Annotated in this window: 208 protein-coding genes, 7 tRNA genes, 1 other RNA gene and 1 riboswitch (1 of these 217 running past the window's edge); of the genes, 73 read left to right on the top strand and 143 right to left on the bottom strand. The window is 66.7% G+C overall.

From position 1 onward, the window contains the following. Positions 1-411, top strand: the 3' portion of a protein-coding gene (def, locus tag ACNQPB_RS11425; protein WP_498751727.1) for a peptide deformylase. It extends 162 nt beyond the left edge of the window; only the last 411 of its 573 coding nucleotides appear in the window; its start codon lies off the left edge, out of view; it ends in the stop codon at positions 409-411. Positions 412-467: 56 nt separating this feature from the next. Further along, positions 468-1298 (top strand): acyltransferase domain-containing protein, encoded by an 831-nt coding sequence (locus ACNQPB_RS11420; protein WP_498751725.1) that lies wholly within the window; start codon positions 468-470, stop codon positions 1296-1298. 52 nt (positions 1299-1350) lie between these two features. Here ACNQPB_RS11420 and ACNQPB_RS11415 read toward each other — a convergent pair whose 3' ends face one another. The 3 genes from ACNQPB_RS11415 to ACNQPB_RS11405 form a co-directional block, all read right to left on the bottom strand. Next, complete coding sequence (locus ACNQPB_RS11415) at positions 1351-2145, bottom strand: HNH endonuclease family protein (RefSeq protein ID WP_498751724.1); 795 nt, start codon at positions 2143-2145, stop codon at positions 1351-1353. A 129-nt stretch (positions 2146-2274) separates the two neighbouring features. After that, positions 2275-2484 (bottom strand): hypothetical protein, encoded by a 210-nt coding sequence (locus ACNQPB_RS11410; RefSeq protein WP_498751722.1) that lies wholly within the window; start codon positions 2482-2484, stop codon positions 2275-2277. A gap of 74 nt (positions 2485-2558) precedes the next feature. Further along, positions 2559-4049 (bottom strand): glyceraldehyde-3-phosphate dehydrogenase, encoded by a 1491-nt coding sequence (locus ACNQPB_RS11405; protein WP_498751720.1) that lies wholly within the window; start codon positions 4047-4049, stop codon positions 2559-2561. Positions 4050-4395: 346 nt separating this feature from the next. Here ACNQPB_RS11405 and ACNQPB_RS11400 point away from each other — a divergent pair, with 346 nt between their 5' ends. Further along, complete coding sequence (locus tag ACNQPB_RS11400) at positions 4396-5262, top strand: DUF4231 domain-containing protein (RefSeq protein WP_498751718.1); 867 nt, start codon at positions 4396-4398, stop codon at positions 5260-5262. A 75-nt stretch (positions 5263-5337) separates the two neighbouring features. Then, positions 5338-6615: a TIR domain-containing protein gene (locus ACNQPB_RS11395; protein WP_498751716.1), complete on the top strand. Its 1278-nt coding sequence runs from the start codon at positions 5338-5340 to the stop codon at positions 6613-6615. Positions 6616-6685: 70 nt separating this feature from the next. On the opposite strand, the gene ACNQPB_RS11390 is transcribed toward ACNQPB_RS11395, so the two are convergent. Then, on the bottom strand, positions 6686-7633 hold the full coding sequence (locus ACNQPB_RS11390; RefSeq protein ID WP_498751714.1) for a D-glucuronyl C5-epimerase family protein: 948 nt from the start codon (positions 7631-7633) through the stop codon (positions 6686-6688). A 407-nt stretch (positions 7634-8040) separates the two neighbouring features. Continuing rightward, positions 8041-8425, bottom strand: an RNA gene (gene rnpB / locus ACNQPB_RS11385) — RNase P RNA component class A. A 57-nt stretch (positions 8426-8482) separates the two neighbouring features. Between rnpB and ACNQPB_RS11380 the strand changes: the two genes are divergently transcribed. Beyond that, the gene (locus ACNQPB_RS11380; RefSeq protein WP_498751712.1) at positions 8483-9247 is read left to right on the top strand and encodes a YaaA family protein; all 765 of its coding nucleotides are present in this window, start codon (positions 8483-8485) and stop codon (positions 9245-9247) included. Between the two features lie 67 nt (positions 9248-9314). Here ACNQPB_RS11380 and ACNQPB_RS11375 read toward each other — a convergent pair whose 3' ends face one another. Together ACNQPB_RS11375 and ACNQPB_RS11370 are read right to left on the bottom strand one after the other, a co-directional pair. Next, positions 9315-10052, bottom strand: a complete 738-nt coding sequence (locus ACNQPB_RS11375) for a zinc ribbon domain-containing protein (RefSeq protein ID WP_498751711.1) — start codon at positions 10050-10052, stop codon at positions 9315-9317. A 125-nt stretch (positions 10053-10177) separates the two neighbouring features. Further along, positions 10178-11080 (bottom strand): Nif3-like dinuclear metal center hexameric protein, encoded by a 903-nt coding sequence (locus ACNQPB_RS11370; protein ID WP_498751709.1) that lies wholly within the window; start codon positions 11078-11080, stop codon positions 10178-10180. 87 nt (positions 11081-11167) lie between these two features. Between ACNQPB_RS11370 and msrA the strand changes: the two genes are divergently transcribed. The 3 genes from msrA (at position 11168) to epsC (ending at position 13308) form a co-directional block, all read left to right on the top strand. Beyond that, entirely contained in the window at positions 11168-11692 is a 525-nt protein-coding gene (msrA, locus tag ACNQPB_RS11365; RefSeq protein WP_498751707.1) for a peptide-methionine (S)-S-oxide reductase MsrA, read from the top strand. Positions 11693-11758: 66 nt separating this feature from the next. Beyond that, a complete protein-coding gene (gene cysK, locus ACNQPB_RS11360; RefSeq protein WP_498751706.1) occupies positions 11759-12694 on the top strand; it encodes a cysteine synthase A in 936 nt (311 codons plus the stop codon). Between the two features lie 29 nt (positions 12695-12723). Next, entirely contained in the window at positions 12724-13308 is a 585-nt protein-coding gene (gene epsC / locus ACNQPB_RS11355) for a serine O-acetyltransferase EpsC (protein ID WP_498751704.1), read from the top strand. Here the strand turns inward: epsC and ACNQPB_RS11350 are convergent. Continuing rightward, positions 13305-14138, bottom strand: a complete 834-nt coding sequence (locus ACNQPB_RS11350; protein WP_498751702.1) for an oxidoreductase — start codon at positions 14136-14138, stop codon at positions 13305-13307. The two genes, epsC and ACNQPB_RS11350, sit on opposite strands and share 4 nt — an antisense overlap. Positions 14139-14248: 110 nt before the next feature. Then, entirely contained in the window at positions 14249-15685 is a 1437-nt protein-coding gene (gene gnd, locus ACNQPB_RS11345) for an NADP-dependent phosphogluconate dehydrogenase (RefSeq protein WP_498751700.1), read from the bottom strand. Positions 15686-15910: 225 nt separating this feature from the next. Between gnd and ACNQPB_RS11340 the strand changes: the two genes are divergently transcribed. Next, entirely contained in the window at positions 15911-16639 is a 729-nt protein-coding gene (locus ACNQPB_RS11340; protein ID WP_498751699.1) for a FadR/GntR family transcriptional regulator, read from the top strand. A gap of 35 nt (positions 16640-16674) precedes the next feature. On the opposite strand, the gene ACNQPB_RS11335 is transcribed toward ACNQPB_RS11340, so the two are convergent. From ACNQPB_RS11335 to ACNQPB_RS11325, 3 genes are read right to left on the bottom strand one after another with little or no spacing between them, the layout of a single operon-like run. Continuing rightward, positions 16675-17733 (bottom strand): L-idonate 5-dehydrogenase, encoded by a 1059-nt coding sequence (locus tag ACNQPB_RS11335; RefSeq protein WP_498751697.1) that lies wholly within the window; start codon positions 17731-17733, stop codon positions 16675-16677. Further along, a complete protein-coding gene (locus ACNQPB_RS11330; protein ID WP_498751696.1) occupies positions 17733-18503 on the bottom strand; it encodes an SDR family oxidoreductase in 771 nt (256 codons plus the stop codon). The genes ACNQPB_RS11335 and ACNQPB_RS11330 overlap by 1 nt, the downstream gene beginning before the upstream one ends. Next, positions 18500-19426, bottom strand: a complete 927-nt coding sequence (locus ACNQPB_RS11325) for an NAD(P)-dependent oxidoreductase (RefSeq protein WP_498751694.1) — start codon at positions 19424-19426, stop codon at positions 18500-18502. The genes ACNQPB_RS11330 and ACNQPB_RS11325 overlap by 4 nt, the downstream gene beginning before the upstream one ends. A gap of 81 nt (positions 19427-19507) precedes the next feature. On the opposite strand from ACNQPB_RS11325, the gene ACNQPB_RS11320 reads away from it, so the two are divergent. After that, positions 19508-20575 carry a D-2-hydroxyacid dehydrogenase gene (locus ACNQPB_RS11320; RefSeq protein ID WP_498751692.1) on the top strand — a complete coding sequence of 356 codons (1068 nt, stop codon included), beginning with the start codon at positions 19508-19510 and terminating at the stop codon, positions 20573-20575. Positions 20576-20745: 170 nt separating this feature from the next. Here the strand turns inward: ACNQPB_RS11320 and ACNQPB_RS11315 are convergent, their stop codons facing one another. The 6 genes from ACNQPB_RS11315 to ACNQPB_RS11290 all read right to left on the bottom strand — a co-directional run bounded on the left by ACNQPB_RS11315 (position 20746) and on the right by ACNQPB_RS11290 (position 25378). Further along, positions 20746-22095, bottom strand: a complete 1350-nt coding sequence (locus tag ACNQPB_RS11315) for an MFS transporter (RefSeq protein WP_498751690.1) — start codon at positions 22093-22095, stop codon at positions 20746-20748. 135 nt (positions 22096-22230) lie between these two features. Next, entirely contained in the window at positions 22231-23028 is a 798-nt protein-coding gene (locus ACNQPB_RS11310) for an IclR family transcriptional regulator (protein WP_498751689.1), read from the bottom strand. A 295-nt stretch (positions 23029-23323) separates the two neighbouring features. Continuing rightward, a tRNA-Val gene (locus tag ACNQPB_RS11305) sits at positions 23324-23399 on the bottom strand. A 116-nt stretch (positions 23400-23515) separates the two neighbouring features. Continuing rightward, a complete protein-coding gene (locus ACNQPB_RS11300) occupies positions 23516-24439 on the bottom strand; it encodes an NAD-dependent protein deacetylase (RefSeq protein ID WP_498751688.1) in 924 nt (307 codons plus the stop codon). A 19-nt stretch (positions 24440-24458) separates the two neighbouring features. Then, positions 24459-24962, bottom strand: a complete 504-nt coding sequence (locus ACNQPB_RS11295) for a peroxiredoxin (protein WP_498751686.1) — start codon at positions 24960-24962, stop codon at positions 24459-24461. Next, positions 24959-25378: a DUF3052 domain-containing protein gene (locus ACNQPB_RS11290; protein WP_498751685.1), complete on the bottom strand. Its 420-nt coding sequence runs from the start codon at positions 25376-25378 to the stop codon at positions 24959-24961. Before ACNQPB_RS11290 ends, ACNQPB_RS11295 begins: the two co-directional genes overlap by 4 nt. A 374-nt stretch (positions 25379-25752) precedes the next feature. Between ACNQPB_RS11290 and aceE the strand changes: the two genes are divergently transcribed. The 6 genes from aceE (at position 25753) to ACNQPB_RS11260 (ending at position 33704) form a co-directional block, all read left to right on the top strand. After that, positions 25753-28503 (top strand): pyruvate dehydrogenase (acetyl-transferring), homodimeric type, encoded by a 2751-nt coding sequence (aceE, locus tag ACNQPB_RS11285; protein ID WP_498751683.1) that lies wholly within the window; start codon positions 25753-25755, stop codon positions 28501-28503. Between the two features lie 164 nt (positions 28504-28667). Further along, positions 28668-29912, top strand: coding sequence for a PucR family transcriptional regulator (locus tag ACNQPB_RS11280; RefSeq protein WP_498751681.1), 1245 nt, complete (start codon positions 28668-28670; stop codon positions 29910-29912). A gap of 88 nt (positions 29913-30000) precedes the next feature. Further along, complete coding sequence (locus tag ACNQPB_RS11275; RefSeq protein WP_498751679.1) at positions 30001-30930, top strand: ACP S-malonyltransferase; 930 nt, start codon at positions 30001-30003, stop codon at positions 30928-30930. After that, a complete protein-coding gene (locus tag ACNQPB_RS11270; RefSeq protein ID WP_498751677.1) occupies positions 30927-31988 on the top strand; it encodes a beta-ketoacyl-ACP synthase III in 1062 nt (353 codons plus the stop codon). The genes ACNQPB_RS11275 and ACNQPB_RS11270 overlap by 4 nt, the downstream gene beginning before the upstream one ends. A gap of 105 nt (positions 31989-32093) precedes the next feature. After that, a complete protein-coding gene (locus tag ACNQPB_RS11265; protein ID WP_074590152.1) occupies positions 32094-32339 on the top strand; it encodes an acyl carrier protein in 246 nt (81 codons plus the stop codon). Positions 32340-32468: 129 nt separating this feature from the next. After that, complete coding sequence (locus ACNQPB_RS11260) at positions 32469-33704, top strand: beta-ketoacyl-[acyl-carrier-protein] synthase family protein (protein WP_498751675.1); 1236 nt, start codon at positions 32469-32471, stop codon at positions 33702-33704. A gap of 112 nt (positions 33705-33816) precedes the next feature. Here the strand turns inward: ACNQPB_RS11260 and ACNQPB_RS11255 are convergent, their stop codons facing one another. The 17 genes from ACNQPB_RS11255 to ACNQPB_RS11175 all read right to left on the bottom strand — a co-directional run bounded on the left by ACNQPB_RS11255 (position 33817) and on the right by ACNQPB_RS11175 (position 47405). Then, on the bottom strand, positions 33817-34320 hold the full coding sequence (locus ACNQPB_RS11255; protein ID WP_498751673.1) for a DUF3145 domain-containing protein: 504 nt from the start codon (positions 34318-34320) through the stop codon (positions 33817-33819). A 265-nt stretch (positions 34321-34585) separates the two neighbouring features. After that, positions 34586-35473 (bottom strand): tyrosine recombinase XerC, encoded by an 888-nt coding sequence (locus ACNQPB_RS11250; protein ID WP_498751801.1) that lies wholly within the window; start codon positions 35471-35473, stop codon positions 34586-34588. A 264-nt stretch (positions 35474-35737) separates the two neighbouring features. Further along, a complete protein-coding gene (gene dprA, locus ACNQPB_RS11245) occupies positions 35738-36967 on the bottom strand; it encodes a DNA-processing protein DprA (RefSeq protein ID WP_498751671.1) in 1230 nt (409 codons plus the stop codon). 11 nt (positions 36968-36978) lie between these two features. Further along, positions 36979-38517, bottom strand: coding sequence for a YifB family Mg chelatase-like AAA ATPase (locus ACNQPB_RS11240; RefSeq protein WP_498751669.1), 1539 nt, complete (start codon positions 38515-38517; stop codon positions 36979-36981). Between the two features lies 1 nt (position 38518). Then, positions 38519-38875 (bottom strand): YraN family protein, encoded by a 357-nt coding sequence (locus tag ACNQPB_RS11235; protein ID WP_498751667.1) that lies wholly within the window; start codon positions 38873-38875, stop codon positions 38519-38521. Positions 38876-39012: 137 nt separating this feature from the next. Then, positions 39013-39345 (bottom strand): DUF2469 domain-containing protein, encoded by a 333-nt coding sequence (locus ACNQPB_RS11230; RefSeq protein ID WP_498751665.1) that lies wholly within the window; start codon positions 39343-39345, stop codon positions 39013-39015. Between the two features lie 69 nt (positions 39346-39414). Next, the gene (rnhB, locus tag ACNQPB_RS11225) at positions 39415-40086 is read right to left on the bottom strand and encodes a ribonuclease HII (protein WP_498751799.1); all 672 of its coding nucleotides are present in this window, start codon (positions 40084-40086) and stop codon (positions 39415-39417) included. A 209-nt stretch (positions 40087-40295) separates the two neighbouring features. Then, positions 40296-41057: a signal peptidase I gene (gene lepB, locus ACNQPB_RS11220; protein WP_498751663.1), complete on the bottom strand. Its 762-nt coding sequence runs from the start codon at positions 41055-41057 to the stop codon at positions 40296-40298. Next, complete coding sequence (gene lepB, locus ACNQPB_RS11215; RefSeq protein ID WP_498751661.1) at positions 41058-41735, bottom strand: signal peptidase I; 678 nt, start codon at positions 41733-41735, stop codon at positions 41058-41060. It lies immediately after the preceding gene. A gap of 80 nt (positions 41736-41815) precedes the next feature. Further along, the gene (gene rplS, locus ACNQPB_RS11210) at positions 41816-42169 is read right to left on the bottom strand and encodes a 50S ribosomal protein L19 (protein ID WP_115788748.1); all 354 of its coding nucleotides are present in this window, start codon (positions 42167-42169) and stop codon (positions 41816-41818) included. Positions 42170-42420: 251 nt separating this feature from the next. Beyond that, positions 42421-43236 carry a tRNA (guanosine(37)-N1)-methyltransferase TrmD gene (gene trmD / locus ACNQPB_RS11205; RefSeq protein ID WP_498751659.1) on the bottom strand — a complete coding sequence of 272 codons (816 nt, stop codon included), beginning with the start codon at positions 43234-43236 and terminating at the stop codon, positions 42421-42423. Then, entirely contained in the window at positions 43233-43790 is a 558-nt protein-coding gene (gene rimM / locus ACNQPB_RS11200) for a ribosome maturation factor RimM (RefSeq protein ID WP_498751657.1), read from the bottom strand. Before rimM ends, trmD begins: the two co-directional genes overlap by 4 nt. A 142-nt stretch (positions 43791-43932) precedes the next feature. Then, complete coding sequence (locus ACNQPB_RS11195) at positions 43933-44175, bottom strand: RNA-binding protein (protein ID WP_070347547.1); 243 nt, start codon at positions 44173-44175, stop codon at positions 43933-43935. Position 44176: 1 nt separating this feature from the next. Next, positions 44177-44599 carry a 30S ribosomal protein S16 gene (gene rpsP, locus ACNQPB_RS11190; protein ID WP_115788751.1) on the bottom strand — a complete coding sequence of 141 codons (423 nt, stop codon included), beginning with the start codon at positions 44597-44599 and terminating at the stop codon, positions 44177-44179. Positions 44600-44830: 231 nt separating this feature from the next. Next, positions 44831-45268: a hypothetical protein gene (locus ACNQPB_RS11185; protein WP_498751655.1), complete on the bottom strand. Its 438-nt coding sequence runs from the start codon at positions 45266-45268 to the stop codon at positions 44831-44833. Positions 45269-45366: 98 nt separating this feature from the next. Next, a complete protein-coding gene (locus ACNQPB_RS11180; RefSeq protein WP_498751653.1) occupies positions 45367-46239 on the bottom strand; it encodes a VOC family protein in 873 nt (290 codons plus the stop codon). Between the two features lie 83 nt (positions 46240-46322). Then, positions 46323-47405 carry an amidohydrolase family protein gene (locus tag ACNQPB_RS11175; RefSeq protein ID WP_498751651.1) on the bottom strand — a complete coding sequence of 361 codons (1083 nt, stop codon included), beginning with the start codon at positions 47403-47405 and terminating at the stop codon, positions 46323-46325. Positions 47406-47464: 59 nt separating this feature from the next. Continuing rightward, positions 47465-47572, top strand: a riboswitch (TPP riboswitch). On the opposite strand from ACNQPB_RS11175, the gene thiC reads away from it, so the two are divergent. After that, a complete protein-coding gene (gene thiC, locus ACNQPB_RS11170) occupies positions 47568-49373 on the top strand; it encodes a phosphomethylpyrimidine synthase ThiC (protein ID WP_498751649.1) in 1806 nt (601 codons plus the stop codon). (Overlaps the previous riboswitch by 5 nt.) Here the strand turns inward: thiC and ACNQPB_RS11165 are convergent. Both ACNQPB_RS11165 and ffh read right to left on the bottom strand, forming a co-directional pair. Further along, complete coding sequence (locus tag ACNQPB_RS11165) at positions 49370-50095, bottom strand: alpha/beta fold hydrolase (protein ID WP_498751647.1); 726 nt, start codon at positions 50093-50095, stop codon at positions 49370-49372. The genes thiC and ACNQPB_RS11165 overlap by 4 nt on opposite strands. A 156-nt stretch (positions 50096-50251) precedes the next feature. Beyond that, positions 50252-51823, bottom strand: coding sequence for a signal recognition particle protein (ffh, locus tag ACNQPB_RS11160; protein ID WP_498751645.1), 1572 nt, complete (start codon positions 51821-51823; stop codon positions 50252-50254). 157 nt (positions 51824-51980) lie between these two features. Between ffh and ACNQPB_RS11155 the strand changes: the two genes are divergently transcribed. Next, positions 51981-53381 carry a glucose-6-phosphate dehydrogenase gene (locus ACNQPB_RS11155; protein WP_498751644.1) on the top strand — a complete coding sequence of 467 codons (1401 nt, stop codon included), beginning with the start codon at positions 51981-51983 and terminating at the stop codon, positions 53379-53381. A 124-nt stretch (positions 53382-53505) separates the two neighbouring features. On the opposite strand, the gene ACNQPB_RS11150 is transcribed toward ACNQPB_RS11155, so the two are convergent. Together ACNQPB_RS11150 and ACNQPB_RS11145 are read right to left on the bottom strand one after the other, a co-directional pair. Continuing rightward, a complete protein-coding gene (locus ACNQPB_RS11150) occupies positions 53506-53844 on the bottom strand; it encodes a P-II family nitrogen regulator (protein WP_498751642.1) in 339 nt (112 codons plus the stop codon). Then, positions 53841-55190, bottom strand: a complete 1350-nt coding sequence (locus tag ACNQPB_RS11145; protein ID WP_498751641.1) for an ammonium transporter — start codon at positions 55188-55190, stop codon at positions 53841-53843. The genes ACNQPB_RS11150 and ACNQPB_RS11145 overlap by 4 nt, the downstream gene beginning before the upstream one ends. Before the next feature lie 271 nt (positions 55191-55461). Here ACNQPB_RS11145 and ACNQPB_RS11140 point away from each other — a divergent pair, with 271 nt between their 5' ends. Beyond that, positions 55462-56694: an MFS transporter gene (locus ACNQPB_RS11140; protein WP_498751639.1), complete on the top strand. Its 1233-nt coding sequence runs from the start codon at positions 55462-55464 to the stop codon at positions 56692-56694. 100 nt (positions 56695-56794) lie between these two features. Here ACNQPB_RS11140 and ftsY read toward each other — a convergent pair whose 3' ends face one another. From ftsY to coaD, 8 genes are all read right to left on the bottom strand, one after another. Beyond that, entirely contained in the window at positions 56795-58003 is a 1209-nt protein-coding gene (gene ftsY / locus ACNQPB_RS11135) for a signal recognition particle-docking protein FtsY (protein ID WP_498751637.1), read from the bottom strand. 45 nt (positions 58004-58048) lie between these two features. Next, a complete protein-coding gene (gene smc / locus ACNQPB_RS11130) occupies positions 58049-61636 on the bottom strand; it encodes a chromosome segregation protein SMC (RefSeq protein ID WP_498751635.1) in 3588 nt (1195 codons plus the stop codon). Between the two features lie 103 nt (positions 61637-61739). Then, entirely contained in the window at positions 61740-62195 is a 456-nt protein-coding gene (locus ACNQPB_RS11125) for a hypothetical protein (protein WP_498751634.1), read from the bottom strand. Between the two features lie 44 nt (positions 62196-62239). After that, positions 62240-63193, bottom strand: coding sequence for a bifunctional DNA-formamidopyrimidine glycosylase/DNA-(apurinic or apyrimidinic site) lyase (gene mutM / locus ACNQPB_RS11120; protein WP_498751632.1), 954 nt, complete (start codon positions 63191-63193; stop codon positions 62240-62242). Between the two features lie 5 nt (positions 63194-63198). Further along, positions 63199-63906: a ribonuclease III gene (gene rnc / locus ACNQPB_RS11115; RefSeq protein WP_498751631.1), complete on the bottom strand. Its 708-nt coding sequence runs from the start codon at positions 63904-63906 to the stop codon at positions 63199-63201. A 24-nt stretch (positions 63907-63930) separates the two neighbouring features. Continuing rightward, positions 63931-64134: a 50S ribosomal protein L32 gene (gene rpmF / locus ACNQPB_RS11110; RefSeq protein WP_074590103.1), complete on the bottom strand. Its 204-nt coding sequence runs from the start codon at positions 64132-64134 to the stop codon at positions 63931-63933. Positions 64135-64167: 33 nt separating this feature from the next. Continuing rightward, positions 64168-64695 (bottom strand): YceD family protein, encoded by a 528-nt coding sequence (locus ACNQPB_RS11105; protein ID WP_498751629.1) that lies wholly within the window; start codon positions 64693-64695, stop codon positions 64168-64170. A gap of 131 nt (positions 64696-64826) precedes the next feature. Next, the gene (gene coaD / locus ACNQPB_RS11100; RefSeq protein WP_498751627.1) at positions 64827-65327 is read right to left on the bottom strand and encodes a pantetheine-phosphate adenylyltransferase; all 501 of its coding nucleotides are present in this window, start codon (positions 65325-65327) and stop codon (positions 64827-64829) included. A gap of 91 nt (positions 65328-65418) precedes the next feature. Here coaD and ACNQPB_RS11095 point away from each other — a divergent pair, with 91 nt between their 5' ends. Together ACNQPB_RS11095 and ACNQPB_RS11090 are read left to right on the top strand one after the other, a co-directional pair. Further along, positions 65419-66684, top strand: coding sequence for an aminotransferase class I/II-fold pyridoxal phosphate-dependent enzyme (locus ACNQPB_RS11095; protein ID WP_498751625.1), 1266 nt, complete (start codon positions 65419-65421; stop codon positions 66682-66684). Next, positions 66681-67484 (top strand): spermidine synthase, encoded by an 804-nt coding sequence (locus ACNQPB_RS11090; RefSeq protein WP_498751623.1) that lies wholly within the window; start codon positions 66681-66683, stop codon positions 67482-67484. The genes ACNQPB_RS11095 and ACNQPB_RS11090 overlap by 4 nt, the downstream gene beginning before the upstream one ends. Before the next feature lie 87 nt (positions 67485-67571). Here the strand turns inward: ACNQPB_RS11090 and rsmD are convergent, their stop codons facing one another. The 5 genes from rsmD to ACNQPB_RS11065 form a co-directional block, all read right to left on the bottom strand. Next, a complete protein-coding gene (rsmD, locus tag ACNQPB_RS11085) occupies positions 67572-68138 on the bottom strand; it encodes a 16S rRNA (guanine(966)-N(2))-methyltransferase RsmD (RefSeq protein WP_498751621.1) in 567 nt (188 codons plus the stop codon). A gap of 51 nt (positions 68139-68189) precedes the next feature. Next, positions 68190-70490: an ATP-dependent DNA helicase RecG gene (locus tag ACNQPB_RS11080; protein WP_498751619.1), complete on the bottom strand. Its 2301-nt coding sequence runs from the start codon at positions 70488-70490 to the stop codon at positions 68190-68192. A 4-nt stretch (positions 70491-70494) separates the two neighbouring features. Beyond that, entirely contained in the window at positions 70495-71565 is a 1071-nt protein-coding gene (locus tag ACNQPB_RS11075; RefSeq protein ID WP_498751798.1) for a DAK2 domain-containing protein, read from the bottom strand. A gap of 22 nt (positions 71566-71587) precedes the next feature. Then, entirely contained in the window at positions 71588-72601 is a 1014-nt protein-coding gene (locus ACNQPB_RS11070; RefSeq protein WP_498751617.1) for a thiamine-phosphate kinase, read from the bottom strand. Positions 72602-72701: 100 nt separating this feature from the next. After that, a complete protein-coding gene (locus ACNQPB_RS11065) occupies positions 72702-73751 on the bottom strand; it encodes an LCP family protein (protein ID WP_498751615.1) in 1050 nt (349 codons plus the stop codon). A 158-nt stretch (positions 73752-73909) separates the two neighbouring features. On the opposite strand from ACNQPB_RS11065, the gene ACNQPB_RS11060 reads away from it, so the two are divergent. Next, positions 73910-74377 carry a DUF3515 domain-containing protein gene (locus ACNQPB_RS11060; RefSeq protein WP_498751796.1) on the top strand — a complete coding sequence of 156 codons (468 nt, stop codon included), beginning with the start codon at positions 73910-73912 and terminating at the stop codon, positions 74375-74377. Between the two features lie 80 nt (positions 74378-74457). Here ACNQPB_RS11060 and ACNQPB_RS11055 read toward each other — a convergent pair whose 3' ends face one another. The 6 genes from ACNQPB_RS11055 to leuC form a co-directional block, all read right to left on the bottom strand. After that, the gene (locus ACNQPB_RS11055; protein ID WP_498751613.1) at positions 74458-75606 is read right to left on the bottom strand and encodes a D-alanine--D-alanine ligase family protein; all 1149 of its coding nucleotides are present in this window, start codon (positions 75604-75606) and stop codon (positions 74458-74460) included. 2 nt (positions 75607-75608) lie between these two features. Then, on the bottom strand, positions 75609-76658 hold the full coding sequence (locus ACNQPB_RS11050) for an NAD(P)H-dependent glycerol-3-phosphate dehydrogenase (protein ID WP_498751611.1): 1050 nt from the start codon (positions 76656-76658) through the stop codon (positions 75609-75611). Continuing rightward, a complete protein-coding gene (locus ACNQPB_RS11045; protein WP_498751609.1) occupies positions 76655-77437 on the bottom strand; it encodes a lysophospholipid acyltransferase family protein in 783 nt (260 codons plus the stop codon). The genes ACNQPB_RS11050 and ACNQPB_RS11045 overlap by 4 nt, the downstream gene beginning before the upstream one ends. Before the next feature lie 12 nt (positions 77438-77449). Then, entirely contained in the window at positions 77450-78775 is a 1326-nt protein-coding gene (gene murA / locus ACNQPB_RS11040) for a UDP-N-acetylglucosamine 1-carboxyvinyltransferase (RefSeq protein WP_498751608.1), read from the bottom strand. Between the two features lie 229 nt (positions 78776-79004). Then, complete coding sequence (leuD, locus tag ACNQPB_RS11035; RefSeq protein WP_498751606.1) at positions 79005-79604, bottom strand: 3-isopropylmalate dehydratase small subunit; 600 nt, start codon at positions 79602-79604, stop codon at positions 79005-79007. Positions 79605-79613: 9 nt separating this feature from the next. Then, on the bottom strand, positions 79614-81059 hold the full coding sequence (gene leuC / locus ACNQPB_RS11030; protein ID WP_498751605.1) for a 3-isopropylmalate dehydratase large subunit: 1446 nt from the start codon (positions 81057-81059) through the stop codon (positions 79614-79616). Between the two features lie 112 nt (positions 81060-81171). Here leuC and ACNQPB_RS11025 point away from each other — a divergent pair, with 112 nt between their 5' ends. Continuing rightward, complete coding sequence (locus ACNQPB_RS11025; protein ID WP_498751603.1) at positions 81172-81891, top strand: IclR family transcriptional regulator; 720 nt, start codon at positions 81172-81174, stop codon at positions 81889-81891. Between the two features lie 37 nt (positions 81892-81928). Beyond that, a complete protein-coding gene (locus tag ACNQPB_RS11020; protein ID WP_498751601.1) occupies positions 81929-82480 on the top strand; it encodes a DUF1697 domain-containing protein in 552 nt (183 codons plus the stop codon). A gap of 105 nt (positions 82481-82585) precedes the next feature. Here the strand turns inward: ACNQPB_RS11020 and ACNQPB_RS11015 are convergent. Together ACNQPB_RS11015 and ACNQPB_RS11010 are read right to left on the bottom strand one after the other, a co-directional pair. Further along, positions 82586-82658: transfer RNA gene (locus ACNQPB_RS11015), tRNA-Glu, on the bottom strand. Positions 82659-82787: 129 nt separating this feature from the next. Beyond that, a tRNA-Gln gene (locus ACNQPB_RS11010) sits at positions 82788-82859 on the bottom strand. Positions 82860-83164: 305 nt separating this feature from the next. On the opposite strand from ACNQPB_RS11010, the gene ACNQPB_RS11005 reads away from it, so the two are divergent. After that, positions 83165-84625, top strand: a complete 1461-nt coding sequence (locus ACNQPB_RS11005; RefSeq protein WP_498751599.1) for a hypothetical protein — start codon at positions 83165-83167, stop codon at positions 84623-84625. A 54-nt stretch (positions 84626-84679) separates the two neighbouring features. Here ACNQPB_RS11005 and ACNQPB_RS11000 read toward each other — a convergent pair whose 3' ends face one another. The 6 genes from ACNQPB_RS11000 to ACNQPB_RS10975 form a co-directional block, all read right to left on the bottom strand. Next, the gene (locus ACNQPB_RS11000) at positions 84680-85444 is read right to left on the bottom strand and encodes an HAD family hydrolase (RefSeq protein WP_498751597.1); all 765 of its coding nucleotides are present in this window, start codon (positions 85442-85444) and stop codon (positions 84680-84682) included. Positions 85445-85451: 7 nt separating this feature from the next. Then, positions 85452-86966, bottom strand: a complete 1515-nt coding sequence (gene gltX, locus ACNQPB_RS10995) for a glutamate--tRNA ligase (protein WP_498751596.1) — start codon at positions 86964-86966, stop codon at positions 85452-85454. Between the two features lie 68 nt (positions 86967-87034). Then, positions 87035-87811, bottom strand: coding sequence for a fumarylacetoacetate hydrolase family protein (locus ACNQPB_RS10990; protein WP_498751594.1), 777 nt, complete (start codon positions 87809-87811; stop codon positions 87035-87037). 10 nt (positions 87812-87821) lie between these two features. Continuing rightward, entirely contained in the window at positions 87822-88604 is a 783-nt protein-coding gene (locus ACNQPB_RS10985) for an MBL fold metallo-hydrolase (protein ID WP_498751592.1), read from the bottom strand. Between the two features lie 108 nt (positions 88605-88712). After that, entirely contained in the window at positions 88713-89825 is a 1113-nt protein-coding gene (locus tag ACNQPB_RS10980; protein ID WP_498751591.1) for a branched-chain amino acid aminotransferase, read from the bottom strand. 158 nt (positions 89826-89983) lie between these two features. Then, positions 89984-91036 (bottom strand): 3-isopropylmalate dehydrogenase, encoded by a 1053-nt coding sequence (locus ACNQPB_RS10975; protein ID WP_498751589.1) that lies wholly within the window; start codon positions 91034-91036, stop codon positions 89984-89986. Positions 91037-91171: 135 nt separating this feature from the next. On the opposite strand from ACNQPB_RS10975, the gene ACNQPB_RS10970 reads away from it, so the two are divergent. The 4 genes from ACNQPB_RS10970 (at position 91172) to ACNQPB_RS10955 (ending at position 96498) form a co-directional block, all read left to right on the top strand. Next, positions 91172-92374 carry a sensor histidine kinase gene (locus ACNQPB_RS10970; RefSeq protein WP_498751588.1) on the top strand — a complete coding sequence of 401 codons (1203 nt, stop codon included), beginning with the start codon at positions 91172-91174 and terminating at the stop codon, positions 92372-92374. Between the two features lie 3 nt (positions 92375-92377). Beyond that, positions 92378-93064: a response regulator gene (locus ACNQPB_RS10965; RefSeq protein ID WP_498751586.1), complete on the top strand. Its 687-nt coding sequence runs from the start codon at positions 92378-92380 to the stop codon at positions 93062-93064. 114 nt (positions 93065-93178) lie between these two features. Further along, positions 93179-93955 (top strand): ABC transporter ATP-binding protein, encoded by a 777-nt coding sequence (locus tag ACNQPB_RS10960; RefSeq protein WP_498751584.1) that lies wholly within the window; start codon positions 93179-93181, stop codon positions 93953-93955. A gap of 2 nt (positions 93956-93957) precedes the next feature. Then, entirely contained in the window at positions 93958-96498 is a 2541-nt protein-coding gene (locus tag ACNQPB_RS10955) for an ABC transporter permease (RefSeq protein WP_498751583.1), read from the top strand. Between the two features lie 71 nt (positions 96499-96569). Here the strand turns inward: ACNQPB_RS10955 and metG are convergent, their stop codons facing one another. From metG to ilvD, 8 genes are all read right to left on the bottom strand, one after another. Further along, entirely contained in the window at positions 96570-98129 is a 1560-nt protein-coding gene (gene metG / locus ACNQPB_RS10950) for a methionine--tRNA ligase (protein ID WP_498751581.1), read from the bottom strand. A gap of 79 nt (positions 98130-98208) precedes the next feature. Beyond that, positions 98209-98976: an ABC transporter ATP-binding protein gene (locus ACNQPB_RS10945; RefSeq protein WP_498751579.1), complete on the bottom strand. Its 768-nt coding sequence runs from the start codon at positions 98974-98976 to the stop codon at positions 98209-98211. Next, positions 98973-101768, bottom strand: a complete 2796-nt coding sequence (locus ACNQPB_RS10940) for an FtsX-like permease family protein (RefSeq protein WP_498751577.1) — start codon at positions 101766-101768, stop codon at positions 98973-98975. Before ACNQPB_RS10940 ends, ACNQPB_RS10945 begins: the two co-directional genes overlap by 4 nt. A gap of 240 nt (positions 101769-102008) precedes the next feature. After that, positions 102009-103604 (bottom strand): phosphoglycerate dehydrogenase, encoded by a 1596-nt coding sequence (gene serA, locus ACNQPB_RS10935; RefSeq protein ID WP_498751576.1) that lies wholly within the window; start codon positions 103602-103604, stop codon positions 102009-102011. 259 nt (positions 103605-103863) lie between these two features. Then, on the bottom strand, positions 103864-104889 hold the full coding sequence (gene ilvC, locus ACNQPB_RS10930) for a ketol-acid reductoisomerase (protein ID WP_498751574.1): 1026 nt from the start codon (positions 104887-104889) through the stop codon (positions 103864-103866). 95 nt (positions 104890-104984) lie between these two features. Beyond that, on the bottom strand, positions 104985-105497 hold the full coding sequence (gene ilvN / locus ACNQPB_RS10925; RefSeq protein ID WP_426298309.1) for an acetolactate synthase small subunit: 513 nt from the start codon (positions 105495-105497) through the stop codon (positions 104985-104987). 1 nt (position 105498) lies between these two features. After that, positions 105499-107400 carry an acetolactate synthase large subunit gene (locus ACNQPB_RS10920; protein ID WP_498751573.1) on the bottom strand — a complete coding sequence of 634 codons (1902 nt, stop codon included), beginning with the start codon at positions 107398-107400 and terminating at the stop codon, positions 105499-105501. Between the two features lie 390 nt (positions 107401-107790). After that, positions 107791-109512 (bottom strand): dihydroxy-acid dehydratase, encoded by a 1722-nt coding sequence (gene ilvD / locus ACNQPB_RS10915; RefSeq protein WP_498751571.1) that lies wholly within the window; start codon positions 109510-109512, stop codon positions 107791-107793. Between the two features lie 153 nt (positions 109513-109665). Between ilvD and ACNQPB_RS10910 the strand changes: the two genes are divergently transcribed. The 4 genes from ACNQPB_RS10910 to ACNQPB_RS10895 all read left to right on the top strand — a co-directional run bounded on the left by ACNQPB_RS10910 (position 109666) and on the right by ACNQPB_RS10895 (position 112163). Beyond that, entirely contained in the window at positions 109666-110616 is a 951-nt protein-coding gene (locus ACNQPB_RS10910; RefSeq protein ID WP_498751569.1) for a sunset domain-containing protein, read from the top strand. A gap of 24 nt (positions 110617-110640) precedes the next feature. Next, a complete protein-coding gene (locus ACNQPB_RS10905; RefSeq protein WP_498751567.1) occupies positions 110641-111825 on the top strand; it encodes a PQQ-dependent sugar dehydrogenase in 1185 nt (394 codons plus the stop codon). Between the two features lie 118 nt (positions 111826-111943). Beyond that, positions 111944-112019: transfer RNA gene (locus ACNQPB_RS10900), tRNA-Lys, on the top strand. A 68-nt stretch (positions 112020-112087) separates the two neighbouring features. Then, positions 112088-112163 (top strand) — tRNA-Lys (locus ACNQPB_RS10895). 94 nt (positions 112164-112257) lie between these two features. Here ACNQPB_RS10895 and ACNQPB_RS10890 read toward each other — a convergent pair. After that, positions 112258-112758: a MarR family winged helix-turn-helix transcriptional regulator gene (locus tag ACNQPB_RS10890; RefSeq protein WP_498751565.1), complete on the bottom strand. Its 501-nt coding sequence runs from the start codon at positions 112756-112758 to the stop codon at positions 112258-112260. Positions 112759-112850: 92 nt separating this feature from the next. Between ACNQPB_RS10890 and bcp the strand changes: the two genes are divergently transcribed. The 7 genes from bcp (at position 112851) to ACNQPB_RS10855 (ending at position 121909) form a co-directional block, all read left to right on the top strand. Beyond that, complete coding sequence (gene bcp, locus ACNQPB_RS10885; protein WP_498751563.1) at positions 112851-113327, top strand: thioredoxin-dependent thiol peroxidase; 477 nt, start codon at positions 112851-112853, stop codon at positions 113325-113327. Between the two features lie 97 nt (positions 113328-113424). Further along, positions 113425-113506 (top strand) — tRNA-Leu (locus ACNQPB_RS10880). A 94-nt stretch (positions 113507-113600) separates the two neighbouring features. Continuing rightward, the gene (locus ACNQPB_RS10875; RefSeq protein ID WP_498751561.1) at positions 113601-115247 is read left to right on the top strand and encodes an ABC transporter substrate-binding protein; all 1647 of its coding nucleotides are present in this window, start codon (positions 113601-113603) and stop codon (positions 115245-115247) included. 79 nt (positions 115248-115326) lie between these two features. Then, positions 115327-116832 (top strand): malate:quinone oxidoreductase, encoded by a 1506-nt coding sequence (locus tag ACNQPB_RS10870; protein WP_498751559.1) that lies wholly within the window; start codon positions 115327-115329, stop codon positions 116830-116832. A 71-nt stretch (positions 116833-116903) separates the two neighbouring features. Further along, positions 116904-120107 (top strand): efflux RND transporter permease subunit, encoded by a 3204-nt coding sequence (locus ACNQPB_RS10865; protein ID WP_498751557.1) that lies wholly within the window; start codon positions 116904-116906, stop codon positions 120105-120107. A gap of 198 nt (positions 120108-120305) precedes the next feature. Continuing rightward, positions 120306-121436, top strand: coding sequence for an LLM class flavin-dependent oxidoreductase (locus tag ACNQPB_RS10860; RefSeq protein ID WP_498751555.1), 1131 nt, complete (start codon positions 120306-120308; stop codon positions 121434-121436). Continuing rightward, positions 121433-121909, top strand: coding sequence for a MarR family winged helix-turn-helix transcriptional regulator (locus tag ACNQPB_RS10855; RefSeq protein ID WP_498751553.1), 477 nt, complete (start codon positions 121433-121435; stop codon positions 121907-121909). Before ACNQPB_RS10860 ends, ACNQPB_RS10855 begins: the two co-directional genes overlap by 4 nt. A 50-nt stretch (positions 121910-121959) precedes the next feature. Here ACNQPB_RS10855 and ACNQPB_RS10850 read toward each other — a convergent pair whose 3' ends face one another. After that, the gene (locus ACNQPB_RS10850) at positions 121960-122766 is read right to left on the bottom strand and encodes a transglutaminase-like domain-containing protein (RefSeq protein WP_498751551.1); all 807 of its coding nucleotides are present in this window, start codon (positions 122764-122766) and stop codon (positions 121960-121962) included. Positions 122767-122838: 72 nt separating this feature from the next. Next, entirely contained in the window at positions 122839-123636 is a 798-nt protein-coding gene (locus ACNQPB_RS10845) for a hypothetical protein (protein WP_498751549.1), read from the bottom strand. Positions 123637-123660: 24 nt separating this feature from the next. Here ACNQPB_RS10845 and ACNQPB_RS10840 point away from each other — a divergent pair, with 24 nt between their 5' ends. Beyond that, positions 123661-124347: a DUF1684 domain-containing protein gene (locus tag ACNQPB_RS10840; protein WP_498751547.1), complete on the top strand. Its 687-nt coding sequence runs from the start codon at positions 123661-123663 to the stop codon at positions 124345-124347. Positions 124348-124404: 57 nt separating this feature from the next. Then, a complete protein-coding gene (locus ACNQPB_RS10835) occupies positions 124405-124995 on the top strand; it encodes a DM13 domain-containing protein (protein WP_498751545.1) in 591 nt (196 codons plus the stop codon). An 81-nt stretch (positions 124996-125076) separates the two neighbouring features. Here ACNQPB_RS10835 and ACNQPB_RS10830 read toward each other — a convergent pair whose 3' ends face one another. Continuing rightward, positions 125077-125424, bottom strand: coding sequence for a cupin domain-containing protein (locus ACNQPB_RS10830; RefSeq protein ID WP_498751543.1), 348 nt, complete (start codon positions 125422-125424; stop codon positions 125077-125079). 350 nt (positions 125425-125774) lie between these two features. Between ACNQPB_RS10830 and ACNQPB_RS10825 the strand changes: the two genes are divergently transcribed. After that, positions 125775-126263: a GtrA family protein gene (locus tag ACNQPB_RS10825; RefSeq protein WP_498751541.1), complete on the top strand. Its 489-nt coding sequence runs from the start codon at positions 125775-125777 to the stop codon at positions 126261-126263. A gap of 74 nt (positions 126264-126337) precedes the next feature. On the opposite strand, the gene ACNQPB_RS10820 is transcribed toward ACNQPB_RS10825, so the two are convergent. From ACNQPB_RS10820 to ACNQPB_RS10800, 5 genes are read right to left on the bottom strand one after another with little or no spacing between them, the layout of a single operon-like run. After that, a complete protein-coding gene (locus ACNQPB_RS10820) occupies positions 126338-127495 on the bottom strand; it encodes a cysteine desulfurase family protein (RefSeq protein WP_498751539.1) in 1158 nt (385 codons plus the stop codon). A 6-nt stretch (positions 127496-127501) separates the two neighbouring features. Continuing rightward, positions 127502-128386: a carboxylating nicotinate-nucleotide diphosphorylase gene (nadC, locus tag ACNQPB_RS10815; protein ID WP_498751537.1), complete on the bottom strand. Its 885-nt coding sequence runs from the start codon at positions 128384-128386 to the stop codon at positions 127502-127504. Continuing rightward, positions 128379-130130 (bottom strand): L-aspartate oxidase, encoded by a 1752-nt coding sequence (gene nadB, locus ACNQPB_RS10810; RefSeq protein ID WP_498751535.1) that lies wholly within the window; start codon positions 130128-130130, stop codon positions 128379-128381. The genes nadC and nadB overlap by 8 nt, the downstream gene beginning before the upstream one ends. Positions 130131-130155: 25 nt before the next feature. Further along, a complete protein-coding gene (gene nadA, locus ACNQPB_RS10805) occupies positions 130156-131460 on the bottom strand; it encodes a quinolinate synthase NadA (protein ID WP_498751533.1) in 1305 nt (434 codons plus the stop codon). Next, positions 131457-132167: an NUDIX hydrolase gene (locus ACNQPB_RS10800; protein ID WP_498751531.1), complete on the bottom strand. Its 711-nt coding sequence runs from the start codon at positions 132165-132167 to the stop codon at positions 131457-131459. Before ACNQPB_RS10800 ends, nadA begins: the two co-directional genes overlap by 4 nt. Positions 132168-132352: 185 nt before the next feature. Here ACNQPB_RS10800 and ACNQPB_RS10795 point away from each other — a divergent pair, with 185 nt between their 5' ends. The 3 genes from ACNQPB_RS10795 (at position 132353) to ACNQPB_RS10785 (ending at position 135347) form a co-directional block, all read left to right on the top strand. Next, a complete protein-coding gene (locus ACNQPB_RS10795) occupies positions 132353-133747 on the top strand; it encodes an amino acid permease (RefSeq protein ID WP_498751529.1) in 1395 nt (464 codons plus the stop codon). Between the two features lie 103 nt (positions 133748-133850). Continuing rightward, on the top strand, positions 133851-134681 hold the full coding sequence (locus tag ACNQPB_RS10790; protein WP_498751795.1) for an alpha/beta fold hydrolase: 831 nt from the start codon (positions 133851-133853) through the stop codon (positions 134679-134681). Between the two features lie 12 nt (positions 134682-134693). Further along, entirely contained in the window at positions 134694-135347 is a 654-nt protein-coding gene (locus ACNQPB_RS10785) for a phosphoribosyltransferase (RefSeq protein ID WP_498751528.1), read from the top strand. A 74-nt stretch (positions 135348-135421) separates the two neighbouring features. Here ACNQPB_RS10785 and ACNQPB_RS10780 read toward each other — a convergent pair whose 3' ends face one another. Then, positions 135422-136753: an MFS transporter gene (locus ACNQPB_RS10780; protein ID WP_498751526.1), complete on the bottom strand. Its 1332-nt coding sequence runs from the start codon at positions 136751-136753 to the stop codon at positions 135422-135424. Positions 136754-136982: 229 nt separating this feature from the next. Here ACNQPB_RS10780 and ACNQPB_RS10775 point away from each other — a divergent pair, with 229 nt between their 5' ends. Next, entirely contained in the window at positions 136983-137717 is a 735-nt protein-coding gene (locus tag ACNQPB_RS10775; protein ID WP_498751794.1) for an IclR family transcriptional regulator, read from the top strand. Positions 137718-137804: 87 nt separating this feature from the next. Further along, on the top strand, positions 137805-138764 hold the full coding sequence (locus ACNQPB_RS10770) for an AraC-like ligand-binding domain-containing protein (protein WP_498751524.1): 960 nt from the start codon (positions 137805-137807) through the stop codon (positions 138762-138764). Here the strand turns inward: ACNQPB_RS10770 and ACNQPB_RS10765 are convergent. From ACNQPB_RS10765 to ACNQPB_RS10740, 6 genes are all read right to left on the bottom strand, one after another. Continuing rightward, complete coding sequence (locus ACNQPB_RS10765) at positions 138761-140227, bottom strand: MFS transporter (protein WP_498751522.1); 1467 nt, start codon at positions 140225-140227, stop codon at positions 138761-138763. The two genes, ACNQPB_RS10770 and ACNQPB_RS10765, sit on opposite strands and share 4 nt — an antisense overlap. Before the next feature lie 72 nt (positions 140228-140299). Beyond that, positions 140300-143305 carry an AAA family ATPase gene (locus ACNQPB_RS10760; RefSeq protein ID WP_498751520.1) on the bottom strand — a complete coding sequence of 1002 codons (3006 nt, stop codon included), beginning with the start codon at positions 143303-143305 and terminating at the stop codon, positions 140300-140302. Further along, on the bottom strand, positions 143302-144513 hold the full coding sequence (locus ACNQPB_RS10755; protein ID WP_498751519.1) for an exonuclease SbcCD subunit D: 1212 nt from the start codon (positions 144511-144513) through the stop codon (positions 143302-143304). The genes ACNQPB_RS10760 and ACNQPB_RS10755 overlap by 4 nt, the downstream gene beginning before the upstream one ends. Positions 144514-144629: 116 nt before the next feature. Further along, on the bottom strand, positions 144630-145562 hold the full coding sequence (locus ACNQPB_RS10750) for an MIP/aquaporin family protein (protein ID WP_498751517.1): 933 nt from the start codon (positions 145560-145562) through the stop codon (positions 144630-144632). Positions 145563-145779: 217 nt separating this feature from the next. After that, a complete protein-coding gene (locus tag ACNQPB_RS10745; protein ID WP_498751515.1) occupies positions 145780-146160 on the bottom strand; it encodes a DUF202 domain-containing protein in 381 nt (126 codons plus the stop codon). Continuing rightward, positions 146157-146513 (bottom strand): YidH family protein, encoded by a 357-nt coding sequence (locus ACNQPB_RS10740; protein WP_498751513.1) that lies wholly within the window; start codon positions 146511-146513, stop codon positions 146157-146159. The genes ACNQPB_RS10745 and ACNQPB_RS10740 overlap by 4 nt, the downstream gene beginning before the upstream one ends. A gap of 72 nt (positions 146514-146585) precedes the next feature. Here ACNQPB_RS10740 and ACNQPB_RS10735 point away from each other — a divergent pair, with 72 nt between their 5' ends. Further along, positions 146586-147671 carry an ADP-ribosylglycohydrolase family protein gene (locus ACNQPB_RS10735; RefSeq protein ID WP_498751511.1) on the top strand — a complete coding sequence of 362 codons (1086 nt, stop codon included), beginning with the start codon at positions 146586-146588 and terminating at the stop codon, positions 147669-147671. 30 nt (positions 147672-147701) lie between these two features. Here the strand turns inward: ACNQPB_RS10735 and ACNQPB_RS10730 are convergent, their stop codons facing one another. Together ACNQPB_RS10730 and ACNQPB_RS10725 are read right to left on the bottom strand one after the other, a co-directional pair. Then, the gene (locus tag ACNQPB_RS10730; RefSeq protein ID WP_498751509.1) at positions 147702-148223 is read right to left on the bottom strand and encodes a DUF4395 domain-containing protein; all 522 of its coding nucleotides are present in this window, start codon (positions 148221-148223) and stop codon (positions 147702-147704) included. A 79-nt stretch (positions 148224-148302) separates the two neighbouring features. Continuing rightward, positions 148303-149343: a 3'-5' exonuclease gene (locus ACNQPB_RS10725; protein ID WP_498751507.1), complete on the bottom strand. Its 1041-nt coding sequence runs from the start codon at positions 149341-149343 to the stop codon at positions 148303-148305. 95 nt (positions 149344-149438) lie between these two features. On the opposite strand from ACNQPB_RS10725, the gene ACNQPB_RS10720 reads away from it, so the two are divergent. Next, on the top strand, positions 149439-150203 hold the full coding sequence (locus ACNQPB_RS10720; RefSeq protein WP_498751792.1) for a DedA family protein: 765 nt from the start codon (positions 149439-149441) through the stop codon (positions 150201-150203). A gap of 108 nt (positions 150204-150311) precedes the next feature. Here ACNQPB_RS10720 and rdgB read toward each other — a convergent pair whose 3' ends face one another. The 6 genes from rdgB to clpS form a co-directional block, all read right to left on the bottom strand. Further along, the gene (gene rdgB, locus ACNQPB_RS10715) at positions 150312-150977 is read right to left on the bottom strand and encodes an RdgB/HAM1 family non-canonical purine NTP pyrophosphatase (RefSeq protein WP_498751505.1); all 666 of its coding nucleotides are present in this window, start codon (positions 150975-150977) and stop codon (positions 150312-150314) included. After that, on the bottom strand, positions 150974-151732 hold the full coding sequence (gene rph / locus ACNQPB_RS10710; protein WP_115789341.1) for a ribonuclease PH: 759 nt from the start codon (positions 151730-151732) through the stop codon (positions 150974-150976). Before rph ends, rdgB begins: the two co-directional genes overlap by 4 nt. Before the next feature lie 50 nt (positions 151733-151782). Next, entirely contained in the window at positions 151783-152580 is a 798-nt protein-coding gene (locus ACNQPB_RS10705) for an MBL fold metallo-hydrolase (RefSeq protein ID WP_498751503.1), read from the bottom strand. Next, positions 152577-153608 (bottom strand): glutamate racemase, encoded by a 1032-nt coding sequence (gene murI, locus ACNQPB_RS10700; RefSeq protein WP_498751502.1) that lies wholly within the window; start codon positions 153606-153608, stop codon positions 152577-152579. Before murI ends, ACNQPB_RS10705 begins: the two co-directional genes overlap by 4 nt. A gap of 109 nt (positions 153609-153717) precedes the next feature. After that, a complete protein-coding gene (locus ACNQPB_RS10695) occupies positions 153718-154284 on the bottom strand; it encodes a DUF2017 domain-containing protein (RefSeq protein WP_498751501.1) in 567 nt (188 codons plus the stop codon). Continuing rightward, a complete protein-coding gene (clpS, locus tag ACNQPB_RS10690; RefSeq protein ID WP_498751499.1) occupies positions 154277-154636 on the bottom strand; it encodes an ATP-dependent Clp protease adapter ClpS in 360 nt (119 codons plus the stop codon). The genes ACNQPB_RS10695 and clpS overlap by 8 nt, the downstream gene beginning before the upstream one ends. Before the next feature lie 192 nt (positions 154637-154828). On the opposite strand from clpS, the gene ACNQPB_RS10685 reads away from it, so the two are divergent. Together ACNQPB_RS10685 and ACNQPB_RS10680 are read left to right on the top strand one after the other, a co-directional pair. After that, on the top strand, positions 154829-156157 hold the full coding sequence (locus tag ACNQPB_RS10685) for a nicotinate phosphoribosyltransferase (RefSeq protein WP_498751497.1): 1329 nt from the start codon (positions 154829-154831) through the stop codon (positions 156155-156157). 1 nt (position 156158) lies between these two features. Beyond that, on the top strand, positions 156159-156797 hold the full coding sequence (locus ACNQPB_RS10680; protein ID WP_498751495.1) for an isochorismatase family protein: 639 nt from the start codon (positions 156159-156161) through the stop codon (positions 156795-156797). A gap of 53 nt (positions 156798-156850) precedes the next feature. Here ACNQPB_RS10680 and ACNQPB_RS10675 read toward each other — a convergent pair whose 3' ends face one another. The 7 genes from ACNQPB_RS10675 to ACNQPB_RS10645 all read right to left on the bottom strand — a co-directional run bounded on the left by ACNQPB_RS10675 (position 156851) and on the right by ACNQPB_RS10645 (position 165400). Further along, positions 156851-158629: a DEAD/DEAH box helicase gene (locus ACNQPB_RS10675; protein ID WP_498751493.1), complete on the bottom strand. Its 1779-nt coding sequence runs from the start codon at positions 158627-158629 to the stop codon at positions 156851-156853. Positions 158630-158905: 276 nt separating this feature from the next. Next, entirely contained in the window at positions 158906-159223 is a 318-nt protein-coding gene (locus ACNQPB_RS10670) for a DUF3039 domain-containing protein (RefSeq protein WP_498751492.1), read from the bottom strand. Positions 159224-159231: 8 nt separating this feature from the next. After that, the gene (nagB, locus tag ACNQPB_RS10665; RefSeq protein ID WP_498751490.1) at positions 159232-160014 is read right to left on the bottom strand and encodes a glucosamine-6-phosphate deaminase; all 783 of its coding nucleotides are present in this window, start codon (positions 160012-160014) and stop codon (positions 159232-159234) included. A gap of 74 nt (positions 160015-160088) precedes the next feature. Then, positions 160089-161660: a transporter gene (locus ACNQPB_RS10660; protein WP_498751488.1), complete on the bottom strand. Its 1572-nt coding sequence runs from the start codon at positions 161658-161660 to the stop codon at positions 160089-160091. After that, positions 161642-162448, bottom strand: coding sequence for an ABC transporter ATP-binding protein (locus ACNQPB_RS10655; protein WP_498751486.1), 807 nt, complete (start codon positions 162446-162448; stop codon positions 161642-161644). The genes ACNQPB_RS10660 and ACNQPB_RS10655 overlap by 19 nt, the downstream gene beginning before the upstream one ends. Before the next feature lie 156 nt (positions 162449-162604). Next, complete coding sequence (locus tag ACNQPB_RS10650) at positions 162605-163621, bottom strand: co-chaperone YbbN (RefSeq protein ID WP_498751484.1); 1017 nt, start codon at positions 163619-163621, stop codon at positions 162605-162607. Positions 163622-163657: 36 nt separating this feature from the next. Next, on the bottom strand, positions 163658-165400 hold the full coding sequence (locus ACNQPB_RS10645; RefSeq protein WP_498751483.1) for a DUF8094 domain-containing protein: 1743 nt from the start codon (positions 165398-165400) through the stop codon (positions 163658-163660). Positions 165401-165685: 285 nt separating this feature from the next. On the opposite strand from ACNQPB_RS10645, the gene ACNQPB_RS10640 reads away from it, so the two are divergent. After that, positions 165686-166870 (top strand): AI-2E family transporter, encoded by a 1185-nt coding sequence (locus ACNQPB_RS10640; RefSeq protein WP_498751791.1) that lies wholly within the window; start codon positions 165686-165688, stop codon positions 166868-166870. A gap of 30 nt (positions 166871-166900) precedes the next feature. Here the strand turns inward: ACNQPB_RS10640 and ACNQPB_RS10635 are convergent, their stop codons facing one another. Both ACNQPB_RS10635 and ACNQPB_RS10630 read right to left on the bottom strand, forming a co-directional pair. Next, entirely contained in the window at positions 166901-167698 is a 798-nt protein-coding gene (locus ACNQPB_RS10635; RefSeq protein ID WP_498751481.1) for an alpha/beta hydrolase, read from the bottom strand. Positions 167699-167743: 45 nt separating this feature from the next. Continuing rightward, positions 167744-168076: an Rv1322 family protein gene (locus ACNQPB_RS10630; RefSeq protein ID WP_498751479.1), complete on the bottom strand. Its 333-nt coding sequence runs from the start codon at positions 168074-168076 to the stop codon at positions 167744-167746. 65 nt (positions 168077-168141) lie between these two features. On the opposite strand from ACNQPB_RS10630, the gene nucS reads away from it, so the two are divergent. The 3 genes from nucS (at position 168142) to ACNQPB_RS10615 (ending at position 170667) form a co-directional block, all read left to right on the top strand. Continuing rightward, positions 168142-168837, top strand: a complete 696-nt coding sequence (nucS, locus tag ACNQPB_RS10625) for an endonuclease NucS (protein WP_498751478.1) — start codon at positions 168142-168144, stop codon at positions 168835-168837. Between the two features lie 78 nt (positions 168838-168915). Next, positions 168916-170160: an N-acetylglucosamine-6-phosphate deacetylase gene (gene nagA / locus ACNQPB_RS10620; RefSeq protein WP_498751477.1), complete on the top strand. Its 1245-nt coding sequence runs from the start codon at positions 168916-168918 to the stop codon at positions 170158-170160. 303 nt (positions 170161-170463) lie between these two features. Next, on the top strand, positions 170464-170667 hold the full coding sequence (locus ACNQPB_RS10615) for a cold-shock protein (RefSeq protein WP_074589900.1): 204 nt from the start codon (positions 170464-170466) through the stop codon (positions 170665-170667). 66 nt (positions 170668-170733) lie between these two features. On the opposite strand, the gene ACNQPB_RS10610 is transcribed toward ACNQPB_RS10615, so the two are convergent. From ACNQPB_RS10610 to ACNQPB_RS10555, 12 genes are all read right to left on the bottom strand, one after another. After that, positions 170734-171165, bottom strand: coding sequence for a DUF2550 domain-containing protein (locus tag ACNQPB_RS10610; RefSeq protein ID WP_498751476.1), 432 nt, complete (start codon positions 171163-171165; stop codon positions 170734-170736). A gap of 10 nt (positions 171166-171175) precedes the next feature. Then, complete coding sequence (locus tag ACNQPB_RS10605; protein WP_115789323.1) at positions 171176-171460, bottom strand: F0F1 ATP synthase subunit epsilon; 285 nt, start codon at positions 171458-171460, stop codon at positions 171176-171178. A gap of 1 nt (position 171461) precedes the next feature. Further along, positions 171462-172916 (bottom strand): F0F1 ATP synthase subunit beta, encoded by a 1455-nt coding sequence (gene atpD, locus ACNQPB_RS10600; protein WP_498751475.1) that lies wholly within the window; start codon positions 172914-172916, stop codon positions 171462-171464. An 86-nt stretch (positions 172917-173002) separates the two neighbouring features. Further along, on the bottom strand, positions 173003-173890 hold the full coding sequence (locus ACNQPB_RS10595) for a F0F1 ATP synthase subunit gamma (protein WP_498751473.1): 888 nt from the start codon (positions 173888-173890) through the stop codon (positions 173003-173005). A 95-nt stretch (positions 173891-173985) separates the two neighbouring features. Beyond that, positions 173986-175623: a F0F1 ATP synthase subunit alpha gene (gene atpA, locus ACNQPB_RS10590; protein ID WP_498751789.1), complete on the bottom strand. Its 1638-nt coding sequence runs from the start codon at positions 175621-175623 to the stop codon at positions 173986-173988. Between the two features lie 81 nt (positions 175624-175704). Continuing rightward, the gene (locus ACNQPB_RS10585) at positions 175705-176532 is read right to left on the bottom strand and encodes a F0F1 ATP synthase subunit delta (RefSeq protein ID WP_498751471.1); all 828 of its coding nucleotides are present in this window, start codon (positions 176530-176532) and stop codon (positions 175705-175707) included. Beyond that, positions 176532-177089, bottom strand: coding sequence for a F0F1 ATP synthase subunit B (locus ACNQPB_RS10580; protein ID WP_498751469.1), 558 nt, complete (start codon positions 177087-177089; stop codon positions 176532-176534). Before ACNQPB_RS10580 ends, ACNQPB_RS10585 begins: the two co-directional genes overlap by 1 nt. A gap of 53 nt (positions 177090-177142) precedes the next feature. Further along, a complete protein-coding gene (gene atpE, locus ACNQPB_RS10575) occupies positions 177143-177361 on the bottom strand; it encodes an ATP synthase F0 subunit C (RefSeq protein ID WP_003804776.1) in 219 nt (72 codons plus the stop codon). Between the two features lie 78 nt (positions 177362-177439). Next, on the bottom strand, positions 177440-178240 hold the full coding sequence (gene atpB, locus ACNQPB_RS10570) for a F0F1 ATP synthase subunit A (RefSeq protein WP_498751467.1): 801 nt from the start codon (positions 178238-178240) through the stop codon (positions 177440-177442). A gap of 91 nt (positions 178241-178331) precedes the next feature. Then, positions 178332-178661, bottom strand: coding sequence for a hypothetical protein (locus ACNQPB_RS10565; protein WP_498751465.1), 330 nt, complete (start codon positions 178659-178661; stop codon positions 178332-178334). Further along, positions 178648-179130: a Cg1360 family ATP-synthase-associated protein gene (locus tag ACNQPB_RS10560; RefSeq protein WP_498751463.1), complete on the bottom strand. Its 483-nt coding sequence runs from the start codon at positions 179128-179130 to the stop codon at positions 178648-178650. Before ACNQPB_RS10560 ends, ACNQPB_RS10565 begins: the two co-directional genes overlap by 14 nt. A gap of 117 nt (positions 179131-179247) precedes the next feature. Next, positions 179248-180360 (bottom strand): MraY family glycosyltransferase, encoded by a 1113-nt coding sequence (locus ACNQPB_RS10555; RefSeq protein ID WP_498751462.1) that lies wholly within the window; start codon positions 180358-180360, stop codon positions 179248-179250. A 203-nt stretch (positions 180361-180563) separates the two neighbouring features. On the opposite strand from ACNQPB_RS10555, the gene ACNQPB_RS10550 reads away from it, so the two are divergent. Then, entirely contained in the window at positions 180564-181460 is an 897-nt protein-coding gene (locus ACNQPB_RS10550) for a glycosyltransferase (protein WP_498751460.1), read from the top strand. 7 nt (positions 181461-181467) lie between these two features. Here the strand turns inward: ACNQPB_RS10550 and ACNQPB_RS10545 are convergent, their stop codons facing one another. From ACNQPB_RS10545 to argS, 10 genes are all read right to left on the bottom strand, one after another. Further along, positions 181468-182238, bottom strand: coding sequence for a WecB/TagA/CpsF family glycosyltransferase (locus tag ACNQPB_RS10545; protein ID WP_498751787.1), 771 nt, complete (start codon positions 182236-182238; stop codon positions 181468-181470). Between the two features lie 41 nt (positions 182239-182279). Then, positions 182280-183071, bottom strand: a complete 792-nt coding sequence (locus ACNQPB_RS10540) for an L-threonylcarbamoyladenylate synthase (protein WP_498751458.1) — start codon at positions 183069-183071, stop codon at positions 182280-182282. A gap of 12 nt (positions 183072-183083) precedes the next feature. After that, positions 183084-183956, bottom strand: coding sequence for a peptide chain release factor N(5)-glutamine methyltransferase (prmC, locus tag ACNQPB_RS10535; protein ID WP_498751457.1), 873 nt, complete (start codon positions 183954-183956; stop codon positions 183084-183086). Positions 183957-183971: 15 nt separating this feature from the next. Next, positions 183972-185045: a peptide chain release factor 1 gene (gene prfA, locus ACNQPB_RS10530; RefSeq protein ID WP_498751455.1), complete on the bottom strand. Its 1074-nt coding sequence runs from the start codon at positions 185043-185045 to the stop codon at positions 183972-183974. Positions 185046-185243: 198 nt separating this feature from the next. Further along, complete coding sequence (gene rho, locus ACNQPB_RS10525; protein ID WP_498751453.1) at positions 185244-187349, bottom strand: transcription termination factor Rho; 2106 nt, start codon at positions 187347-187349, stop codon at positions 185244-185246. A gap of 299 nt (positions 187350-187648) precedes the next feature. Next, positions 187649-188623, bottom strand: coding sequence for a homoserine kinase (gene thrB / locus ACNQPB_RS10520; RefSeq protein WP_498751451.1), 975 nt, complete (start codon positions 188621-188623; stop codon positions 187649-187651). Between the two features lie 36 nt (positions 188624-188659). Beyond that, positions 188660-189766 (bottom strand): threonine synthase, encoded by a 1107-nt coding sequence (gene thrC, locus ACNQPB_RS10515; protein ID WP_498751450.1) that lies wholly within the window; start codon positions 189764-189766, stop codon positions 188660-188662. Next, complete coding sequence (locus ACNQPB_RS10510; RefSeq protein ID WP_498751448.1) at positions 189767-191083, bottom strand: homoserine dehydrogenase; 1317 nt, start codon at positions 191081-191083, stop codon at positions 189767-189769. Beyond that, positions 191076-192545 (bottom strand): diaminopimelate decarboxylase, encoded by a 1470-nt coding sequence (lysA, locus tag ACNQPB_RS10505; RefSeq protein WP_498751446.1) that lies wholly within the window; start codon positions 192543-192545, stop codon positions 191076-191078. The genes ACNQPB_RS10510 and lysA overlap by 8 nt, the downstream gene beginning before the upstream one ends. A gap of 5 nt (positions 192546-192550) precedes the next feature. Beyond that, the gene (gene argS, locus ACNQPB_RS10500) at positions 192551-194215 is read right to left on the bottom strand and encodes an arginine--tRNA ligase (protein ID WP_498751445.1); all 1665 of its coding nucleotides are present in this window, start codon (positions 194213-194215) and stop codon (positions 192551-192553) included. 178 nt (positions 194216-194393) lie between these two features. Here argS and ACNQPB_RS10495 point away from each other — a divergent pair, with 178 nt between their 5' ends. The 6 genes from ACNQPB_RS10495 (at position 194394) to ACNQPB_RS10470 (ending at position 199027) form a co-directional block, all read left to right on the top strand. Further along, complete coding sequence (locus ACNQPB_RS10495; RefSeq protein WP_498751443.1) at positions 194394-194873, top strand: FMN-binding protein; 480 nt, start codon at positions 194394-194396, stop codon at positions 194871-194873. Between the two features lie 5 nt (positions 194874-194878). Beyond that, complete coding sequence (locus ACNQPB_RS10490; protein WP_498751441.1) at positions 194879-195751, top strand: FAD:protein FMN transferase; 873 nt, start codon at positions 194879-194881, stop codon at positions 195749-195751. Beyond that, positions 195748-197280 carry an FAD-dependent oxidoreductase gene (locus tag ACNQPB_RS10485; RefSeq protein WP_498751439.1) on the top strand — a complete coding sequence of 511 codons (1533 nt, stop codon included), beginning with the start codon at positions 195748-195750 and terminating at the stop codon, positions 197278-197280. The genes ACNQPB_RS10490 and ACNQPB_RS10485 overlap by 4 nt, the downstream gene beginning before the upstream one ends. Before the next feature lie 113 nt (positions 197281-197393). Further along, positions 197394-197469, top strand: a tRNA-Arg gene (locus tag ACNQPB_RS10480). A gap of 165 nt (positions 197470-197634) precedes the next feature. Beyond that, positions 197635-198678, top strand: coding sequence for a M4 family metallopeptidase (locus ACNQPB_RS10475; RefSeq protein ID WP_498751437.1), 1044 nt, complete (start codon positions 197635-197637; stop codon positions 198676-198678). Between the two features lie 58 nt (positions 198679-198736). Further along, on the top strand, positions 198737-199027 hold the full coding sequence (locus tag ACNQPB_RS10470) for a protealysin inhibitor emfourin (RefSeq protein WP_498751435.1): 291 nt from the start codon (positions 198737-198739) through the stop codon (positions 199025-199027). Between the two features lies 1 nt (position 199028). Here ACNQPB_RS10470 and ACNQPB_RS10465 read toward each other — a convergent pair whose 3' ends face one another. Continuing rightward, a complete protein-coding gene (locus ACNQPB_RS10465) occupies positions 199029-200000 on the bottom strand; it encodes a GlxA family transcriptional regulator (protein WP_498751433.1) in 972 nt (323 codons plus the stop codon). A gap of 81 nt (positions 200001-200081) precedes the next feature. Between ACNQPB_RS10465 and ACNQPB_RS10460 the strand changes: the two genes are divergently transcribed. The 4 genes from ACNQPB_RS10460 to ACNQPB_RS10445 all read left to right on the top strand — a co-directional run bounded on the left by ACNQPB_RS10460 (position 200082) and on the right by ACNQPB_RS10445 (position 206362). After that, a complete protein-coding gene (locus ACNQPB_RS10460) occupies positions 200082-200252 on the top strand; it encodes a hypothetical protein (protein ID WP_162943697.1) in 171 nt (56 codons plus the stop codon). A 31-nt stretch (positions 200253-200283) separates the two neighbouring features. Further along, entirely contained in the window at positions 200284-201252 is a 969-nt protein-coding gene (locus tag ACNQPB_RS10455) for a helix-turn-helix transcriptional regulator (RefSeq protein WP_498751431.1), read from the top strand. Between the two features lie 14 nt (positions 201253-201266). Continuing rightward, the gene (gene hrpA, locus ACNQPB_RS10450; protein ID WP_498751429.1) at positions 201267-205274 is read left to right on the top strand and encodes an ATP-dependent RNA helicase HrpA; all 4008 of its coding nucleotides are present in this window, start codon (positions 201267-201269) and stop codon (positions 205272-205274) included. 89 nt (positions 205275-205363) lie between these two features. Next, entirely contained in the window at positions 205364-206362 is a 999-nt protein-coding gene (locus tag ACNQPB_RS10445; RefSeq protein WP_498751427.1) for a beta-ketoacyl-ACP synthase III, read from the top strand. Here ACNQPB_RS10445 and ACNQPB_RS10440 read toward each other — a convergent pair. The 7 genes from ACNQPB_RS10440 to ACNQPB_RS10410 all read right to left on the bottom strand — a co-directional run bounded on the left by ACNQPB_RS10440 (position 206359) and on the right by ACNQPB_RS10410 (position 212595). Beyond that, on the bottom strand, positions 206359-206841 hold the full coding sequence (locus ACNQPB_RS10440; protein WP_498751426.1) for a methyltransferase family protein: 483 nt from the start codon (positions 206839-206841) through the stop codon (positions 206359-206361). The genes ACNQPB_RS10445 and ACNQPB_RS10440 overlap by 4 nt on opposite strands. 8 nt (positions 206842-206849) lie before the next feature. Further along, positions 206850-207980 carry a flavin-containing monooxygenase gene (locus ACNQPB_RS10435; protein ID WP_498751424.1) on the bottom strand — a complete coding sequence of 377 codons (1131 nt, stop codon included), beginning with the start codon at positions 207978-207980 and terminating at the stop codon, positions 206850-206852. 12 nt (positions 207981-207992) lie between these two features. After that, positions 207993-208322, bottom strand: a complete 330-nt coding sequence (locus tag ACNQPB_RS10430; protein ID WP_498751422.1) for a hypothetical protein — start codon at positions 208320-208322, stop codon at positions 207993-207995. Between the two features lie 91 nt (positions 208323-208413). Beyond that, a complete protein-coding gene (locus tag ACNQPB_RS10425; RefSeq protein ID WP_498751420.1) occupies positions 208414-210048 on the bottom strand; it encodes a LuxR C-terminal-related transcriptional regulator in 1635 nt (544 codons plus the stop codon). Between the two features lie 122 nt (positions 210049-210170). Next, complete coding sequence (locus ACNQPB_RS10420; RefSeq protein ID WP_498751418.1) at positions 210171-210599, bottom strand: HIT family protein; 429 nt, start codon at positions 210597-210599, stop codon at positions 210171-210173. Beyond that, the gene (locus ACNQPB_RS10415; protein WP_498751416.1) at positions 210596-211744 is read right to left on the bottom strand and encodes an NAD(P)-dependent alcohol dehydrogenase; all 1149 of its coding nucleotides are present in this window, start codon (positions 211742-211744) and stop codon (positions 210596-210598) included. The genes ACNQPB_RS10420 and ACNQPB_RS10415 overlap by 4 nt, the downstream gene beginning before the upstream one ends. Beyond that, a complete protein-coding gene (locus tag ACNQPB_RS10410) occupies positions 211741-212595 on the bottom strand; it encodes a sulfurtransferase (protein WP_498751414.1) in 855 nt (284 codons plus the stop codon). Before ACNQPB_RS10410 ends, ACNQPB_RS10415 begins: the two co-directional genes overlap by 4 nt. A 79-nt stretch (positions 212596-212674) precedes the next feature. On the opposite strand from ACNQPB_RS10410, the gene cds1 reads away from it, so the two are divergent. Further along, on the top strand, positions 212675-213760 hold the full coding sequence (gene cds1, locus ACNQPB_RS10405) for an L-cysteine desulfhydrase Cds1 (RefSeq protein WP_498751412.1): 1086 nt from the start codon (positions 212675-212677) through the stop codon (positions 213758-213760). A gap of 63 nt (positions 213761-213823) precedes the next feature. Here the strand turns inward: cds1 and ACNQPB_RS10400 are convergent, their stop codons facing one another. Further along, positions 213824-214480 carry an MBL fold metallo-hydrolase gene (locus ACNQPB_RS10400; protein ID WP_498751410.1) on the bottom strand — a complete coding sequence of 219 codons (657 nt, stop codon included), beginning with the start codon at positions 214478-214480 and terminating at the stop codon, positions 213824-213826. A 138-nt stretch (positions 214481-214618) separates the two neighbouring features. On the opposite strand from ACNQPB_RS10400, the gene ACNQPB_RS10395 reads away from it, so the two are divergent. Next, positions 214619-215092 (top strand): Fur family transcriptional regulator, encoded by a 474-nt coding sequence (locus ACNQPB_RS10395; protein ID WP_498751408.1) that lies wholly within the window; start codon positions 214619-214621, stop codon positions 215090-215092. Positions 215093-215112: 20 nt separating this feature from the next. Here the strand turns inward: ACNQPB_RS10395 and ACNQPB_RS10390 are convergent, their stop codons facing one another. The 5 genes from ACNQPB_RS10390 to ACNQPB_RS10370 all read right to left on the bottom strand — a co-directional run bounded on the left by ACNQPB_RS10390 (position 215113) and on the right by ACNQPB_RS10370 (position 220444). Next, complete coding sequence (locus tag ACNQPB_RS10390) at positions 215113-216024, bottom strand: metal ABC transporter permease (RefSeq protein WP_498751406.1); 912 nt, start codon at positions 216022-216024, stop codon at positions 215113-215115. After that, positions 216024-216827, bottom strand: a complete 804-nt coding sequence (locus ACNQPB_RS10385; RefSeq protein WP_498751405.1) for a metal ABC transporter ATP-binding protein — start codon at positions 216825-216827, stop codon at positions 216024-216026. The genes ACNQPB_RS10390 and ACNQPB_RS10385 overlap by 1 nt, the downstream gene beginning before the upstream one ends. A 112-nt stretch (positions 216828-216939) precedes the next feature. Continuing rightward, entirely contained in the window at positions 216940-217902 is a 963-nt protein-coding gene (locus ACNQPB_RS10380) for a metal ABC transporter solute-binding protein, Zn/Mn family (RefSeq protein WP_498751404.1), read from the bottom strand. 116 nt (positions 217903-218018) lie between these two features. Further along, positions 218019-219089, bottom strand: coding sequence for a hemolysin family protein (locus ACNQPB_RS10375; RefSeq protein ID WP_498751402.1), 1071 nt, complete (start codon positions 219087-219089; stop codon positions 218019-218021). Then, positions 219086-220444 (bottom strand): hemolysin family protein, encoded by a 1359-nt coding sequence (locus ACNQPB_RS10370; protein WP_498751400.1) that lies wholly within the window; start codon positions 220442-220444, stop codon positions 219086-219088. Before ACNQPB_RS10370 ends, ACNQPB_RS10375 begins: the two co-directional genes overlap by 4 nt. A 477-nt stretch (positions 220445-220921) precedes the next feature. Between ACNQPB_RS10370 and ACNQPB_RS10365 the strand changes: the two genes are divergently transcribed. The 4 genes from ACNQPB_RS10365 to ACNQPB_RS10350 all read left to right on the top strand — a co-directional run bounded on the left by ACNQPB_RS10365 (position 220922) and on the right by ACNQPB_RS10350 (position 227043). Continuing rightward, a complete protein-coding gene (locus ACNQPB_RS10365; protein ID WP_498751398.1) occupies positions 220922-224743 on the top strand; it encodes a multifunctional oxoglutarate decarboxylase/oxoglutarate dehydrogenase thiamine pyrophosphate-binding subunit/dihydrolipoyllysine-residue succinyltransferase subunit in 3822 nt (1273 codons plus the stop codon). Positions 224744-224872: 129 nt separating this feature from the next. Further along, positions 224873-225472 (top strand): GDSL-type esterase/lipase family protein, encoded by a 600-nt coding sequence (locus ACNQPB_RS10360; protein WP_498751396.1) that lies wholly within the window; start codon positions 224873-224875, stop codon positions 225470-225472. 96 nt (positions 225473-225568) lie between these two features. Next, positions 225569-226429, top strand: a complete 861-nt coding sequence (locus ACNQPB_RS10355; protein WP_498751395.1) for a DUF4097 family beta strand repeat-containing protein — start codon at positions 225569-225571, stop codon at positions 226427-226429. Beyond that, complete coding sequence (locus ACNQPB_RS10350; protein WP_498751393.1) at positions 226429-227043, top strand: PadR family transcriptional regulator; 615 nt, start codon at positions 226429-226431, stop codon at positions 227041-227043. The genes ACNQPB_RS10355 and ACNQPB_RS10350 overlap by 1 nt, the downstream gene beginning before the upstream one ends. Positions 227044-227065: the final 22 nt, after the last annotated feature.

Genomic DNA, 227065 nt, shown 5'->3' with positions numbered 1-227065 from the left:
GGCAAGCGGCTCTTCATTTTCAAGTACGCGAATGACGACGACGCGCCGGACGAGGGCGTCGTGGTCAACCCGGTCCTGACCCTGTCCAAAGTGTCGGGCGCCCTGCCGGATCCGGACGAGGACATTGAAGGCTGCCTCTCCTTCCCCGGCGAACACTACCCCTTGCAGCGCGCCGAATGGGCCCGCGTTCAGGGATTCGACGGCGACGGAAACCCGGTTGATTTCGTGGCCACCGGCTGGTTCGCCCGGGTCATGCAGCACGAATTCGACCACCTGGACGGAAAGCTCTACGTGAACCGGCTCGTGGACCGCTATTCGAAGAAGGCGATGAAGCAGGCCAAGCGGCACGGCTGGGGCGTCCCGGGCCTGACCTGGATGCCCGGCGTCGACCCGGATCCCTTCGGGCACTGAGCCGGCCGCACCGCCCCCAATGAGCTGCCCCGACTTCGAGCGATCGGACCTTGGCCGTGGACACCACAGCAATGTTTGAACTCCTGGACATCCGGGACGACGACGCACACGAATGCGCGGCCCTCCTGTCGACCCCTCCGGGCAAACAAGTCTTGGCCGCCCTGTCGGCGCTGGAGGCGCGGCTTGGCACCTTCCCTTCCGGCCCGGCTGCGGCGGACGGCTGCACCGAGCGCGACTGGATCGAAGCCCTCCTCCGCTTCGCCCCCGCCGCCGCCTCGTACCACCGCTCGCTCGGTATCCCGGCAGGGTTTTCGGCCGCCATCCTTGCCGACGTCGGCCTGAACCTGGCCATCAACCGCCGCGTCCACGGCCGTTTCGGCCTGGATACCTGGGCCTGGCTCACCCTGCACATGGCCGGCAACATGTTCCGGCTTGGCCGCTTGCAATATCATCTGGTGCGCAGCAGCGGCGGCACGTCACCGGCACCTGAAGGCGAATGGATCGTCGGGCTGCACATTCCCGAGGACGGCGGCCTCTCCCCCGCTGTGGTGGACGAGAGCCTGGTCCTGGCGCGCCGGTTCTTTGACCGCCACTTCCCGGACAAGCCGGTCCGGCTGGCCACGTGCGATTCCTGGATGTTGGACCCTTACCTTGCTCAACGTCTCCCGGAGAGCAATATCGTCTCCTTTGCCCGCCGCTTCACGGTGGACCGTTGCTCGGACGCTGCCAGCGACGCCGTCTACTTCACCTTCCGGACCCGCGACATGGAGAACCTCGGGCGACTGCCCCGCGATACCTCGCTGCAGCGGGTGGTGCTTGAGCGGATCGACGACGGCGGCAGCTGGCAGCTGGGGCACGGTCACCTCGAGCTGCCGCCGGCACCCTAGCCTGGACTTTCGCCGTCGGCCGGGCGGTCTGCTGCCGGGCGGGCTGATGCGTTCAGGGGTGGATGGTCTGCTGACCGGGGCATCCGGCCAGCACACGCTTCATGGCGTCCTTTTCGGCGGCGGTGACCCAAAGCCGGTAGGCGGCCTTCACCGAGATCTGCCGGGCAACGTAGTGGCAGCGGAAGTTCTTATTGGCAGGGAGCCACGTCGCGGCATCGCCGGCTCCCTTCTTCACATTGGCCGGGCCGTCGACAGCAATCAGGTTCAAAGGATCGTTGGCGAAGGTGCTGCGCTGATTCGGCGTGAGGTCTTTGGCGCCCTTCTGCCACGCATCCCCCAATGCCACCACGTGGTCGATCTGGACTGCTTTGCTGCTTTCGGGTCCACGCCGGAATTCGACCGCTTTGCCGACGTAGGGCTCAAGAAGGCCGCCACCGGCCACCTTGCATTTGGAGCCGTCGCTGAATTGCACGTCGCTAAGGTCCCGGCGGAGGATGTCGTTGCGGGTATCGCAGCCATTGTGATCCACATCCAGCCAGGCCTGGCCGAACTCCGCGCGGTCGTAGTCGTCCTTGCCTGCTCGTCCTTTGACCGGAAGGGTTTCGAGGACCTCAGCCGCTGTTCCGCTGGGAACAGCTTTGACCGACCGGACCGGCTTCATCCAGCGGTAATCCACCACAGGGGCCGACGCGGGACCGCCACCGGGGTTTTCCGCCACGGCAAACTGGCCGCTGCTGAAGAACCACGCGGCGCCGCCCACAGCGGCTGCCAGGACTAAGGCCAGCGCGACCCATGCTTGGCGGGATCGGCGTCGGGCACGCCGGAAGGCGGTCCAGGTGGTACTCAAGGGAAGGTCCTTTCACTGCGGTTTCAATCCCTTGAGCCTAGGCCAGGCGGCAGACATTATTGGTGCGGTCCACAGTGTGGAGGAGGACACACCGGCCGCCCGGTCGCCCGGCCCGGTAGATAGGGGAAGCTATTGCTCCCGGGCCACCCGTTTGAGGTCTTCGTCGGCAATCGCCAACAGTGATTCAAGCTGCGCTACACGCTCCGCAGTGACGTCCCCGGCCTTGTGGGCCGCACGGGCGCCGTCAAGCAGCCTTTTGGCTTCCTTCTGGTTTGCCCGGGCAACGTCGAGCGCGTGCTCCAGTGTGGTGTCGTGGTCCAGGGTCTCTTCGCGTTCCATGGGACCATTTTGCTCAGCTTTCCCGGCCGATTCCAGAGAACAGGCCGGGAAAGCCGAAGCTTCCTGAAAACAGGTCAGACAGTGACGGCTTCCAAGGCGGGCTCAGCAGCAACAGGTGCTTCCTGGGCCGGGAAGAACGGCGGGTTCACGCCGGCCATTTCCTCCATCACGCGGACCACCTGGCAGCTGTAGCCGAATTCGTTGTCGTACCAGACGTAAACGACGAGGTTCTTGTCGTTGGCGATGGTGGCGAGGCCGTCGACGATGCCCGCGCGGCGGGAGCCGACGAAGTCAGTGGAGACAACCTCAGGCGAATCGATGTAGTCGATCTGCTTGCGCAGCGAAGAGTGCAGGGACATTTCGCGCAGGTAGTTGTTGACCTCGTCCTTGGTGGTGCCCTTCTCAAGGTTGAGGTTCAGGATGGCCATGGAGACATCCGGGGTGGGAACGCGGATCGCGTTGCCCGTCAGCTTGCCCTGGAGCTCGGGAAGAGCCTTTGCGACAGCCTTCGCCGCCCCGGTTTCAGTGATGACCATGTTCAGGGCCGCCGAACGTCCACGGCGGTCGCCCTTGTGGAAGTTGTCGATCAGGTTCTGGTCGTTGGTGAAGGAGTGCACCGTTTCCACGTGGCCGTGGATGACGCCGAACTTGTCGTTGAGCGCCTTCAGCACCGGGGTGATGGCGTTGGTTGTGCAGGAAGCGGCGGTGACGATCGTGTCACTGTCCTGGATGGACGTGTGGTTGATGCCGTGGACGATGTTCTTCAGCTCGCCCTTGCCCGGCGCCGTGAGGAGGACGCGTGCGACGCCCTTGCTCTGAAGGTGCTGGGACAGGCCCTCGGCGTCGCGCCAGCGGCCGGTGTTGTCCACCACCAGGGCATCCTTGATCCCGTAGGCGGTGTAGTCAACGGTGGAGGGGTTGTCCGAGTAGATCACCTGGATCTGCACACCGTTGGCGGTGATGGTGTTGGCTTCCTCGTCCACGCGGATGGTGCCTTCGAAGGAACCGTGCACCGAGTCGCGGCGCAGCAGGCTGGCACGCTTGGCGAGATCGTTCTCGGCACCCTTGCGGACCACGATGGCGCGCAGGCGGAGGCCGTGTCCGCCTCCCGCCTTTTCGATCAGGAGGCGGGCCAGCAGGCGGCCGATGCGGCCGAAGCCGTACAGGACGACGTCGGTGCTGGTGCGGTCGTCAGCGCCGCGGCGGCCCACAATGGCAGCCAGTTCTTGACGAAGGAATGCCTCCAGGGAGGTTCCGGGGGCCTCGGCCTTGAACTTCTCGTTGAGGAGCGCAATGTCGATGGCTGCCGCACCGAGATCGAGCCCGACAAGGGCGTCGAGCAGCGGAGCGGTTTCTTCCAGAGGGAGCTCTGCGTTGCTCATCCGGCGGGCGAAACGGTGCGCCTTCAGGATGTTCATGGAGGACTTGTTGATGAGGCTGCGCCCGTGAATGCTGGTCACCACATTGTTTTCACGGTACAAACGGCCAATGACCGGGATCATGGCTTCGGCGAGCGCCTCGCGGCCCATCCACGAATCAAGACAAGAATCAGACGACTGGGTCACAGAACTACCTTCCTAGGGTCAACCGCGCACGTCCTCGTGCGCAGATGGCGGCCGCCCGGAGTAATCCTGCGGCACTGGCACACCGGGACTTCGGTCCGCCCCGGACGCCACGAACGATCGCAAAGAAAAACCGCCGGCTGCGAACGCAGTACCAGCGGGGAACTTCAACGTTCACCATCCATTCTAGGGTCTGGGGAGCATCCCCCGGACGCCCTTGCGCAGTGAAATCACTCACACGCCCCGGAAAGGAACGTGGCTTAGGCTCTGGCCGCCGTCCATGGCGGGACCTACAATCCAACCACCGGCTGCCGGTGCGCCGGTCCCGTGGGGCGAACGGAGTGCTGTCGTGAGTGAAGTCCTCGAGCTGCCGGGCTACTTCAAGGATGCCGACTCCGCATCCTTGAAGGGCCAGCGGAAGTACCTGTTCCTGAACCGTTTGCGTTTGGGCAGCACCATTGCCGGCGCGGTGGGGGGCGCCATCCCCCTGGCCGTCGGAAATCTCGGCCTGTCTTCGCTAGTGGTGCTTGCAGCCTTCCTCGTGGCACTCATCTGCGAACTGATCCTTGCCTACGTCCAGCCGGAACGTGACTGGTACGCGGGGCGGGCGCTGGCTGAGTCCATGAAAACCATGGCCTGGCGCTACTCCGTCCACGGTGACCCGTTCGGAGGGGAACTCAGTGACGCAGGCGCACGCAAGATCCTCCGGGAGAGAGCCGAGCAACTGGCTCAGAAGGGCGGCGACCGGGTGGCCATCGCCACGGACAGCCCGCTGGTCACCGACTCCATGACCGCCCTGCGGCACAGCACCTTCGAAGAGAGGAAGTCCGCCTACCTCAGGCAACGGACCCTCGCCCAGCGCAAGTGGTATGCAGCCAAGGCTGCCGCGAACAAGCGGCGGGCCGAGGTGTGGCGCACGGTGTTGGTCTCTGCTGAGATCCTTGCTGTGGCATTGGCTACGTTGAAGTTCGCCGGTGTCTCGGAGATAGACCTCGGAGGCGTCCTGGGCTCTGTCATCGGCGCCAGTGCCGCTTGGCTCGCCCTCAAGCAGCACGCTCAGCTCGCCGCCGCATACAGCCTGACCAGCAGGGAACTCGCCTTGCAGGAGTCCCTTTTGCAGGATGCTGACGAGGCCTCATGGGGAACGGCAGTTTCCGACGCCGAGGACGCGATCAGCCGCGAGCACACCATGTGGCTTGCTTCACGCGGGGGCTAGCAACGGCCACTTCGGACGCGTATCCTTATTTTCACCAATCATTGTATTTATTCGTTCAGGCGAGACCAGGATCCCATGAGCGGAACAGCAGCTCCTCAATCATCCGGCCGCTCCGGCAGGCGGGTTTTCATCTCCTACGCCCGGGAAGACCAGGACGCGCTCAACGACATCAGGGCAGGCATTTCGGCCCTGCACCATGAGGCCTGGGTGGACAGCAACCTGGACGGCGGCCAGGCATGGTGGGACGTCATCATCGAACAGATCCGCTCGTGCGACGCCATGATCCTTGTGGTGTCCCCCAGCCTGATCGACTCCGAGGCAGCAACCCGGGAACGGGACTACGCACGCAGCCTTCGCAAGCCGTTGATACCGCTCGTGGTCAAACCAGTCCGCTCGGACTTGCTCCCGCCGGACATCGCGACGCTGCAATTCATCGACTACACGAACCGGACGCCCCTCACCGGCGCACAGCTGGCGAACGCGCTTTTCTCCGTTCCGTCGGACGCGGCGCTGCCCGACCCGCTTCCGGACCCGCCGGCCGTCCCCGTGTCCTATCTGGGCGACCTCGCCGCGGTCCTGCGGCGGGAACTGCTCAACGCAGACGAACAGTTCTCAATCCTTGCAAAACTCAGGGCCTCACTGGAACGCCCCCGCGAACATGACGCCGCCGCGGAGCTCCTTGACGTGTTGGAGACCCGCCGCGATCTCCTTCACCAAGTGGCCAAGGATATCGAGCGGGTGCGGCAGGACGATGCCCTTCGGTCCCGGAGCAGCACTGCTGAGGCCGCCGTCGCACAATCCGAACCGGCGTCCGCGCCCCAAAAGGCGGCGGAACCGGTACGTGCAGCCGGGGGCCGCCCTGCTAGCGCGCAGGCGGCCCAGATGCCGGGGCCGCAGTTCGTCGCTGCACAAAGTGCCGCGCCGGGCCCGGCAACCGGGCTGGACCCCGCCCGCGCCAGCCGGCCCGCCGGACCGCAGTCGGGGATTCCACAGGCAGGGACTCCACAAGCAGGGACTCCGCAAGCAGGGACCAACCGCGTGTACACGGGTGCGCCAATCGCACCGCAGCATCAGGGCTTCCAGCAGCGGCCGCCGGACTTCCGGTATGTCCAGCAACCTGCGCCGCCACAACGATTGGCGGTGTCCATCATTGCCCTCGTGCTGTGCATCCCCCTCGGAGCGGTGGCACTCTACTTTTCGACACAGGTCCCGGGGCGCTGGAACGCCGGAAACCCGAACGGCGCCATTGACGCGTCCAAGAAAGCTCAGGTGTGGGCCTGGATCGGCATCGGCGTCGGAGGCCTTTTCTGGTTCGTATCCTTCGCGAACGCGCTGCAGACAAGCTACTACTAAAAGGCGAATCAAACACAACCAGCCCCCACCTTCATGAACATCAGCATGACGGTGGGGGCTGTTTTCCCGTTTAGTGGGAGTCCCGGAACAGCGTGGTTGCTTCGTCCGTGAACCGCCGATCCTTCGTCAGATCCGCCATCATACGGAGCTGGCTGGTCACCCCCTTGTGGTACCCGGCAGGATTCCCCCATATGCGCCATCCGTAAGGCGTTGCCGCGTACCATGACGGCCTGCCGGGGTTCCGGTACCAAAGAAAGGTGTCGCGGAGGCTGCTGGCCGCCGTGTCGAAGAACCATAGCGCTTCGCTGCTGCCGGTCAACCGGTAGTAGTCGTATAGCCCGTACATTGCATAAATGTTCCCGTTGACCACGTGGCTGATCTGCGATTCCACGGCGGGGTATTCCTCGAAGGACAGGAATTTCTTGCCGTTGACCAGTCGAACGTCTTGGAACCATCGGCCCTTGGCTGACTTCGGTGCCTTGTAGGTTTTGTAGGTCCGATCCGCCCAGGTTCTCCAGTACGGATTCTTGGTGACGTCGTAGAGATTCACGAACGTTGACAGCATCATCCCTTGCGCCATACCCGACACCCATGGCGCCTTCAGTCGGAACCCACCATGCTCATAGTCGAACCGGTACGGGAACCAGGTTCCGTTCTGGTCGGTCACGGAATACCGGATGAGATATTGGGCCGTCTTGATAACGCGGTCCAGATACCTTTTGTCTCCGGTGACCTTGTAGGAGCTGATCATTTGGTTCATCCACCACGCAGAGCTGCCGGGGTGGTAAACCTGCCTGCCGTTGAGAGTGACCTGGAGGACGCCGTCCGGGCCGACTTTTCCCCAAGTGGTGTTGTCCAGCGGAACGACGTGCGGGCCGATGTACGGCGATGTTCCGGCCCGGTTCAGGCGGTATCCGCTGTGAATGTATGCCGGTGGTGCCGCGGCCTCGCTTGGTGTCAGCGCGCAACCGACGAGAATGATGCTTGCGACAATAAAGCCTGCGATTAATTTTCGCATGGCTCCCCCCAATCTATTGAATTAGCAATCTTTCAAGAATAGGGCGTGCTGACCTGAAGTATGTTCCTGCGATGTTGTTGGAGTGCCGGGTTTCTCAAGGGTGCACAATTTCAGCCATGCCGTTGAGAAGTATCAGAGTCAGGCCCGAACATTCTGCTGGCAGGAATAGGCCACAATTCCGTCGGGGCACTCGGATCTCTTCGGGCTGTCCCTTACGAGCCCCTTTTACTTGGCACCGGGCCCCGACAATCTGGAAGCGCAGGCTCAGGGAGTTTTCAGGGAGTTTTTGCGAGTAACCTGATAAATGCGCACAAATACGCGGAAACCGTGAGGAGCAGTTAAACCCGGAGTCCGGGGCCAAAACGGGCGAATCCTCCGTGAAATCACGCGGGAAACCGGCGGTGCGTGGGACGGGGCAGCCGATACGCCGGGTTCTGTCATTCCGGGCCGTTGCCGGCCGGGAAGAGGCGACCATCCATCTACGAACGCCGTTGCCGGCGCCCTCCAGCGGCCTACCCGGACACTCGGGCGGGCAGCCCTCGAACGTGTCCTGTCTGGCCTTGCTCCGGGTGGGGTTTACCTAGCCTTCCCGGTCACCCGGGAAGCTGGTGGTCTCTTACACCACCGTTTCACCCTTACCTGCGTTCCGCGCAAGAGCACGGAAGCGGCGGTCTGTTTTCTGTGGCACTGGCCTGCGGGTTACCCCGAGTGGGCGTTACCCACCACCCTGCCCTGTGGAGCCCGGACGTTCCTCGAGCCACTTGCGTGGCGCGCGGCCGCCTGGCTGCCCCGTCCGCAGTACAGTCTACCGGCGCCGGAGCCAGCGCCGGACCCCGGTAATATCGACGGGTGCTGATTCTCCTCCCGCCCTCCGAAGGCAAGACCCCCGCGGCCAAAGGCCCCGCCGTTGACTGGGAGTCTCTGAGCTTCCCCGAGCTCAACAGCTACCGCGCAAAGGTGCTCGACGCCCTGGGCCTGGTCAGCGCACACGTGGACGCCCTCGCTTTGCTGGGCGTCGGCGCGTCGCTGAAGGACGACGTCGAGCGGAACACCCGGCTGCACGCCGAACCGGCGGCCCCGGCGTACGAACTGTATTCGGGCGTCCTGTACGACGCGCTCGGCTACAAGTCGCTCACTCCAACGCAGCGCCGCAAGGCCAGCGAATCGGTCCTGGTGATCTCCGCACTGTGGGGCGCGCTCGGCTTCGGCGACCGAGTGCCCGCCTACCGGCTGTCGATGGGAACCGCACTGCCCGACGTCGGGCGGCTGGCTTCCTTCTGGAAGCCCCAGCTCACGGAGGCACTCGCCGGGAGGGCGGAAGGCGAGCTGTTGGTGGACTGCCGCTCAAGCACTTATGCCGCCGCCTGGGCTCCTCCGCCAGCGCAGACCGTCACGGTCAACGTGTTCACCGAAGCGAACGGCAAGCGCACCGTTGTGAGCCACTTCGCCAAGCACACGCGCGGGGAACTCGCGCGCCATCTGCTCAGCCGGCGGGGCAAGGCACCGGCAACCCCCGAACAGTTGCTCAGGGCGACACAGGAAAGCTGGAGCGCCGAACTCGTCGAGGGCACCGGGCGGAAGGCGCACGCCCTGAACATCATCCTGGCCAACTAGTACGCAGTTATGGCCGTTTTGGACTCTCAAACGGCCACAACTGCCAGTCAGTCGGGTGGAACGGCCCTTAGTTCCATTCGGCGGAGCGGACCAGGATGCAGCCGGAGTCGGGGCAGAAGACAATGTCGTCTTCCGCGGCAGCCTTGACCTCGGCGAGGTCGCCGGGGCTCAGGGTCATTCCCGAGCCTTCAGACTTGCCGTGAAACAGCCTGGCCGCACCGACTCCGCGTTTGGCCAGCGTTTTTTCGTAGATGTCCAGGGCACCGGCGTCCACACCGGCGGCGAAAGCGTTCCGTTCGGCACGGACGCCGTCCTCTTCTCCGGCCACCTCGGCGATCGCTGCATCCAGTTCGGCACGGATGCCGGCAAAGGAACCCTGGATGTCGTCCACGATCTGCTGCTGGGCGGCCTGCTTTTCGCGGAGCCCGTCCAGGCGTTCGAGGATTTCCAGTTCGACGTCTTCCAGGTCGGAACGACGCCGGTTCAGGGACGCGATATCGCTTTGCAGGGCCACCAGGTCCTTGGAGAGGCCGGTGCCGCTATTGAGCCTGGCTTCGTCCCGTTCGATCCGGCCGGCAACCTGCTCCACATCCGCTTCGGCACGGCGCAGCTCGGCTTCGGCGTCGTGCACGGCGAGCTTCGCAGTGCCGAGTTCGCCGTTCGCCACGCCCAGCGCGTCCCGGAGGTCGCTGATGCGGGGATCGTTTTCGAGGATGCTGCGACGCTTGGCCAGGCCTTTGAGCCTGGCGTCCAGAGCCTGCAGGTCGAGCAACTTCATTTGTTCCGCCGGGGCTGCCTTGGCCACGTCCACCTCCGCTTGATCGTGCCGCATCCCTTCGGGATCCGGCCGGGCCCGCGGCCCGTCCTTCACCCGACTCTAGCGCCTATCCTGCCCGCCGGGCTTGCCTTGCCCACATCAGTCCGTCAGGCTCAGCCGGGCGTAAGAATGAAGTCCCAGGGGTCGCTGTTGGTGCTGGCCACGCGGATTTCGACGTCGTACCCCTGGTCGGCGAGCACGTTGCCGAGCGCTTCGGCAGCGGCCGGCAGCCACAGCCATTCGCTGGCAAAGTGCGAGACATCGATGAGGTAGGGACGCCCGTTGATGGCGGATTCACGCGCTTCCGACGCCGGGTGGTGCCGGAGGTCGGCCGTCACGTAGACGTCCGCCTGGCTGGCGCGGACGGCGTCGAACAGGCTGTCGCCCGCGCCGCCGCAGACGGCGACCCTGCGGATCAGGGCATCACGTTCCCCGGAAACACGGACGCCGCCGGCTACCGCGGGAAGTACCTCGAACACCCTGGCAGCGAAAGCGCCCAGCGTCATCAGCTCGGGAAGTTCACCGACGCGGCCTATGCCTTCCTCGGGCAGACCCTGCGCCGCGGGAGTCAACGGAACGACGTTGTCCAGGCCGAAGGCGTCGGCCAGCACGTCCGAGACGCCTCCGACTGCGGAGTCGCCGTTGGTGTGAACCGTCAGCAGCGCGGTGCCGGACTCGATCAGCCGGTGGACGGCCAGCCCTTTGGCGGTGGTGGCGGCCACCGAATTGACCCCCTTGAGCAGCAAGGGATGGTGGGTGACCAGCAATTGCGCGCCCCAGGCGATGGCTTCCTCGATGGTCTCCAGGGTGGGGTCCACGGCAAGCATCACCTTGCTGACCGGGGTCTCGGGGCGCCCGGCCACCAAGCCGACTTCATCCCAGTTCTCGGCCAGGGATTCCGGCCAGAGTTCTTCGACCGCGAGCAGCAGTTCGGCAAGGGCAGGGGTTCCCGGGCCGCCGTCGGATTCCTTGTCCTCGACAACGTTCTCTGCAACAGCGGTGTTCACAGCTTCCATGGGCAATATTCTTGCGCATCCCGGGCCGTCACACTTCCGTAAGGCTCCTGCGGGAATCTTCCGCGGCTCCCGGCCATTGAACAGGGCATGAAAACTTTCGTACTTGGCGGCGGCTGCTTCTGGTGCCTGGATGCCGTCTACCAGAAGACCCAGGGCGTCTCATCCGTGGTTTCCGGCTACGCGGGAGGACACGTCCGGAACCCGGGCTACTACGAGGTCTGTTCCGGGATCACAGGCCATGCAGAAGTCGTGGCGGTGACCTTCGATGAGAACGTCATTCCCGAGGAAATCATCCTGGACATGTTCTTCGCGCTGCACGACCCGACCACCCTGAACCGGCAGGGATACGACGTCGGAACCCAGTACCGCTCCGTCATGTTCTATGAGACGCAAGAGGAGAAGGACCTGTTCGAGAAGGCGATCGCCAGGAACCAGCCGCTATGGTCCAAGCAAATCGTCACGGAGGTCAGCAGGCTTCCGGATTTCCACGAGGCCGAGGCGATCCACCAGAACTTCTACGCCAAATTCCCCGAAGAGGGCTACTGCCAGGTGATCATCAATCCGAAGCTCGCGAAGGCCAGGAAATATTACTCTTCATGGCTCCGCGCGTAGCAGGGCTTCGTAACGCTGGTTAGGCTGGCCACAGCATTTCCCTCTTCAGAGAACAGGCATGAATACATGGCACGGATCTATGACGACGTCACCCAGCTGATCGGCGGAACCCCCCTGGTCCGCCTCAACCGGCTCAGCAAGGACCTTGAGGCCACCGTGGCGGTGAAGCTGGAGTTCTACAACCCCGCAAACAGCGTCAAGGACCGCATTGGTGTGGCCATCATCGACGCCGCCGAGAAGTCCGGTGCACTGAAGCCCGGTGGAACCATCGTGGAGGGCACCTCCGGCAACACCGGTATCGCCCTGGCACTCGTCGGCGCCGCCCGCGGTTACAAAGTCATCCTGACGATGCCGGAGACCATGTCCACCGAACGCCGCGTCATGCTGCGTGCCTACGGCGCCGAAATCGTGCTGACGCCGGGTTCCGAGGGCATGCGAGGCGCAGTGGAGAAGGCCCAGGAAATCGTGGCCAACACCGAGAACTCCATCTGGGCCCAGCAGTTCGCCAACGAAGCCAACCCCGAGATCCACCGCAACACCACTGCCGAGGAGATCTGGGCGGACACCGACGGCAAGATCGACATCTTCGTCGGCGGCGTCGGCACCGGCGGCACCATCACCGGCGTCGGCCAGGTCCTGAAGGAACGCAAGCCGGAAGTCCAGATCGTGGCCGTTGAGCCCAAGGACTCCCCGATCCTGAACGGCGGCGCCCCCGGCCCGCACAAGATCCAGGGCCTGGGCGCCAACTTCATCCCGGAGGTGCTGGACACCAACGTGTACGACGAGGTCCTTGACGCCTCCCTCGAGGACGCCGTCGCCACTGCACGCTCCCTGGGCACCCAGGAAGGCATCCTCGGCGGCATCTCCGCCGGCGCCGCTGTCTGGGGAGCGCTGGAACTGGCAAAGCGCCCGGAGAACAAGGGCAAGCTGATCGTCGCGATCGTCCCCGACTTCGGCGAGCGTTACATCTCCACCGTGCTCTTTGACGACATCCGCGGCTGATCCACTGGCCTTCCTGTAGAAAGGTCTTTGTGAGCTTCTTCGCAAGACTGATGGAAGACCTCGAGGCCGCCCGGTCACACGACCCGGCGGCCCGAGGCTCTTTCGAGAACTTTTTTGCATACTCCGGGCTGCATGCCATCTGGGCGCACCGGCTGACCCATAAGTTGTGGCAGCGGCCGGGGCTGCGTTTTCCTGCCCGGCTGATTTCGCAGCTGACCCGATTCCTGACCGGCATCGAGATCCATCCGGGGGCGACCATCGGTCGCAGGTTCTTCATCGACCACGGCATGGGTGTGGTGATCGGCGAGACCGCGGAGATCGGCGAGGACGTCATGATCTACCACGGCGTCACGCTCGGCGGCCGCTCCCTGGCGAAGGTCAAGCGACACCCGACCATCGGCGACCGGGTGACGATCGGCGCCGGCGCGAAGGTCCTCGGCCCGATCATCATCGGTGCCGACAGCGCAGTGGGCGCGAACGCCGTCGTCGTGAAAGACGCGCCGCCCGAGTCCATCATCACGGGCGTCCCGGCCACCTGGCGGCACCGCGATGCCAAGTCCGAAACCAAGCCTGCGGTGGATCCGGCCGAGTACTACATCGAGTACCGGATCTAGACCGGAAACCTGCCGTAAATGCCCCTCAGCAGGGCATCGAAGGCGCGATCCGGCAGGATCCGTCTGAGCGCCAGAATGGAACCCGCTCCCCGGCCCGCCGGGTAGCGGGTTTTCGGTTTTCCGGAACGGGCAGCCCGGAGGATTGCCCGGGCCGCCGCCCGCGGCGGAGAGGCCAGGATCGTCCCCTCGGTGCTCGCCAACGCGGCAGCCATCATGCGGGCCTGTCCGGCATAGGGCCCCTGCCCGGAAGAAACCAGGAGGTGCTCCCCCGCAATCCTGCCCCATTCCGAGGTGGTGCCCGAGGGCTGGATGATCGACACCGAAATGCCGTGCGGCGCAAGTTCGAGGCGCAGCGAATCGCTCAGCCCTTCGACGGCAAACTTCGCGGCGTGGTACCAGGAACCGAGGGGCTCGTAGATCCGGCCGCCGATGGACGAGACATTGATGATCCTGCCCTCCCCGGCCTGCCGCATGCGGGGTATGACCAGCTGCGTCATCCGCGCCATCCCGAACAGATTGACTTCGAACTGGCGGCGGCCCTCATCCAGCGGGACTTCCTCAAGTGAGCCATAGGAGCCGTAGCCGGCGTTGTTGACCAGGACGTCCACCCGGCCGTGAGCGGCTTCGACCTCCGCGACGGCGGCCGTCATCGATGCGTCATCCGTGACGTCGAGGGAGAGCACACGGATTCCATGGGCCTTGAGGGGCTCCATCATGTCGGTCCGGCGGGCGCCGGCGTAGACGGTGAATCCGGACCGGGCCAGGAGGATGGCGGCTTGATAGCCGATTCCGGTGGATGCTCCGGTGACGAATACGGTCCCTGGGGCCATGGAAACTCCTCGGCTCGGGCCGCGGGCAGGCCGGCGGCGGCAGCGGGCACGGCAAAGGCCGGCCCTCCCCAGTATCGGGGAACGGCCGGCCTTTGTCAGGAGCGGATGCCCTAGTGGGTGTCTACGGCTTCAACCTCGGACTTGTCTTCGCCCCACAGGGTGTGGAACGTGCCCTCGGCGTCGACGCGGCCGTAGGTGTGGGCGCCGAAGAGGTCACGCTGGCCCTGGATCAGGGCGGCTGCGACGCGCTTGCGGCGCAGGCCGTCGTAGTAGGCCAGGGAGGAGGAGAAGACCGGAACCGGGATGCCCAGCTGCACGGCGGTGGCGACCACGCGGCGCCAGGCCGGCAGGGCCTCGGCGATGGCCTTGGTGAAGGCCGGCGCGAACAGCAGGTTGGCCGGCTTCTCCTCGGCTGCGTAAGCCTTGGTGATGTCCTTGAGCAGTTCCGCACGGATGATGCAGCCGGCACGCCACAGGGAAGCGATCTCGTCGAGCTTGAGCTCCCAGCCGTATTCCTTGGCCGCGGAGGTCAGCATGTCCAGGCCCTGGGCGTAGGACACGAGCTTGGAGGCGTACAGCGCCTGGCGGACGTCCTCAACGAAGGTCTCCGGGATTTCGACCGAAGCTTCCTCGCCGGCCAGCAGTTCCTGGCCCAGCTTGCGCTGCTCGCTCTGGGACGAGAGGGCGCGGGCGAACACGGATTCGGCGATGCCGGAAACCGGGGAGCCCAGCTCGAGGGCGGAAATGACCGTCCAGCGGCCGGTGCCCTTCTGGCCTGCGGCATCAACCACGACGTCGACAAACGGCTTGCCGGTCTTGGCGTCGACGTGGCCGAGGACCTCTGCGGAGATTTCGATCAGGAAGGAGGACAGCTCGCCGTTGTTCCATTCGGCGAAGATCTTGGACTGTTCGGCGGGCTCGATGCCTGCGCCTGAACGCAGGAGGTCGAAGGCTTCGCCGATGACCTGCATGTCGGCGTATTCGATGCCGTTGTGGACCATCTTGACGAAGTGGCCCGCGCCGTCGGTGCCGATCCAGGCGCAGCAGGGCTCGCCGTCAACCTTGGCGGAGATCTTTTCCAGCAGCGGGCCGAGGGCCTTGTAGGACTCCTTGGAACCGCCGGGCATGATGGACGGGCCGTTGAGGGCGCCTTCCTCACCGCCGGACACGCCGACGCCCACGAAGTGGAGGCCCTTTTCGGACAAAGCGGCTTCGCGGCGGCGGGTGTCCTCGTAGTGCGAGTTGCCGGCGTCGATAACGATGTCGCCTTCTTCAAGCAGCGGCACAAGCTGGTCGATGACGGCGTCCACCGGCTTGCCGGCCTTCACCATGATGAGGACGCGGCGCGGCTTCTCGAGGGAGTCAACGAGTTCCTGCAGGGTCTCGGTGCGGACGAAGTCGCCTTCGGAGCCGTGCTTTGCAAGAAGGGCGTCGGTCTTCTCGACGGAGCGGTTGTGGAGGGCAACGGTGAAACCGTTGCGGGCCAGGTTGCGGGCCAGATTGGCGCCCATCACCGCAAGGCCGGTGACACCGATGTGTGCTGACATCAAAACTCCAATTCTTCTTGTGCAATGAGTCCTGCCCGGGGTCGCAGGAAACGTTTTCTAGCGCAATCGCTGCAATAAACCATACGTATTCGACGGCCTTCGCGAAAGTTTCCATGGAGCATCCGGAAACGTGCGCGTCACAAAAGAGTCTATGATGCGCCTGCCCGGGCCGCCTCCCGGCGGGAGTAACAAAGGGAGCATGGCAGCGCCACTATGCTTACGGCTATGTCAACCAGTCTCCACCACCGCGCCGTCGAGCATCTGGGCGCCCGGATTGTCGGCGGGGTCCTTCCCACCGGCCACGTCATGCTGGCCGAGCAACTCGAGGAAGAACTCAGCGTCTCACGTTCAGTGGTCCGGGAAGCCGTCCGCGTACTCCAGTCGCTGGGTCTGGTGGAAACGATCAAACGGGTAGGCATCCGGGTCCTTCCGGCCCATCGCTGGAATCCGTTCGATCCGCTCGTCATCCGGTGGCGGCTTGCCGGCGAAGGGCGCGGCGCACAGCTGCGCTCCCTCGCCGAACTGCGTTCCGCCGTCGAACCTGCCGCAGCCGAGCTCGCTGCCCTGAACGCCCCGGAGAAGCTCCGCAGCGAACTGGTCGACATCTCCCTGGCCATGCGCGACGCCGGACACGCCGGGGACATGGCCGCCTTCCTTGAGCTGGACATCCGCTTCCACGCGCTGGTCCTTTCCGGTTCCGGCAACGAGATGTTCGCGAACCTGATCGGACAAGTCACCGAGACCCTGACCGGCCGCACGGTCCACGGGCTGATGCCTACCCACCCGGAGGAAGCAGCCCTGCAGTGGCACATGGACGTCGCGCGGGCCATCGCGGACGGAGACGGCGAAAAGGCCCGCGAGGCGGCCTCGAGCATCATGCGCGAGACCATCGCGGACCTTTCGCCAAGCTGGGAAGACCAGCCGCGGGTGTTCGTCCCCGTCGAACGGCACTGACTCCCCCGGGACCGTTCCCCTAGGAGGCCGCTCCCCTAGGAGACCGGCGCGAAGTCCAGCAGGACCTTTCCGGATTGCGCCGAGTTCTTCGCCACCTCGAAGGCTTCCAGGCCGCGGTCCAGGGTGTATTCGTGCGTCACCACGGGATCCACCTGCAAGGAGCCGTCCGCCAGGGCCGCAATGACCTCGTCGATTTCGTCGTTGAAGCGGAAGGAACCCAGGAGCTCCAGTTCGCGGGTGATGGCCAGTGAAATGAACACCGGCTGCGGTCCGGTGGGCAGCAGGCCCACCATGACCACCTTGCCGCCGCGTACGGTGCCCTTGATCGCCGAAGCCAGCCCGAAGTGGCTACCGGAGGATTCGATGACGACGTCGGCCTCCACCGCGGCGATCGCCTCGGCATCATCGCCCTTGAGGACCTCGTGGGCGCCCACCGCGCGGGCGATTTCCAACGGCTTATCGTGCATGTCCACGGCCACGATCCTGGCGGCCCCGGCCCGCTTGAGCACGGCGACCGTCAGGGCGCCGATCGGGCCGCTGCCTATCACCATGACCGTTTTGCCCGCGACGTCGCCGGCACGGGCAACGGCATGCCACGCCACGCTGGCCGGTTCCACCAGGGCGGCCGTGCGCAAAGACAGGCCTTCCGGAAGTGTGCGCAGCATGCGCGAAGGAAGGGTGGCATAGCGGCTGAACGCGCCGTCGGTGTGCGGGAAACGGGCCGCGCTGCCGAGGTAGGTGCAGCCCGGCGAAAGGTTGGGCCTGTCCTCGGGGTACTTCATTTCGCCCGGGGCAGGGGTCGCGGGGTGCACGGCGACCGGAGTGCCGGCGGCGGGGCCGCTGCCGTCCGCGGCCTGCCGCACTACGGTGCCGACGATTTCGTGGCCCAGCACCATGGGGGCCTTGAGGATGGATTCGCCGGCAGCGCCGTGCAGCCAGTAGTGCAGGTCGGAACCGCAGATGCCGCCGTAGGCGATTTCGACGACGGTTTCATCCGCCGCCGGGGCCTTCAGGGGCACCTCTTCGATGCGGAGGTCGCCGGCAGCGTGGGCAACGACGGCCAGGCCGGCCTGGGGGAGTTCGAAGCCGGGCATCAGACCACCACCGTCATTCCGCCGTCGACGAAGATCGTCTGGCCGTTGACGAAGTTGGAAGCGTCGGACGCGAGCCACACGGCCGGCCCGGCGAGGTCTGCCACGGTCCCCCAGCGGTGCGCGGGGGTGCGGCCCAGGATCCAGGAGTTGAAGTCGGGGTCGTCCACCAGGTTCTGGGTCATTTCCGTGTGGATGTAGCCAGGGGCGATGCCGTTGATCTGCAGGCCGGAGGCTGCCCATTCGGCGGTCATGGCGCGGGTCAGGTTCCGCAGGCCGCCCTTGGCAGCGACATAGGGGGCGATCGTGGGACGGGCCAGGTCCGTCTGCACCGAGCAGATGTTGATGATCTTGCCGCGCCCGCGGGGAACCATGTGGCGTGCTGCCTCGCGGCCCACCAGGAAGGCGCTGGTGAGATCTGTGGTGAGGACACGTTCCCAGTCCTTGACGTCGAGATCGAGCATCGGAACCCGGTGCTGGATGCCGGCGTTGTTGACCAGGATGTCCAGCGGACCGACGTTTTCCTCCACCCAAGCCACTCCGCGTGCCGCTTCAACATCGCTGGTGACGTCGAATGCGCAGCTGTGGATGCGTCCGGGGGCGAAGTCCGCGGCCAGGGCAGCTTCGGCAGCCTTGAGGCGGCCGGCGTTGATGCCGTTGAGCACCACTGTCGCGCCGGCGTCTGCCAGGCCGCGGGCGAGGGCGTTGCCGATTCCGCGGCTGGAGCCCGTCACCAGGGCTACCCGCCCGGTGAGGTCGAAGAGTCCACTCATTGCTGTCCTTCTTTTGTGGTGGTGGCTGCGTGGGAGTCGCTGAGGTTTGAGATGGCCTGGCGGACGACGGCGAGGTCCTGGTCGCCGAGGCCCTGGTCGATCAGTTCGCGGTAGAGGCCGACGCCGGCCGCGGCCATGGGTACGGCGGCGCCGCTGGCGGCGGCGCTTTCGAGGACGAAGTTCAGGTCCTTGTGCATGAACTTGGCGGGGCCGGTAGGCGCGTAGTCCTTCGCGGCGAGCCGCGGTCCGACAATCTCCAGGACCCGGCTTCCGGCGAGGCCGCCGGAGAGCACCTCGAAGAGCGCGGCGGCGTCCATGCCGGACCGCTCGGCGAGCTCGGCCGCTTCGGCGAGGGCCGCCGTCGTGGTTCCGACGATCAGCTGGTTGCACGCCTTGGCCAGCGAACCGGCACCGAGTCCGCCCATGCGTCGGACCGTGCTGCCCATGGCGCTGAACAGGGGCAGCAGGCGTTCGAAGTCCGCTTCGCCGGCGCCGGCCATGATGGCGAGGGTGCCGGCCTCGGCCCCCGTGGTGCCGCCGCTGACCGGAGCATCGACCACCACGGCATTGCCCGCGCTCGCTTCGTGCACCACCGAGCCGAATCCGCGCACCGCCGTCGGCGAGACGCTGCTCATGACGACGACGGCGGTCCCGGGGGCGGGCGGCGCCGCACGCCAGGAATCAAGCAAGGGAGCCGCGGCATCCTGGATGTAGGACAGATCCGGAAGCATGAAGACGATGACAGGGTGGTCACGGAGCTCCTCGACGCTTTCCGCCCGCCCGCCGCCCAGGGCGGCCAGCCTTCTGACGGCGGCGTCCGAGCGGTTCCAGCCCGTGACTTCCCAACCGGCAGCAAGGAGATTGGCGGCCATGGGAAAGCCCATCAGGCCCAGGCCGACGAAGCCTGCTTTTCCGGCAGTCATCCTGTCCGTACCTCACTTCTTTGTGTCGTTCCAGCTGCAATTCTCCGTAAAAACTGTTCAATATCCTAGCCGCAATTCAGTATGATGAACAGCATGACGACTGATGAACTCACCATCGCGATCGCCGTCCCGCTCGAAGCTGAGTATGTGGAGCGTATCCGCGCTATCGATCCAGCCATCACGGTTCTCTACGAACCGGAGCTGCTGCCGCCGGAACGCTTTTCGGCCGACCACACCGGCGACCCGGCCTTCAAGCGCACCCCTGAACAGGAAGAGCGCTACTGGGCGATGCTCAACAAGGCACAGGTTCTCTACGGCTTCCCCAATGAAAGCCCGGTCGGGCTGGCCCGCATCGCCCGGAGCAACCCGCGGCTGCAGTGGATCCACGCCATGGCCGCAGGCGCCGGTGGAGCCGTGAAGGCCTCCGGGCTGGACACGGCCACCCTGGACAAGTTCAAGGTCACCACCTCGGCCGGTGTCCACGCCTTGCCGCTGGCCGAGTTCGCGGCGCTCGGCATCCTCAACGGGTTCAAGCGCAGCGCCGAGCTGGCGCAGGACCAGGCAGCCAAGGTCTGGCCGGAGCTCAGGATCCCCACCAAGCTGGTGAACGGGTCAAAGCTGGTCATCACCGGCCTTGGCGAGATCGGCATGGAGACGGCGCGCGTCGCCCGGGCCCTCGGCATGCGCGTCAGCGGTACCAAGCGGACTGTCGAAGCGATTGACGGCATCGAGGAAGTCGCCACGAACGAAGGCCTCGCGGGCCTGCTTGCCACCGCCGACGCCGTCGTCAACACCCTCCCGGGCACGCCGTACACCGAAAAGCTTTTCAACCGCGAGGTTTTCGCGGCCATGAAGCCCGGCACGGTGTTCGTGAACGTGGGCCGCGGCACCGTCGTGGACGAAGAGGCCCTGTTTGAGGCACTCGAGAACGGACAGCTCTCCTACGCCTGCCTGGATGTCTTCGCCGTGGAGCCCCTCCCCCAGGACAGCCCGCTTTGGAACCATCCGAAGGTGATGGTTTCGCCGCACACCTCGGCCCTGAGCGCCGCCGAGAACCGGCTGATCGCGGAGCGTTTCTGCAGCAACCTGCGGATCTTCCTTGAGGGTGGCGAAATGCCGCACCTCGTGGACACTGTGCATTTCTACTGAGCCGGCTTCCATTTGGCAGGCTTCCACAGCGACGGCCCCGGCGGATATCCGCCGGGGCCGTTCTGTTAGTTCTTCAAACAGCTTGGACACAGCGAAGCGGTCCGGGCACAGCGAAGCGGCGGCCCCCGGAAGGGGCCGCCGCTTTCGACGCTTCTGCCGCCAAGGTGCGCCTAGCTGGCATCCTCCAGGGCGAGCAGGTCGCGGCCTGCTGTCTCGGGGGTGAAGAACGTGGCGATGAAGGAAATCAGCGCCAGGACCAGCGAGTAGATGGCCAGGACCAGCCAGGAGAAGCCGGTCGCTGCGAGGAGCGCGGCACCCACCAGGGGCACCAGGCCACCGGCGAACACCGCCGAGATCTCACGGCTCAGGGCAACGCCCGTGAAGCGGTAACGTGCCCCGAAGAGCTCAGGCAGCAACGGGCACTGCGGGCCCAGCATGGACTGCACGCCGAGGGCGATGCCGACAACCATGACCACCCAGACGAGCGCCGGGTTGCCAAGGGTGACCAGGTAGAACGCGGGCAGGGCGATGACCGCCTGGAACAGGGCGCCGTAGCGGTAGACCGGCACACGGCCGTAGCGGTCCGAAAGGGCGCCGAAGGTGACAACCATGACCGCGGCGAAGCCAGCGGCGATCAGCAGGCCTACGGGGCCGACGAACTTGTCCCCGGGGAAGATGCCTTCCTTGGCGGACAGGAACGCGACGAGCAGGGCCGAGTAGATCGAGGAGTTTCCGTTTTCGCCCATGCGCAGGCCGATGCCGACCAGCACGTTCTTCTTGGAGTGCTTCCACAGCACGCCCACCGGGTTCTTAACCACATCCTTGTGCTTCTCCAGCTCCTGGAAGACCGGGGTCTCCTTGAGCTTGAGGCGGATGAAGACTGCAACCACGATCAGGATCACACTGGCCAGGAACGGCACGCGCCACAGCCAGCCTTCCAGGACGGATTTGTCCGCAAGGGCGATCAGGGCGAAAGTTCCCGCGCCGAGCAGCGTGCCCAGCTGGATGCCGACGAACGGCAGGGAAGCGAAGAACCCACGACGGCGGCGCGGGGCCACTTCCGAGATCAGCGTGGTTGCGCCGGCCTGCTCCGCGCCGGCGCCAAGGCCCTGGATGATGCGCAGGGCGACCAGCAGGACCGCACCGAGCATGCCCGCCTGCTCGAAGGTGGGCAGGAGGCCGATGGCGAAGCTGGCCAGGCCCATCATGCCGATGGTCAGCAAGAGCACCATCTTCCGGCCGAAGCGGTCGCCGATGTAGCCGAAGATGATGCCGCCGAACGGACGGGCCGCGAAGCCGACACCATAGGTGGCGAAGGAGGCAATCAGTGCGCCCGTGTCGCCCAGCGGCTTGAAGAACAGCGGCCCGAAGATCAAGGCCGTTGCCAGGCCGTAGATGTAGAAGTCGTAGTACTCCAGGGCGGAGCCGACGGAACTGGCCAGCGTGGCTTTTCGAAGCTGGCCCGGATCAACGACCGCGTCGTCCGGACCCGCAAGTACTGCCTTAGTACGAGTTGTCACAAGCACTCCCTCAAGAACACTCCAGGCCCCCGTTGGCCTGGTGCATAGTGTCAGCAGCCATGGCGTGAATCACTATATTGAACAGAGTACAGCAAGCTGAACGATGTTCAAGGGGTGTAATCAGATTTATTGGGGCTAGCCCATCGGGTTACCCAAGGAGTGCGCAAGCTCCTTGAGTTCCTTGACCATCAGATCGCCTTGCTCCTCCGAATACGTCGCCTTGAGGGAGGTCACGGAGAGACCCAGGCTGGGCCCGTGCGCACCATGGGTCGGCACGGGAACCGCGAGGCAGACCACGCCAAGGGTGGATTCCTCGTCCTCGAAAGCGAAGCCGCGGCGGCGGATCTCGGCCACCTGGGCCTTGAGTTCGGCCGCGGAGCGCAGGGACTTCGGCGTCATGACGGGGAGTTCAAGGTCGTCCGGGAACATCGCCTCGATGTCGTGATCGTGCAGCTGGGCCAGCAGGGCCTTGCCGACGGCGCACAGGGACAACGGCATCTTGTCGCCGATGTTCGAGGTAAGCCGGACCGCCGGGTGGCCCTCGTAGCGGGCAAGGTAAATGACGTGGTCGCCGTCGCGCATGGCAACGCGGACCGTCTCCCCGGAGAGCGTGGGCGCCTGCTCGCAGTATTTGTAGAACTCCTGCACTTCATCAAGCCGGCTCAGGTAGGCGGCGCCCAGTTCAACGAGCTTGCGGCCGAGCGAGAAGTCGGCACCTTCCCGCGTGATGAGGCGCGCTTCCTCCAGGGCCAGCAGGAGGTTTGAAGTGGACGACTTCGGGATGCCCAGCTCGCGCGACAGGTCACTCAGCGTGAGGCGGCCCGACGGCGCCCCGGCGAGGGCGTCCAGCACGGCCGCCGCCCGGGTCACGGCGGGAGCCGGGGACGAACCCCCCGGGCTCTCTGCGGAACGGGAAGCGCGGGAATCGGCCATGACTCTCCTTGGCGATGACTGGGTCCGGACTGAAAGCCCGAAAGGCCCTGTTCAGTCCAGTGAACAAGTCCCATCATAATGTCTTCACCGCGGATGCGCTCCGGCCCGACTGGAAAACGGGACGCTTCCCAATACAAGGAATTCACTGTATATTCATTTTCGAGCTCTCCACCGCGGCATCCCCCAATAGTCGCGGTGGAGAGCTCTTCCATTTCCGGGGCTGTCCCGGCCGCGGGTACCAGGCATGAAAGAAGCCCGCCGTTCCTGCCTGCAAGGCGTGAACGACGGGCTTCGGTGGTGGGTCCTACCGGGATCGAACCGATGACATCCACGGTGTAAACGTGGCGCTCTACCAGCTGAGCTAAAGACCCGAATATTGTTTCCACCGGGGCTTCCCGGCCGAACCAACGAACATAGACTCTACCCGATCCGGCCGCCGGAAAGCGAATCGCCGCGCCGCCCTGAGAGCGGACAATCGCGCACCAGCTCAGGGCAGGTCCGGCAGTTCTTCGGCCAGCCATGACAGGGCAGCGCTGACTCCGGCGTCGATTTTCAAATCGGCAATGCCGTCACCACGGGTGGCTCCCCTGTTAATGATCACAACCGGCTTCCCGGCCTTGGCCGCATGCCGCACGAAGCGCAGCCCGCTCATGACCGTCAGCGACGAACCCGCCACCAGCAGGGCGCCGGCGTCATCGACCATGGCATACGCGCGTTCCACCCTGTCTTTGGGCACGTTCTCACCGAAATAGACGAAATCGGGCTTCAGCACGCCGCCGCACACCGGGCACCTGGCGACCACGAAGCTACGGATAAGCTCCGGGTCTTCCACGACGGCATCGGCGTCCGGCGCCATCTCGATCGCGCCCGTCGCCTCGGCGGCTTCCAGGAACCCGGGGTTGATCTCTTCAAGGATTCCGCTGAGCAGCTTTCTGCTGAAGCCGTGGCCGCCATCGAGGCACACCACCCGGTCATAGCGACCGTGGAGGTCCACCACGTTCCGGCTTCCGGCGTCCTCGTGTAGCCGGTCCACGTTCTGGGTGATCAGCCCGCTCATGAGGCCGCGCTCTTCCAGGCGGGCGACGGCGAAATGCCCCGCATTCGGGTCGGCATGCCTGAGTTTGGACCAACCGATGTGGTTTCGCGCCCAGTAGCGGCGGCGGTTGTCCGCACTGCCGGTGAATTCCTGGTAGGTCATGGGCTTACGCGGCGCGGCACCCGGGCCGCGGTAGTCCGGAATACCCGAATCAGTACTGAGGCCCGCACCGGTGAGCACGGCCAGGCGGTTTCCGCCGAGGAGCGCCGCGGCCTGCCGCAGCGCCGGAAGGTCTTCCATGGCCAACGCAGCCGTTCCCGCGGGGGCCAGGCTGGCCAGTCCTGTTGTCCCGATTCCGGGCCGGCGTCCGTCCATTGCTTTCAGGCCAAGCGGCTCAGGCCGCGCCGAGTCCGGCCAGTGCGTCCCGGTATTCGGCCAGGTCCCGCGCCTGCCCCCGGGGATTCACCACGACATAGCGGACGATTCCTGCCGCATCGATGATGAAGGTGCCGCGCAGGGCCATGCCGGTACCGGCGTCGAACACTCCGTACTGCCGCGCAACTTCGCCGTGCGGCCAGAAATCGGCGAGCAGTTCGAAACTGTAGCCTTCCTTCTCCGCGTAGGCGCGCTGCGCGAACTTGCTGTCCACGGATACGCCAAGCACGGTCGCGCTGGCGTCTTCGAACACGGCCAGGTTGTCCCGGATCTCGCACAGTTCACCGGTGCAGATTCCGGAGAAAGCGAACGGAAAGAAAACGACGACGACGTTGCGGCCCCGGAGCGACGAGAGCCGGACGGGCTCTCCGTACTGATTAACCAGCTCGAAATCGGGAGCTTCCTCACCGACTGCCGGAACGCCCTGCAACAGATCCGCCCGGCCTGCCCGCGAGACGGTCACTTGTTCTTCCGGGCGACGAGGCGGGTGGCGCTCCAGTCCTTGGACACTCCCGCGGACGTTGTGGAGTGCAGGCCGGCCGTGGGGGCGGCATCTTGGATCTCGGAGGGGGAAACGTGGTTCGGGCGGCCGGACTTGGGGGTGAGGACCCACACCACGCCACCTTCGCTCAGGGTCGTCTGGGAGTCGACCAAGGCATCCACAAGGTCACCGTCGCCGTCGCGCCACCAGAAGATCACAGCATCCACGACTTCGTGGTCGTCCTCATCGAGAAGTTCGGAGCCGGTCAGCTCCTCAATATCGTCACGCAAGTCGAAGTCGACATCGTCGTCGTAACCGAACTCTTGAATCAGATCCCCGTCCTTGAAACCCAATCTTTCCGCCACATTTACCGATGTGGCGGCGTCGGCCTCGCTCACGTTTTCCTCCTTTGAAGTGATTTCGATTACTACCAGCCAACACCCTTTGAGTGCCTGCTTCAAGCCATTATCGCCTGATGAACCCGATTCCGTCTCACCGCCACTGCGGCAAAAGCTCGGTGAATCCTCGGTCACATCACGCATAAAGGGCCCACGCGGCTACGCATCCCAGCATTGACAAAGCTACAGTGGCCAGTGAGCACATCGGCTGCAGGGCAACCGCCCCGTGTATGCGCAGCCGTTGCTCAAGAGAACCTGCCCGGCATACCTGACCGGGCTGTTGTAACCGAGATGTCGCACACAACGCGTTCATGACGGGCAGTTACCCTGCCAGACTTGAGGCGCCGCTGTTTGCGCCAAAAGAGAGGTTGGACGTGGCTGCAGGAGAAGAGACCTCACACATCCTCAGCGGGTTGACTGCCCAGCTGCCTGATCGTGATCCGGAAGAGACCGCGGAATGGATTGAGTCCCTGGACACCTTGATCAAGGAGCAGGGAACCGAACGCGCGCAGTACATCATGCGCAGCCTGCTGCAGCGTGCCGGCGCGCAGTCTGTGGGCGTACCCATGGTCACGACGACGGACTATGTAAACACCATCCCGGCGGACCAGGAAGCGAAGTTCCCGGGCAACGAAGAATTCGAACGCCGCTACCGGGCGTATATGCGCTGGAACGCGGCCGTGATGGTGCACCGCGCCCAGCGCTCCGACATCGGCGTGGGCGGACACATTTCCACCTACGCCGGCGCCGCCACTTTGTACGAAGTCGGCTTCAACCACTTCTTCCGCGGCAAGGACCACCCGTCCGGCGGCGACCAGGTGTTCTTCCAGGGACACGCCTCGCCCGGCATGTACGCCCGCGCCTTCATGGAAGGCCGCCTGAGCGAGGAAGACCTCGACGGTTTCCGCCAGGAGAAATCCAGGCAGGGCCATGCATTGTCTTCCTACCCGCACCCGCGCCTGATGCCGGCCTTCTGGGAATTCCCCACGGTCTCCATGGGCATCGGCCCGATGAACGCCATCTACCAGGCACAGGCCAACCGCTACCTGCAGGGCCGGGGCATCAAGGACACCTCCGAGCAGCAGGTCTGGGCCTTCCTCGGCGACGGTGAAATGGACGAGCCCGAATCGCGCGGCCTGCTCCAGCTTGCCGCCAACGAGAACCTGGACAACCTGAACTTCGTCATCAACTGCAACCTGCAGCGCCTGGACGGACCCGTCCGCGGCAACGGCAAGATCATGCAGGAACTCGAAGCGTTCTTCCGCGGTGCAGGCTGGAACGTCATCAAGGTCGTCTGGGGCCGTGAGTGGGACGACCTGCTCGCCAAGGACTCCGACGGTTCCCTCGTGAACATCATGAACGAGACCCTCGACGGCGACTACCAGACCTACAAGGCCGAGTCCGGCGGATTCGTGCGCGAGCACTTCTTCGGCAAGACCCCGGCCACGAAGGACATGGTTGCCGATTTCTCGGACGAGCAGATCTGGCAGCTGAAGCGCGGCGGCCACGACTACCGCAAGGTCTACGCCGCCTACAAGGCCGCCACCGAATTCAAGGGCAAGCCCACCGTCATCCTCGCCAAGACCGTCAAGGGCTACGGCCTGGGTCCGCACTTCGAGGGCCGCAATGCGACCCACCAGATGAAGAAGCTGACGCTCGATGACCTGAAGGCCTTCCGCGACTACCTGCGCATCCCGATCACGGACGAACAGCTCGAAGCCGACCCGTACCGTCCTCCGTACTACCACCCGGGCATGGATGCTCCGGAGATCAAGTACCTGATGGAGCGCCGTGCGGAGCTGGGCGGATTCCTCCCGGAGCGCCGCTCTAAGCACAGTGAAGTCACCCTGCCGGACGCCAAGTCCTACGAGGTTGCCAAGCGCGGTTCGGGCAAGCAGCACGCGGCCACCACCATGGCCTTCGTGCGCCTGCTCAAAGACCTCATGCGCGACAAGAACTTCGGCGCGCGCTTCGTCCCGGTTGTCCCGGACGAATCCCGCACCTTCGGCATGGACGCCTTCTTCCCGACGGCGAAGATCTACAACCCGAAGGGCCAGAACTACCTGTCCGTGGACCGTGACCTTGTGCTCGCGTACAAGGAGTCCCCGGCGGGCCAGCTGATCCACCCGGGCATCAACGAGGCCGGCGCCGTCGCGGCATTCACCGCGGCAGGCACCTCCTACGCCACCCACGGCGAACCCCTGGTTCCGATCTACGTGTTCTACTCGATGTTCGGTTTCCAGCGCACGGGCGACTCCTTCTGGGCCGCAGCAGACCAGATGACGCGTGGCTTCATCATCGGCGCCACCGCAGGACGCACCACCCTCACCGGTGAAGGCCTGCAGCACGCCGACGGCCACTCCCCCATCTTGGCCTCCACCAACCCGGCCGTGGTCACCTACGACCCCGCTTACGGGTACGAAATCGGCCACATCATGCGTGACGGCCTGGAACGCATGTACGGCCCGGAGTCGGATGACCGCAACCTCATGTACTACCTGACCGTGTACAACGAGCCGATCGTCCAGCCGGCCGAACCGGAAGACCTCGACGTCAACGGCCTGCTGAAGGGCATCTACCGCCTGGCGCCGGCCGCCAACGGCAATGGCGACCGCCCGAAGGCCCAAATCCTCGCCTCCGGTGTTTCGGTGCCGTGGGCCCTGGAAGCCCAGCGCATCCTGGACGAGGAATGGAACGTGGCAGCCGACGTCTGGTCCGTCACTTCCTGGAACGAACTGCGCCGCGACGGCCTCGCTGCCGAGGAGCACGCCTTCCTGAACCCGGGCGAAAGCGCCAGGGTGCCGTTCGTCGCCCAGCAGCTTGAGGGCGCAGAAGGCCCCGTGGTTGCCGTTTCGGATTACATGAAGGCTGTCCCGGACCAGATCCGCCAGTTCGTCCCGAACGACTTCGCGGCACTGGGCGCAGACGGCTTCGGTTTCTCGGACACGCGTGCCGCGGCCCGTCGCTTCTTCAAGAACGACACCCACTCGATCGTCGCCAAGACCCTCCAGCTGCTCGCGCAGCAGGGCAAGGTCGACTCCTCGGCCCCCGGCCTGGCAATCGAGAAGTACCGTTTGCTCGACGTCAACGCAGGAACCACCGGCGGCGCCGGCGGCGACAGCTAAGCATCAAGCAACACCCAGGCGGCGGCTCCACCGGAAGGCGGGGCCGCCGTCGGGCGTTTAAGGACTTTTCCCTGCGGGAAGCGACGAGCCCGGATGCCAGCGGGCACTGGCTTGTAGCCTTCGCACAAATGGAGCTTGGGGGGCGCGGGCCTTATGCTCAAGGAATGGCAGAGCCCACCCCTACCTCCGCGAAACGCAAGGCGCCATCGCGTGCGGTCTCCCCCGAGAAGGCCGAAACCCTCAAACGGCTCCGCGCGAATGTCGGCCAGCTGTCCACCACCACCATGCGCCAGCTGGAGAAGTCCCTTCCGTGGTACACCCGTTTGAGCGCCGATGAACGGTCGGCGCTGGGACTGGTGGCGCAGAACGGCATCGCCGCGTTCGTCACCTGGTACGAACGGCCAAGCTCGCCCTCGTGGATCCTCACCGACGTCTTCGGCAACGCTCCAACCGAACTCACCCGCTCGATCAGCCTGCAGAAGGCCCTGCAACTGATCCGGATCGTGGTGGAAGTGGTGGAGAACCAGGTCCCGGTAATCGCGCCCGAGCCCGACCAGCCGTCCCTGCGCGAAGCGGTGCTGCGCTACTCGCGCGAAGTGGCATTCGCGGCCGCCGACGTCTACGCCCGCGCCGCGGAATCCCGCGGTTCCTGGGACACCCGGCTCGAGGCCCTGATTGTCGACGCGATCCTGCGCGGCGAAAACACCGACGCGCTGCGCTCCCGGATCGCAGCGCTGGGCTGGAAGGCCCAGGAACGGTTCACCGTGATGGTCGGCAATTCACCCTCCGAGCCCAGCGCGAGCTACGTCAGCGAACTGCGGCGCACCGCCGGCCGCTTCGCCGAAGACGCGCTCGTGGGCATCCAGGGCGACCGGCTGATCTTGATCCTCGGCGGCGTCCAGGACCGTGACACTGCGTACCTGAAACTCAGTGAACTGTTCGCCCCGGGTCCGGTGGTTTATGGCCCAGAGGCCGGCTCATTGCTGGAAGCCAGCAGTTCGGCACAGGCCGCTTTTGCCGGTCTCACCGCGGCCCGCGCCTGGCCGTCGGCCCCGCGCCCGGTCGCCGCCGACGATCTCCTGCCCGAACGCGTGGTGTCCGGCGACGACGCCGCCCGCCGCTCGCTGATCAAGAACATCTACCGGCCGCTCATCGCCGCCTCCAACGGGCTGGTCGAGACGCTTGGAACCTACCTTGAGCTGGGCCATTCCCTGGAAGCAACAGCCCGCGAACTGTTCGTCCACGCCAACACCGTGCGGTACCGGCTCAAGCGCGTCTGCGACGTGACAGGGTGGGATCCGCTGCTTCCCCGGGAGGCTTTCGTGCTGCAGACAGCCTTGGTGGTGGGGCGGCTTTCCACCCCGCCGAAGGCGCCTCCGGAGCGTCACGGTTCCCGGAACGGCAACTGAGTCGTTGTAGACTTCCTACAAACCGTCCCAGTGAGCTTGGTGTTCGAAAACACCGTTGGATCACGCAGCAATTTGGAAAGCTGGTTACGTGCTTGCAATCGTCTGCCCTGGACAGGGCTCGCAAACCCCTGGATTCCTGGCCCCATGGCTGGAGCTGCCTTCCGTGGAAGGCCATCTGGCTGCCCTGAGCGAGATTGCGGGGATCGATCTCAAGGCCCACGGCACCACCTCGGATGAGGAAACCATCAAGGACACCGCCGTCGCGCAGCCCTTGATCGTCGCCGCCGGGCTGGTCGCCGCGAAATCCCTGTTCGACGTCGAACTGAGCACCCTTCCGGTGATCCTCGCCGGGCACTCGGTCGGTGAGATCACCGCATCTGCCCTCGCCGGGGTACTCAGCGAAAGCGACGCCATGACCTTCGTGCGCGAACGCGCCAACAACATGGCAGCCGCCGCGGCCGTCACCCCCACCGGCATGAGCGCCGTCGTCGGAGGGGATCCGGCCGAGGTCCTGGCAGCCATCGAGGCGTCCGGCGCAACCCCGGCCAACGTGAACGGCGCCGGCCAGACCGTCGCCGCGGGCACGTTCGAACAGCTCCAGGCGCTGGCGGACAACCCGCCGGCCAAGGCCCGGGTCATCCCGCTCAAGGTGGCCGGCGCTTTCCACACCGCCCACATGGCACCGGCCGTCAGCGCTCTCGAAGCGCTGCGCCCCTCCCTGACGCCGCAGGCCCCCTCCGTTCCGCTGCTGTCGAACTTCGACGGCGGCCAGGTCACCGACGGCGATGCCGCCGTCGCCAGCCTGATCGCCCAGGTGTCCCGTCCGGTCCGCTGGGACCTCTGCATGGAAAACCTGGTTCAGCGCGGCGTCACCGGCCTGATCGAACTTGCCCCGGCAGGCACCCTTGCCGGGCTGGCCAAGCGCGGCATGCCCGGCGTGAAGACCGTTGCGGTGAAGACCCCGGACGACCTTTCCGCTGCGCTGGCCCTCTTCGCTGAACTGGAGGCCAACGCATGAGCGCCCCGGCACTCAAGCAGGCGCCGGCCAACGAGTTCTCCCGGATCCTTGGCATCGGCGCCTACCGGCCCGACGTGATCGTCACCAACGACGACGTCTGCCAGTGGATCGATTCCTCCGACGAGTGGATCCGCCAGCGCACGGGCATCGTCACCCGGCACCGCGCACCTGAGGGTGTCAGCGTGATCGACATGGCCGAAGGTGCGGCCCGCGAAGCCCTGGCACAGGCAGGGATCGAGCCCTCCCAGCTGGGCGCCGTCATCGTCTCCACCGTGACGCATCCCTACGCCACCCCTTCGGCCGCCGCCGCACTGACCGACCGGCTCGGCGCGACGCCGGCCGCCGCCTTTGACATTTCCGCCGCCTGCGCCGGCTACTGCTACGGCGTGGCCCAGGGCGACGCCCTGGTCCGCTCCGGCGCGGCGGATTACGTCCTGGTGATCGGTGCCGAGAAGCTCTCGGATGTCATCGACAACCACGAGCGCACCATTTCGTTCCTGCTCGGCGACGGCGCCGGTGCAGTCGTCGTAGGGCCTTCCGACACGCCGGGCATCGGCCAGTCGGTCTGGGGTTCGGACGGCAGCAAATGGAACGCCATCGGCATGACCCACTCTCTTGACGAAGTCCGCAAGCTCGGCGAATCCGCCCGGCACTCGGACGAAACGGATGACCTCGCCATCATCTCGGCGACCCAGGACATCTGGCCCACGCTCCGCCAGGACGGGCAGACCGTGTTCCGCTGGGCCGTCTGGGAAATGGCGAAGGTGGCTCAGCAGGCCCTCGACGCCGCAGGCATCGAAGCCTCGGACCTCGCGGCGTTCGTCCCGCACCAGGCGAACATGCGGATCATCGACGAGATGGTCAAGAAGCTCAAACTTCCCGAGTCGGTCGTTGTCGCCCGCGACATCGCCGAATCGGGCAACACCTCCGCGGCCTCGATTCCGCTGGCAACGCACCGGCTCCTGCAGGAGAACCCGCAGCTCAGCGGCGGGCTCTCCCTGCAGATCGGTTTCGGCGCCGGCCTTGTCTTCGGGGCCCAGGTGGTGGTCCTGCCGTAACCTGACTGCGGCAGGCATGGAACGAACATGACCTTGACAACCAAGCCGTATCCGCGGTTTGCCCCGTTTCCGGCATAGCCGGCACAACAAGAAAAGGAGCCAACAATGGCTAGCAACGAAGAAATCCTGGCCGGCCTGGCTGAAATCGTGAACGAAGAGACCGGCCTGGCCGCAGACGCCGTCGAGCTGGACAAGTCCTTCACCGAGGATCTGGACATCGACTCGATCTCCATGATGACCATCGTCGTCAACGCTGAAGAGAAGTTCGGCGTCCGCATCCCGGACGAAGAGGTCAAGAACCTGAAGACCGTCGGCGACGCCGTCAACTTCATCGCAAGCGCCCAGGCCTAGTCAAGGCTTCAGCTGTGCCGGGCCCGGGTGCACCGTCACCCCGCGCCCGGCACAGCCGTATTACCCAAGTTTTCCTGCCGTGCGAGGAACCGCAATCGAGCAGACTGATATCCGACAGAGAGTGATCGCATGACACGCAAAGTAGTCATTACCGGTCTGGGGGCCACCACTCCCATCGGTGGCGACGTTCCCACGATGTGGAAGAACGCGCTTAAAGGGGTCTCCGGGGCCCACACGCTCGAGGACGAGTGGGTGGCCAAGTACGACCTTCCCGTCCACTTTGCTGCACGGTGCTCGACGCCGGCCCTGGATGTGCTGTCCCGTGTTGAGGCCAAGCGCATGGACCCGTCCACCCAGTTCGGCGTGATCGCCGCCCGTGAAGCCTGGGCCGACGCCGGCATCACGGAAATCGACCACGACCGCCTGGCAGTCGCCTTTGCCACCGGCATCGGCGGCGTCTGGACCCTGCTTGACGCCTGGGACACCCTGAAGGAAAAGGGCCCCCGCCGCGTCCTGCCGATGACCGTTCCGATGCTCATGCCCAACGGCGTGGCAGCTGCTGTCAGCCTCGACCTCGGCGCCCGTGCCGGTGCGCACACTCCGGTATCCGCCTGCGCTTCCGGAACCGAAGCCCTGCACCTGGGCCTCGACCTGATCCGCTCCGGCAAGGCCGACGTCGTGATGTGTGGCGGTGCCGAAGCTGCCATCCACCCGATGCCGCTTGCTGCGTTCTCCTCCATGCAGGCGCTCTCCCGCCGCAACGACGATCCCGAGCACGCATCCCGCCCCTACGACCGCGACCGCGACGGCTTCGTGATGGGTGAAGGCGCCGGTGCCTTGGTACTCGAGGCGGAAGAACACGCCCTCGCCCGCGGCGCCCGCATCTACGGTGAGCTGGCAGGTACCTCGGTCACGGCGGACGCTTACCACATCACCGCTCCGGACCCCGAAGGCCTCGGCGCCACCCGCGCCCTGAAGGCCGCCATGTTCGACGGTCGGATCCATGCCGAAGACGTGGTGCACGTCAACGCGCATGCCACCTCCACCCCGGTTGGCGACAAGCCCGAGTACACCGCGCTCCGCGCCGCTCTGGGCGCCCACGTCGACAACGTGGCCGTCTCCGCCACGAAGTCCCAGATGGGCCACCTCTTGGGCGCCTCGGGCGCGGTTGAGGCCGTGCTGACGGTCCTGGCCGTGTACGAACGCCAGGCTCCGTTGACCATCAACCTGGAGAACCAGGACCCGGAGATCCCGCTCGACGTCGTCACCTCCGCCCGCAGCCTGCCTGCCGGCGACATCGTGGCACTGAGCAACTCCTTCGGCTTTGGCGGCCACAATGCCGTCATCGCCGTCCGGAGCGTCTGACCACCGTTTTTCGGGCATTCCGACAGACACGAAGAGGGCCCCACCGCTGGTGGGGCCCTCTTTCGTTTTTGCTATGGAGATGCGTGCCGCGGTGCGGACACGTCCTTCGGACTCAGCCGACCTGGTGCAGCCACCGCACGGGTGCACCCTCGGCGGCGTGGCGGAACGGCTCGAGTTCCTCGTCCCAGGCTTCGCCGAGTGCCAGGGAGAGTTCGTGGTACACAGCGGCGGGGTCCCCCGCACCGGATTCATAGGCATAGCGGATGCGGTCTTCGCTGACCATGATGTTGCCGTGCACATCCGTGACGGCGTGGAATATGCCCAGCTCCGGCGTGTGCGACCAGCGGGCGCCGTCCACGCCCTGACTGGGCTCCTCGGTCACTTCATAGCGCAGGTGGGCCCAACCGCGAAGCGTCGAAGCCAACTGGGCGCCGGTGCCGGGGGCGCCGAGCCACGACAATTCGGCCCGGAACATTCCGGGCGCGGCAGGCTGAGGGGTCCAGTCCAGATCGGTACGCTTGTCCACGACCGATCCGATGGCCCACTCCACATGCGGGCACAGTGCAGTCGGGGCCGAGTGCACAAACAACACACCACGGGTCATTGCAACAGACATTCCATCCTCCATAGCTGTAGGTACGTCTTCCCCAACGACCTCTGCCTGGATAGGTGCCGTGCCAGTGACCGGGTATTCGGTGATCCCTGCCGGACTGCATTTCCCAGATTATGAAACTGTATTCGCCAGATTATGAAATCTGTCGCCCGGTCATTTCAAAAGATTCAAGCAATACTTGAAACTTACGGGACATTGCTTTCATTTTGCCGTACACGCCGCTTTTGCGCCAGCGCGGTTTTCGAAAACCTGGAGAACCGGGCGGGACTCATGCCCTCGGGTGGGCCTGCCGGTAGCTGGTGCGGAGCCGCTCCACGGAAACGTGGGTATAGATCTGCGTGGTGGCCAGGCTGCTGTGGCCCAGGATTTCCTGGACTGCCCGCAGGTCCGCGCCTCCGTCGAGCAGGTGCGTGGCCGCCGAGTGACGGAGTGCGTGCGGACCGGTGGCGGAGGTATCTCCGAGCCCTTCGAGGAGTTCCTTGACCACGCTGCGGGCCTGCCGCTGGTCGATGCGTTTGCCGCGCACCCCGAGGAAGAGCGCCGGACCGCTGTTCGGAGTGGCAAGCGTCGGCCGGCCGCGACGAAGCCAGTCGTCGACGGCGAGGGCGGCCGGCAGCCCGTAGGGAACCGTCCGTTCCTTGTTGCCTTTGCCCAGGACCCGGAGGGTGCGGCGGTCGGCGTCGAGGTCATCGATATCCAGGCCCGCAAGTTCACCGACGCGGATCCCCGTGGCATACAGGAGCTCCACCAAGGCCCGGTCCCGCAATGGAACTGGCGCGCCCTCGGAGGCGGCCTCGGCGAGCCGGTCAAAGATGCGGTCAAACTGCCCGCGTTGGAGGACCCCGGGAAGGGACTGCTCCCGTTTGGGCGCCTGCAATCGGACGGCCGGATCAACCGCGATCAGTTCCTCGCGCAGGGCCCAGGAAGTGAAAGTCCGGACGGTCGCGGCATGGCGGGCCAAGGTAGCCCGGGAACGTCCCGCCTCGCTCTGCCCGCCGAGCCATCGGCGCAGCGTACCAAGTTCCAGCCCGGACGGCGTTTCGACCCCTTCACTGGCGGCGAAGGCGAAGAGGCTTTCGAGGTCGGTCAGGTAGGCGCGAACGGTATGCGCTGAGCGTGCCCGTTCGCCGGCGAGATAGCGGCGGAAACCGGCCATCGCCTCGGCGAAGGCCGGGGGCAACGGCGGAGTCTGCCGGACCGGCTCGCCCGAGGCGACGGCGCCCGCAGGCGAGGCGGCCGGATCCGTCGCGGGACCTTCGTTTGGGGCGGCCTGCTTTTCCGCTGCAGGGTCCTCGCCTGCCGCAATGTCCTGGCCCGCTGCCTGCTTCTCGTCTGCCGCACTGTCCACCCCTCAACTGTGCCAGCAGCCGCGCGCCTCGAGCGGCACCGCCACGTCCCTTTCGCCATGCGTGCTTCAGGATCATGCATTCTTCCTTGCCCGCTTCCAGCCGCCGCGTTCGGAGACAGCCAGGCCCAGCAATCCGAGCCGGCCAAGCCCGGCCCGGACAGCGTCCGGCCCCAGACCGGCGACGACTCCTAACTTCTCCACTGACGTCGTGGTGCGCAGCGGCAAAGCGTCCAGCAGCACCAAGTCCGCCAGCGTGAGACCGTCATGCTCGGCTCCGGTCGCGTGCTTGTCCCCGGGCAGCTCCTCGCCGCTCCCGCCGGCAAGTTCCGCGATCTCGCCGACGTCAGTGACGCACACGGCGCCACCCTCGCGCAGGAGCCGGTGGCAGCCCGCCGAGTTGGCACTGTGGATCGAGCCCGGCACCGCGCCTACCACCCGGCCGATGGATTCGGCGTGATGGGCAGTATTGAGGGCACCGGAACGCCACCGGGCTTCGACCACCACCGTGACGGCGGCGAGTGCTGCGATGAGCCTGTTGCGTTGCAGGAAGCGATACCGGGTGGGGGCGGAGCCGGGCGGAACCTCCGCGATGACCGCCCCCTGGTTGGCGACGGCGCGAAGGAGCTCTTCGTTTCCGGACGGATAGTAGCGGTCCACTCCCCCGGCCATCACGGCGATGGTGGGAACATCGCTGCTGCCGCCCGCCAACGCGCCCCGGTGTGCGTGGGCGTCTATGCCATAGGCACCGCCTGACACCACGGTGTAGCCGCGTTGGCCGAGCCCGTAGGCGAATTCACCGGCGATCGCTCCGCCGTATCCGGTGCTGTCCCGGGAACCTACCAGGGCAACCGTGCGGCTGGCGGGCGGGAATTCCAGCTCGTGCCCGCGCCACCACAGGCACAGAGGTTCCTGGAGTCCGAGGTCGGCCAGCTGTTCCGGCCACAATGGGTCTCCCGGGATGATGAGCCGCCCGCCGAGCCGCTGCATGGTGGCCAGGTCGCGTTCCGGCGCAAGGTCCCGGACCCGGGGCATCCACCGTTTCAGGGAAGCGGAAAGGCCCGGCCATGACCCGCCGCCGCCGTCAAGCAGCAGGGCCGTCATTTCCTGCTCAAGGGTGGGACCGGCGGTGAGTTGCCCGGTGGCAATACGGAGGGCGTCCACGGCCCCTGCGAGCCGTACCAGGGCCAGTCCGGCGGCATCCTGCGGTTCCATGAGCCGGGAAAGGGCTGCCCGGGCGGTGCGTTCATCCTTCGGCGCCAGGTAGACGGAGCCTGTCTGGCTGGGCGGGGGGCTCGTCGTCATGGATGGTCCTTTCATGCGGCTGCCACCGCCTGCCGCAGGCCGAGGGCCTGCCCGATGTCGTCAAGGCCGGGCTGGTCCCGGTGTCCGAGGTCGGCCAGCGTCCACGCGAGGCGCAGGACGCGGTCGTAGCCCCGCGCTGTAAGCACTCCGCGTTCGAGGGAGCTGTCGAGGATCCGCGTGGTTGCCGGAGGAAGCTTGAGCACGCCCCTCAGCAGCCGGCCGGGGACCTGGGAATTGGTCTCCAGCCCGAAGCTCCCTAGCCGTTCCTGCTGGCGGGTCCTGGCAGCCGCGACGCGCCGGGCCACGGTGAGCGAGTCCTCTTCGCCTCCCGCCTGGCCAAAATCGGCCAGGGAGACCCGCTCCACCTGGAGCTGGATGTCCACACGATCCAGTAGCGGGCCGGACATCCTTCCGAAATAGCGCCGGCGCATGACCGCAGTACATGTGCAATCCACTCCCTTGCCACTGGCCTTGCCGCACGGACACGGATTGGCTGCAAGGACCAGCTGGAACCGTGCCGGATAGGCCGCCGTACCGGCGGAACGGTGGATCACGAGTTCGCCGCTTTCCAAGGGCTGGCGCAGGGCGTCCAGGACGCGGCGTTCGTATTCAGGCGCCTCGTCCAGGAAAAGCACGCCACGGTGCGCCCGGGATGCTGCGCCGGGGCGCGGAAGGCCTGACCCGCCCCCGATGATCGCCGCGGCGGTTGCACTGTGGTGCGGGTTCTCGAACGGCGGTCTGCGCAGCAGCGACACCTTTTCGATGTGCACGGCGGAAAGCGAATGGATGGCCGTGACTTCCATGGATTCCTTGTCGCCAAGGTCCGGGAGCAGCCCGGGCAGCCGTTCGGCGAGCATTGTCTTCCCCGCGCCGGGAGGACCGCAAAGGAGCACGTGGTGGGCGCCTGCCGCAGCGACCTCAAGTGCCCGGCGCGCGTCCCCCTGGCCCGAGACGTCGCACAGGTCTGGCACCGTTGGCGGGAGTGCGCCGTCGTCGGGGTCTTCTCCGTCCGCCGGGTCAAAATCAAGGGCGAGGTCCTGCGGATCCGCGCCGAAGTCGAAAGCGAGCCGGGCAAGGGTCTTGTACCCGCGGACCCGCGCGCCGGGCACCAGCATGGCCTCCGCGGCGTTTGCGTTGGCCACCACGATGTCGGGGTGACCTGCCTGCACCGCCGCCATCACGGCCGGGAGGATGCCGCGGACCGGGCGCAGCCGGCCGTCGAGGCCGAGTTCGGCGATGAACACCGTGCCTTCCGTGGAGCGGATATCCCCGGCGGCACCCAGCACGGCCATGCAGATCGCGAGGTCGAAACCGGAGCCGCGTTTGGGCAGCGACGCCGGAATGAGGTTGGCCGTGATCTTGCGGCGGCTCAACGGGATTCCTGAATTCTGCGCAGCCGAGCGTATCCGCTCACGGGCTTCGTTCAAGGCGGCGTCCGGCAGGCCCAGGATGAGGAAGTTCGGCAGGGTTTGTCCGATGTCTGCCTCGACCTCGACGATGTAGCCGTTGAGCCCGAGCAACGCGACGCAGTAGCTCCGTGCGACGCCCATGTCAGCCCACGCCCTTGAGGTGTTCCAGGCTCGGCGAGCCGACGCCGTCGTGGATCACGGAGACGACGTCCACACGGCGGCTGGAAGCCCGCAGCTCATGGGCGCTGCACCACGACGACGCCAGTCGATGGAGGCGGGCGAGTTTCGCCGCTCCGACGGCCTCGAAGGGGTGCCCGTAGTCCAAGCTGCGGCGTGTCTTGACCTCCGCGATGACCAAGGTGTCGCCGTCGAGGGCGACAATGTCGATCTCCCCCGAGGAGCATCGCCAATTGCGGTCGATGATCCGCATCCCGAGTGTCTCCAGGAACCCGGCTGCGAGCGTCTCGCCCTGCCTGCCGAGGATGTCCTTCTCTTTCATGTCCCACCTCCGCTACCAGCGTGCGGGCGCACGCGGGGCAACAACAGCGGAGAGAAGTGCTATGTGGGTAACCGGGAAAATATCAGGCTGTGGAGGAGAAGCCGGAACGCAGGAAGCACACGGCTTTAAGCACGGCGCTAGTTGCCGAGGCCGCCCAGTTCGCCGTCCTTCGGCAAGGAAAGCTCGTTCCGGGGAAGCTCCTCGACGTTGACGTCCTTGAACGTGATGACGCGGACGTTCTTCACGAAACGCGCGGAACGGTAGACATCCCAGACCCAGGCGTCCTGGAGGGTCAGGTCGAAGTAGACCTCGCCGTCGGCACTTCGCGCCTGCAGATCGACATGGTTGGCAAGGTAGAAACGCCGTTCGGTCTCGACAACGTAGCTGAACAAACCGACGACATCGCGGTACTCGCGGTAGAGCTGGAGTTCCATGTCGGTTTCGTAGTTCTCAAGATCTTCGGCACTCATAGATCCATCTTGCACCATCGCAACGGTGTCGACAGCCAGCAGCGGCCTTGCGCGGCCGCCCGGCATGTCCTAGAAGAGGTTCCAGCTGCTCCGGTGGTGGCTGCTCGGCCCGGCGGCACGGAGGGCCTCACGGTGGGCGGCGGTGCCGTAACCCTTGTTTTCGTTCCAACCGAACGCCGGGAAATCCAGGTGCAGGTCCAGCATCATGCGGTCCCTCGCGACCTTGGCGAGGACGCTGGCGGCGGCGACGCTGAGGCAGGACATGTCTGCCTTGACCCGGGTGTGGACCGGGGCATCGCACGCCGTGACGCCCGGACCGGCCTCGGTATCGGTATCGAAGAGTGAGACCTGGGCCGGGAGCGAAAGCCAGTCGTGGCTGCCGTCCAGGAGCACCACATCAGGCCGCGTCCCGAGTGCGAGGAGTTCGCCCCACGCCCTGTTGCCGGCAAGCCTCAGGGCGGCAATGATGCCCACTGCGTCGATTTCGGCCGCGCTTGCGTGTCCTACAGCGGCAGCGACCGCCCAGCTCCGCACCAGAGGTTCGAGCCGCTCGCGGTCCTCGGCTTTGAGCAGCTTGGAGTCGCGTACGCCGTCGAGCAGGCTTTGGTCCTGGAGGTCGACGACGGCGATCCCCACCGAAACTGGTCCGGCGAAGGCACCGCGGCCCACTTCGTCGACGCCCGCGAGCAGCCGCACGCCCGGAGCGAGGAAGCTGCGCTCAAAATCCAGGGTGGGAGCAATGGACCCCGGCGCTGCTCGTCCAGCAGCGCCCCGCGTTGTTGCCTTACCCTTGGCGGCCTTTGAGGCAGAGGACTTGGAGGCGGCGGTCTTTGGGGCAACGACTTTGGGGGCGGTCTTCCTGGGCGCGGCGTTCTTGGGCGCGGTCTTCTTGGGCGCGGGGCCGCTGCCAGCGGTCGTGCGTGCCGGCTCGGCACCCGTTGCCCCGGGACTCATTTGCCCGTGGGCGCAGTGTTGGAACTGCTGTCTTCGGGGGACGGCGCCGGTACGTTCCGGAAGACTTCTGCATGGTTGTCCAGGACCTGCCAGCGGCCGACGGGCCAGGCGATCACAGTTGCCTTGCCTTCGACATCGGGAAGGTTGATGAAGCCGCCGTTCACCTCGCGGTGTTCACGCGAGTCCGCCGAGTTGTTGCGGTTGTCGCCCATAACCCAGATTTTCCCAGCAGGGACGACAACGTCAAAGGGCTGCGCGAGTGGGGTTTGGGCCGGGTTGAGGTAATCCTCGTGCAGCACCGTGCCGTTGACGCTGACCCGGGCCTGGGCATCGCAGCAGACCACATGGTCACCCGGCAGGCCGATGACGCGCTTGACGAGGTGCTGTTCGGTCGCATCCGGAAGCAGGCCCACGAACGCCAGGCCGTCCTGCAGCCATTTGAAGGGCCCGGGGTCTCCCTTCTGAGTGGCCGGAAGCCAACCCTGGTTGTCCTTGAACACCACGATGTCCCCGTGCTGGAGGGCGAAGGGCTCGGGCACCAGCAGGTTCACGAAAATCCGGTCGTCCTTTTCCAGGGTGGCCACCATGGATTCGGACGGAATGAAGAACGCCTTGAACAGGAAAGTCTTGATGAGGAAGGACAGCACGATGGCGATCCCGACAACCATGCCGATCTCTTTGAGCCAAAGCAGGAACTGATTGCCCTTGGTGCCGTCCTCATCCGGCGTCGCGGCTTCCTGTTCGGGATTCTCCGGCATCTACTGTCCGTTCTTCGAAGTTGTTGCTGCCACTGCGGGCCGTGGCAGTTCTGCCAATCTATCAAGTGGCCAGATAATCCGGACGGGCCTGCCGATCACCCGGTCCACAGGAACCAGTCCGCCGCCGGGAGCACCCAGCAGGCTGCGGGAATCCGCGGAGCGCGAGCGGTGGTCGCCCATGAGCCAAAGACGGCCGTCCGGCACCACGACGTCGAACTTCTGCACACTGGGGGCGTCGCCTGGATAGAGGTAGGATTCCTCAACTGCCTGACCGTTGACTGTGAGCCTGCCGTCGGCTCCGCAGCAGCGCACATGGTCTCCCGGAACACCGATGACCCGCTTGACGTAGGTGGTGTCGCTCCCGACCAGGCCCAGCCAGTGTCCGACAGCGGCCGCGGCGTCTGCCAGCGGGCCCTTGCCGCTGTTCAGTGGAGCAAAAGTCCCCCGGCCGTCGAAGACCACGATGTCGCCGCGGCGGATGGGTTCGGCGCTGAAGTCCGTGCGGGAGACGAGGATGCGGTCCCCGGTGCCGAGGAGCGGTTCCATCGATTCCGAGGGGATGAAGTAGATGTCGATCCAGAGGGATCGGACCAGGCCGCTGATGGCGATGGCCAGGACCACTCCGAGCAAAACAAAACGCCAGCCCTGTTTCCGGGGCTGGCGTTCTGCGTGGTCCATGGTTCGTATCCCTGTTGCGTTGCGGATTTCTCCGGCGCACGCCGGGACGGATCGCAGGACCCTCTGCGTAAGTCGGAGACTTACTTGTTGAAGTCGCGCTTTTCCTTGATCTTCGCAGCCTTACCGCGCAGTTCGCGCATGTAGTAGAGCTTGGCGCGGCGGACGTCACCCTTGGTGACGACCTCGATCTTCTCGATGATCGGGGAGTGCACCGGGAAGGTACGCTCAACACCGACACCGAAGGAGACCTTGCGGACCGTGAAGGTTTCGCGGACGCCGTCACCCTGGCGGCCCAGGACGAAGCCCTGGAAGACCTGGACGCGGGAGTTCTTGCCTTCGATGATGTTCACGTGCACCTTGAGGGTGTCACCGGCGCGGAACTCGGGAACATCGTTGCGCAGCGAAGCTGCATCTACGCTATCGAGGATATGCATTGATCCACTCCTGGTGGACGCCACAGGTCATCCACTTTGGGTCACGGCGGCCAAGCCCGGAAACGTCCGGAAATTGCCGCCGAAGTTCAAAAGTCCGGCTCCGCCACTGATCGGCGGTGCCGCGTATCCCGCTGTTGGTTGCGCTCCCCCTGTGGCAGGTGCGGACCCAGCAGACACAAAGAACAATTTTGCCACATCACCGGGCAGCCGGCCAATTTCCGGCAGCCCGGTTCCGGCCCGGCGAGTGCGGATCAGGCTCCGGCGTCCCCGGCTTGGTCCTTTCCAGCGCGGCGCCGCAGGCGGCCGTCGACGACGTCGTACCCGAGCTCGGCGAAAGCGGTGCGGTCCGCACGGTCCAGGCTGCCGGCGTCGAACGCGTCCAGAAGGTCCGGACGGCGCTCGGCGGTACGACGGAACTGTTCGTGGCGGCGCCAGCGGGCGATCTTGCCGTGGTTGCCGCTGAGCAGGATGTCCGGAACGTCCCGGTCACGCCAGCTGGACGGCTTGGTGTAGACGGGGTATTCGAGGAGCCCGTCCGAATGCGATTCCTCGACGAGGGATTCGGGATTTCCGACGACGCCGGGCAGCAGCCGCCCGATGGCCTCCACCATGGCCAGCACGGCTACCTCGCCGCCGTTGAGCACATAGTCGCCCAGGCTTACCGGGCGGACCGTGAAATGGTCCGCGGCCCATTCGATGACCCGCTCGTCGATGCCTTCGTAGCGGCCGCAGGCAAAGACCAACTGCTCTTCTTCGGCGAGCTCGTAGGCAGTGGCCTGAGTGAAGCGCTCCCCCGCCGGCGAAGGAACCACCAGCACCGGACGGCGCTCCCCCGAAGCAGCAGCGGCCACTGATTCAAGTGCCTGGGCCCAGGGTTCGGGCTTCATGACCATGCCGGCGCCGCCGCCGTACGGCGTGTCGTCGACAGTCCGATGCCTGTCGGTGGTGAAGCTCCGGAGGTCATGGACGTTGAGTTCCAGGATGCCGTCCTGGCGCGCCTTGCCGATGAGCGAAAGCTCCAGCGGGGCCAGGTATTCCGGGAAGATGCTGACGACGTCGATCCTCACGCGCGGTCTCCGGCGTCGCCTTCGGTCTCGTCGTTCTTTGCCTCATCGCTGTTCAGCTCGAACAGGCCGGGCGGCGGGAGCAGCAGCACGTAGCCGCCGTCGGGGTTGACCTCGGGAACGATCTCCTCGACGAAAGGCACCAGGATTTCCTTGCCGTCCGCGCCCTCGATGACCAGGAGGTCCTGCGCGGGCAGGGTGTTCAGTGCGGTAACCTTGCCGACCACCTGGCTGCCCACCCGGGCTTCCAGGCCCACCAGCTCGTGCTCGTACCAGCCCTCGTCGCCGTCGTCGTCCAGCTCGTCGGTTTCGACGAACAGCTTGGCGCCGCGGATTTCCTCGGCGCCGTTGCGGTCGGCGACCTGTTCGAAACCGAGCAGCAGGATGTCCTTGTTCCAGCGGGCGCTCCGGATGGTCAGCGGGCCGAGCTTGGCCGGTTCCACCCGGAATTCGGTGCCCGGAACGAAGCGGTCCCCGGGAGCGTCGGTGAGCACCTGGACTGTCACCTCGCCGCGGATTCCGTGGGGCTTGCCGATTCTGGCCACCTGAAGCTGCATGGTTTCCTCTGATTTCCTACGCTGTGCCGCGCCTCTGCGGCAAGCGGCCCGAAAGTCTGATGGGGCGAAAAAAGGAATCCGGCCCCTCCACCATTATCTGGTGGCGGGACCGGATCCAAAGTCCAGCTATTGCTGAGCGCGCCTACCGGCGACGGTCGGTGTCGACGACGTCGACCCTGACCTGCTCGCCACCGGCCAAAGCCGCGATCACAGTGCGCAGTGCACGTGCGGTGCGTCCCTGGCGGCCGATGACCCGTCCGAGGTCGTCCTGGTGGACGCGGACCTCGAGCGATTCACCACGGCGGTTGTTCCTGGCACTGACCTTGACATCCTCAGGGCTGTCGACAATGCCGCGGACCAGGTGTTCGAGCGCTTCTGCCAGCAATTTACTCGGCCTCGGTGGCTTCTGCCTCGGGAGCCTCGGCTTCCTCAGCGGCCTCTTCCTTCTTGGCCTTCTTGGTGATGGCTTCGGGGATGATCACGGAACCCTTTTCCGGAGCGACGAAGGCTTCCTTCGGAGCCTTGGTCTTCAGGGTGCCTTCCTGGCCCGGCAGGCCCTTGAACTTCTGCCAGTCACCGGTGATCTTCAGGATGGCGGCAACCTGCTCGGTCGGCTGGGCGCCGACGGACAGCCAGTACTGGGCACGCTCGGAAGCGACCTCGATGTACGAGGGCTCCTCGGTGGGGTGGTACTTGCCGATTTCTTCGATGGCACGGCCATCGCGCTTGGCGCGGGCGTCCATGACAACGATGCGGTAGTACGGTGCGCGCATCTTACCGAAGCGCTTGAGGCGAATCTTAACGGCCACTTTTGTGGTCACTCCTGTTTCTGAAACGAGGGTGAACCCGTCGTTCTGCACCCGTGGGGCGGGCCGTACTTGAGGGTTCTAAGGACAGGATGCGCGCACGGAGAGAGGGGCCGCGCGGATCGAGTACCTGTCCATTGTGCCAGATGGCGGACGGGAATTCGAACCGGGGCTACCGGGGTGTCGCGCGCGCCGGGGCCGGACCCGGGAAACCCTGAAGCCCCGGCATCGAGCTCAGACGGACCAGACGTAGAGCCCGGCCCGTTCGGACTTTTCGACGTCTGCGGCCAGCGCCGCCAACTGCTGGACATAGCCGCGGGATTCCGCCGCACCGAAGGGCATGTCGTCCTGCGCGGCCCAGCTTTCGGCGACGTCGTCCAGGACGTTGCCTTCGCCTTCGCTTTCGTAGCTGAGCAGTTCGGAGAGGGCGCGCACCATGGCCGCAGGAACACCAAGCAATGCGTCACTGGTGACATCGACCATGGCCAGTTCGTAGTCCGCGCCCGCAGCGTGGACGGCTGTCCCGGCCAGGTCCCCCAGTTGCTCCACTTCGAAGTCGCTGATGCCGGGGATACGCACAGCCGTCCCGGCCACGTCGCCGCCGCTTTCCAGGGCAGCCGCCCGCTTGAGCGCTTCATCGTGGGTGGCAACAAAAACTTCGGCAAAACCCATGGAAACCACTCTCATTCATCCGTTCCAACGCAGGGGCGGCGGTCGACCGGCACTACCGGGGAATCGCGCCGCCACGATCAGCGTAACGGACAGGGCAGCTAACGGACCGCCACCCGGAGGCGGTTGCGCCACGGATCTTCGAAACGCAGCTCCTGTCCGGTGTGGTGCGATCCGATTCCGGCGACCTTGAGGCGATCGGCAAGCGCTCCGACGTCGTCACCGGACGGCACCTCGATCACCACTTCACCCAGCCCCAGGGTGTCGCGGCGCGGGCCGGCCCCGCGGCTGTTCCAGACGTTCATCGCCATGTGGTGGTGGTAGCCGCCGGCAGAGACGAACAGGGCCTGGCCGTGCCATCCTGCGGTCCGCTCGAAGCCGAGGGTGTCGACGTAGAAGTCCTGGGCAGTCTGCACATCACCCACCTGCAGGTGGACATGTCCGACGCCGGCACCGGCCTCGCGCTGGCCGGCCAGTGCTTGTTCGCTCAGGTGCTCCTGCAGGTAGCGCTGCGGCGGCAGCGGAAGGCTGTCCATGACCACAGAGCTGCCGTTCCATTCCCAGCCGTCGCGGGGCTTGTCGTAGTAGAGCTCGATGCCGTTGCCCTCGGGATCGGTGAAATAGAAGGCTTCGCTGACCAAGTGGTCCGCGCTTCCGACGAAGGCGCGCGGTTCATACTGCGCCGCGGAGGCGACGGTCGCCGCGAGGGCGGCCCGGTCCCCGAACAGCAGGGCGGTGTGGAAGAGGCCCGCTTCCCCGCGCCCGGGAATCTGCAGGCCGCCGCCCGGAGCAAGGTGCACCAGGGGTTTCCCGAGGCGCCCGTAGTAGAGGCCGCCGTCCTGCTCCGCCACGACGTCCAGGCCCAGGGCGTTCTGGTAGTAGTCGCTCATGAGCTTCATGTCGCCGACCTTGAGCATGACGGTGCCCATGGTCAGTTCGGCAGGAAGCAGGTCCTGGCTGGCTGCGGTGGTCATTGAAACTCCCGAAAAGTGTTGGCGCCGCCGATCGGCGCTTCTACTCTTATTAAATTACTTGAAGCTTCAATTTATTCCAAGAATCACCTGATCATTTTTCCGCCGAGCACCACGTGCCGCAGCCGGGTGATAGTGCCAAGCCTCCGCCGCGGATCCTCCGCGCAGAGCACGACATCGGCCGGGGCGCCTTCGCTGATCCCGCCGGCCCCCAGCCACTCGCGCGCGGACCAGCAGGCGGCGTCGAGGGCCGCGGCCCGGGGAAGCCCGGCACGATGGAGTTCAAGGATCTCGTCGGCGATGCGGCCGTGCTTGATGACGCTTCCGGCGTCGGTTCCCGCATAGATCCGCACCCCGGCTTCGTACGCCTCGCCGATCCGTTCGTGGCGGCCTTCCCACAGCTCCCGCATGTGCGCGGCGTAGCGGGGGAACTTGGCTTCGGCGTGTATGGCGATGTCCGGGAAGGTCGCGATGTTCACCAGGGTGGGAACGATCGGAACGGCCTGCTCGACCAACCGCGGGATGTGCCGGGGCTGCAGGCCCGTGGCGTGCTCGATGCAGTCGATGCCGGCGTCGAGCATGTCGTCGATGGTGTCCTCCGCAAAACAATGGGCGGTCACGCGGGCGCCTTCGTCATGGACCGCGGCCACGGCGTCCCTGACGACGGCGGCCGGGAAGGAGGGTCCGAGGTCGCCGGCGGAGCGATCGATCCAGTCCCCCACCAGTTTCACCCAGCCGTCGCCCGCGCGGGCCTGCTTCCTGGCTTCCTCCACGAGCTGTTCCGGTTCAATTTCCACGGCAAGGCCGCGCAGGTAACGCCGGCTGCGGGCGATGTGCCGGCCGGAGCGGATGATCCGGGGCACCTCCCCGCTCCCCTGCAGCCAGCGGGTATCCGCCGGGACTCCGGCGTCGCGCACCAGGAGGGTTCCGGCGTCGCGGTCCGCCAGGGCTTGGGTCCGGGCAGTGTCCTCGTCCACCGCTCCGCCTGGCCCGAGGCCGATATGGCAGTGGGCATCCACGAAACCCGGCAGCACCCAGCCGTCCAGGATCGCGTGCGGTTCTTGTTCCGGGCGGGTGAAGGTGAGGCGGCCGTCCACCGACCACAGTCCGCGGCGTTCCTCTGCGGGCCCGCAGAGCACCGGGCCTGTGAATTCGATGATGCGCTGCACGCTGCCACGGTAACATCCGGGCTTTTCGATCCCCGCGCCCGGGGCTGTGGTAGCTTCGACTACGACCACACGGGGGCCCATGCATGGGCTGAGATCAGGCTGACGCAGCCTGCGACCGTCGAACCTGTCCGGGTAATGCCGGCGAAGGAAGTGAGTAATCCTTTGAGTACCTCAAATGCACAGCACAGCCCTGCCCAGAACGGTTCCGCCGACGTGACGCAGTCGCTGAAATCGCATTCCCTGGCCTATATCGAGGACGCCGGTTCCGGCATTCGGGTGCCTGTCACCGAAATTGCGCTGGAGCCCTCCCCCAACGGCGAGGCCAACCCGCCGTTCCAGGTCTACCGCACCGCCGGTCCCGGCAGCGATCCCGTGGTCGGGCTGGAACCGTTCCGCGCGGCCTGGATCGAAGGGCGCGGCGACACCGAAGAGTACAGCGGCCGTGAACGGAACCTGCTCGACGACGGCAAGTCGGCCGTGCGTCGCGGAGCAGCTTCCGCAGAGTGGAAGGGCGCACAGCCGGTGCCCCGCCGCGCCGTCGAGGGCAAGACGGTGACCCAGATGCACTACGCCAAGCAGGGCATCGTGACACCGGAAATGAAGTACGTTGCGCTCCGCGAAAACTGCGACGTCGAACTGGTCCGCAGCGAGGTTGCTGCCGGGCGGGCCATCATCCCCAACAACATCAACCACCCGGAGTCCGAGCCGATGATCATCGGCAAGGCCTTCCTGGTGAAGATCAATGCCAACATCGGCAACTCGGCCGTGACCAGCTCGATCGCCGAAGAAGTCGACAAGCTGCAGTGGGCAACGCAGTGGGGCGCGGACACCGTTATGGACCTCTCCACCGGCGATGACATCCACACCACCCGCGAGTGGATTATCCGCAACTCCCCCGTTCCGATCGGCACCGTTCCGATCTACCAGGCGCTGGAGAAGGTCAACGGCGAGGCCAACAAGCTGACCTGGGAGATCTTCCGCGACACCGTGATCGAGCAGTGTGAGCAGGGCGTGGACTACATGACCATCCACGCGGGCGTGCTGCTGCGCTACGTCCCGCTGACCGCCAACCGCGTGACGGGCATCGTTTCGCGCGGCGGTTCCATCATGGCCGGCTGGTGCCTGGCGCACCACGAGGAGAACTTCCTCTACACCCACTTCGACGAGCTCTGCGAGATCTTCGCCAAGTACGACGTCGCGTTCTCCCTGGGCGACGGACTCCGGCCGGGCGCGACGGCGGACGCCAACGACGCCGCCCAGTTCGCCGAGCTGGACACCCTGGCCGAGCTGACTAAGCGGGCCTGGAAGTACGACGTCCAGGTCATGGTGGAAGGTCCGGGCCACATCCCGTTCCACTTGGTCCGGGAAAACGTGGAGCGCCAGCAGGAACTGTGCGACGGCGCCCCGTTCTACACCCTCGGCCCGCTCGTCACGGACGTCGCTCCCGGCTACGACCACATCACCTCGGCCATCGGCGCCACGGAAATCGCCCGCTACGGCACGGCCATGCTCTGCTACGTCACCCCGAAGGAGCACCTGGGCCTGCCCAACAAGGACGACGTGAAGACCGGCGTGATCACCTATAAGATCGCCGCGCACGCAGCAGACCTTGCCAAGGGCCACCCGGGCGCCAACGAACGCGATGACGCGCTGTCCAAGGCCCGCTTCGAGTTCCGCTGGCGGGACCAGTTCGCGCTGTCGCTGGACCCGGTCACGGCCGAGGCGTTCCACGATGAGACCCTTCCCGCGGAGCCGGCCAAGACGGCGCACTTCTGCTCGATGTGCGGGCCGAAGTTCTGCTCCATGCGCATCAGCCAGGACATCCGCAACGAGTACGGCTCCGCCGACTCCCAGGCGGCAATCGCCGAGGCCTACGCGGGCATGCGGGAGAAGAGCGAAGAATTCCTGGCCGCCGGTGGAAAGGTCTACCTCCCCGAGCTGAAGCTGCCCGAAAACGCAGTGAACTAGGGCGAGGTCCGCCGCGCGCGATCCGATTCCGCGATGAAGGAGCGGATGATCCGGTCGCCTTCAGGCGAATCATGGGGCCGGTGTCCTCCTGCCGCGACGCGGTGGAGGGCACCGGTTTCGCGCAGGTAGCCGGCGATCTCCTCGTACAGGGGTTCCCAGCCGCCCGTGAGCACCAGGGTAGGGACGCCCGGAACGATATGCAGCGGCGCCTCCCACGGTGGTGCCTGCAGCCTCAGCCGCCGGGCGACCCTGCGCGGGTCCTCGTTCGACGGCGGTTCCGCGGCCGTCGAGGCCGTGCGCCGCCGGAACTCCTGCAGGTATTCCTCGTCGCCCAGCCGGTGCCGGGCCTCGAACAAGGGTTCCATGAGCGCCCGGTACGCCATGGTGGCGGGGAGTTCCGCGGTCAGGGACAGGCAGGCCGGTTCCACCAGGACGAGTGAGCGCACCAGTTCCGGATGCCCGACGGCGGCCAGCATCGCCGGGATGGCGCCCTGGGAATGCGCCACGAGGTGTCCGCCGGGCGTCCCTCCGCTGTCCAGGGCAGCCAGGATGATCGCGACATCGGCAGCAAGATCGGCCTCCACGGGCTCCGCCACGGGATCGAAGCCGTGGCGCCGCAGGAAGAGGGCGTCAAACTGCAAGGCCATGCCGTGCTGCTTCGGCCAAGCGGCGGCTCCGAATGAGCCGCCGCCGTGGACGAAGGCAACGCGTTGCTTTTCCATTGCACCAGCCTAGATTGCGAGGGGCCCGGCCGAGCGAAGCGAGACGGGGAGCAGGCTAAGCGTTATGGGGGCCCTCCGACATCCCAACTGTCTGGCAGTCATGGCCGTTTTCACCGCTCAGAACGGCCTTACGTGCGAGTCAGTTGGGAGGAGACCCTACTTACCGAGGAACTTGTCGAAGCCCTTGGGCAGGTTCAACTGGGACGGATCGAAGTCCGCGGCACCCTGGCCGAAAGCCGCCCCGCTCGGAGCGGAAGCTGCCGCACTGCGCTTGGCCTCGGCGTCGCGCAGTTCCTGGGCCGCCTTGGCCGGGTTTCCGGAACGGGCCTTCTTCTTGGGCGCGTTCTTGCCGCCCTTGCGCGCGCCGCCGCCCATGCCGGACATCCCGGGCATTCCCGGCATGCCGCCGCCCTGGGCAAGCTTCTTCATCATCTTCTGCGCCTGGGCGAAACGCTCCAGCAGGCCGTTGACCTCGGAAACGTGCACACCGGAACCGCGGGCAATACGGGCGCGGCGCGAGCCGTTGATGATCTTCGGCGCAACACGCTCGTGCGGAGTCATGGAGCGCACGATGGCTTCGACGCGGTCGATCTCGCGCTCATCGAACTGCTCAAGCTGCTGGCGGATGTTCTGGGCACCCGGCATCATCATGAGCATCTTCTTCATGGAGCCCATCTTGCGGATCTGCTGCATCTGGGCCAGGAAGTCGTCCAGGGTGAAGTCTTCCTGGTCGGCGAACTTCTTCGCCATCCGGGCGGCTTCGTCCTTGTCCCAGTTCTTCTCCGCCTGTTCGATCAGGCTGAGGACGTCGCCCATGTCGAGGATGCGAGAGGCCATGCGGTCCGGGTGGAACAGCTCGAAGTCGTCGAGGTTTTCACCGGTGGAGGCGAACATGACGGGCTTGCCGGTCACGGACGAGACCGACAGCGCGGCACCGCCGCGCGCGTCGCCGTCGAGCTTGGACAGGACGATGCCTGTGAAGTTGACGCCCTCGTCGAAGGCGAGCGCAGTGTTCACGGCGTCCTGGCCGATCATCGAGTCGATGACGAACAGCACTTCGTTGGGGATGATCGCCTGGCGGATACGGCGCGCCTGGTCCATCATTTGGGCGTCGACGCCGAGGCGTCCGGCGGTGTCCACGATCACGACGTCGTGCAGCTTCTGCCGGGCTTCCTCGACGCCGGCCTTCGCGACGGCGACCGGGTCACCGGTGGGGGTCTCGAGGTCTGAGGTGGTGCCCGGGTGAGGGGCAAACACCGGAACACCGGCGCGGCCGCCCACCACCTGCAACTGGGTCACGGCGTTGGGCCGCTGGAGGTCACAGGCAACCAGGATGGGGCTGTGGCCCTGGGACTTCATCCATTTGGCAAGCTTGCCCGCGAGGGTGGTCTTGCCGGCGCCCTGGAGGCCGGCGAGCATGATGACGGTGGGGCCGGTCTTGGCCAGCCGGATGCGGCGGGTTTCGCCGCCGAGGATCTCCACGAGTTCCTCGTTGACGATCTTTACGATCTGCTGGCTCGGGTTCAGCGCGGCTGAGACCTCGGATCCGAGAGCACGTTCGCGGATGCGTCCGGCGAATTCACGGACCACGGGAACGGCAACATCCGCGTCCAGGAGGGCGCGGCGGATCTCCCGGACTGTGGCATCGACGTCGGCCTCGGAGAGGCGTCCCTTGCCACGGAGATTCTTGAAGGTTGCTGTCAACCGGTCAGAGAGTGAATTGAACACGCGACGTGCACTTCTTTCAATGGTCTACGGATGGCGGCCGGAGCGGCGCGCCTGCATCATTGCCGATCGTTGTCCCGGACAACACTGATTCAGCGCGGCTGCGGGACCCGACTATCTAGGGTACCAAGTTGCACCTCCAAGATGGCATGCTGGCACAGTGACCAGCGAAAACACTGTGAAAACACTGCTCATCCTTGGTGCTTCGGGTGACCTCACCGGCAGGCTGCTGCTGCCGGGACTGGCGCGGCTGGTGGCCTCGGGCCGCGCTGCGGACCTGTCGCTCGTGGGCGCCGGCTCCGATGACTGGACCGCGGCGCAGTGGCGCAAGCGGGTCCACGATACCTTCGCCGAGGCCGCCAAGTCCGCTGGCAGCGAGGGCAAGGCCGGCCTTGCCGCCATGGAAAAGAACACCGCCTACCATAGCCTCGACGTCACAGCGGAGGGCAGCCTGGCCGCACTGATCGACACGCTGGAGGCACCCGTTGCCGTCTACTTCGCCCTTCCCCCGCAGGTCAGCCAGAAAGCCTGCGAAATCCTTGACCGGGCGCAGCTTCCGCCCGGCACCCGCCTCGTCCTGGAAAAGCCCTTCGGTTCGGGCACCGATTCGGCGCATGCCCTGAACCAGACGCTGGCGGGGCTGGTCCCGGAAGACCACATCCACCGCGTAGACCATTTCCTGGGCAAGGCCACGGTGCTGAACATCCTGGGCCTGCGCTTCGCCAACCGTTTCCTGGAACCGGTGTGGAACCGCGAGCACATCGAGAAGGTGGAGATCATCTTCGATGAGGACCTCGCGCTGGAGGGCCGCGCCCGCTATTACGACGGCGCCGGCGCTTTGCGTGACATGATCCAGAGCCACTTGCTGCACATCATGGCCCTGCTGGCGATCGATGCCCCGGCCACCATCGGCGAGCGCGACCTGCGCGATGCGATCTCGACGGTCCTGCGCGCCAGCAGCATCACCGCACCCTACAAGAAGTCGACGCGCAGGGCCCGCTACAGTGCCGGGAGCATCGGCGGCCGCGACATCCCCGACTACGCCGCCGAGGAAGGGGTGGACGCCGACCGCAACACCGAAACCCTCGCCGAGGTCCAGGTGGGAATCGATAACTGGCGCTGGAAGGGCGTTCCATTCATCCTGCGTTCGGGCAAGGCCTTGGGCATGATGCGCAAGGAAGCGCTGGTCACCTTCCGCCCCGTGCCGCACCTGCCGGAAGGTTTCCGCGGCGTGGACTCCCCCAACCAGCTGCGGATCGGCTTCGGCCCAGACACGCTGCAGCTCGACGTCGACGTCAACGGCCCGGGCGACATCTTCAGTCTCGACCGGGCGACGCTGCTGGCCGAGCTCAACGCCTCCGAGCTGCTCCCCTACGGTGAAGTCCTCGAAGGGGTGATCAGCGGCGATCCCCTGCTGTCGGTGCGCGGCGACACCGCGGAACAGTGCTGGAGGATCGTGGAACCGGTTCTTGCCGCGTGGGCCAGGGATTCGGTGCCGCTGGAGAAGTACGACGCCGGCAGCGCCGGTCCGGCGGGTTGGCCCACCGCCGTCGGGCGCTGACGCCCGGCCCCGCTGCCGCGGAGAGAACCGGATACAGAAAAACGGGCCGGGTACCTTATCGGTACCCGGCCCGTTCCTTGCCTCCGGTGGAAAGCCCGGATCAGATGGCGGCTGCGCTCATCTTTTAGATGGCGGCTGCGCCGCGTTCTCCGGTGCGGACCCGGACTGCCTCGTGGACGTCCACCGTCCAGACCTTGCCGTCACCGGCGCGTCCGGTGTTGGACGAGGCGATCAGAACATCCAGGATGTCGTCAGACTGTTCGTCGGTGGCCAGTACTTCGATGCGGATCTTCGGCAAGAGGTCAACGTTGTACTCGGCTCCCCGGTACACCTCGGTGTAGCCGCGCTGGCGGCCGTATCCGCTGGCCGCGCTGACCGTCAGTCCCTGGACGCCGTAGGCCTCGAGGCCTTCACGGACAGCCTCAAGCTTCTCCGGACGGACAATCGCGGTAATGAGTTTCATGCCTGGACACTCTCCTTGTTGCTTGCAGTTGCGGCTTCGGTGGCTTCTTCGGCCTCGGCGGGGGCCGACTTCTTGCCGGTGATCAGGTCATGGAGCGGCTGGAAGCTTCCGCCGTGCCCGCTGACTCCGAATTCGTAGGCCGTTTCGGCGTGGAGGCTGAGGTCGGCGCCGGCGATTTCCTGGCGCTCGGAGATGCGGAAGCCCATGATCTTGTGGATCGGGTAGGCGATGATGAAGGTCATGACCCCGGTGAAGACGATGGACATGAGTGCCGCCAGTGCCTGTGCCACGAGCTGGGTGGTGCCGCCGCCGTAGAAGAGTCCGGCCGCGCCCTGGGTGGGAGTGGCGAGGAACCCGATGGCCACGGTACCGATGACGCCGGAGACCAGGTGGACGCCCACCACGTCGAGCGAGTCGTCGTAGCCGAGCTTGAACTTCAGGCCGACAGCGAGGGCGGAGGCCACACCGGCAACCACACCAAGGGCGATGGCACCCAGCGGGGAGACGTTCGCACAAGCAGGGGTGATGGCGACCAGGCCGGCAACCACACCGGAGGCCGCGCCGAGCGAAGTGGGGTGGCCGTCGCGGATGCGTTCCACCACGAGCCAGCCGAGCATGGCCGCGGCCGGGGCAACGAGGGTGTTGATCCAGATCAGGCCGCCCTGCTGAACGGTTGCGGCTGCACCGGCGTTGAAGCCGAACCAGCCGAACCACAGGATGGCCGCGCCGAGCATGATCAGCGGCACGTTGTGCGGGCGGTGGTTGGGGTCCTTGCCGAAGCCCTTGCGGTTGCCGATGATCAGCACGAGGATCAGGCCGGCCACACCGGCGTTGATGTGGACCACGGTGCCGCCGGCGAAGTCGATCACCGGTGCAAAGGTCTTGCCGAACCAGCCGTCGGCGGAGAACAGCCCGCCGCCCCAGACCATGTAGGCCATGGGTGCGTAGACGAGAGTGGCCCAGATCGGCGTGAACAGCGTCCATGCCGAGAACTTGGCCCGGTCGGCGATGGCGCCGGAGATCAGTGCCACGGTGATGATGGCGAAGGTGGCGGCGTAGCCGACCTTCAGCAGGTCAGCCGGTTCGGTGAAGTTGTGCAGTCCGAAGTGGCTGAAGGGGTTCGCGAAGATCTGGAAGAAGTTGTCCTTGTTGCTGGTGGACATCGAGGCGCCCCACAGGACCCAGACAATGGCCACGGTGCCGATGGCGATGAAGCTCATCATCATCATGTTCAGGGCGGCTTTGGCACGGGTCATGCCGCCGTAGAAGAATGCCAGGCCCGGGGTCATGAACAGCACGAGCGCTGCTGCGACCAGGAGCCAAACGAGACCGGCGGTGAATTCCATGGTCTGCGTCCTCTCTGCTTATGCGGCCGATGCCGCCTGTACCAACGCCGTTTGCGTTCTACAAAAAAGTTTCGGCCCGCAGTGTTTCGCCCGCGCAGGTTTTAGATTGCGCTCCTGTTACAAGAACCTCCCAAAGGTAAATGGTGCATATCCCCGGCGTTACGGCGATGTTTCGTGGATCACACCACACGGCCGGAATCATCGGCCCCCGGGCTTTGTTACCTTGGAAGCACCGCCATGAAATCCCGCCTACTTCGAGGTCAGCCGCCGCATGCGCGAAACAACCCGGGAACCGGTAACCGGCTCCCCAACCCCGCTCCGGCGCCTCGCGCTGCCACGTGACATCAAGGTCATGCTGCTCGCGGCCTTCCTGATCGCCCTTGGCTTCGGCCTGGTGGCTCCGGTGCTGCCGCAGTTCGCCACCACCTTCGACGTCGGTGCCACCGCCGCGGCGGTCATTGTGAGCATCTTCGCCTTCATGCGCCTCGCCTTCGCTCCGGCCGGCGGCGCCTTGATCGGCAAGCTGGGCGAACGAACCGTGTATGTGTCGGGCCTGCTGATCGTGGCGGTCTCGACGGCGGCCTGCGCCTTCGCCCAGGACTACTGGCAACTGCTCATCTTCCGGGGACTCGGCGGTGCCGGTTCGGTGATGTTCACCGTCGCGGCGATGGGCCTGCTCATCAGGCTCGCGCCGCCCGAGAGCCGGGGCCGGGTTTCCGGCGCCTATTCGTCAGCGTTCCTGATGGGCAGCGTGCTCGGTCCCGTAGTCGGTGGCCTGTTGGCGGGTTTCGGGCTCAGGGTGCCGTTCCTTGCGTATGCCTCGGCGCTGGTCCTTGCCGCCCTGCTCGTCAGATTCCAGCTCGGTGCCGGTCCTTCCGCAGGAGCAGCAAGCAGCGCTGCCGTCCCGGCCATGTCGTTGCGCGAGGCGCTGACAGACCGGGCCTACCGGGCTTCGCTTTTCTCCAGTTTCAGCAACGGCTGGGCAGTATTCGGCGTGCGCATGGCAACGGTGCCATTGTTCGCCGTCGCGGTCCTTGCGGCCGGGACGGCGTCCGCCGGCTGGGCGCTGGCGGTGTTCGCCGGCGGCAACGCCGTGGCCCTGAGCTTTTCCGGCCGCCTTGCGGACCGGATCGGACGCAAGCCGCTGATCGCAGCAGGCCTGGTGGTCACGGGCCTCGCGACGGCGGGCATCGGCCTGACGGGCAACCTGCCTGCTTTCCTTCTCGTCTCCGCCGTGGCCGGCTTCGGGTCCGGCGTGCTCGGCCCGGCCCAGCAAGCCGCCGTCGGCGACGTCCTCGGACAGGGGCGCTCCGGCGGAAAGGTGCTGGCCACCTTCCAGATGGCTGCCGACGCCGGCGCAATCGTGGGCCCGGTGCTGGCCGGTGTGCTTGCCGATGCCTTCGGATACAGCTGGGCGTTCGCGGCCACCGGCAGCCTGTTGCTGCTCTCCGCCGCTTGGTGGCTGACCGCGCCGGAGACCCTGCCGGAGCGCCGCACCGCCTAGGGGCCGGCCTCGCAAGCGCCCGATAGAAATAGCCCGGCGGCCCGCAGGATGATCCTGCGGGCCGCCGGGCTATGTGCTGCCGCTTGTCCGTTCCGGCCTGCTAGTTGAGCAGCGCGTCCACGAAGGTGTCGGCTTCGAAGGGGGCGAGGTCGTCCGGTCCTTCGCCCAGGCCCACCAGTTTGACCGGTACCCCGAGCGCCCTCTGGATCGCGACGACGATGCCGCCCTTGGCGGTGCCGTCCAGCTTGGTGAGGACGATGCCGGTGATGTTGACCACCTCGGAGAAGACCTTCGCCTGGTTCAGGCCGTTCTGGCCCGTGGTGGCATCGAGGACCAGCAGGACCTCGTCCACTTCGGCGAGTTTTTCGATGACGCGCTTGACCTTGCCGAGCTCGTCCATCAGGCCCACCTTGTTCTGCAGGCGGCCTGCAGTGTCGACCATAACAACGTCGACCTCCTGTTCAATGCCCGCCTTCACCGACTCAAAGGCGACGGACGCGGGGTCCGCGCCGTCGACGTCGGACTTCACAGTGGGAACGCCGACGCGCTGGCCCCAAGTGGCAAGCTGCTCGGCGGCGGCGGCGCGGAAGGTGTCCGCCGCGCCGAGGATCACGTCCTTGTCCTCGGCAACCAGCACGCGGGCAAGCTTGCCCACCGTGGTGGTCTTGCCGACGCCATTGACGCCGACCACGATCACGACGGCGGGGTGGCCGTTCTTGCGTTCGACCTTCAGGCTGCGGTCCATGGTGGGATCGACGAGCTTGATGAGTTCCTCGCGCAGGAGAGCCTTGACGTGCTCCGGGGTGCGGGTGCCCAGCACCTTCACGCGCTCACGGAGAGCGTCCACGAGTTGCATGGTGGGTTCGGTGCCGAGATCGGCCAGGAGCAGGGTCTCCTCGACCTCATCCCAGACGCTTTCGTCGATCTTGTCGCTGGCAAGCAGGGCCAGCAGGCCCTTGCCGAGGACGTTGTTGGATTTGACCAGGCGGGCGCGGAGCCGCTGGAGCCTGCCTTCCACCGGGGCAGGGGTTTCGACCTGAATGGTTTCGAGGCCGGCGGCTTCATCCGTGACATCCGCTTCGGGTGTTTCGGCGGTCTCGACGCCGGCCGGTGCCTTGCGTTCGTCAACGAAACCGTCGCGCTCTTCCACCACGGTTCCGCCGGCGGCCGGGGCTGCCGGATCGTTGGCGTCACGCGTTCCGGGGTACCTGGCCGCGGACTTCCGCGCCTTCAGGAGCACCGGAATCAGCCCGCCGATAACCACGAGGGCAGCGGCTATGGACAGAATAATGGGGAGGAGATCGTTCACACCCCTAGCTTCTCATAGCCGGATGGCGTCCCGGTCCGAAACCCGTCACACCCCGGCGTCGATGCGCTGGCTGACGACCGTGGAGACCCCGTCTCCGCGCATGGTTACTCCATACAGCGCGTCTGCAACCTCCATGGTGCGTTTCTGGTGAGTGATCACGATCAGCTGGCTGGATTCCCGCAGTTCCTCGAAGATGGTGATGAGCCGGCCAAGGTTGGTGTCGTCCAGGGCCGCTTCCACTTCGTCCATCACGTAGAAGGGCGAGGGCCGGGCCTTGAAAATCGCCACGAGCAGGGCGACGGCAGTCAGTGAGCGTTCGCCGCCGGAGAGCAGCGAGAGCCGCTTGATTTTCTTTCCGGCGGGCCGGGCCTCAACCTCGATGCCGGTGGTGAGCATGTCGTCCGGGTCGGTCAGCACCAGCCGGCCCTCGCCGCCGGGAAACAGGCGGGCGAAGACGTGGTCGAACTGCTTGGACGTGTCGGCGAAGGCCTCGGAGAACACCTCCTGCACTCTCTTGTCCACCTCCTTGATGATGTCAAGCAGGTCCTTGCGGCTTGCCTTCAGGTCTTCGAGCTGGGTGCTGAGGAACTGGTGGCGTTCCTCGAGCGCCGCGAACTCCTCCAGGGCTAGCGGGTTGACCTTCCCCAGGGCAGCAAGGTCCCGTTCGGCCTTGCGTAGCCGCTTTTCCTGCTCTTCGCGGACGAAGGGCTTCCCCGCGGGGACCGCGTTCCCGTCCTCGTCCACTTCGGCGCGCAGCTCGGCCCACTTGTCCTTGCCGTCCGCGGGCAGCGGCACCGGCTGCTCCGGGCCATAGTCCGCCACCAGCTGCTCCGGCGAAAGCCCGAGTTCTTCGATGGAGCGGGCTTCGAGGGCCTCGATGCGCAGTCGCTGCTGGGCCCGGGCGAGTTCGTCGCGGTGCACCGAATCGGTCAGTCCGGCCAGTTCCCGGGCCAAGGCGTCGTTGCTGCTGCGCAGCCCGGCGAGTTCCTTGTCGCGTTGTTCCTTCACGGCCTCGGCATGGTCACGGGCCCGTGCTGCCAGTTCCACCGAGACGTCTATGAAACGCACGGCATGTTCGACGGCCCGTGCCACGGCGGCGGCCCGGGCGGCCTGGGCTTTGCGGCGCTCGGCACGGCGCGCCGCTTCCTCGCGGGCACGGCGCTCAGTGGCGGCGGCACGTTCCAGCGACGCGGCCCTGTTGGCGGTGGCGTTGAGCTGTTCCTCGGCGCTGCGCAGCGCCAGGCGCACCTCCATTTCACGGGCCCGGGCGTGGCTGGCAGCGGCGGCGAGGGCATCCCGCTGTTCGGTGGACGGCTCGTCTTCTTCAGGGGCTTCCTGGGCCGCGGCGAGGCGTTCGGCCGCTGCCTCCAGGGCTTCCTCGGCGACGGCAATGTTCAATTCGGCCTTGGCCAGCGAGTCGGCGAGGCGGTCGCTTTCGGCGACGGCACTGCGCAGCTGGGAGTTCAGGTGGCCGAGCCGTTCCGCGACGGCGGCCAGCCGGGCATCAGAATCGTGCAGCTTTTCCAAGGCGGCATCGGCCCGCTCCTGCGCTTGTGCGCGGCGTGCTTCGGCGGCGGCCAGGGAGAAGCGGCCGCGTTCGAGGCCGGCGGTGAGGACGGCGAGGCGGCTTTCGGCGTCGTCGACGGCGGCCTGCACCTCAAGCAGCGACGGCGCGTCCGCCGAACCGCCGCTGACGGTCAGCGCGGTGAAGACGTCGCCGGCACGGGTCACCGCGGTCAGCCCGGGGTGGCGCGTGATCAGCTCCGCCGCGGCGTCCAGCCCGTCGACGACGGCGGTGCGGGCCAGCAGGGGCGCCGCGGTGTCCGCGCCTTCGCTGCGGATCAGTGCTGCGGCCCAGCGGGCCCCCTCCGGCAACTCAGGAAGCGCCGCCTGCCCGGTTTCCGGACCGGCCACCGCCCCGCCGTTCGCGAGCAGCAGCGACACCCGGCCGCCGTCGTCGTCCTTCAAGAGCTGCACCGCCGCCTTCGCGGCGTCCGCTCCCGACACCACCACCGCGTCCGAATGGCTGCCGAGGGCTGCGGCGACGGCGGTCTCATAGCCGGGCTCGACCGCGAGCATTTCGGACAGCGGGCCGAGCACCCCGGGGGTGCCGGACGAGAGAACCCGGCCGGACCCGTCCTTGCGGTTCAGGCCGAGCTGGAGGGCATCCCGGCGGGCAGCGAGGGCGTCCCGTTCGCGGAGCCGGTCGCGTTCGGCGTTCTTCAGGCCTTCGATCTCGGCCACGACGCCGTCCAGGAGTGCCGTAGCCTCCTCGTACTCGGCATCGAGGCTTTCCTCGCCGTCCTCCACCCCGGCCACCTGGGATTCGAGGGCGGTGAATTCCTGCTGGGCCAGGCGGCGCCGTTCCTCGCCTGCGGTCATGGATTCGCGCAGGCGCCCGCGTTCGGCGTCGGCTGCCTCGGCCTTCGAGCGCGCGGCGGCGAGCTGCCCAACGAGCCTGGCAATGCCTTCGCGGCGGTCGGCCGCGGCCCGCAGCACCGCCGTCAGCCGCCTGTCCTCGGCAGCAGCGAGTTCCTCGGCTTCCTGGCGGGCCAGCCCGGCCCCTTCGAGTGCTTCCTTGCGGTCCTCGATGTCCTGTTCCAAGACGGACTGTTCCTGGCGGACCCGCGCGGCCTGGCGCTCAAGCTGCTCCGGGTCCCGCCCGGAATCGGGAACGGAATCAGAGGCGCCCAGCAGGCGGCGCCTCTCGGTGGCCAGGGAGCCGAGCGCACGGAGCCGCTCGCGTGAGGCCGAAAGCTGGTACCAGGAGTCCCGTGCGGCGTTCAGCCGCGGCGTGGCTTCGGCGGCGAGCCGTTCCACCTCGGCCTGGCGCTGCCGGCCGGCCCCGAGCTCCAGTTCCACGGTTTCGCGGCGTTCCTTCAGGGCGGCCTCGGTGGCCACGTCCTCCTCCAGGGCCTCGTTGAGGCGGACGAGTTCATCGGCCAGGAGTCGTGCCTTGGCGTCGCGGACCTCGAACTGCACCGTCTGCGCCCGGCGGGCCACCTCGGCCTGCTTGCCGAGCGGGGTCAGCTGCCGGCGGATTTCAGCCGTGAGGTCACCCAGCCGCTGCAGGTTGGACTGCATTGCCTCAAGCTTCCGGACGGTCTTTTCCTTGCGGCGCCGGTGCTTCAGGATGCCCGCGGCCTCTTCGATGAAGCCGCGGCGATCCTCCGGGGTGGCGTGCAGGACCCGGTCCAGCTGGCCCTGGCCGACGATCACATGCATTTCCCGGCCCAGGCCGGAATCGGAGAGCAGTTCCTGGATGTCCAGCAGGCGGCAGGGCGAGCCGTTGATGGCGTACTCGGAGCCGCCGGCCCGGAAAAGGGTGCGGGAAATGGTGACTTCGCTGTATTCGATGGGCAGCGCGCCGTCGGCGTTGTCGATGGTGAGCGAAACATGTGCGCGGCCGAGCGGCGCACGCCCCGCCGTACCGGCAAAAATGACGTCTTCCATCTTGCCGCCGCGCAGGGTCTTGGCGCCCTGCTCACCCATCACCCAGGCGAGGGCGTCAACCACGTTGGACTTGCCGGAGCCGTTGGGGCCAACCACCGCAGTGACGCCGGGTTCGAAGTCGAACGTCGTGGCCGACGCGAACGACTTGAATCCCCGGACAGTCAGACTTTTCAAATGCAAGGTGGTTCGGAACTCCTCCAGTGGCAGCTTGTGCTTCCAAATCTACTGCCCGACGCCGACAATCACCGGATTTGAGCCTGTTCAGAGCCTCTTCAGTGCAGGTTCAGGGCCGGCGGCGGCCGCCCGGGCCGGGGCTGCCGAGCAGCTGTTGCGCCTTGTTCTCGAGCCCGTCGTCGACGGCGTCGAAGATGACCGAGGCCAACCAGACCACAACGGTGGCGAGCACCCAGCCAAGCATGCTGCTGATGGTGAACCCGCCGGCGAACGCGGTGGTAAGCCAGAGGACGCCGAAGCTCAGGGCGAGTCCGGCCACCGCCACCATGGCCTTCCGGGCGGCCTTCGACCGGCGCGGGAGCCCGCCGTCGGAGACTTGCGTTCGGTCCAGCCGCCGGAACACGGCGGACGCCGTGCCGCGCAGCAGCAGGCTGGCCGCGGTGAAGAGCAGGACCACCCAGAGGAAGCCGTCTCCCAGCCTGACGCCGGGCAGGATGGCCGCCGCCCAGAGGGTGATGGCGTTGAATACGAACGCGATCACCGTCCGGATGGCCCAGGCTTTCATGCCCACAGTCTGCCACCGGAGGCGGTGCCGCGAAACGGAGCCCGCTACCAGCGGCCGTTGCGCGGCCGGGGCTGGCACACCGGACAGGTGTGCGAGGAACGGTTCATGAACTGTTCGCGCTTGATCACGCCCGCCAGCCCCGCCTCGGCACAGCGCCGGCAGGGCTGCCCGGTCCTGCCGTAGGCGTCCAGCGAACGGGCGAAGTAGCCGGAGTCGCCGTTGACGTTCACATAGAGAGAATCGAAGCTGGTGCCGCCGGCGGCCAGGGCGTCGTTCATCACGTCGCGTGCGGCCTCGACCAGCCGCAGCGCGTCCGCCCTGCGCAGGGTGTCCGTGGCCCGTGCGTAGTGCAGCCGGGCCCGCCACAGGGCTTCGTCGGCGTAGATGTTGCCGATTCCGGAGATGATTCCCTGGTCCAGGAGGGCACGTTTGAGGCCGGTCCTGCGGGAGGTGAGCTTGCGGTAGAAGTCCTCGAAGGAGAAGTGCGGGTCCAGCGGATCGCGGGCGATGTGCGCGGCTTCCCCGGCGATTTCCGGCAGCGGCTCCTCCCCCAGGCCGCCCGGGCCGCCGTCGGCCGTGGGAACCAGAGAGGTGACGAACAGTCCGCCGAAGATCCTCTGGTCCACGAAGCGAAGCTGTTCGGGCATGCCGTCCACGGGGCTCAGCCGGAGGCGGACTTTGAGGTGTTTTTCATCCGGAACCTGCGGGGCCTGCATGAGCAGCTGGCCGCTCATGCCCAGGTGCGCCATCAGCGCGACGCCGGTGCCCGGGGTTTCGGGGACGAAGCCGTCCATGGCGAGCGGCATCCAGAGGAACTTTCCGCGGCGGACCACGTCCAGAACCGTGGCGTGTTCGAGGTTTCCGGCGAAGTCTTCCGGGCCCAGCGCGTGGCGTCGGATGGAACGTGGGTCCAGGACGTCCACCGAGGTGATGGTACGGCCGCGCACCCAGCGGGCCAGGCCGCGGCGGACCACCTCGACTTCAGGCAGCTCAGGCATGGGAATCAGCCGTCGCCGGAACCGGCTGCGGCCTTGCTGCCGCTCAGGGTCCGCCACGCATCAGCCGCGGCTTCCTGCTCGGCTTCCTTCTTGGAGTGGCCGGTTCCCTTGCCGTGCGTGGTCCCGTTGATCTGCAGCTCCGCGGTGAAGATCCGTGCGTGGTCCGGCCCGGTACCTTCCACGGCGTAGAAGACGGTGCCGAGCTGGCGGCTCGCGGCGAGTTCCTGGATGCTGGTCTTCCAGTCGGTGCCGGCGCCAAGCGCAGCGGCATCGGCGAGCAGCGGACCGACCAGGCGCATGACCAGCTGGCGGGCAGTCTCGATGTCGTTGGACAGGTAGGTGGCGCCGATGAGGGCTTCCATGGTGTCCGCGAGGATCGAGGATTTGTTCTTCCCGTTGGTCAGTTTCTCGCCCTGGCCAAGGTAGATGTAATCGCCGACGCCGAGCTCGCGTCCTATGACGGCAAGGGCACGGGTGCTGACGACGGCGGACCGCCGCTTGGCCAGCTCGCCTTCCGGGAGATCGGGGTTCTCGCGGAAGAGAAAGTCGGTGACGGAGTATCCGAGGATCGAATCGCCGAGGAACTCGAGGCGTTCGTTGGTGGGGATCCCGCCGTTCTCGTACGCGTACGAGCGATGTGTCAGAGCAAGACGAAGCGTCTCGGCGTCAATGGTGACGCCGAGACGCTTCAGAAGCTCTTCAGTTGAAGACATCCTCAATCAGCCTGTATGGCGGACTTAGGCGTCAGCGACCTTGCGGCCCTTGTACTCAAGGAACAGCGCGGTGCCAGCAGAGTCGGTAACGACCTTTGCCTGGTGCGGCAGGCTGTAAACAACCTGGCCGTTCTCGATGGTCTTTACCAGGTGGGGGGCAGAAGCCTTCCACTGGGCACGGCGGGCGCGGGTGTTTGCGCGAGACATTTTCCGCTTGGGAACAGCCACGGCTATCTCATTTCTCTCTTAGACGAACACTTACTAATCAGTTTGCCGGTCAGTCTTAGCCAGTTCAGCTAGGGCAGCCCAGCGAGGATCCAGGTCCTCGTGGTGGTGCCCCGGCTCGTCTTCCAGGCGTATTCCGCATTCGGAACAAAGGCCCTGGCAGTCTTCCCGGCACACCGGCTGGAACGGCAGCGTGGTCACGACTGCGTCCCGCAACACCGGCTCAAGATCGATCAGATCGTGCTCGACTCGACGTTGCTCTTCATCGTCTTCCCCGTCCGAAAGCTCAACGCCTTCATAGAGGAAAAGTTCTTGCACATTGACCTCAAGGTCATACGCAAGGGGATCCAGGCATCGTCCGCATTCACCCTTGACTTCGGCGAACGCGGTTCCGGATACCAGAATTCCTTCGTGTACGGCCTCAAGCCTCAGGTCGAGCTCGACATCCGAGCCTTCCTGAACGCCAATGAGCGCCACACCAAGATCCCTTGGTGCAGGTACATGTTCATTGAGTGTCCGCATGGTTCCCGGGCTGCGCCCGAGGTCCTTGACAACCAACATCAAGGGCGAACTTGCATCTCGCTTAATGAGAACTCCTGTAGAACATATGACCGACGTACCATCTTAGCCTGAACGTCCGAACGGACTCAAACCGGGGCCGCCGCACGTGCAGCGGCCCGAGGCACCGATCCAGCTTACCCGTTCCCGCGCTGATCCGGCGCCGACTCGCCAGCAAGGAGCCGTTTCAGCACGGACTTGGGCACGAACTCCGAAACATCGCCGCCCAGTTGGGCCACTTCCTTGATGAGCGTGGAGGACAGGTGTATGTAGTGGGCCTCCGCGGGCAGGAAAACCGTCTCGACGCCGGTGAGCTGGCGGTTCATGGTGGCCATGGGCAGTTCGTAGTCGAAATCCGAGGAGGACCGCAGGCCCTTGACGATTGCCGAGGCCCCGCGCTGCCGGCAGTATTCGGCCAGCAGGCCCTCGCCCATGGGCTCCACGATGATGCCACGCAACGACGCGAGGGTTTCCCGGGCCATATCCATGCGCTCTTCCAGGCTGAAGCGGTACTTCTTGGTGTAGTTGGTGGAGACGGCCACGATCACTTCGTCGAACAAGCCGGCGGCCCGGGCGATGACTTCAAGATGTCCGTTGTGGATGGGATCAAAGGAGCCAGGGCATACTGCGCGTCTCATGCTTCGAAGCTATCGCATCCCCCGGCGGGATACCATGACACACACCGGCGGGCCCTGCCGGAATCCAGCCACACCAGGAAGGCGGACCCGCGTGACGAGCCCCGTCCCCAGCAGCCCCCTCACCAGTTCAGCCCGAAGCGCCCGCTCCTTCGGGGATGCGGCCCCGTGGCAGAGGGCGGCCACCGGCGCAAATCTGCTTTCCGCCGACGGCTCACTGGGCGTGACCATCTTTGAAGAGATGACCACCCTGGCGGTGTCCACCGGGGCCATCAACCTTGGCCAGGGTTTTCCGGACGAGGACGGCCCGGCCGAAATGAAGGCCGCTGCGCAGGCGGCCATCACCGCGGGCGCGAACCAGTACGCACCCGGTAAAGGCGTCCTGGAACTGCGCGAGGCGGTCAGCGCCCACCAGGAGCGTTTCTACGGACTCATGCCGGACCCGCAAACGGAAGTGGTGGTGACCACCGGCGCCACCGAAGCCATTGCCGCATCCCTGCTCGCCTTCATCCAGCCGGGCGACGAGGTGCTCACGTTTGAGCCGTTCTACGACTCCTACGGCGCGATCATCGGCCTGGCAGGTGGCGTGCACGTCACCGCTCCCCTGCTGGCCCCGGACTTCATGCCGGACCTGGACCGCCTGGAAGCGGCGTTCAGCCCGCGGACCAAAGTGGTAATGCTGAACAATCCGCACAACCCCACCGGAGCCGTGTTCCCCCGGGAAGTGCTGAGCCGGATCGTGGAACTGGCCGAAAAGCACGATGCCCTGATTGTGAGCGACGAGGTCTACGAGCACCTGACCTTCGGCGTGCCCCATATTCCCGTTGCCACGCTGCCGGGCGCCGCGGAGCGGACCATCACCATTTCCTCCGCCGGCAAGACGTTTTCCTTCACGGGCTGGAAGATCGGCTGGCTCAGCGGTCCCGAACACCTGGTGGCGGCGATCCGCACGGTCAAGCAGTTCCTGAGCTACAGCTCCGGCACGCCCTTCCAGGGCGCCGTGGCCGTGGGCTTGGGACTGCCCGACAGCTTTTACCAAGAGATCGCCTCCACGCTGCAGCGCAAGCGGGACATCCTTGCCGGGGGCCTGCGTGCCGCCGGACTGGGCGTCTACCTGCCGCAGGGAACGTACTTCATCAACGTGGACACGGCCCCGCTGGGGATCAGCGACGCCGTCGACCTCGCCCGCAGGCTGCCCGGACTCGTGGGTGTGGCCGCCATTCCGGTGCCGGTCTTCTGCCATCCGGAGGGGGCCGAACGCACCCGCAGCCTGCTGCGCTTCGCTTTCTGCAAACAGGAGAGCGTGCTGGTGGAAGCCGCCTCGCGCCTGGCCGCGCTGCGCGACAAACTCCAGGCATGAGCAGCGCCGAAGGTCCCAAGGGCCGGCGTTTCCTGCGGTCCGGCGGGCAGCACGCAAGCATCGAACCGGACGGGCTGGTAGCGGGCGCCTATGTGCTGAGCATCGGCGGCGCCGAGCAATCGCATGTGAACCTCGCCCGGCCGGAGGACGTCTTCTACGAGTACCTGCGCCGGATCGCCAACGTGGTGGACCTGCTCCCTCCCCCCGGCGCGCCGGTGACCGCCCTGCATCTGGGAGCCGGGGCCCTCACCCTGGCCCGCTACCTCCAGGCGACCCGCCCGGGATCGGTGCAGTACGCCGTCGAACTTGAACGCGAACTGCTGGACTTCGTCCTGCAGAAGCTTCCCATGCCGGAGGGCACCCGCCTGGAAACCAGGATCGGCGACGCACGCGGCGAACTTGCCGGGCTGCCCCCGGATCTGCTGTTCGACGTCGTCATCCTGGACATCTTCTCCGGCCCGGAAGCGCCGGAGCACATCGCATGCCGGGAGTTCTACGAGGAGGCCGCGGCGCGGCTGGGCCCCGACGGCCTGCTGGTCATCAATGTCGGGGACGAGCCGGCGCTGACTCTGCTGCGCAGCCAGGTGTCAGCCATGCGTGAGGCCATCGGGGCCGGGGCGCTGGCGGACCTGGTGGCTTTCGCCGAGACCGGGATGTTCGCCGGGCGCTGTCCCGGGAACATCATCCTGGTGGGCAGCAAGCAGCCGTGGCCCGATTCCTGGACCCAGGCCCTGCTGGCACGCGGTCCGCACCCGGCCTCCGTGCTCCGGGGCGTGGAACTGGATCCGTTGTCCGCCTGACCCAACGGGCCGCCTGACCAAACTGACTGGCACTTAAGGCCGTTTTGAGCCGTCAAGACGCCCGCAAATGCGAGTCAGTTGGGTGGATCAGGCCGGTTCGGCGAACCAGAGCATCGTTTCGCCGTACTTCTTCCCCGCGAAGCGCTCAAGTTTGTCCGGCCAGTCCGGTTCCGGCGAACGGGAGGACCGCTCGACGACGACCACCGCGCCGTCGTCGAGGTGCCCGGCGAGCTTGGCCAGCACGGCCTGCAGCGACGGCTCGTCCAGCGGGTACGGCGGATCCAGGAACACCAGGTCCCAGAGCGTGTCCTCCGCGGCCCTCTCCAGGAAGGATTCCACCTTGGAGCGGTGAACGGAGACGGTTTTGCGGGCGAGGGCCTGATTGACGGTGTCGGCGTTGCGCTGGCAGACAGCAGAGGCCCGGGCATCGAATTCCACCAGTTCCGCCGAAGCGGCACCCCTGCTGGCCGCCTCGAGGCCGAGCGCGCCCGATCCCGCGTAGAGATCCAGCGCCCGGGCGTCGTCGATCACACCTAATGCTTCAAGGCGGGAGAACAGGGCTTCCTTAACGCGGTCCGTGGTGGGCCGCGTGGCGCTTCCGGGCACACTCTGCAGCGGGTTCCCGCCCGCGGCACCGGCGATGATCCGGCTCAACGGCGTGGCTCCGTGGGGAACGGTGGCATCTTCAGGCCGTCCGCGTTCGGGCTATCCGCGTTCAAGGAACGCCTCCTTCTCGGGGTTGAGGTATTCGTCGATCGCTGCCGCAAGGGGTTCATGCCGGCGCAGCTCCGGGTCTTCGGCCACCAGCCGCTGGGCATCGTTGCGGGCGCGCTCGATCACGTCCTCATGTTCCAGGACCCTGAGCAGCCTGAGGGTGGACCGCCCGCCGGATTGCGAGGCGCCGAGGATGTCGCCTTCACGGCGCAGCTTGAGGTCGTCCTGGGACAGCGCGAAGCCGTCCGTCGTGGCCGCGACCGCGTCCAGGCGGCGGCGGCTGGGATGGCCGGGCTCCAGGGTAGTGACCAGCAGGCACGTTCCGGGCAGCCCGCCACGGCCCACCCTGCCGCGCAGCTGGTGCAGCTGGGAAATACCGAAGCGGTCGGCGTCGAGGATCACCATCAGGGTGGCGTTCCGCACGTCGACGCCCACCTCGATCACGGTGGTGGAGACCAGCACCTGGGTCTGGTTCGCCACGAAGGAGGCCATGGTTTCCGATTTGAGCACCGGGTCCTGGCGGCCGTGCAGCGGTTCGATGCGGACACCCCGCAGGGCGTCTTCCTGCCGCAGCCCTTCGACGACGGCGGTCACGGACGCAAGCTCGCGGGCCGGGCCTTCCTCCGCCAGCGGATCCGGGCTGCCGTCGGGCAGGTAGACGGGTTCGTCTTCGCCGGGGGTGAAGTCGCCGTCGTCGTCCGTGCCGATCTTGGGGCACACCACGTACACCTGGTGCCCGGCGTCGATCTCCTCGCGCGAACGGGCCCAGATCCGCGTGGCCCAGCCGGGGTTCTCCGCGAGTCCCACCAGATGGGTGCTGATCGGGGCCCTGCCCGCGGGCAGCTCGTCGAGCACGGAGGTTTCGAGGTCGCCGAACACGGTCATCGCCACGGTACGCGGAATGGGCGTGGCGGTCATGACCAGCAGATGCGGCGGGCGGCTTGCCTTGGCGCGGAGCGCGTCGCGCTGTTCGACGCCGAACCGGTGCTGTTCGTCCACCACGATCAGACCGAGGTCCTGGAAGCTGGTCTTGTCGCTGAGCAAGGCGTGCGTGCCGATCACGATGCCGGCGTTTCCGGACGCCGCATCCAGCATGGCCTGCTTGCGGGCGGCGGTGGGCATGGAGCCGGTCAGCAGCGTCACCTGGACCGAGGACCGACCGCCCTCCTCTCCAAGCATCCCTGCTCCGCCGAACATGCCGTCCCGGGCCAGCGGGCCAAGGGTGCGCCGGATCGAGTCGTAGTGCTGGGCGGCGAGGACCTCGGTGGGAGCCAGCAGCGCCGCCTGCCCGCCGGCGACGACCACCTGCAGCATGGCGCGCAGCGCCACGATCGTCTTGCCGGAACCCACCTCACCCTGGAGCAGGCGGTTCATCGGCGAGTTCTGCGCAAGCTCCTGCGAAAGGGTCTTCCCGACGGCGGCCTGGCCGGCCGTGAGGGTGAACGGCAGTTGCCGGTCGAATGCCGCGAGCAGCCCGTCCGTTGCAGGGCGGCGCGCCGTTGCCTCTTCCGCGGCCAGCTGGGCGCGGCGCCGGGCGAGGGCCGTCTGCAGGACGAGGGCTTCCTGGTAGCGGAAGCGGTTCTGGGCGTGCTTCCAGTCCATGGCCGTTTCGGGGGAATGGATCAGCTGGTAGGACCTGCCGATATCCGCGAATCCTTCCCGGTCCATCACTGCTGCAGGAAGGGGATCTTCGATCCGCCCGAGGTCGATGGTGTCCAGCAGGGTGGTGATCACCTTGTGGATGGACCAGCTGGTGAGCTTGGCCGTGGCCGGGTAGACCGGGATGGGCATGGCCGCGAGCTTTTCCGGATCCCGGCCGCCAGCGGACTCCGGATCGTCATCCAGGAGCACGAAGTCCGGATTGGTCATGCCCAAGGCACCGCCGTAGCGGCTGACCTTCCCGGAGAACATGGCCCTGCGGCCCGGCTGGAGTTCGCTGCGCGCGCGGAAGCCATTGAAGAAACTGATCTTCAGCGTTCCTGGAACGGCCGACCCCGCGACGGCCACTTCGGCACGGTTCCCGCCGGCGTCATCCGTGACCATGACATCGGTGAGCGAACCGCGGCGGGCGCGCATCTGCCGGGTGTTGTTCGAGATGACCCGGGCCACCAGGGTGGCTTCCTCGTCCAGCGGGAGCTGCGCGATGGGCGTGAGTTCGCCGCGGGTGAGGTAGCGGCGGGGGAAGTAGTTCAGCAGTTCACCCACGGTTTCCAGGCCGAGATGCTTGGTGATCACGGAGGCCGAGCGCTTACCGATCCTCCGGTCCAGTGGCAGGCCGAGTTCAGGATTCACCGGCTCAGGCTTCATGCGGATGGTAGCTTTCCGAAGCGTCGGGGTCGCGGGGCAGTGCCAGTTGGCTGACGGAGATGTCGCTTGGTTCGCCCAGGGAGCGTATGGCGTCCACGGCGGGGCCGGCTTCGGCGACGTGCACGTGGACCCGCCAGCGGTAGAGTGCTTCGACCTCGTCGACGTCGTCGTCTTCCTGGTCGTCCTCCGGCCCGCCGCTGCCCGGCCCCGGGACGCTGCCCACCTGGCTCATGATCACGGAGTCGCCAAGCTCATCCAGCTTCTGCCGCAGCGTGGCGGCGGCAAGGGGTGAGAGCTCGATGGTGCACATGACTTCCACACCCTCGTCGTCCGGCAAACCGGCATGGATGTGCGGGTCCTGGACGTCATAGCCGTGCAGGCCGTCCAGCAGTTCGTCCTGCAGTTCCTCGCCGAGCACGGCGGACCGCAGGCAGTCCAGGACCAAGAGCATGCCCACGCCGCCGGCATCCACCACATGGGCTTCGTGCAGGGGTGCCAACTGCTCCTCGGTGCGGACCACGGCACGGAGAGCGGCATCCACAGCGGCATCCAAGGCAAGGCCGAGGGCATGGTTGCTGTCGTCCCCGTTCTGGGAAGCATCGGCCTCTCCGGCGGCCTGGGCCGCGGCTTCAAGTACGGACAGCATGGTCCCGGAAACGGGTTCGCTCAGGGCCGACCACGCACGGATCTGGGCGCGGTGCAGGGCGGAGGCGAGCAGCGGGGCGCTGAGCCGTCCGTGCCCGGCCAGCGGTTCGGCCATGGCGCAGAGGAAGACTGCGAAAAGGGTGCCGGAATTCCCCCGGGCCTGTTCCATGGCGGCCCGTCCGGCGGCTGCCAGCACCGCCCCGACATCGTTGCCGTGTTCCGGCTTGGCCTGGCCGTCTTCGAGGGCTTTGGCTTCCTTGCTTTCCACCGCGCTCAAGGCCGCCGCTGCGGCCCGCACGGTGAGATAGAGGTTGGTCCCGGTATCTCCGTCAGCCACGGGGAAGATGTTGATGGCGTTGAGGCGGTCGCTGTGGTTGCCGAGAGTGGTCTCTGCCTTGCCCAGCCAGCGCTTCATCGCATGTACATTGGCGGCGATCTTAGTCTGCAAAATGATCCCATCCCACGGTATCGGCGGACTCCCCGGCTATCCGGACGACGCCGCGTTCTTCCCCGGCAGCGGCCCTGACTGAGCCTATCGCAGTGAAGGGTTCCGGGAGCCGGACTCCGGCCGGAAATGCTGCGAGGAGGCCGTGGTCCTCTCCGCCGCCAAGCACCCATTCCATGGGGTCGGCGTCCAGCAGTGAGGCCGCGGCTTCCAGGGCGTGGGCCTGCGCTTTCAAGGCAATGGGATCAAGGTCCAGCACCACGCCGCTCGCTTTGGCGAGGCGGCCGCCGTCGCGCATCAATCCGTCCGAAACGTCCATCATGGCGGTGGCCCCTGCAGCCGCTGCAAGGGGGCCGGCGGCCAGCGGCGGCACCGGGCGGCACTGGCCGTCAACGAGTTCCCGCTGCTCCGGGGTGAGCGACTTGAGGGGTACGGTGCTCTCCAGCAAGGCAAGGCCAGCCGCCGCGCGGCCAAGGGTTCCCGCCAACGCGAGGGTGTCCCCCGGCTGCGCGCCGGAGCGGAGTACCGGGGGCCGGCCGTGCATGGTTCCGACGACGGCGACAGTCACCGCGATCTCCCGGCCCCGCCCGAGGTCCCCGCCGGCCACCGAGCAATCCGTGGCGCCAAGTCCGGCGATCCCGGCGGTGAGTCCGTCGGCGAAGTCTTCCACCCAGGACACCGGGGTTTCCGGGGGCATGGTGAGGCTGACGACGAGGGAGGTGGCGGTTCCACCCATGGCGTTGATGTCGCTGAGGTTCTGGGCGGCGGACTTCCATCCGACGTCATATCCGGTGGTCCGGTAGCCGTTGTTCCAGCTGAGCCGGAAGTCCTGGTCCTGGGTCTGGGTGTCGATGGAGATGAGGGCACGCCCGTCCGGAGCAGCTACGACAGCGGCGTCATCGCCTGGCCCGAGCAGGACGCTGCTGCTGGACTCAAGGCGCGGGAAGATACGGGCAAGGAGCCCGCTCTCAGAAAGGTCGGAGACAATCAGTTCTTTTTCCGGCACGCTTCTACGCTAGTCGCTCGGGCCGACATTCAGTGACCGGCCGGGAACGTGGCCGCCCCGCCGGCAAGCCTGCCGGGTTTTCCGTCAACGGCAGCCCGGGTCAGTTGGCAATGCCCTGTACTTTGAGGTACTCCCCTACTTTGTCTTCTTTCAGGGCCTTCTTGAGGGCGTCAATCGCGCCCTGGTCCGGCACCACGATCGACTGGCCATCTGCGGACCAACCGGTTCCACTGTTGGGGAGCGTGAAACTCTGCACGTCACCGGAGCGGACGCTACGCAGTTCGAGTGCGAGTTTGCCCACGGCCACGGCGTCCAGGCTCTGGTCAACCGACACATAAGGCGATACCTGGTCAACCACCGCACTGATCTTGGCAGGATCAGTCAGCGTCTCCGCGGTGAGGAACTTGCCCAGCAGTGCCTTCAGAAAGAGCTGCTGGTTCTTCACCCGCTGGTAGTCGCCGTCGGCAAAGGAATAGCGCTCCCGGACAAACACCAGGGCCTTGTCTCCGCTCAACACCTGCTTGCCCTTGGCGAAGTCGAAGTTCCTGGCGTTGAAGGCAATGGGAACATTGACTTCCACTCCCCCCAAGGCATCCGTCATGGACTTGAAGCCCTCGAAATCGATCACGGCAACATGGTCGATCCGGGCGCCAAGGATTCCCTCCACGGTCTGTACAACCAGGGGGACACCGCCAAAGGCCATCGCGGCGTTGATTTTGGCACTGCCGTGGCCGGGAATGTCCACCCAGGTATCGCGCATGATGGAGGTGATGTAGATGTTCTTGCGGTCCGCGGGAACGTGGAGCAGCATCATCGAGTCGGAACGCTGGTCAGAAGGAGCGCCTTTTTCAGCGGTGTCCACCGACGCTGAGCGGGAGTCGCTGCCCAGCACGAGGATGTTCATTGGATCTCCGCCGTTGGGCAGCACCGGCTTGGTGGGCCGGGTGGATTCCGCGGGAAAAGCGTGCTCGATCTTCTGCGTCTTGGTGTTGAAGCTGTTGGCCAGGTTATATACGTAGAAGCCACTGACCGTTCCGGCGACCAGGACGACCGCAAGAAGGCCCAACAGGATATTTCGTGCAGTATGCGACTTCTTCCGCGGCGTCGGCTCGTCCTGCGTGCTTTCGGGCAGCAATTCGTCGTTATGCATTTTCTTGTTCCTTCATCCCCAAGGCAAAACTGTTCACGCCATCATCCCATGCCCCGCATGGAGGCATTCCAGCGTCTTCCCAGGGTTAGTTGGCTGGGCCCCGGGACACGTAGGCTTGAAAGGTGAATTTTCCGTCCGCCTTCCGGTTCCCCACGAAGATCAAGGTGCCCGCCGCCGCAGCCGCGGCCGTGCTTGCCCTCGCAGCCTGCACGCCGGCCGTGGATGTCAAAGCCGCGACGGACGCAGCCAACCCCGCCTGCGCCCCGATGATGGTGGCCCTGCCGGATGCCGTCGGAGACGCCAAGCTGCGCAAGACGAACAGCCAGGCGACAGCGGCCTGGGGCGAGCCCTCGCAGTTGGTCCTGCGCTGCGGCGTCAACGTCCCCGGTCCCACTACGGACCGCTGCGTCACCGTCAACGGCATCGACTGGGTGATCAAAGAAGGCAATCCCGTGTGGACCCTGACCACCTACGGCCGGGAACCGGCCACGGAAATCCTCATGGACCCGAACGTGATCAGTTCCGCGACAGTCCTGGCGGACTTGGCCCAGGCAGCCGGCAAGATCAAGGCCGCGCGCCACTGCGTCGGCCAGGAGGACCTGCCGAACCTGCCCAAGAGCAAGTAAGGGAGCGCAAGTGAGAGGCTGCCGCCGTCGGGTATCCCGACGGCGGCAGACTCCGGTTCAGCGCAGCCCGGTCTTGCGGTTCAGCGCAGCCCGGTCTTGCGGTTCAGCGCGAGGTGGATCAGTTCGTCGATCAGTTCCGCATAGGGCAGGCCGGAAGCCGCCCACATCTGCGGGTACATGCTCTTCGGGGTGAACCCGGGCATGGTGTTGATTTCGTTGATGATGAGTTCGCCGTCCGGGGTGTAGAAGAAGTCCACCCGGCTCAGGCCTTCGGCGCCGACGGCGTCGAACGCCGCCGCGGCCAGCTCGCGGACGCGGGTAATCGCGTCCTCCGGCATGTCCGCCGGGCAGCTCAGGGCCGCGGCGCCGTCCTCGACGTACTTGGCGGCGAAATCGTAGAACTCGTGCCCGCCCGACGTCACGGCAATTTCGCCCGGCATGGACGTGCGCGGGGCGGAGCTGCCGCGTCCTTCGAGCACGGCGCATTCGATCTCGCGGCCGGTGATGCCGGCTTCGATCACCAGCTTGAGGTCGTGGCTGCGGGCCTCTTCGATCGCGGCGTCCAGGTCGTCGAGCGAATCCACCTTGGAGATCCCCATGGACGAGCCGGCACGTGCCGGCTTGACGAAGACCGGGAAGCCCAGGCGGTCCACCTTTTTGCGGACGGCCTCGGCGTCGTTGGTCCATTCGCGGTCCGTGACGGCCACGTAGGGTCCTACCTTCAGCCCGGCGGCTTCGAAGACCACCTTCATGAAGTGCTTGTCCATGCCGACGGCGGATGCCAGCACGCCGGCGCCCACGTAGCGGGTGTCCGAAAGTTCCAGCAGGCCCTGGATGGTGCCGTCCTCGCCCCACGGACCGTGCAGCAACGGGAAGACAACATCTACGGAACCGAGTTCCTGGGGGACGGCGTTGGGTTCGGTGACCACCAGCTGGTGGGTGCCGCCGACTTCGGCGAGGGTGACCGTCTTGCCCGAGGGGGCGACTTCCGGCAGTTCCTCGGAGCTCAGGGACCATTGGCTGAGATCGCCGGCGGGAATCACCCACTGGCCGGTCTTCGCGATCCCGATCGGGATGACGTCGTACTTGCTCTTGTCGATCGCCCCCATCACTCCGGCTGCCGTCACGCAGCTGACGGCGTGCTCGCTGGAGCGGCCGCCGAACAGCACGGCGACGCGCGGGCGCCGACCGCCGTCGGGAGTTCCGGGGGTCTGGATCTTTTCGGTCACAGTCAGTAATCGCCTTCGGACTTCAGGGAGCGGGCAAGGAGCCGGGGCCCGAGTTCATCAACGGAAAGTCTGCCTTCCAGCACGGCCACCACGGCCGCAGTGATCGGCATGTCGACGCCGAGGCTGACGGCCAGCTCGTTGACAGCGTACCCGGATTTGATGCCCTCCGCCGTTTGGGTCATCTTTGCCGTGACCTCGTCCAGGGTCAGTCCCTCGCCGAGCAGCCGGCCGGCCGTGTGGTTACGGGACAGCGGGGAGGAGCAGGTGGCCACGAGGTCGCCGAGCCCGGCGAGCCCGGCCATGGTGTGGGCGTCGCCGCCGAGTGCGAGGGCCAGCCGGGAAGTCTCCGCCAGGCCGCGGGTGATGACCGAGGCCTTCGTGTTGTCGCCCATCTGCCTGCCTTCGCAGATGCCGACGGCGAGGGCGATGACGTTCTTGACGATCCCGCCGATCTCCACGCCGACGACGTCGGTGCTGGTGTAGGGACGGAAATACGGGGCGGTGCAGCAGTGCGCGATCGCCGCGGCCGTGTCCTCGTCGCTGCACGCCACAACAGAGGCGGTCGGTTCCTGCCGGGCGATTTCCATCGCCAGGTTGGGGCCGGAAACCACGGCCACCCGGGATTCCGGGATATCCAGTTCCTCGGCGATCACCTGGCTCATGCGCGAATCCGTGCCGAGTTCCAGGCCTTTCATGAGCGAAACGACGACGGCGCCCGGCGCCACGAGTTCCTTCCACTCCTTGAGCTGGGGCCGCAGGGACTGCGCCGGAACGGCGAGGATCACCAGGTCCGCGCCGTCCAGGACCGCCTCGACGTCCGTCGATGCGGAGATCGACGCCGGCAGCGGAGTGTCCTTCAGGTACTGCTCGTTGAGGTGTTGATCGTTGATCTGGGCGACAACTTCGGCGCGGCGTCCCCAGATCCGGATGCGGCGTTCCTTCCCGGCGGCCGCGGCTGCGTCCGCGAGGACCTTCGCGAAGGTGGTTCCCCACGAGCCGGCCCCCAGGACGGCGACAATCTCCGGCTCCCAGTCGATGCCGGCGGCAGTCACTTCCGCTCCCCGGGCTTGGCCGCGCTTCCGGGCTTTTCACTGCCGCGGACCTGGAAACGGCCCTGTTTGGATTGGTTGTGCGCCGCGGGGTCCCAGCGTTCGGCCGGGGGTTCTTCGCCGCGGAGCTCGGCGAGGAGCCCCGTGATGGCATCCATGATGACCTCGGTGGCCTCATTCAGGGTGGTGCGGTCCAGGGGCCGGTCCGCGAAGGTGCTGAGGTCCACCGGGTCGCCGACCAGCACGCGGGACGTCTTCCGCGGGAAAATGTGGAATCGCTTGGCGTACCTCGGAAAGACTTCGTGGGCGCCCCAGTGTGCCATGGGAACCACCGGCGCGCCGGTCTGGATGGCCAGGCGGGCGGCGCCGGTATGGCCCTTCATGGGCCACAGGTCCGGGTCGCGGGTCAGGGTGCCTTCGGGATAAATGATGATGGCGCCACCGGCATCCACCACCTCCTGGGCCGCCTGCAGCGAACGGTTGGCTCCCGCCGTCGAACGTTCCACCGGGATCTGGCGCGTGGCACGCAGCAGTGAACCGATGACGGGGGCCTTGAACAGCCCCGCTTTGGCGAGGAAATGCGGCGGGCGCTTCTGGTTGTAGAGCATGTGCCCGATCACGATGGGGTCGATCTCGGTGCAATGGTTGGGAGCAGCGATGAATCCGCCCTTGGGAAGCTTCCCGGTGCCTTCCCATTTCTTGGCCATCAGGATGTTCATCAACGGACGTGCGATCCCCGCGAGGAGCACGAACGTGGCGCGGCTCTTGGCCGGTTCCTTCAAGGGGTCCCCCGCTTACTTGGATTCAGTGATGTCGAAATCTGCGCCGAGGCCCGCGAGCTTCTCGGTGAAGCGCTCGTAGCCGCGGTTGATGATGTCAATGCCGGTAACACGGGACGTGCCTGTGGCGGCGAGGGCGGCAATGAGGTGGCTGAAGCCGCCTCGGAGATCCGGGATGTCGATCTCGGTGCCCTTCAACGGCGTCGGCCCCGAGATTACGGCCGAGTGCAGGAAGTTCCGCTGTCCGAAGCGGCACGGGACGCTGCCGAGGCATTCGCGGTGCACCTGGATGGTCGCACCCATGCGGCTCAGCGCCTCGGTGAAGCCGAAGCGGTTCTCGTACACGGTTTCGTGGACGATCGACACGCCTTCAGCCTGGGTCAGCGCGACCACGAGCGGCTGCTGCCAGTCGGTCATGAAGCCCGGGTGCACGTCGGTTTCCAGGACCAGCGGGCTCAGCTTGCCGCCGGGATGGTAGAAGCGGATGCCGTCCTCGCGGATGTCCATGCCGCCGCCCACCTTGCGGTAGGTGTTCAGGAAGGTCATCATGTCGCGCTGGGAGGCGCCTTCGACGAAGATGTCGCCCCGGGTCACCAGCGCGGCCGACGCCCAGGACGCGGCTTCGTTGCGGTCTGCAAGGGCGCGGTGGTCGTAGCCGCCAAGGTCCTTGACACCTTCGATCCGGATGGTGCGGTCCGTCTGCACGCTGATGATGGCGCCCATTTTCTGGAGCACTGCGATAAGGTCGATGACCTCCGGCTCGGTAGCCGCACCGCTCAGTTCCGTGATGCCTTCCGCACGGGTGGCGCTCAGCAGCACCTGCTCGGTGGCACCAACGGATGGGTAAGGCAGGGAAATCTTGGCCCCGTGCAGGCCCTTGGGCGCGGAGATGTGGATGCCGCCGGGGCGCTTCTCCACGACGGCACCGAACTGGCGGAGAACATTCAGGTGGAAGTCGATGGGGCGGTCGCCGATCTTGCAGCCGCCCAGGTCCGGAATGAAAGCCTCACCGATCGCGTGGATCAGCGGGCCACAGAACAGGATCGGGATGCGGGAGTCGCCTGCGTGGGCATCGATCGCCGTGCTGGACGCGGTCTTGGCGTCCTTGGGGTCCAGGGTCAGGTCGCCGGTGACGGGATCCTTCTCCACGGTGACGCCATGCAGTTTCAGCAGGCTGGTGACAACCTCGACGTCCTTGATTTCCGGGACATTGCGGAGCACTGAAGGCTCATTTCCCAGCAAGGACGCGACCATGGCCTTGGGCACAAGGTTCTTCGCGCCACGGACGGTAACACGGCCGGCCAGCGGTACGCCACCGCGGATTGTCAGGACACTGCTCATCTATACCGTTTCCTCACGAGTTGATGCCCCCATACTGCCGAGGGCCCAAGCTAAGCATAGAAGCTGGCGTTAATGATCCGAAATGCGGCGGCCGGCGGTTTGTCTCCGCCATGCCGCCTGCACTGCCGGAAGAAGCGGGCCCGGAAAGCAGAAACGCACCGGCTGCGGACGGTCGCTCCAGGCGGGGCTGGAGGACAGTCCGCAGCGGTGCGGATCCGAAGTTAGGACCTCAGCTGCGGGCCGGCAGGGTCTTCGGCTTGAAGGACGGACGGGTGGCCTCGTAGGCGGTGATGTCCTCTTCGTGCTGCAGGGTCAGGCCGATGTCGTCCAGGCCTTCCAGCAGGCGCCAGCGGGTGTAGTCATCGATTTCGAACGGTGCCACGACATTGCCGCACTCGACCGTCTTCGAGACCAGGTCCACCTTGACTTCGGTGCCCGGGTTGTTTTCCAGCACCTTCCAGATGAGTTCGATGTCATCCTGCGCAAGCTGCGCGGCCAGAAGGCCTTGCTTGCCTGAGTTGCCGCGGAAGATGTCGGCGAAACGGGAGGAAAGCACGGCCTTGAAGCCGTAGTCCTTCAGCGCCCAGACTGCGTGCTCGCGGGAGGAACCGGTGCCGAAGTCCGGTCCGGCCACCAGCACGGAGCCGGCGCTGAACGGCTCCTGGTTCAGGATGAAGCTTTCGTCCTTGCGCCAGCCGGCGAAGAGCGCGTCCTCGAAGCCGGTGCGGGTGATGCGCTTCAGGTAGACGGCCGGGATGATCTGGTCCGTGTCCACGTTGCTCTGGCGCAGGGGGACACCGATGCCGGTGTGGGTGGTGAACTTTTCCAAGGGGTCCTCCTAGGCGGCGTCGCCGGCGGCGACGGAGACGGATTCGAGGTCCGAAGGCGAGCTGAGCGTGCCGCGGACTGCGGTTGCTGCGGCCACCACCGGCGAGACGAGGTGGGTGCGGCCGCCCTTGCCCTGGCGGCCTTCGAAGTTGCGGTTCGAGGTGGAAGCGCAGCGCTCCCCCGGGGCCAGCTGGTCCGGGTTCATGCCAAGGCACATGGAGCAGCCGGCGAAGCGCCATTCGGCTCCGAATTCCTTGAACACCTTGTCCAGGCCCTCGGCTTCGGCCTCGAGGCGGACGCGGGCGGAACCCGGAACCACCAGCATGCGGACGTTCGGGTCCTTGGCCCGGCCGCGGACCACGTCGGCCGCGGCGCGCAGGTCCTCGATGCGGGAGTTGGTGCAGGATCCCAGGAACACGGTGTCCACGCGGATGTCCTTCATGGGGGTTCCGGCTTCCAGGCCCATGTACTGCAGGGCGCGTTCGGCGGCCAGCTTGGCGTTCTCGTCGCCGAAATCGTCGGGCGAGGGCACGGCGTCATTGAGCGAAACGCCCTGGCCGGGGTTGGTCCCCCAGGTCACGAACGGCTCCAGCGTGTCGGCGTCGAGATCCACTTCCACGTCGAAGGTAGCGTCTGCGTCGGTGTGCAGCGTGTTCCAGTACTCGACGGCGGCATCCCAGTCGGCGCCTTCGGGAGCGTGCGGGCGGCCCAACATGTAACCGTAGGTGGTCTCGTCCGGAGCCACCATGCCGGCGCGGGCACCGGCTTCGATGGACATGTTGCAGATGGTCATGCGCGCTTCCATGGACAGGGCGCGGATGGCGGATCCGCGGTATTCCAGGACGTAGCCCTGGCCGCCGCCGGTGCCGATCTTCGCGATCACGGCCAGGATGATGTCCTTGGCGCTGACACCCGGGCGAAGGGTGCCCTCGACATTGATCGCCATGGTCTTGAACGGCTTTAGGGACAGCGTCTGGGTGGCCATGACGTGCTCCACCTCGGACGTGCCGATGCCCATGGCCAGCGCACCGAAGGCGCCGTGGGTGGAGGTGTGCGAGTCGCCGCAGACCACTGTCATGCCCGGCTGGGTCAGGCCCAGCTGCGGGCCGACGACGTGCACGATGCCCTGTTCCTTGTCGCCGAGCGAGTGCAGGCGGACGCCGAACTCTTTGCAGTTGGCGCGCAAGGTGTCGATCTGCGTGCGGCTCGTGAGGTCCGCGATCGGCTTATCGATTTCCAGGGTGGGCGTGTTGTGGTCCTCGGTGGCGATGGTGAGGTCCGGGCGGCGCAGCTGGCGGCCTGCCAGGCGCAGGCCCTCGAATGCCTGCGGGGACGTCACTTCGTGCACGAGGTGCAGATCGATGAACAGAAGGTCCGGCTGGGCGTTGGCTCCTTCGCCGCTACCCTTGCGCACCACGTGCGCATCCCAAACTTTCTCGGCCAGAGTTTTCCCCACGGCCCGCTCCCTTCACTGCGGTTGGATTGTCTACATCCAGAGAACATGAGCGCCGCCAAGTGCGCCAGCGAAACAACTTGCATCTCAGATATTGAGACGGCAATATCAATACATGGACAATTCTAGTGGAGTCGGTGTCATTGATAAAGCGGCCCAGGTGCTGGACGCACTTGAGGCCGGGCCCACAACCCTTGCGCAACTGGTGGCCGCCACGGGCCTCGCCCGCCCCACCGTGCACCGCCTCGCTTTGGCCCTTGTCCACCACCGCCTGGTGAGCCGCGACATCCAGGGCCGCTTCGTCCTGGGCAGCCGCCTGGTGGAACTCGCGTCGGCCGCAGGTGAGGACCGGCTGATCGCGTCCGCCGGCCCCGTGCTGATCCAGCTGCGCGACGCCACCGGCGAGAGCGCCCAGATCTTCCGCCGCCAGGGCGACTGGCGCGTCTGCGTCGCTTCCGCGGAACGTCCCATCGGCCTGCGCGACACCATCCCGGTGGGAACCCAGCTGTCCATGAAGGCCGGCTCCGCGGCGCAGGTGCTGCTCGCTTGGGAGGACCACGACCGCCTGCTGGACGGCCTGCAGAATGCCCGCTTCACGCCCACTGTACTGGCAGGCGTACGACGCCGGGGCTGGGCCCAAAGCCTCGGCGAACGGGAGCCGGGTGTCGCCTCCGTTTCCGCTCCCGTGCGCGGACCGTCCGGCCGCGTGATCGCGGCCGTCTCGATATCCGGGCCGATCGAACGCCTCACCCGCCAGCCAGGCCGCCTGCACGCCGAAGTGGTCTGCAACGCTGCGCGCGTTCTCACCGAAGCGCTTCGCAAAAGCAACGACTGAAAGGTTGTGCGTCATAGCCCCGCTGTAGGGTGGGCGCATGGACAGCTATGCGGTGTTCCTGCGTGGTATCAACGTGGGCGGGATCAACATCAAGATGGCCGAGCTCAAGGCCGCCCTCGGTGAACTCCCCTTCGAAGGCGTCAGGACCCTGCTGGCAAGCGGCAACGTGGTGCTCAAGAGTGATCTGAAAACGGCCGTGGTCAAGGAGCGCTTTGAGAAGTGCCTGCGCGATTCCTTCGGGTACGACGCGTGGGTGGTGGTCCTGAGCGGCGCCCGCGTGGCCGAATTGGTGGAGGCTTGCCCGTATCCCCCGGACGACAAGTCCACCCACAGCTACGTCACCCTCTCCTCGGACGCCGCGGTGCTTGACGAGCTTTTCGACGCCGGATCGGCCCTCGGCAGTGCAGCCGACGGCGGCGTCGACCTGGCGCGGCTCGGCCCCGAGGCGGTCGCCTGGCTCGCTCCCGCCGGCGGAACGATCGACAGCCCCTTCAGCAAGATCACCGCGAAGGCCCGGTACAAGGCGGCAACCACAACACGGAACCTGCGCACAATGATCAAGGTGCGGGACGCCGTCGCCGGCCTGTAGGAAATCCCCGATCCGCGGCGGGCATTTGCGGGGCCACCAAATGCTAATTCGACGTTAAACGAGGAAATCCCCCGGAATTTTACAATTCCGGGGGATTTCATTTTGTGACCCCAGCGGGATTCGAACCCGCGTTACCGCCGTGAGAGGGCGGCGTACTAGGCCGCTATACGATGGGGCCAAGCACTTTTCCGATTGCGATTTCCCGCAATCAAGCTGAATTATTATTTCATACATTCAGCTTCGTTCCAAATCGGCGAACCGCTTGAAACGTCCGGATTTGCCGCGTTTTACCTTGGCTCATCCAGAGCTGGGATACCAGGACTCGAACCTAGAATGACGGTACCAGAAACCGTAGTGTTGCCAATTACACCATATCCCATTGGCGCTTTCGGACCGGATCCGAAGGCTTCATCCTTCGCTCCGTGCCCCTCAGCACGAGTAATTACTTTACCCGAGAGTCCCGGCACGCACAAATCGGCGGGCGCGCAACGTTTCGCAGTGGCGGGGCGGGCAGTGGATGCCCCCGCGAAAACCCTTGATCCAACCCGAGCCTTAAGTTTACTCTCGGTAAGTTACCGACTGGTAACCGGCGGACCGGACCGCAATTCGGCCGGTTGCCGGCTGTACCACATGGGGGTCTTGCCTGCAGCGTCGCAGGCCGGGAGACCATCGAGAGGAAAGCCTTTGACTCGTTACCTCAGCCAGACCATGCCACGAAGGCGTGGCCAGAACATAGCCATCTGCATTCTTGCCCTGCTGCTCATTGCCCTCGCCGCGTTCTACGCGATGGTGACCGGTAAGATCACGGCGGGCGCCGAACGGCTCAGTGACGGCGCCGGCCAGGCATCGGCCGGCGCCGTCCAGCTCAGGGACGGAGCCTCAAAGCTCGCCCACGGCGCGGGTGAGGCCGAAGAGGGCGCCGGACGACTCGCGGCCGGCGCATCGAAAATCCAGTCCGGCGTCGAAGACAAGCTCGCACCCGGGGCCGCGAAACTGAATGAAGGCGCCGGGAAACTGGCACGCGGCGCCCTCAAGATCCAGAACGATGTCAGGGCCAAGCTGGCACCGGGCGTCTACAAAGTGGACGACGGCGCCCAACGCCTTGCCTCGGCCGCGCGCCAGCTCTCCGCCGCCCTCACTCCGAGCGGCACGGGAAACGCCCAAAACAACCTGGCCGACGGCGCCACACAGCTGAGCAACGGGGCTTCCAGGCTCGAGGACGGCGCAGCCCGTTTGGACGACGGCGCGCGGCAGCTGGATGACGGTGCGGCACGGCTCGCGGCCGGCACGGTCCAGCTCAAGGGATATCCGGGCGCCAACAACGACCCTGCCCAGGGCACTGGAACTGCTGCCCTGGCACAAGGTCTCCAGAAGCTCGCCGATGCCGCCAACGGCGTGCAGGGCATGGTGCCCCTTGGCTTGTTGAAGGATCAGATCAATGCCCTGAATGCGGGAGCCCAACGGCTGGACAGCGGTGCCGGCCAGCTGCAGGCCGGTGCCGCACGACTCGGATCAGGGGCCTCGCAGCTGCACGCCGGCGCGTCCCGGCTCGCCGACGGCAGCAATCAACTCGCTGCGGGCTCCCGGAAGCTGACGGCCGGTTTCGCCATGCTGGCGGCCAAGCTCAACAGTGAGGATCCCGCGGCCCCCGGGCTGGTCCTGGGAACACGGCAGCTGGCCGCGGGGACGGAGAAGATCAGGACCGGCATGGACGGGGTCCCCGGTGATCCTGAGCATCCCGGATTGCTGAAGGCCACGGCCGGCATGACCGAAGGAACCGCGCGCCTGGCGGACGGAAGCACATCGTTGCTCGCCGGCATCATGGGCACCCCTGAAGACCCGGCCAGCCCGGGGCTGCTGGTCGGTTCCAGTGCTTTGGCGGACGGTGCGGCCAGGCTCTCGGACGGCAGCACGCGGCTGGCCTCGGGATCCGAACAGCTCTCGGACGGTGCCGCCAAGCTCGCGGACGGCAACAGCAGGATCGCCGCGGGAACGGCCGAGCTGCATCGCGGCGCGGCGGCAGTGTCGCCGTCGGCCATGGCGGACGGATCACATACGGCCACGGCCCTCGGAGTTGTCGGCACCCTTGGTGCCGGTTCCGTCGGCGCCTTCGTGTTCCTGCGGAAGCGCCGGAACACCGTCTGAACGGCCCCGATACAGAAGAGGGCCGCCCTTGGAAGGGCGGCCCTCTTTCCGGTGCTAAGCCAACAGCCGCGCCAGCGAATCGATCTCCCTGCCGGCAAAGCCCTCAGCGGTTTCCCCGACCCGGTTCAGCCAGACCCCGCGCAGGCCGGCGGCGGTGGCGCCGTCGGCATCGAGCAGGCGGTTGTCGCCCACGTACAGGGTTTCTTCCGGCCGGGTGCCCAGCAGCCGGACTCCTTCAAGATAGATGGCGGGGTCCGGCTTCGGGACGCCGACCGAGTCGGTCCCCACCAGGACCGAGATCCGGGACAGGCCGGCGCTGTCCAGCTTCACCCGCTGGTAGTCGTGCACGTTGTTGCTCACGGCCCCGTAGGGAATGCCCGCGGCGTCGAGCGCGTCCAGGACCGGTGCGACGTCGTCGAAAGCGCGGACGTAACTCGGCTGCAGCCGGGCGTATTCGCTGAGCCAGGCATGCGTTTCCTCGCCTTCTGCGAGTTCGACGCCGAAGTGCCCCAGCGCCGCCCGTCCCCGGAGGAGGCGCTGCTCGTTGAAGGTGAGCTCGCCGGCGAGGTACCGGTCGTAGAAGTGCGTGGTCTCGTGGGTGAAGATCCGCCCGAACTTCTCCCACCCGGCGCTGTCCAGGCCGGGCAGGAGATGTTCGCTGACATCGCGCAGCGCGGTGGTCATGGCGTATTCGAGGTCCACCAGCGTGTCATCGATGTCGAAGAGGACGCCCCGCACTATGCCAAAGGAACCAGTGCCGAAGATCGCTGAATCGAAGACCCCGGTGGTGACTTGTGATTGTGCCGCTGCGCTGCCCATGCCGTTCCTAGCCGCGGAAGGCACGCAGGCGGGACAGGGAGGACTCCTTGCCGAGGATGACCATCGACTCGAACAGCGGCGGCGACACGCGGCGGCCGGAGATGCCGGTGCGCACCGGTCCGAAGGCCAGTCGCGGCTTGATGCCAAGGTCCTCGACCAAGGCCTGCTTCAGCGCGGTCTGGATGTTCTCCGCGCTCCAGTCCTCAATGGGTTCCAGCGCGGCCAGGGCGGCGTCAAGGACTTCGCCGAGGTTTTCCGGCAGCCCCTTGCGGGCGTCGTCCGCGATGTCGACGGCGTCGTCGGACTTGAACAGGAAGGCGAGCATTTCCGGGGCCTCGCCCAGCAGGGTGATGCGTTCCTGGACCAGTGGTGCGGCCTCGGTGAGGATCTCTTCCTGGCGGGCCGTGAGGATCTCCCCCACCAGTCCGGCCTCGCGCAGGTACGGCACCAGGCGATCACGGAAGTCTTCGGCGGAAAGCATGCGCACGTGGGTTCCGTTGATGGCTTCGGCCTTCTTCAGGTCGAAGCGGGCCGGGTTGCCCAGGACGTCGTGGATGTCGAAGTTCTCCACGAGCTGCTCCACGGTGAAGATGTCCTCGTCCGCGGAAAGCGACCAGCCCAGCAGGGACAGGTAGTTGAGCAGGCCCTCACGGATGAAGCCGCGTTCGCGGTGCAGGAAGAGGCTGGACTCGGGGTCGCGCTTGGAGAGCTTCTTGTTACCTTGGCCCATGACGTAGGGCAGGTGGCCGAACTCCGGCATGTACTCGGCGACGCCGATGGCGTAGAGGGCACGGTAGAGGGCGATCTGGCGCGGCGTGGAGCTCAGCAGGTCCTCGCCGCGGAGCACGTGGGTGATGCCCATGAGGGCGTCGTCCACCGGGTTGACCAGGGTGTACAGCGGCGCCCCGTTGGCACGGACGACGGCGAAGTCGGGCACGGATCCGGCCTTGAAGGTGATGTCGCCGCGCACGAGGTCGGTGAAGGTGAGGTCCTCGTCCGGCATGCGCAGGCGTAGCACGGCTTCGCGGCCTTCGGCCTTGTACTGCGCGAGCTGCTCCTCGGTGATGTGCCGGTCGAAACCGTCGTAGCCGAGCTTCGGATCGCGGCCGGCAGCACGGTGGCGGGCCTCGATTTCCTCGGGGGTGGAGTAGGACTCGTAGATGTGGCCGCCGGCCTTCAGCTTGGCGATGACGTCCTGGTAGATGCCGCTGCGCTGGGACTGCCGGTAAGGCTCGTGCGGGCCGCCGACCTCGACGCCTTCATCCCAGTTGATGCCGAGCCACTTCAGGGCGTCCAGCAGCTGGTGGTAGCTTTCCTCGCTGTCGCGGGCGGCGTCCGTGTCTTCGATGCGGAAGACCAGGGTGCCCTTGGTGTGCCGCGCATAGGCCCAGTTGAAGAGGGCGGTGCGGATCAGGCCGACGTGCGGGGTTCCGGTGGGCGACGGGCAGAAGCGTACGCGGACCGGGGTTTCGGCAGTGACGGCAGGAATGGCGGCAGGGTTCGACATCGGAGCAGTAGTCATAATGCTTCCAACTTTACCGCCTGCCCGCGCGACGCCCTGACGGAATCCGGGCGTCGCGCGCCTCACACTCAGCGGCGGACGACGGGGTTGGACAGGCGTCCGATGCCTTCGATTTCGATCTCGTAGCGGTCGCCTTCGCTGACCAGCCCGACGCCGGCCGGCGTGCCGGTCATGATGACGTCTCCGGGCAGCAGGGTGAAGGCCTGCGAAACAATCGAAACCAGCTCCCGCACGCTGCGGATCATGTCCTTGGTGTTGCCGTCCTGGCGGAGTTCGCCGTTGAGCCAGCCCTTGACGTCCAGGTCCTCGGGGTCCAGCTCGGTCTCGATCCAGGGTCCCAGCGGGGCGGAGGTGTCGAAGCCCTTGGCGCGGGCCCACTGCAGGTCGGTCTTCTGGACATCGCGGGCGGTGAGGTCGTTGCCGCAGGTGTAACCGAAGATCACGTCGTCCACGCGCTCTTCCGGCACGTCCTTGCAGATACGGCCGATCACCACGCAGAGCTCGGCCTCGAAGGAGACCTGCTCGGAGAATTCCGGCAGCACCACGGGATCGCCCGGGCCCACGACGGCGGTGTTCGGCTTGAGGAACAGCAGCGGCTGGGCGGGGACCTCGTTGCCGAGTTCGGCCGCGTGCTCAGCGTAGTTGCGGCCGACGCCGATCACCTTGCTGCGGGGAATGATGGGGGCAAGCAGCCGCACGTCCTCCAGCTTGTGCTTCACGGAGGTGCGTTCGACGCCGTTGAAGAAGGGGTCGCCGTGGATGACAGTGACGGTTTCACTGCCGGGCTCCCCCTCTACGACGCCGTACATGGGATCAGAATCAACAACAAACCGGGCGATACGCATGCCCCCAAGCCTACCGTCGCAGGTAATCCAGCTGCGCCGCCACCGAGTTCTCGGCCGCGCGCCGCACCGAGGGATCGACGTCGGGATACACGGCGTCGGTGACCGCCGTGACGCCGGCGTCCGCCCCGAGCTCCGCAAGGGCGGCGCGGATCTGCTCCAGGCGCATGAGCCGGTGGGCGCGGTATTCGCGGCAGATGGCGTCCGTGGCCGGCAGCACCGGTCCGTGGGCGGGCAGGAGCGTGGCCGGGCCCAGCGCTTCAAGGGTATCGAGGCTGCTGAGGTAGTCGCCCAGCCGGCCGTCCGGGTAGTCCAGCACGGTGGTTCCGCGGCCCAGGATGGTGTCCCCGCTCAGCACGGAGCCGGCCGGGCCGTCGTCGGGCAGGTGGAAGCACAGCGAATCGGAGGTGTGGCCGGGGGTGGCAAGAACCCGGATTTCAGTCCCTCCGCCTTGCAGCGTCTCGCCGCCGTTCAGGGGGTCACCGCCGTGGCAATGGCGCGGATCGGCCGCGCGGACGGGCGCACCGGTGAGTTCGTGGAATCGCGCCGCGGCCTCAGTGTGGTCCGGGTGCCGGTGCGTGATGAGGATCAGTTCCACCCTCCCGGCACCGGCCAGGGCCGCCAGGTGCTCCTCGTCCAGGGGGCCCGGGTCGACCACCACAGTGCCCTCCGCGCCGGGAGCCGAGATGACATAGGAATTGGTGCCCTCCAGGCTCATCGGCCCCGGATTGGGGGCCAGCCGGAACCGGGTCAGGCTGCTGCTCTGCGCGAACTGGGAGTCTTGGGCCGGGATCATGGTCCTATCTTGGCATCCCGGCAGCCGCCAAGCCGCTCAAAGCGCGACGGCGGCCTGCCCACCAAAGTGGACAGGCCGCCGTCGGGCGTCCGGAACAGGGAGCGGCGCTCAGGCGAGGCGGGTCAGCCAGCCGTGCTTGTCCTCGACGGTGCCGGTCTGGATGCCCAGGATCTGCTCGCGGATGGCCATGGTGACCTCGCCGGCCACAGCGTCCTCGGAGCCGATGAACTCGATCTCGTCCTTCAGCACGCCGATCGGGGTGATGACGGCGGCGGTGCCGCAGGCGAAGACCTCGGCGATGTCGCCGGAAGCCACGCCGTCGCGCCATTCGGCGAGGGTGATCTTGCGTTCGGCGACCTCGCGGCCCATGTCCTTGGCCACCTGGATGATCGAGGAGCGGGTGACGCCCTCAAGGATGGTGCCGGTCAGCGCCGGAGTGGCCAGGGAGCCGTCCTTCATGACAAAGAAGACGTTCATGCCGCCGAGTTCCTCGATGGCGTCGTCGTTGAAGTGGTCCAGGAAGAGCACCTGCTTGCAGCCGTGGGCTTCGGCTTCCTGCTGGGCAATCAGCGAGGCGGCGTAGTTGCCGCCGCACTTGGCCGCACCGGTTCCGCCGCGTCCGGCGCGGGCGTATTCGCGGGAGATCCAGATGGACACGGGCTTCAGTTCGCCGCCGAAGTAATTGCCGGCGGGCGAAGCGATCACGCGGAAGGAGACTTCCCGGGCCGCCCGGACGCCCAGGAAGGCCTCGGTGGCTATCATGAAGGGCCGCAGGTAGAGGGATTCTCCGTCACCGGAGGGGACCCAGTCCTTGTCCGCCTGCACGAGTTCCCGGATGGCGCCCAGGAAGTATTCCTCGGGCAGCTCCGGCAGGGCCAACCGGTGGGCGGACTGGTTCAGGCGGGCGGCGTTGCGTTCCGGCCGGAACGTCCAGACCGAGCCGTCCGCGTGGCGGTACGCCTTCAGGCCTTCGAAGATTTCCTGGCCGTAGTGCAGCACTGCTGCGGAGGGGTCCAGGGAGATGGGACCGTACGGTTCGAGCCGTGCGTTCTGCCAGCCGCCCCTGCCTTCGGCGTCCACTTTGTAGTCGACAACCGCGGTGTGGTCGGTGAAGTAATCGCCAAAGCCTGGGTTCGCCAGGATGGCCGCACGCTCTTCAGCAGATTTCGGGGTCGCCGAGAACTGCTGGCTGAATTCGACGCCATGGGCAGTCTGAGTCATGGTTCCTCCACTATCGGCTACCGGCCGACGCGAACCCAGCGTCCTCCGGTCGGAACGGGAAAACCGTCCCCGGAGAGCATGGTTCAACGGCGGACCACGGCAGCAAGTATGTAATTCAAGTCAAGCTTACGCCCCGCTGCGGGACGCAAGAGTCCGCCTCAGAGCGCTGCCAGGATGGCGTCGCCGATGGCCGTGGTGCTGCGGGTTTCACCGTTGCGGGACTCGACGTCGGAGACCACGGCGGTCTCGATCCGGCGGGCCGCGTCGGCGTAACCGAGGTGGTCCAGCAGCAGGGCCGCGGAGAGGATGGCCGCGGTGGGGTCTGCCTTTTGCTGGCCGGCGATGTCCGGTGCGGATCCGTGCACCGGTTCGAACATGGACGGTGCCGTGCGGTCCATGTTGATGTTGCCGGAAGCGGCCAGGCCGATGCCGCCGGTAACGGCTGCGGCGAGGTCGGTGATGATGTCGCCGAACAGGTTGTCCGTGACGATGACATCGAAGCGCGCCGGGTCGGTGACCAGGAAGATCATGGCGGCGTCGATGTGCAGGTAGTCGTGGGTGACCTCGGGGAATTCCTTGGCCACGGCTTCGACCGTGCGCTTCCACAAGTGACCCGCGTAGACCAGGACATTGTGCTTGTGGACGAGGGTGACGTGCTTGCGCGGACGGGCGCTGGCACGGCGGAAGGCGTCGCGGACAACGCGCTCCACGCCGTGGGCCGTGTTGAGCGAGACTTCGGTGGCGACCTCGTGCGGGGTTCCGCCGCGCAGGGTGCCGCCGTTGCCGACGTAGGGGCCTTCGGTGCCTTCACGGACCACGATGAAGTCGATGTTCCCCGGGTTCGCCAGGGGGCTGCCCACCGTGCCGTAGAGGCGGGAGGGGCGCAGGTTCACGTAATGGTCCAGGCTGAAGCGCAGCTTGAGCAGCATCTCGCGTTCGATGATGCCGGAGGGGATGCGGGTGTCCCCCGGTGCGGCACCGACGGCGCCGAACAGGATGGCGTCGTGCCCGCGGAGCTTCTCAAGGGTCTCGTCCGGCAGGGTTTCGCCGGTCTCCAGCCAGTGCTGCGCGCCGAGCTTGTACTCGGTGCGCTCGAGGGTGATGCCTTCGCTGGCAACAACCTTTTCCAGGACCCTGACGGCCTCGGCGATCACTTCGGGGCCGATGCCGTCGCCAGGGATGACTGCGAGATTAATGGACCGTGCGTTCATTCCACCAGCGTGCCAACGCATCCACATTCTGGTCAAAAACGTCTCATTATTCGGGCGGCCGGCAGTCGGACAGTCCTGGACCTTTCAGACCACGGCATGATGTGGCCGCGTTCCGGCGGCCGATAGAGTGCATGGGTGGACAGACGGCATGCACTCTACAACTGGTTCCGGCGCAACCCCTTCAAGGTGGATTTCACCGCCGCGGCCCTGTTGGTACTCATGTTCGGCCCTGTCTACCTGTACGCCGGACGCCCGCTGCTCGCCCTCGTCTCCTCGGCCCTCCTGGCCCCGCTCGCCTGGCGGCGGACCCGGCCGGTGACCGCAGCCGCCGTCGTGGTCCTTATCTGCCTGGTCCAATGGGCGCTGGCCGTCCAACCGGTCGCCGGGCAGATCGCCGTGCCGCTGGTCATCTACGCGGTGGCCGCCTACGGTCCTGTGTGGGCGAGCCGCTCTGTATTGGTCCTGGGACTGCTGGGAGCGGTCATGCTGACTACCCGCTACTACGGCAGTGGAGCGGAGTCGGGCATCCAGGACCTGACGGTAGGAGCTGCCTATACGGTGCTGGTCTGGATGCTGGTGCTGGTCAGCTGGACCCTGGGCGACCTGACCCGGGTGCGCCGGCTGCAGCTGCAGGCCCTTGAGGACCGCAACCGCCGCCTGGAGATCGAACAGCAGCAGGAGCGCCAGCTTGCCGCCGCCGATGAACGCTCCCACATCGCCAGGGAAATGCACGACATCGTGGCGCACTCCCTCGCGGTGATCATCACCCAGGCCGACGGCGCCCGATACGCTGCCGCGGCAAGGCCCGAGCTCGCCACCGAGGCACTGGCCACCATCGCAGGCACCGGCCGGAACTCCCTGGCCGAGATGCGGAGGCTGCTCGGCGTGCTGCGCTCCGACGGGGAAGCCGGTACCCGTCCCCAGCCCGGCCTTGCCGAGCTGGACGAGCTCCTCCTGGGTTTCCGCGCCGCCGGCCTGCAGCTGTCTTTCGAACAGGGCGGCGTCCCGTCCGGCCAGGCCGGAGCATCGCGACGCCGGCTGCCGCCGGGAGCCGAACTTACCGCCTACCGCGTCATCCAGGAGGCGCTCACCAATGTCATCAAGCACGCCGGCCCCAGGGCCAGGGCAACAGTGGACCTGCAGTGGCAGGCGCGCGGCGTGCAGATCGAGGTGCGCGACGACGGCCGCGGAGCCGCAGCCGACCCCGGCCAGGGCGGCGGCAACGGCCTGCGCGGGATGGCGGAGCGGATCGCCCTCTACGATGGATCCTTGGACGCCGGCCCGGCCAGCGGCGGCGGCTTCCGCGTATCCGCCTTCATCCCCTACTCGGAGTCCTGAACCATGACTGAAACGGCCGGAATCATCCGGGTGGCCCTCGTTGACGACCAGCAGCTGGTCCGCTCGGGCTTCGGCATGCTGATCAATTCGCAGCCGGACCTTGAAGTGGTGGCTGAGGCCGGCAACGGCCTCGACGCCGTCCGGGCCCTGGCGGCCACGAGCGCCGATGTGGTCCTCATGGACGTGCGCATGCCGGGCATGGACGGGATCGAGGCCACCCGAAGGATCCTGGAACGATCGTCGGGACCGAAGATCGTGGTGCTGACCACCTTCGACCTCGACGAGTACGCCTTGGCCGCGATCGAGGCCGGCGCCAGCGGCTTCCTCCTCAAGGATGCCCCGCCGGAGGAACTCCTCGAGGCCATCCGCACCGTACACCGGGGCGACGCCGTGATCGCGCCGTCCACCACCCGGCGGCTGCTGGACCACGTGGCTCCCTTGCTGCGCGCCCGGACGCCGGAACAGAACGGGCACGCGGCCGCCGTCGAACGCCTGACCGCCCGCGAGCGCGAAGTGTTCGAACTGATCGCGCAGGGCCGTTCCAACCCGGAAATCGCTGCGGACCTCTTCCTGTCCGAGGCCACCGTGAAGACGCATGTGGGTCACATCCTGGCCAAGCTCGAAGCGAGGGACCGGGTGCAGGTCGTGGTGATCGCCTACGAAACAGGCGTGGTCTCCCCCGGCAATTGACCCTGTAGGCTTACTCCGCTGCCGGCGGGCTCAGACCACGGTATGAGGGCCGGGCCGGAGGAATGGCCCTGTGGCCCGATCCGCCGGAGTACCGGTCGAAAATAGCGTGGGAGCATGACAACTTTCGCGCCCTTTCCCCGCCCTTCCGGTTCCTCCGCCGCTTCCGCGGCTCCCGCCGTCGAGGCCTTCGACCTGAGCAAGCATTACGGCAAGGCTGACGCGCAGGTCAGAGCGCTCGACGGCGTCAGCGTCGCCTTCGAGGCTGGCCGCTTCACCGCCATCATGGGCCCTTCCGGATCCGGCAAGTCCACCTTGATGCATTGCCTGGCCGGTCTCGACACCCCTGACGCGGGCAGGATCGTGCTTGGCGGTACGGAGATCTCCGCCCTCAACGACCGGCAGCTGACTGCCCTGCGCCGGGAACGCATCGGCTTCGTGTTCCAGGCGTTCAATCTGGTCCCGACGCTCAACGCCGAACAGAACATCACCCTCCCGCTGGCCCTGGCCGGCAGTACTGCCGACCCGGACTGGTTCGACTACGTGGTGGGCACCCTGGGCCTGAAGGACCGCCTCAGCCACCGGCCGCATGAACTCTCCGGTGGCCAGCAGCAACGCGTGGCCGTTGCCCGGGCCCTGCTCACCCGGCCGGACGTGGTGTTCGGCGACGAACCCACCGGCAACCTGGACTCCAGGGCCGGCGGCGAGGTCCTGGCGATGCTGCGCCGCAGCAGCCAGGAGCTGGGCCAAACCATCATCATGGTCACGCACGACCCCGTGGCGGCCAGCTACGCCGACCGCGTGGTGCTGATGAGCGACGGCCACCTGGTGGGCGAGCTGGATAACCCCACCGCAGATTCCGTGCTCGCCGCCCTCGGCAAGCTGGGGGCCTGAGCATGCTGCGCGTTTCCCTGTCCCAGCTCTCCACGCAGTTCAGGCGTTTCATCGCGATCGGCCTGGCCGTGATGCTGGCCGTGGCCTTCCTCTCCAGCACGCTCATGGTGGGCGCCAGCACGCAGGCGTCCCTGGGCGCCAGTGTGGGCGAGGCCTACCGCAAGGCCCGGCTGGTGGTGACCCCGAAGGACGGCGAAGGGCTATCCCTCAAGGCCGTCGAGGCCGCGTCCTCCGCGCCCGCCGTGAAGGACAGCTACGCCGAACGGTACGCCGCGGTCACAATCGACGACGGCGGCAGTGAACAGCTTGCGCGGGTCCGGAACCTTGCCCCTGCGGCAATGGAGCCTTCGGTGCTGTTGTCCGGCCGCTACCCGGCCGCGCCGGACGAAGCAGCCGTCGACGCCAAGACGGCCGAGCGGCTCGGCCTCAGCGCCGGCAGCGAACTCACGGTGGGCGCCAGCGGTTCACCGGAGGAGGGCGGCAAGCCCGGCATCCGGACCTTCCGGATCACCGGCCTGCTTCGCCCGAGCAACGATCCCTTCGCCGCGCCCTTCCCGCAGCTGCTCGCGGCCGACAGCACGGTGGCCTCCCTCGTGTCGGGCAGCACAGGCCAGGACAGCACTGGCTTCACCGGCCTGCAACTGCAGCTCAAGGACGGCCAGGACCAGGCGGCGGCGGTCGATTACCTCGCACAGCGCCTCAAGGCCGCCGGTGCCGGGGACGCCGTGGTGCAAACCTCCGAAGAGAAAGTCACGGCCGCCGTCGCGCAGATGAGCGGCGGGCAGGACCAGCTGACCATCATCCTGCTGGCGTTCGCCGGGGTGGCGATCGTGGTGTCCACCCTGGTGGTCGCGAACACCTTTTCCGTGCTGGTCGCCCAGCGCACCCGGGAACTGGCCCTGCTGCGCTGTCTGGGTGCCGGCAAAGCCCAGATCCGGTCGTCCGTGCTCTTCGAGGCCGCGGTGCTCGGTTTCGTGTCCTCGATCCTCGGCGTGCTGGCCGGAGCCGGGCTGATGTCCGCACTCATTGCCTGGGCGCGGACCACCCCGGAACAGGCGTTCGCCACCCTGGCCGTCCCGCCGTCGGCAGTCATCGCCGGGCTGGTGGCCGGAACCCTGCTCACCGTGGTCGCCGCGCTGCTCCCGGCCAAGGCCGCGACCGCCGTCGCTCCCTTGGCCGCACTGAGACCTGCGGACGATGCCAGCCTGCGCAACAAGCGCGGCCGTGTGCGGCTGTGGCTGGGCCTTGCCGCGCTGGCAGTCGGCGTGCCGCTGCTGGTGCTCGGTGCCATGTTCAACATGCTGATGGTTGCCATGCCGGCCGGCGCCCTGTCCTTCTTGGGCGTGCTGCTGTGCGCCAGCCTCTTCGTCCCGCCGGCGGTTGCCGCTGCGGGCAGGCTGGCCGCGCCCGCCGGCGTGCCGGGCCGGCTCGCCGCAGTCAACGCGGTGCGCAACCCTGGCCGGACTTCGGCCACGGCAGCCGCACTCCTGATCGGCGTCACCCTGGTGACCCTGATGATGGCCGGTGCCGCCACCTCGCGGCAGGCCTTCGACGCGATGCTCGCTGAGAACTATCCGGTGGACCTGGCCGTCCGCGTCGACGGCGCTGCGGGCCAGGATGCGGCAGTGCTGCGGAAGGTCGAGTCGCTCGACGGCGTGCAGGCCGCCGTGCTGCTCCAGGCAGCCGGCACGATCACAGCGCCGGGCACGGCTGCGGACGGAATTCCGGTGTTCGCGATCAGCTCCAACGACGCCGCGGCAGTGCTTCGCGATCCCGCCCTGCGGCCACAGTCCGGCACCGTCTACCTTCCCGAAAGGATGCACCTGGACAAGGTCACGGTCGCCGGACCGGGCGGCAAGCACAGCTTCGACGGCAGGACGCTGCGGACCGGAAACATCGATCCCCTGATGGACATCACGACGGCGGTATCCCTCTCAGGCGGGGCCGGTACGGCGCCCGGCGCCGCCCAGTCCGGCGCCGCTCAGGCGCTGCCCCGCACGGCCTGGCTCAAGCTCGACGACGGGCTCCCCGCCGACCGGATCCAGGCGATCCAGCGCGAGGCCGCCGACGCCTTCGGCGTCCCCGTGCACAACGTCAGCGGGGCCGCGGTCGAACGCGTGGTGTTCAACAGCATCATCGACGTCCTCCTGCTGGTGGTCACCGCGCTGCTGGGCATCGCCGTCGTGATTGCCCTGATCGGGGTGGCGAACACGCTGTCCCTCTCGGTGCTGGAACGGACCCGGGAGAACTCCTTGTTGCGGGCGCTCGGCCTCACCCGGGGCCAGTTGCGCGGGATGCTCGCCATCGAGGCAGTGCTGGTGGCCGGGGTTGCCGCGGTGCTGGGCTCGGCGCTGGGCATCGCATACGGCTGGCTGGGCGCCAAGGCCGCTCTGGGACCGGTGGCGGAGGTGGTCCCCGTGGTGCCGTGGCTGCAGCTGCTGGGAGTGTTCGCCGTGGCCCTGGTTGCCGGGTTGCTGGCCTCCGTGCTCCCGGCCCGCCGGGCTGCCCGCCTCTCGCCCGTCCAGGGCCTGGCCACCACCTGAGCCGCGCCGCGGCAACGAGAAAGCCCTCCCGCACCGGACTGTGACCGGGCGGGAGGGCTTTGGCGTGTTGGCTAGGCGTCCGCCGGTTCTTCGTAGCGCGGGAAGACCGGGGCGGGCGCGGGCAGTTCCGTGCCGGCAACGATCGGCGTGGCGATGGCAGCGAACTGGCGAGCCTCGCCTTCGGGCTGGCCGAGTACCTCAAGGAGCTTCGCGGACGACGCCGGCATGACCGGCTGGGCGAGGATCGCCACGATCCGGACCACCTCGAGGGTGACGTAGAGGACCGTGTTCATGCGTTCGACGTCGGTCTTGCGCAGCACCCACGGGGCCTGATCGGCGAAGTAGGCGTTGGTGTCGCCCAGCACGCCCCAGATCGCTTCGAGGGCGCGGGAGAATTCCTGCTTGTCGAAGGCGGCGCGGGCCGTGTCCAGCAGAGCTGCGGCCTTCTCAAGCAGCGCGGTGTCATCGGCGGTGAACGCACCGGGAACCGGTACCTTGCCCTCGCAGTTCTTCGCCACCATTGACAGCGAACGCTGGGCGAGGTTGCCGAAGTTGTTGGCCAGGTCCGCGTTCATGCGACCCACGATCGCCTCGTGGTTGTAGCTGCCGTCCGCGCCGAAAGGAACTTCGCGCAGGAAGAAGAAGCGCATCTGGTCCACGCCGTACTGGCCGACGAAGTCCGCAGGTGCCACCACGTTGCCCAATGACTTGGACATCTTCACGCCGTTGTTTTGCAGGAAGCCGTGGATCATGACGCGCTTGGGCAGTTCCAGCCCGGCGCTCATCAGGAAGGCGGGCCAGTAGATGGCGTGGAAGCGGGAGATGTCCTTGCCGATCACGTGGACATCGGCCGGCCAGAACTTCTTGAAGGACTCGGACTCGACGTCCGGGTAGCCTGCACCGGTGAGGTAGTTGGTCAGCGCGTCCACCCAGACATACATGACGTGCTTGGGGTCGCCCGGCACCGGAACGCCCCAGTCGAAGGTGGTGCGGCTGATGGACAGGTCCTCCAAGCCACGCTTGACGAAGCTGATGACCTCGTTGAAACGGTAACCGGGCGCGCCGAATTCCGGCTGGGCCTCGTAGAGCGCCAGCAGCTTGTCCTGGTAGGAGGAGAGCCGGAAGAAGTAGCTCTCCTCCGCGGTCCAGGTGACCTCGGTGGCCGTCTCCTTGGAGTAGCGCACGCCGTCGTCCTTGACCACGGTTTCGTCTTCGCCGTAGTACGCCTCGTCGCGGACGGAGTACCAGCCTTCGTACTTGGAGAGGTAGATGTCGCCGTTGGCTTCCATCTTCTTCCAGATTGCCTGGCTCGCCACGTAATGGTCCGCGTCCGTGGTGCGGATGAAGCGGTCGTAGGAGCTGCCCACGAGGTCGTGGACCTCGCGGAAGGCCGCGGAGTTGCGGTCCACAAGTTCCTTGGCGGTGATGCCTTCCTTGTCCGCGGTCTGCTGGACCTTGAGCCCGTGCTCGTCCGTTCCGGACATGTAGAACACCTCGTGGCCGTCCAGGCGCTTGAAGCGCGCCATCGCATCCGCGGCTACGAACTCATAGGCGTGCCCGATGTGCGGGGCGCCGTTGGGGTAGCTGATGGCCGTGGTGATGTAGAACGGGGACTTGGCTGCGGGGCTCACTCTAGAAACGTACCTTTTTTCGGTGACGGCGGGGGTGCGGTGACGGCTGCCTGCGCGGAAGCCGCCGATCGGAATTCAATCAGTTCAGCTCAGTCAGGGTGTCGCTGAGGCGGACGAGCTCATGGTCATGTGACGCCACGAGGACCGCGATGCCGTCGGACGTCGTGTCCTTCAGGATGCCGATGATCTTGTTGGCGGACGTCCGGTCCAGGCTCGCAGTGGGTTCGTCCACCACCAGGACGCGGGTGCCGAGGATCAGGGCGCGGGCGATCGCGACGCGCTGGCGTTCACCGCCGGAGAGCTGTGCCGGACGGTGCCTCATGCGCCGGCCCAGGCCCACCAGGTCCAGCAGGTCCTTGGCCATTTCGGTGCGCTGTTCCACCTCGCCGTCGGGCACGGCCGGGAGCAGCACGTTCTCCAAGGCGCTCATGCCGTCGATCAGGGCGCCGCCCTGGTCGACGTACCCGATCAGGGCACGGCGGCGGTCTGCGATCTCGTCGTCGCCCATGGTCTCCAGGGACTGGCCCTCCCACAACACCCGGCCCGCCGTCGGGAGGGTCAGGCCCGCGCCGACGGTGAGGATGCTGGTCTTGCCGGAGCCGCTTCGGCCGGCAACACAGTGCATCTCGCCCGCGTGCAGGGTCAGGTCGAAGTCCTCGATGACGGTGACCGGCTCGGCGCCGCCCTTGTCGCCGCCGTAGCGGATGGTGATCCGGCTCAGCTCCAGGGGCGTGGCATGGTCCGCAGCCTTGACGATGGTGTTGGCGCGGGTCTGCAGCGGGCCCCTGGCGGATACCTTCACGGCGTCCTGCACCGCGTGCGGATCGTTGTGGAGATTCTCAGTCATTTGACCACTTTCGTTGCAATGGGAATCCAGCAGATGACGGCCAGCAATCCGGCCAGGGCCGCCCACAGGGCGGCATAGGGGGCAAGGATGAGGCCCAGGGCCAGGGCACCCAGGACACCGAGGATCACGGCGACCGTGCCCACCAAGGCGTTTTCGAAGAAGCGCACGTGACCGAGCATGTCCGGGTTCCAGCCCATGGCCACGAGGGTGGCCAGGTACTGGCGCTTTGCCTGGAGTTCGAAGCGGGCAGTCACCAGCGTCAGGAGCAGGCCTACCAGCACGCCCGTGATGGCGAGGATCACGCTGGGCAATGCCACGCTCGCCGCAGCCAGGCCGCTGAGGGCGCTGGCGCCGGCGGCCCGCGGGATGTCGATCAGCAGCGCGAGCAGGGCGCCGACGGCCGCACCGAACACGCCCACCGCCACGGCCAGGGCCACGGAGTTGAAGCGGTTGGTGACCACCTGACGGTAGGCAAAGGTCAGGGCCGAATCGACCGGGAGCAGACGCTCGTCATGCTGCGGTTCCTGGTCCACCTCATGGCGGTGCCGCAACATGAGGGCCGCGATGTAGGCGGCGCCGCAGTAGATGACCAGCACCGATACGGACACGATCACGGTGGCCAGGTTCCAGCTCAGCAGGCTCAGGGCCAGGCCGGCCAACGCCAGGACCGCTGCCCCGATGCCGAACTCCTCCAGCACCCAGCGGCGGATCCTGCCCTGTGTCCAGCCCATGGCGCGCAGGATGCCTGCTTCGTTGCGGCGCTGGCGGATGTAGCTGACTGTGGAAGCCGCGGTCAACAGGGTTGCACCCAGCAGGGTCAGGAACAGCAGGGTGATGTTGGTTCCGGTCAAGGACCCGGTCACGGCGTCGGCGGCATCCTGGCGGACCCAGGACTGGGCGACAGTGCCGAGCGGGGATTCCTTGCCGGCATCGTCCTTGGAATATCCCGGGACGAAGATGCTGACGTCCTCGCGGGCCGAACCTGCCACGACCGTGGCTTCCAGGCCCATGGCACGGATCTCGGCGGCAAGCTTTTCGACCTCGGGCTGGGCCTGCTTCCAGTTGCCGGAAGCCCCGGCCCGGACCCGGACGGCGTCGATCACGTTGGCATTGCTGTCGTAGCCGCGTGCAGCGGCCAGGCCGTAGTAGTCGGTGATGGCACCGGCGGACTGGCTGACGAGCCCGGTGGCGCTCAGGGACGGCTTGAGGCCCTTGTCGGCGTCCTTGCCGGCGGCGTCCTTTTCGAGCGTCATCGGAGCGGAATCGTAGCCGCCGAGGGGCAGCTTGTTGATGTCGCCCGCTGCGGCCTGCACCTGGGCGGGGTCGAAGGTGCCGTACACCATCGGAAGCGGAGTGGCCGGCGTGTTCCCGGTGGCGAGGCTCTCGCGGTAGGAGCGTTCATCCGCCGGCTGGCGCTGGGTCTGGTCCACGGGCTCGCCGCGCAGCGACTTCTCCGGGAGGCGGTTCACGGTGACCCACTCCCCCGGCGTCGCGGACTTGTTGAGCGAGCCGTTGGCGGCGGTTTCGCCGTCCTTGTACTTGGGCGCAGCAGCGAAGTCGGTGCTCCACTGCGCGGGCTGGTACAGGCCTTGGCTGAAGTTTCCGGTGTTGCCCAGGAGCTGGCTGTGGTCGGTGGAACCCGGCCATTCCAGGGTGAACGGCGAGCGGGAAACGAACGGCAGGTAGTCCTTGTCCAAGGAGCGCGAAACGGTACCGACGTCCTTGACGACCTTGCCGGCGTCGTCGATTTCCTCGATCTTGACCGAGTATTTCAGGTCAAGGGAGGTGCCCTTGCGGACGATCAGCGGAATCGCCTGCGAGTCGTCGGTGAGCTGGCCGGCAAGCTTGGCCTGCTGGTACTGGGTCATCAGCGGGGCCCAGTACTTGAGCTTGACGCCCAGGAAGTCCGGGCCCTCCTCGAGCTCCTGCTCGCTCGGAGCCTTGGTGAACAGTTCTTCGAAGTAGCGGCCGATTGCACCGGCGTTGCGGGCGTCGGCCGGCGGTGCCTTCTCGAGGGGCGCCAGGAAATCGCCTGCGGAACCGAGCAGCGCGCGTTCGGCTGCGGGGTCGACGGCGACGACGGACTCGGTCACTTCCGGTGCCATGGGCAGGGAGACCGAGAGGTTGAAGAGGTTGTGGTCGGAGCCGCCGGCCGGAGACGGGAACTTGATGCCCGTCTCCCCGTCGGGGCCGGTGATACGGATGCTCTTGCCGCCGGCGGTGGTTTGCTCGACGACCTTCGCCTTGCCGAGGGTGCCTTCGGCGCTGGTCTTGAAGAGGGTCTGCTCGGAGACGCCGTCGGAGCTCACTGCCGTGGCGGTGAGGCGGTACTTCGTGGCCTTCTCCGGCAGCACTGACTCAGGGGCGGGCCACTTCTTGGCGTCCGTGCCCGTGGGGTCGCCGGCGGTGGCGCCGCCGGCGAGGCCGGAGTTGTAGCCAAGGTAGTCCATGGCGTCCAGCTTCGGGGCTTCCAGGTTCTGGATGACCCGCGAGACCAGGCTGATCGGCGCAGCCACTGCCGTGCCGGAAAGGGCACGGATCTTCTCGAGCTGGTCAAAACTGATTCCACCCTGTCCGGTGGCGATTTCCGGCTGGATCATCGCCTTTCCGTCCTTGGCGCCCTTGGCCTGGACAAGGATGTCGTACAGGCCCCGGGAATTCTCATCCACGGTACGGTTCAGAGCTGCCTGGGACTGGCTCTGAATGAAGACGGACATGCACATGGCAACGATCAAGATGGCCGAAGTCAACAGCAGCACTCGGCTTCTGATGAACCTCTGGACGGCGTTCATTCGGCTCTCCCTGAGACCTGGATTGCGGGCGCACACACGCAGGGGCAGTGCGCAGCAGGCAGCGTTGTCCTGCGTTTATCTTGCGAAAAGTAGTGGCCGGCCTGCCGCCGGATCCGAAAGTCGGACCAAGCCATTGTATGCAGACCGGCCACGGCTGTGCGCCGAAGCCCGTGGCCCCGGCGCGTAACCCCATGTTTCCCAGTAGCGACCAGGTCGCGGGTTAGCGACTAACCCGCGACTTTAGTCTTCCAGGTCCACTTCGCGGACCATGTCCGCGCCGATGCCGGCCTTGATCGCGTCAAGGACCTGCTGCGGGACCGAGCTGTCGATGGTCAGCAGGGCGAGGACCTGGCCGCCTTCGGACTGGCGGGCAACCTGCATGCCGCCGATGTTGATGTTGTTCATGCCCAGGATGTGGCCGATGGTACCGATGACACCCGGGCGGTCCTGGTACGCGACTACCACGAGGTGCTCGGTGATCGGGATTTCGACGTCATAGCCGTTCACGCCGACGAGCTTCTCGACCTGCTTGGGGCCGGTCAGGGTACCGGCCACGGAGATCTGGGAACCGTCGCTCAGCGCGCCGCGCAGGGTCAGGACGTTGCGGTAGTCCTCGGCTTCCGCCGTCGTGATCAGGCGGGTGTTGATGCCGCGCTGCTCGGCGATCACCGGCGCGTTGACGTAGGAGACCTGTTCGGTGACGACGTCGGCGAAAACGCCCTTCAGGGCGGCCAGTTCCAGGACCTTTACGTCCAGGCTGGCGATTTCGCCGGCGACCTCGATGTCGATTTGGGTCAGGGAGTCGTGGGTCAGGGCGGTGAAGATCCGGCCGAGCTTTTCGATCAGCGGGATGCCCGGGCGGACGTCGGGGGCGATGACGCCGCCGGCAACGTTCACGGCGTCGGGAACCAGCTCGCCGGCGAGGGCGAGGCGGACCGACTTCGCCACGGACACGCCTGCCTTTTCCTGGGCTTCATCGGTGGAGGCACCCAGGTGCGGGGTGACCACCACGTTGTCCAGTTCGAAGAACGGCAGGTCGGTGCTGGGTTCCTTGTTGAAGACGTCGACGCCGGCACCGGCGATCTGGCCTTCCTTCAGGGCAACGTAGAGGGCCTCCTCGTCCACCAGTCCGCCGCGGGCGACGTTGACGACGTACGCGGTTTCCTTCATCTTGCGGAAGGCGTCGGCACCGAGCATGCCCACGGTCTCCGGAGTCTTCGGCATGTGGATGGTGATGAAGTCGGCGTTCTCCAGCAGTTCGTCAAGGGTGACGAGCTTGACGCCGAGCTGCGCGGCGCGGGCGGAGGTGATGTAGGGGTCGTACGCCAGGATCTCGGTGTCGAAGCCCTGCAGGCGGGCGGCGACGAGGGCGCCGATACGGCCGAGGCCGATGATGCCGATCTTCTTCTCGAAGAGTTCGATGCCGGTGTACTTGGAGCGCTTCCACTCGCCGCCCTTGAGCGCGGCGCTGGCCTGCGGGATGTGGCGGGCCAGGCTGAGGATGTGCCCCACGGTGAGTTCTGCGGCGGAGACGATGTTCGACGTCGGGGCGTTGACAACCATGACGCCGGCCTGGGTGGCGGACTTGATGTCCACGTTGTCGAGGCCGACGCCCGCGCGGGCGATCACCTTGAGGTTCTTGGCAGCGGCAACCGCTTCCGCGTCCACCTGGGTTGCCGAGCGGACCAGGATGGCGTCGACGTCGGCGATGGCCGGCAGCAGCGCGGACCTGTCAGAACCGTCCACCTGGCGGATTTCAAAGTCGGGGCCGAGCGCCTCGATCGTTGCGGGCGAGAGTTCCTCGGCGATGAGGACGACGGGTTTCGTGTCTGACACGGGGTGGCACCTTACTTTGGACAGGACTGTGGACAAGGAGCGGATGCGTTGCCCGGAACTGGGAACCGGGTCCCGCCCAGAATATCGTCCCCCGACGGCGTTTCCGGTGCCCGGGGGCGATGTTACGTACGCCCTGGGCTGCATGTGAACAAACTCACTCCGGGGGCCCGGCCGGCCGCGGCATCGTTCCCCGGCGCGCAGAAGCGCCCGCCCGGCCTGGTGGCCGGACGGGCGCTCAGCAAAGGTGCATGGCCTGGGATCAGCGGGCTGCGGAGCCTTCGACGTAGTCAGCGTCCTGCTGCTGCCAGGAGAACAGCGAACGCAGTTCGCGTCCGACGCCCTCGATCGGGTGCTGCTCAGCCTTGGCACGCAGTTCCTTGAACTCCACGGCGCCGTTGTCCTGGTCGTCGATGAAGCGCTTGGCGAAGGCACCGGACTGGATGTCAGCCAGGACAGCCTTCATGTTTTCCTTCACCTCGGGGGTGATGACGCGCGGGCCGGAGACGTAGTCGCCGTACTCAGCGGTGTCGGAAACGCTCCAGCGCTGCTTGGCGATGCCGCCTTCCCACATGAGGTCAACGATGAGCTTGAGCTCGTGGAGCACCTCGAAGTAGGCGATCTGCGGCTGGTAGCCGGCCTCGGTGAGGGTCTCGAAGCCGTACTGGACCAGCTGGGACACGCCACCGCAGAGGACGGCCTGCTCGCCGAAGAGGTCGGTCTCGGTCTCTTCGGTGAAGGTGGTCTTGATGACACCGGCGCGGGTACCGCCGATGGCCTTCGCGTAGGACTTGGCCAGTTCCCAGGCGGAACCGGAAGCGTCCTGCTCGACGGCGATGATGTCCGGGATGCCACGGCCGGCTTCGAATTCGCGGCGCACGGTGTGGCCCGGGGCCTTCGGGGCGACCAGGATGACGTCGACGCCTTCCGGAGCCTCGATGTAACCGAAGCGGATGTTGAAGCCGTGGGCGAAGGCCAGGGCCTTGCCCGGGGTCAGCTTGTCCTTGATGGAGTCGTTGAAGATCGAGCGCTGGTGCTGGTCCGGCGCGAGGATCATGATGACGTCGGCCCATTCGGCGGCGTCGGCAACGTTCTTGACGGTGAAGCCTGCGTCCTCGGCCTTGGCGGCGGACTTGGAGCCTTCCTTGAGGGCGATGACGACCTCAACGCCGGAGTCGCGCAGGTTCAGCGCGTGGGCGTGGCCCTGGGAACCGTAGCCGACAATGGCAACCTTGCGGCCCTGGATGATCGACAGGTCTGCGTCGTCGTCGTAGAACATTTCAGTCACTTGCGTAACTCCTCTTGAGTGGTTTCTTGGAGATGTAATTCTGTGGTGCTGCGGTGGGGCAGCCGGGTTCGGCCAGGCGGTGCCTAGGCTGCCTCTTACGCGGAGCGTAATGCCCTATCACTCATGGAGCGGGATCCCCGTCCAACGGCCAAGGTGCCGGACTGCACAATTTCACGGATGCCGAACGGCTCCAGCACTGAAAGCAGTGCCGTGAGCTTCTCGGGGTGACCGGTTGCCTCGATGACCAACGAGTCTGTGGACACGTCGACCACGGAGGCGCGGAACAGGTCTGCAGCCTGGGTGACCTGCAGACGTGTTGCGGCATCCGCACGTACCTTGACCAGGATGTGGTCGCGCTGTACGGAAGATTCTGAAGTCAGCTCGACAATCTTGATCACGTTGACCAGTTTGTTCAGCTGCTTGGTGACCTGCTCGATGAGCTCGCCATCGGCGTCGACGACGACGGTCATCCGGGAGATGCCGGGGACTTCGGTGGGGCCCACGGCAAGGGAGTTGATGTTGAAGGCGCGCCGGGCGAAGAGGCTGGCCACGCGGGTCAGCACGCCGGGCTTGTCTTCGACCAGAACGGACAGTGTGTGGCGGCTCATGTTAGTCCTCCTCTTCCCATTCCGGGGTCAGGTTGCGGGCTACCTGGATCTGGTCATTCGAAACACCGGCGGGCACCATCGGCCACACCATGGAGTTCGGGCTGACCACGAAGTCTATGACCACGGGGCGGTCGTTGATTTCCAGGGCCTTCTGGATGGTGGCGTCGATGTCCTCGTCCCGCTCGCAGCGCAGTGCGGCGCAGCCGTAGGCATCGGCGAGCTTGACGAAGTCCGGGATGCGGACGGTGTCATGGCCCGTGTTGAGGTCGGTGTTCGAGTAGCGGCCATCGTAGAAGAGGGTCTGCCACTGGCGCACCATGCCCAGCGAAGAGTTGTTGATGATCGCCACCTTGATCGGGATCTTGTTGATCGCGCAGGTGGCCAGCTCCTGGTTGGTCATCTGGAAGCAGCCGTCGCCGTCGATCGCCCAGACCACGCGGTCAGGCTCGCCCACCTTGGCGCCCATGGCCGCCGGCACAGCGTATCCCATGGTGCCGGCGCCGCCGGAGTTGAGCCAGGCGTGCGGGCGCTCGTACTTGATGAACTGGGCGGCCCACATCTGGTGCTGGCCGACGCCGGCAACGTAGATGCCCTCGGGGCCGGTCAAGGCACCGATGCGTTCAATGACGCGCTGCGGGGCGCTCAGGCCGTCTTCGGGCTCGGTCCAGCCGAGCGGGTAGGTGTCGCGCAGGTTGCCCAGGAAGGACCACCAGGAAGTGAGGTCCGGGGTGCCGGACTGCGCGAACTGGTTGCGGACCGCCTCGCTCAGTTCCGGAATGATCTCCTTGACCGAGCCGACGATCGGAACGTCTGCCAGGCGGTTCTTGGAGATTTCCGCCGGGTCGATGTCGGCGTGGATGACCTTGGCGTTCGGCGCGAAGGTGCTCAGCACGCCGGTCACGCGGTCATCGAAGCGGGCGCCCAGGGTGATCAGGAGGTCGGCCTGCTGCAGCGCGGTGACGGCCGAAACCGAACCGTGCATGCCGGGCATGCCCACATGCAGCGGGTGCGAGTCCGGGAAGGCACCCTTGGCCATCAGGGTGGTGACCACGGGTGCGCCGGTCAGTTCGGCCAGTTCACGCAGTTCGGCCGAGGCGTGGCCCTTGACCACGCCGCCCCCCACGTAGAGCACCGGCTTCTTCGACTCGGCGATGAGGCGGGCCGCTTCGCGGACCTGCTTGTTGTGCCCGCGGAGCACCGGACGGTAGCCCGGCAGGTCCACCTTCGGCGGCCAGGAGAAGGTCATGTTGCCGACCTGGGCGTTCTTGGCGATGTCCACCAGCACCGGGCCGGGACGGCCGGTGGATGCGAGGTGGAAGGCTTCGGCCATCACGTGCGGGATGTCTTCGGGGTCGGTCACCAGGAAGGAGTGCTTGGTGATCGGCATGGTGATGCCCACGATGTCCGCCTCCTGGAAGGCGTCGGTGCCGATGACGGAAGCCGAGACCTGGCCGGTGATGGCAACGAGGGGCACGGAGTCCATGTGGGCATCCATGATGGCGGTAACGAGGTTGGTGGCACCCGGGCCCGAGGTGGCGATGCAGACGCCAACCCGTCCGGTAACCATGGCGTAGCCTTGGGCTGCGTGGCCGGCTCCCTGTTCGTGACGGACCAGGATGTGATTCATCTTGGAGGCCATCAAGGGGTCGTAGGTGGGGAGGATCGCGCCACCGGGCAAACCAAAAATATCGTCGACGCCGAGTTCTTCGAGCGAGCGGACAATAGCTTCCGAGCCGGTCATCACCGTTGGGGGTACAACGTTGTTCGGCCCGAGGACAGGAGAGAGAGTTGCAGCATTGTCGACGACGGCGTCAGCGGCACGGTCGACTTTTTCCGAAGCCTTGGCGGCTCCAGCGGACTTTGCAGCCATCAGCGAGGGGCTGATCGGCGATCCTTTGCTCATCGGACTCTTCCTTTGGGGATCTTCAGTTAGTGAAAGGTACTGCTGGGATACTGCTGCGATCGCGGTTTGCTCTGCCGTCGGCAATAAAAAAACCCCTCAGCCTTGCGGCTCTTCGAGGGGTTGCGCGTGACAGATCGTTGCCGGCCGGCTTAGTAAGCCACGCGCTTGCTAAGTACGACGACGGTGCCGGTAACGGTTGCGATCATGCGTTCAGTTTTCCCTCTTTGTGAGAGAGGTGTCAAATGACAAGACACCCATCTCACTATTTGGACTTCCCTGTCCACCTGCTGGTCAATGTCTGGCCAACAGCAATCGGCGGAGGGCTTAATAAGGGTAGCGCCGAGGAACCCGAGATGCTCGGCGCCCCGCGCCGAGCATCTTGGGAAGGCGCTACCCGCAGTAGGCGCCCGTGGAAGCGCTGTGCACCAGTTTGGCGTACTTGGCCAGGACACCCTTGGTGAATTTGGCGGGCAGCGGCTCCCAGCCGGCCTTGCGGGCCTCAAGTTCCGCTTCGTCGACCAATAGGTCGAAGCTACGGGCGGCGATGTCGACGCGGATGCGGTCGCCGTCCTTCACGAAGGCGATCGGACCGCCGTCGACGGCTTCCGGCGCGACGTGTCCGATGCAGAGGCCGGTGGTGCCGCCCGAGAAGCGGCCGTCGGTGAGCAGGAGGACGTCTTTGCCGAGGCCCGCGCCCTTGATGGCGCCAGTAATGGCAAGCATCTCGCGCATGCCCGGACCGCCCTTGGGGCCTTCGTAACGGATGACGACGACGTCCCCCTTCTGGATCCGGCCGTTGTCCAGGGCGTCGAGGGCGCCTTGCTCGCGTTCGAAGACGCGGGCGGTGCCTTCGAAGACATCGGCATCGAAACCGGCGCTCTTGACGACGGCGCCTTCCGGGGCCAGCGAGCCGTGCAGGATGGTAATGCCCCCGGTCTTGTGGATCGGATTATCCAGGGCCCGCAGGATCTTGCCGTCGACGTCCGGCGGGTTGATCGATTCGAGGTTCTCGGCAACGGTCTTTCCGGTGACGGTGAGGCAGTCACCGTGCAGCAGTCCGGCGTCGAGCAGTGCCTTCATGATGACCGGCACACCGCCGATCCTGTCGACGTCGGTCATGACATAGCGGCCGAACGGCTTCAGGTCACCCAAGTGCGGGACCTTGTCTCCGATGCGGTTGAAGTCGTCCAAAGTCAGCTCCACATTGGCTTCGCGCGCGATGGCCAGCAGGTGGAGCACGGCGTTGGTGGAGCCGCCGAATGCCATGGTGACGGCGATGGCGTTTTCGAACGCCTTCTTGGTCATGATGTCGCGCGCGGTGATGCCAAGGCGCAGCAGCTTGACGACCGCTTCGCCGGACTTGCGCGCAAAGTCATCGCGACGGCGGTCTGCCGAGGGCGGGGCGGCGGAGCCGGGCAGGGACATGCCCAGGGCCTCGCCGATGCATGCCATGGTGTTCGCGGTATACATGCCGCCACAGGCCCCCTCGCCGGGACAGATGGCCTTTTCGATGCGGTCGAGGTCCTCGCGGCTCATCTTGCCGGCGGCACACGCCCCGACCGCTTCGAAGGCGTCGATCAGCGTGACTTCCTTCTCGGAGCCGTCCTCGAGCTTGACCCAGCCGGGCATGATGGACCCCGCGTAGAGGAAGACGCTGGCGAGGTCCAGGCGGGCGGCCGCCATGAGCATGCCGGGAAGGGACTTGTCGCAGCCGGCCAGGAGCACGGAACCGTCGATGCGCTCGGCCTGCATGACCGTTTCCACGGAGTCGGCAATGACTTCGCGGGAAACCAGGGAGAAGTGCATGCCCTCATGGCCCATGGAGATGCCGTCGGAGACCGAGATGGTGCCGAACTGCATGGGGAAGCCGCCGCCGGCGTGGACGCCTTCCTTGGCGGCCTGGGCGAGGCGGTTCAGCGAGAGGTTGCAGGGGGTGATTTCGTTCCACGAGCTCGCGACGCCGATCTGCGGCTTGGCGAAGTCGTCATCGCCCATGCCCACGGCCCGGAACATTCCTCGCGCGGGGGCGGCGTGGATTCCGTCCGTCACCACCCGGCTTCGTGGCTTGATGTCCGGTGTGTTGCCTGTCTCACTTCGGGTGTGGTCAGTCATGGCGCAAAGTCTATGGCTCTGAAGGCCGCACCACGACTACCAGTACAACTTTGTCCGGAAGTTTGCCGGGGCGGCTGGCCGCTGGACACCCCCGGGAGCCCGCCGTAACGTCAAAGCTGACAAGTGCACCACTCAAACAGAAGGGCTCCTGCCGTGGATTGGTTGATCTGGGTCATCGTCATAGTGCTCGTCGTCGCGCTTGTGTGGTGGCTGTTGAGCCGGAGGGGCTCCACCTCCGCGCCGGCCGACACCTCCGCCCTTGCCAACCCGCCCTCCGCCTCCGGAGAATCTCCCCGCATGGTCGTTGAACCCTCGGCGGCAGTTGCCGGGACGCCGCTGGTAGCTCCGGTGCCTGTGCTTCCGCAGCCGGCACCCGAGGTTCCGGAGCAGGCCGCCGAAGCCGCCGGCGGCGATGTGGATGACTGGGAAGACGCAGGGGGCGGCTCCGGGGAACAGGAGCCTGTGGCGGAAGCCGTCGTGGAGCCCGTTGAAGAACCTGTCCTCGCAGGACCGTCGACGGCGGAGCCGGTCCTTGATGAAGAGGTGCCCGTCGACGGCGTGACGGCCGACGACGTCACTGCCGCCGACGCCGGTCCGCTCGCCCAGGAGGCAGCTGGAGAAGGTGCTGCAGGCACCGCTGCTGCCGGAACCGGCCCCTCCGCCGATGCCGTGGCCGACAAGGCAGAGTGGGAGGCCAGCTGGAGCGACGCCCCGCCGCGGCAAACCCCGGGACATAACCCGGAATACACGGCCCCGCATGCACCAACCCTGCCCGGCGCCGAGACGGCTGCCGCCGAGGAAGGCCTGGCTCCCGAGGTCCAGGTCCCCGCCGGACCTGAGGGGTCAGCAGAGACCCCCGCAGAAGACGCACCGCCCGCAGGCGGTCACCTGGCCGCAGGTCAGCCCTACGGGGAGGGTTCGGCCGCGGCCGGTCCCGACGGCAGCGGCCCCGCCGATTTCACCGTGAAGGCCGACGCCAACACCATGACCTATTACGACGAGGACATGCCGGCCTATGAGGAGGCGCAGGCATCCGTCTGGTTCCTCTCGGCGGCACACGCCGAAGCGGCAGGCTTCCGCCCGCCGCGCCGGTCCCGCGACTGACCGGCCGGACTGCCTGGAGGAACTGTGAAGCCGCGGATACCGGAGGCGCCGGCCCCGGGGCAGCGCACGCGCGGCCTCCAGGGTTCGGGCCGGCCGCGTCTCCGGGTCTTCGCCGGCGCTTTGCTGTTTGTCCTGCTCTCCTGCGGCGCGCTGGTTGCCGCATGCACAGGCAGCCCGCCCGGTCCCGCTCCCACAACCGCCGGCGGTTCCTCTCCCACCCGCACCGGAGGCACGCCGTCGGGAGCAACGGGACCCGCGCTCCAAGCCAAGCTCGACCTCAACCTGGACATTCCATGGTCAGTGGTCTTCCTGCCCGAAGGCACCGCGGTCATCTCCGAACGTGACTCCCGGCGCCTGGTGGCAGTGCGGAACGGTGAGGCGAGCACTATCGGGGAGGTTCCCGGCGTCGTGCCCGGAGGCGAAGGCGGCTTGCTGGGGCTGGCGCTGTCCCCGCACTTTGCCGATGACCGTCTCTTGTACTTCTACTACACGTCCGAGTCGGACAACCGGGTAGCCCGGGCGACGCTGGACGCCGACGGTGGTGGCAGGCTCGCCTTGGGCGAGCCTACGGTGGTTTTCTCCGGCATCCCCAAGGCTTCAACCCACAACGGCGGCCGGATCCGCTTTGGCCCGGACGGTTTCCTCTACGTGGGCACGGGAGATTCGCAGCGGCGTGGGCAGCCGCAGGACCGGAACGCGCTGGGCGGGAAGATCCTCCGGCTGACCGCCGACGGGAAACCGGCCCCGGGCAATCCCTTCGGCGACAATCCCGTGTACAGCTACGGCCACCGGAACGTGCAGGGCCTGGCCTGGGATAAGGACGGGAGGCTTTGGGCGAGCGAATTCGGGCCGGACGTCGACGACGAGCTGAACCTGATACGGCCGGGCGGCAACTACGGTTGGCCCGAGCTGACCGGCGCCCCCGGCCGCGAGGGGTTCATCGATGCCAAGGCCGTGTGGCCGTCAACCGCCGACGCCTCGCCGAGCGGCCTGGAAATCGTGGACGGGGTGGCCTACACCGCCGCGCTCCGCGGGCAACGGCTCTGGGCCATTCCAATTAACGGCGGAGAAGCCGGAACGCCTGTGGCTTATTTCACTGGTGAATACGGCCGGCTCCGGGACGTAGCACTGGCACCGGACGGCCTCCTCTGGGTCCTCAGCAACAACCGGAACCCCGATTTTGCCCTGCTCCTCAGGCTCCCCAAGTAGGCCGCACAAAACACCCCGGGCCGATTTCGCACTTTGAGTGACTCTCGTGTAGAGTTACATGTCGTTGCGGAGATCAACGGAAAAGGAAAAACTCCATTCCGGCGGTCGAAAACGACAAGCACCTCTAGCTCAACTGGCAGAGCAATTGACTCTTAATCAATGGGTTCCGGGTTCGAGTCCCGGGGGGTGCACCAAGGGAAGGGCCCTTGAGCGGCAAAAGCGTTCAAGGGTTATTTCTTTGGGTTGGACACCACAACTGAATGCACCTCTAGCTCAACTGGCAGAGCAATTGACTCTTAATCAATGGGTTCCGGGTTCGAGTCCCGGGGGGTGCACCACAAGGAGAATCCCGGACCGGCATCAGCCGGCCCGGGATTCTTCGTTTTCCAAGGCTGCGGATTTCCACCCGGCCGCTTCCACCAGGCCGCCGGCTCAGTGCGGATGCCCGCCCTCCGTGCCGGCCCGCAGGACGCCGGAACCGGACGCGGCGACGATTTCGCTGACCGCGGGCGAAGCGTGCTGCTCAGACAAGGCACGCACCAGGATCTTGAGCTCACCGCGCAGGAGATCGGCGTCGACGGGTGAATCCCGCAGCACCTCGCGTTCCAGTTGCTCAGCTGTGTCAAGCACCTGCCTGCCCGCCTCGCTCAGGCTGACGATCTGGCTGCGCCGGTCGCTTGAGCTGCGCGCCCTTTCGATGTAGCCATGCGCTTCCAAACGGGACAGGGTCTTGCCCATGGTCTGGGCCTGGACCCGCACGATTTGGGCAAGCAGGACCTGGGTGATGGCGCCTTTCACCGCGAGGACTTCCAAGGCGATCACCCCGGCGTGCGTGAGCCCGAGGCTGCTCAGTCTCTCGTTCCAGGCGTGCTCCACGAGCCGTGCCGCTGTAGACAACAGCCTTCCGGTGGGCCAACGCTCAATGTCAGGCATAACAGCCAGTATATAAAAGACACTGCCGGCAATTCGGTTCCCGGCCAAGCTATTACTAAGCTGGGTGGTCGCGAACGCAAGCAAGGAGCACCATGGCTGAACGACTCATCCCCGGCGACACCGCCCCCGGATTCACCCTCAAGGACCAGGACGGCAACGACGTCAGCCTGGAGTCCTACCGAGGCAGCAATACCATCGTCTACTTCTATCCCGCAGCTTCCACCCCGGCCTGCGCCAAGCAGGCCTGCGACTTCCGCGACTCCCTGGCATCCCTCCAGGCGGCAGGCTATGAAGTCCTGGGCGTCTCCCCCGACACAGTTCCCGCCCTGGCGAAGTTCGCGGCTGAGGAATCGCTGACCTTCCCGTTACTCTCCGACGAGGACCACAAGGTAGCCGAGGCCTACGCAGCCTGGGGCGAGAAGAAGAACTACGGCCGCACCTACCAGGGGCTCATCCGGTCGACGATCGTGGTGGACCCCGAGGGTACAGTGGCGGTGGCCCAGTACAACGTCCGGGCAACCGGGCATGTCGCCAAGCTCCGCAGGGACCTCAAGCTGGACAGCCGCTGACCAACGCCGGCATCCTGGCCTCCGGGCGGCTGCCCGCATGGGTAGAATGGAGGCCGGCACGGCAGCCGGGACCCGAGGATCCCGACGCCGGGCGCTCGCGCGAGTGGTGAAATTGGCAGACACGCAGGATTTAGGTTCCTGTGCCTTCGGGCGTGGGGGTTCAAGTCCCCCCTTGCGCACAAATATGGACGGCTGGATCCGTTTGACGGGTCCAGCCGTGTTCCGTCCGACTGCCTTGAGGGGACAAGAGTGGCAAGCAGCAAACGACGCCGGATGAAACTTCAGATCGGCGCGGGCCTTCTTGCCCTGGCCTTGAGCTCCTGTACCGGTGTGCCGTCCCCGTCGCCTTCGTCCGGAACGACGTCCGCCGGCAAGCCGGCCGCGCCGGACCAGACCTTCAATTTCGGCACTCCCGCGATGCCGCTCGGCCTCGACCCCGCCCTGAGCAACGACTCCGAGTCCTACCGCGTGACACGCCAGGTCATGGAAGGCCTGCTCGGCGTCGACCCATCCACCGGCCAGACCGTTCCCCTGCTGGCCACGGAGTGGTCCGAAGGCGAGGACGGGCTCAGTTACGACTTCAAGCTCCGTGACAAGGTCACCTTCCACGACGGCACGGCATTCAATGGCGCCGCGGTCTGCAGCAACTTCAACCGCTGGTACACCTTCGGACCCGGGATCAGGAACCAGGCACCGGGGATCATGTTCAAGAGCGTCTTCAAGTCGTTCTCGGACAACGCCTCGCTTTCCATCTTCAAGAGTTGCAGTGCCCCGAGCGCCGGCGAAGTGAAGATCAGGCTCAACCGGCCCTTCACCGGATTCCTGCAGGCCCTGACCCTGCCGGCCTTCGCCATTTCCTCCCCCACGGCTTTGGCCAAACAGAAGGCCAACGTCCTGGACCACAAGCTGGAAGGACAGCCGGTTTCCGCCTACGCGTCGCACCCGGTGGGCACCGGGCCGTACGTGTTTTCCGCCTGGACCAAGGACAAGATCACCCTCAGGAGTTATTCGGGCTACTGGGGTGACCGGGGGCAGATCGCCACACTCAACTTCATTCCGCTGGACCATCCGCAGACCCGCTTGGACGCCCTCCTGAACGGCAGGATCGACGGCTACGACCTCGTCACCGCGGGAACCTTCGATTCCCTCGTCAAACACGGCATGCAGATTGTCCAGCGGGATCCGTTCTCCGTAATGTACCTGGGCATCAACCAAGCCGTGGTGCCGCTGCAGAAGCTCGAGGTCCGCCAGGCGATCGAATACGCCATCGACAAGGAAAGCCTCATCCGGAAGTTCTTCATCGACAACACGGCCCAGGCATCCCAGTTCGTTCCACCCAAGCTCAGCGGCTTCAACAACAACGCGCCGGCCTTGGGCTACGACCCGGCAAAAGCCAAACAACTGCTCGCCAAGGCCGGGTACAAGGGCGAACCCCTCAAGTTCTACTACCCGCGCAACGTCACCCGCAGCTATCTGCCCACCCCGGAAAAGATCTACGCGGAAATCAGCAGGCAGCTGACCGCCGTCGGCTTCAACATCAAACCTGTCCCGGTGGACTGGGAAGACGGCTACCTGTCAAAGGTGCAGTCCCCCGGCGACCATGCGCTGCACCTGCTCGGGTGGAACGGCGCCTACACGGACCCGGACAACTTCGTGGCCACCCTTTTCGGCGAACGGCGCGGTGAGTTCGGTTACAACGACGCCCAGGTTTTCTCCAAGATCGACCGCGCCCGGGGCATGCCTGAAGGCCCTGAACGCGACGCCCAGTACCAGACCATCAACGCCCAGATCGCGGCAACAGTCCCGGCAGTGCCCATCGCCTTCCCGATCTCAGCGCTGGCCCTGTCGGACCGGGTGGAAAAGTACCCTGCCTCGCCGGTCTTAAACGAAGTTTTTACAAACGTCCGGCTAAAGTCTTGACGGCTCCCGGCAATTTCAGTTATGTGGCTGGGCGGGGATATTCTGTGACAGCCAATGCCGCTGCTATCGGAGATTGACTGTGACCTTCATTTCCAAGACCAAACACGCCGACGTCGTCCTTATTGGCGGCGGAATCATGAGCGCAACGCTCGGGGCGTTCATCAAGCAGCTCGAGCCCGACTGGAGCATCGCCCTCTTCGAACGCCTGGACGAAGCCGGCCTTGAAAGCTCCGGCCCTTGGAACAACGCAGGAACGGGCCACGCCGCGCTCTGCGAACTGAACTACTCCCCGGCAGCCAAGGACGGCTCCGTGAATCCCGCCAAGGCCCTGCACATCAACGAGCAATACCAGCTGTCCCGCCAGTTCTGGTCCCACCTGGTCGACAACAACCTGATCGGCTCCCCCAAAGGCTTCATCAACACCGTTCCGCACATGAGCTTCGTCATCGGCGACAAGCATGCGGACTTCCTCAAGACCCGCTACGAGGCCCTGAAGCCCAACACCCTCTTCCGCAGCATGGAATACACGGAAGACCAGGCCCGGATCGCGAAGTGGGCTCCCCTGATCGTCAAGGGCCGCGACCCCAAGCAGCGCGTCGCCGCCACCCGCGCGGCCGAGGGCACCGACGTCGATTTCGGCGCCCTGACCCGCGAGCTCACCGCCTACCTTGCCAAGAGCGGAGTTGAGGTCAACTACGGCCACGAGGTCAGCAACATTTCCAAGGCCTCCGACGGCGGCTGGGACCTTTCGCTCAAGTACCCGGCCTCTGGGGAACGCAGCCGCATCCATGCCAAGTTCGTGTTTGTCGGCGCCGGCGGCGGTGCCCTGCACCTGCTGCAGGCCTCCGGTATTCCGGAGAGCAAGGGCTATGGCGGTTTCCCCGTGTCGGGCCAGTTCTTCCGCTGCACCGACGAGGAGACCGCGCGCCAGCACAGCGCCAAGGTGTACGGCCAGGCCTCTGTGGGCGCGCCGCCGATGTCCGTGCCGCACCTGGACACCCGCTACGTGGACGGAAAGCGTTCGCTGCTCTTCGGCCCTTACGCCGGCTTCTCCACCAACTTCCTCAAGACCAGCAGCTACCTGGACCTGCCTTTGTCCATCCGCCCGTCCAACATCATCCCGATGCTCGCAGTGGCCAAGGACAACATGGACCTGACGGCGTACCTGATCAAGGAAGTGGCCAAGCGCCACGACGCGAAGGTCGAAGCCCTGCGGGAGTACTACCCCGAAGCAGACGGCGCCAAGTGGGAGCTGATCACGGCGGGCCAGCGCGTGCAGATCATCAAGAAGGACCCGCAGAAGGGCGGCATCCTGCAGTTCGGCACCGAGGTCATCGCCGCCCGCGACGGCTCCATCGGCGCCCTGCTCGGCGCTTCCCCGGGAGCCTCCACGGCGGTGCCGATCATGATCGAGCTGCTGCAGAAGACCTTCCCGAAAAACTTCAAGGGCTGGCAGTCCAAGCTCAAGGAAATGATGCCCGGCTACGGGGTCAAGCTCAATGACAACCCGGAGCTCGCCGCCGAGATCGAGGCAAGCACCGCAGCGTCCCTGCAGCTCGAAAACGCCGACGCCACACAGCGGTAGACGCAGGCATCCCGTCCCGGCTGCGGCCACGCCCGGACGCTGCCCAACCGTAGATCCCAGGAGAGGGTGCAATGTTCGCTCTGGCAAGGCTTTCACTGGCGAACAGGGCACTGATTGCGCTGATCACCGTCTTCGCGGCGGTGTTCGGCGTGATCACCATGTCCTCCCTGAAGCAGGAGCTCATTCCTTCCATCGAGTTCCCGCAGATCACGGTCATCACATCCATGCCGGGGGCGTCCCCGGATGTCGTGGACAAGCAGCTGGGCCGCCCCCTGGAAACCGCGCTCAACAGCGTGGAGGGGCTGGAATCGAGCACCTCCACGTCCCGCAGCGGGGTTTCGCAGATCACCCTGGTGTTCAGCTACGGCTCCAACCTGGACCGTGCCCGCAACCAGATCGACCGGGCCATCTCCAATGCCAGGCGCACGCTGCCGGACAATGTGGAGCCCCGCTCCTTCGCCGGCAGCGTGAGCGACTTCCCGATCATCTTCCTCGCCGTGTCCTCGGACAAGCCGCTCAGCGAACTGAATACAGACCTCCTGCGGCTCACCGTCCCCCGGCTGCAGAAGATCGACGGAGTGCGCAGTGCCGACGTCAGCGGCGGCGCCACCCAGCACATCCTCATCAAACCCAACCCCGGGGCCATGGCCGCGGGCGGCGCCACCATCCGGTCCCTCTCCGATGCGCTGAAGAACAACGGGGCGCTGGTTCCTGCCGGCACGGTGGAGGAACAGGGCAAGTCCCTGTCCCTGCAGATCGGCAGCCCGGTGAACTCGCTGGACGCCATCAAGGGGCTTCCGCTGGCCGGCGCCAAGGTCGGCACAACGATCGGCGGCGTGGCCGACGTCAGCATCAAGGACGATCCCGCCACCTCGATCACCCGGACCAACGGCGTGGCCACCCTGGCCCTGACTGTCACCAAGAAACCCGACGCCGACACCGTGGCGATTTCACACGCCGTCAAGGACTCGCTGGGGCAGATGAGTGCGGAGCTGGGCTCCAACGCGCGGTTCACACCGGCCTTCGACCAGGCCCCATACATTGAGAAGTCCATCAAGGACCTCACCACGGAGGGCCTGCTGGGCCTTGGTTTCGCAGTGCTGGTCATCCTGCTGTTCCTCCTGTCCGTGCGTTCCACCCTGGTCACGGCAGTGTCGATCCCGCTGTCCCTGCTGATCACCTTCATCGGCATTTCGGCCACACGGTATTCGCTGAACATCCTGACCCTGGGCGCGCTCACCATCGCGATCGGCCGCGTGGTGGACGACTCGATCGTGGTGATCGAGAACATCAAGCGCCACCTCAGCTACGGGGAACACAAGCTCACCGCCATCCTGAACTCCGTCAGGGAGGTGGCCGGCGCAATCACCGCCTCCACCCTGACGACTGTGGCGGTCTTCCTGCCGATCGCCTTCGTCGGGGACCTGGCCGGGGAACTGTTCCGTCCGTTCGCGCTCACTGTGACGATCGCCCTGCTCGCCTCCCTGCTCGTGGCGCTGACGATCGTCCCTGTCCTGGCATACTGGTTCCTCAAATCGCCGGCACCCGGCATGGACGCCGCGGCGGCGAAGGAAACGGCCGCGAAAGCGCACGAGGCCGAACAGCGCACGCGCCTGCAGCGGGGCTACCTGCCCATCTTGTCCGCCACCCAGAGGCACCCCGTCCTGACCATCGTGGCGGCACTGCTGGTGCTGGGCGGCACAGCCGCCATGACTCCCCTGCTGGCAACCGATCTGCTGGGACGCTCCGGCGAAAACAGCATGACTGTCCGGCAGGTCCTGCCCGCCGGCACAAACCTGGCCGACACCGCGGCGGCGGCCGCAAAGGTGGAGCAGCTCCTCGACGGCATCGACGGCATCAAGGACGTACAGGTGACCTCCGGCAATGCCCAGAACGGACTGGCCGCGCTCACCTCCGGGGGCGCCTCCACGTCGACGTTCACCGTCGTCACTGAGGAGGACGCGGCCCAGGAGAAGCTCCAGGACACCGTCCGCAAGCGGCTGGCCGACGGCGGCGCCGCGGGCAAGGTTACTGTCGGCGCCCGTCAGGGTGGCTTCGGCACCTCCTCGACGGTGGACGTCACCATCAACGCAGCCACGCCGCAGGACCTGCAGACAGCCAGCGATGCCGTGGTCAAGGCCCTCGACGGCGTTCCCGGCAGCTCCGAAACCGCCACCAACCTGGTCCCGGGCCAGCCGGTGGTCCAGGTGAAGGTTGACCGTGCGAAGGCTACGGCGGCCGGCCTCAATGAAGAACAGGTGGCCGGGGTGCTTGCCGCCACGGTTTCGCCGGTTCCGGCCGGCACGGTCCGCATCGAGACCGACGACTTTCCCGTCCAGATCGGCGAGGGCACCCGGTTCACGAGCATCGCTGCGGTGCGGGGCATTTTGCTTCCGACGCCGGCCGGTCCGGTCGCGCTGGGCAGCGTCGCCAGCGTGGAGCAGGTGGATGTTCCGCTCTCCGTGACCAGCAGCAACGGCCAGCGGACCGCCAAGGTGACCGTGACGCCGTCGGGCTCCAACCTGGGCGCCCTGAGCAGCGCGGTCCAGGAACGCCTTAACGCCGTGCAGCTCCCGCAAGGCGTGACGGCGGTGATCGGCGGTGCCACCACCCAGCAGGCGGAGTCCTTCCGGCAGCTCGGCCTGGCGCTGCTCGCCGCCATCGCGATCGTCTACGTGATCATGGTCGCGGCGTTCAAGTCCCTCGTCCAGCCGCTCATCCTGCTGGTCTCAGTCCCGTTCGCGGCCACCGGTGCCATCGGCCTGCTCCTGCTGACCGGCGTTCCCCTTGGGCTGCCGGCGCTGATCGGCCTCCTGATGCTGGTGGGCATCGTGGTGACCAACGCGATCGTGCTGATCGACCTCATTAACCAGTACCGCAGCCCCCGCGACGGCAGTGCCGGGATGAGCGTCGACGACGCCATCACCCACGGCGCCCGGCAGCGCCTGCGGCCGATCCTCATGACCGCCCTGGCCACCGTGTTCGCCCTGACGCCGATGGCGTTGGGCTTCACCGGAGGGGGCGGCTTCATCTCGCGACCGCTGGCCATCGTGGTGATCGGCGGACTGGCCTCGTCCACGCTGCTGACCCTGGTGCTGGTTCCTGTCCTCTACAAACTGGTGGAAGGCCGCCGGGAGAAGAGGGCGCTGCTGAGGGCGCTCAAGGTACGGCCCGCCGTCGTGGACCGCACGGATACGGACGGTGAGGAATTTCTAGACTGGACCACCGGCATGGTCCCGAAGATCTCCGGCCGAAGGGCCGCCCAGGGCTCGTAAGCGTCGTCCCGAGGGACCCGATGCGAGCTTGCGAGCGTCGGGAAGGGACGTGCGCGCTGAGCTGAGCCATCCATGCAGGACGCCCGGGAATAATCCCCGGCCGCAGGCGTTACACAGCACGATAGATGCAAATGCATCTAGTTTCGGATAGACTGTTGGCAACGCCCGCGCACCCGCGGACTGGCAGAAAGGCACATCATGGAGATCGGCGTATTCAGCGTCAGCGACATCACCACTGACCCCACCACGGGCCGCACCCCCACGGAGAACGAGCGCATCAAGGCTTCCGTGGCCATCGCCAAGAAGGTCGAAGAGATCGGCATGGACGTGTACGCCATCGGCGAGCACCACAACCGGCCGTTCTTCTCTTCCTCCCCCACCACCACACTGGCGTACATCGCCGCGCAAACGGAGCGCATCACCCTTTCCACCTCCACCACCCTGATCACCACGAACGATCCGGTGAAGATTGCCGAAGACTTCGCCATGCTCCAGCACCTGGCGGACGGCCGCGTGGACCTCATCATGGGCCGCGGCAACACCGCCCCGGTGTACCCGTGGTTCGGCAAGAACATCCAGGACGGGATCGAGCTCGCGATCGAGAACTACGCCCTGCTGCGCCGCCTGTGGGACGAGGACACCGTGAACTGGAATGGCAAGTTCCGCACCCCGCTGCAGAACTTCACCTCCACGCCGCGCCCGCTGGACGACGTCCCGCCGTTCGTGTGGCACGGTTCCATCCGGAGCCCGCAGATCGCCGAACTCGCCGCCTACTACGGCGACGGCTTCTTCGCCAACAACATCTTCTGGCCCAAGGAGCACTACCAGCAGCTGATCGGCCTCTACCGTGAGCGCTACGAGCACTACGGCCACGGCAAGGCGGACCAGGCGATCGTGGGCCTTGGCGGCCAGTTCTTCATGCGCAAGAGCTCGCAGGACGCCGTCAAGGAATTCCGTCCGTACTTCGACAACGCGCCGGTATACGGCCATGGCCCGTCCCTGGAGGACTTCACCTCGCAGACCCCGCTGACGGTGGGCAGCCCGCAGGAAGTCATCGAGAAGACGCTGACCTTCCGCGAGTTCTTCGGCGACTACCAGCGCCAGCTCTTCCTGGTGGACCACGCGGGCCTGCCGCTGAAGACCGTGCTGGAGCAACTGGACCTGTTCGGCGAAGAGGTGCTGCCCGTGCTGCGCAAGGAGTACGCCGCACTCAAGCCAGCCCATGTGCCGGACGCCCCCACCCATGCCTCGCGGGTCGCGGCCAAGCTGGCTGAGATGGCGGGTGATCCGGCGGGCGCCGCCGTCGGCAACTCCGGAAGCGCCGAATGAGCAGTCCTACGCCGGCCGGCAGCACCCTGTCCGGCAAGGACGTACGCCTGGCCGCCGAAACCTGGGAGTCGCTGTTCCGCTCCCAGGTGGCGGTGATGCGCAGGCTGCAGTCCGGGCCGGCGTTCAAGAAGCTGCCCGTCAACGAGTACGACGTCCTGTTCACGCTCTCCCGCTGCCCCACCGGGAAGCTGCGCCTGAACGAGATCAACGACCACGTGCTGCTCAGCCAGTCGAGCCTGAGCCGGCTGGTGGACCGCCTGGAGAAACGCGGACTCGTGGAGCGCAGCATCGCGCCCGAGGACGGCCGCGGCGTCCTGCTCGGCCTCACCGAAGCCGGACTGGAACTGCAGAAGGAGATCGGGCGCGAGCACGTGCGCGACATCGCTGGGCTCCTGCTTCCGGCGCTCACCGCTGCCGAACAGCAGGAACTGATGCGGCTGACCGAGAAGTTGCGCTCGAATCTGCCGGGATGACGGGCCTGCCGGACTGACAGTGCTGCCGGAGCCGCCGTCGTCGTGAACCTTTAACCGAGGACGACGGCGGCGGCCGGGTCTTCCGCCGGAAGCGCGCCGGCGATCTCCGCGGTCACCTTGAGGGTCTTCAAAGAGAGGCTGCCGCCGACTGTGGAGAGGAACGCGGTGTCCGAGGAATCCCGTCCAGCGGTGATCCGCAGCATTGCCTCACGCGGAGCCAGGCCGGTGGGATCGATGACGTACCAGCTGCCGTCGAGGTGCGCCTCGGCCACTGCGTGGAAGTCCATCGGGTTCAGCCCCGGGGCATACACGGCCGTAAGCCGGGCAGGAATGTCCTTGGAACGCAGCAGGGCGATCGCCAGGTGCGCGAAGTCACGGCACACCCCGCGGCGGTGCAGCAGCGTCTCGACTGCGCCGTCCGTTCCACGGGAGGATCCGCTGACGTAGCGCAGCTCGCTGTTGACCCAGTCCCGGACCGCCTGCAACAGCTCGCGGCCGTGCAGCCCGCCGAATTCGGCGTAGGAGGTGGGCAGGAGCCGGTCCGATTCGGCGTAGCGGCTGGGCCGCACATAGCGGATGAGCTCCATCTTCGATGACTCGTCCGGCACGCCGCGGCCGGTCACCGTCGCCTGGTACTCGACCTCCACCTCGCTGGGTTCGGCGAATTCCATGTAGTGGAAGCGCCCGCCGTGATGATCCTGCAGCTCCGAGTAAGGCACGGCCTCACCACCCGTTGTGATGCTCAGTGTTTCTGTCATCGACGCGAAGCCGGGATTGCGTGCCACGGCGACCGCCATCGCCACCTTGGTGTTCGCGACGGTCTTGAAAACGAGCCGGGCGGTGACGTTGCGTTCCATGGATCTCCGGAGTGTCTCGCGGCGGAACAGCCCCCAGTGTCGCCGATGGTCGTGGAAGGCCGGATCCGCTTCCTACGGATTGACCTTCAGAGACAGTAGCATCCGTTGGACGTTTGCGAAGTCCGGGCTCTGTTCGACGTATTTGGCGGCCTGGCCCAGCGTGTCGAAGGACTTCGCGGGCGCCACCTTTTCGTCGGCGGCGAAGGCATGGACGGCCGGAAGATCCCCGAAGTAGATGTCGCCCTTGCCCGCGGGGCCCTGCACAACGTTCCGCAGCTGGCAGGCCTTGCCGTCCGTGCCGGCGACGAGGTTGGTGATGCCGTAGGAGCCAAAGAACTTGTAGCCCTGGATCACCCGGAACACCACGCGCGGCGAAATGGTCGCGTCCGTATCTGCATGCGGAATATCCAGCGGAACGCTGCTCAGCACCACGTAGTTCCGCTTCGCCGTCGGGGTGCAGGCCGGGACCTTTCCGGGCTGGAGGCCGGTATGCAGGGTGGCGATGTATTCGCCTTCGGCGTCCTTGACCTCCACCTTCAACGCCCCGGAGAGGGACCCGGCGTCGGGGGCAACCGACTGGGCGATCCATTCCTCCGGAAGTTCGAAACTGACCTTCTGGCCGGCGTCGCTGTATTTCTTCCAGCGGGCGGCGGTGGGCGCCGCCGTCGGCGTTCCGCCCGGTGTTCCTGACGCCGTCGGGCTGCCTGATGGCGCCGCCGCGGGCGGTGTGCCCGACGCCGCTGCGGAGCTTCCCGAGCCCGCCGTCCAGACCGGCCCGCTCTTGCTGTTTTCACTGCAGGCGGCCAGCCCTGCGGTGAGCAGAATGGCTGCCAGGACCAGACTTCCGTTCGCTACGCGGTTCCTGTTCATAGCCGCAAGCCTAGTATGGGTGGCATGGATGAGGAGTTGCGTGACGGCGACACGGGAGACGTGGCGGCAATGTCTGCCATGGACATCGCGGACTGGCGGCTGCGGACCTTCGCCCTCTATGACGAGGTCCGCCGGCTCGCCCGGGACGACCCTTTCCAGGCCCATGTGCACTGGCGCAGGACGCGTGACCACATGTTCGGAACCCACCCCGCTTCGGCGCTGACGCCTGCGGCCAAACAGGGGTTCACCGGGCTGGACACGGCAGACTACGATCCCGCGTTCCGCTTCCACGCCCGGCTCTCCCCTGCAGACGCCGGACAGGAAATGACCGTCAGGACAGGGACCGACGGCGACGTTCCCTTCCGCCGGCTGGGCACCTTCGAACTGCCCGGCCTGGGTTCCCTGGCGGTCTGGCGGCTGCGCAGCTACGGCGGCGGGATCTTCGTGCCATTCCGGGATGCCACCTCAGGCCGGGACGGCGGAAGCTACGGCGCCGGACGATACCTGATCGACACGATCAAGGGCGCTTTCCACGGTATGCGGGGCAGCGGGCCGGACGAGGAGTTCATCCTGGACTTCAACTTCGCCTACAACCCGTCCTGCGCCTACAACGAGGCCTGGGCCTGCCCGCTGGCCGGGCCGGACAACCGGCTGGCGGTCGAGGTGCCGGTGGGCGAACTGTACGTTCCGGCGTTGGCCGAGCAGCCTTAAGGCAACGGTAAGGATTCCGGCCGGGCAGGACCACCCAGCCGCGCTTAGCCTTGATCCATGGAGATGAGGGCATTCCTGCGGCACAACAAGGTCATTGCCGCCGTCGCGGCGGCCGTGACCGTTGCCCTGCTGGTGGTGGCAGCAGCCCTCTTCCAACCGTGGCGGCTGTTCACCAGCAGCACGATCGATGAGGCGCTTCCCGGCGCAACAATACCTCCGCCGGGCGGCACGGCGGCGGCTGAGCCCACGGGCCCGGCTCCGTCGTCGGGCAGTCGCGCGGCCACCCTTCCCCCGAAGCCCGCCGCGCTCCCGTCGGTGATCGCCAGCGGCGCCTTCGTTTCCCAGGAGCACCCCACCTCCGGGACGGCGAGCCTGGTGAGGCTTCCCGACGGCGGGCTGCTCCTGCGCCTGGAAGGCCTCGCCAGCAGCGACGGTCCGGACGTCAAGGTCTGGCTGAGCAGCCAGGCGGCCGGCGGGGACTGGTTCAAATACCGTTCCGGCAAATGGCTGGACCTCGGGCAGGTGAAGGCCACTCACGGCAACCAGAACTACCCGGTCCCGAAAGGCGCGGACATCTCCGGGCTCAACACGGTGGTCCTGTGGTGCGACCGGTTCAGCGTGGCATTCGGTTCGGCCGCGCTGACGTAGGGCGGCGGCCGGACGGAAGCGCGCGGGTCGCCCCTCAAGAGGGACGACCCGCGCGTCGGGATAATGACAGGTTGGTAAGGCTCAGTCGAAGCCGTGGCAGTAGACCTTGCGGATGGTCTCGATGACCTCCCAGCGGCCGGTCCAGCCCTTCGGCTGAACGACAACGTCGCCGGCCTTGACCTCGTAGACGTTACCGGTGGCGCCGTCGGTGACAGTCACGCGACCGCTCACGATATAGCACAACTCTGTGTCCTCGCGAGGGGTTATGTTCCAGCCGCCGGGTTGGCATTCCCAGACTCCGGTTTTGACTTCGGTGTCGAACTTCAGGATCGCCGTCTTCGGATCACCTGAGTCGTATCCGGCACGGTGGCCATTGGGCTCGAGTTCGCCCTGAATCTTATCCGCAGGGACGTATACGTACGGACGCATGCTCATTCCTTCCACTGGATTGTGTATTGTTGACAATCCTACTTCATCGATCAGTAGGCGTCCATCACAATCCCGGTTCGAAACCGTCCTCCTTGGCATTGCTGTCGCCGGTCGGCACCCCTCCGAAGCTCAGGCCGGCCTCCAGCCTGGGATTCCGGGACCTCATTATGTTGGACCATTATGTTGGACCGCGGCGCGGAACCCTTCGCCAAGGGCTACGACATCTTCACTGTGAAGTCCCTGGACGAGCTCAACAAGCACCTCGGGCTCTGAAGCCGGTTCAAGATCCCAGGTCCCAGCCGGGGCGGGCCGCGTTCGGGCCTGCCGGGTTGATGTGCAAGGCTTGAACCATGGACCCTGCCGCACCGTCGCTCGAACCGCTGCGGCAATCCCCGCCGGAAGCCCGCCCAAGCCACCGTCACAGAGGCCTGCTCCGCTACCCGGTGCTGCGGCAGCTGCTGCGCTTCACCGGCGTCGGGATCATCTGTACTGCCAGTTCCCTGGCACTGTACGCGCTGCTCCGGCCGGTGCTCGGACCGCAATTCGCGAACGCGGCCGCCCTGATCATCACCTCGGTCATGAACACTTCGCTCAACCGGCGCCTGACCTTCAAGATCACCGGCGGGCGCAAGCGCCTGCAGGACCACCTCAACGGCCTGCTTGTCATCGCCGTCGCGCTCATCATCACCGGCGGAAGCCTCGGTGTACTGCACGCGTTCAGGCCGGAGGCCACCGTGACCGAGGAGCTCTGGACCACCACTTTGTCCGGCTTCCTCGCCACGGCCGTGCGGTTCACCATGCTGCGGCACTGGATTTTCCGCCGGGCGCGGCACGCCTGAGCGCTCTCTCCCAACCAGCTCGCATTTAAGGCCGTTTTGTGCGTCAAAACGGCCTTAACTGCGAGTCAGTTGGGTCAGCGGCGGCCGATCCCCATCACGCTGCCCACGGCGTCGCCCACCGCTGCGGCGGCCTGCCCGAGTTCCGCTTCGGTCACCGCGGACGTGAAGCTGAAGCGCACGGCCGTCTGCGCGAGTTCCGCTTCGAGGCCGAGGGCCAGCAATACAGGCGACGGCGCGTCCGATCCGGCAGCACAGGCCGAACCGCTGGAGCAGACCACGCCGCGGCGTTCGAGTTCCAGCAGCACGGACTCCCCGCTGGTGCCGGGGAAGCAGAACGACGCCACGGAGGGCAGCCGTTGTTCGGGGTGGCCGGTCAGCACGGCCCCGGGCACAGCCTCCATGACAGCCCGGATGAACGCGTCCCGCAGCGCAGCCACGTGCGCGGCAAGGAGCTGCTGTTCTTCCGCCGCGAGGGTCAGTGCCGTCGCAAGGGCCACAGCGCCGGCGACGTTTTCCGTGCCCGAGCGGCGCCCGCGTTCCTGTCCGCCGCCGTGGACCAGGGGCTCGATCCTCAGCCGCCCCTTCGCGAAGAGCACGCCCGAGCCCTTGGGCGCCCCGAGTTTGTGCCCGGAAATGCTGAGCGCGTCCACGCCGAGATCCTTGACGCCGAGGGGCAGCCAGCCTGCGGCCTGGACGGCGTCGGTGTGGAACGGGATGCCCCTTCCTGCCGCGAGCGCTGCCAGTTCGGGGACCGGCTGCACCGTGCCCACCTCGTTATTGGCGTACATGATGCTGGCGAGCGCGGTCTCCGGACGCAGCACGGCGGCGAAGGCCTCCGGGGTGACCAACCCGTGGCCGTCCACCGGGACGAGGTCGACCGTGAAGCCGTGCACGCGCCGCAGGTAGTCCGCGGATTCCTCGACGGCGGGATGCTCGATCGCGCTGATCGCCACCCGGTCCAGCGACGGATCGGCAGCCCGGCGTGCCAGCGCAGTTCCCTTGACTGCCAGGTTGTCCGCCTCGGTACCGCCCGAAGTGAAGGTCACCTCTCCCGGCCGGCAGCCCAGGACCTTCGCGACGGCGGCCCGCGCCGCGGCGAGCGCGTCGGCCGCAGCCTCGCCCAGGCTGTGGTGGCTGGAGGGGTTGCCGAACTCGCCGCTCAGATACGGCCACATCGCATCGAGCACCTCCCGGCGCACGGGGGTGGTGGCGGCGGCATCGAGGAAAATCATGTCTGCCTAGGAAACGTCCGCCGGAACGTCCAGGCTGACGTCCAGGCCCAGGTCCAGGGCGGCGACGCTGTGGGTCAGCCCGCCGATTGAAATGACGTCCACACCGGCGGCGGCGATGTCCGCCACGGTGGACAGGTTGACGTTGCCGCTGGCTTCCACGACGGCCCGGCCTGCCACCTGCTGCACGCCGGCACGGAGCTCGTCGATGCTGAAGTTGTCCAGCATGATGGTGTCCACGCCGGCGGCCAGCACGGGTTCGATCTGCTCGGCGCTGTCCACTTCGACCTCGAAATGGGTGGTGTGGCCCAGCTGCGCCTTGGCCGTCGCCAGCAGTGCGGTGAGCTTGCCTGCGTCCCCTCCTGTCATGACGGCCAGGTGGTTGTCCTTGGCCAGCACGGCGTCGGACAGGCTGTAGCGGTGGTTCGCTCCCCCGCCGCAGCGCACCGCGTAGCGTTCCAGGACCCGGAGCCCCGGAGTGGTCTTGCGGGTGTCCGTAATCCGGGCGTTGGTGCCTTCGACCAGCCGGACGAACTCCGCGGTCTTCGTGGCGATCGCGCTCATCCGCTGGACCAGGTTCAGGCCCACGCGCTCGGCAAGCAGCACCGAGCGGGCCCGGCCGCTGACCCGGGCGAGGTGCGTCCCGGCGTCGAACGCTGCTCCCTCCTGCACCAGCAGCTCAACCTCGGTTTCCGGGTCGATCAGGAGCATGGCGTCGCGGAAGACGGTGCCGCCGCTGAAGACGCCGGGCACGCGGGCGTTCAGCAGGGCAGTGGCACGGGCCTCGGCCGGGATGAGCAGCTGGGAGGTGATGTCCCCGTTGGGTGCGTCCTCGGCGAACGCGCGCTCAAGGATGTCGCGAACGGCGGCTGCGGGGAGGGACAGGCTAGTCAAGGATCAAGCTCGCTTTCCGGCTCATGGTGTAACGCTTGTCAGTGATTTCGGCAGCAGGATCGTCGACGGCGGCGGCTTCCTCCCGCGAATCGTTGCGGTAGTGGGCACCCAGGGAGGTCCGCCGTTCCCGGGCGGCGTGCACCAGCAGTTGTGCCGCCAGCAGGATGTTGGCGTCCTCGTGTTCCCGGGGGTCCAGAGAATCGGGCATCGTTTCCGGATCCGCAACATCCGCCCAGGAGCTCAGGGCGGCTGCCGCTTCGTCCAGATCCGTACCGCTGCGAAGCACCCCGGCTTTGGCCGTCATAAGGCGTCGCAGGGCACCCCGTGCGAATGCCACCTGATCAGCGGGCGGTTCGGGAGGTCCCGCAAGCGCCGTTGTTGCGTGACGGTCCGGGTCGGCCGCCGAGCTTGCGAGGCGTTCGCCGACGCGAGACCGGAGCGCAGGCGCCGAGGGATCTGTCGAACCGCCACCCAGGAACCCTTCGACGGCCCGCCGCCCGAACACAAGTCCCTCAAGCAGCGAGTTGCTGGCCAGCCGGTTGGCGCCTTGCACTCCGGTGCACGCCACTTCGCCGGCGGCCAGCAGGCCGGGCACCGAAGTCCGGCCGTGCAGGTCGGTCACCACACCGCCCATCCAGTAGTGGGCCGCCGGTGCCACGGGAACCAGTTCGCGGGTCCAGTCGACGCCGGCTTCGCGGGTGCGCGCGGTAATGGTCGGGAAGCGCCGGGCAAGGAAGCCTTGGCCGTGGCGTTCCTCGATGACGCGGGCGTCCAGGAAGACGTGGCCGTTGGGCTCGCCGAGGGCTGCCAGGTGCAGGGCGATGCTGCGGGAGACGACGTCGCGCGGGGCCAGTTCGGCGTCGGGGTGGTAGGCGGGCATGAACCGTTCGCCGTGTGCGTCCACCAGGATGGCGCCTTCGCCCCGCACCGCCTCGGAGATAAGCAAGGGCTCGCTTCCCGAAGGTTCCCGGGCGTCCTCGGCAAGCACCATGCTGGTGGGGTGGAACTGGAAGAACTCGAGGTCCGCAACGCTGGCCCCGGCGCGCCAGGCAAGGGCCAGCCCGTCCGCGGTGGCCACCGAAGGGTTGGTGGTCTTGGCGAACAAACGGCCTGCTCCCCCGGTGGCCAGCAGCACGGCGTCGGCGTGGCAGCCCAGTGCGCGGCCGTCGTGGATGAAGTTAACCCCGGTGACGCGGCCAAGATCCTGGGACAAGGAGGTCACGTGCGCGTGGCCGATCACCTGGATCCGGCCAGCAGCCTGGGCGTCCAGGACCGCTCGGATGAGCGCCCGGGCGACTCCGGCGCCGGTGGCGTCCCCGCCGGCGTGCAGGATGCGCGGGGCGGAGTGGGCGGCCTCGATCCCCAGGGCGGGGTCGCCGTCGTCGTCCAGGTCGAAACGGACACCGAAGCGCCCGAGTCCGGCGATGTCCAGGCGCGCCTCGGTGCACAGCACCCGCACGGCTTCCGCATCGCAGTGCCCGCCGCCGGCCTTGAGGGTGTCGGCAATGTGCGCCGCGACCGTGTCCCCGGGCGCCGGTTCGTCCAGGACGGCCGAAATGCCACCCTGCGCGAAGTAGGTGTTGCTGTCGGCGAGCGCGCCCTTGCTGAGCAGCACCACGTCGGCGCCGCCCTCGGCGGCGAGCAGTGCGGAGTACAGCCCGGCGATGCCGCTCCCGACGACGATCAAGCGCTTGCGCCGCTGTGCTGCAGCAGGGCGCCCTGCTGCAAGGCCATGTGCAGTCATGTAAGCCTCATTCCGGCGTTTGGGATCAGGGGCGGGCCGCCAGCATGCGCTCAAGCGCAATCTTGGCGTTGGCCTGCACGGAGTCGTCCACGGTGATGCGGTTGACGATGCGTCCTTCGACGAGTTCCTCCAGCACCCATGCGAGGTAGCCGGGGTGGATGCGGTACATCGTGGAGCACGGGCAGATGACCGGGTCCAGGCAGAAAATGGTGTGCTGCGGGTTTTCTGCCGCGAGTCGGTTCACCATGTTGATTTCGGTCCCGACCGCGAAGGTGGTGGGCTCGGTGGCCGCCGCGATGGCCTTCTTGATGAAGTCGGTGGAACCTGCGCCGTCCGCGGCGTCCACGACCTCCATGGGGCATTCAGGGTGCACGATGACATTGACGCCCGGGTAATCGGCGCGGGCCTTCTCGATCTGGGCGACGTTGAAGCGCTTGTGGACCGAGCAGAATCCGTGCCACAGGATCACGCGGGAGTCGAGCAGGGCCTGCTCGTCGTTGCCGCCCAGTTCGTTGCGCGGGTTCCACATGGGCATCTGCTCGAGCGGGACGCCCAGCGCCTTGGCGGTGTTCCGGCCGAGGTGCTGGTCCGGGAAGAACAGCACGCGCTGGCCGCGTTCGAAGGCCCATTCAAGCACGGTCTTCGCGTTCGAGGAGGTGCAGACGATGCCGCCGTTGCGCCCGCAGAAAGCCTTGAGGGCTGCGGAGGAGTTCATGTAGGTGACAGGGATGACCGGGACGCGGCCGGCGTCGTCGGGCTCGGTGCCGAAGATTTCCTCGAGCTGTTCCCAGCACTCCTCCACAGAGTCTTCATCCGCCATGTCCGCCATGGAGCAGCCGGCTGCGAGGTTGGGCAGGATCACGGCCTGCTCCGGGGCGGAGAGGATGTCCGCGGTTTCGGCCATGAAGTGCACGCCGCAGAAGATGATCGCCTCGGCGTCGGGACGGGTGAGGGCGGCGTTGGCCAGCTGGAAGGAGTCGCCGACGAAGTCCGCGTACTGCACCACTTCGTCGCGCTGGTAGAAGTGGCCCAGGATCACGGCCCTGCTGCCGAGCTTCTCCTTGGCGGCGCGGATGCGGGCGTCGAGTTCGGCGTCGCTGGCCAGCTTGTATTCTTCCGGCAGCTGGCCCTGGCGCGGAGTGCTGCGCGGTGCGGCATCGGCACTGGACGCGCCGGGTCCGTAGGCAGGGATTCCGGCGCGGGACTCGGCGAGGTCGTACTCCCACGGCCCCTTGGCGAGGGCAGGGCTGCACGTTGAACCGGCCACGGAGCGGCCATTCTCCGCTTCCTCGCGGGTGATCAGCTGGATGGCGGTGTTGACGCTGCTCATGGTGTGCTCCTGTTGTCTGGCCCGAGGCCGGGTGTTCCGGTAAAGCGGTAGAGGCGGGGCGGGCGGTGTTTACAGCCCTGGAGGTATTCGCCGGTTTCTTCGATCTCCGGCGCGGACTTGAGTTGGCGCCGGAAGTTGGCCGGATCCAACGGCCGGTCAAGCACGGCCTCGTAGACCTCCCTGACCTGGGCGAGCGTGAAGTATTCACCGAGGAAGTGGTAGGCGATGGAGCCGTAGGCCATCTTGTTCCGCAGCCGCCACAGGGCGTAGTCCACTATCGCGTTGTGGTCGAAGGCGAGCTGGTCGAGCTTGTCGGCGCGGAACCAGCGGACGTTTTCCGACTCGTCGGCCAGGGCAGCCTCGGTGGGCTGGACCAGTGCCCAGTAGACGATCGAGACCACGCGCTGGCTCGGCGAACGGTGCAGGCCACCGAAGGCATAGAGCTGCTCGACGTATTCGGGGGCCAGGCCCGTGGTCTCCAGCAGGTTCCTGGAGGCGGCGTCCTGCAACGATTCGTCATGGGTGAGTGGCCCGCCGGGGAGCGCCCACATCTCCTTGAACGGCTCGCGGATCCGCCGCACGAGCGGCAGCCACAAGGTGGGCCGGCCCGAGCTTTCGCTGGGGCGCAGGGCGAAGATCACCGTGGAGATGGCCAGCGACGGCGGCGCGAGCCGGCGCTCGGAGACATTGGCCGAGTTCGTGAACACCTTTCACCCGCTTCCTTGCCTGGTGCCCGCCTGGCGGCTGGATTAGTTATGGTCAAGATGACTCTAACTAATGGTAGGACCCGGCCCCGCTCTTGCCAAATGTTTCTGTCCGGACCGAAACGCGGTAAATTCGACAAGTCCCCTAAGGGCAAGTACACAATCCGAGGAAAACAAGGCATACACGAATGACAACGAAGTCCACTGGTGTTATCCCATCCACTCCTTCGACAGGCCTTGGCCATGCGATGAAACCGCGCCAGCTGACCATGATGGGCCTGGGCAGCGCAATCGGCGCCGGACTGTTCCTGGGTTCGGGTGCCGGAGTCCAGGCCGCGGGGCCCGCCGTCCTGATCTCCTATCTCGTGGCGGGCACGCTGATCATCCTGGTGATGTGGGCCCTGGGCGAGATGGCGGCAGCGAACCCCAACAGCGGCGCCTTCTCCGTCTACGCCGAAAAGGCCATGGGAAAAACCGCGGGCTCCACGGTGGGCTGGCTGTGGTGGCTGCAGCTGGTGGTGGTGATCGCTGCGGAGGCACTCGGCGCCGCCGGCCTCCTGTTTTCGGTATGGCCGGTGGTGCCGGTCTGGATCCTTGCCCTGGTGTTCATGACCCTTTTCACCGCCATCAACCTGGCGGGCGTCCGCAGCTTCGGTGAATTCGAGTTCTGGTTCGCCATCCTGAAGGTCGCCGCCATCGTGGTCTTCCTCCTGATTGGCGCGGCCCTGCTTTTCGGCTGGCTCCCCGGAGCCACCTCCCCCGGCCTTGGAAACATCACCCGAAACTTCGCCCCTGCCGGCTGGAGCGGCATCGCGGCCGCCCTCTTCGTGGTCATCTTCGCCTTCGGCGGTACCGAGATCGTCAGCGTCGCCGCTGCGGAGACCGAAGACCCTGTCCACAGCGTCGGGCAGGCAATCCGCACGGTGCTCTGGCGCATCCTGGTGTTCTACATCGGCTCCGTCTTCGTCATCGCTGCCGTCCTTCCCACCGGCTCGGAGGGCCTCAAGTCGCCTTTCGCTGGCGTCCTGGACCTGGCAGGCATCCCGGGTGCCGGAACCGCGATCACGCTCGTCGCCGTCGTCGCCCTGCTTTCGGCACTGAACGCCAACCTCTACGGGGCGTCCCGCATGGTGTTCTCGCTGTCCGAGCGCGGCGAGGCCCCGGCCTTCCTCTCACAGCTGCGCGGCAAGCAGGTTCCCATGGCCGCCGTCGGGGTTTCGGTTGCCTTCGGTTTCATCGCCACGGTGCTCGAACTGCTCTTCCCGGAGAAGGTGCTGCCCGCCCTGCTCAACCTGGTGGGCTCCACCTGCCTGGTGGTCTGGGGCAGCGCGCTGGTTTCCCAGCTCATCCTGCGCCGGCGGGCCGACCGCGAGGGCACCGAGCTGCCGCTGCGCATGAAGGGCTTCCCCGCCCTCACTGTCTTCGGCCTGGTGCTGCTGGCGATCGTCTTCGCGGTCGGTTTCTCCAACCCGGAAAGCGCCGGACAGCTGGTAGCCACCTTCCTTTTGATTGCGGGCATCGCGGCCGCCTGCCGGGTAGGCGAACGGGTCAAGGCCGCCCGGGCAACAAGCCACGCAAACTGACGCGGCTTCCCCTTGTTCGGGGGTATCGTGGGCACTGTTCCAGCAGAAGACGCACCGAAGCGCCGGGTACGCCTGGGCGCCGTACATGATGAGGACTGAGGCCATGACGGGCAGGCACACAGGAGAACTCCACCACACCGTGGAAGGGACCGACCCGGGCTTGTTCGTCGAGGTCCATGAGCCCGCCGAAGACAAGGATGCCGGCCTCCGCCCCGTCCTGCTGATCCACGGCTTCTCCTCCTCGGGCAAGCTCAACTGGTCCGACACCGGCTGGGTCACCGCACTGCAGGAGGCCGGGCGCCGGGTCATCGTGGTGGACCTACCCGGGCACGGGCGCAGCGGCTCGCCCGAAGACCTGGATTCCTACACTCCGAGCAGGATCCGGGCGGACCTGCTGCAGATAGTGTCCGACGCCGGCGCCCGCCCGCTGCGCGACGGCGATCCTTCCAGCGGCCTGGACGTAGTGGGCTACTCACTGGGTTCCCGGCTCGCCTGGGAGTTCGGCGCCACCCAGCCCGAACTCGTGCACCGAGTGGTGCTCGGCGGGCCGAACACGGAAGATCCGCTGGCGGCCTTCGACCTTGCGGCGGCGCAGCGGCACCTCGCCGACGGAACGCCGATCGCGGATGAGTCGACGGCGGAACTGCTCAAGATGGCCCAGCTGCTGCCGAGCAACGACCTCTTTGCCCTGCTGTCCCTCATCGAGGCCATCAAGGGCGAACCGTTCGACCCCGCCGAGGCCGCGCCCCACATGCCGGTGCTGCTGGTGGCCGGCGAAAAGGACGAACGGGCGGCCACCATGCCCGAGCTGGCCGCGATTGCCGCCCGCTCCGGCAGCATGGCCGAGCAGCTGCTCATTCCAGGGCGCAACCACGCCAACGCCATCACCAGCCGCGCGTTCAAGGACGCCGCCATTGGTTTCCTCGGCGTCTGAGCGGACGGTCTGATGGGCATGCGCTTCAAGGACCGGACGGAGGCCGGGCACCGCCTCGCCGCCGCCCTTCCGCAACTCCGGGAGCGCCCGGACACTATCCTGCTTGGCCTGGCCAGGGGCGGGATTCCCGTGGCCGCTTCCGCTGCCGCCAGCCTGTATCAGCCTTACGGCGCGGTGCTCGTGCGCAAGCTCGGCATTCCGGGCCGCGACGAAACCGCCTTCGGTGCCCTGGCGTGGTCCAACGGCAGGATCGTCCGCATGCTCAACCGCCCCCTGCTGGACCGCATGCTCCGGCATGGCATCAGCCGGGAGGCGGTGGACGCCGTCGAGGCCCGCGAGCGCACCGAACTGCTCCGCCGGGTGGACAGCTACCCGCGGGTGGGCTTCGACGTCGCGGGCAAAACCGTGGTGCTTGTCGACGACGGCCTGGCCACCGGGGCCACCATGCGGGCGGCAATCGAGGGTGTCCGGGCCGGCGGTCCCGCGGCGGTGATTGCCGCGGTCCCTGTCGCCTCCCTTGAGGCGCAGGCCTCGATCGCCAGGGTCTGCGACCTCTCCTTTGCCCTCTACACGCCTGGCAAGTTCCGCGCGGTGGGTTCCTTCTATGAGCATTTCGAACAGTTGAGCGACGACGACGCCGTGAAACTCCTCCGGGAAGCCGGCTAGCCTCGGCGGCCGGCAGCAAAGGGGTGGGGGCCCTCCGGGCCGCCCCCCCCGGCCATGTTGCTGCCGGGTTGCCGTCAGTGGGCACTGAAGCCCAGCGGGCGGCCCCTGGTTTCCTTTGCGAGCACCACGCCGGCAGCGGAAATCACGCACAGCACCATGATGTAGATGCCCACGGAGCCGGACCAGCCGGTGTTGTCCAGGAGGGCCTGGGCGATCACGGGTGCGAAGGCACCACCAAGGACGGAGCCCAGGGCGTAGCCGATCGAAATGCCCGAGTAGCGGACCTGGGCCGGGAACATCTCGGCGTACATTGCGGACATCGGGCCATAGGACAGGCCCAGGCCGATGGTGAGCACGAAGAGCGCCGTTCCGTAGAGCACGATGTCCTTCGCGTCGATCAGGGCGAACATCGGGATCATCCAGGCGAACACGATCGCATAGCCGGCCAGGAAGGTCTTCACGCGGCCGATCTTGTCCGACAGCCAGCCGCCCACCATGGTGAAGATGAGCCACCCGAAGGATGCCAGCGTAGTGGCCAGGAGCACCTGGGCGGACGGCATCTTGAGCGCCTTGTTGGCGTAGGAGATGAAGAAGGCGATCAGGAGGTAGCCTGCGGCGTTGTTGGCGATGAAGATCAGCGCAGCCAGCACCACTTCCTTGGAGTTCCTTCGGAACAACTCACCCAGGGGCGCCCGGCTCTCTGCCTTGCGCTGGGCGATCTCCTTGAACACGGGGCTCTCGCCGACGGCCCGGCGGATCAGGTATCCCACCACGATCAGCACCACGGAAAGCAGGAACGGGACGCGCCAGCCCCAGGCCGTGAAGTCGGCCTCGGACATCCCGGACTTCAGCATGGTGAGCAGGCCGGTTGCCAGGATCATGCCGATGGGTACGCCGATCTGCGGGTAGGCGCCGAACAGGCCGCGCTTGGAAACCGGCGCGTGTTCCACAGCCATCAGCGCGGCACCGCCCCATTCGCCGCCGGCGGAGAAGCCCTGCATGACGCGGAGGGCGATCAGCAGCACCGGAGCCCAGGCGCCGATGGCGCTGTAGCCGGGCAGCAGGCCGATGAGCGCGGTGGCTGCGCCCATCATCACGAGGGTCATGACCAGCACCGCCTTGCGGCCCAGCCGGTCACCAAGGTGGCCCGCCACGAAGGCGCCAAGGGGGCGGAACAGGAAGCTGATGCCGATGGTGGCGAACGACAGGATCTGCGCCAGGCCCGGATTGGACTCGTTCAGCGGCGTGAGGAACAGCGGGCCGAGCAGGGTGGCCGTGAGCTGGGCGAAGATGAAGAAGTCATACCACTCGATGGTGGTGCCTACCAGGGTTCCGGCAAGCACCCTGCGTTCTTCACGCTTGCTGCTGGGACCTGAGGGGGCATCGACAGATGAAGTTGCAGTCATTGAAACTCCGATGGTGGGGGTGCGGGAGGCCAGGTCCGCGGTTTGAATTACCGACAGAACGGTCAGTTGGAATAGCGTACTACATGGACTGTGAGGCGCAACACGTCCTCCTGCGCCCCGCAGCCTGCCGGCGGGAATCCCACAGCCGCCGCGTCGCGGTCGGCGGAGGGCCGCGTCGGGGTCGGCGGACGGCCATTGCGCGGACCGCGGCCATAGGATGGAGCCCATGATGTCTCCCAACGCGGCGAGCAGCCGGAACGAGACCGCCGCAACGGTGTCGCCGTCGCAGACCCTGTCCCGCGGCATCCAGGCACTCGAAATCCTGGCGGCCGCCGAACGTTCCCTCACGATCGCCGAGCTCGCCGCGGCCCTCGGCGTGCACCGCTCCGTGGCCTACCGCATCCTGCGCACCTTGGAGGACCATTCGTTGCTGGTCCGTGACGACGCCGGCCGCGTGCAGCCGGGACCCGGCCTTGCCGTCCTCGCCCGCGGGGTGTCCCGCAACCTCCAGACGGCGGCCCTTCCCGAACTCACGCAGCTTGCCAACACGTACAACATGACGGCCTTCGTTGCCGTGTGGGACCACCAGGACTGCGTCACCTTGGTGACAGTGGAGCCGCGCCACTCTGCTGCGACCCTGGTCCAGCATCCCGGCACACGGCATCCCGCGAACGTGGGGGCTCCGGGAATCGCGATCCAGTCAACCATGAGCCCGGAGCAATGGAACGCCCTGGCGCCCGGACTGCCCTACCGTGTGGAGGCCGCCGAGGCCCAGCGGCTCGGTTACGCGGCAAGCCACGACGAGGTCATCGAGGGGCTTTCCTCGCTGGCCGCACCCATCCATGTTCCGGGCGGCCGCCCGGCCGCGATCGCCGTCGTATACATCCGGCGCGACCAGGATGAGGCAGCCGTCGGGCAGGCGCTCGCGGCAAGCGCGGCACGGATCGAAAGCCAGCTTTCCTGAAGTGTAGAATTGCGGGCAAGCTCACACCCGCCGGCTCCCGTTCCCAGAGGGCCACCGGCGCACATCGGGGCCGCTAGAAGGAGTTCCATGACTGCCGTGGCCGAAACCGCCGCCTCCGCAGTGCACACCGTCGTGGCAGACAGTTTCCAGGACTGGAACCGTGCCATTTCGAAGTCCTTTGTGCCGCTGATGGTCCGGGACAACGGGGCAACGGAATTCCACGGAACCATGCGGTCACGGGTCCTGGGCAACATCTCGGTGGTGGAGGTGACGGCTGGGCGGCACACCGTGGTCCGCACTCCGGCCCTGATCGCCAAGTCCGCCGCACGCTACTTCAAGCTCAGCATCCAGCTCACCGGCACGGGAACCCTGATCCAGGACGAGCGCGAAGCGGTCCTGGCGGCCGGGGACCTGGCCATCTATGACACCTCGCGGCCTTACGAACTGCGCTTCGACGGCGACTTCCGCAGCCTTGTACTGATGTTCCCGCACGAACAGCTGGACCTTCCGGCAGGCGCGATGGAACACGTGACGGCGCTGCGCATGCCGGGCGACGAGGGCCTGGGCGAACTCATCAGCCCGTTCCTGGTCCGGCTGGCGGATAACCTCGAAGCCCTGTCCGGCACCAACGGCCTGCGGCTGGCCCACAACGCCCTGGACCTGGTCACCACGCTGTTCAACGGTGAACTGGACCAGCTGGTGGACACTGGCCGCGATCCCCACCAGGTGCTGCTCAGCCGGATCCACGATTACATCGAAGCCAACCTCGGCGACCCCGCGCTGGGCCCCGGATCCATCGCCGCGGCCCACTACATTTCGACCCGGCACCTGCACGATCTGTTCCAGGAAATAGGCACCACCGTGGCCGCTTCCATCCGCCAGCGGCGCCTGGAGCGGTGCCGCCGCGACCTGCGCGACCCCGTGCTGGCGGACCGGCCTGTCACCGCCATCGCGGCCCGCTGGGGATTCACCGACGCAGCGCACTTCAGCCGGATCTTCCGGGCCGCGTTCGGAAACTCCCCCACGGGGTACCGCAACGAGGGTTAGGCTCCCGGGCCCCGGCCGCCGTCGGCCTGCTTCGCCTTGCCGCTCCGCAGCAACACCCCGGCAAACGCACCAAGCACGGCCAGCGCCGCCGCTGATGCAAGGGAGACCACGAAGGCGGCCGTGAAGCCCTGGCTCTGCGCCATCTGCCCGGCCAGGAAGGCGCCCAGTGCCGTACCGGCGACGATGCCGCTGGCCAGGGCCGTCATGACCGTCGCCATCCGGCCAGCCGGCGCTACCAACCCGCCGATGCTGAACACCGTGACCATCACCGGGCCCACGGGGATGCCGAGCACCAGCAGGACCACCACCATCGACCAGATTCCGGCAGGCAGGAACAACAGCAGCGAGAGTGCCGCCATCAGCGCCGCTGCCGAGATCCAGCGGGCCGTCAACTCGAAACGACGGGGCCAGTAGGCCACCGAAAGCGCGGCAACGGCCGAGCTCAGGCCCATGGCTGCGTACATCAGGCCGGCGATTTCCGCCGTCGCGAACTGCGCGGAAAAGGCGCTGAGCGCGTTCTGCAGGGAGCCGAAGAACGTGCCCATGCAGACCATCGCGAGCACAGCCACCATCACCTTGAGCCAGGCGAGCGCCCCGGCCCGGACTCCCGGCTTCTTTTCCGGGTGCTGCCCGACGCCGGCCTCCGCCTTGCGCCTGGCCGCCACCACGGCCAGATGTGAAGGATGGACGGCAAACGCCGGAACGAGGGTCGCCGTTAGGACGGCGGCGAGGGCCAGCGGGAGCCAGGGAACGAAGATGCTCGCCAGCAGGCCGACCAGGGCAGGTCCGAGGACGAAAGTGAATTCGTCGGCCGTGCCCTCGTACGACAACGCGGTGTCCAGCTCGGCGCGCCGGGTTGCGACGCTGCCCGGGGCACGGCCGGTCCCGGGCTCCCCGCCTGTTCCGCCGGGTTCCTTGGCAGTCAGCTCGCGGGTGGTGAGCGCCATCCAACGCACGCGGGCCATCGGACCGACCTGGGGGCAGCTGGCGCCGGAAAGCAAAGCGGTGATGACCACCGCGGCACCGTCGGCCGGGGTGCCAAAGCCCGGCGTAAGGTAGGCCGCGAGGATCAGGGCAACAACTGCCAAGGTGTTGACCGCCGCGGCGACGAGCAGGACAATCCGCTGCCCGACGCGGTCTGCCAGGGACCCGAGCACCGGTGCTCCTACGGCCGAGCCGATGCCGACGGCGCCGGCGGCGAGGCCGCCGATCGCGTAGGAATGGCTCACCGCCGTCGCGAGGGTGAGGGCACCGACAGTCAGCATCGCCAAGGGGAGGCGGGCAAAGAGCGCGATCGGCAGAAATCCGGGGCCCGCGAGTTCCGGGAGCCGGGCAAAGCGGCCGGGCAGGCGCGAACGGCGGGGCAGGCCGGAACCGTGGGGGGACGCGGCCGCGGTGGTTGCGGCAGCTGAGGATGGGGTGGCGACGTTGGCCGCCGCGGGCTGGGGAGGCAGGGTTTTCATGTTTCCGGGTTCGCTAAGAGGTGCGCATCGTCCCTCCTCCCGATGCGCGCGACCCGGTGTAACCCGGCAATTCTACCGGACGCCCGCCTCCAGCACCCGCACGGTGGAACCGTTCCGGCCCTTCTCAACCTGCAGCTGGCTGGCGATGCGCTGCTTCATTTCCGCAACATGGCTCACCAGGCCGACCACCCGGCCCCCGTCCCGCAGTCCTTCGAGGGCATCCATGACCTGTTCGAGGGCCTGTTCGTCGAGGCTGCCGAACCCCTCGTCGACGAAGAGTGTCTCGATGTCCACTCCACCCGCCTCCTGCTGGACGACGTCCGCAAGCCCGAGTGCCAGGGACAGCGAAGCCATGAAGGACTCGCCGCCGGAAAGGGTGGCGGTGTCCCGGTGCTGGCCGGTCCATTCGTCAACGACTTCAAGGCCAAGGCCCGATTTCTGCCCGCGGGCGGCCCGCGCGTCGGTATGCCGCAGTGTGTAGCGGCCGTCGCTCATCGCCACCAGGCGTTCGGACGCGGCATCGGCAACCTGCTCAAGCCGGGCGGCCAGCACATAGCTGTTCAGGCTCATCTTGTAGCTGTTGTCTCCTGCCCCGCGTGCAGTGTCCGCCAGGTCAGTGAGGAGCCTGGCCCGTTCCCGGGGCAGCTGGATGGCGGCGGCCGCGGCGTGGTAGCGGGACCGCACCGAAGCCAAGGACTCGACGGCGGCCGCAGCAAGGCCCGCGGCAAGGTCCAGGCTGCGGGCGGACTCCGCGCTAAGCCGCGCTTCCTGCGCGAGCCCGGAAATTCCTTCGGTGCTCAGCGGGAACTCCCCCACCTGTGCCTCCTTGCCCGCCAGCACGAGGTCTTCCGATTCGAAAAGCTCTGCCACCCGGGCGCTTTCCTCGTCTGCTTCCCGGACCTGCCGCTCGAGCCGCGCTGATTCGGCTTCATCCAGGAGTTCGCGCCGAGCAGCTTCCGCCGATGCAAAGCCGGCCACAGGCAGCGCCTGCCCGAGTGCACGGCCGGCGTCCGCACAGGATTCCTCGGCGCGTTCCACCTGCCGCCCTGCTGACACGACGTTCTGGAGGAGGGCACGTTCCTCCCTCAGTGCCGCGATGCGGGAAGCCAGGGTGTCGAATCCGCCGCGCAGTGCGCCAAGCATGGTTTCCAGTTCCGCTTGCTGCTCGCGCAGCACGGCCGCGGTGGACTCCTCCTGTGCTGCCTCGGTGGCGGCACGGGCCAGATCCTGCTCCGTGGCGGCGATAGCAGCGCCGAGACGTTCAATCCCTGTCCGGACCCCGGCGAGTTCCGCCGCGGCGGCACGCGCCCCGGCCAGGGACTGCTGCGCCGAGGCAAGCTGACCGAGGACCTCCACAGGATCGCGGCCGCCTCCTTGGCCCGCGAGGACCGCGGCCTGCTGTTCGGCCGCTGCAAGTTCTGCCGCAAGGCGCTGGACTTTCAGTTCGCTGGCTTCGAAGCGTTCGTGGGCCGCTTTTTCCTCGTCCGCCATGGCAAGGCCTGAAAAGGCGGCCTCGGCCGGCTGCGGGTGCTCATGGCTACCACAGACAGGACAGGGTTCACCGTGTTCCAGTTTGTCCGCCAGTTCGGCGGCCGCGTTCAGCAGGCGCAGTTCGCGCAGGTCGAGCCACTTCTGGCGAAGCTCCAAGGAGTTTTCCCGGGCACTACTGTGCCGGCTGGCTGCCGACGACACCTCCTGCACCGCCACGGCGTAGCGGTCCACGGTTTCCACCAGGACGGCGGCAGCAGTTGCCTCCTGTTCGTGGCGATCAAGCTTTGCAGCCTCGCTTTCCAGGGGCGCGAGCCGCGCGGCCAGGCCCGCTGCTTCCTCCCGGAAGGACAGCAGCTCGGCGTTCCGGAGGCCGATGCGGGCCTCACGCTCCGTCTTCCCGGCGTCGAGACCTTCGAGGCGCGCCGCAATCTCCCGCAGTCTTTGTTCGTCCGGAACCCGGGCGTCCAGGACGGCCAGCTGTTCCTGGACGCCAGCGAGCGCTGTGGCGGGATCGCCGCAGTCCACGGATGCCTGGCGAAGCCGTTCCCGGGCCGCTTCCAATGCCGCATCCGCGGCGGAACGCGCGGCGCTTGCCCTGTCCATCGCATCCAGGTGCCCGCTCAGCGTTGTGGCCTTTGCATGGCGTCTGAGCCGTTCCCGGGACTCGTGGACGGCGTCCGCTTCACCGGCCAGCGCGTCGCGGCGTGCGGTGGCGGCGTGGAGCCTGTCATGACGCTGGCTGCGTTCCTGCGCCGCCTGGAGCCGGTCCGCGAGTTGCAGCCTCGTTGCCTCCGCCGCTTCTGCCGCTTGGCGGCGTCCCGCCAGCTCCGTGCGTGCGGCATCTTCCATGGCATCGAGCCTGTGTTCCGCCGAAGCCCCGGAAGGGTTGTCCGCGTCCCCCGGCTCCGTGCCAAGCTCGGCGAACTCCGCTTCCGCGCGCTGCATCAGCAGGAGGAGGCCGCGCTCTTCGGTTTCAACCACGGTCCGGGCGTCCTGCGCTTGGCGGACGAGCTGCTGTTCGAGGGCCTCGAAGCGGGCTGTACCGAACAGTTTCTGCAGGAGGACCAGGCGGTCGCTTGCCTTGGACCGCAGGAAGGCCGCGAAATCACCCTGGGGAAGCATGACCACCCTGGTGAACTGTTCACGGTCCATGCCCAGCAGTTCCGTGATTTCCGCCCCGGCTTCGTCATTGCGGGAAGACTTCTCTTCCCATGAGCCGGCCACGAATTCACGCAGCAGGGTCTTTGCCTGCTGCGTGGTGAAGCCCTTGCGCCCGCGGGCACTCGGGCGGTCCCAGGCCGGCGAACGGGTGACCTCGAAACGCCGCCCGCGGGCCGAGAATTCGCAGAGCACGCGCGGCTCCGACCCCGGATCGGCATGGTCGCTGCGCAGGCGCTTGCCGTCCTGCCTGGCACCTGGCACCGATCCGTAGAGTGCAAAGCAGATGGCGTCCAGGACACTGGTCTTTCCGGCACCCGTTGCGCCGTTCAGGAGGAACAGCCCCTGGGCACCGAGGTGGTCGAAGTCGATGGACTGGACTTCGGCAAAGGGGCCGAAGGCTTCGATTTCCAGGCGGTGGATCCTCACAGTTCGGCTCCTTCCAGGCGGACTGCTTCCAGTGCTTCCCGGAGGACGGCCGTTTCCTGCGCGTCGGCGGGGCGGCCGCGGACGTGGTCCAGGAAGCCGCAGCACACGCCGAGGTCGTCCTGGGCCTCTGCCAGGCGGCTGCTGTAACTTGTCCTGGCTTTTTCGGCTCCGTCTTCCGGCTCGAAGCCGAGGACCAGGGTGTCCGGGAATCGTGCACGCAGTTGTTCCATGGCCTGGGGTGGCCGCACGGGGTCGGTCAGGGTGACCTGGCAATAGGCGGACTCGGCCCAGGAGTGCTCCGGTGATTCAAGGAGCTCCGCCAGCCGGCCGCGGAGGATGGCGAGCTCGCGCGGGGCGCTCCAGAGAACCTCGGAAACGTCGGTGGCGCCGTCCGGTCCGATGTCGAGAAGCCAGCCGCCCTTCCGGTGCTTGGCTTCAGAGAATGAATACGCCAGGGGCGAGCCGGAGTAGCGGACGTTTGGCGCCAGCTCCTGGCGTCCGTGGAGGTGGCCGAGGGCGGTGTAGGCGAATCCTTCGAAGAGGTCCAAGGGGACGGCTCCAAGCCCGCCGATGCTCAGTTCGCGTTCGCTGTCCGAGCTGATCCCGCCGCTTGCGAAGGTATGGGCAAGGACCACTGCGTGGACAGGGGCGGCGCCGTTCCGCGCTGCAAGGTCCTGCCGGATCTTCCGCACGGCCGCCTCTGTGACGTCGAAATGGTTGGCCGCCGCGTCCAGCTTGCCGGCCACGAGCCGCGGCTCAAGGTAGGGAATTCCGTAGACGGCCAGCAGCGGCCCTGTTTCCCCTGCGCCGGCGGCGTCAGCGGCGCTGACTACCCGTGCACCCTGCTCCCCGAGGGAGAACAGGACTGGAGAATCAAGGTCTTCAACCCGGGTTCGCAGGTGGACTCCCCCGCGCTCGAGCAGCCGCGATGCAAAGCCGAGCCGGATAGCGGAATCGTGGTTCCCGCTGGTGAGCACCACCTTCGCACCGGCTTCGGTGATTCCGACCAGGGCATCGTCCAGCAGCTTGACGACATCCAGGCCGGGCAAGGCGCGGTCATAGACGTCGCCGGCGATCAGCACCACGTCCACGGACTGCCCGCGGACGAAGTCCACGAGCTGGGCGATGAACCCGCGCTGGGCATCAAGCATGCCGACGCCGTGGAATGAGCGGCCCAGGTGCCAGTCCGATGTGTGAAGAAGCCTCATGATTCCAAGCTAGGCGGCGGCACCGACATTATTGGCCAGCGGCCCGCCGACACGGCGCAACGAGGTGACAAACCCGATGGGCAACCCTCCAAAGTCCCGCCCTCGAAAGGTCCTGTTCAGTCCCGCTTGCCGTCGAAGAAGTCGCGGGCTTCGTCCTGCTCAGCGGGAGTCACCGGAGCAGCCGCGTCGTCCTGCCCGGTTCCGCCGTCGGCGTATCCGCCCTCGGGCCGAACGACGTCGGACTCAACAACGTCGGACTCAACGAGGCCGGACTCAACGCCCTCATCGGCTGCCTCCGCCGGGGCGGAAAACAGCGCGAAGCCGCGGAACACCAGGCCGGCGATGGCGGCACCGAGCAGCGGGCCTACCCAGAACAGCCAGAGACCGCCGGCAGCCCAGCCGGACGAGAAGAGCGCGGCAGCCGTGGCACGGGCCGGGTTGAAGGCGAGGTTGCCCACGGACTGTCCGAGCTGGAGGAGCACCGCTACCGTCAGGCCGACGGCGAGCGGAGCGGCCAGTGGAGCGCCTCTCCGATCCTGCGCATCCTTGCCGGACACGGCACCCAGATAGACCGCCACCAGCACGGCTGCTCCGACGACCTCAAGCAAGAGGGCGCCGGCCCAGTGCACCTGGATGACCGAGTGCTCGCCGAAGCCCGAGGCCACGGTGTCGAACGCAGCCCGGCTGTCGGTGATGGTCGGGACGCTCAGGACAACGGCGAAGAGCACGAAGGCCCCCGTGATGCCGCCTATCAGCTGGCCCGCGAGGTAGGCCAGGCCTTCGGTGAAGCGGGTGCGGCCGGCGATCAGGTTGCCCACGGTGATGGCCGGGTTGAAGTGTCCGCCGGACAACGCGCCGAAGGCAGCCATCGCCGCGGTGACGGCCAGGCCCCCGGCCAGGGGAGCCGGAAGCGGGTTCGATTGGGGCAAGGTGAACACCGGAACGCCAAGCGCTATCACCACGACGATCAGGGTTCCCAGTGCCTCTGCGGCGGCCCGGGTAAGCAAGCGGCTGCTGCCGGGGCGGGGAGCGGACACAGTTGAGGTCATCTCGGGAAAATCCTTCGCGTCGGAGTGTGGTCCTGCCCGGCGACGATCCGCCGGGCGGCGGACAGTGCAAAAGGCAAGCACGTGTTCATGGAAAATCATGGAACAGGAGGCTTTCGCCTCCAGCATCCTGCCAGCGGATTCTGGGCGGTTCCTGAATGCTAAGAGAGTACCCGAGGGCCCCGAATTGAGCTTGCGAAGTTTGGGAAGGGGCCGAACGTCAGTGCCCCAGCGCCACGGCTGCGAGCGCGGCGGCGCCCAGCATGAGGACGGCCACGGTGCACATCCGCATCGTCGCAGCGGACGGTGCTGCCGCAGTGCCGGCGACGGCAACGTACCGGCGGGACCCGGACAACCGGGAGCCGGACAACTGGCGGGAGCGGGCCCAGACGACGCATCCCAGCACGATGGTTGCCGCTGCCGCCGCGGCAGCGCAAAGGCCCTGGTAGAACGCCCCGGCAGATCCGCCGTCGCCGGCTGCGGCGGACAGCCAGCTGCGCCAGACAAAAAGGTCCACCACCAAAAGGGTCAGCAGCGTGCGGCGCCACGACAGCGTGGTCCGTTCAGCCTGCAGCCCGGGATCCCGGCTGGCGAGGCTCACCGTGCCACCAGGATCAGCACAGCGAAGACAAAGGCGGCCGCCGCCACCACGATGGTCATGAACAGCAGCACGCGGGAGAAGGGCAATGCCTGGTCCTGGCGCATTGCCGCCTCCATGAGTCCCCAGCGGCGGTAGGCCATGAACGCGAGCCCGGCACCCACCACGGCGAGCACCAGGCACAGCCCGATGCGCACGGTGCGCGGTGCGATATCGGGTGCGAGTTGGTCGATCGCCACGGCCCCGGCAAGCAGCGCCAGGGAAGTCCTGATCCAGGCGAGGAAAGTCCGTTCATTCGCCAGCGAAAAACGGTAGTCCGGGGTTTTGCCGGTCTTGCGCCACTCGGGCTCACGCATCTGCGTCCTCCTCTTCCCGTGTGCCACCGTACCAGCGCGGACCCCTGGCGCAGCCACGGTAGATTTACAGGCATGAGCGTTCCCCCTGTTGCCTCCTCCGTGCCCACCCCGCAGTCCCGGATCCTGGGCTGCCTGCTGGGCGGCGCCTTGGGTGACTCCCTCGGCTACGCGGTTGAGATCGATTCGATCGACAGCATCCGGGCGCGCTTCGGCGCCGAGGGGCTCGCCTCCTTCGGACAGCTCGACGGCGGCAGCCACTTTTCGGACGACACCCAAATGACCCTCTACACCGTGGACGGGCTGCTGGAGGCCCTCGAATGGGCGAACGACGGCGTCGCCGCGGACGAGACCGCTTGCCTCTGGTTGGCCTACCTTCGCTGGCTCGCAACCCAGGGGGTGGAGACCCCGTCTTCCGCCCCCGTACCCCAGCCCCGTTGGATCGACGGCCACGAAGTCCTGCGGCACCAGCGCCACCCGGGGAAGGCCTGCCTGAGCGGCCTGGCCAGCGGCCACATGGGAACCGCCGCACGTCCGGTGAACCCGGAGTCCAAGGGCTGCGGCACCGTGATGCGCTCGGCACCGTTCGGCCTCATTCCGCACATCCCCGAAGCCACCGTCTACAAACTCAGCAGAGATGCGGCCTCGCTCACGCACGGCCATCCGTCGGCACGCCAAAGCGCGGGAGCCTTCAGCGTGCTGATCCACCGGATCATGGCCGGCGCGGAGGTGCAGGATGCGGCCCGGCACGCCCTGGCCCTGGTGGAAACCCTGCCCGACGCGGACCCCGACCTCGTGAAGCGGCTGCGCCGTGCCCTCGAACTGACTGCAGGCGAACCCGCCGCCATCCTCAGCCCGGAGGAACTGGTGGGGCACCTGGGTGAGGGCTGGGTCGCGGAGGAAGCCCTCGCCGTCGGGCTCTATGCGGTCCTGGCGACGGAGCACGGCGACGTACAGGATCCTGCCACGCATTTCCGCAAGGCCGTGGCGCTGGCCCTGAACCACAGCGGGGACAGCGATTCGACCGCGTCCATCGCCGGGAACATCCTGGGCGCCCGGTACGGCGAGGAAGCCCTGCCTGCCGACTGGCTCGCCGCCCTGGAAGCGCCGGAATTGATCCGCGGCATGGGCGAGCGGCTGATCGCCGTCACGCTCGGCTGAAGGCCGGCCCGGCCCCGTCCCTAGTCCGGCTCAGAGCCGGCGCAGCCCGATGTTGTTGCAGGCCTCGCAGACGGCCTCGGGGATCAGGCCCGCGCGCTGCAACAGGCCGAAGATCGCGCAGCCCAGGCAAAAGGCAAGGAAAGCCTCCAGCGACGCCGCAACGATCAGCACACCGAGCAGGATCCACGCGGCCGTGCTGAAGCCGAGGAAGTACAGGACTGCCGCTACGGTGGCCAGGCCTGCTCCGATGCCCTGGGCGAAGCGCTTGGGCGGACCCGGCACGAGCTTTGCCCGCCCGATCCGCGGTGCGAGGACCTTGACCGACAGCAGGGCGAACGGCGAGATCCGCGGGCCGAACAGGACGCGGAGCCAGAAGCCGCCCGCGATCAGGACCAGCCCCGGACCGAAGCCGCTGGCAAGGGTCGCCACTGCGGCCACAACGACGAGCCCGGCTGTGATCCGCGCCGCGTATTCGTTGACCGGATTGGGGAATGCGAAGATCCCGCCGCTGCGGCTGGTTGTGGTCTGCTGGGCCGTGGTCTGCTCCGCCATGACCCAAGGCTAGGGACAACGGCGCAGGGACGGGAAGCATTGTTGCGCCGTATGAAACGGCAGCGTGGAGCGCCGGGGCTCAGGCGCCGCCCACCATCTGCAGGAATTCCCCTTCGGAGAGCACTTCGATCTGCTGGCCCCGGCCGTGCAGTTCCAGCACGCGCTTCGCCTTGCCGGTCAGCCGGCCGCTGCGCAGGTCGTCTGCCACGAAGCCATCGCCCACCACCAGCACCGTAGTCCGGCCGGTGACGCGGCTTTCGGGCCGCGCCCCCATCTCGGCGGCGCGCTGCTTGGCCTCGGGCCGCGCGATCGCCAGGTGACCCGTGAACACCACCGTCTGCCCGAACAACGGGTGGCCGGGTTCCGCGGAGAGGTTGGGAAGCGGGTTGGGGCCCTCCTCCGGCCAGCTGCCCCAGCTCCGGGTGGGAAGCCCGACGGCGGTCCCACCGGCTGCGGCGGCAGTCCTGGTGGATGCGGCCCCGAGCACGCTGGCACTCCCCCGCGCGGCGATCGCAGCGAGGGTCTGCTTGGACATCGCATCCCCGGGCCGGATAGCTCTTTGCGTGGGAACCGCCAGGCCGAGGGAAAGGTAGAGCTCAGCGATGCTGTTGGCCTGGTTGCGGCGGGCAATGTCGATGAGGATGCCGGCGCAGGCCCGGGCATCTTCTGCTGCATCGTGGTGGTTCACCAGCGGCACGCCAGCTTCCTCGGCCGCATAGGGCAGCGAGTTGGAGACCAGCGAATAGCAGCGGCGCGAGAGCATCACGGTGCAGACGTAGTCGTAGGCGGGGCCTGACAGGCCGGACACTTCAAGGCCGGAACGGATCACGCCGAGGTCGAAGGCAGCGTTGTGGGCGGCCAGGATGTCATCCCCGATGAAGCCGGCGATTTCCGGGAACAAGTCGCCGAAGCGCGGCGCTCCGGCCACGTCTTCGGCGCGGATGCCGTGGATCCGTGTGTTGTGGAAATCGAAGTGGTCATGGTGTTCCGGCGGCCGCATCAGCCAGGACGCTTCTTCGACCACTACGCCGCCCCGGACTTTGCTCAGCCCCACCGAACACGGTGATCCCCGGAAGCCGTTGGCCGTTTCGAAGTCGATCGCCGTAAAGTCCAATGCCACCCGTCAAGGGTACAGGCAGCGGGGGTACCGGACGGTCCACGTCGAAGGCCCGCGTCCTCCGAGTCACGTAACCTTGAAAGGTGACCCTTTCTGCGATAAACGACTTTGCCGTATCCACTTGGGGAGGCGCCGGACCCGTGCAGCCGCACATGGCCTCGCTCCTCCCCGGCTGGCTGAACCCGCAGGTCTTCCTGCAAGACGCTGCCCTGGCCCCGTGGGTGGTGCTGCTCGTCTGCGGCATCGTTTTCGCCGAAACCGGCCTGCTGGTCGGCTTTTTCCTGCCCGGCGATTCCATGCTCTTCACCGCCGGCCTGCTCGTGGCGACGGACGCCATCAAGTTCAACATCTGGGCATTGACCGCACTGATCATCGTGTCCGCCATCATCGGCAACCAGACCGGCTACCTCATCGGTTCCAAGGCCGGTCCCGCGATTTTCAACAGGCCCAACTCCCGCCTGTTCAAGCGCGAGAACGTGGAGAGCGCGCACGCCTTCTTCGAAAAGCACGGCGGCAAGGCCCTGATCCTCGCCCGTTTCGTCCCGATCATCCGTACCTTCGTCCCCGTGATCGTCGGCGTGGCGCAGATGGACAGGCGCAGGTTCTTCCTCTTCAACGTGATCGGCGCCGTCCTCTGGGGCGGCGGGGTCACGCTCCTCGGCTTCCTGCTGGGCGACCGTGTCCCGTGGGTCCGCGACAACCTGGACATCATCTTCATCGTGATCGTCCTGGTCTCCGTGATCCCGGTGGGCATCGAGGTCCTCCGCGGCTTCCTGGCCAAGCGCAAGCCCGCGGCCGGCGGCACCGATCCGGTGGAAGAGTTCATTGACGGGCACGACGGCGGCCCCCGCCACGAGCGCTGAGCGCACGGTTCAGAGACAAGCACCTCCCGAAGACAAAGCACCGTCCCAAAGACAAAGAGAGGCACCCTGCGGCAGTCAGCGCAGGGTGCCTCTCTTCTTGCGGCCCGGCTACTTCAGGGCATCGACGATGGCCGGCAGGAGCGCCCGGAACGCGTGGCCCCGGTGGCTGATGGCGTTCTTTTCCTCGGAGCTGAGCTCCGCGCAGCTGCGGTCCATGCCGCTGGGCTGCAGGATGGGATCGTAGCCGAAACCGCCCTCACCGCGCGGTTCACGCAGCAGGGTGCCTTCGAGCTGGCCGTATTCGACCACTTCGCGGGCGCTGCCATCGTCCCCCGGAACGGCGAGCGCAGCCGCGCAGATGAATGCGGCGCCGCGGTGGCCATCCGGCACATCGGAGAGCTGCGCCAGCAGCAGCTGCAGGTTCGCGGCATCGTCACCGTGGCGCCCGGACCAGCGCGCGGAGAAGATCCCGGGCGCACCGCCCAGCACGTCCACGGCCAGGCCGGAGTCGTCGGCGATGGCCACCAGTCCGGTTGCTTCCGCCACTGCGCGGGCTTTCAGCAGCGAGTTCTCGGCGAAGGTCACGCCGTCTTCGACGACGTCCGGGGCACCGACGCTTGGCGCGTCCACCACCTGGGTGTCGACGTCGAGACCTGGGACCTGCCCGCGGAGCAGGTCGCGCAGTTCCCGCAGCTTGCCCTGGTTGTGGGTGGCGAGAACCAGGCGGGGCTGCCCGCCGTTCCGTGCCGCACTGCCGTTCAGACCGCCGCTCACGGCGCCTCGGCGAGGGTTTCGCGCTGGATGGCCGCGAGCTGCGAGGTGCCGAGCAGCGCAAGGTCCAGCAGGGCATTGAGTTCATCGCGGTCGAAGGGCGCACCCTCGGCGGTGCCCTGCACCTCCACGAACTTTCCGGAACCCGTGACCACCACGTTCATGTCGGTTTCGGCGCGGACGTCTTCCACGTACGGCAGGTCCAGCATCGGAACGCCGTCAATGATGCCCACGGACACGGCGGCGATGGTGTCCGTCAGCGGCTGGGAGGACGCCGGGATGATCTTGTTCTCGCGGGCGAAGCGGATCGACTCGGCGAGCGCAACGTAGGCGCCGGTGATCGCGGCGGTGCGGGTACCGCCGTCGGCCTGCAAGACGTCGCAGTCCAGCACAATCGTGTTCTCGCCCAGGGCCTTGGTGTCGATGATGGAACGCAGCGAGCGGCCGATCAGCCGGGAGATTTCGTGGGTGCGGCCACCGATCTTGCCCTTGACGGATTCACGGTCGGAACGGGTGTTGGTGGCCCGCGGAAGCATGGCGTATTCGGCCGTCACCCAGCCGCGGCCTTCACCCTTGAGCCAGCGCGGCACGCCCTCGGTCAGGGAAGCCGTGCACAGGACCCTGGTGTTCCCGAACTCGATCAACGCGGATCCTTCGGCCTGCTTGGACCAGCCGCGGGTGATGCTGATGGGCCGCAGCTGGTCGGGGGCGCGTCCGTCGGCACGGATGACGGGGGCAGTGGTGGCTTCTGAAGTCATGCCCCCAGCTTATCGTTCAGGCCCTTACCGGATTTCACGGGCCTGCCGCCTCAGACGGTGTAATGCACCCCTGCGACGGCGACCGCGACGTCGCCGTCGAACTCCGGCTTCGCCTCGGCAAGCACGACGGTCTGCGACGTCCAGACCGGAATGTGGGTCAGCAGGAGGCGGCGCGCCCCGGCGGCCGTGGCGGCCTGCCCGGCACGCTTGCCGGTGAGGTGCACGTCCTTGATGCCGTCGTCGCGGCCTTCCTCGAACGCGGCCTCGCAAAGGAAAAGGTCTGCGCCGCGGGCAGCGTCCTCGAGGCCCTGGCAGCTGTCGGTGTCCCCCGAGTAGGTCAGCACCCGGGTGAGCGGCGTTCCGTCCTTGCCAGGTTCGGTGACCTCCACGCGGAGGGCGTAGGCCTCCTCCACGGGGTGGTTGACGGCGAACGGCGTCACGGTGAACGGCCCCACCTGGACCGGCTTGCGCTCGGCCCAGTTGCTGAAATCGAATTCCTCATGCATGCCCGGGTCCAGGTCCAGCCCGTACGCGGTGGCCATTCGGTCGGCAGTGGCCGCCGGGCCCCAGACGGGGATCCGGTCCCGGCCCCAGCCGCCCGGCTTCCAGCGCACGGCGACGTGCAGCCCGCACAAGTCCATGCAGTGGTCCGGGTGCAGATGGGTCAGGAAGATGGCGTCGATGTCCTCAAGGTCGGTGTAGCGCTGGATGGCCCCCAGTGCCCCGCTGCCCAGGTCCATGACGATCTTCCACTCCCGTTCGCCGTCGTGCGCCGTCAGCAGATAGCACGACGCCGGCGAGCCCGGCCCGGGAAAGGAGCCGGTACAGCCAACTATGGTCAGTTTCACCGGGAACCTCCCGGTGCGGCACCGGCCTGCGCTCCGCCTGCCGGGACCTCCACGAAGTTGGACGTCCGCTGGCGGCGGCCGCCGATGCGTGCGGCCTCCAGCATTTCCGGGGTGATCCGGGCCAGGCTGCCGGTGGGGTACTGGGCCGACACATGGTCGACGTGCCGGACGGAGAGGACCTCCGGGCCCAGGAAGCGGCGGGCCAGGGTTTCGAACTGCGCGGCGTCTCCGGTGGCCATGAAATCGTGTGTCGGCGGTTCCCCACCGCCGCGCTGGATGCCATGGGTGGCCAGGGCGCGGTAGACGTCCTTGGCCGTCTCTTCGGCGCTGGACACCAAGGTGACGTCCTCGCCCATGACGTAGGAAATGACACCGGTCAAAAGGGGGTAGTGCGTGCAGCCCAGCACCACGGTGTCCACGCCGGCCTGCTTGAGGGGCTCCAGGTAGGTCCCGGCCGCGGCCAGCAGTTCCGGGCCCGTGGTGATGCCGGCCTCCACAAAGCTGACGAACTCGGGACAGGCAACGGAGGTGATGGCCAGGTCCGGAGCCGCGGCAAAAGTGTCCTCGTAGGCCCGGGAACCCACCGTGCCGGATGTTCCGATCACGCCGACGCGGCCGTTACGGGTGGCCGCAACCGCGCGGCGGACGGCGGGCTGGATGACTTCGATGACCGGGATGCCGTAGCGGGCCGTGTAACGTTCACGCGCGTCGCGCAGCACGGCGGCCGACGCCGAGTTGCAGGCGATGGTGAGCAGCTTGACGCCGGAGTCCACCAGTTCGTCCATGACGCCCAGCGCATTGGCCCGCACCTCGGCGATCGGGAGGGGTCCGTAAGGGCCGTTGGCGGTGTCCCCCACGTAGAGGATGGATTCGTTGGGCAGCTGGTCGATGATGGACCGGGCCACGGTGAGGCCGCCGACCCCGGAGTCGAAAACGCCGATGGGACGCGATGCCAGCGCGTCGTCGCTTGCGGTGCGCTGCTGGGGGTCCCCTGCCGGAGCGTTTGCCGTGCCCGATGCTGAATTCATAATTCTTCGAGAATAAAGCACAGTCACCAAGTGCAGCCATGCGTTGCGATCAGCGCCTCATGTCTGCTTCATCACAGGAACGGCCCTTGACAGACGCCCGCGCAGGCGCTCAGGGGCGACGGTCCATCGAGGCCATCATCGACTGCACCAGGGACTCCTGCAGCCAGGTGGTGAAGTTGTAGACGAGGGCCAGGTAGCTTTCGACATCCTCAGCCTGGGACCAGTCCTGCATGGCGTGGACATGGTCGGCGTCTGCTTCGTCCCGGATGTCCAGCCGTTCGGCGAGCACCAGCCGGATGTCGTTCAGTGCCATGGACCAGAGCTTGGCCTCGTCCAGGGTGAGCATGAGCTCCTTGCGATCAAGGCCCATAGCCGCGGCACGCAGGGCGCCGATCTTGCTCTCCCGCAGCGAGCGCTCGGTGAGCTGGCGGAACTCCAGGGAGCCGGCGTCGTCGTCCTTCATGACGTTCGGGAGAAGGCGCAAGAGAGCCCGGTCGGTGGGTTCGCGGACGTCCAGGTCCAGGCCCACCAGCGCGGCGAGCGGGTCCTGGTCCGCGGCTTCCCGCGGTTCGAGCATGGAGATCACGTCGTCGATGAGTCCGCGCAGCAGCTCTCGCTCGGCGGTTTCCAGGTGCCCGGTGATGCCCTTGAGACCGTACTTGAAGGCCTTAGCCACGAGCGCCACCCTTCCCGGTTCCTGCGCTGCTGGCCTTCTCGACGGTGGCCCACAGCCCGTAGCCGTGCATGGCGACAGCGTGCTGCTCCACCTGTTCCTTACCTCCGTGTGCCACGATCGAGCGGCCCTTCCGGTGCACCTCGAGCATGAGCTTGTTGGCCTTGGCCTCCGGGTAGCCGAAGTAGCTCTGGAACACGAAACTGACGTAGCTCATCAGGTTGACGGGATCGTTCCAGACCACCAGGTTCCAGGGGATGTCCGGCGCGGCAAGGACGGCGGTGGAGCCCTGCTCCGAGGTGTCCGTCCGTTCCTCGACATCGACGCCGATGGCAGTGGCAACGGTTGTGGTCATCTGTCCATTCTATGGCGAGGCAATGAGCCGGTGGGGACGCAGCGAGACTCGGGAGCCGGTGGTGGGCCCACACCGGCGAGGGCCCCGGGTCGAGCGCAGCGAGACTCGGGAGCCGGTGGTGGGCCCACACCGGCGAGGGCCCCGGGTCGAGCGCAGCGAGACTCGGGAGCCGGTGGGGACTAGAGTGAATCCGTGAGTAGATCCACTGCCTGGGACCACCCCTGCACCTCGCTTTTCACCGACCACTACGAACTGACGATGCTCCAGGCAGCCCTTCATTCGGGCGCCGCGCACCGCCGTTCGGTCTTTGAGGCGTTCGCGCGCCGCCTTCCGGACGGGCGCCGCTACGGGATCGTGGCCGGCACGGGGCGCCTTCTTGAAGGCATCCTGAACTTCCGCTTCGGCGAGGAGGAACTGGAGTTCCTCGAACGGAACAACGTGGTCAACCGCGAGACCCTCGATTTCCTGGCCAATTACCGTTTCAGCGGCGACGTTTGGGGCTACCCCGAGGGCGAGGCCTACTTCCCCGGCTCCCCCGTGCTGATCGTGGAATCGACGTTCGCCGAAGCATGCATCCTTGAGACGTACATCCTCTCCGTGCTGAACCACGACACGGCGATCGCTTCGGCGGCCTCCCGCATGACCAGCGCGGCCGGCGGCCGTCCCTGCATCGAAATGGGCTCCCGGCGCACCCAGGAGGAATCGGCGACGGCGGCAGCCCGCGCCGCCGTGATCGGCGGCTTCGGGAGCACTTCCAACCTCGAAGCCGGCCGCCGCTTCGGCCTCAAGACCGTGGGTACCGCGGCCCATTCCTTTACGCTGCTGCATGACAGCGAGCGCGAAGCCTTCGCCGCGCAGATCGAGGCGTTCGGCCCGGAAACAACACTCCTGGTCGATACCTACGACGTCGAGACCGCGGTGCGGACCGCCGTCGAACTGGCCGGCGACAAACTCGGTGCCGTGCGCCTGGACTCGGGCGACCTGGTCACCCAGGCACAGTGGGTCCGCGAACTGCTGGACAGCCTGGGCAACACCAGCACCCGCATCGTGGTCACCTCCGATCTGGACGAGTACGCCATTGCCGCGCTGCAGTCCGCGCCCGTGGATGCTTACGGCGTCGGGACGTCGCTGGTGACCGGTTCCGGGGCCCCGACCGCCAGCATGGTCTACAAGCTTGTAAGCCGCAGCAACGACGCCGGAGAATTCGTCCCGGTGGCGAAGGCAGCCAAGAACAAAGCCAGCGTGGGCGGCCGCAAGTACGCACTGCGCAAGCTTGACGGGCGCGGCATCGCCACCCAGGAAGTAGTGGGGATCGGGCACCCGCCCGAGGATGACGGCAACGACCGGCAGCTGCTCCAGCAGTTCATCAAGAACGGGGAGCTCCTGCCCGGCTGGACCGGCCACGAAGGCGTCGTCCGCGCCCGCGAGCGGCACGACGCCGCCATGGCCGAGCTTCCTTCCGTGGTCCGCCGCCTGCAGCGCGGCGAGCCCGCGATTCCCACGGTCTATGAGGAGGACTGACATGGCGAAGGCCCTGATCATCGTCGATGTCCAGAACGATTTCTGCGAAGGCGGGTCCCTTGCCGTGGCGGGCGGAGCCGCGGTGGCCGGCGCCATCAGCGACTACCTCGATGCAAGCCACCAGAATTTCGACCACATCGTAGCCACCCAGGACTGGCACATCGAACCGGGCGAGCACTTTTCCGATGACCCGGACATGGTGGACAGCTGGCCGCCGCATTGCCGGGCGGGAAGCAAGGGCGCCGAACTGCACCCGGACCTGGACAGTGAGTACGTCCAGGCCTACTTCCGGAAGGGCCAGTACGCCGCCGCCTATTCCGGCTTCGAAGGCGTCCTTGCGCCGGAGGACGAAGTCCCCACGGGAGAACAGCGCGGCGGCGGCGTGCCGTCCGGAGAGCCGGGGAGCACGGATCCCGAAGACGCCATCGGCCTGGACGACTGGCTGCAGAGCCACGACGTCGAGGAAATCGTGGTGGTGGGCATCGCCACCGACTACTGCGTGAAGGCCACTGCCCTCGACGCCGTGCAGGCCGGCTACGAGGTCACCGTGATCGGCGGGCTCACCGCCGGGATCGCAGAGGACCTCAGCAGCACTTACGCCGAACTGGAGGAAAACGGCGTAGAGCTCGAAGAGTCATAGCCCCGGGGCTCCCGGCCCCGGGCTACGGCCGCGTGCACCTGCATCATCCGGCGCTACTTGCGTCCGATGAACCAGTCCTGCAATTTGCGCAGGCGGGCCTGCAGCTGCGCCTCGTTCGCCTGGGCCACGGCGGGGCCGCCGCACAGTTCGCGCAGCTTGTTGTGCACCATTCCGTGCGGCGTGCCGGTCCGGGCGGACCAGGCCGCGACGTTCTTCGCAAGCTCGTTGCGGAGGTCCATCAGCATGCGGTGGTCCGGAACGGTGCCCGCGGCGGCAGCGGCCAGCGGGGATTGCCGCTTTTTCCGCGACTGCTGGTCGTGCTGGCGCTGGCGAAGCAGCGTGCCGACCTGTTCGGCGTCGAGCAGTCCCGGAATCCCCAGGAAGTCCAGCTCGTCTTCGGAACCGATGTCCGCCCCGGTGCCGAATTCGCCGCCGTCGAAAAGCACACGGTCGAAGGAGGCCTGGGAATCCAGCGCCTCGAACTTGCCCTTTTCAAGAGTATCCGAAGCCTTCTCCTCCCGGTTGGCCTCGGCCATCAGGGACTCTTCGGGGTTGAACAGCCCGTCCGGGTCGTCCTTCTCGGGGCGGTCCAAAGCATGGTCCCGCTCGGCTTCCATCGAGTTCGCCAGCGCCATCAGGGGCGGCACCGAGGGCAGGAACACCGACGCTGTCTCGCCCCGCTTGCGGGCACGCACGAAGCGGCCCACGGCCTGGGCAAAGAACAGAGGCGTGGACGTCGAGGTCGCATAGACGCCCACCGACAGCCGCGGCACGTCGACGCCTTCGGACACCATGCGCACCGCGACCATCCAGCGCTTGTCCCCCGCCGAGAATTCCTCGATCTTGCCGGAGGCCTTCGAGTCGTCCGAGAGGATCACCGTGGGCGACTGGCCCGTGATCTTCTTCAGCTGGCCGGCATAGGCGCGGGCATCTTCGTGGTCGGTGGCGATGACCAGCCCGCCGGCATCGGGCACCGTGCGGCGCACCTCGCTCAGGCGCTTGTCCGCGGCCGCGAGCACGGCGGGAATCCATTCGCCGGCCGGGTTCAGGGCGGTCCGCCAGGCCTGGGAGGTGATGTCCTTGGTCACGGCGGCCTCGCCGAGCGAAGCCGCCATTTCATCGCCGGCACTCGTCCGCCAGCGCATCTGTCCGGAATAGGCCATGAAGAGGACGGGGCGGACCACGTGGTCGCGCAGGGCGTTGCCGTAACCGTAGGTGTAATCGGCTTTTGACCTGCGGATGCCGTCGCGGTCCTCCGCGTATTCGACGAACGGGATCGGCGAGGTGTCGGAACGGAAAGGCGTACCGGTCAACGCGAGGCGGCGGGTGGCCGGATCGAAGGCTTCGCGAAGCCCGTCGCCCCAGGACAGGGCCTCGCCGCCGTGGTGGATCTCATCGAGGATCACCAGGGTCCGTGCGGCTTCGGTCTTCGCCCGGTGCAGCATGGGCTTGCTGGCCACCTGCGCGTACGTCACCGCGACGCCGACGAAGCCGCGGCCGTGCTGTCCGTCGGAATTCTTGAAGTTCGGGTCGATCGCAATGCCCACGCGGGCGGCAGCATCCGCCCACTGCCGCTTGAGGTGGTCCGTCGGGGCAACGATCGTTACGCGGTTGACGGCGCCGCTGTCGATCAGGATCGAGGCGATGCGGAGCGCGAAGGTCGTCTTGCCTGCACCCGGGGTGGCCACCGCAAGGAAGTCACGCGGGCTGTTCCGCAAATACAGGTCCAAAGCTTCCTGCTGCCAGGCACGCAGTTTGGGGGCGGTACCCCACGCGGCGCGCTCCGGGTAAGCCGGAGGAAGGGACGGGCCGCCGAAGAGCGTCTCCGTCATGCGCCTGCCCCCTGCGTCTTTGCGGCCGGGGCGGGCCGCGGCGCGGCGGCAGTTGCTCCGTTGGATTCGGCCCTGTTTGGTTCGGCCGTGTTCGATTCGGCCCTGTTCAGCACATGCCAGCTAAGCACAAAAACACCAATCTGTTCCGGGTCTGTTCCGGGACGTGCCGGATCGTACCGGACCGCGGATGAGCGGTCCCGGTTACGCGGCAAGGAAAGGGGCCGGCGCACGGTGGCACCGGCCCTGGGAAAGCGTCAGGAAAGTCGACGGTCCCGCCTAGCGGGAGTCGCCGTCGTCGCCGGGGCGCATGCCCTCGTAGATCTTCTTGCACTCGGGGCAGACGGGGAACTTCTGCGGATCGCGGCCGGGGGTCCAGACCTTTCCGCACAGCGCGATCACCGGTTCGCCGGTCAGTGCCGACTCCATGATCTTTTCCTTGCGGACGTAGTGGGAGAAGCGCTCCCGGTCGCCGGGTTCCACTTCCTGGCGCGTTTCCTCGCGCTCAATGGTGGCCGTGGAAGTGCCGGCTCCGGAAAGTTCGCGCATTGGATCGTTCTCGAAGGGGTCCGGAGGCAGGGTCGTCATGGCATCCATCTTAGCCGCTACAGGCCCTGCCACTTCGGTTTGTTCTCGAAGGCGTGCCGGTAGTAGTCCGCCAGCTTCAGGGATGAGGCCGCTGCTTCGTCGATCAGGATGGTCGCATGCGGATGCAGCTGCAGCACCGACGCCGCACAAATCGCCGCCACAGGACCTTCCACGAAGTCGCGCACCGCCTGGGCCTTCTGTGCGCCCGTGGCGATCAGGATCACGTGCCGGGCATCCATGATGGTGCCCAGGCCCTGGGTCACCACATGGTGCGGCACGTCGTCGATGCTCCGGAAGAAGCGCGCGTTGTCCTTCCGGGTCTGCTCGATGAGGGTCTTGATCCGGGTCCGGGACACCAGCGAGGAGCCCGGTTCGTTGAAGCCGATGTGCCCGTCCGTGCCGACCCCGAGGATCTGTAGGTCCACGCCGCCTCGTTCCCGGATGGCGTCCTCGTAGGCCTGGCAGGCCAGCTGGAGGTCCTTCGCCGTCCCGTCCGGGCTGTGCACGTTGGCCGGATCGATGTTCACCCGGTCCGTGAATTCGCGGCGGATGACTTCCCGGTAAGACTCGGGATGACCGGGTTCAAGGCCCACGTACTCGTCCAGGGCGAAGGCGTGCGCTCGGCTGAAGTCCAGGCCTTCGTCGCGGTGCCGCCGCGCCAGCTCGTCGTAGACCGGCAGGGGCGAGGACCCGGTGGCCAGCCCCAGGACCGCATCCGGCTTGTGCCGCAGGAGCGCCTCGATGGCGTCGGCAGCGAGCCTGCCGATCTGCCGGCTGCCCGGCAGGATGACAACTTCCATCGTTCACGGCCTTTCTGCGCTGGCGTTCCCGGGAAAGGGGCGTCTTCCATGAGGCTATGCCATCGGGAGGAATTTCAGCGGTTGTTGGCGAGCTGGGCGAACATTTCCGGTCCGCGGCGGTCCAGCCAGCGGCCGCCAAGCCGGATCCCGGCCACGAAGAAGGCAAGGCCCAGCGCCGGCCCGGCCGCCAGGCCGATCCAACCGAACACCGGGCTGCCCGTTACCGCCTGTGCCGCTACCATCGCGATCTCCGGGAGGAGGAGCACCCCCATGGCGGCCATGCCACCAAACTGCACCAGCATGGTTTGGGCAACGTTTCCCGGCGGCTTCTTGAACGGGCTGTCGCCGGGAGCAGGAACCGCGCTGGTCCACCGGGCCGAAACCACGGAAGCGAGGCCGAGACCGGTGAACAGGGCGCCCAGTGAGCACCCAAGGATATTGGGCAGCCACTCCCAACGCCCGGTCAAGGCAACGGAGCCGGCGGCAAACAGCAGCACCAGCGGAAGTGCGAAGCCCAGGCAGGCCAGCGCCCGGCCGAGGCGGTCGTCCCGGCCACGCACCCCGGCGGCAAGATGGAGTGCAAAGGCCGTGTTGTCATAGGAAACATCGGCGGAAATGGACCAGGCCAGGAGGAAGGCCGTCATCGGGGCCACCGCGATCATCAGCGCTTGGCTCCCGCTCTGGGCGCTACCGAAGTACAACAGCACCGGCAACAGCGGAATCACCACCAGTGAACCGGCGTAGCGCGGGTCGCGCATCCAGTATGTGAGCGAGCGGGCTGCCACCGCACCCGCCGGACTGGCTGGGAAGATCCCGAAGAGCCCGGCCCTGCCGGCTTTCCTGCTGCCGCCGCCGGTGTATGGCGGGGTGACCATGGCCCGATTCAGGAGCAGGTACCAGGCACCGCCCAGCGCAGCCAGGCTGGCCAGGGCAATGAGGAGTTTGGCGCCGGCCGCCGCAGCGTTGCCGGCGTCGAGCTCCCCGCCCAGGGACCAGGCGGCGCCCAGCGGGGTCCAGGAGACGGCCTGGGCCAGTGCAGGCAGGTAGTCCCTGCTCTCCCGGATCCCCCGCGTCACCGCAGTGACGATCGGTCCGGCCAGCACCAGGGGAACGATGAAGACAATGCTGCTGATGTCCTTGAAACGGCGTGAGGCAAGGAGGCCGGCCACCGCCGTCGTGACCACCTTGGACGCCACCACGCAACTCAGCACTCCAAGCAAGGCTCCAAGAAGGGCGCCCGCGGCCGCCGCGAAACCGCGCGACCAGGTCGCCACGGTGGCCAGCGACGCGATGAGGGTGGCAAGCCCCGGGAGGCCCAGCAGCCCGGCCAGGGCAAGGCCCGGAAGGAGCTGCCGCATGGGGATCGCCGACGTGGTGAAGCGGCTGGGGTCCAAAGTCAGGTCCGCCGCGGAGGTCACGAGCGGCACCAGCGCCCAGCCGGTCATGACCAGCGCCCCGCCAAGCACGACGACGGTCTGCGCGGTTTGCGGATCGGCCCACCGCAGTACCACCAAGCCGGTCGCGCAGGCCAGCACGATGCCCGCAGAGTACAGGGCGCCGATCACGATTCCGACAATCTGCCAGGGACTGCGCCGGAAGCCGTTGAGCAGCAAGCGCCACTTCAGGCTCAGAAGGTGCGCAACCACTCGAGCCCCTCAGCACGGGTGCCGCCGCCAACCAGCGCCACGAAGCGTTCTTCCAGCGTGGCACCGGCCCGCACCTCCTCGACCGTTCCGGCAGCAAGCACCTGCCCCGCAGCCACGACGGCCACGTGGTCGCACATGCGCTGGACGAGGTCCATGACGTGGCTGGAGACGATCACAGTCCCGCCGGAGGCGACATACTGTTCCAGGATGCCGCGGATGTTCGCGGCGGACACCGGGTCCACTGATTCGAACGGTTCATCGAGTACCAGCAGCCGGGGCGCGTGGATCAGGGCGGAAGCGAGGGCAATCTTCTTGCGCATGCCGGCCGAATAGTCCACCACCAGGGTTCCGGCATCCTTGCCCAGGTCCAACGCCGCGAGCAGCTCCCGGACCCGGGATTGCACCACCGCCCGGTCCATTCCCCGCAGCAGCCCGGCGTAGCTCACCAGCTGCTCGCCGCTCAGGCGGTCGAACAGGCGCACACCGTCGGGCAGGATGCCCATGAGTTTCTTGGCTTCCAGCGGCCGGGCCCAGACGTCCACGCCGTGGATGAAGGCCGTTCCGTAGTCCGGCCTCAGCAGCCCCGTGGCCATGGACAGCGTGGTTGTCTTCCCGGCCCCGTTCGGGCCCACGACGCCGTAGAAGGACCCAGCCGGGACGTCGAGGCTGATGCCGTTGACGGCGATCTTGTCTCCGAAGCGCTTGGCCAGGCCGCGCAGGGCCAGGGCCGGGACCGGAGGCACAGGGGAAGGGTCCGGGGCAGGGTATCCGGAACTCGGGGCGCTCATTCTGCCAGCGTAGCCCCCGCCGATTTCCGGCGGGGTCATCCGGCAGGACGAACTCCCGGAGCCCCACGGCGGGGAGGCTCATCCGAAGGGACGAGGCGGCCGCCGTCGTCAGTAGATCCCTGCCGGAAGAGTGCCCTGTCAGAACAGCATGCGGGGTCAGAACAGCACGCGGGCGAGACCCTGCCGCGCCTTGGCCACCCTTTCATCGGCAACGCCGACGACGTCGAAGAGTTCCAGCAGCCGCACGCGTGCGGTTTCGCGTTCGGCACCGAAGTTGCGGCCGATGAACGCGATGATGCGGTTGAAGCCGTCGTCGATGTGGCCGCCGGAGACGTCGAGATCGGCAATGGCGAGCTGTGCCTCGAGGTTATCCGGCTCCTGGGCGGCCTGTTGGCGCAGGGCCTCGGCCTGGGGTGCGGAAATCGATTCGAGCCGGCGCATGAGTTCCACCTGGGCAAGCCCGGCTTTCGCTTCCCGGTCCGCCGGCTGTTCGGCAAGGGCCTGGCGGTACGCCTGGGCGGCCGCGGCGTAGTCGCCGGCCTCGATGGCGTCGAAGGCTGCCTGGTGCAGCGGCGGCATCGGCGCTTCCTGCGGCGCCGCGGCCTCACCGTGGACACTGCCCGTCACACCGTTCTCCGCCGCAACCTTCAGCAGTTCGTCCAGCAGGGCCCGGATTTCCTGCTCAGCCGCGGGACCCTGGAACAGGGGCACCGGCCGGCCCTTCAGGACGGCGACGGCGGTGGGCACGGCTTCGATCCGGAAGGCGTCGGCCAGCTGGGGGAAAGCGTCGATGTCGGCCGCAGCGAGGACGATCCGTCCGTCGTAGCTTTCGACCACATCCTCCAGGCCCTGCAGGAGGGTGGCGGACTCCGGCGAATAACGGGCCCAGAGCAGGAAGAGCACAGGAATCTGCGCCGAAAGCTCGACGAGGTCCTGGAAGTTCGCTTCGTTGGCATCCACGCGGAGCGGGCGCCTGGCCTCCTCTGCCCCGGGTGCCTGGCCGCCTGCGCCCTGCATGCCGCCATCCGGTCCGGCTGTGCCGTTGCCCTGGACCGGCACAGCGGCGGGCGGCGGGGCGGCAGGGCGCCGGAGTGCGGAAAGGTCGACGGCGCCGCGGAGGTTGAGCTGGCTGGCGGCGGCCGGGGAAACGGGTCGTGATCCTGGCGAACTCATAGTGTCCACTCTATCCGTTTCACCGGCCGCCATTGCCTACTTGAAGCTGGCAGCCACCAAGCCGCGGAAGGCAGCCACGAGCTTCATGGGCTCACTGGAGTCGGCCGGCGGAACGTAGATGGCCACGGACTCGGCGAAGGTCTGGGACAGGCCCACCTTCGTCGACTCCCCGCCGGCCAGCACTGCGGCCGCCTTGTCTGCGATCAGGGTGTCGCCTTCTGCCTTCGGCTTCGTGGTGAACACGAAGTCCAGCCTGCCCAGCACCAGGGCTCCGCCGTCGGAGGTACGGAAAACGGCGGTGTCAGCGGGGACGGGCGTGTGCGTGAACTTGAAGGTTCCGCTGCTTCCGGCCTTGACCGCGTCAGCCTGGTAGTCCAGCACATCGGCGATGTAGGGCGAGCCCGTGCCTTCGACCAGCTTCGCCTTGAACGCGGAGTTGGGCTTGGTAAGCCGGTCCGCCAGGGCAGCCATGGCTTCGGTGCCGCTGTACAGGAGCCCGGTCTTGTCGTCGGCGGCAGACTGCTTGGTTCCGCCGAGCGGGATGGCCGGGAAGGAAGTGCCCGGCTGCAGCGGCGCGGTCGACAGGAGTTTGTAATTCTCCCGCGGAGCCGACTGGCTCATCGTGAGGACCTGGGGCACCACGTTGCCCTCGCCTTGGGTCACGGCGACGACCGTGCGGGGCCAACTGCGCTGGGTTGTCACGACGCTGCCCAGGAGCTTGCTGGCACGCACGGGCATGCGGGCCTGGTGGCTGGCAACCTTGGCGCGGATCTTATAGTTCTGCGTCCGGACGAGCAGCTCGGTGCCAGCGACCCGGGTCTTCAGTTTCGCGGCGTCCCGGGCTGCATCACCGGCCGAAACGGCGTTGGCAACCTGTTCCAGGATGCGCTTGAGCTGGGCGTCCAGCAGCACCGGTGCGCCCTCCGCACTGGAAGCCCCCTGTGAAGTGGAAGGAGAGGGGGTATCGGCCGCCTGGGCTCCTGCCATCGAGGTTCCCGCGAGGGCTGCGGAGATGACGCCCGCCAGCACGATTCGCGTGGCCGTGGGGCCGCCCTTGCCGTTCGGAGCCTCGCCCTTGGAAACCGGGCCCGCGGCTTGCTGTCCGGCAGCCACGGGGGCGCCGGTTCCGGAACGGTTGCCGGAGCCGCCGTTTCCGCCGTTTCGCGCCCCCAGGAACCTGCTGAGCAGGGGCAGCGCCGCGCCTGCGGCAAAGAGGACGGCGCCAAAGATGATGAGCGGGACGGCCCATGGCATCGTGGTGTCGTTCGGGTAAGTCACGGAGATCGACGCCGGCGCGGGCTTGCTGCCGTCGCTGGCCAGCAGGAGCGACCACTCGCCGTCGGCCGGCGGGTTCCATGAGTATTCAAGCTGTCCGCTCGCGTTCTCGGTCTCGACCCAGAGGTCGGACCCGGCCGGCGCGGGTGCGGTGGCTTCACCCTCGGTGCTGGTGACCTTGAGGGACTTGCCGTCTTCCGAAACCCCACCGACCGTGTTGTGGGCGGTCTTGCCTACCCAGGCGTCGACGTCGTCGGGCCGGCCGACAGCCAGCACGAAGTTGCCTTCACCCTTGATGGTGATCCGGCCCGGCCCGCCCTTGTGGTCAAGCAGGTCTTGCCCGATCACTGTCAACGGCGCGGCTTTCGTATCGCCGGGAGCAGACGCGGTCACGGTGTCGGCAGGAGCCCAGAAGGTCAGCTGGCCGATGCCGGCCAGCAGTACCAGCAGGCCCAGCAGCGCCAGGGAGGCTGCAGTCTTCAATCGCACAGGAATACCAATCATCAGCGGTCGTTGAGCTTTAAGGGTAACCGTTTTGTTACCCGTCGCCCGGTTCGGAGGTCGGCCGCGCCACCCCCGGATGCCCCGCCATGGCGGGCCAAAACCGAAGATTCATGCTGCTGGTAGGGTGACGAACAACATTGGAATCGGCTTTGCCTGCGGGGCCGCACGGATTGCAGAGGTCAGTACAAGCACGTGAATGAGCAGAAGTCGCCGACTCCTCCCGGGCCCTCCGACGAAACGGACGGAGCCGCCAAAGCGGCGGGCGGCCGGGTACCCAAGGCCGGCATGTTCGCTGCGGTTGCCCGCAGGCTCCGGCAGCCCATTCCCGGTGCCCAGCCGCGGGTGCGGTTCGAGATGCCCCCGGAGCTCGACGGCGGCGATGAGTCCGCGCTCGACGACGGCGACGCCCGCTTCGGCTCCCCCGGCCCCCGGATGTCCGCACAGCACCCGCTCTACCTCGGATTCATGGGAACTGCCGGCGTCGGCGTCGCCCTGCTGCTCTTCTACATCGGTACCCACACGGCACAGCTCCTGCTGTGGATCGTCACTGCCCTGTTCATCGCGCTGGGCCTTGACCCGGTAGTCCGCTGGCTCGAAAGCCAAAAGGTTCCGCGCCCCGCGGGCATCCTGGTCTCCGTCGGGGTGCTGGCCGCGGGCGTCGCAGGCTTCTTCGCCACCCTGATTCCCACCATCGTGGAGCAGGTGACGGAAATCGTGCGCCAGGCGCCCACCTGGATCCGCGACTTCCTGGATTCGGAATTCTTCCGGACGCTCGACAGCCAGTTCGGCGTGCGGGACCGGATCAGCCAGGAGCTGGACAAATTCGTCAAGAACCCCGATGCCATGGGCGGGATCTTCGGCGGCGTCGTGGGCTTCGGGTCCACCGTGGCCAACAGCCTCTTCGGGGCCTTGATCGTGCTGGTGCTCAGCCTGTACTTCCTGGGCGCCCTGCCTGCCATGAAGAAATGGGCCTATCGCCTGGCGCCGCGCTCCCGGCGCCCCCGGGTCGAGGCCCTCTCGGAAGAGATCACCCGGTCCGTGGGCAACTACGTGATCGGCCAGGCCTGCGTGGCCTTGCTCAACGCCCTGTTTGCCTTCATCGTCATGAGCATCCTCGGTGTCCCGTTCAGTGTCTTGCTGGCCTTCGTTGTCGCCCTGCTTGCGTTCATCCCGCTGGTCGGCGGCATGATCGCCGCGGTTGTGGTGATCCTGGTTTCCCTCACCTTGGGCTGGCAGACCGCGGTGGTCTATGCGATCTGCTACTTTGCCTACCTGCAGTTCGAGGCCTACTTCATCTCGCCGCGCATCATGCAACGCGCGGTCGCGGTGCCGGGTGCCGTTGCCGTTATCTCCGTGATCGCGGGCGGCAGCCTGCTGGGGGTGCTCGGCGCGCTCATCGCGATCCCCACCGCGGCGGCGATCATGCTGCTCATCAAGGAAGTCTTCATCATCCGCCAGGACCGCCACTGATGCGAGCCGGCCCGGCGAGGGCGCCGGCCGCTAGGCCGCGGTCGCGAACGGACCCGCCCACTCGCGGGGCAGTCCGCCGGGACCTGCGCCGGCCTCGGTGACGTCGTCGACAATCTCGTCCAGCACCCGCGCGGCGTACTTTTCGCCCACCCACAGATGCTTGGCGCCGTCGATCCCCAGCAGACGCGCCTGCGGCACGAGGCTGAAGCGCTCCGCGGCCTCCGCGGGCTGCAGGAAGTCGTCATGTTCCGGAACCAGCACGGTCAGGGGCTTGCCCGAGGACGCCCATTCCTTCAGGTGGACATCCGTTGCGCGATGCAGGGGCGGGGAGAGCAGGATGGCCCCCTCCACCTGTGAGGCCACGGGGTCGACCGCGCCATACATGAGCGCCAGTTCCGTGCCGAAGGACCAGCCCACCAGCCAGCGGTTCGGCAGGCCGCGTTCGACGGCGAAGCGCACCGCGGCCTCGACGTCGTACCGTTCGCCGATGCCCTCTTCGAAGCTGCCCTGGCTGGTGCCCCGCGGCGAGTGCGTGCCGCGGGTGTTGAAGCGGAGCACCGCGACGCCGGCCAGCGCCGGAAGGCGGTAGGAAGCCTTCCGGTAGACGTGCGAGTCCATGAAGCCGCCGTGGGTGGGCAGCGGATGGAGGGTGATCAGGGTGGCGGTGATTTCACCTGATTCCGGAAGCGCCAACTCGCCCACCAGGACCTTGCCGTCTTCGGTCTCGATTTCGATGTTTTCGCGCCGGGCAGGCAGCACTGTGGACGCGCGGATGGCCACGGGAGCCTCGGGCTGGGTGAACACGAAGGAGGCGGGGTCGAAAGTCATGCTTCCAAGGGTATCCCCGGGGCCCGTACGGGGCGGCACCAAGCCTCAGCGGTAGCGGTAGGTGCGCCCCGTCCAGCACTTGTTGTGCCAATGCCGCCGCTCCGCCAGGCCGGCGGCATCGCCCAGCAGATGGCTGGCCGACCACACCACCAGGTGGGCCGTTCCCGGCAGGATCGCCAGCGAGCAACCGGGGCACACGTAGTTCTTCTCGGCGTTCCTTGCGGTCATGGTGCGGACGATCCATTCGCCGTCGGGAGCGTCCTCCCGGCGCGCAATCCCGGCCCGTGCCCGCTCGAGGTCCAGTTCGGGGGTTTCGGCATCGCGGGTCCACTTCGAATTCGCGGAGCCCGTGCGGCGGGGTCGGTTGGATCGGGGCATGACTCCATTCTGCCGCAGGGCCCCCGGCCGGGCGGCACCCCGTCACAGGCAGTAAAGTTGAGCGGGTGCGACTCGTCATAGCCCGCTGCTCAGTTGATTACGTCGGCCGACTCAAGGCCCACCTGCCCTTGGCCACCCGGCTCCTCCTGGTGAAAGCCGACGGTTCCGTGCTGGTCCATTCGGACGGCGGTTCCTACAAGCCCCTGAACTGGATGAGCCCGCCTGCCACCCTGCGCGTCACCACCCCGGAGGAGACCGAGGTGGAAGAAGGCGTGGTCGAACAATGGACCGTGCAGTCGGCCAAGACCGACGACCGCCTCATCATCAACATCTATGAGCAGGTCCACGACACCTCCCACGAGCTGGGCACCGACCCGGGCCTGATCAAGGACGGCGTGGAGGCGGACCTCCAGCGCCTGCTCGCCGAACAGATCGAAACCCTGGGCACCGGCTATTCGCTGATCCGCCGTGAATACTTCACCGCGATCGGCCCGGTGGACATCCTGGCGCGCGACGCCGACGGGGGCACGGTCGCCGTCGAGCTCAAGCGGCGCGGTGACATCGACGGCGTCGAGCAGCTCACCCGCTACCTCGAGCTGCTGAACCGCGACCCCCTGCTGGCGCCGGTGCGCGGCATTTTCGCCGCCCAGCAAATCAAGCCGCAGGCCAAGGTCCTCGCGAACGACCGCGGCATCGACTGCGTGACGCTCGATTACGACGCGATGCGCGGCGTTGACGACAGCGAGTCCCGACTCTTCTGATCACCACTGATTGAAATATTTCAGTTTCAATCATCAGGAATCATTCTGCTGAGCGTCTCCGCCCAATAGAATCAAGGCATGACAGACCCGAGCCTGCCTTCGGCCGTGCCCACGCCAACCCGCCACCTCATCAGCGGAACCATCGTCAGCGACGGGGGCCTGCTCGAGGACGGACTGGTGGCGGTCGACGGCGACCGCATCGTCTTCGCCGGACCGGTCGGGGACTTCGACGAAAATGCCTTCGAAGGCTTCACCGGAACGGCGCCTGCAACGCTGCCGGAGGGGCGCTACATCCTGCCCGGTTTCGTCGACGTGCACTGTCACGGCGGAAGCGGCGGCGACTTCCCGGGGGGCGACGAGGAATCCGCACGCAAGGCAATCGAGTTCCTGCACCGCTCCGGCACCACCACCCTCCTGGCGAGCATGGTCACCGCCTCACGCGAGGACCTGCTTCGCGGCATCGGACTCTATGTACGGCTGGCGGATGAAGGGCTGCTGGCGGGCATCCACCTCGAGGGGCCTTTCCTTTCACACGCCCGCTGCGGCGCCCAGAACCCGGATTACCTCCTGGAGCCGGACCTCGGGCTCATGGTCGAGCTCATCGAAGCAGCCGGCGGCAAGCTGGCCACCATGACCTACGCGCCGGAGCTGCCAGGGGCCGCCGCTTTGGTAGACCTGATGACCTCGCACGGCGTGACGCCGTCGCTCGGCCACACGGACTGCGACGACGCCACAGCCGCCGCGTCCCTCGCCGCCGCCCGGGAGGGCCTTGAGTCGGCAGGGTTCGACGGCGTCAGCTCACGTCCCACGGTCACCCACCTGTTCAACGGCATGCCTCCCCTGCACCACCGTTCCCCCGGCCCCGTGGCGGCCTGCCTGCGCGCCGCGCAGGCAGGCAAGGCGGTCGTGGAACTGATTGCCGACGGCACGCACCTGGATCCGGCCACCGTGGCCACGGTCTTCCAACTCGTCGGCGCCGCCAACATCCTGCTGGTCACCGACTCGATGGCGGCCGCCGGGCTGTCCGACGGCAACTACATGCTGGGCCCCTCCCCTGTAACGGTCAGTGGCGGCGTCGCAACGCTGGACGCCACCGGTTCCATTGCCGGCGGCACTGCCACAATGCTCGACGTCGTGCGCCGGACTGTGGCGGCCGGCGTCGGGCTGGCAGACGCCGTCTTCTCGGCCACCGCGGTGCCGGCCGGGGTGCTTGGCCTTTCGGATGAACTGGGAGGCATCCGGCGGGGCCTGAGGGCCGATCTGGTGGTGGTGGACGCAGACCTTGAGTTGGCCGCGGTCCTGCGCCAAGGGAACTGGCTTTAGGCCGCCGGCACAAAGGCCCGGCCTATTACCTTATTTATCGCGAATGCCGTTACCTTCTTTTTACTCAAATTTTTCCGGAATTCCCCGGCAGACCGTTGACCTGCACTAATGGCCATGAAAGTGTTGTAGCAGTCTTTGTGTAGGTGTGATTCATGCTCGCAAGACTTGTTGCGAGCTTGAAGCTCCTGCAATACAAGCCAGGCAATGCCAGGGCGGAATTCAGGTCTTCTCGCGGAGTGACTAAGCGCGGCACGCGGTGTGCCGGACTTAATAAAGCAGTTCCACAATGAGGAGAAACAAATAATGGCACTGGGCACTGTCAAGTGGTTCAACGCTGAAAAGGGCTTCGGCTTCATCACCCCGGACGACGCTGAAGGCGACGTCTTCGTCCACTACTCGGAGATCCAGACTTCCGGTTTCCGCACCCTCGACGAGAACCAGCGTGTTCAGTTCGAAATCGGCCAGGGCGCCAAGGGCCCGCAGGCCACCGGCGTCACCGCTCTCTGAGCAGAGCCACACATACAGAAAGACCCGGGCAGCCCGCCCGGGTCTTTCTGTTTAAGCTTCCTGGAATCAGCGCCAGGTTCCGACTCCGATCACCGGACCGGCCTCCAGCCAGGAGGACAGCCCCGCATAGGCTTCGAAGCGCATGGCCAGCATGAAAGACTCTCCTTCGTGCTGCAGTTCAACCACCACGACGTCGGGCTGCAGCTTGGTCAGTTCCACTTCGCTGGGCTTCCGCCGGCCGAGCAGTTCCAAGGAACTGCGCTTGAAGCTGTGCCGCGGGCGGAAGCTCAACGACAGCAGGCTGAACCACTCCAGCTCAGAGTCCTGATAACGACAAACCCCCATCCGCCAGCTGTTTCCAGCCATGCAGATGGAGGCGTCCACCGTGCCGAGGGCGCGCCGCAGGTTGAAGCGGCGCACCCCCACGAGGCACAGTGTCAAAACAAGCAGGCCAAGGGCACTTGCCAGGATGATGAACGGAAAAACAGAATCGTCCATCAAGGTCGGGCTAGCGGATCCCCGCAGTAGCTGCTTCGCCCAGCTGGGCGTTGTCAGCAACAATGACCACCCGGTTGTTGTCGACGGAGAAGAATCCGCCGTCGACCGCTACCGCGATGCGGTCCCCGGAGACCGGCTCGATTGCCAGCTCGCCCTCGGCCAGGATGGCGAGCAGCGGCGAGTGGCCCGGCAGGATTCCGATTTCACCATCGCTGGTGCGGGCCTTGACCATCTTGGCCGCGCCGGACCACACAAAGTGATCCGCCGCTACAATCTCAACCTCGAGCTCAGCCATGCTACTTGGTCTGTTCCTGGATCTTGGCCCACTGGCGCTCGACGTCATCCATGGCGCCGACGTTGAAGAACGCCTGCTCCGCGATGTGGTCGACGTCGCCGTTGCAGATAGCCTGGAAGCCCTCGATGGTGTCCTTGATGGACACGGTGGAGCCCTCGACACCGGTGAACTGCTTGGCAGTGTAGGTGTTCTGGGAGAGGAACTGCTGGATGCGGCGGGCACGTGCCACGACGATCTTGTCTTCTTCGGACAGTTCGTCGACACCGAGGATGGCGATGATGTCCTGGAGTTCCTTGTTCTTCTGCAGGATCTGCTTCACGCGCACTGCGGTGTCGTAGTGGTCCTTGCCGATGTACTGAGGGTCGAGGATACGCGAGGTGGAGGTCAGCGGATCCACGGCCGGGTACAGGCCACGGGAGGCGATTTCACGGGAAAGTTCCGTGGTGGCGTCCAGGTGGGCGAAGGTGGTCGCCGGAGCCGGGTCGGTGTAGTCGTCAGCCGGGACGTAGATGGCCTGCATCGAGGTGATGGAGTGGCCCTTGGTCGAGGTGATGCGCTCCTGGAGGAGGCCCATCTCGTCGGCGAGGTTCGGCTGGTAACCCACGGCGGAAGGCATGCGGCCCAGCAGGGTCGAAACCTCGGAACCGGCCTGGGTGAAGCGGAAGATGTTGTCGATGAAGAGCAGCACGTCCTGGTTCTGCACATCGCGGAAGTACTCCGCCATGGTCAGGGCGGACAGTGCCACACGCAGGCGCGTTCCCGGCGGCTCGTCCATCTGGCCGAACACAAGGGCGGTGTCCTTCAGGACGCCGGCCTCTTCCATTTCGACCCAGAGGTCGTTGCCCTCACGGGTACGCTCGCCGACACCGGCGAACACGGAGGTACCACCGAAGTTGCGGGCAACACGGGTGATCATTTCCTGGATCAGAACGGTCTTGCCGACGCCGGCACCACCGAACAGACCGATCTTTCCACCCTTGATGTAGGGGGTCAGGAGGTCGATGACCTTGATGCCGGTTTCCAGCATCTCCGTGGAGCCTTCGAGGGAAGCGAAGCTCGGAGCCTTGCGGTGGATCGGCCAGTAGGCGTCAGCCTTGATCTCGGACTCGTCGACGTCGAGCGGCTTGCCCAGGACGTTGAAGATGTGGCCCTTGACGCCGTCGCCCACGGGCACGGAGATCGGGGCACCCGAATCCTGCACGGCGGTACCACGGACCAAGCCGTCGGTGGCCTGCAGGGAGATGGCGCGGACGAGGTTGTCACCCAGGTGCTGGGAGGTCTCGAACGTGATGGTCTTGGTCTCGCCGTTGAGGGTTACCTCGGTGGTGAGCGCGTTGTAGATGGACGGGATTGCGTCGGCCGGGAATTCGACGTCGACAACCGGGCCAATGACACGGGCAATGCGGCCGGTGGCGCCGGCCGTTGCGGCTACGTGCTCGGTAGCGGTGGCAGTCATCTCTCTCACTTCATTCAGTAGATGGCGTGGGGTTAAGTTTATCTGTTTGGTGCAGCTGCGGCTGGCGCCGGGCCGTGCACCGGCAACTACGCGCTGAGGGCGTCGGCGCCGGCCACGATCTCGGACAGTTCCTGCGTGATCTCGGCTTGGCGGGCCGTGTTGCGCAGTCGCGTGTACTTCTTGATCAGCTCGGTCGCGTTGTCACCGGCGGACTTCATCGCACGCTGGCGGGCGGCGAGCTCGGACGCCGCGGCCTGCAGCATTGCCGCGAAGATGCGTGCCTCGATGTAGCGCGGCAGCAGGGCATCAAGGACCTGCTCGGCCTCCGGCTCGAACTCGTACAGCGGCAGCAGTTCCGACTCGGTGACCGCCTGCTCTTCGACTTCCAGCGGAAGAAGGCGGACCACGGTGGGTTCCTGCGTCACCATCGACTTGAAGCGGGTGTAGACGACATGGATTTCGTCCACGCCGCCTTCCGCGTAGTCGGTGGCGAACTCTTCGAGCAGGGCGGCACCGATTTCCTGGGCCGTCCCGAACTCCGGAGCGTCCGTTCCACCGGTCCAAACACGGGCGTAGGGGCGGCTGCGGAAATCGAAGTACGCCTGGGCCTTGCGGCCAAGGACGTAGGTCTTGACTTCCTTGCCCTCAGCACGGAGCAGTTCATTGAGACCTTCGGCCTGCTTGAGCACGCTGGCGGAGTAGGAACCGGCCAGGCCCCGGTCAGAGGTGATGACCAGGACGGCGGCGCGGCGGATCTGCTCCGGCTCGGTGACGAGCGGGTGGTCGATTTCGTTCTGGCTCGCGACAGCAGAAACGGCACGGGTAATCGCATTGGCATACGGCAGCGAAGCTGCAACGCGGGCGCGGGCCTTACCGATGCGCGAGGTAGCGATCAGCTCCATCGCCTTGAAGATCTTGCGCATCGACGTCGTCGAGCTGATCTTCTGGCGGTAGACCCGGATCTGGGCTCCCATACTTATCCTTTCCTAGACCTTCGGTTGATTGATCCGTCTGTGCCCGACGGCGGAAGTTGCCTTCCGCCGTCGGGCAGAGCCGGTACGCCGAAGGGTCAGCGCTTCTGCTTGACGATCTTTTCCTGGTCGACTTCGCCGCCGGAGATCGCTTCGTGCTCTTCGTGACCGGCGCCAACCAGACGGTTGTCGCCCTCGCCGAAGAAGCCCTTCTTGAACTCGATGATCGAGGTCTTCAGCGCTTCGACAGTGTCGTCATCCAGGACGTTGGTCTGCGCCAGCGTGGTCAGGATGGAGGACTTGTGCTTGAGGTGCTCCAGGTACTCGGACTCGAAGCGGTTGATGTCCTCAACCGGAACGTCGTCCAGGTAGCCGTTGGTACCAGCCCAGATGGACACGACCTGGTCCTCGACCGGGAACGGCGAGTACTGGCCCTGCTTCAGCAGTTCCATCAGGCGGGCGCCACGGGTGAGCTGCTGGCGCGACGCGGCATCCAGGTCGGAGGCGAACATGGCAAAGGCCTGCATGTCGCGGTACTGGGCCAGGTCCAGCTTCAAGGTACCGGAGACCTTCTTCATGGACTTGACCTGTGCCGAGCCACCCACGCGGGAGACGGACACGCCGACGTCAACAGCGGGGCGCTGGTTGGCGTTGAAGAGGTCCGACTGGAGGAAGATCTGCCCATCCGTGATGGAGATCACGTTGGTCGGAATGTAGGCGGAAACGTCGTTCGCCTTAGTTTCCACGATCGGCAGGCCGGTCATGGAACCTGCACCGAGCTCGTCGGAGAGCTTGGCACAACGCTCCAACAGGCGGGAGTGCAAGTAGAAGACGTCGCCGGGGTAGGCTTCGCGTCCCGGCGGACGGCGCAGCAGCAGGGACACTGCACGGTAGGCTTCAGCCTGCTTGGACAGGTCGTCAAAAATGATGAGGACATGCTTGCCGGCGTACATCCAGTGCTGGCCGATGGCGGAACCGGCGTAAGGTGCCAGGTACTTGAAGCCGGCCGGGTCGGAAGCCGGGGAAGCCACGATGGTGGTGTATTCCAGCGCGCCGTGATCTTCGAGGGTCTGGCGGACAGCAGCGATGGTGGAAGCCTTCTGGCCGACACCGACGTAGATGCAGCGGACCTGCTTCTTGACATCGCCCGAAGCCCAGTTGGCCTTCTGGTTGATAATGGTGTCCACGGCGATGGCGGTCTTGCCGGTCTGGCGGTCACCGATGATCAGCTGACGCTGGCCGCGGCCGATCGGGATCATCGCGTCGATGGCCTTCAGGCCGGTCTGCATCGGTTCGTGGACCGACTTGCGCTGGGTGACGCCCGGTGCCTGGAGTTCCAGAGCACGGGTGGTCTCGGCCTTGATCTCGCCGAGGTCATCGATCGGCTGGCCCAGCGGGTCGACAACGCGGCCCAGGAAGGCGTCGCCCACCGGAACAGACAGGATCTCACCGGTGCGGTGAACTTCCTGGCCTTCTTCGATGCCGGTGAAGTCACCGAGGATGATGACACCGATTTCGCGGACGTCGAGGTTCTGGGCGAGGCCCAGGGTACCGTCCTCGAAGCGAAGCAACTCGTTCGCCATGACCGAGGGAAGACCCTCAACACGGGCGATGCCGTCACTTGCGGTGGTCACGCGACCAACCTCTACGCGCTCTGCGTTTCCGGGTTCGTAGGACGCCGCGAACTCGTTCAACGCATCACGGACGTCGTCGGCGTTGATGGTCAATTCGGCCATCTGCAGTCCCTGCTCTCCTGTTTTCGTGATCATCGTTGCTCACGATGACCGGGTTTGTATCAGTTAGTTGTTCTTGTCCGGCTAGCCGGCGAGTTGCCGGCGGAGTTCGGACAGGCGCGCCACGACGGAAGCGTCGAGCATTTCGTCGCCCACCTGCACCCGGATTCCGCCGATCAACGCCGGGTCCACATTGACGTTGACCTTCAGATCGCGGCCGTAAAGGGCATCGAGCCCGGCCTGCAGACGGCTGGCTTGCGTTTCGGTCAGAGGACGGGTGACGCTGACAGTCGCAATCCAGCGCTGCTGGCGCTTGGCGGCGAGTGCCGCGAAGCTCTCGACGAGCTTTACCGCCCTGATGCCGCGCGGCTGGGACACCGCCTGGCCAATGAGGAGCTTGGCTTCCTCGCTGGCGCCCGGGACCAGTTTTCCGGCAAGAGCAACCTTCGCTGCTGCGGAAGCCTGCGGCTCTGCCAGAGCAGCTTGTACATCGTGGCTGGAAGCAACGGCCTGCTTGAAAGCAAACAGTTCGTCCTCCAGCTCTTCCAGCCCCGTGATTCCGGAGGCAGAAACGGCCGACTTGTTTTCAGCCACGGCGATGACCACCGTGGCGGCAAGAGTCTCGAGTGCATCGCCGATATCACGTGCGCCTGCCCAGCGTGAGCTGGCCAGACCGGACATGATTTCCGCAGCATCAGCGGAGACTTTCCCGCCAAACAGCTGCTTGACCAGCGCCGACTTCTCTTCTCCACTGCGGGAGGGGTCAGTCAGGGCGCGGCGCAAGCCAGCCGAGCTGTCTACCGTTCCCAGGATTTCGAAGAGTTCCCTAGCCAACTGCAGCGAGGCCAGCGGAAGCTTGGCTTCCAGCTTTGCCAACGCTGTGGTCAGCGATTCGCTCGATACGCCTGCCATTACTTAGCTGCACCTGCGTTCTGGGACTCCAGATCTGCCAGGAAGCGGTCCACCACGCGTGCCGAACGCTCGTCATCGTTGAGAGACTCGCCCACGATCCGGCCTGCCAGGGTCGTGGCCAGGGTGCCCACCTCGGAGCGCAGGGCAACAACAGCTGCCTGGCGCTCGGATTCGATCTGGGCGTGAGCCTGCTCAGTGATGCGTGCGGACTCGGCAGCGGCCTTGGCCTTCAGATCGGCGAGGATCTGCGCACCCTCGGCGCGGGCTTCCTCGCGGATGCGGTTGGCTTCAGCGCGGGCATCGGTGAGCTGCTGCTTGTACTCTTCGAGCGCTGCAGAAGCTTCGGCCTGGGCCTTTTCAGCCTTGGCGATGCCGCCTTCGATCGCTTCGGCGCGCTCTGCGAACGTCTTCTCGAACATCGGGACAACGAACTTGACCACGATGAAAAAGAGGACAGCAAAGCCGGCGAGGACGACGCCCATTTCCCAGGGATTGGGAACGAGCGGGTTAGCCGCCTCGGCGCCTTCAGCGGCGGCTGAGATGATCAGCTGATTCATATTTCACCCGTCCTTATCTACTCGGTTCTGAATGTTCGCTTGGTTCTGAAGGTTTACTTGAGAACGAAAGCGAAGACCAGGCCCAGGATGGCGAGGGCTTCAGTCAGCGCAAGGCCGAGGAACGCGATCGGCTGCAGGACGCGCTGGGCTTCCGGCTGACGAGCCACACCGTTGATGTAGGCAGCGAACACGAGACCCACACCGATACCACCGCCGATGGCCGAGAGACCGTAGCCGATGAGGTTGAGGGAGCCGTTGATGGAGCCTTCCATTTTTCTTCCTTTCAAGATGCCATGTGTATGGCAGGTTGTTTGGGTTGCTTCATCCCCGCGAGGGGAAGTTTGAGGAGCCTAGTGGCTGTCGGCGTGGAGTGCGCCTTCGATGTAGATCGCGGTCAGCAGTGTGAACACGTACGCCTGCAGCGCCATGATCAGCGCTTCCAGCATGTACATCGCAATCGCGCCGGCAAGAACCAGCACAGAGGTGCCCTTGAGGAGGACGTTCTCCTGCATGACGAGGAACTCGATGCCCGAGCCGGCAATCATGACGATCAGGTGGCCGGCCAGCATGGTGGCGAAGAGACGCAGGCTGTGCGTGACCGGGCGGACCAGGAAGTTGGAGATGATCTCGATCGGAATAACGATCGGAAGGATGTAGACCGGGACACCGGAGGGAACGGTGGCGAGCTTGAAGTAGCGCAGGCCGTTCTTCCTGATGCCGATGCCGATCCAGGTGATGTACACGATGACTGCCAGCACGTAGGCGCCGCCGACGTGCGAGAAGCTCGGGAGCTGGATCAGCGGGATGGCGCCATAGATGTTGTTCACCAGGATGAAGAAGAACAACGAGAACAGCAGCGGGACATACTTCATGAAGTCGCGGCCGCCAATAATGTCCTTGGCGATGCTGTTACGGACGAAGCCGTAAGCCATCTCACCTGCGAACTGCAGCTTGCCGGGAACCAGCTGCTGCTTCCGTGCAGCGAGGATAAAAAAGGTGGCGATAATGACGACCGACAGGATGACCAGCAGCATCTGCTTGGAGAATCCCTCGTGCGCACCCCACGGCAGGATAGCCGGCAGGTGCATTTCGTCGATTCCGGGAGGGGTAAAGGTCCCTGAATCCTGGGCCGGGAGCGCAAGCGCGATCAACGCGTTTCCTCTCTGCAGTGTCCATCATTGGGCTTTGGTGAGAATCGGTCCGCGTTGGCTGCGGCCACTTCCCGTGTGAAATTATTTGGCATTACTGTGCCCCGTCCTGGGACGGACCGCTGTCTGCTTTGCTCTTGCCAGAAGAAGATCCTTGACTGGTGAGGCCATGCATATGGGAGAGATAGAATCCCCCTGCGGCTCCAAGCAGAGCGCCTAGGAGCACAATCCAGCGTGTCCCCCACAGATTATCCAGACCCCAGCCTATCAAACTCCAGACAATGATCCCGCCGATGATGTAGCTGAAGACGGCCATGCCGGCGTTGTATCCGCCGTCACTTCCGTCCTCGGCTCCGCCAGCGGAATTCCCGGAGTCTGGGGTGGCGGGAATGGACTTCCCGGGATGACGTTCAGGCCTTGCCATGCTGGTCCCCTTCGCTCGGAGAGGGATCATTGTAGATTTGCAGCCGGGCCTTGCTGAATCCGCGGATTTCGGCCGCCTGCCAGACGACGACGGTGACGATGGCAGCGATCACGAACCAACGGCCGTGCAGCCACTCCGGAGCACCCAGGACGAAAAGGACGACGGCGAAGCCTACGACTTTGACGAAGTAAGTGGCCACGAAAAGTCCGACCGCGCCGGAGGGATTGTTACGTCCGACGAAATGGCCGATCAGGAGGCTGATCGCGAAGAACACGATCACCAGCGCACCCCCGAAGGCAACGGACAAGGCACCCTGGCCGCCATTCATGACGGCGGCTATCAGCGCAGTGACAGCGAGGGCCAGCACGGCCGCCGTCGCACTCTGGACCAGCAGCCTGAGCCACAACGAGCTTCCGGAAACAGCAACGCCGGAATGCGTGGACGGATGTCCATCGGCGTTGGAGGTCATGGGGATGCCAATCGTCGAGGCAGGGGATGCCAGGTCTCAAAGAGGGTGGGTGCGCGTGCGAGTGACTGCCCGCAACAAGAATTCTACATGAGATAGAACTGTGATGTTAACGCGGCGTCATTGCTGAAGCCGGCCGCCCCGGCGGGCAAAGTACGGCCATGCCGTCACCACGCCCATGACGAGTGCAGCCGCGATGTCCAGGGAGAGGACGACCTGCCAGGGGAAGATCGCGAAGGCGAGGCCGCCGAAAGCGAGGATCGCGGTCCAGACGTACATCATCAGGACGGCGGTGCGGTGGGTGTGGCCGAGTTCGATCAACTTGTGGTGCAGGTGGCCGCGGTCCGCGGACCACGGAGACTGGCCGCGGGCGGTACGGCGGACGACGGCGAGGCCCAGGTCCAGCAGCGGCAGGGAAAGCACGGCAAACGGCAGCAGGATCGGAACGATGGTGGGAATACCGTTGATGCGGTCGTACAGCCCCGACGTGATCTGGCCCGTCGAAACAACACCGCCTGATGCCATTACCAGGCCGAGCAGCATGGCGCCGGAATCCCCCATGAAGATCCGGGCTGGAAACCAGTTGTGGGGCAGGAAGCCGATACAGCAGCCCACGAGGATGGCCATCAGCAGGGCAGCAAGGTCGGAGCGGTCCAGAAGCACCGCGTTGCGGTGCACCCAGTAGGCGGTCAGGAAGAACGCCACTCCCCCGATGGCGGCGACTCCGGCCGCAAGCCCGTCCAGGCCGTCGATGAAGTTGACTGCGTTCATGGTGGTGACGATCAGCAGGGCCGTGATGGCGATGCTTACTGGTTCCGAGGTGATGTGGATGGGCTCGGGGATGAAGGGAATCAGCGTCATCCGTACGCCCCACACGGCCACCACGGTCGCGGCCAGCGCCTGTCCGATCAGCTTGATCCACCAGCGGATGTCCAGGAGGTCGTCTGCGAGTCCGACGGCGACGATCACCAGTACACCGGCGAGGATCCCCCAGGGCGCCGAATTGCCGCGGAAAATGTCCTTGACGAAGAAGGAATTGCTGGCCACCACCAGGGCAACGGCAAAGCCGGCGCACAAGCCCAGCCCGCCCAGGCGGGAGATCGGCACGGAGTGCATGTCGCGGCTGCGGATAGGCCCGAACAGCCGCAACTTCTTCGCCAGGAACCGTGCGCCCCACGTGGTCACGTACGCCACAACGGCAGCCGTGAGCATCATGAGGGAGTACATGATCACGTGGCGGCTCCTGAAGACGGTGATGGTTTGCGCCCTTGCGACGCGTTGCGGGAGGTCCCCGCAACGCCCTGCGCACCGCCGGATATTGCTGTACTACAGTTGGACTCTGTCCAAGATACTAGCGGCAACAGCTGCCACGCTCCGGCACTCGCGCCCTTAGGGCGAGCCGGTTGCACCCTGTGCCGCTCCGGAAGGATCCCTTCATGCCCGTGCCGGTTGCCGTAGCCGCCGTGACCTTCGACCGACCCCGTGAACTGGCAGTCCTGCTCGACGCGATCCGGGACCAGACCTCCCCGGTCCAGGCCATCTGCCTCGTGGACAGCGGCACCGTCCCTGCCGGTGACGTGGCAGCGAAGCACCCGAAAGTCGACTATGTGCGCTCCGAGGCAAACCTGGGCGGTGCCGGCGGCTTCGCGCTGGCCATCCTCAAGGCCGTGGCCAGCGGTGCCGAATGGGTCTGGATCATGGACGACGACGCCGAACCGACCGATCCCGCTTGCCTTGAGACCCTGCTGCGCGAAGCAGAGTCCCGCAAGCTTGATGCGGTAGTGCCTCTGGTGCTGGCGCCCGGCCAGCCGGACAAGTTGTCCTTCTTTTTCCGGATCGACGGCAAGGTGACCCACGACCGCGCCGAGGTTGAAAAGGCCGGGTTCCTGCCCGACGTCGGACATTTCTTCAACGGCGCCCTGATCCGTTCTGATGTCTTCTTCAAAGTGGGCGTGCCGGACATCCGGCTGTTCATCCGCGGCGACGAGGTGGACTTCATGATCCGCCTGCGCAAGGCGGGCATCCGGTTCGGGACGGTGGCGACCGCGTCGATCAGCCATCCGCACGCCTTCTCTGAAACAAAGCACGTTTTCGGCGCGCGCTGGCACGTGATCGTCCCGGAAGGGGCGTTCAAGCGCTACTTCTACTACCGAAACCGCGGTTACCTCATCCGCCGGTACCGCCGGGTAAGGTCCCTGGTGGCCGACGTCGGCGGCTACCTCGGCTACTTCCTGCCGCGGGGCGATTTCCGTGGACTCGCGGAATGGTTCCGGGCCTTCTCCGCCGGCCTGCGCGGCAAGGGCTTCGGCCCGCTGGACCAGCAGAAGTTCTAGCGGGTCCCTAGCGGCGCAGGAGACGTTTGCGCAGCAGCAGGCCGAGAAGAACCCAAGGTTCGGCGAACACCCGGTAGGCGACCCGTCCCGGGTGCAGCAGCAGGCGCCAGGCCCATTCGAGGCCGAGCCGTCCAAGCCAGCGCGGCGCAAGTTTCTGGACGCCGCCCAACTGCTCGATTGCACCACCGACGGCGGCATAGACGGCCGGCGGCAGCTCATCCAGCCTGCGCCTCAGCACCGATTCCTGCAGCGGCATGCCGAGCCCGAACAGCACCAGTTGGGGCCGGAACTCCCCCAGCCACGCGACGGTTGCCTCTTCCTTGGCCTCATCCCAGGCCTCGCCGGGAAGGCCTGCGACCTCTGCGCCGGGGACGACAGTGCGCAGCACCTCCACCGCCATGGCGTTGGCTTCGGCACCGGCGCCGACGACGGCGATGCGCTCCAGTCCCTGGAGCCGGCCAAGGGCGGGCAGCCAGTCGGTGGAACCCAAGCGGTAGGCCATGGCGGCGCGCCGCGTGCTCCGGCCGTGGGCCTTGCCCCACAGCATGGCCACGGGGGCGCCGTCCAGGAGCACGATGTCGCTGCGCTCATAGAGCGCGCGGAATCCGGCATGCGAATGCAGGAGGGTGACGCTGTGCAGGTTGTGGCCGACGATGAGCCTGGTGCCGCCTTCGGCCAGGAAGCCTTCGACCACCTCCAGGAGTTCGTCCAGCCGCAGGGCTGTGACGTCCACATCCAGGAAAGGGACCCGGTCCTTGCTCAATTCCACACGGTCCATCTTTCCCGAATCCGTCCGGCTCACGTGCGTCCTTCCCGCGGTCATCCGACCGCGGACCCGCCGGGCAGCGGATTCTCCGGCCCTTCCTGGGGCAGGGGCGCGTTTTCGGCTTCCGGCCCTTCCTGAGGCACCGGCACGTCCTCGGCCTCCGGCGCCTCGGCTTCCGGCGCAACCTCACCCAGGGCCAGGACTCCCGGAACCAGTTGCCTGAGTTGTTCGAGGGAAATGGCTCCCTCCCGCACCACCCGCAGGGGCACGGAAGTTGCGTCGACGATCGTGGAAGGCACGCCCTCCTCCCCGTCGACAGGGCGCAGGCCGCCTTCGAGGTAAACCTCCACGGACTCGGCGAGCTGCTCCTGCGCTTCGGCCGCAGTCCGGGCAGCGGTCTGGCCGGTGCGGTTCGCGGAGGACACCGCCAGAGGGCCGGTGCGGTTGAGCAGTTCGAGGGCGATCTCGTCGTCGGGCATGCGCAGGGCTACTGTGCCGCGGGTTTCGCCGAGGTCCCAGTCAAGGGACGGCTGGGCGTGGAAGATCAGGGTCAGTCCGCCCGGCCAGAAGGTTTCGGCCAGTTTGCGCGCTTCGTCGGAGACCTCGGTGGCGAGTCCGTCCAAGGCGCCGAGGCGCGGGATCAGCACTGGCGGCGGCATCTGCCGGCTGCGGCCCTTGGATACGAGCAGCATGGTCACGGCCTGCGGCGAAAATGCGTCCGCGGCAATGCCATACACGGTATCCGTGGGCATGACGATGCATTTCTTCTCGCTGATGGCGCGCTGGGCGTGGTCGATGCCGCCGGAGCGTTCTTCCTCGGATGTGCAGTCGTAGCTAGTGGTCACTGCGCTATTCTTTCACTCCCGCGGGCGGGCCGGTGACAGGACCGCGCTGGTTGCCCGCTGCTTGCCGTTGAGGTCCGCGTGCGAGGTGACGTCCGTCCAGCACCCTGCCGCCCGCAGGTGGTCGGCGATCCATCCGGCCTGCACCTCGGCGTGCTCCATGACGAAGTAGCCCCCCGGCTTCAGGAGGCGGGCCGCGGAGGCTGCCGCCGCCGTCGGGAGTTCCATGCCGTCCGCTCCCCCGCCGTACAGGGCTTCCGGAGGATCGTGCAGCGCCACTTCGGGCTCGTTCGGGATGGCCTCGGCCGGGATGTACGGCGGGTTGGAAACCACCACGTCGAAGCTGCCGTTGTGTTCAGGCAGCGCGTCCCGCAAATCTCCGTGGACAAGTTTGACGCCCAAGGGGTGCAGGTTCTTTGCCGCCCAGGCGTGGGCGAAGGCACTGAACTCGACCGCGTGGACTTCAGCGCCCGGCACCTCGTGCGCGATCGACGCGGCAATGGCGCCGGACCCGGTGCCTAGGTCCACCACCTTCGGGCGGTTCATTCCGGCAAGCCTGTCGATAACGAGCTGAACGACCGTTTCGGTCTCCGGTCGCGGAATGAAGACGCCGGGCCCGACGGCGAGCGTCAGGTAGCGGAAATGCGCGACGCCGGTGATGTGCTGGAGCGGGACGCGGCTGGCCCGCTCGGCAACCAGTTCACCGTAGCCTTCCGGTGCCGGGGAATCGCCCAGCAGCATGGCCCGCAGCCGGCCGAGGCCGACGCCGAGGAGGTGATCGGCAAGGAGTTCGGCGTCGACGCGCGGGGTGGGGACGCCCGCGTCGCTCAACACCGCCGTTGCCTCGCGGACGGCGTCCGCGAGGCTCTGTCCGCTTTCAAAAGCCATCGGATCGGCCGGGGACTACTCGCCGATGGCGTCCAGGCGTGCCTGTTCGTCCATCTCGATGGCGGACTGGATGACCGGTTCGAGGTCACCGTTCATGACGGCGTCCAGGTTGTAGGCCTTGTAGCCGGTGCGGTGATCCGCGATGCGGTTTTCCGGGAAGTTGTAGGTGCGGATGCGCTCCGAGCGGTCCATCGTGCGGATCTGGGACTTGCGGTGCTCGGCGCTCTCGGCGTCCAGCTGTTCCTGCTGGTGCGCCAGCAGACGCGCGCGGAGCACGCGCATAGCGGCTTCACGGTTCTGCAGCTGGGACTTCTCGTTCTGCATGGCGACCACGATGCCCGTGGGCAAGTGGGTGATGCGCACGGCGGAGTCCGTGGTGTTCACGGACTGTCCGCCAGGGCCGGAGGAACGGTAGACGTCGATCTTCAGGTCGTTCTGGTTGATCTCGATCTCTTCGGGTTCGTCCACTTCGGGGAATACCAGCACGCCCGCGGCGGAGGTGTGGATGCGGCCCTGGGATTCGGTGGCCGGAACGCGCTGCACACGGTGCACACCGCCCTCGAACTTCAGCCGGGCCCAGACTCCCTGGGCGGGGTCGTTGGAGGAACCCTTGATGGCCATCTGGGCGTCCTTGTAGCCGCCCAGATCGGATTCGTTGGCGGAGATCAGCTCGGTCTTCCAACCACGGCTTTCGGCGTAGCGGGTGTACATGCGCAGCAGGTCTGCAGCGAAAAGCGCAGCTTCCTCGCCCCCTTCGCCGCCCTTGACCTCGATGATGATGTTGCGGGCATCATCCGGGTCCCGCGGAATCAGCAGGCGGCGGAGCCTTTCCTGCGCTGCGGGCAGTTGGCCCTCGAGCTCCTCCACCTCAGCGGCGAAATCCGGGTCCTCGGCCGCCATCTCCTTGGCAGCATCCAGATCCTCGGTGAGTCCGTGCCACTTGTTGTATGCCTCCACAATGCCCTGCAGCTGCGCGGAGCGGCGGCCCAGCTTGCGGGCCAGGGACTGGTCGGCATAAACGGCAGGATCGCTCAGCTGCGCCTGGATGGCAGCATGCTCATCAAGCAATCCCTGTACGGACTCAAACATTTCTCAAACCTCTTTCGACTTGTAGCCAAGTCTAGTTATGCCACCTGCGGAGGATGACGGGACCGCCGTCGAGCATATCTGCCGGCCCGGGAGTGGCATCGGGCCTGTCGTAGCGTTGCCGCCGACGTACGCAGTACGTCAGCGGCAACGCGAAGGGGCGGGGCCGGCAAATATGCTCGGCGGCCCCACCCCAACCACTTACTTGTCGTTGTCCGACTTCGCGCCCAGCGTCGTCTTCTGCACCTGCATGAGGAACTCGACGTTGCTGCCGGTTTCCCGGATCTTGTTGGTCAGCAGTTCAAGGCTCTGCTGCTGCTCCAGTCCGGAGAGGACACGGCGCAGCTTCCACATGATCTTGACTTCCTCGGCCGAAAGCAGGTTCTCTTCGCGGCGGGTGCCGGAGGCGTTGACATCCACGGCCGGGAAGATGCGCTTGTCGGCCAGCTGGCGGGACAGGCGCAGTTCCATGTTGCCGGTGCCCTTGAACTCTTCGAAGATGACCTCGTCCATCTTGGAACCGGTCTCCACGAGGGCCGTTGCCAGGATGGTCAGGGAGCCGCCGTTTTCGATGTTGCGGGCGGCACCGAAGAAGCGCTTGGGCGGGTACAAGGCTGCGGAGTCCACACCACCGGACAGGATACGGCCGGAGGCCGGTGCTGCCAGGTTGTAGGCACGGCCCAGGCGGGTCATGGAGTCCAGGAGGACCACCACGTCCATGCCCATTTCCACGAGGCGCTTGGCGCGTTCGATGGAAAGCTCGGCAACGGTCGTGTGGTCGTCTGCGGGACGGTCGAAGGTGGAGGCGATGACCTCGCCCTTGACCGTGCGCTGCATGTCCGTGACTTCTTCGGGACGTTCGTCAACGAGCACCATCATGAGGTGGACCTCAGGGTTGTTGGTGGTGATGGCGTTGGCGATGGACTGCAGGATGAGCGTCTTGCCGGCCTTCGGCGGGGAGACGATCAGGCCGCGCTGGCCCTTGCCGATCGGGGCCACGAGGTCGATGACACGCGGGCCGATCTTCTTGGGGTCTGTCTCGAGGCGCAGGCGCTCGGAGGGGTACAGCGGAACGAGCTTGGCGAATTCGACGCGGTCCTTGAGCTCTTCCGGCGTCTTGCCGTTGACGGAAGTGACGCGGACGAGGGCGTTGAACTTCTGGCGTGCGGACTGCTGGTTGCGGTCGTCGCCGTCGCGCGGGGCACGGATCGCGCCGACGACGGCGTCGCCCTTGCGCAGGTTGTGCTTCTTGACCTGGGCCAGCGAGACGTAGACGTCGTTGGCGCCGGGCAGGTAGCCGGAGGTGCGGATGAACGCGTAGTTCTCCAGGACATCCAGGATGCCGGCGACCGGCAGCAGGACGTCGTCCTCGGTGATCTCGACGTCCTCGACGTCGGGCCCCTGGGCGCGGCCGCGGCGGCGTTCGTTGCGGTCGCGGAAGCGGTCGCTGCGGGTGTTGGTTTCGCGGCGGTCGTTCTGCTGCTCACCGCGGTCATTGCGGTCGCGGCGGTTGCGGCGGCTGCGACGGCTGCCGCCCTCGTCGCCGTCGTTCTCGTCGCGGCGGTTGCGGGTGTTGTCGCGGCGTTCGCGCTGGCCGCCTTCGCCGGCTTCGGCCGGCTGCTCGGTGCGGCGCTGCTCGCCCTGGTTCTGTCGCTCACCCTGGGCCTGTCGCTCGCCCTGCGGCTGGCGCTCACCCTGCTGCTGGCGCTCACCCTGTGCCTGTTCGGCGGGGCGGGCTTCAGCGGCCTCGGCGGTGTCGGCAGCAGCAGTGCTTTCGCCGCGGCGGCGGTTGCGGGTGCGCGGCTGACGGCGCTCACCGGCTGCTTCGGCGCCCTCGGCGGAAGCCGCCGCGGGTGCTGCTGCTTCGACGACGGCGGCTGCTGCGGCCTCGGCGGCTTCGGCTGCCGGGGCGGCGACAACACCATCGCTGGTGGCGCGGCGGCTGCGGCCACGGGCACGGCTGCGGGTCGTGCCTTCCTGGACGGTTTCGGCGGACTCCGCAGGGGCCGCTGCCGGAGCCTCGGCCTTGGCGGGCGCCTCGGCCTTCGTTTCGGTCCTGGCAGGAGCCTCGGTCTTGGCCTCAGCCTTGGCCCTTGCCGGAGCCTTGCCGGCGCTTGCGCCGGCACGGTGCGCGGAAATCGCAGCTACAAGGTCTCCCTTGCGCATCCGCGAGCCGCCGGAAATACCCAGCTGGCTGGCGAGGGCCTGCAGCTGCGCAAGCTTGAGTCCGGCAAGGCCGCTGCTCTTAGCAGGTGCGGCGCCGGAGTTTGTGTCCACAGCTGGAGCCAGCTCAGTGGTTTCTGTCACGAAGGATCCTTCCCCCTCGACGTCGCCCGGACTGGAGCCGGGCGCGATGATGTGTTCTGGACTGCAGTTCAGATCTGCAGCCGGGATGTCGGCCTTGCCGCTTATTGAGCCAGCAAGGCCCGATTGATGACGTCTTCGATGCCCCGGCGTGCGGGGCGTGGGCTTGCGCCGAGGAAGCAGAGTCGATCTGCAATGCCTGCGACAGGCCGAAAAGGAGACGACACCGGCAGGGACTTCGACACAGTGGACGACGGAACGTACCTGTTGCCAGGGTCCAATGTCAGGGAACTGCCCGCGGTTTACCGCCGGTGCAGTTCCACTCTAGCACCTTCGACGTCCACTGCCAGCGTCAGCACGCGCCAGGCGACGCCGGGTGTGTTGCCCGCCGCGAAGTCCGAAATGCGCGAAACGACGGCTGCCGCTTCCTCTTCGCCGTTGGCCAGCGCCAAGACGGTGGGACCAGCGCCGGACACAACGGCAGCGTGTCCTTCCGCACGGAGCGCCGCAATCAACTGCGCGCTCGGCTGCATCGCCTCCGCCCGGTAGCTCTGGTGCAGGTAGTCTTCGGTAGCCGGCAGCAGGAATTCCGGCGCCTTTGTCAGGGCGTGGATGAGCAGGGCGGCACGGCCGGAGTTCATGGCCGCGGCGTGATGGCCCACCGAGGCGGGCAGCAATCCGCGGGCGGTCTCGGTGGAAAGTTCGTAGTCCGGAACCGCCACCACCGGGATGACGGCAGGGACGACGTCGGCCCGGGCGCTGCTGTACTGCTCGCTGTCCTGCCAGGATAGCGCCAGTCCGCCGAAAATCGCGGGAGCGACGTTGTCCGGGTGGCCTTCCATCTCGCTGGTCAACTGAAGGATCCATTCGCGGCTGCGCTGGGCCTCCGCGGGGACCAGCGCGTTTGCCGCCGTGACTGCGGCGACGACGGCAGAGGCGGAGGACCCGAGGCCGCGGCCGTGCGGGTTGACGTTCTCGGCCGTGATCTTCAGGCCGTTGTGGCGGAAGCCGAGGCGCTCCAGTGCCGCGTTGATGGCGCGGATCACCAGGTGGCTGGCGTCCCGCGGCAGGGTGTCCGCACCTTCGCCGGAGAGGTCGAATTCAAGCTCGCCGTTGTCCAGGGTTTCCACGGTCAGGGTGTCATAGATGGACAGCGCCAAGCCGAGGCTGTCGTACCCGGGGCCGAGGTTGGCGCTGGTTCCGGGAACCCGCACGGTCAGCTGCTGACCCGCCGCGAGCGTCGTAAGTTCGCCCGCGGCGGGCTGCGTCGTTTCCACTCTTGGTTTTCTTCCAGTCCTGTTTGCTTCGGGAAGCTAGATGGCTTCCAGGCCCAGTTCGTTTGCAACGGTCACGACGTCGTTCGGCACCTTGACGGGCTGGACTTCGCTGCCGTCCACGGTGCGGAGGGCCCACTGCGGGTCCTTCAGGCCATGCCCGGTGACGGTGATGACGATCGTCTTGCCGGACGGCACCTGGCCGGCGGCGTGCTTCTTGATCAGGCCTGCGACGCCGGCGGCGGAGCCGGGCTCCACGAAGACGCCCTCCTTGGCGGACAGCCAGCGGTGGGCATCCAGGATTTCCTCGTCGGTCACAGCCTCGATGAGGCCGCCGGACTCATCGCGCGCGGCGATGGCGGTGTCCCAGGATGCCGGGTTGCCGATGCGGATGGCGGTGGCGATGGTGTCCGGGTCCGTGATCGGGTGGCCGGCGACGAACGGTGCGGCTCCTGCTGCCTGGAAGCCCCACATGACCGGGGTCTTGGTGGATACGGCCGCCAGAGTGCCTGCGGTGGCGGACTCGAAGGGAGCCGAGTATTCCTTGTAGCCCTTCCAGTAGGCGCTGATGTTGCCGGCGTTGCCGACGGGCAGCACGTGGATGTCCGGAGCATCGCCCAGGGCGTCGACAACTTCGAACGCGCCGGTCTTCTGTCCCTGGATGCGGGCCGGGTTCACCGAGTTGACCAGGAACACCGGGTAGGACTCGCCCAGCTTGCGGGCGATGTCCAGGCAGTTGTCGAAGTTGCCGTCCACCTGCAGAAGGGTTGCACCGTGGGCGATCGCCTGACTGAGCTTGCCCATGGAGATCTTGCCTTCGGGAACCAGGACGGCGCACTTCAGCCCGGCGGCGGTCGCGTAGGCCGCGGCCGAAGCGGAGGTGTTGCCGGTGGAGGCGCACACAACAGCTTTGGCCCCTGCTTCGACGGCTGCGGTCATGGCCATGGTCATGCCGCGGTCCTTGAAGGAACCCGTGGGGTTCATGCCTTCGACCTTGAGGTACACCAGGGATCCGGTGAGCTCGGACAGCTTCTCCGCGTGGACCAGCGGAGTGCCGCCCTCACCGAGGGTGATGACCTTGGTGGCTTCCGTGACGGGCAGACGTTCAGCGTATTCGCGGATTACCCCGCGCCATTGGTGAGCCACTTAGACCCCTTCTACCCGCAGTACGGATGTGACGGAATTGATGACGTCGAGGGCCTTGACGGCCTCGACGGTTGCCGCGAGTGCGGCTTCGGATGCACGGTGCGTGACGATCTTCAGTTCGGCCGACTCGATGTTCGAGGCGGCATCGCGGTGGATGGTCTGGCGCATGATTTCGATGGATACGCCGTTCTCCGCAAAGATGTGGGCGATCCGGGCCAGCACGCCGGCCTGGTCGGCGACGTCGAGGCCGATGTAGTAGCTGGTCTCCGAGGCCTCCACCGGGAGCGCCGGGACGTGGCCGGTGGTGGTTTCGGTGCGGCCGGGGCCGCCAAGCACCAGCCGGCGCGCGGCGGAGACGAGGTCGCCGAGCACCGCCGATGCGGTGGGGGTGCCGCCCGCGCCCTGGCCGTAGAACATCAGTTCGCCGGCGTTTTCCGCCTCGATGAAGACGGCATTGAATGCCCCGCGGACGGCGGCCAGCGGGTGTTCGCGCGGCAGGAGCGTCGGGTGCACGCGCACCGAAACGCCTTCTCCGCCGTCGGCGTCCACCAGCTTCTCGGCAATGGCGAGCAGCTTGATGACAAAGCCGGCCTCCTTCGCCGAAGCGATGTCCGACGCGGTGACCTTGGTGATGCCTTCGCAGTGGACGTCGTCCAGGGCGAAGCGGGTGTGGAAGGACAGCGAGGCAAGGATGGCGGCCTTCGCGGCGGCGTCATGGCCTTCGACGTCGGCGGTGGGGTCCGCTTCGGCGTAGCCCAGGCGCTGCGCTTCGGCCAGGGCGTCAGCGAACTGGGCGCCGGTGGTGTCCATCTGGTCGAGGATGAAGTTGGTGGTGCCGTTCACGATGCCGAGCACGCGGGTGATGCGGTCACCGGACAGGCTGTCGCGGATGGGGCGCAGGATCGGGATCGCACCGGCGACGGCGGCCTCATAGGACAGCTGCACGCCGGCCTTGTCCGCCGCTTCGTAGAGCGCGGGGCCGTCCTGTGCCAGCAGGGCCTTGTTGCCGGTGACGACGCAGGCGCCGTTCTCGATCGCGGTGAGGATCAGGGAGCGGGCCGGCTCGATGCCGCCGAGCAGCTCGATGACGAGGTCGGCTTCCTTGACCAGGGTGTCGGCGTCGGTGGTGAACAGTTCGCGCGGCAGCTCGACGTCGCGCTTGGCGTCAAGGTTGCGCACGGCGATCCCGGTAAGCTCCAGGCGCGCACCGGTGCGGGCAGCCAGGGCCGCGGCGTCGTCAATCAGAATCCGCGCCACCTGTGCCCCGACGTTGCCACAACCCAGCAGGGCCACTTTCAAGGTGCGCACTTCAGACATTCGCCACTCCCATGTCGCGGTTCAACAGATCTTCTTCGGTTTCCCCGCGGACAATCCACCGGGCCGCTCCGCCGCGCACAGCGACGACGCCCGGCCGGGCAAGGTAGTTGTAATTGCTGGAGAGGGCCCAGCAGTAGGCGCCGGTACCCGGTACTGCGAGCAAATCACCGGCTGCCACATCCGCGGGCAGATATACATCTCTAACAACTATGTCGCCGCTCTCGCAATGTTTGCCCACTACGCGGGACAGCTGCGGTCCGGCAAGGGACGTCCGGGAAGCGAGAACAGCCGAATAATCCGCGTCGTAGAGCACCGGACGGGCGTTGTCGCTCATGCCGCCGTCGACCGACACATAGCGGCGCGGGAACGTAACGTTTTCCCCGCCGTCAGCGGTGGCCGGAACGTCCACGCGCACGGTTTTCAGGGTGCCGACCTCGTAGAGGGTGAAGGTGCTGGTGCCGACGATCGCACGGCCGGGTTCGATCGAGATGCGCGGCGGCGTGATGCCGAGTTCAGCGCAGCGCGCACGCACGACGGCGGCCAGCGCCTGTGCGATCTCCGCGGGCGGGCGCGGGGTATCCACCGGGGTGTAGGCAATGCCGTGGCCGCCGCCCAGATCCAGCTCCGGCAAGGTGATGGAGTACTTTTCCTGCATCGCAGCGTGGAATCCGAGGAGCTTATCTGCCGCCAGGGCGAAGCCGTCCGGCTCGAAGATCTGCGAGCCGATGTGGCAGTGCAGGCCGAGCAGTTCCACGCTGGAATAGGCGGTGGCCGCGGCCACGGCTTCTTCCGCGGCGGAGAGTCCCGCTTCCTCGGTGGAGTCTCCGGCCATGGAGAGGCCGAACTTCTGGTCCTCGTGGGCGGTGGCGATGAACTCGTGGGTGTGCGCGTGCACGCCCGGCGTGAGGCGCAGCATCACCTTGGCCACCTCGCCGCGGGCGGAGGCGATCTTGGCCACGCGCTCGAGCTCGTCCAGGCTGTCCACCACGATCCGGCCGACTTTCATGTCCAGGGCGCGGTTGATCTCGGCGTCGGACTTGTTGTTGCCGTGCAGGCCGAGGTTCGCGCCGTCGATCCCGGCACGTGCGGCCACGGCGAGTTCCCCGCCGGAGCAGGTGTCCAGGCGCAGGCCCTCCTCGGCAACCCAGGACGCTACCGCCGTGCACAGGAAGGACTTGCCGGCGTAGTAGACGTCCACTCCCCCGCAGATGTCCTCGAACGCGGCGTCGAAGGCGTCCTTGAAGGCGCGGGCCCGGGCGCGGAAGTCCGTTTCGCTCATCACGAAGAGCGGGCTGCCGAACTGCGCCTTGAGTTCGCTGACCGGGATGCCGTCGATGGCGAGCTCGCCGCCGTCGTTCCGTTCGACGCCGACCGCCCACATGGGGACATGCAGCGCGTTGAGGTCCGCCGGCACGGCGAGCCATTCGGGGGCAAGGGGCGACGCGCCTGTTGCTTCGGTCATCGCGATCACATCCGTTCGGGCGCGGAGACGCCGAGCAGTTCGAGTCCGTTGGCAAGGACCTGGCTGGTGGCGTCGTTGAGCCACAGGCGGGTCCGGTTGACGTCGCGGACGGGTTCGTCTCCCTGCGGCGAGACACGGCAGGCGTCATACCAGCGGTGGTAGGCCCCGGCGATGACCTCCAGGTGGCGGGCAACCCGGTGCGGTTCGCGGAACTCTGCGGCCTTGGCCACGATCGAGGGGTAGCTGCCCAGGTAGGACAGGAGCTCGTTCTCCGTGGCGTGGTCCAGCAGCGAAGCGTCGAAGGCGTCCTCGCCGTTGACCTGGCGTTCGACGCCGGCCTCCGCCGCGTTACGCGCCGTGCCGCGTGATCGGGCGTGCGCGTACTGGACGTAGAACACCGGGTTCTCGTTGCTGTTCTTCTTCAGCAGCTCCGGGTCCAGGGTCAGCGGCGAGTCCGCGGGGAAGCGGGCCAGGGAATAGCGCACGGCATCGGTGCCGAGCCAGGAGATGAGGTCCTTGAGCTCGATGATGTTGCCGGCACGCTTGGACAGCTTGGCGCCGTTGACCGACACCAGCTGGCCAATGAGGACCTCGATGTTGGTTTCGGGGTCATCGCCCGCGCAGGCCGCAATGGCCTTGAGGCGGTTGATGTAGCCGTGGTGGTCCGCGCCCAGCAGGTAGATCTTTTCAGGGAAGCCGCGGTCCTTCTTGGACAGATAGTAGGCGGCGTCGGCGGCGAAGTACGTGGGTTCGCCGTTGGCCCGGATCATCACCCGGTCCTTGTCGTCGCCGAAGTCGGTGGTGCGCAGCCAGACCGCACCATCCTTGTCGAACACGTGGCCCTGCTCGCGCAGGCGGGCGACGGCGGACTCGATGGCGCCGTGGTCGTGCAGCTCCCGCTCGGAGAAGTAGACGTCGAAGGACACGCCGAAATCGGCCAGCGTGGCCTTGATGTCGGCCATCTGCGCCTCGTAGGCGGCCTGGCGGATGACCGGCAGGGCGGCTTCGTCCGTGAGTTCGCGGATGGCCGGATGGGCCTTGAGGACCTCGTCGCCGAGTTCAACGATGTACTGGCCCGGGTAGCCGCCCTCCGGAACGCCCCGGCCGTGCAGGCGGGACAGCACGGAGTTGGCGAAGACGTTCATCTGGGAGCCGGCGTCGTTGATGTAGTACTCGGCCGTGACGTCGGCACCGGAGGCGCGCAGCACGCGGGCGATCGAGTCGCCCAGCGCGGCCCAGCGGGTGTGGCCGATGTGCAGCGGTCCGGTGGGGTTCGCGGAGACGAATTCCATGTTGACGACATGGCCGGCGAGCGCCTGGTTGCTTCCGTAGGAGCTCCCGGTTTCCACGATCACCTTGGCCAGGGCGCCGGCCGCGGCCGCGTCCACGGTGATGTTCAGGAAGCCCGGACCGGCGATGTCCACAGCCGTGACGCCGTCGATCTCCTTGAGCCGGGTGCTCAGGAGGGTGGCGAATTCGCGCGGGTTGGTGCCGGCCTTCTTGGCCAGCTGGAGGGCAATGTTCGTTGCCCAGTCACCGTGCTCCCGGTTCTTGGGTCGCTCCACGCGCACGTCATCCGGCAGATCGGATTCGGAAAGGGCGACGTCGCCGGCGGCGACAGCGTCTTTCAGGCAGGCGGATATGGCGGCAGAGAGTTCTTCGGGAGTCACCCGTCTAGCGTACCGTCGGGGCTTGCAAGTGGAGGAATTGCAACAGACGGCGTCACAGCTTGGGCACAGATGCCCCTGCCTTCGGGCACAGGATGAACCAATAGGCTGGTTCCGACGTCAAAGGAATGAAGCACTTTGGCACCTGTCCCGCATCTTGTCCAGTTGAAACGAGCACTCCATGACTACGCCACTTCGCAAGAGCCTCCTCGCCGGCGCCGCCGGACTCTCCCTCGCCGGAACCGTGGCGGCCTGCGCGCCGTCCAACCAAGCTCCGGCGGCCCAAGCACCGGCTGCGCAGGCACCGTCGGCGGCATCGCCGTCGGGCGCCACTGCGTCCTCAGACCCGAGCTCCGGCAGCTCCGGCGCCTACAAGGACGGAACTTACAGCGCGGACGGCACCTACACCTCCCCCAACGGCACCGAAACCGTGGGCGTCCAGCTGACCCTGGCGGGCGGGACGGTCACCGGCGTGGAGATCACCACCCACCCCACCAGTCCCAACACCCGCAAGTTCCAGGGCGAATTCAAGGACGGCATTGCGGCCCAGATCGTGGGCAGGAAGCTCGACGAGCTCAACGTATCCAAGGTCGCGGGATCTTCGCTGACCAGCGGCGGCTTCAACCAAGCCGTGGAATCCATCAAGGCCCAGGCGAAATAACCGCCATGCCGCACCCCGGCTGGGACTCCTTCTCCTTTGACGGCATCGGCACCGCCTGGGAAATCTCGACGCCGGAGCCGCTCGCCCCTGCGGTGCGGGCCAGCCTGCTGCGGGCCGTGGAGGACTACGACCTCAGCTACTCACGTTTCCGGCAGGACTCCCGGATCTCGGAACTCGCGCGGGCGGCCGGATCGGTGTCCCTGCCGGAGCATGCGGAGCAGCTGGGCACCGTCTTCCGTACCATGTATAGGCTCAGCGGCGGCTCGATGACCCCTTTGGTCGGCGCGAGCCTGGAGCAGCTCGGCTACGGCGCCGACTACGCCCTGGTTCCCCGCGGGCCGGCCCGGCCCGCGCCGCGCTGGGAAAACGTCCTCCGTTGGGAGGGCAGCACGGTGGCCTCCACCGAGCCGGTGGTTCTCGACGTCGGCGCCGCCGGGAAGGGGCAGCTGGTGGACCTGCTGGCGGAGATCCTGCGGGCAAACGGCATCGCGCAGTACCTCGTGGACGGCAGCGGAGACATGCTTCACGCCGGTCCTTCACAGCTGCGGGTGGGGCTGGAACACCCGTACGATCCCACGCAGGCGATCGGCGTCGTCGAACTTGGAAACCAGGCACTGTGCGCTTCGGCGAGCAACCGGCGGGCGTGGGGCGACGGGCTGCACCACGTGCTGGACGCCGCCACCGGCAGGCCGGTGGACACCGTGGTGGCCACCTGGACGATGGCCGCGAGCACCATGGAAGCGGATGCCCTGGCCACGGCGCTGTTCCTTGTGGAGCCGCGGCTGTTGGAGGAAGAATTCGAATTCGACTGGCTCAGGGTTTTTTCGGACGGCAGGGCACGCTGTTCGCAGGGTTTTGAAGGGACGCTGTTCACATGAGCACTGGCTTCGGCACCGCCAAATCCCGGCTCGATACCTGGCTGGGCCGCTTCACGATGTACCGGCTGATTCTCTGGGTGCTAGCGGTCCTCGCTGCGTACAGCCTGGTGCTCAATGCCCTCGGCTGGCTGACCTTCGGCCTGCCGGACATGCTGGCGCACGCTGCGCTCTGCCTCGGGCTGACGTACTTGGCGGGCCGTGCCTTCGCGATGCTGTTCCGGGTCCGGCCGCATTCGGAATCCTCCCTGATCACCGGCCTGCTGCTGTTTTTCCTCTTCTGGCCCAGCGATCTGCTGCCCACCGTTGCCTGGCCGGACCTGGCCGGCGTGGCTCTTGCCTGCGTGCTGGCATCGGCGTCGAAATACCTGCTGGCCTTCCGCGGCCGGCACATCTTCAACCCGGCTGCGGCCGGGGCGTTCATCGTGTCGCTGACCGGCCTGAACGTCGCCACCTGGTGGGCGGGCACCCCGGCGATGCTCTGGGCGCTCGTGCCGGCTGTGGCCTTGATCATGTACCGGACCCGCAAGGTGCTGATGGTCTGCGCCTTCCTGCTCGTCTCGGGCTCGATCGTCTTCAACGAGTTGCTCCGCGCCGGCATGTCGCCCGGCGCGGCCTTGTGGCAGCCGTTCGCGCAGCGGCCCCTGCTGTTCTTCGCAGGCTTTATGCTGACGGAGCCGCTCACCCTGCCGCCGAGGCGCTGGCAGCAGCTGGCGCTTGCCGCCGTCGTCGGGGTGGTCTTCGCGGTGCCGTACAACCTGGGCTTCGTGGCGAACTCCCCCGAACTGGCACTGCTGCTTGGGAACCTGCTGACTTTCTTCGCCGGCCAGCGCGGCGGCATCCGGCTCGTGTTCGCCGGCTCCCGGCCGCTGACGCCCACCACCACCGAACTCCGCTTCGCGGCCCGCCGCCCCGTCCGCTACACACCGGGGCAGTACATGGAACTTGACCTGCCGCACTCTTCCTCCGACGGCAAGGGACGACGGCGGATCTTCAGCCTGAGCAGCCCCCCGGGCACTGCGGAGCTGACGTTCGGGGTGGGGACAGCCGGCCCGTTGTCGTCGGCAAAGCGCGCTTTGCTGGAGCTTGCTCCCGGCGATCCTTTGCGGGCTACGGCGGTGGGCGGCGATTTCGTGCTGCCGCGCGACGGCGGGACTCCCGTTCTGCTGATCGCGGCGGGCATCGGGATCACCCCGTTCCTTTCCCAACTGGGGTCCGGGGCGGCCCGGGACCGTGACATCGTGGTGCTCTACCTCGCGCCCTGCGCCGAAGAGCTCGCCGGAGCGGACGTGCTGGCGGCCTCGGGCGCGCGGGTGATCGCCCGGCTCGCCGACGGATCCCCGCCCCCGGAGTTCATGCACGACGCCGGAAGGGTACGGATCGACGGTTCCTCGCTACAGGTGCTGGTCCCGGACATCGCCCGGCGGACGGTGTACGTTTCCGGCTCCCCCGCCCGGGTGCAATCCCTCCGCAGCGCCGCCCGGCAGGCCGGGGCGCGACGGGTCCGGGTGGATGCTTTCTCCGGATACTGAGGGCTCCGGGAGCCTCGACCGTGGCCGGACACGGCCGCCGACCCGTTTTTTCACTGCGGCCCGCGGACCTGCTAAGCTCATCAACGTTCCGGAAACAACCGGAAACCCCGGATGCCCTCGTAGCTCAGGGGATAGAGCGTCTGCCTCCGGAGCAGAAGGCCGTAGGTTCGAATCCTATCGAGGGCACCATTCCTTTCGAGGACAAGAAACCCCGCCATTCCCAGGAATGGCGGGGTTTTTGCGTTGCGGGAGCAGGCGCCGTGGCGGACATGCCGACGATGGGCAGCCAAATTGTCGGCGGCCGCTCCTAAGCTGATTCGTACCAGCTCCGCCAGACGCCAAAGGGGTTTGCAAATGATCTGCTCCATCGTTCCTCCGTACATGCTGCGCCGCCTTGCCGCCCGCCCGGAACCCCGGCTCCGGGCGATCGCGCGGGCCGCAAAGGAATCGCTGCTGCATATCAAGGGCCTGCAGGCCGCCCGCGCCCTTCCGGTGCCCGCCACGCCGCCCAGCGCCCGCCAGGCCAAGCCCGGCCCGCCCCAGCGCACCATCTTCGACGCCGCATCCACCGAAACCCTGCCGGGCACCCTCGTGCGCAAGGAAGGCATGCCGCCCATCGGGGACGCCGCAGCGGACGAGGCATATGACGGTCTTGGCGATACCCACAGCCTCTATGCCGACGTCTTCGAACGGAACTCCATCGACGGGGCCGGCCTCAAGCTCGACGCGACGATCCACTTCGGCAAGCTCTACGACAACGCCTTCTGGGACGGCCGCCAGATGGTTTTCGGGGACGGCGACGGCGAGATCTTCCAGCGCTTCACCAAGTCATTGAGCGTGATCGGCCACGAGCTTGCCCACGGCGTCACCCAGTACACGGCAGGCCTCGCCTACCGGAACCAGGCGGGCGCCCTGAACGAATCCATGTCCGACGTCTTCGGCGTCCTCGTGGAGCAGTACGCCCGCAAGCAGCCTGCCTCGGAAGCGAGCTGGCTGATCGGAGAAGGCCTTTTCACGGACGCCGTGCAGGGGGCGGCACTGCGCTCCATGAAGGCGCCGGGAACTGCGTACGACGACGACGTCCTGGGCAAGGACCCGCAGCCCGATTCCATGGACAGCTATGTCCGCACCACGGCGGACAACGGAGGGGTCCACATCAATTCGGGCATCCCCAACCGCGCCTTCTACCTGGTGGCCTCGAAGCTGGGCGGCAATGCCTGGGAAGCGCCGGGCCAGATCTGGTACGGCACGCTGACCAGCGGATCCCTCCCCGCTGCCTGCACCTTCGGCAAGTTCGCGAGGACCACCATCGCCACCGCCGAGGAACTGTTCGGCAGCGGCTCGGCCGAGCATGACGCCGTCATGCAGGCGTGGGAAACTGTAAAGGTCAAGGTCTGACTCCAGCACCGCTTGCCGGCGGATCCCGCGTCCGGTGCAGCACGAAGATCGGTGGGGCATGAAGATCACTGTCCGTCGCAGCGGGGGCATCGCCGCGATGACGCGTGTCTGGAGCGTCAATGCCGTGTCCGCGGACGACAAGGAACGCTGGATGCCGCTTGTCGAAGCCTGCCCTTGGGACGAAGCCAAGGCCCTGTCGCGCACCGCCAACCAGCCCGACCGCTTCATGTACTCCATCAGGGCCGGGCAGCGGCGGGCCACGCTGCCGGACCGGGAAGTCACCGGCCCCTGGGAGGACCTGGTGGAATCCGCCAAAGCAGAGGGTTCCGAAAGCCGCGGGCAGCGCTGAACTACCCCACTTCTGCGAGCTGGCCACCCCGGAAGGCCCGGCGGTAGGACTGCGGGCTCGTGTCCAGGACCTTGGCGAAGTGGTGCCGCATCAGCACCGAGTGGCCGAATCCTGCTTCCCGCGCCACCTCGTCGATGTTCAGGTCGCTGCTTTCCAACAGTTCCTGGGCCCGGAGCACCCTCTGTGAGTTGAGCCAGGCGGCAGGCGTTGCCCCGGTTTCGGCCCGGAAGCGGCGGGCGAAGGTCCTTGGCGACATGTGCAGCCGTTCGGCGAGTTCGGAAACACTGTGTTCCTGGTCAAGGTTCTCCACCATCCAACGCAGCAGGGCTTCCATCGGTGCAGAGCCGCAGCTCGGCATCGGCCGGTCGATGTACTGGGCCTGCCCGCCGTCGCGGTGCGGCGCCACCACCATGTCCCGGGCAATGGCGGCGGCAACCTTCGCGCCCAGCTCCACACGGACCAGGTGCAGGCAGGCGTCAATGCCGGAGGCCGTGCCCGCACTGGTGATGATAGTGCCGTCCTGAACGTAAAGGACGTTTTCATCCACCCGGGCCTTGGGGTAGCGGCCGGCCAGGTCCTGCGAATAGTGCCAGTGCGTGGTGCAGCGGCGACCGTCCAGCAGACCGGCCCTTGCAAGGGCATACGCACCCGAGCAGATCGACAGCACCCACGCGCCCCGTTCATGCGCGGCGCGGAGGGTTTCCAGGACCTCCTCCGTAACGTCCAGGTCACGGCCATAGGGAGCCATGATGACGAGATCCGCGTCGGAGGCGGCCTCCAGGCCCAGGCCCACATGCATCGACAGCCCGGATTTCATGGGGACGTCGCCGGGCTGCGGGGTGCAGACGCGGAAATCGAACTTCGGAACGCCGCTCTCCCGCTCGGAACGGTCAATGCCGAAAACCTCGAAGGCGGTTCCGAACTCGAAGATTGAGAAGCCCGGAACAACGATGATGGCCACTGATTTCAACATAGTTCCAGTGTGGCAGAAATTTATCCAAATGGGTCATTTCTGCCACTGTTTCTTGGAGCCCGCCGGGCAGACGATGGATCCATGGAAATCCTCGTAGCCTTCATCGTCATCATCGTCCTGCTGGCTATCGCAGCCACCATCTCGGCAGTCCTCCGCGACGGCCGGGGCCACATTCCGCCGGTTCGTTCCGAACGCGACTGGCGTGCCCTTGACCTCCCCAGCAGCGCCTACTGGACCATGCGCCTGCTCTGACCGCGGACCGCGGGGCACGTACGCTTGGTCCATGATCCAAAGCTCCGCCCGCCTGCTGCAGCTGCTGTCCCTGTTGCAGCTGCGGCGGGAATGGACCGGCCCGGCTCTGGCCGAACGCATGGACGTCACGGAACGCACCGTACGCCGGGACATCGACAAACTCCGCACCCTCGGATACCCCATCCACGCCTCGCCCGGAATTGCGGGCGGCTACCAGCTGGGAGCCGGCGCCCAGCTGCCGCCGCTCCTGCTCGACGACAACGAGGCACTGGCGGTCGCCCTTGGACTGAATTCAGTGGCCGCCGGACCCGTTGCCGGGATCGGCGAAGCATCGGTGCGGGCCCTCGCCAAGCTTGAACAGGTCCTGCCTGCCAGGCTGCGCCCGCGCTTCGCCACCCTCAAAGCCGCCGTCACCACGCTGCCCAGCAACGCGGCCGCGGTGGATCCGCACCAGCTCACGGTGGTGTCCTCTGCCATCGCGGACCGGCGCTTGATCCGCTTCGACTACGCCAAGCCGGACGGCACGGTGGGCCGCCGCATCGCCGAGCCCTACCGGTTGGTGGACACGGGCCGCCGCTGGTACCTGGTGGCCTGGGATCTCGAGCGGGAAGACTGGCGCACCTTCCGTGCGGACCGCATTGCCTCCCTGCCGGCCGCAACGAAGAAGTTCCTCCCGCGGCCGCTCCCGGCGGAGGATCTTGCTGCCTACGTGCAGCAGTCGGTGACCCGTTCGCCCTACCGCTATGACGTCGTCGTCCGCCTGTTCGCCCCGATCGGCGACGTGGCCGCTCTTGTCGGCCCGCAGCTGGCGACCTTGACCGACGACGGCGGGTCCGCCACGCTGCTGCACGCCGGCTGGGACAGCCTGGCTCAGCCCGCCGCGCACCTTGCGGCGCTGGGCATGGAGTTCGAGATCCTCTCGCCGCCGGAATTCAAGGAGTATGCCGTGGCGCTGGCCGGCCGGCTCGCACGCTCCGCGGGAGCCCCGGCGCCGCAGTAGACTGGCTTCCAGCCATGACACTTCATATTTCCTACCCCGCTGAGCTGCCGGTCTCCGAACGCCGCGAGGACATTATGGCGGCCATCGCCGCGAACCAGGTCACGATCATCGCGGGCGAGACGGGTTCGGGCAAGACCACCCAGATTCCCAAAATGTGCCTTGAGCTGGGGCTCGGCGACAAAGGCCTGATCGGCCACACCCAGCCGCGCCGCCTTGCCGCGCGCACGGTGGCGGAGCGCATCGCGTTCGAGCTCGGCGTGGACATCGGCCAGGAGGTGGGCTTCCAGGTCAGGTTCACCGGCGAGACCGGCAGGAGCACCCGGATCAAGCTCATGACGGACGGCATCCTGCTGGCGGAGATCCAGCGGGACAAGCTGCTGCGCAAGTACAGCACCATCATCATCGACGAGGCCCATGAGCGCAGCCTCAACATCGACTTCATCCTCGGCTACCTCAAGCGGATCCTGCCGCAGCGCCCGGACCTGAAGATCATCATCACCTCGGCGACGATCGACCCGGAACGCTTCGCCCGGCATTTCGGCAGCGACGACGCCCCCGCACCGATCATCGAGGTGTCCGGCCGCACGTACCCGGTGGAGATCCGCTACCGTCCGCTCTCCCAGCCGGCCGGCGGACCGGCGGACGGGGACGAAACCCCCGACGATGAACTAGAAGAAGACCGCGACCCGCTGGATGCGGTGTGCGACGCCGTCGACGAACTCGCCCAGGAGGCCCCCGGCGACATCCTCATCTTCTTCTCCGGCGAGCGCGAAATCCGCGACGCCGCGGAGGCCCTGAACGGCCGGATCCAGGCGAACCGGCGCCTTGCCGGCACGGAGGTGCTCCCCCTCTACGCACGGCTCAGCCTGCAGGAGCAGCACCGCGTCTTCAACCCCGGCGGCAAGCGGCGGATCGTGCTGGCCACCAACGTTGCCGAAACCTCGCTCACGGTCCCGGGCATCAAGTACGTGATCGACACCGGAACGGCCCGCATCTCGCGCTACTCGCACCGCACCAAGGTCCAGCGGCTGCCGATCGAGCGGGTGTCGCAGGCCTCGGCCAACCAGCGCTCGGGCCGCTGTGGCCGTGTTTCCGAGGGCATCGCCATCCGGCTGTATTCGGAGGAGGACTTCGGGTCCCGTCCGCAGTTCACCGACCCCGAGATCCTGCGAACCAACCTGGCCGCGGTCATCCTGCAGATGACCGCGATGGGTGTGGCCCGCGGCCCCAAGGACATCGAGGCCTTCCCCTTCGTCGAGCCGCCGGAGTCCCGGGCAATCAACGACGGCGTGACCCTCCTGCGCGAGCTCGGCGCCCTGAAGTCGCCGCAGCAGGGGGCACGGGAACAGCAGGGCGGGCTGACCGCCGTCGGGCATAAGCTCGCCCAGCTGCCGGTGGACCCGCGGCTCGGCCGGATGATCGTGGAGGCAGGCAAGCACGGCTGCGTCAAGGAAGTCATGATCCTCGCCGCCGCCCTCACCATCCAGGATCCCCGCGAGCGCCCCACGGACAAGCAGCAGCTGGCCGCCGAGAAGCACGCCCGCTTCCGCGACGAAAACTCGGACTTCACGGGCTACCTGAACCTGTGGAACCACATCCAGGAGCAGCAACGCGAGCTGTCCTCGACCCAGTTCCGCCGGCTCTGCCGCACCGAGTTCATCAACTACCTTCGCGTGCGCGAATGGCAGGAGCTGTTCCAGCAGCTGCGGCAGCTGGCCAAGCCGCTGGGCATCACGATCGACAACAGTCGCGTTGCCGATCCGGTGGGCCTGCACGAAGGCATCCACATCAGCCTGCTCTCCGGGCTCCTGAGCCACATCGGCCTGCTGGACGAACGCAAGCGCGAGTATGCCGGCGCCCGGGGCAGCCGCTTCGCGATCTTCCCGGGCTCGGCCCTGTTCAAGAAGTCACCAGCGTTCGTGATGGCCGCCGAACTGGTCGAAACCAGCCGGCTTTGGGCCAGGGTTGCCGCGAAATTCGACCCGCTCTGGGTCGAGCAGGTCGCCCCGGATCTGGTGAAACGCTCCTACAGCGAGCCGCACTGGTCCAGCCGCAGCGGCTCGGTGATGGCACACGAGAAGGTCACCCTCTACGGCGTGCCGGTCATCCCCAACCGGCGGGTCAACTACGGGCGCATCGATCCGGAGCTTTCCCGCGAGCTCTTCATCCGGCATGCCCTGGTGGAAGGCGAATGGCGCACGCACCACAAGTTCTTCCACCGCAACCGGGCACTCCTGAACGAAATCGAGGAGCTCGAAACCCGGATGCGACGCCGCGACATCCTTGTGGACGACCATGCCCTCTTCGAGTTCTACGACGCCCGGATCGGCAAGGACGTGGTGTCGGAGCGGCATTTCGACAAGTGGTGGAAGGACGCGCGGCAGCAGGACCCGACGCTGCTGGACTTCGACCAGTCGCTGCTGATCAGCGAGGACGCCGCCGAGCTGGACGATTCGGCATACCCGAAGACGTGGCTGCACAAGGGCTTCGAACTCCCGCTGAGCTATGAGTTCCATCCCGTGGCCCCGGGCTCCGCGCCCAACCCGTCCGACGGCGTCACCGCCGAGGTGCCGGTGCTGTTCCTCAACCAGCTCGACGACGCCGCGTTCCGCTGGCAGATCCCGGGCCAGCGGGTTGAGCTGATCACCGCCCTGATCAAGTCCCTGCCGAAACAGGTCCGCAAGAACTTCGTGCCGGCGCCCGATGTTGCCCGGCAGGCCGCCGCTGCCCTGGAAGCGGACTTCGATCCCGCCACCGACGAACTCGAACCCTCGCTGGAACTCGTGCTGCGCCGTCTGCGCGGGCACATCATCCCGCCCGGTTCCTGGAACCGGGACGCCGTCCCGCCGCACCTTCGGGTCAGTTTCAAGGTGGTGGACAGCCGCGGCAAGGTCCTTGGCGAAGGCAAGGACCTTGCGGCCCTGCAGCAGGAACTCGCCCCGGCTACGCGCCGGGCCATCGCCGAATCCCTCGGAGCGACCCCCGCGACGACGGCGCGCGCCGGCAAGACGGCAGCCGGCGGCAAGACGGCAGCCGGCGGCAAAGCGGGCGGCAGCCCGGCCGGGGCGGGCTTGCGGGGCGGACCCGCCGCGGACGCAGCGTCAGGGAATGGCCATGGCGCTGCGGCACAGGCGGGGACCCCCGCCGGATTTGCCGAGCAGTCCGGCCTCACCGAGTGGAGCGTCGGCACCATTGAGCGCCAGGTGAGCCGGGTGGTGAACGGCCACCAGGTGACCGGATTCCCGGCGCTGGTGGACGAAGGCAAGAGTGTGGCGCTGCGGGTCTTCCAGACCCGGGCCGAGCAGGAAGCGGCAATGCGCGGCGGGGTCATCCGCCTGCTCGCGCTGCGCGTCCCGCCGCCGGACCGTTACGTCCTGGAGCACCTGAACAACACCGAGAAGCTGACGTTCAGCCAGAACCCGCACGGCTCGGTCAGCGCCCTGATCGCCGACTGTGCCTTGGCCGCGATCGACAAGCTGACTCCCGCGGAGCTGCCGTGGGACAGGAAGTCCTTCGACGCCCTGTACGAAGCCGTGCGGGCGGAGCTGATCGACACCGTGTTCACGGTGACCGCCGTCGTCGAGCGGATCCTCGCGAGCAGCCGCCGCGTCGAGAAGCAGCTCAAGGGCAGCGCCAGCCTGAGCCTGATCAGCGCCCTCAATGACATCAAGAGCCAGCTGGAACAGCTCGTCTTCCCCGGTTTTGTAGCACAGACGGGCTACGCACAGCTCAGCCAGCTGCCGCGTTACCTCACGGCCATCGAGAAGCGGCTGGAGAAACTGCCAAACAACGTGCAGCGGGACGGCCTGAACATGGCCGCCGTCCAGGCGCTGGAAGACGACTATGACGACGCCGTCGCGGCCCTCCTGCCGGGCCGCCGGGCCGGAAGCGAATTAACCCGGGTGCGCTGGATGATCGAAGAGCTCCGGGTGAGCCTCTTCGCCGTCGAACTCGGCACCGCCTACTCCGTCTCCGAGAAGCGCATCCGCACCGCCTTGAACCAGGCACTCGCCCCGGCTTAGGCCGCAGCCGCCGGACACTGCCACCCGCCCCGACCAACCGCCAGCAGCTCCGCGCCCCCAGCCGCGGGCTGCCCCCTGAAAGGACCAGGATGACCCTGCATCTTCCCGCCCTGCATCTGCCCAGCGGACCCGCCGGAACCGAAATCCGGGGCCTCGGCCATGCCCAGCCTGTACGGGTGATGGACAACTTCGAGCTCGAGGCGATCCTGGACACCAACGACGAATGGATCCGCCAGCGCACCGGAATCGTCACGCGCCACATTGCGGGCGAAGGGGAAACGGTTGCCACGCTGGCCACGGATGCGGCGGGCATGGCGCTGGCCGATTCCGGGCTGGCAGCAGAGCAGATCGACCTGGTGGTCGTCGCCACCACCACCTCGCAGGAGCGCTCCCCCAACACGGCGGGCCGGGTGGCGCAGGCACTCAGCCTCGGGGCGGACCGCCGCGGCCCGGGCGTCATCGAGATCAACACCGCCTGCTCGGGCTTCGAGTACGCGCTCGGCCTTGCCGACCAGGCCATCCGCTCCGGTTCCGCCACGCACGCGATCGCCGTCGGCGCCGAAACGCTCTCCACTGTCACCGACTGGACCGACCGCAGCACCGCGGTGCTCGTCGCGGACGGGGCGGGTGCCGCCGTCGTCGGCCCCTCCGATGGGCCCCGGATCGGCCCGGTGGTCTGGGGATCCCGCACGGACATGGCCGATTCGGTGCGGATCGGCCCGCCGGAGGGCAAGTTCTCGCAGAACGGCCGGGAAGTGCTGCGCTGGGGCCTGCTCGACGCTGTCGGACACGCCCACGAAGCCGTCGAACGGGCCGGACTCACGCTGGACGACATCGAGGTCCTGGTGGCCCACCAGGCGAACCTGCGCATCATCGAGCCGCTCGCGCAGGGCCTGGGACTCAGCGACAAGGTGGTGGTGACCGACGTGACCGAATCCGGCAACACCTCCGCAGCCAGCGTCCCCCTGGGCCTCAGCAAGTGGTGGCACACCGGGCGCATCCCGGCCGACGTGCCGGCCCTGCTCTTCGGTTTCGGCGGCGGTTTCACCTACGCCGGCATGGTGGCCATGACCCCGAAGCGCGGCTAGGCCTTCCGCCGGGCCAAGGGCAGGTACCGGGGAACGCGCTGCGCATAGACGGCGTAATCGCTGCCAAACAGCTCCGCCAGCATCCGCTCTTCCTTGAGCACTGCCGGATGCTCGGCCAGGACCGCGCCCGGCGTCGTGAGGAGCGCCCAGGCCGAGCCCTGCACCATTCCTGCACCCAGGTGGATCAGCCACCAGCCGACATACATCGGATGCCGGCTGACGGCGTAAGGGCCGGTCACAACCAAGGCCCGCGGGTGTTCCAGTTCGAATACGCCGCTCTCCTGCCGGCGGCGTTCGGCCAGGGACGCGGCGTTGATCAGGCATCCGGCAAGAAACAGCCCCGTGCCCGCTATGTGGTGGAGTCGGCGCGGACCAGGGAGCCGGAGGGGGCGCAGCCGCGCCAGTACGGGGCCGGCAGCGATCCCTGCCACCTGCCCCGGTGGCAGGGGCAGGTTCTCATAGACTTCCCTGACGTGCATGGGGCGCCTTAGGCCTTCTGGGGTTGCTCCGAACGGTCCACCGCGGCTTGCATTGCGCTGCGCGGGATCTGCCGCGCCAGGTATCCGGCGTCGCGGGCAAGCCCGGGCAAGGTGGCCGACGTGGCCGAGTAGAGGAATTCCTGGCCCAGGAAGAACAGGCCCCGGGCGTCCTGTGCCACGCCACGCCACTGCCGCGGCCGGCCGGCGCCGTCGAAAGTGTCAGGCTCCACCCAGCTGAAATCATCCGTGTAGCCCGTGCACCAGATGACGTTCGCGACGTGCAGAACGGTACCGTCTTCCGCCACCGCTTTGCCGTCACGGACGCCCGTGATCCTCGGAACGGATTCGACGCCGGCGGCTGCGAGGTCCTTGAGCTTGGTGCGGATCAGCGGGGCGCCGTGTCCGATGAAGGCCGGTGCCGCCTTGCGGCCTATAGGCGTACCGAGAGTGAGGACATGGAGCCCGGCAAACCGCACGATCGGCAGGACGAAGCGTGCCGCTGCCCGCCCATGCTTGACCGGCAGTTCCGCACGCGGCTTTCCCGCCAGCCATGTGTGGTGGCTGCGGCTCAACTCCAGGGCGATCTCGGCCCCGGAATTGCCCACGCCGACCACCAGCACCGGGCCGGGCCGGAGCTGCCCGGGATTCCGGTAGGCACTGGAATGCAGCTGCAAAACGGAATCGTCCAGCTGCGCGGCAAAGCCGGGAACCTTCGGCGCCACGCAGGCCCCCGTGGCCACCACCATGTTCGCGGCCTTCCAGCTCCGCCCGCCCGCTTCAGCGACGTAGTGGCCGTCTTCCTGCCGCAGCTGCTCCACCTTCACGCCAAGCCGGACCGGCAGGCCGAAATGTGCGGCATAGCCTTCGATGTAATCGGCCAGTTCGTCCTTGCCGGGGAACGCGAGGCCGTCCCCGGGGAACGGCATTCCGGGAAGCCCGTCGTACTTGGCCGGGGTGAACAGGCGCAGGGAATCCCAGCGCCCGCGCCAGGCGTCGCCTACCCTCTGGCCGGCGTCGAGGATCGCGAAATCGCGTCCTTGGCGGGAGAGGAAGTAACCCAGGGCAAGGCCGGCTTGCCCGCCGCCAACGATGACGGTGTCCAGGATGCCATCGGGTGCGTGATCCTGAGTGGTGTTCATGGCGAAGCCTCCTTATGCTTCGAGCAATTGTTCAGTGGGTCGCAAACCTTCCGTTGCCGCCTCAGGCTGTGCTGGTCCGCCCGGCGCGTGCCGGTAGCGCAGGAACCACACCAGCATCAGGGCAGACGCGACGACGTACGAGGAATGGAGCAGCCAGATCGGACCAGCCGGCAGGCTGAAGACATAGACGGAGTGGACCGCATTGGCCACGTTGCTCAGGAAGAGGTTTCCCAGGCTGTACGAAGCCAGGTCCCGGGTGCGCACTGCCTTGATCAGCATCGGCAGCATGCTCGCGGCAAACAGCACGGTCGAAACGGTGCCGGCGAGTACTGGAAAGTTCATGCTTCGACACTATGGCCGGCGGGTTCCGGCCCGCTTCAGCGGAACCATGCATCTTGCCCGGCCGCCCATGGGTATTTCGATGTAGGCCTGTTCATGATGTGAGCCCGTGTTCATACGCGTACCTCGTCGCGGCGACCCTGGATGATAGGCCGAGCTTGAGGAAGATGTTGCTCAGGTGCCGTGCCACGGTCTTCTCACTGAGATAGAGCTCGACGGCGACCGCCCGGTTCGTCTTGCCGGCCGCTACCAGCTTGAGGACTTCTGTTTCCCGGGGTGTCAACGGGCCCGCTTGCGCCGGACCACGACCAATCAGGGAGTCCACCCCAAGGAGCGCCGGTTCCGCGCCAAGGTCGAAGAATTCATTGCGTGCGGCTTCGAAGTCCATGAGCGCCGAGTCCCGGTCACCGAGAGCCAGGCATGCCCGGCCTACCAGTACGCGGCAGCGAGCCGCTTCGAAGGGCACGTCGAGACCGCGCCACAACGTCCAGGCCCGCCGCAGCGGCTTCAGGGCGGCGCCCGGTTCGCCTTCTTCGAGGAGTACCGCTCCTTCGGCCTGCGCCGCATACGCCTGCAACATGGGCACGGGAAATCCCGCTGCCAGCGTTTTCAGCTCGTCCGCCCCGGCGCGCGCAGCCGAGGTGTCCCCCGCCGCCAGCTCAATCTCGACGAGGGCAGGGAGCAAGTGACGGCGCGTCGCAAGGTCCGGAGTGTCAACGGACCTTCGGATCTGGCTCTGGGCGCTGCTCGTCTCACCACGGGCCAGCCTGAGCAATGCCAAGCCGGGCTGCGGCTCATAGCCCGAGGTGCCTGCCTCCCGGTAGGAAGCTTCGGCGGCATCGAGCTCGCCCCGCAGACGCTGGACTTCGCCCTGCCGGTAGAAGCCGCCCCAGAGGGCCTGGGTGTCGCCGCGTGCGCAACGGTCCCGTGCCACACCGGCGGCTGCGAGGGCTTCAGGCCACTGTCCATGGAGGATGAAGAGCTCGGCGCGGTGCGATTGGCATTGCCCGCTGAACAGCACCATGTCCGGTCGTCCGGCGCACCAGTGGTCAAGGGCAGCCGTCCATTCAAGGGCCCGGTGCAACTCGAAGACCTGCTGGCATGTCCCGATCGTTGCACAGTAGACGATTCCTGAGGGGATCGGTGACACCTCACCCGACGTTACCGCCACCATCGCTTCGTCAAGGAGGGAGAGCCCCTCTGCCGTACTGCCGAGCATGATCTTTGCCTGGCCTTGGCCAAGTTGCGCCAGTGCGAGCACATCCTTGTCGTGGAAGCCTGCACCGATCTCCCAAGCCCGGTCGAAGATCCCCGCGGCACCTTCCAGGTCTCCGCCGTACAGTTTGTCCAAGGCCGCCGGGATGAGGAGAAACCCATCCACCGCGCACGGTTCGTCCAGTTCTGCCAGGAACCGACGGGCACGCTGCAGCCACCCCGCGCCACGCGCGAATTCATTTCGGGATAACAGGTACATCCCGAGCCATCCGGCGCACCGTGCCGCGCCGGGAACGTCCCCGATGACAAGGAACTCCTCATGGGCCCGGGTAAGGGTGTCAATTCCGGCGGCGGAACGGCCAGTCAACAGCGCAGCCGTAGCAAGCCTCTCAAGGTCGGCAGCAGGCAGCCCGCCCTCACGATGGGCATTTTCGAAGTGTTCGAAGGCTTCGCTCCAGCGTTGATCTTCATAGGCGGATCGGCCAAGATCCAAGCTGGCTTTGGACGGTGCCATGATGCCTCCGGCGCTGTTTCCCGCGCCGGCGTGGCGCGGCTTGCGTCCTTGTCTAAGCGTCACGGTACGCCTGGGCCCGGCGGCCTACAATGCCCCGCCGGGGCAGTGCCCGGCCAGTGCCGTCAGGACGCGGGGACGAACTCCCCGTGCCCGGCCTCCCGCAGCGCCGTGCGGATCCGTTCGGCGTTGGCCTCAAGCTGCGACGGGTCCGGGTTCTGGTCCGCGGAGCCGAAGTCGTAGTCGGCCATCGAGTTCGACGGCCAGACGTGCACGTGCAGGTGGTCCACCTCGTAGCCGGCCACCAGCAGGCCCGCCCGCGCGGCGCCGAACTCGCCGACCAGGGCCTTGCCGATCTTCTGCGCGACGGCGGTCACGCGGCCAAGCACCTCCGCCGGCGCATCGGTCCAGAGATCCACCTCGAGGCGCGGGACCACCAGCACGTGGCCGTCGGCGAGGGGTGCGATGCTCAGGAACGCCACGACGTCCTCGTCCTTCCAGACGAAGCGGCCGGGGATGTCGCCGTTGATGATCTTGGTGAAGAGGGTGCTCATGCGTCTGCCTTTTCGGACGGGGTGTGCAAGGTCTTGGTGTCGAGAACGAAGCGGTATTTCACGTCGCCGGCGACCATGCGGTCGTAGGCTTCGTTGAGTCCTCCGGCGCCCACGATCTCGATGTCGCTGGCGACACCGTGTTCGGCGCAGAAATCGAGCATCTCCTGGGTTTCGGCTATCCCGCCGATCAGGGAACCGGAGTAGGCCAGGCGACGCCGGATCAGGAGTCCGGGACTGACGGGCGGCATGTCGCCCGGTGGCAGCCCAAGCTGGAAGAGCGCCCCGCCCAGGCGGAGGGTGCGAAGGTAGGGATTGAGGTCGTGGGGGGCGGCCACTGTGTCGATGATGACGTCGATGCTCGCCTTGGCCGATTCCATGGCGGCGGCCTCCCGGGAGAGGACGACACGGTCCGCGCCGAGTTCGCCCGCCGCCGCCGTCTTGCTCTCCGAACTGGTGAAGACGACCACCTCCGCGCCCATCGCCTTGGCGATTTTTACCGCCATGTGGCCAAGCCCGCCCAGCCCGACGACGCCTACGACGTCCCCGGGCTCGACGTCGAAATAGCGCAGCGGCGAGTACGTGGTGATTCCGGCGCACAGCAGTGGAGCGGTTGCCGCCGGATCCATCCCCTCGGGAATCCGCAGCACAAAGCGGCGGTCCACGACAATGGTGCCTGAATAGCCGCCCTGTGTGATGGCGTCGCCGTTCCGCGGATCCTTCACCCCATAGGTGCCCACATTGCCGCGCTCGCAGTATTGCTCGAGTCCTTCGAGGCAGCTTTCACATTCACGGCAGGAGTCCACCAAACAGCCGACGCCCACGCGTTCGCCGACGCTGAAGTCAGCCACCGCCGGGCCGGTGCGGCGCACCCTTCCCACGATCTCGTGGCCGGGCACCAAAGGATACGGCCGGCTGCCCCATTCGCCCCGGGTGGCGTGCACATCGGAATGGCACAGCCCGCAGAATTCGATGTCGATTTCGACGTCGTCGTCCTTGGGCACCCGGCGGGCCAGTGTCAGCGGGCGCAGGCCGCTCCCGGCGGACGTCGCCCCCATCGCGGCCGTGAGGGTGCCCGGTCCTGCCGGCGATCCCGCAGGTGTCAGGGGCTTGCCCAGCGGAGGGGGTACGGGGCGTCCGGGTGTCATGCTCCGACGCTACCACCGGGCGCGGCGCCGACGGCCACCTCGTTCGCCTCCTCGGAAGACCACTGCGAGAACGATCCGGGATAGAGCGCCGCCGGGAAGCCGGCGATCTCCAGTGCGGCGATCTGGTGCGCTGCGGTCACGCCGGAACCGCAGTAGACCGCGACGGCGGTGCCGCCGTCGACACCTGCCTCAGCGAAGCGGGAGCGCAGCTGCGCCGCGGTCAGGAAACGGCCGTCCGGTGCGAGGTTCTCCCCAGTCGGCGCACTGACGGCACCGGGGATGTGGCCTGCCCGGGGGTCGATGGGTTCGATCTCGCCGCGGTAGCGCTCCCCTGCCCGGGCGTCGAGCAGGATGCCCCGTTCGTGCCAGCCCGCGGCGCCGGCCATGTCGATGCTCGGCATTCGGCCGCTGCCGAGGATAACGCCGCCTGCCGGCACCGGCTGCTCACCGGATTCCACGGGATGGCCGGCCGCCCGCCAGGCGGCCAGTCCGCCGTCGAGCAGGAAAACGGACTCCAGCCCGGCATCGCGGAGCAGCCACCAGGCGCGGGCCGCGGCGGTATTGCCGTTGTCGTCGTACGCCACCACGGTGTCGCCGTCGTTGATTCCCCAGGCCCGGGCGCTGCGCTGCAGCGATTCCGGTGCCGGCAAGGGGTGGCGGCCCTCGCCGTCCACGGAGAGGTCGGCCAGTTCGTGGTGGAGATCCACGAATACGGCGCCCGGGATGTGGCCCGCCAGATAGTGGGCGTGCCCGTGCGAATCACCGAGCACCCAGCGGACGTCGAGCAGCACCGTGCGCCCGCCGGAATCCATCCGTTCCTTGAGGGCGGCAACATCCATCAGGGTACCCATCGCATCTCCTTCGTTCCCGTGGCAATCAGGCGGATCCCAGCTTATCCATTTGCAAAGGCAGCGCCGGTAGGCTGGATCGGTGAAGACTGCAGGGAAACAAAACAGGTCGTGGGCAAGCGAGGCCATCCGCCGCATCGAAGCGGAGAACAACCGGTCCGCGGACACCCACCTCTATTCGGTTCCGCTGCCGGAGCACTGGGGAGTCGAGCTGTACTTGAAGGACGAGTCGACGCACCGCTCAGGCAGCCTCAAGCACCGCTTGGCGCGCTCGCTGTTCCTGTACGGCCTCGTGAACGGCTGGATCAACGAGGGCACCACCATTGTGGAAGCGTCCAGCGGCAGCACCGCGGTCTCGGAGGCGTACTTCGCCCGACTCATCGGCCTGCCGTTCATCGCGGTCATGACCCGCACCACCAGTCCGGAGAAGATCGCGCTCATCGAGGAGTTCGGCGGCAGCTGCCTGCTGGTGGACCATGCTTCGGAGGTCTACGCCGCTGCCCAGGAAGCCGCCCGGACGTCCGGCGGTCATTACATGGACCAGTTCACCTACGCGGAACGGGCCACGGACTGGCGCGGCAACAACAACATCGCGGAGTCGATCTTCGAACAGCTCGCCTTGGAGGAGCACCCGGTTCCGGAATGGATCGTGGTGGGCGCCGGCACCGGCGGGACCAGCGCCACCATCGGCCGCTACCTGCGGTACCACTGCCACGGAACCCGGCTGGCCGTCGTCGACCCGGAAAACTCGGCGTTCTACCCGGGCTGGCGCGACGGCGTCGAGGAGTTCAGCACCGGCATGCCGTCCCGGATCGAAGGCATCGGCCGCCCCCGGATGGAACCGAGCTTCGTGCCCGCGGTCATCGACACCATGATCCCGGTGCCGGACGCCGCTTCGGTCGCCGCCATGCGGCACCTGCGCAGCCTCACCGGCCTGCACGCCGGGCCGTCCACGGGCACCAACCTGTGGGGAGTGTGGCAGCTGGTGGCAGAGATGGTGGCAGCAGGAAAACGCGGAAGCATCGTCTCGCTGATGTGCGACGGCGGCGAGCGCTATGCGGGCAGCTACTACAAGCAGGAATGGCTGGACGCGCAGGGCCTGGATCCGCGGCCGTTCGAGGCCGTCCTTGCGCGCTTTTTCGACACCGGCGTCTGGCCCGAAGAATAAGCGTCGTCCCGAGGGCCCCGACGCGAGCTCGCGAGCGTTGGGAACGGACCTACGCGTTGGCTGCTAGACCTCCACGGACTCCCGCGGCGCCAGACTGGTGTACTTGGTACCGTACTTGGCCCCGATCCGGGTCACATGTCCCTCGGCCAGTCCCCGGCCGAGCTCGTTGAGGAGTGCGTCGTGGACGGGGTAGGCCTGCGGCGCACGCACGGCCACCACGAAGTCAACCACTTCGCCCACTTTCGACCACGGCGCATGCAGTGGCACCAGGAGCGTCTTCACCTCGATGCCGTGCGGGACAACGAAGGAATCGCCAGGGTGAAAGACGTTCTCCTCCACGAGGTAGCCGATGTTCGCCACCACGGGGACCAGCGGGTGGATCAGGGCGTGCTGGCCGCCGAAAGCGCGGACGGCAAAGCCGCCTGTTTCGAAGGAGCTGTCGGGCTCGACGGCGTGCACCCGGCCGCCGTCGTCGCCGGCCTTTGCGGCGAGGTCGGCCGCGAGGCGGGCCGGGGCATGGACCTGGAGCGTCGGGTTGCCGCGCAGCGCCTCAAACAGGGCCGGGGCGTCCACGTGGTCAGGATGTTCATGCGTGATCAGCACCGCATGGGCACCCGCCAATGCCTCCTCCGCCTCGGAGAATGTCCCGGGATCAATCACCAGCACCTGGCTGTCCTTTTGCAGGCGGACACAGGAGTGCGTGAACTTGGTGAGCTTCATGGCCTAAGACTAGCTTGCGAGGGGCCCGGGCCGAGCGAAGCGAGGTCCGGGAGCAAGCTGGTCGGTAGCCCGGCCTGTCCACGGCGCGGCTGGTAATCTTGGTGTCTGCACGACGCCGCCAGCGAAATGAGTCCACGCATGCCTCCCGGCCCCAAAGCCGCCACCCAATCTCCCGGCAACACCGCGTCCGACGCCAAGCCAGGGCGGGAGCAGAGGGTCACCAAGCAGCGCCTCGCCGTGAGCGCAGCCCTCGACGAACTCGACGATTTCGTCAGCACCCAGGAGCTGTACCGGCTGCTCCAGAATCAGGGCATCTCCGTTTCGCTTGCCACCGCCTACCGGATCCTGCAGTCCCTCGCCGACGAGGGCCTGGTCGATGTCCTGCGGAACGCCGACGGAGAAGCCGTCTACCGCCGCTGCGAGGACACCGGACACCACCACCACCTGCTGTGCCGCAACTGCGGCAAGGCGGTCGAGGTGGAAGCGCCCGCCGTCGAGACCTGGGCAGCACGCACTGCCGCGGAGCACGGCTACACCGAAGTCGCGCACACCGTGGAAATCTTCGGTCTCTGTCCGGAGTGTACGGCGAAGAAGGCCGCGGGCGAGCTGTAAGCCGCCTGGGCGCCGGACATTCAGGCGCCGGCGCGGATCCTTGCTTTCGGTTCCGCCGAAGCTGTCCGCGTGATCCGTCCGTTGTGGCCGCCCCGGGCCCGCACTCCCCCGATGATCCGGCAGATGACGTAGATCAGGAAAGACAGCGTGGTGACGTAGGGGCTGATCGGGATCCGGCTCCCGAGAGCAAGCAGGATGCCGCCCACGGTCGCGGTCATGGCGAAGGCAACGCTCAGCAGCAGCACTACCCGCGGCGAGGTGCTTACCCTGAGGGCCGCAGCCGCCGGGGTGATGAGCAGGGCGAGGACCAGCAGCGCGCCGACAATCTGGATGGACAGCGCGACACTGACCCCCAGCAGCACCATGAAGCCGATCGCCAGGCCGCGCACCGGCACGCCGCGCGCCTCAGCCATGTCCGGGTCCACGCTCGCGAAGGTCAGTGGCCGCCAGATCAGCGCCAGGACAAGCATCACCACGACGGCGGTCCCGGCCAGGGCCTGCAGCTGGACGGTGTCGACCGAGACGATCTGCCCGGTCAGGAGGCCGAACTTGTTCGCCGCCCGGCCTTCGTAGAGGGCCAGGAAGAGGATGCCCAGGCCCAGGCCGAAGGGCATGATGACGCCGATGATCGAGTTCTTGTCCCGGGCCCGCACCCCCATCAGGCCCAGGATCAGGGCGGCGGCAACCGAGCCGATCAGGGATCCGAAGACGATGTCTGCGCCAATCAGGAGCGCAAACGCGGCCCCCGCGAACGACAGCTCGGAAATGCCGTGGACGGCGAAAGCGAGGTCCCGCTTCATGACGAAGGTTCCCACCATGCCGCCCAGCAGCCCCAGCACGGCACCGGCCCAGATGGAGTTCTGCACCAGCTGGAGCAGTTCCCCGTAGTTCTCGAAGTTGAAGATGGTCTGCAGGATCGTTCCGAAATCCATCAGTGGCCCTCCGCCGATCCTGTGTGCGCGTCGTCATGGAAGTGCGTGGTCGCATCAGGCAGGCCGACGACGACGATCCGCCCGTTCGCACGGATCACCTCCACATGGCTGTGATAGAGCTCCGAAAGGACCTCGGTGGTCATCACTTCTTCGGGAGTGCCCACGCGGAACTGGCCGCCTACGAGGTAAAGGACCCGGTCAACATAGTCGATGACGGGATTGATCTCGTGGGTCACGAAGACCACGGCACTGTCGTTTTCGTGGCACTGCCGGTTGATCAGCGCGCTGACGGCCAGCTGGTGGTGCAGGTCCAGGGACAGCAGCGGCTCATCGCACAGCAGTACCTGCGGCTCGGAGGCCAGGGCCTGGGCCACGCGCAGGCGCTGTTGCTCGCCGCCGGAAAGCTGCCCCAGCGGCACTTTCGCGTAGTCGCGGGCGCCCACCAGCTCCAGGAGCTCATCGATCTTGCGGTTGGCGTTTTTCCCGGACAGCCTCATTCCCCAGCGGTGCCCGTCGATGCCGAGTCCCACGAGGTCGCGGGCACGGAGCGGGGTGTCAGGGGCGAAGGACTTTTGCTGAGGGATGTAGCCGATCCGCCTGCTGCCGCGTTCCACGGTGTGCCCGCCCAGTTCCACCTGGCCCGAATGCAGATTCTGCAACCCCAGCAGCACCTTGAGGAAGCTGGTCTTGCCACTGCCGTTGGGCCCGAGGACGGCGAAGAATTCGCCTGGATTGATCTCGAGGTCCAGGCCCTCCCAGAGCACCCTCTTGCCGAACTTCAGGCTGGCTCCGCGGAGGCTCACTAGCGGTGTCAAAAGCTATCCTCTATCCATGCGTTCCAGGCGTTGAGCAACGAACGCAAGTCTACTTGTTGGAGGGTGGCTGCCGTCTGGACCCGGCCACCCCAAGGCGGGCTTACTTGAGGGCGCCGGCGAGTGCGTCGGCATTGCCCGCCATCCACTGCAGGTAGTCCTTGCCGTCCGGGAGCGTCTCAGTGAAGTCCACTACCGGGACGCCCGCCGCGTTCGCGGCTGACTTTACAGCTTCGGTCTGCGGGCCTTCCGTCTGTTCGTTGTACGCAAGCAGCTTGACATTACCGGCGGTGAACAGGTCCTTGGTTTCCTTGAGCACGGCCGGGGACACATCAGTGTCCTCTTCAATGGCAGCGCTGTACTCTTCGGGAGTCTTGTTCACCAGGCCGGCGGCTTCCAGGAGGTAGACCGGTACCGGTTCGGTGATGGCCACCGGGGTGCCGGCGTGCTTTGCCTTGATCGCTTCGAGCTTCGCGGTGATCCCGGCCAGGGAGGACTTGAACTTGGCGGCGTTGGCCTTGAACTCCGGGGCGGACGCCGGTTCGATGGCGCCGAGCCTTGCGGCCACCGCATCGGCCACCTTTGCCATGGCCTCGGGCTTGTACCAGACGTGTTCGTTGAACGCGCCGTGGACATGACTGTGGTCGTGCTCCTCCGCGGAGGGCGAGGCCTTCTCATCATGCGGGGCCAACCCGGTGACCTCGACGGCGGTGACGATGTTCGCGTGGTCGAACTTCGTGTCGTCCGCGAGTTTGTGCAGGTAGCCGTCGTAGCCGCCGCCGTTTTCAACCAGGAGCTTTGCCTTCGATACCGCCAGCTTGTCCTGGGCGTTCGCCTCGTAGGAATGCGGATCCTGGCTGGTCTTGCTGATGATGGAGTCCACGGAGACCTTGGCCCCGCCGACGCTCCTGACGATGTCACCGTAGACGCTCGTGGAAGCCACCACCGGGATGGTTCCATCCGCTGCGGACGACGACGGCGTCGCGGCGGGCGCCGAACATGCGGAGAGCAGGATAGCCAGGCCTGCGGAGACGGCAAGGGACAGACGGGCGACTGGGCGGCGCACGGAGACCTCAGATCTATTCAGATGGGACGAACACGATTGCTTTGCTCCCACGAGTCTAGCTCTAAATAGGAATGATTCCTATTTAGAGCTAGACCTTCGACCTCCAAGCCCCCGGATCAGGCGTTGTCCACCCCGCCAAACCGGCGGATGCCGGTGGCCTGGGTCGCATCCCTGATTTCCCCCACCAGCTGTTCGATCACGTCTTCCAGGAAGAGCACGCCGAGGGTCGCTCCGGCTGCGTCCACCACGCGGGCGAGGTGCGAACCGGTCCGCTGCATGACCGCGAGCGCATCCTCGATTTCGTCGTCGGGCGAGAGGTTGGCCAGGGTGCGTATCCTGCCTTCCGAGATCGGATGCCCCTGCCCCTCCTCAGGAATGGACAGCACATCCTTGATGTGCAGGTATCCGGCCAGCCCGCCGTCGTCGTCGAGCAACGGGAAGCGCGAGAAACCGGTACGGCTGACTGCCTTCTCCAGTTCCCGCGGCGTGGAACCCGGTTTGAGCGTCACCAGCTTGTCCACTGGCACCATGATGTGCGCGGCGGTATGCGCCGAGAACTCCAGTGCCCCGCTGATCAGCCCCGAATCGTCGTCCACCAGCCCGTGCCGCGTGGATTCCTGCACGATCGACTGCACCTCCTCGAGCGTGAAGGACGACGTAACCTCGTCTTTCGGCTCGATCCGCATCAGGCGCAGGATATGGTTCGCGCTCCAGTTCAGGGTCCAGATCACCGGCCTCACGAAGCGCGCAATGTGCACCAAGGGCGGCGCAAGAAGCAGTGCCGCCCTGTTCGCCACGGACACCGAGATGTTCTTCGGGACCATCTCGCCGAACGTCACATGGAGGAACGTCACCGTCAGCAAGGCAGCCGTGAACGCTGCGGCATCGGCCAGCTCGTGCGGCGTCCCGAAGGCTTCCAAGGGTGAGGCCAGCAGGTGGTGGATCGCAGGTTCGGCCACCTGCAGGATCAGCAGGGAGCACACGGTGATGCCCAACTGGGCGCAAGCGAGCATCAGCGACACGTTCTCCATGGCGTGCAGGGTGGTCCTGGCACGCTTGGAACCTGCTTCCGCCAGCGGTTCAATCTGGCTGCGGCGCGCCGACATGATTGCGAACTCGGCGCCAACGAAGAAGGCGTTGCCGATCAGCAGGAAAACCAGCCAGAGGATTCCGGTCCATTCGCTCATGCCGTCGTCCCCTTCGCGTTCCTGCCGCCCTGTCCGGCGGCCGCCTCATCCGGGTCATCCGCCGGCGCGGGCCGGAAGCAGAGCCGGTCAATCCTGCGGCCGTCCATCCGGGTGACCGACAGGGTGCCGCCGCCGGCCTCGACAACGTCGCCTGTCACGGCGATCCGGCCCAAGCGGCTCATGACGTAGCCGCCCACCGTCTCATAGGCAGGATCATCGGGCACGGTCAGGCCGGGGATCTGTTCGGTGACCTCATCGGGCCGCAGCAGGCCAGGGAAGTACCAGTCACCGGAGGCACTCTGCAGCAGGCCGGGACGCACCCGGTCGTGCTCATCGGCCACTTCCCCGACAATTTCCTCCACGAGGTCCTCAAGGGTCGCGATGCCGGCGGTGCCACCGTATTCGTCCAGCACGACGGCAAGCTGGAGGTTGCCTTCGCGGAGCTCGGAAAGGAGGGCATCCAGATGGATGGTCTCCGGCACCTGGAGAACTTCGGCCATGATCGCGCCGGCCTGCAGGCCGTCCCGGCGTTCGCGCGGAACGGAGACGGCTTTCTTCACATGCACCACGCCGCGTATGTCGTCCGCTGACTCCCCGATGACGGGAAACCGGGAGTACCCGGTCCGGCGGGCAGCATCGATGATGTCCGTGACGGGCTGCCCCGCGGCGATCGTCTCCATCCGGATGCGGGGAGTCATGACGTCGGCCGCGGTCCGTTCCGCAAAGCGCAGGGTGCGCGCCAGGAAGTTGGCCGTGCCGGCGTCGAGCGTTCCAAGCTCCGCCGAGCGCCGCACAAGCGATGCCAGCTCCGCAGGCGTGCGGGCACCCGAGATCTCTTCCTGGGCCTCAAGGCCGAAAAGGTGCAGGATCCGGTTGGAGAAGCCGTTAAGCAGCAGGATGGCCGGCTTGAAGACAGTCGTGAAGACCAGCTGTGGACGGGCGAGGGCCCTGCCGACGTGAAAGGCCTTCGCGATCGCAAGGTTTTTCGGCACGAGTTCGCCGATCAGCATCGACAGCAGGGTGGCGAACACCATGGCGAGGAACAAGGAGACCGAGCGCGCGGCGGCCTCCGGCGCTCCCAGCAGCAACAGCGGGCCATGCAGCAGCTCACCGACGGAGGGCTCCATGACGAAACCCGTCAGCAAGGTGGTCAGCGTGATGCCCAGCTGGCAGCTGGAAAGCTGTGTGGACAAGGATTTGAGGCATTTGAGCAGCGGACGGGCTGCGTGGTCGCCATTGTCGACCGCGCGCTTGACTGATGTCTGGTCAAGTGCCACCAGGGAAAACTCGACGGCGACAAAGAAGCCCGTGCCGAGGATCAGAAGGAAGCCGGCAAGGAGAAGGAGCCATTCCATTCAGGCCCCACCACCGGTTCGTCGGGGAAAGCCGGGAAAAGGGGCCGGCGGAGGCTGGTCAGCCGTGGCCGAGGACTGGGGCACAGCTCCACCGGAGGCGGCAGAGGGCGCGTGATGGGCATGTGTACGGGTATTGCCGGCGCTGTGGAACGCCCGGGGAAGGACAGCCGATCGGCTTCCCCCGCAGCGCCCAGGCCGGCACCTGGAATTACTGTCCATAAGGGCTCCAGTCTACAGCCCCGGCCGCGCGGCACCGCAGTCAAATTCCCGGCCCCGCCCCGCCCGCGCGGTGGCGCCCGTGGTTCGCTTCGTAGCACAGACATGATTTAGGTCACCACTATTGGCAGAGAGGCGCCGTCCGTCACTAGACTGGCAAGGGTCTGAGCCCGAGGGACCGGACCCTGGCCCGAGTCGTATTTTCAGGCAATTCCACCGGGTCAACTGGACATCAACACTCATGGAAGAGGCGTATTTCAAGTGCCAGAGCAGCCAAGCCACCGTCTACCAGAGGAATTTGGCGGAAACGAGTGGCTCGTTGACGAACTGTACGAGCGGTACCAGCAGGACAAGAATTCGGTCGACGCCAAGTGGTGGCCCCTCTTCGAATCCTTCACTACCGCTGACGGCACTTCTTCCAACGGAACCTCCGCCGTCCCCGCAAACCCCGCAACCCGAGAACTTCCTGTCGTAGCACAGGCCCCGGCGCCCACGGCAACGGCGCCCGCACCGGCGCCTGCAGCTCCCCCCGCCGCACCGGCTCCGGCCGCAGCCCCCGCTGCTGCCGCAGCACCGGCTGCCCCCGCAGCACCGGCCAAGAAGGCCCCGGCCACTGTTGCCAAAGACGGCGCGCAGAAGCCCGGCGCCGGCCAGGCCCAGCCCATTCCGGCCCAGCTGCCCAAGAGCACCAAGGCCCCCACCCCGCCCGAGGAAGACGTCGTCTCCGTCCTCCGCGGCCCGGCGAAGGCCATCGCGGCCAACATGGTGACGAGCCTGGAAGTGCCGACGGCCACCAGCGTCCGCGCCGTACCGGCCAAACTGCTGATCGACAACCGCGTTGTCATCAACTCCAACCTCGCCCGCGCCCGCGGCGGCAAGGTCTCCTTCACGCACATCATCGGTTACGCCGTGGTCCGTGCGCTCTCCCAGTTCCCGTCCATGAACGTGTACTACGACGAGGTGGACGGCAAGCCCGTGGCGGTCCAGCCCGCGCACGTCAACTTCGGCATCGCCATCGACATGCCCAAGCCCGACGGCACCCGCCTCCTGATGGTCCCGAACATCAAGAAGGCGGAGACCATGAACTTCGCCGAGTTCTGGCACACCTACGAGGACCTCATCAAGCGTGCCCGCAACGGCAAGCTGACGGCGGACGACCACGCCGGCACCACCGTCTCCCTGACCAACCCGGGCGGCATCGGCACCGTGCACTCCGTTCCGCGCCTTTCCAAGGGGCAGGCGGCGATCATCGGCGTCGGCGCACTGGACTACCCGGCCGAATGGCAGGGCGCCAGCGAGAAGATCATCGCCCAGAACGCCATCAGCAAGATCCTCACGCTGACCTCCACCTACGACCACCGTGTCATCCAGGGTGCGGGCAGCGGCGAATTCCTCAAGCTGGTCCACCAGCTGCTGCTGGGCGCGCAGAACTTCTACGACGAAATCTTCGAGGCCCTGCGCATCCCGTACGAGCCCGTCCGGTGGAGCCCCGACCTCCAGGTCGACCCCGCCGACGAGATCAACAAGGTTGCCCGCATCCAGCAGCTGATCCATTCCTACCGGGTCCGCGGCCACCTCATGGCCGACACCAACCCGCTTGAGTACGTCCAGCGCAAGCACCCCGACCTCGACGTCCTGACCTACGGCCTGACCCTGTGGGACCTGGACCGCGAATGGCCCACGGGCGGCTTCGGCGGCAAGCCGATGCTGAAGTTCCGTGACATCCTCGGCGTGCTGCGTGACGCCTACTGCCGCACCACCGGCATCGAGTACATGCACATCCAGGAGCCCAAGGAACGCCAGTGGTTCCAGGACCAGCTGGAGCACCCCTACTCCAAGCCCAGCCGCGAAGAGCAGCTGCGCATCGTCTCCAAGCTCAACGCTGCCGAGGCATTCGAAACCTTCCTGCAGACCAAGTTCGTCGGCCAGAAGCGCTTCTCGCTCGAAGGCGGCGAATCCCTGATTCCGCTGCTGGACACCATCATTTCCGATGCTGCCGACGACGGCCTTGACGAGGTCGCGATCGGCATGGCCCACCGCGGCCGCCTCAACGTACTCACCAACATCGCGGGCAAGACGTATGCCCAGGTGTTCCGTGAGTTCGAAGGCACCCAGGACCCGCGCTCCGTGCAGGGCTCCGGCGACGTCAAGTACCACTTGGGCACCGAGGGCACCTTCACCTCGGACAACGGCAAGGAAACCAAGGTCTACCTGGCCGCCAACCCCTCGCACCTGGAGGCCGTGGACTCGGTGCTCGAAGGCATCGTCCGCGCCAAGCAGGACCGCCTGGACCAGGGTGAGTCCTTCCCGGTCCTGCCGATCATGGTCCACGGCGACGCCGCGTTCGCCGGCCAGGGTGTTGTTGCCGAGACCCTGAACCTGTCCCAGCTGCGCGGTTACCGCACCGGCGGCACCATCCACATCATCGTGAACAACCAGGTGGGCTTCACCACCGCACCGTCGTCCTCGCGTTCGTCCACGTACTCCACGGACGTTGCGAAGATGATCCAGGCGCCGGTGTTCCACGTGAACGGAGACGACCCCGAGGCCGTGGTCCGCGTGGCCCAGCTGGCCTACGAATTCCGCCAGCGCTTCCACAAGGACGTCATCGTCGACATGGTGTGCTACCGCCGCCGTGGCCACAACGAGGGCGACGACCCCTCGATGACCCAGCCGCTGATGTACAACCTGATCGAGGCGAAGCGTTCGGTCCGCAAGCTGTACACCGAATCCCTCATCGGCCGTGGCGACATCACCGAGGAAGAAGCAGAGCAGTTGCTCCGCGACTACCAGGAGCGCCTGGAACGCGTCTTCGCCGAGACGCACGCGGCCCAGACGTCGCCCATCCCGATCGTCACCGCCGACTCCGCCGCCGTTTCGGGCATCGAGCGCCCGATCGCACAGCAGGCGGACTCCGGAACGAACTCCCCGGCGTCGACGGCCATCTCCACCGAGGTGCTGCAGCACATCGGCCGCGCCCACCTGGAAATCCCGGAGGACTTCACGGTCCACTCCAAGCTCAAGCAGCTCCTCGAGAAGCGCGAGCAGATGTCCCGCGAAGGCGGTATCGACTGGGGCTTCGGCGAAATCGCGGCCTTCGGTTCGCTCATCATGGAAGGCGTCCCGGTCCGCCTGGCCGGCCAGGACTCGCGCCGCGGCACGTTCGTGCAGCGCCACGCCGTCTTCCACGACCGCCTTAACGGCAACGAGTGGATGCCTCTCGGCCAGCTCAGCGACGACCAGGCCAAGCTGTGGATCTACGACTCCCTGCTGTCCGAATACGCCGCCATGGGCTTCGAATACGGCTACTCCGTGGAACGCCCGGATGCCCTGGTGCTCTGGGAGGCCCAGTTCGGCGACTTCGTCAACGGCGCCCAGACCATCATCGATGAGTTCATCTCCTCGGCCGAGCAGAAGTGGGGCCAGCGTTCTTCGCTCGTGCTCATGCTGCCGCACGGCTATGAAGGCCAGGGACCGGACCACTCCTCCGCCCGCATCGAGCGCTTCCTGCAGCTGTGCGCCGAGGACAACATGGTGGTCGCCAACCCGACCACCGCAGCGTCGCACTTCCACCTGCTGCGCCGCCAGGCCTACAGCCGGCCGCGGAAGCCGCTCATCATCTTCACGCCGAAGCAGCTGCTTCGCCTGAAGGCCGCAGCCTCCGCCGTTGAGGACTTCACCTCGGGTGGCTTCAAGCCGGTCATCGGCGAACACGAGGCCCTGCAGAACGTGGACCGCGTGCTGCTGGTCTCCGGCCGCCTGTACTACGACCTGCTGTCCAGCCGCCAGAAGTCCGGTGACACCTCGACGGCGATCATCCGGGTCGAGCAGCTGTACCCGCTGCCGCAGGCGGAGATTGAGGCCGAGCTGGCGAAGTACCCCAACGCTGAGGTTGTCTGGGCCCAGGATGAGCCCGCCAACCAAGGCCCGTGGCCGTTCATCGGCCTCAACCTGCCGCAGGCCCTGGACCGCAAGGTCCGGCTGGTGTCCCGCCCGGCATCGGCCTCCACGGCTGCCGGTTCCATGAAGCGCCACACAGCGGAGCAGAGCACGCTGCTCAAGCAGGCCTTCGAACGCAAGTAGACAACAAGGTGCCCGGCCGGAGCTTCGTAACAAGCCTCCAGCCGGGCACTTCTGTTTAAATGGGTAGATATGCCAGGTGGCCGCGGCCACCGGCGCCCAGCATGGACCGCAACCGGTGAAGAGGTAACAGTGGAAGACAGGAAGCTGCGCATCGCGGCTGTTGGAGATGAACTGCTCGCAGGACTCGGCGATCCCAGGGCCCTGGGCTGGCTGGGCCGCGTGCTCGCCCGTACGCCCCAGGACGCTGTCGCCGTGGAGAGCTATTCGCTTCCCTGCCCCATGGAAGGCACCGAAGGCCTCGCCGGGCGCTGGCTCGACGAAGCCGGCCGGCGCTTCAGTGATGCCCACGAAAACCGTCTGGTGATCGGGCTGTCCGCCCGCGACATCGAGTTCGGCCTCTCGACCGCCAGGAGCAGGCTCAACCTTGCCAACATCCTGGATGGCGCCAGCCAGAACAACGTCGAGGTGTTCGTGGTCGGCCCTCCCCCGGGCCTGGATCCCACACGCAACCGCCGGCTCGCCGAGCTCAACGCCGCATTCTCGGATGTCACTACCCGCCGCAACCACCACTACGTCGACACCTTCTCGCCCCTGCTCAACCATGAACAGTGGCGAACCGACCTCGCCTCGAACGGGGGCACTCCGGGACAGGCAGGCTACGGCCTGATGGCGTGGCTGGTGTTGCACCGGGGCTGGTTCCAGTGGCTGAGGATCGCCCAGCCCGAGTAAGATCGGCACCCCTTCCGGGAAAACCATTGCTCCCGCCGCAATTGCGATATATCGTGTCTTCATCAACGCGATATATCGCAAATTTCCGGAGGGGTCATGTCAGAACAGAACTGGACCGTCACAGGTCCACAGACCATCGACGTCGACGGCGTCCGCTCACTAAGGCTGGGCATCGTCAAGGGCCGCTTCGACATCGTCACCCATGACGAGGCCACGGCCCGCATCGAAGTATCGGAGATCGCCGGTGAGCCACTGAGCGTCACCGTCGTCGACGGACGGCTGGAAATCCGCCACCAGCTCCACGGGGCACAGGGGTGGTTCCGCAGGCTCATGGACACCGTCAACAACCCAAGCGGCAACTCGGTGATCATCGGCGTCGCAGTCCCGGCCGGCGTCGTCGTGGAGGCCGGCACGGTCAGCGGCGACGGAATGGTCTCCGGCACCACGGAAGTCACCAAGCTCAACACCGTTTCGGGTTCGGTGTTGGCCGACGGCACCAGCGGCGAACTGCACGTGAACACCGTCAGCGGCGAGATCATCGCACGGAACCACCAAGGCATCCTGACTGCCAAGAGCGTCTCCGGCGAAGTGACTGCCTCCGGAGATTTCAGGCACATCCGCGCCAACACCGTCAGCGGCGACCTCAGCTTCGATCTGCACGGCCACACCCGTGATATCGCCGCCAATTCAGTCTCCGGGGACCTCACCATCCGCCTGCCCCACGGCATCGGCGTGGACGTGGCGGCAAAATCGGCCAGCGGCACCGTGGTGGTGGACGACCAGTTCTTCGCCCAGCCCGGAAACAAAGTCCAGGCCACGGCCGGTACGAGCAAGCCCCCGGTGCACGTACGGAGTCACTCCGTCTCCGGCAAGACCTACATCATCCACGGAAGCGCCCCTGCGCAGGGAGGGACGCCCGACGCCGGTGGTTCAGTACCGGGCGAGGCCGGACTCTGATGCCACCCGTCTTCGCCCACGGAGCCCTCCGCCTGTACCTGCTGGCCCTGCTGGAGTCCGGCCCGAAGCACGGCTATGAAATCATCAAGGCGCTCGGCGAACGCTTCGGCGGCACCTACTCCCCCAGTGCCGGCACGGTCTACCCGCGACTCGGAAAGCTGGAGGAGGAAGGCCTGGTGGCCACCGAGAATGACGGTAGGCGCACCAACTACTCGATCACCCAGGCAGGGCTGGCCGAACTGGACAGCCGGCGCGCCGAACTGGCGGAGGTCGAGGCCGGCATCTCGGCTTCGGTCCGACGGCTGGCGGATGAACTCCGGGAAGACATCCGGAGCAACATGCGCGGACTGCGGGCGGACCTTGCGGCCAGCGCCGAATCGGCCCGGGCGGCTGCAGTGCCGGCGGGAACCGGTCCGTCAACGGGGCGGCATTCGGCGGAAAGCGTGCGGCTGCTGAAGGAAGCGGAACTCATGGTGCAGTCTTTCCGGGACGACATGCGGGTGGAACTTCGCAGACACGCAGGTACCGCACAGCTGACTCCCGTCGCCCTGGAGACCGTGCGCACCGTCCTGGACCAGGCGCGCATCGCCATAAGGAATTCCATGCGGCCCTGACGGGGCCCCTGGTTGCAGCCCT

Origin of the sequence: Curtobacterium sp. LFS079, assembly GCF_047977865.1 — a bacterium.
Lineage (GTDB): Bacteria > Actinomycetota > Actinomycetes > Actinomycetales > Micrococcaceae > Arthrobacter.
Note: the sequence above shows the minus strand (reverse complement) of the source record. Positions and strands in the feature narration are given on the sequence as shown.

Excerpts from the sequence above, each read along its gene's own strand:
- ACNQPB_RS11410 (WP_498751722.1), bottom strand. The coding sequence starts at position 2,484 with ATGGAACGCGAAGAGACCCTGGACCACGACACCACACTGGAGCACGCG.
- ACNQPB_RS11395 (WP_498751716.1), top strand. The coding sequence starts at position 5,338 with ATGAGCGGAACAGCAGCTCCTCAATCATCCGGCCGCTCCGGCAGGCGG.
- ACNQPB_RS11390 (WP_498751714.1), bottom strand. The coding sequence starts at position 7,633 with ATGCGAAAATTAATCGCAGGCTTTATTGTCGCAAGCATCATTCTCGTC.
- ACNQPB_RS11370 (WP_498751709.1), bottom strand. The coding sequence starts at position 11,080 with ATGGAAGCTGTGAACACCGCTGTTGCAGAGAACGTTGTCGAGGACAAG.
- msrA (WP_498751707.1), top strand. The coding sequence starts at position 11,168 with ATGAAAACTTTCGTACTTGGCGGCGGCTGCTTCTGGTGCCTGGATGCC.
- cysK (WP_498751706.1), top strand. The coding sequence starts at position 11,759 with ATGGCACGGATCTATGACGACGTCACCCAGCTGATCGGCGGAACCCCC.
- ACNQPB_RS11350 (WP_498751702.1), bottom strand. The coding sequence starts at position 14,138 with ATGGCCCCAGGGACCGTATTCGTCACCGGAGCATCCACCGGAATCGGC.
- gnd (WP_498751700.1), bottom strand. The coding sequence starts at position 15,685 with ATGTCAGCACACATCGGTGTCACCGGCCTTGCGGTGATGGGCGCCAAT.
- ACNQPB_RS11340 (WP_498751699.1), top strand. The coding sequence starts at position 15,911 with ATGTCAACCAGTCTCCACCACCGCGCCGTCGAGCATCTGGGCGCCCGG.
- ACNQPB_RS11335 (WP_498751697.1), bottom strand. The coding sequence starts at position 17,733 with ATGCCCGGCTTCGAACTCCCCCAGGCCGGCCTGGCCGTCGTTGCCCAC.
- ACNQPB_RS11330 (WP_498751696.1), bottom strand. The coding sequence starts at position 18,503 with ATGAGTGGACTCTTCGACCTCACCGGGCGGGTAGCCCTGGTGACGGGC.
- ACNQPB_RS11325 (WP_498751694.1), bottom strand. The coding sequence starts at position 19,426 with ATGACTGCCGGAAAAGCAGGCTTCGTCGGCCTGGGCCTGATGGGCTTT.
- ACNQPB_RS11320 (WP_498751692.1), top strand. The coding sequence starts at position 19,508 with ATGATGAACAGCATGACGACTGATGAACTCACCATCGCGATCGCCGTC.
- ACNQPB_RS11310 (WP_498751689.1), bottom strand. The coding sequence starts at position 23,028 with ATGGCCGATTCCCGCGCTTCCCGTTCCGCAGAGAGCCCGGGGGGTTCG.
- ACNQPB_RS11300 (WP_498751688.1), bottom strand. The coding sequence starts at position 24,439 with ATGGACGGACGCCGGCCCGGAATCGGGACAACAGGACTGGCCAGCCTG.
- ACNQPB_RS11280 (WP_498751681.1), top strand. The coding sequence starts at position 28,668 with ATGGCAGAGCCCACCCCTACCTCCGCGAAACGCAAGGCGCCATCGCGT.
- ACNQPB_RS11270 (WP_498751677.1), top strand. The coding sequence starts at position 30,927 with ATGAGCGCCCCGGCACTCAAGCAGGCGCCGGCCAACGAGTTCTCCCGG.
- ACNQPB_RS11265 (WP_074590152.1), top strand. The coding sequence starts at position 32,094 with ATGGCTAGCAACGAAGAAATCCTGGCCGGCCTGGCTGAAATCGTGAAC.
- ACNQPB_RS11260 (WP_498751675.1), top strand. The coding sequence starts at position 32,469 with ATGACACGCAAAGTAGTCATTACCGGTCTGGGGGCCACCACTCCCATC.
- ACNQPB_RS11255 (WP_498751673.1), bottom strand. The coding sequence starts at position 34,320 with ATGTCTGTTGCAATGACCCGTGGTGTGTTGTTTGTGCACTCGGCCCCG.
- ACNQPB_RS11250 (WP_498751801.1), bottom strand. The coding sequence starts at position 35,473 with ATGGCCGGTTTCCGCCGCTATCTCGCCGGCGAACGGGCACGCTCAGCG.
- dprA (WP_498751671.1), bottom strand. The coding sequence starts at position 36,967 with ATGACGACGAGCCCCCCGCCCAGCCAGACAGGCTCCGTCTACCTGGCG.
- ACNQPB_RS11240 (WP_498751669.1), bottom strand. The coding sequence starts at position 38,517 with ATGGGCGTCGCACGGAGCTACTGCGTCGCGTTGCTCGGGCTCAACGGC.
- ACNQPB_RS11235 (WP_498751667.1), bottom strand. The coding sequence starts at position 38,875 with ATGAAAGAGAAGGACATCCTCGGCAGGCAGGGCGAGACGCTCGCAGCC.
- ACNQPB_RS11230 (WP_498751665.1), bottom strand. The coding sequence starts at position 39,345 with ATGAGTGCCGAAGATCTTGAGAACTACGAAACCGACATGGAACTCCAG.
- lepB (WP_498751663.1), bottom strand. The coding sequence starts at position 41,057 with ATGCCGGAGAATCCCGAACAGGAAGCCGCGACGCCGGATGAGGACGGC.
- lepB (WP_498751661.1), bottom strand. The coding sequence starts at position 41,735 with ATGGACCACGCAGAACGCCAGCCCCGGAAACAGGGCTGGCGTTTTGTT.
- rplS (WP_115788748.1), bottom strand. The coding sequence starts at position 42,169 with ATGCATATCCTCGATAGCGTAGATGCAGCTTCGCTGCGCAACGATGTT.
- rimM (WP_498751657.1), bottom strand. The coding sequence starts at position 43,790 with ATGCAGCTTCAGGTGGCCAGAATCGGCAAGCCCCACGGAATCCGCGGC.
- ACNQPB_RS11185 (WP_498751655.1), bottom strand. The coding sequence starts at position 45,268 with ATGGGTTTTGCCGAAGTTTTTGTTGCCACCCACGATGAAGCGCTCAAG.
- ACNQPB_RS11180 (WP_498751653.1), bottom strand. The coding sequence starts at position 46,239 with ATGACCACCGCAGCCAGCCAGGACCTGCTTCCTGCCGAACTGACCATG.
- ACNQPB_RS11165 (WP_498751647.1), bottom strand. The coding sequence starts at position 50,095 with ATGGAAAAGCAACGCGTTGCCTTCGTCCACGGCGGCGGCTCATTCGGA.
- ACNQPB_RS11150 (WP_498751642.1), bottom strand. The coding sequence starts at position 53,844 with ATGAAACTCATTACCGCGATTGTCCGTCCGGAGAAGCTTGAGGCTGTC.
- ACNQPB_RS11145 (WP_498751641.1), bottom strand. The coding sequence starts at position 55,190 with ATGGAATTCACCGCCGGTCTCGTTTGGCTCCTGGTCGCAGCAGCGCTC.
- ACNQPB_RS11140 (WP_498751639.1), top strand. The coding sequence starts at position 55,462 with ATGCGCGAAACAACCCGGGAACCGGTAACCGGCTCCCCAACCCCGCTC.
- ACNQPB_RS11125 (WP_498751634.1), bottom strand. The coding sequence starts at position 62,195 with ATGAAAGCCTGGGCCATCCGGACGGTGATCGCGTTCGTATTCAACGCC.
- mutM (WP_498751632.1), bottom strand. The coding sequence starts at position 63,193 with ATGCCTGAGCTGCCTGAAGTCGAGGTGGTCCGCCGCGGCCTGGCCCGC.
- rnc (WP_498751631.1), bottom strand. The coding sequence starts at position 63,906 with ATGTCTTCAACTGAAGAGCTTCTGAAGCGTCTCGGCGTCACCATTGAC.
- coaD (WP_498751627.1), bottom strand. The coding sequence starts at position 65,327 with ATGAGACGCGCAGTATGCCCTGGCTCCTTTGATCCCATCCACAACGGA.
- ACNQPB_RS11090 (WP_498751623.1), top strand. The coding sequence starts at position 66,681 with ATGAGCAGCGCCGAAGGTCCCAAGGGCCGGCGTTTCCTGCGGTCCGGC.
- ACNQPB_RS11075 (WP_498751798.1), bottom strand. The coding sequence starts at position 71,565 with ATGAAGCGCTGGCTGGGCAAGGCAGAGACCACTCTCGGCAACCACAGC.
- ACNQPB_RS11065 (WP_498751615.1), bottom strand. The coding sequence starts at position 73,751 with ATGCATAACGACGAATTGCTGCCCGAAAGCACGCAGGACGAGCCGACG.
- murA (WP_498751608.1), bottom strand. The coding sequence starts at position 78,775 with ATGAGCAGTGTCCTGACAATCCGCGGTGGCGTACCGCTGGCCGGCCGT.
- ACNQPB_RS11025 (WP_498751603.1), top strand. The coding sequence starts at position 81,172 with ATGGACAATTCTAGTGGAGTCGGTGTCATTGATAAAGCGGCCCAGGTG.
- ACNQPB_RS11020 (WP_498751601.1), top strand. The coding sequence starts at position 81,929 with ATGGACAGCTATGCGGTGTTCCTGCGTGGTATCAACGTGGGCGGGATC.
- ACNQPB_RS11000 (WP_498751597.1), bottom strand. The coding sequence starts at position 85,444 with ATGGGCAGCGCAGCGGCACAATCACAAGTCACCACCGGGGTCTTCGAT.
- gltX (WP_498751596.1), bottom strand. The coding sequence starts at position 86,966 with ATGACTACTGCTCCGATGTCGAACCCTGCCGCCATTCCTGCCGTCACT.
- ACNQPB_RS10990 (WP_498751594.1), bottom strand. The coding sequence starts at position 87,811 with ATGCGTATCGCCCGGTTTGTTGTTGATTCTGATCCCATGTACGGCGTC.
- ACNQPB_RS10985 (WP_498751592.1), bottom strand. The coding sequence starts at position 88,604 with ATGATCCCGGCCCAAGACTCCCAGTTCGCGCAGAGCAGCAGCCTGACC.
- ACNQPB_RS10980 (WP_498751591.1), bottom strand. The coding sequence starts at position 89,825 with ATGACTCAGACTGCCCATGGCGTCGAATTCAGCCAGCAGTTCTCGGCG.
- ACNQPB_RS10975 (WP_498751589.1), bottom strand. The coding sequence starts at position 91,036 with ATGAACGCACGGTCCATTAATCTCGCAGTCATCCCTGGCGACGGCATC.
- ACNQPB_RS10965 (WP_498751586.1), top strand. The coding sequence starts at position 92,378 with ATGACTGAAACGGCCGGAATCATCCGGGTGGCCCTCGTTGACGACCAG.
- ACNQPB_RS10960 (WP_498751584.1), top strand. The coding sequence starts at position 93,179 with ATGACAACTTTCGCGCCCTTTCCCCGCCCTTCCGGTTCCTCCGCCGCT.
- ACNQPB_RS10955 (WP_498751583.1), top strand. The coding sequence starts at position 93,958 with ATGCTGCGCGTTTCCCTGTCCCAGCTCTCCACGCAGTTCAGGCGTTTC.
- ACNQPB_RS10945 (WP_498751579.1), bottom strand. The coding sequence starts at position 98,976 with ATGACTGAGAATCTCCACAACGATCCGCACGCGGTGCAGGACGCCGTG.
- ACNQPB_RS10940 (WP_498751577.1), bottom strand. The coding sequence starts at position 101,768 with ATGAACGCCGTCCAGAGGTTCATCAGAAGCCGAGTGCTGCTGTTGACT.
- ilvN (WP_426298309.1), bottom strand. The coding sequence starts at position 105,497 with ATGAGCCGCCACACACTGTCCGTTCTGGTCGAAGACAAGCCCGGCGTG.
- ACNQPB_RS10920 (WP_498751573.1), bottom strand. The coding sequence starts at position 107,400 with ATGAGCAAAGGATCGCCGATCAGCCCCTCGCTGATGGCTGCAAAGTCC.
- ilvD (WP_498751571.1), bottom strand. The coding sequence starts at position 109,512 with ATGACTGACCACACCCGAAGTGAGACAGGCAACACACCGGACATCAAG.
- ACNQPB_RS10890 (WP_498751565.1), bottom strand. The coding sequence starts at position 112,758 with ATGCCTGACATTGAGCGTTGGCCCACCGGAAGGCTGTTGTCTACAGCG.
- bcp (WP_498751563.1), top strand. The coding sequence starts at position 112,851 with ATGGCTGAACGACTCATCCCCGGCGACACCGCCCCCGGATTCACCCTC.
- ACNQPB_RS10875 (WP_498751561.1), top strand. The coding sequence starts at position 113,601 with ATGAAACTTCAGATCGGCGCGGGCCTTCTTGCCCTGGCCTTGAGCTCC.
- ACNQPB_RS10865 (WP_498751557.1), top strand. The coding sequence starts at position 116,904 with ATGTTCGCTCTGGCAAGGCTTTCACTGGCGAACAGGGCACTGATTGCG.
- ACNQPB_RS10860 (WP_498751555.1), top strand. The coding sequence starts at position 120,306 with ATGGAGATCGGCGTATTCAGCGTCAGCGACATCACCACTGACCCCACC.
- ACNQPB_RS10855 (WP_498751553.1), top strand. The coding sequence starts at position 121,433 with ATGAGCAGTCCTACGCCGGCCGGCAGCACCCTGTCCGGCAAGGACGTA.
- ACNQPB_RS10850 (WP_498751551.1), bottom strand. The coding sequence starts at position 122,766 with ATGGAACGCAACGTCACCGCCCGGCTCGTTTTCAAGACCGTCGCGAAC.
- ACNQPB_RS10845 (WP_498751549.1), bottom strand. The coding sequence starts at position 123,636 with ATGAACAGGAACCGCGTAGCGAACGGAAGTCTGGTCCTGGCAGCCATT.
- ACNQPB_RS10840 (WP_498751547.1), top strand. The coding sequence starts at position 123,661 with ATGGATGAGGAGTTGCGTGACGGCGACACGGGAGACGTGGCGGCAATG.
- ACNQPB_RS10835 (WP_498751545.1), top strand. The coding sequence starts at position 124,405 with ATGGAGATGAGGGCATTCCTGCGGCACAACAAGGTCATTGCCGCCGTC.
- ACNQPB_RS10830 (WP_498751543.1), bottom strand. The coding sequence starts at position 125,424 with ATGCGTCCGTACGTATACGTCCCTGCGGATAAGATTCAGGGCGAACTC.
- ACNQPB_RS10825 (WP_498751541.1), top strand. The coding sequence starts at position 125,775 with ATGGACCCTGCCGCACCGTCGCTCGAACCGCTGCGGCAATCCCCGCCG.
- ACNQPB_RS10820 (WP_498751539.1), bottom strand. The coding sequence starts at position 127,495 with ATGATTTTCCTCGATGCCGCCGCCACCACCCCCGTGCGCCGGGAGGTG.
- nadB (WP_498751535.1), bottom strand. The coding sequence starts at position 130,130 with ATGACTGCACATGGCCTTGCAGCAGGGCGCCCTGCTGCAGCACAGCGG.
- nadA (WP_498751533.1), bottom strand. The coding sequence starts at position 131,460 with ATGAGCAGCGTCAACACCGCCATCCAGCTGATCACCCGCGAGGAAGCG.
- ACNQPB_RS10795 (WP_498751529.1), top strand. The coding sequence starts at position 132,353 with ATGACAACGAAGTCCACTGGTGTTATCCCATCCACTCCTTCGACAGGC.
- ACNQPB_RS10790 (WP_498751795.1), top strand. The coding sequence starts at position 133,851 with ATGACGGGCAGGCACACAGGAGAACTCCACCACACCGTGGAAGGGACC.
- ACNQPB_RS10785 (WP_498751528.1), top strand. The coding sequence starts at position 134,694 with ATGGGCATGCGCTTCAAGGACCGGACGGAGGCCGGGCACCGCCTCGCC.
- ACNQPB_RS10780 (WP_498751526.1), bottom strand. The coding sequence starts at position 136,753 with ATGACTGCAACTTCATCTGTCGATGCCCCCTCAGGTCCCAGCAGCAAG.
- ACNQPB_RS10775 (WP_498751794.1), top strand. The coding sequence starts at position 136,983 with ATGTCTCCCAACGCGGCGAGCAGCCGGAACGAGACCGCCGCAACGGTG.
- ACNQPB_RS10770 (WP_498751524.1), top strand. The coding sequence starts at position 137,805 with ATGACTGCCGTGGCCGAAACCGCCGCCTCCGCAGTGCACACCGTCGTG.
- ACNQPB_RS10765 (WP_498751522.1), bottom strand. The coding sequence starts at position 140,227 with ATGAAAACCCTGCCTCCCCAGCCCGCGGCGGCCAACGTCGCCACCCCA.
- ACNQPB_RS10755 (WP_498751519.1), bottom strand. The coding sequence starts at position 144,513 with ATGAGGCTTCTTCACACATCGGACTGGCACCTGGGCCGCTCATTCCAC.
- ACNQPB_RS10750 (WP_498751517.1), bottom strand. The coding sequence starts at position 145,562 with ATGACCTCAACTGTGTCCGCTCCCCGCCCCGGCAGCAGCCGCTTGCTT.
- ACNQPB_RS10740 (WP_498751513.1), bottom strand. The coding sequence starts at position 146,513 with ATGCGTGAGCCCGAGTGGCGCAAGACCGGCAAAACCCCGGACTACCGT.
- ACNQPB_RS10735 (WP_498751511.1), top strand. The coding sequence starts at position 146,586 with ATGAGCGTTCCCCCTGTTGCCTCCTCCGTGCCCACCCCGCAGTCCCGG.
- ACNQPB_RS10730 (WP_498751509.1), bottom strand. The coding sequence starts at position 148,223 with ATGGCGGAGCAGACCACGGCCCAGCAGACCACAACCAGCCGCAGCGGC.
- rph (WP_115789341.1), bottom strand. The coding sequence starts at position 151,732 with ATGACTTCAGAAGCCACCACTGCCCCCGTCATCCGTGCCGACGGACGC.
- murI (WP_498751502.1), bottom strand. The coding sequence starts at position 153,608 with ATGAATTCAGCATCGGGCACGGCAAACGCTCCGGCAGGGGACCCCCAG.
- clpS (WP_498751499.1), bottom strand. The coding sequence starts at position 154,636 with ATGACCACAACCGTTGCCACTGCCATCGGCGTCGATGTCGAGGAACGG.
- ACNQPB_RS10680 (WP_498751495.1), top strand. The coding sequence starts at position 156,159 with ATGGCGAAGGCCCTGATCATCGTCGATGTCCAGAACGATTTCTGCGAA.
- ACNQPB_RS10675 (WP_498751493.1), bottom strand. The coding sequence starts at position 158,629 with ATGACGGAGACGCTCTTCGGCGGCCCGTCCCTTCCTCCGGCTTACCCG.
- ACNQPB_RS10670 (WP_498751492.1), bottom strand. The coding sequence starts at position 159,223 with ATGGATGCCATGACGACCCTGCCTCCGGACCCCTTCGAGAACGATCCA.
- nagB (WP_498751490.1), bottom strand. The coding sequence starts at position 160,014 with ATGGAAGTTGTCATCCTGCCGGGCAGCCGGCAGATCGGCAGGCTCGCT.
- ACNQPB_RS10655 (WP_498751486.1), bottom strand. The coding sequence starts at position 162,448 with ATGAGCGCCCCGAGTTCCGGATACCCTGCCCCGGACCCTTCCCCTGTG.
- ACNQPB_RS10650 (WP_498751484.1), bottom strand. The coding sequence starts at position 163,621 with ATGAGTTCGCCAGGATCACGACCCGTTTCCCCGGCCGCCGCCAGCCAG.
- ACNQPB_RS10645 (WP_498751483.1), bottom strand. The coding sequence starts at position 165,400 with ATGATTGGTATTCCTGTGCGATTGAAGACTGCAGCCTCCCTGGCGCTG.
- ACNQPB_RS10640 (WP_498751791.1), top strand. The coding sequence starts at position 165,686 with ATGTTCGCTGCGGTTGCCCGCAGGCTCCGGCAGCCCATTCCCGGTGCC.
- ACNQPB_RS10635 (WP_498751481.1), bottom strand. The coding sequence starts at position 167,698 with ATGACTTTCGACCCCGCCTCCTTCGTGTTCACCCAGCCCGAGGCTCCC.
- ACNQPB_RS10630 (WP_498751479.1), bottom strand. The coding sequence starts at position 168,076 with ATGCCCCGATCCAACCGACCCCGCCGCACGGGCTCCGCGAATTCGAAG.
- nagA (WP_498751477.1), top strand. The coding sequence starts at position 168,916 with ATGACAGACCCGAGCCTGCCTTCGGCCGTGCCCACGCCAACCCGCCAC.
- ACNQPB_RS10615 (WP_074589900.1), top strand. The coding sequence starts at position 170,464 with ATGGCACTGGGCACTGTCAAGTGGTTCAACGCTGAAAAGGGCTTCGGC.
- ACNQPB_RS10610 (WP_498751476.1), bottom strand. The coding sequence starts at position 171,165 with ATGGACGATTCTGTTTTTCCGTTCATCATCCTGGCAAGTGCCCTTGGC.
- ACNQPB_RS10605 (WP_115789323.1), bottom strand. The coding sequence starts at position 171,460 with ATGGCTGAGCTCGAGGTTGAGATTGTAGCGGCGGATCACTTTGTGTGG.
- atpD (WP_498751475.1), bottom strand. The coding sequence starts at position 172,916 with ATGACTGCCACCGCTACCGAGCACGTAGCCGCAACGGCCGGCGCCACC.
- ACNQPB_RS10595 (WP_498751473.1), bottom strand. The coding sequence starts at position 173,890 with ATGGGAGCCCAGATCCGGGTCTACCGCCAGAAGATCAGCTCGACGACG.
- atpA (WP_498751789.1), bottom strand. The coding sequence starts at position 175,623 with ATGGCCGAATTGACCATCAACGCCGACGACGTCCGTGATGCGTTGAAC.
- ACNQPB_RS10585 (WP_498751471.1), bottom strand. The coding sequence starts at position 176,532 with ATGGCAGGCGTATCGAGCGAATCGCTGACCACAGCGTTGGCAAAGCTG.
- ACNQPB_RS10580 (WP_498751469.1), bottom strand. The coding sequence starts at position 177,089 with ATGAATCAGCTGATCATCTCAGCCGCCGCTGAAGGCGCCGAGGCGGCT.
- atpE (WP_003804776.1), bottom strand. The coding sequence starts at position 177,361 with ATGGAAGGCTCCATCAACGGCTCCCTCAACCTCATCGGCTACGGTCTC.
- ACNQPB_RS10565 (WP_498751465.1), bottom strand. The coding sequence starts at position 178,661 with ATGGCAAGGCCTGAACGTCATCCCGGGAAGTCCATTCCCGCCACCCCA.
- ACNQPB_RS10560 (WP_498751463.1), bottom strand. The coding sequence starts at position 179,130 with ATGACCTCCAACGCCGATGGACATCCGTCCACGCATTCCGGCGTTGCT.
- ACNQPB_RS10550 (WP_498751460.1), top strand. The coding sequence starts at position 180,564 with ATGCCCGTGCCGGTTGCCGTAGCCGCCGTGACCTTCGACCGACCCCGT.
- ACNQPB_RS10545 (WP_498751787.1), bottom strand. The coding sequence starts at position 182,238 with ATGGACCGTGTGGAATTGAGCAAGGACCGGGTCCCTTTCCTGGATGTG.
- prmC (WP_498751457.1), bottom strand. The coding sequence starts at position 183,956 with ATGGCTTTTGAAAGCGGACAGAGCCTCGCGGACGCCGTCCGCGAGGCA.
- prfA (WP_498751455.1), bottom strand. The coding sequence starts at position 185,045 with ATGTTTGAGTCCGTACAGGGATTGCTTGATGAGCATGCTGCCATCCAG.
- ACNQPB_RS10510 (WP_498751448.1), bottom strand. The coding sequence starts at position 191,083 with ATGTCTGAAGTGCGCACCTTGAAAGTGGCCCTGCTGGGTTGTGGCAAC.
- lysA (WP_498751446.1), bottom strand. The coding sequence starts at position 192,545 with ATGACCGAAGCAACAGGCGCGTCGCCCCTTGCCCCCGAATGGCTCGCC.
- ACNQPB_RS10495 (WP_498751443.1), top strand. The coding sequence starts at position 194,394 with ATGACTACGCCACTTCGCAAGAGCCTCCTCGCCGGCGCCGCCGGACTC.
- ACNQPB_RS10490 (WP_498751441.1), top strand. The coding sequence starts at position 194,879 with ATGCCGCACCCCGGCTGGGACTCCTTCTCCTTTGACGGCATCGGCACC.
- ACNQPB_RS10485 (WP_498751439.1), top strand. The coding sequence starts at position 195,748 with ATGAGCACTGGCTTCGGCACCGCCAAATCCCGGCTCGATACCTGGCTG.
- ACNQPB_RS10475 (WP_498751437.1), top strand. The coding sequence starts at position 197,635 with ATGATCTGCTCCATCGTTCCTCCGTACATGCTGCGCCGCCTTGCCGCC.
- ACNQPB_RS10470 (WP_498751435.1), top strand. The coding sequence starts at position 198,737 with ATGAAGATCACTGTCCGTCGCAGCGGGGGCATCGCCGCGATGACGCGT.
- ACNQPB_RS10465 (WP_498751433.1), bottom strand. The coding sequence starts at position 200,000 with ATGTTGAAATCAGTGGCCATCATCGTTGTTCCGGGCTTCTCAATCTTC.
- ACNQPB_RS10460 (WP_162943697.1), top strand. The coding sequence starts at position 200,082 with ATGGAAATCCTCGTAGCCTTCATCGTCATCATCGTCCTGCTGGCTATC.
- ACNQPB_RS10455 (WP_498751431.1), top strand. The coding sequence starts at position 200,284 with ATGATCCAAAGCTCCGCCCGCCTGCTGCAGCTGCTGTCCCTGTTGCAG.
- hrpA (WP_498751429.1), top strand. The coding sequence starts at position 201,267 with ATGACACTTCATATTTCCTACCCCGCTGAGCTGCCGGTCTCCGAACGC.
- ACNQPB_RS10445 (WP_498751427.1), top strand. The coding sequence starts at position 205,364 with ATGACCCTGCATCTTCCCGCCCTGCATCTGCCCAGCGGACCCGCCGGA.
- ACNQPB_RS10440 (WP_498751426.1), bottom strand. The coding sequence starts at position 206,841 with ATGCACGTCAGGGAAGTCTATGAGAACCTGCCCCTGCCACCGGGGCAG.
- ACNQPB_RS10435 (WP_498751424.1), bottom strand. The coding sequence starts at position 207,980 with ATGAACACCACTCAGGATCACGCACCCGATGGCATCCTGGACACCGTC.
- ACNQPB_RS10430 (WP_498751422.1), bottom strand. The coding sequence starts at position 208,322 with ATGAACTTTCCAGTACTCGCCGGCACCGTTTCGACCGTGCTGTTTGCC.
- ACNQPB_RS10425 (WP_498751420.1), bottom strand. The coding sequence starts at position 210,048 with ATGGCACCGTCCAAAGCCAGCTTGGATCTTGGCCGATCCGCCTATGAA.
- ACNQPB_RS10420 (WP_498751418.1), bottom strand. The coding sequence starts at position 210,599 with ATGAGCACCCTCTTCACCAAGATCATCAACGGCGACATCCCCGGCCGC.
- ACNQPB_RS10415 (WP_498751416.1), bottom strand. The coding sequence starts at position 211,744 with ATGACACCCGGACGCCCCGTACCCCCTCCGCTGGGCAAGCCCCTGACA.
- ACNQPB_RS10410 (WP_498751414.1), bottom strand. The coding sequence starts at position 212,595 with ATGGGTACCCTGATGGATGTTGCCGCCCTCAAGGAACGGATGGATTCC.
- ACNQPB_RS10400 (WP_498751410.1), bottom strand. The coding sequence starts at position 214,480 with ATGAAGCTCACCAAGTTCACGCACTCCTGTGTCCGCCTGCAAAAGGAC.
- ACNQPB_RS10395 (WP_498751408.1), top strand. The coding sequence starts at position 214,619 with ATGCCTCCCGGCCCCAAAGCCGCCACCCAATCTCCCGGCAACACCGCG.
- ACNQPB_RS10390 (WP_498751406.1), bottom strand. The coding sequence starts at position 216,024 with ATGGATTTCGGAACGATCCTGCAGACCATCTTCAACTTCGAGAACTAC.
- ACNQPB_RS10375 (WP_498751402.1), bottom strand. The coding sequence starts at position 219,089 with ATGAGCGAATGGACCGGAATCCTCTGGCTGGTTTTCCTGCTGATCGGC.
- ACNQPB_RS10370 (WP_498751400.1), bottom strand. The coding sequence starts at position 220,444 with ATGGAATGGCTCCTTCTCCTTGCCGGCTTCCTTCTGATCCTCGGCACG.
- ACNQPB_RS10355 (WP_498751395.1), top strand. The coding sequence starts at position 225,569 with ATGTCAGAACAGAACTGGACCGTCACAGGTCCACAGACCATCGACGTC.
- ACNQPB_RS10350 (WP_498751393.1), top strand. The coding sequence starts at position 226,429 with ATGCCACCCGTCTTCGCCCACGGAGCCCTCCGCCTGTACCTGCTGGCC.